Source organism: Xenorhabdus eapokensis, assembly GCF_001908105.1.
Genome location: NZ_MKGQ01000003.1, coordinates 1 through 230,686, shown reverse-complemented (window position 1 = coordinate 230,686; position 230,686 = coordinate 1). Strand labels below are relative to the sequence as shown.

The following is a 230,686-nucleotide window of genomic DNA, read 5'->3' as shown; positions in this document are numbered from 1 at the left end:
TGAAATTCAACTGGGTAAATGATTTTTTCAGAAAACAAAAAAGTCATCATCATGGGGGGATTTAATTTTTTTCTGGTTTTTTATTGATTTTTATAACTTTTTTGGTTTTTTATGCTTGTTTTTGAAGTGCCTGATGACGCATATTCTAATCATGGAAAAGCTCATGAAAAATTGATGGGTTTAAATTGCCATCACAATATATTTTTTTGATTAGTAAATATAAGCCTATTTTGCAGGTTTGAAATCGAGTTTTGCGATGTATAAATATTGCTATAACAATAGCATGTTTCATGTATATTTATTGTTTTTTATCATTGATTAACCGCATGGTGTGGAATTGAAATTCAGTATGCGATATTTATTTTATATATTTTCTATGCTTTGAATATGTGCAGATTATTTGTTAATGAGTTTTTATATTAAACAGCATGCTAATAGATATGGAATTTAAATCCATTGTGCCTGATTCATTATTTCACCCCTCCGGGGATAGGAAATAGTCATTCATTGCAAAAAAGAACCAGAGGGTTGGGTGACTCGAAGATGATCTTCACACCGTTTGTGAGTGAACGCGGTTAATACTTGGGTATAACTGGCTTTTTCTCACCATTGAGTTGATTGGCAACAGTGTAGTGTATCTCTTTTAGGTGAATTGGCTTTTAGGTGAACTCGTTCTCGATTGCCGTTTTCTAACTTGGAATCGGTCAATGACATGTCACTGTGTTTGCCATAAATGGTAATACTTCTAGTAAAATTTCTGGATGCTATATTATTTAATAATAATAAAAAATAATATATCTGTATTATATTGAGATAATTTAATTATGAAAGTTATACTATATGTAGAGTTTAATTTAATTGTTTTATCTATATGTGGTATTTTGTTCTTTTTTAAATCGGTGGCATTAAAAATAAAATGTCATAACTTATTGGCAGAGCCATAATTTTAATTGTCAGAGGGCGCGATGATTTCTTTATCAAATTGTCAGATGTGTAACCGAATTCATCATTGCAAATTGATGAATGAGAGATTTAGGCTAGTACTGAAATTTTTAATAATAAATTAAATGGAGGTAGTTTATGTATCATCATTACCTGAATACTCCAGAAGGATTTCCCAAGCCTTATGTGTATATCACTGCGGACGATGAAGGAGTAACCAGTATCTATTTCGTCAATGAAAAGAAAGCATTAGAATCGAAGAGTGTGATAACCAAGCAGTGCGCGAAAGAGTTGCAGGAATATTTTAAAGGGAAACGACTAACGTTTACCGTTCCTTTAAGTATGCAGGGAACTGAATTCCAACAGCGTGTTTGGCAGCAACTTTGTAAAATTCCTTATGGCGAAATGTGGAGTTATAAACAATTGGCACTAACATTGGGATCGGTAAATTATTGTCGTGCAGTCGGTATGGCGAATTCACGCAACCCTCTGTCATTAATTGTGCCTTGCCATCGGGTGATTGGGCATGATGGTAAATTGGTGGGCTATACCGGTGGGCTGGATATCAAAAAGTGGCTACTTGATCATGAAAAGAATAGAAAGGTGAAAAGTAAACAGAATTAAAATAAAACGCTAATTTATTTGTGAAATCACCATTGGCGTATAAAATCAATCAATGTAATTAAGCAAAAAGTGTGTTTTTTTGCATTCGGTTATATGTTTCGTGATCTATGTTGCAGACAGTGGACTATATTATTTGTTGTACTGTACGTGACACAGAGTCCGTGTCTTTTTTATTAAAGGTAAGTTTTAATGTCAAAAATTAAAGGTAACGTTAAGTGGTTTAATGAATCCAAAGGATTTGGTTTTATCACTCCAGAAGATGGTAGTAAAGATGTTTTTGTACACTTTTCCGCCATTCAGTCTGGCGGATTCAAAACTCTGGCTGAAGGCCAAAAAGTAGAGTTTGAAATTACTGAGGGTGCGAAAGGTCCATCTGCTGCAAACGTTGTCGCAATCTAATTTCGAATCCCGTATTCTGAAAACCCGTTTTGATAACGGGTTTTTTTATCTTATTAGCTTTTAGATAGTTATAAGATTTTTGTTTATTACCGCAAAAGCAAATGCTGTCATCAACAATGAAGCGATCACATTCGCCAAAATGCTGAACAGTGCCCAACTTATTTTTCCTGCTTGCAATAAATAAACCACTTCAGCAGAAAAGGTAGAAAAGGTCGTTAGCCCACCGCAAAACCCCGTCGTTAGCATTAGCTTCCAAACCGGATCGAGATGTGTGGCTTTGTTAAAATAGGCCAAACCCACTCCAATGATAAATGCACCAACACAATTAGCCGTCAGCGTACCAACGGCAATCGGGGAAGAAGGCGTGTTCAAGCGGAGGCTGATGACCCAGCGTAATACGCTACCCAGGCCACCACCAATAAATACAGCAAATATGATATTCATCATGATGGTGGCGACAGATTATTTGATTTCTATGCCTTTGGCCTGCAAGTCAGCATGGTACGAAGAGCGAACAAACGGGCCACAGGCAGCATGGGTAAAGCCCATTTCTAACGCGGCTTCTTTCATTTCATCGAATTCAGCGGGGCTGACATAACGCTGCACTGGCAGGTGATGGCGGCTCGGTTGTAAATATTGCCCTAATGTCAGCATGGTGACACCGTGGCTACGCAAATCACGCATGACTTCTAAAATTTCTTCGTTGGTTTCACCTAATCCCACCATTAAGCCTGATTTAGTCGGGATATCTGGATGTGCTTCTTTGAATTTTTCCAGCAATTTCAATGACCAGTCATAGTTGGCACCGGGACGAACCTGACGATAAACCCGTGGCACGTTTTCCAAATTGTGATTGAACACATCAGGAGGAGTTGCCGTCAGAATTTCCAGCGCACGATCCATACGACCGCGGAAATCTGGTACTAAAGTTTCAATCCTAATTGATGGACTTTTTTCACGAATAGCCGTGATACAGTCAGCAAAATGTTGTGCACCACCATCACGCAAATCGTCACGGTCAACAGATGTAATAACGACATAGCGCAGCCCCATATCCTGGATAGTCTGTGCGAGCTTGATAGGTTCATTGGCATCAGGTGCATTTGGGCGACCATGGGCTACGTCACAGAATGGACAGCGACGAGTACAGATGGCGCCAAGGATCATAAAAGTGGCGGTTCCGTGGTTAAAACACTCAGCGAGGTTAGGGCAGGAAGCTTCTTCACAGACAGAATGCAACCCATTTTTGCGCATTGCCGCTTTGATACCCTGAATGCGGCTGGAATCCGCAGGAAGTTTGATTTTCATCCACTCAGGTTTACGCAAGAGTACTTCACGTTCTGTGGCGATTGTCTTCACAGGGATCAAAGCCATCTTGTCTGCGTCGCGGTATTTAACACCACGTTCCATCTGAATTGGTTTACTCATAATCGTGCTGGTTCCAGTTATATTCTTCAGATTTTGATTTACTGCCTGATGGTGATGAGAAAAATATCGAGGCAAATAAATCCATTCAAATTTTTTTGAAAAATGTTAAAAAATTATATCATCTTTCATCGATGAGTTGGAATCCCAAGATCTGACAGAATTTCTCCACCAGAACGGGTTGTACATCTTCAACGGTCACTCCGGTGACGAAATCACTGAGTTGTATCATTTGCATTCCTGCGTAACCACAAGGATTTATGCGTAAAAATGGTTGCAAGTCCATTGCAATATTCAGTGCCAGACCATGGAAAGAGCAACCTTTTCGGATACGCAATCCAAGGGAACATATTTTGTTACCTGCGACATAAACTCCAGGGGCATCTGGGCGGGCAGAGGATTCCACGCCAAAATGAGCTAACGTTTCGATTACGGTATTTTCGATTGCAGTGACCAATTGACGCACCCCAATTTTTGACCGTTTCAAATCAATCAAAACATACATGACCTGCTGTCCGGGGCCATGATAAGTGATCTGTCCCCCCCTATCTGACTGGACGACAGGGATATCACCCGGTGCAAGTATATGCTCAGCTTTGCCAGCCTGACCTTGCGTAAATACTTTTTCGTGTTGGACAAGCCAGATTTCATCAGGTGTTTCCGCTGTACGTTGTTCGGTGAACTGGTGCATGGCATCAGAAACCGGCTCGTAGGGCTGAATGCCTAGCTGGCGTAAAATAACGGTGTTATGTTGCAATGGAAATTTCATCATTCATTAACAAAAAGTGCCCGCCAGTATAACGCTGTAAGATGATTCCCACCAGTTTGAGAATGCCGTAATACAATAATATTGTTAATTAGACGAATATATTTTTATTTTATATTATCATAGTTATATGTTTTGATGATTTCCCTTTTAATCCCCTTTTGAGCTAACAAATGGTCAAAAAAAACCAATTTCTGATTGTTGGGCATCTTTGTAGTTTTCTGGTGCTCCTTTATAGCCTCTCAATGCTGATACCGACTTTTGTGGCTCTGTTTTATAAAGAGAAAAGTGCTTTTGCTTTTTTTGAGACATTTGTCATTGGCTTGGTTACAGGTGGAATAGGCTGGTACTTTACCCGTAAAATCAAGGCGCAGCCGAGTACGCAAGATGGATTTCTTATCATCGTACTTTTCTGGTTGTTATTCTCATTGCTCAGTGCGTTGCCTTTTGTACTCGATAAAAGTTTAAACATTAATCTGGTAGATGCAATGTTTGAAGGGATATCTGGCATTACAACCACCGGAGCTACGGTATTGAATGATGTCTCAGCCCTGCCTAAGTCCGTACTTTATTATCGCGCTCAGCTCAATTTTATTGGTGGCTTGGGTGTCATTGTCCTTGCTGTTGCCATCTTGCCTTTATTGGGTATTGGTGGTGCCAAATTGTATCAATCAGAAATGCCGGGCCCTTTCAAAGAAGAGCGGTTGACTCCACGGCTTGCGGACAGTGCCAAGAGTTTGTGGGTAGTTTATTTGTTGCTGGGTGGGCTTTGTTCGGCCAGTTTCTGGGGCGCGGGAATGTCATGGTTTGATGCTATCTGTCATGGTATCTCAACGGTTTCTTTGGGGGGATTTTCCACCCGCAATGAGAGTCTTGGCTATTATGACAGTGCAGCCATTGAAATGGTAGGAGGCATTTTTTCAGTTCTGTCAGCAGTCAACTTTACACTCTATTTTGTTGCCCTGACGCGCAGAAGCTTAAAACCGTTGCTAAAAAATACCGAACTGCAATTTTTCTTGCTGGTACTGGCGGCGATAGTGATCATTATCTGGTTAGAATTATACCGTTCAGGCATGTATGGCGTGACAGAAGCCTTTGTTCACGGTTTTTTCATGACCAGCTCCATGATGACGGATAATGGTTTGGCGACTTCTGATTACGCTCAATGGCCTCCCCATACGATATTGCTGTTGCTGGCAGTGAGTTTTTTTGGTGGCTGTGTGGGTTCAACGTGTGGAGGCATTAAAGCCCTCCGTTTTATGATCCTGGCAAAACAGAGTGTGAGTGAGGTTAACCAGCTCATTCATCCAAATGCCATTTCGACGATTAAAATTGGCAAATCTGTGGTTCAGGAAAGAGTTCTGCGCTCTGTTTGGGGGTTCTTCTTTCTCTATGTCTTTTTTAGTTGTTTCTTTATCTGGGCATTGAACTTACTTGGCTATGATTTGATGACTTCATTTGCCACTGCGGCTGCTTGTATTAATAACATGGGGATAGGATATGGTGCGACGGCGCAAGGTTTTGGTGATCTTGATCCTATAGCGAAATGGATGATGTGTGCAGCTATGTTGTTGGGAAGATTGGAAATTTACCCAATACTGATTTTATGTTCAAAAGCATTTTGGCGTTTTTGAGTGGCAATTTCTCCCATTATCATTTTTGGGGTTTCTGATTTGAAAATATTGACAGTCGTTTTGGAACATTCCGTATGGTCTTTATGAAAATAATTATCATTATTATATTGATTTGAATTACTGCCTGATCTAAGTTGTATAATATTTTATCAATCAAGGGAATAACAAACCTGTTTGTTAATATAATATTATGTCTTCAACTTATTCTATTTTTAACTTATTCTTGAAAGAACGTATCACGGTATCACCCTCTATTTTGCGTTGTATTTTCGCAGGTTCTGAAGTGCATAAAATGCGGCAGCATGCCCCCGATCAACGTATTAAGCTATTATTTCCCCAGGCAAGCAATCCTTCACTACAGATAAAAGAGGGGAAAGATTGGTACAATAACTACCTGTCTATCCCTAAAGAAGAACGTCCTGTAATGAGAACATACACATTAAGGGCGCTACGCATCGAAGATAATGAGATGGATGTAGAGTTTGTTTTACATGGTAAAAATACGCCGGTATCCAATTGGTTGAAGCAGGCTAATCCAGGCGCTCCTTTACAGATTGTCGCCCCGAAAGTGGATTCCAATGCCGGCTCAATAAATGGGGCTGATGGTTGCGAGTGGAAGCCACCAGCACAGATCCGTCAGGTGTTGCTGATTGCTGATGAGACGGCTTTACCCGCGGCATTGGGTATCCTTGAGGAATTATCACTAAATGAGAATCCCCCTGATGTACAGGCATTTTTTGAAGTTCCCAAGCCAGGGGACTGCATTAATATAGCGCAATTTAAATTCGCCAATGTATTTTGGTTGCCTCGTGAAGCTAAAGAAAGATATAGATATGGTGAACGTCTGCTTGAGGCAGTACGTGAACATATCACTTTGCCGACGTCTGCGTTGATTGAAAAACAGCCCCTGACTGAAACAGTTTCACCAGATGGCACAATATGGGAAAAGGCTGAAAGCGGAGATGAGGCCAACCATTTTTATGGTTGGGTTGCAGCGGAATCCACTGTTGTAAAAAATCTACGCCGTTATTTGCTGCAAGAACGTCATTTGGATCGGACATTAATTAATTTTATGGCGTATTGGGCTAAGTCTCCAAGAGATAATCATTCCTGAATCTGACTAACTGTTTTTTTATTAACAATGCGCTGATTTCTGTGTCAGCGCATTGTTTTTCAGTAAATGGTGATTACACCATTACAGCACAACGCGAACCAACTCCAGCTTACCTAATTCTTCATACAGCGTTTCCACTTGCTCAATATGTGTCGCATTGATAGTAATGGAGACGGAATGGTAGTTGCCTTTGCTGCTAGGTTTCACGACTGGAGAATAATCACCTGGGGCATGGCATTGAACCACTTCAATCACTTGATCCACCAGCTCTGGTTGAGCCAAACCCATCACTTTGTAAGTGAATGAGCAGGGGAACTCAAGCAGTTCATTTAAATTCGTTTTCATGGGTGCTCCTAAAATATATTTGCCACGGCAATAGTGCATAATGGTTGATTTGCCGTGGCGTGATAATTTTTTAACGATATCTAATTTAATATAGGCTCAATATCTGGCTTTCAAGAGATCAGCCGAACCAGTGATGAAACATCAGTCGAATATAGTCGATCATGCGGCTGAAAAAGCCACCTTCTTTCACTTCCTGCATCACAACCAATGGACGTTGTTCAATGGTTTTACCATCAAGCTGGAAGTTGATCGTTCCAACAACTTGATTTTTAGCAAGCGGTGCATGCAGCTCGGTATTGTTCAATACATAGCTGGCTTTCAGGTCTTTCAAACGGCCACGGGGAATAGTCAGGTAAACATTTTTGTCAACGCCCAGTTGAACCTTATCAGTATCACCGAACCAAATTGGCTCTGAGGCAAATTCTTTACCGACTTGCAGTGGTGAAACCGTTTCGAAGAAACGGAAGCCCCAGGTCAGTAATTTTTTGCTGTCGGTTTCACGTCCTTTGGCGGTTGGGCTACCCATCACCGCAGAAATCAGGCGCATATTGCCTTCGGTAGCAGAAGCAACAAGGTTATATCCTGCACCGTTGGTATGGCCTGTTTTGATGCCATCGACATTCAGGCTCTTATCCCATAGCAAACCATTACGATTAGGCTGATGAATGTTGTTGTAAGTAAAGTCTTTTTCTTTATAGATAGCGTATTCATCTGGCACATCGCGAATTAGTGCCCGACCAATCAACGCCATATCATGGGCAGAGCTGTATTGACCGTTAGCATCCAAACCATGAACGGTTTGAAAATGGGTGTTTTTTAACCCCAGATTTTGTACATATTGATTCATCAAACTGACAAATGCATCTTGGCTGCCTGCGACATAATCTGCCATAGCAACACAGGCATCATTGCCAGATTGCAAATTGATACCGCGAGAAAGCATAGCGACAGAAACTTGATCGCCCGGTTTTAAAAACATCAGGGACGAGCCTTTAAATACCGGATTACCCGTTGCCCAGGCATCTTTACCGACAGTAACAATATCGTCCGGTTTGATTTTTCCTGATTTGATGGCCTGACCAATGACGTAGCTGGTCATCATTTTGGTCAAACTTGCGGGATCGCGGCGGATATCTGCATTCTTTTCGGCTAATACCTTTCCTGAATCGTAATCAATCAGAATATAGGCTTCTGAATCCAGTTCTGGTACACCGGGGATCATGGTCTTGAAATTATCATCCGCGTAGGCAGATGCGGAAACGCTGGCAGCCAGAACAACACCTAACGTGGCTCTTTTAATAAAACGGGAAGTAACTATATATTTCATGGTTGATTAGATAACATCCGTGAGAGAGGGATTGATAATAAGTGACATAATAACAAATGAAAAAAAAGCTGACATTAAACAAAACTGAGTACAGCCGATTTATCTGCCTGCTGACAGGAAAAGATCAGCAGGCGGTGATGCTATTTATCTCGCGTTATCGTGACTGTGGTGCATAAATCAGGGAGCAACAATAAACGAGGATTGATGCATCTCATCTGTCAATTTTTTTTGTAATTCCATCGCTTGCTGGCGGCTATTGAATGGCCCCAGTTGGACGCGATAGACGTTACCAAATTGGATAATACGCCCTTGAACATTAAAGCGCTGGCTCAATGACTGTTGCCATTCTTTGGCTTTTTGTTCAGCGCTGATTGCGCCTACTTGCACCATATAACCGCTTGTTGGTGCAGGCGCAGGTGATGTAGTGGAAAATGTAGTGGAAGATGGCGTAACAGGCTGATTCGTCGTATTTTTAGCCGAACTTGGTTCATCTGGTGGTTGCTTGACTGTATTTTCGTCAGCAGAACTGCTTATTACAGCAGGAGGCGTTGATGATTGTGATTGAGAAAGAAGATTAGGTCTTTCAGGTAAGGCAAAGCTCTTTTTAACAATCGTTGCTCCTTCGGTTCCCAAACCGGAAAGTGAGCCATCAGGTGAAACGAGGATACCATCCAATTTCACTTTGCTTTGTGGCATCAAATTGAGCCGCTCTGCTGCTGCATGAGATAATTCAATGATTTTCCCTGGCTTATTGTAAGGACCTCGATCATTGATTCTAACAATCATCATGCGTCCATTGCTTAAATTGGTGACACGAACATAACTTGGAATAGGCAGTGTCGGGTGTGCTGCCGCTAAAGCATAGGAGCTTGCTCGTTCACCAATTGCTGTCAGTTTTCCATTGGATTCTTCACCGAACCAACTGGCATAGCCTGTCTGGGTAAAGTGAGCGGGATCTTGCACTATGTGATAGGTTTGCCCATCCCGCTGATAATCTTGGTTGGCACTTGGATGGTAAGGCTCATATTGAGGCTCTGCGCCCAAAACATCACGAGTTGGAACAGGGGGAAGAGAAGATGTCCGATGGTTATCGGTTATTGTACAACCTGATATCAGTACAGCTACGATGCTAAGTATAAGCCACTGTTGACGCATGAAACTTCTTCCTCATAAACTTTTGGACAATAATTTACGATGCGTGTGTATCGACATGATAATGCCGAACCCCGCCATTAAGACAATTAATGCTGATCCCCCATAACTAATCAACGGCAGGGGAACACCGACTACCGGCAGGATACCGCTTACCATGCCGATATTGACAAAAACATAGACAAAGAAAATCAGTACCAATCCTCCGACCATAACTCGGCCAAAAGTATTCTGTGCTTTGGTTGCAATAAACAATCCACGCATAATAACCAGCAAGTAGAGTACCAGCAAAACCAGGACGCCAATTAACCCCAGCTCTTCCGACAGAACGGCGAAAATAAAGTCGGTATGTCGCTCTGGTAGGAATTCTAATTGCGATTGAGTGCCTTGCAACCAGCCTTTTCCAAACATTCCTCCGGAGCCAATAGCAATTTTGGACTGAATGATATGGTAGCCTTTGCCCAATGGATCACTTTCTGGATCTAATAGCATCATAACGCGAGCGCGTTGGTAATCATGCATCAGGAAGAACCACAAAATTGGGATGAAACAAGCCAGCAGTAAGACGGCAACGCCAATGAGTTTCCAATTCATCCCCGCCAGAAATAGGATGAATATCCCAGAAGCGGCAATCAGAATAGAAGTGCCTAAATCGGGTTGTGCTGCTACCAGCAGAGTAGGGACAAAGATCAAGACCAGCGCAATAGCCGTATTTTTCAGCGAAGGTGGACAGAGGTCTCGATTCATAAAGCGAGCCACCATTAAAGGTACGGCGATTTTGGCAATTTCTGACGGCTGGAAACGTACAATGCCCAGATCCAGCCAACGCTGTGCCCCCTTACTAATCTGGCCAAAAACATCAACAAAGATAAGCAGAACAACGCAGACAATATAGAGATAAGGCGCCCAATTTTCGTATACACGTGGAGGAACCTGAGCCAAGACAAGCATCACTATCAGACCCATGATGACCTGTCCTATTTTTCGCTCCATCATATCAATGTCTTGCCCACTGGCGCTCCACATAATGAAAAGGCTGTAGACCAGTAATACCAAAACACATAGCAGTAATGGAATATCGATATGTAGTCGGGTCCAGAAAGGAACCTTGTTTGATGAGTCTGTCATGGTGTTACTCAATTAATTAGTTTCTGTTCTGGGTCGCTTGATTTACTCCTGTCTGCGCAGAGGCGTTGACAGGAGAGCGGTTTTTGTTATCCCTGAGTAAAATATGATCCAGAATTTGACGAACAATAGTGCCAACAGGTGGCCCGGAACCACCATTTTCAAGAATGATGGAAATGGCAACTGTCGGGTTGTCATAAGGCGCAAAGGCAATCATCAGTTTATGGTCACGCAGATGTTCAGCAAGTTTACTCGCATTGTAGGTTTCATAACTGAAAACCTGAGCAGTACCTGATTTAACGGCCGCTTTATATGGTGTACCGGCAAAGGCTCTGCGCGCTGTACCATTTGGGGCATTGGCAACACCGTACATGCCATCTTTAGCAATTTCCCAATATCCTGAATGAATATCCCCAATCGGTTCGCTGGCTGGCGACTGGTAAGGTTGCATTTCGCCATTTACACGAGTATTCATCAAGAAATGGGGTGTTTTCACTACGCCATCGTTAATCAAAATCATTAAGGCTTTTACCATCTGCATAGGCGTTGCAGTCCAGTATCCTTGACCGATACCAACGGAAATCGTATCGCCTTGATACCACGGTTTTTTATAGCGTTTGAGTTTCCATTCACGGGTAGGCATATTGCCAGGGTTTTCTTCTTTCAGATCGATACCCGTGAATTGACCATAGCCGAATTTTGTCATCCATTCAGACAGTTTATCGATACCCATATCATAGGCGACTTGATAGAAAAAAGTATCTGCCGATTCAACAATCGATTTATGCACATTCAGTTTGCCATGTCCCCAGCGTTTCCAGTCACGGTAACGCTTTTCTGAGCCTGGCAGTTGCCACCAACCAGGATCATTGATTGTGGTGTTCTTGGTGATGACATCACTACTGAGGGCTGCAACGGCAATAAAAGGCTTCACTGTTGATGCTGGTGGATAAGCACCTTGGGTGGCTCGGTTAATTAAGGGGCGATTGGGGTCATTGAGCAGAGATTTATAGTCCTGACTCGAAATACCATCGACAAACAGATTCGGATCATAGCTTGGGTTGGACACCATAGCCAAAACCTCCCCTGTACGCGGATCGGTAACAACAACACCTGCGCGGCTGGTCGTTAGTATCCCTACAATATAGGTTTGTAACTCTAAGTCGATTGACAGGTAAATATCTTTGCCAGCCTGTGGCGGTTGTTCATGTAGCTGGCGGATCACTTTACCGCGGTTGTTGACTTCGACTTCCTCATAACCCGGTTTGCCATGCAGGACAGATTCATAATAACGTTCAATGCCCAGTTTTCCGATATCGTGGGTAGCTGCGTAGTCCGCCAGAATACCCTCTTTTTCTAGTCGTTCTACATCTTTATCGTTGATTTTAGCGACGTAGCCGATCACATGGGTGAGTGCGGAACCGTAAGGGTAATAGCGGCGTTGGTAGCCTTTGATCTCCAGTCCCGTAAAGCGATATTGATTGACGGAGAATCGAGCAACCTGAACTGGGGTCAATGATGTTTTTAGCGGAATAGAGGTAAAACGGCGTGCGCGCTGACGCTCTTTTTTGAAGGTTTCAATATCTTCATCAGTCAGGCCAACGACGGAGCGCAGTTCATTTAATGTTTTCTCAAGGTCAGCGACTTTTTGTGGCACGATTTCTAACTGATAAATAGTTCGGTTAGCCGCCAGCGGGGTGCCATTACGGTCATAAATGATGCCCCTGCTTGGGGCTATGGGAACGAGTTTAATACGATTTCCATTCGATCGGGTCTGGTAATCTTCGTGGCGCGTAATCTGGAGATGATAAAGATTGGCAAACAGGATGCCTGTTAAAATAATAATACCTATAAACGCCACGAATGCGCGGCGTATGAATAGGGCTGATTCAGCCGAATGATCGCGAAAAGAGGTTCGTTGATTCTTCATCCCATTGCCAGAATTCACGGTGTCAGATTACCCAATTTATTCCCGATGATAAGGGTGGTTAGTCGTGATGCTCCACGCCCGATAAAGGCTCTCCGCAACCAGAACTCGTACAAGGGGATGCGGCATGGTTAAAGGAGAAAGTGACCAGCTTTGTTCCGCGGCTGCTTTGCAGGCAGGAGCCAAACCTTCAGGGCCGCCAATTAACAGGCTGACATTTCTGCCATCCAGCTTCCAGCGTTCAAGCTGTTGTGCCAATTGCGGGGTATCCCAACGAGAACCAGGAATATCCAGAGTCACAATACGATTACCTTTACCAACGGCAGCCAGCATCTGTTCACCTTCTTTTTCCAGAATGCGTTTGATGTCAGCATTTTTGCCCCGTTTCCCCGCAGGAATTTCAATAAGCTCAAAAGGCATATCCTTGGGGAAACGATTCAAATAATCCATAAAGCCGGTCTGTACCCAGTCCGGCATTTTTGTTCCTACAGCGACCAGTTGTAACTTCAAACTCAGCTCCAGAGTTTTTCCAGTTCGTACATACGGCGGCTGTCTTCTTGCATGACATGGATCATGATTTCGCCGAGATCGACGACTATCCAGTCTGAAATGCCTTGCCCTTCAACACCTAAAGGCATAATGCCGGCTTGGCGACAGTCATCCACCAGATTATCTGCCACAGACATCAGATGGCGATTGGATGTTCCGGTGCAGATAACCATGCAGTCAGTAATACTGGATTTCCCACGAACGTCTATAGAAACAATATCTTGTGCTTTGGAATCTTCAAGTTTATCAATAACAAATTGTTGTAGTTCTGTGCCTTGCAAAAGGATCACCTTTATTTCATAAAATTGGTTGAGTAACGCAGAATAATAGCATGCCAATCTCTATAAAAGTAAGCGAGTTAGCTGCAAATCACCGCATGATTTCGTTATTTCTTATATAACCCCTGTGAATCGATATAATTTTGTATTGATGGGGGAAGTAAATCATCACAGCTCATTCCTTGCTGGTGACGCTGGCGAATATCCGTTGCGGAAATGTTTAACAACGGAGTGGCAGCCAGGTAAATATAGCCGTGTGGTTTTTGGCTCAGAAGGAGTGGAGAAGCAATTTGGTGCTTTTCAAGCCACGATTGCATTCCTGGAGCCGAAAGTTGACTTTGATAACCCGGACGGGAGCAGACCAACAAATGACAAATGTCGAGCAATTCCTCCCACTTATACCAGGTATGAATAGTTTGTAATGAATCCTGACCAATGATGAATGCCAATGGATGGTGTTCACCGATTTCCTGACGGAAGGATTTCAGGGTTTCTACTGTGTAAGAGGGCGTTTGCCGCTCTAGCTCACGGGTATCCACGGTAAACAGAGGGTTATCCTGTACCACCAGACGAACCATTTCCAGTCGTTGTTGGGAGGTCGCCTCCGGTTGAGGGCGGTGCGGGGGAACATGATTCGGCAATAAGATGACCTGCTTGAGTCCTGCTAATTGCGCCAATGCTTCCACAGGACGCAAATGACCATAATGGATAGGATCGAATGTACCACCGAATAAAGCCTGAATAACCGGAGAATTCCCATTGGTTGCAGAATCAGTGGCATTGTTTAGGGCAATAGTTGTTGAATCAATATCTTGATTGATATTGATTGGATCAGTAGATTCAAGCATTCAGGAAGCTCTCTGGTAATGGTTTTCCGCATAACAACATGGAAAGCGTTTCCAGGTCAGCCCAAATGGATTGGCTATAATCCTGTTTGACGCACAGTTCCATTTGGGTCAACAAATGTATGGCAGATTGCAGTTCTCGCTGTGACAGGCGCTGTAGTGCGGTTGACAGCAATGTTCTGCGATTTTGCCAAATCTTGTGTTGATCAAACAAAGTCTTCAAAGGGACGGTCGTATATTGACGTTTAAGTACCAGAAGCAGCATTAACTCCCGCTGTATAGTACGGAGTAAAATAATCGTCTCGGTATCTTCTTGCCGCAGTTGTTTCAGTATATGCCATGCCCGTTTTATTTTTCCTGTCAGCAAAGCATCAACCCAATGATAGGGCGAAAAGTGAGCCGCATCGTTGACCGCTTCTTCAACGCGAGGAAGTGTCAGTCGATTATCAGGGTAGAGCAGGGAAAGGCGTTCCAGAGCCTGAGCCATTGCCAATAGGTTTCCTTCATAACAATAGCAGAGTAATTGATTGGCTTCATTTTCCAGTAATAGCCCCATGTTTTTGGCACGCTGTGCCACCCATTGTGGCAGGCGATTTTGCTCAGGTGTTAAACAACTGACATATACCCCATTTTGCCCAATCGCTTTGAACCACGGGCTATTTTCCTGTGCTTTGGTTAGTTTGTGTCCACGCAATATCAGCAGGATATCTGAATGCAGCAACCCTGACAGTTTGGTTAACCGCTCTGCCATTGCAGCATTTGGGCCATTTTCTGGCAGCAGCAGGTTGAGTGACTGGCGACTGGCAAACAAGCTAAGTGACTGGCACAGGCTAAAGATTTCATCCCAATCGGTATGGTTATCCAATGTAAAGGTGAAATGCTCCATAAGGCCATGTTGTTCAGCCACCTTGCGGATGCTGTCTTGACTTTCCTGTAATAGTAATGGCTCATTGCCCCATAACAGGTAGCTGCCTCGCAGCTCTTCATTGAGCTGCGAAAGAAGTTGTTCAGGATACAGTCGGATCATTGCTTCTGTGTAGCCGCAGCTTTTTGGGTTGCCTCGGCTTTCAGGAGTTCTGCACTATGGACGGTCAGCAATTGGCGTATAAGCTGACGGGCAGCCTGTTCGCGCATTTCCTGTTTAACCAGTTCATCTTCTGCATCTTTTGCCAGTGCTTCCAAAGGGTTATCGAAAAATGAACGATCAATCTTTGCCCGCAATGGATAGATGCTACCATCTGGCATCAGAACTTGTGCATCAACATTCAATACCAACAGGCGTTCAGCCGCTTTACCATCCTGAAAGATAGAAACTGTCTCTTTGTTCTCATTAGAGCCAACCAGTTTCAGGATAGGGACTGAAGCATCACCATTTTCAATAAGTTTGACATCGTTTAGCCGTAGTTGCTGGCGTACTGCCAGTGCCAAAGGCCCATAAGGGTCACCAGAACTTAATTGCAATGTTTGCAGTTCTTTTGGTACTTGTGTTGTACCCTGAAGATGAAAACCGCAGCCAGCGGTGACTAGCACCGCTAACCCGAGCAACAAGGTGTAAATATGATGTCGTAGATTATTTTCTACCACAAATAGGGTCTCCTGTTATCAGCCTACAACCAGATTCAGTAACTTACCTGGAACATAGATGACTTTGCGGATACTGACGCCTTCAAGGTATTTCTTCACACCGTATTCTTGCATTGCCATCTCTTGGACATACTCTTTTGTTGCATCTGCCGGTACTGTGATGCGACCACGAACCTTACCGTTAATTTGGATAATGACCAGTTTAGTATCGTCTACCATTGCCTGCTCATCAGCTTGTGGCCATGCAGCGGTGTCTATGTCATCCTCATTACCAAGTGCTTTCCACATGACAAAGCAAGCGTGTGGTGTAATCGGTGAAAGCATCCGTACAACCGCAGTGACTGCTTCTTGCATCAGAGCACGATCTTGCTCTGTTTCTTGTGGCGCGCGAGTTAGTCTATTCATCAGCTCCATAATGGCCGCAATGGCGGTGTTGAACGCTTGACGGCGACCAATATCGTCAGTGACTTTCGCAATGGTTTTGTGTAAATCACGGCGCAGATCTTTTTGCTCTGTAGTCAGGTTGCTGACATCCAGAGGCTGGGTGGTTCCTTTATTGCTGTGTTCATGAACCAGACGCCAAACACGTTTCAGGAAGCGGTTAGCCCCTTCCACACCAGATTCTTGCCATTCCAGAGTCAGTTCCGGTGGTGCAGCGAACATCATGAACAGGCGAACGGTGTCAGCACCGTATTTATCAACCATAATTTGTGGATCGATGCCGTTGTTCTTGGATTTCGACATTTTGCTCATGCCGGTATAAACCAGTTCATGACCATCTTTATCCATTGCTTTTACAATACGGCCTTTCTCGTCGCGCTCAACAATGGCATCAGCCGGAGATACCCAGACTTTCTCGCCGCTGTTGCCAGTGTAGTAGAAGGCATCAGCCAGAACCATGCCTTGGCACAACAGGCGCTTGGCAGGCTCATCAGAGTTGACCATACCCGCATCGCGCATCAATTTGTGGAAGAAACGGAAGTACATCAGGTGCATGATAGCGTGTTCAATACCACCGATGTATTGATCCACTGGCAACCAATAGTTGGCCGCAGCCGGATCCAACATCCCTTTATCATAATCTGGGCAGGTATAGCGTGCGTAATACCATGAGGATTCCATAAAGGTATCAAAGGTATCGGTTTCAAGCCGTGCTGGCTGGCCGTTGATGGTTGTTTTTGCCCATTCAGGATCCGCTTTGATTGGGCTGGTGATCCCATCCATTACAACATCTTCTGGCAAAACTACCGGTAATTGATCTTCTGGAACAGGAATAACAGTGCCATCTTCCAGTGTTGCCATTGGTATTGGCGCACCCCAATAACGTTGACGAGAAACGCCCCAGTCGCGCAGGCGGTAATTGACTTTACGTTGTCCGACACCCATTACAACCAGTTTGTCTGCGATAGCATTGAAGCCTTCTTCATGGCTCAAACCACTGAATTCGCCGGAGTTGACCAGTGCATTTTTGTCAGTAACAGCCGCTTCCTGAACGTTTGGTACATTGCCATCATTGTCAAGAATAACGGCTTTTATTGGCAGGTTGTACTTAGTGGCAAATTCCCAGTCACGTTGATCGTGTCCTGGAACAGCCATCACCGCACCTGTGCCGTATTCCATCAGGACAAAGTTGGCAACCCAGATAGCGAGTTTTTCGTTGGTTAATGGGTGAATGACAAACATGCCTGTTGGCATACCTTTTTTCTCCATTGTTGCCATATCAGCTTCGGCAACTTTGGTATTACGGCATTCGTCGATAAATTTCTCTAGTTCAGGATTATTTTCCGCAGCCTGTTTGGCCAGAGGATGACCCGCCGCCACAGCGACATAGGTTGCCCCCATGAAGGTATCCGGGCGTGTGGTATAAACGGTGAGTTTTTCCTGGCTGTCAGCAACATTGAACGTGATTTCGACACCTTCAGAACGGCCAATCCAGTTACGCTGCATGGTCTTGACCTGTTCCGGCCAATCTTCCAGTTTATCCAGATCGTTTAGCAGCTCTTCTGCATAATCGGTGATCTTGATGAACCATTGTGGGATCTCTTTACGCTCAACCTGGGTATCACAACGCCAGCAGCAACCATCAATAACCTGTTCATTTGCGAGAACCGTCAGGTCATGCGGGCACCAGTTAACTGCGGAAGTTTTTTTGTATACCAGATCTCTTTCGTACAATTTAGTGAAAAACCACTGTTCCCAGCGATAGTACTCTGGTGTACAGGTGGTGACTTCACGATCCCAATCATAACCAAAACCCAGTTTTTTTAACTGGTTTTTCATATAGTCAATGTTGGAATAAGTCCACGGGGCAGGGGCGGTATTATTCTTGACCGCAGCACCTTCTGCTGGCAAGCCAAAGGCATCCCAACCGATAGGTTGCAGTACGTTTTTGCCCAGCATGCGCTGGTAACGGGAAATTACATCACCAATGGTGTAGTTACGGACATGGCCCATATGTAGTCGGCCAGAAGGATAAGGTAGCATGGACAGGCAGTAGTATTTTTCTTTGCTGCTGTCTTCTGTCACTTTGAACGTTTGCTTCTCTTGCCAATGAAGCTGGACTTGTTGTTCTATGTCTTCTGGACGATATTGTTCTTGCATGGCACCGATAATCCTATGGTGAATAATAAAGCTACGCCTTGAGCGTGTTTGGTTTGTTTATGAAATCAAAGATTCCATAGCATAGCTGATAAGGGATAGAAGCAACAACTCTTGTTAAAGGTGGAATGCGGAAAATTACTTATTTTTAGGGAAAATTTAAGATCGGCGGCAGTTTTGCCTTCCGCCGATGAGGAAAAATCAGTGCAGAATTTTCGCCAGAAAATCGCGGGCACGTTCTGATTTTGGGTTGGCAAAGAAATCTTCTTTCTTACTGTCTTCGACAATTTTGCCTTCATCCATAAAAATAACACGATGTGCCACTTTCTTGGCAAATCCCATCTCATGGGTTACCACCATCATGGTCATGCCTTCGTTCGCCAATTCCACCATGACATCCAGGACTTCATTAATCATTTCAGGATCAAGGGCAGAAGTTGGCTCATCAAACAGCATAGCAATCGGGTCCATGCAGAGTGCTCTGGCAATGGCAACACGTTGTTGCTGACCACCGGAGAGTTGGGCTGGGAATTTATCTGCATGGCTGGTTAACCCAACTCGCTCCAGCAGTTTTAAGCCTTTTTCAGTCGCTTCTTTCTTGTCGCGCTTTAGCACTTTAACTTGAGCCAGTGTCAGGTTTTCAATGATCGATAGATGAGGAAAAAGTTCAAAGTGCTGAAATACCATTCCCACCTTGGAGCGCAATTGTGCCAGATTGGTGTTCTTGTCATTGACTTTGGTATCGTTTACTCGAATTTCACCTTGCTGGACAGGTTCAAGGCCATTAACCGTTTTTATCAGTGTGGATTTACCGGAACCAGAAGGCCCGCAGACCACGACTACTTCGCCTTTTTTAACTTCAGTTGAGCAGTCAGTAAGAACCTGAAATTGGCCATACCACTTGGATACATTTTTCAGGGAAATCATCAAACAGTCCTTTTCTTCAAATAGTTAACCAGCATAGAAGCGGAAAAACTAATCACAAAATAAACAAAGCCGGCAAACAGAACCATTTCAATCTGGGTTCCATCGCGCTCACCAATATTCGTTGCTGTACGGAAAAAATCCGCCAGACTCAATACATATACCAGAGAAGTATCCTGGAATAATACAATGCCTTGTGTTAGCAGCAATGGGATCATTGCCCGAAATGCTTGTGGCAGTATGACCAGCCGCATGCTTTGCAATTGAGTCATCCCCAGCGCCAGCGCAGCAGAGGATTGCCCGCGAGAAATGCTCTGGATACCTGCCCGAATTATTTCGGAGTAGTAAGCGGCTTCAAAGAGCGAGAAAGCTACCATTGCAGAAATTAAACGGATATCGGTTTTTGGTGATATACCTAGAATATTTTGTAATAAGTTAGGCACAATGAGATAAAACCACAGTAATACCATCACCAGTGGAACCGAGCGGAAAAGGTTAACATATAGGGCTGCAAACCAGCTCAATGCCTTGATGGATGAGAGACGCAGCATCGCCAGAATGGTTCCCCAGACAATGCCTATGATAACGGCTGTCACGGTAATTTTTGCCGTTATCAACAATCCATCCAGAAGAAAGGGCAAACTTGGTACAATCGAACTCCAGTCAAACTGATACATTTCTTATCGCCCTCCCATATTACCGGGTAAACGTACTTTTTTCTCCAGTATGCTCATGGCAAGCATAATCACCAGGTTGATAGCCACATAAGCCAATGTGATCGCTGTGAACGATTCATAGGCGTGTGCGGAATAATCCAGTAATTTACCTGCTTGGGCAGCCATATCGACTAAGCCGATTGTGGAAGCAATGGCTGAATTTTTCACCAAATTGAGCATTTCCGAGGTCATTGGAGGAATAATTACTCGATAAGCGTTTGGTAGCAGAACGTAACGGTAGGTTTGTGGCAAGGTTAAGCCCATTGCCAGACCGGCGGCTTTTTGTCCTCTTGGGAGTGACTGAATTGCCGCGCGAACTTGCTCGCATACACGGGCAGCAGTGAATAATCCTAAGCAAATGACTGAGGAGATAAAAAATTGAATATTGGGGTCCAGCTCCATTTTGAACCAGTCGCTTAGGTTTTTGGGCAGAAGCTCAGGAACGACCAAATACCAGGTAAAAAATTGGACAATGAGAGGAACATTGCGAAATAACTCCACATAACAAGTTCCAAGTCCGGCAAGGAATTTATTCGGAACTGTACGGAGAATACCAAATAATGAGCCGACAACGAATGCAATGATCCAGGCACAGGCGGAAAGTGCCACCGTCACCTGAAAACCAGAAATAAGCCACCCCAGATAGGTGGTATTACCAAAAGGGGCAGCTTGTAAAAAGATGCCCCAATCCCAATTAGCGGACATAATCGAACTCCCTGATATGGGGTTAGCTGTCATTCATCGAATTGAAATCTGGAAAAAATGAGGCAGGGAACGACTACCTCATATCCGTTTTGCCAATTAAGTCGTAATTTTAGTTATTTAATTCAATGCCTTATCATTTGGTGATTTAAACAAAGCTCGCATTTCATCTGACATAGAGAAGTTTAAATTCAGGTTTTTAGGTGGAATAGGTTCTTTGAACCAGCGATCAAACATTTTTTCTGCTTCACCGGAGGTTTGTGTTTTGGCAATAACGTTATCAATTAATTGCTTAAATTGAGGATCATTTTTGCGCAGCATACAGCCGTATGCTTCTTCCGATTGTGGTTTGCCAACAATGATCCATTGATCGGGTTTTTTGGCTTTCGCGCGTTCACCAGCGAGCAAGGCATCGTCCATCATAAAGGCGACAGCACGGCCTGATTCCAGGGTGCGGAATGAATCACCGTGGTCTTTGGCACTGATGATACGCATTTTCATTTGCTTCTCATCATTGAGCTTATTCAGCAAGATTTCAGACGTTGTGCCGGAAGTCACAACGACATTTTTTCCTGCCAGATCATCAAATCCCTTAATGCCTGAATCTTTTTTGGTCAGCAAACGAGTACCGACGGAAAAGATAGTGTTGGAGAATGCCGCTTGTTTCTGTCGTTCCAGGTTATTGGTAGTAGAGCCACATTCAAAATCGAAAGTACCGTTTTGCAGCAGGGGAATGCGATTCTGGGAGGTAATTGGGATAAGCTTAACTTGCAAATTAGGCACATCCAGCTTTTTCTTGACGGCATCAACAATGAGGTTGGAATAATCCTGGGAATAACCAACGACGTTTTGTCGATTATCGTAGTAAGAGAATGGAACAGAAGATTCTCGATGTCCAACAACGATAATGCCATTATCCTTGATTTTTTTCAGTGTTCCTGTCAATTCCTCAGCATGGGCAGACCCAACTGCGCTAAGTAACATCATGGTTAACATCAAATTACGCATATACAGCTCCTTTATCTGGCTATTTTTTGTGAAATTGGATTTTTTACAGATAACTGTGTTTCTGCATGTTTCTACATAAATTAAGACTGTTGAAACGATTTTTTTGGGTTGTTTTGTTTGTGTGCTGTAAAAAAATAATTCAAAGTGTTACTTTTTTGAAACCATAATGTTTCTATTTCGCGACCTACATCGCACTATAAATAAACAATTTCATTTATGTGTGGTTAAAAAGCGAATAATATTGAATAGTGTTCACACTTTGCGCTATTTGGAGTATTATTCTGTTTTTGCGGGTATTTTATGGTGATGTGTGTGATGGATTTTTATTATATCAGTGATTAAATCGAGGGGTAAGTGAAATCAGGACATAACTAATATGCCCTGACCATGATTAACGTTTCATTAAAAGAAAATAGAAAATTAAGTTTTGCGACGTTTTTTTATAAAAGCAAAGATGAAAAACAGGACGCTTGCACCCCATATTGGTAAATTTCCGAAGCGAAAATAAGGTGTTATTCCTGTGGCTGGCGTTACTTTGGCTTCCAATACCTGTCGGGTAAATTGTGGAAGTTCAGCCTGAATGGAGCCATCAGGGTTGATTACGGCTGTAACACCATTATTCGTTCCTCTTAGCAGAGGACGTCCTAGTTCAAGGGCACGCATCCGTGCCATTTGGAAATGCTGCCAGGGGCCAATGGAACGTCCAAACCAGGCATCATTAGAAACGGTTAGAAGGAACTCTGTGTCAGGTTTGAAATTATCACGTACTTGTTCACCTAAAATAATTTCATAGCAGATAGCCGCAGTAATATTGTGCCCGGCAACAGAAAGTTGAGGCTGAATGTAATTACCTTGGCTAAAAGAAGACATTGGCAAATTGAATAACGGGGCTAGTGGTCGCAGTATTGATGCCAATGGCACAAACTCACCAAATGGTACTAGGTGATGTTTGTCGTAGCGGGTTAGCGCGGGGTATTGGTAAGGTATCTTGTCCCCTAAAACGATAATGCTGTTATAGAATTTATAACCTTCCAATGTTTGTCGGGCATCCACAACGCCAGTGATTAAGCTAGTATTGTGTTCCCTCAATACGGTATCCAATTTAGTCAGGAAATCACTTTGGTTATATTCATAATCAGGAATGGCTGATTCTGGCCAAATGATAATTGGCACTTGACCAATGAAAGGACGGCTGTTATCCAAATAAATATCCAGCGTTTTTCCAAGAACAGCGGGGTTCCACTTTATGGCCTGAGGAATATTACCCTGAACCAAAGCAATATCAGTGGTTTTTTCTGGTTGTAGGGTGTACCACGGGTAGTGCTTCATTGTCCACGGTAACAGTAGCAGTATAGTGGCGAAAATAGCCGCGGAAATTTTTTTCTGGGTGATGGCAAAAACCAGTAGCCCGCTGATCATCATCAGCAAGAAAGTAATACCTTCTACTCCCAGAATAGGCGCGATGGCTTTCATCGGGCCATCAATTTGGCTATAACCAAATTGTAACCACGGAAACCCAGATAACACCCAGCCACGCAAGAATTCTGTCAACTGCCACAGCGCTGGGCTGGCGATAACCAGCCTGATGCTATTAGAAACCGGGAAAAAGCGGTTCAATAAACCAGCAAACAGAGCAGGATAAAGAGCAAGGTAGGCAGATAGCAGGATCACCAAAAAGAGATTGATAGCGGTTGGCATACCACCAAAGTCGGCGATACTGACATAAACCCAGTTTGCGCCACTACCAAATAAGCCCAAACCCCAGCATAAGCCAATAAAGCAAGCTTGACGGGTTGTTCTGTTCAAGGAAAGGATTTGCAGGCCAAAAAGGGAAACAAGTGCGGCAGGCCAGAAATCAAAAGGTGAAAAAGCCAGTGTTCCACTGGCTCCGAAAAAAAGTGCCAGCGCAGCACGTAGCCGCTGGCAACTTATTAATGAGGCTTTGTTCATCCAGATCCTATTTATTGTTTATCAAGGCCAGGAACGTCAGCATCATCCGGTATTTTTACATGAACCTGAATGATTTTACGGCTATCAGACATTGTCACTTTGAACAGGTAGCCATCAATGGTGATGGATTCCCCACGTGAAGGCAGATGCCCAAATGCCTGCATGACTAGCCCACCAATAGTATCAACTTCTTCATCGCTGAAATTGGTGCCAAAAACGTCATTAAAATCCTCAATTTGAGTCAATGCCCGCACTGAATAGGAGTGGCGGTTTAAAGCACGAATATCGTTATCTTCATCATCATCGTATTCATCCTCTATTTCACCTACAATCAGTTCAAGAATATCCTCAATTGTGACCAGCCCCGAAACGCCGCCAAATTCATCGATCACAATCGCCATATGGTAGCGTTGGGAGCGAAATTCTTTCAGCAGGCGGTCAACACGTTTACTTTCCGGCACGACAACAGCCTGACGAAGTACTTTATCAATGCTGAAAGGTTCTGCATTTGTACGCATGAAGGGTAGCAGATCTTTCGCCATTAATATGCCTTCGATGTGATCTTTATCTTCGCTGATCACGGGAAAGCGTGAGTGGGCTGAGTCAATAATAACATCCAGACATTCGTCCAGAGATTGGTTGCGTTTTAAGGTAACGATCTGTGAGCGTGGGATCATAATGTCACGCACGCGTTGATCAGCAATATCCATAACACCTTCGAGCATCTCGCGGGTATCGGGATCGATTAGGTCGTTCTGCTCAGAATCACGGATCAGTTCAACCAAATCATCACGGTTTTTCGGTTCACCGTGAAAAAGCTGATTAAGAAGTGCAAAAAAGCCTTTCTTAGGGTCAGGGTTATCGTTACTTGATGAAGGATGGTCGTCGCTCATGGCGTTTTAATGAAAATTCCCCATATAAAATCGTAGACTATTATGTTTAACATAAAAATGTTGACAAGGGTTATTCTTTTTCCGCGAGATAGGGATCAGCATAACCCATTTTTTTTAGGATCTCTGTTTCCAGAGCTTCCATTTCCTCCGCTTCATCGTCTTCAATATGATCATATCCCAGAAGATGAAGACAGCCGTGAACCACCATATGCGCCCAGTGTTCTTCGGCCGTTTTTTGTTGCTCATCTGCCTCTTTTTCAACAACCTGGCGACAGATGATTAAATCACCGAGTAAGGGTAATTCAACTTCAGGTGGCGCTTCAAATGGGAAGGATAACACATTCGTTGGTTTATCTTTCCCGCGATAAGTGAGGTTTAAATCGTGGCTTTCTGCCTCATCAACCAAGCGGATAGTCACTTCACTTTCGGCCTGAAATTGCGGTAAAACACCTTCCAGCCAGCGCTGGAAAAGGACTTCTTCGGGAAGCCCTGCGGGGTTTTCACATGCAATTTGCAAATCTAGTATAACTGAACTCATTGTGTTTCCTGTCGGCGTTTCTCTGCGAGCAATTTTTTACGTTCCTGTTCCGCCGCTTCCCATGCTTCATAGGCGATTACAACTTTTGCAACCACCGGATGGCGAACAACGTCCTCACTATGTAAGAAGTTAAAACTCAGTTCATCAACATCAGATAAAACTTCAATTGCATGACTCAGTCCTGATTTTTGGCCTCTTGGCAGGTCAATCTGGGTGACGTCACCAGTAATGACTGCCTTAGAATTAAAACCAATACGAGTCAGGAACATTTTCATCTGTTCAATGGTCGTATTCTGGCTTTCGTCGAGAATAATAAAGGCATCATTGAGGGTACGTCCACGCATATAAGCCAGTGGTGCTACTTCAATAACGTTTCTTTCGATCAGCTTCTCAACTTTTTCAAATCCCATCATCTCAAACAGGGCATCGTAAAGCGGGCGCAGATAAGGGTCGACTTTCTGGCTGAGATCACCAGGCAAGAAGCCCAGTTTTTCGCCGGCTTCAACCGCAGGACGGGTTAGCAGGATACGGCGGATTTCCTGACGTTCCAGTGCATCAACCGCCGCAGCGACAGCCAAATACGTTTTCCCTGTACCCGCAGGCCCCACTCCGAATGTGATATCGTGATCAAGGATGTTAGCAATGTATTGCGCCTGATTGGGCGTGCGGGGCTTTACAACACCCCGTTTGGTTTTGATATTGACGGCCTTGCCGTATTCAGGAACGCTTTCTGCTGCTTGTTCCAGCACTCGGCTTTCGGTAATCGCGAGATGAACCTGTTCAGGCTCAAGATCCGGTATCATGCCGCGTATAGGCGCGGTTTCAACATAAAGGTGACGCAGGATCCCCGCGGCTGCACTAACACACAATGGTTTACCTGCCAGTTTGAAACGGTTATCGCGGCGATTGATTTCAATACCCAAACGGCGCTCAAGTTGTTTCAGATTATCATCAAGTGGTCCACACAGGCTCATCAGACGTTGATTGTCTGCGGGTTCCAGAAAGATTTCTTGGGTTGCTACTTGTGAGTGTATTTGTGTCACTGATTATCTCTATGTTAGAGCCTATTAAGGCTGGTAAAGGCCAACGCCGAGTTCATCTTCTTTGCGAGTACGGGCAATGACTGATTCAGGTGACTCATGGATGCGCAGATCCATCTCATCTTCAGTACGGATCACTTTACCACGCAAGGAGTTAGCGTATACGTCAACAATTTCAACATCAACAAATTTACCAATCATGTCAGGCGTTCCCTCAAAGTTAACCACACGGTTATTTTCGGTACGGCCAGAGAGTTCCATGATATTTTTGCGTGACGGACCCTCAACCAGAATGCGCTGTGTAGTGCCAAGCATTGCACGGCTGAAGCTCATCGCTTGTTGGTTAATGCGCTGCTGGAGCAGGTACAAGCGCTGTTTCTTCTCTTCTTCACTTACGTCATCTGGCAAATCGGCGGCGGGTGTTCCTGGACGCGCTGAATAGATGAAGCTGAAACTCATATCGAAGTTAACATCGGCAATCAGTTTCATGGTTTTTTCAAAATCATCCTGTGTTTCACCTGGGAAACCAATGATGAAGTCAGAACTGATCAGGATGTCAGGACGTGCTTTACGCAAACGGCGAATAATACCTTTATATTCTAGTGCAGTATGGGCGCGCTTCATCAGGGTAAGGATACGATCAGAACCACTCTGGACTGGCAGATGCAGGAAGCTCACTAACTCAGGAGTATCTTCGTAGACGGCGATAATATCGTCAGTAAACTCAATTGGGTGGCTAGTGGTGAAGCGAATACGGTCGATACCATCAATAGCCGCTACCAGACGCAGCAGTTCTGCAAATGTACAGATGCCCCCATCAAACGTAGCGCCACGATAAGCATTAACGTTTTGACCGAGCAGATTAACTTCACGTACACCTTGCGCAGCAAGTTGTGCAATTTCGAATAAAATATCATCACAAGGACGGCTGACTTCTTCTCCGCGGGTGTAAGGTACAACACAGAATGTGCAGTACTTATTGCAGCCTTCCATGATGGAAACGAATGCAGTTGGGCCGTCTGCACGAGGCTCAGGCAGGCGGTCAAACTTTTCAATTTCAGGGAAACTGATGTCAACAATCGGGCTGCGGCTGCCTTTGACATGATTAATCATTTCGGGCAGGCGGTGCAGGGTTTGTGGTCCGAAAATAATATCGACGCTAGGAGAGCGCTGGCGAATGTAATCCCCTTCCTGGGAAGCCACACAACCACCCACACCGATAATGATTTCAGGGTTTTTATCTTTCAGGCCTTTCCAGCGGCCAAGTTGGTGAAAGACTTTTTCCTGCGCCTTTTCACGGATTGAACAAGTATTCAGGAGTAAGATATCTGCTTCTTCGGCGACATCGGTTAACTGATAACCGTGAGTGGTTTCCAGCAAATCGGCCATCTTGGATGAATCGTATTCGTTCATCTGACAGCCCCAGGTTTTGATATACAGTTTTTTTATCGTCGACATTTTGTGTTGTATCCGGTGTTTCCAGTGGAATGATGCTTCAACACTGAAAAGTGCAATATATTGCACTTAGTGTATTTAGCATAATATTGTTGGTTATTGTAGTCATTTGAGGCACCAGTGACCAGACTGTAACAGCGGATATTCACAGCCGGAAAGGGAAAATTCCGGTAGACTATTTTAATCAATAAGTTAATGACGTGATGAATATGAATAATCCACAACAAAAATTCGATATCGTTGTCGTCGGCGCAGGTATGATTGGCGCTGCGACAGCATTGGGATTGGCGCAGGAAGGTTGGCGTGTTGCATTATTGGAGCACCAGCCTCCCGCGTCTTATGATGCAGATAGTGAACCTGATGTTCGTATATCTGCGATTAGTTGTGCTTCAGTGGATTTATTGAATCAATTGGGAGCATGGGAAAACGTACTACGAATGCGTAGTGCCCCTTATCGAAAGCTGGAAACATGGGAGCAAAATGATTCGAACGTCGTTTTCGACGCTGAAAGTTTGGGGCTGCCAGAGTTGGGGTATATGGTTGAGAATCGTGTCTTGCAACTGGCATTGTGGCAGGAATTTGAACGTTATCCAAACCTGACATTGATTTGCCCCACTGTTTTGCAATCTATGCAGCGCCAGCATAAGAATAAAACGTGGCTGATGACATTGGCAGATGGCATGGAAATTAACACACGCTTGATTATTGGCGCAGATGGTGCCCGTTCTCAAGTCCGTCAATTGGCGGGTATTGGCAGTAACGGGTGGCAATATCGGCAGTCATGTATGTTGATAACCGTCAAGACCAACCAGCCTCAACAAGATATAACATGGCAACAATTTTTTCCTTCTGGTCCCAGGGCTTTTCTGCCGTTGTTTGATCAATGGGCTTCGTTAGTTTGGTACGATTCTCCTGCTCGTATTCGTCAATTGCAGTCAATGACGATGGCACAACTTGAGCGAGAAATTTTTCAGGCATTTCCCACTCGTTTGGGTAACGTCACCCCGATTGCTGCGGGTTCATTTCCACTGACTCGTCATCATGCCAACCATTACGTACAAGAAGGATTGGTTTTGCTGGGGGATGCGGCTCATACCATCAACCCGTTGGCAGGGCAGGGAGTGAATTTAGGCTATCGGGATGTTGATGTATTACTCAAGGTGCTGACTGGTGCTAAGGAATTATTGGAAGAGTGGGATTCTTTGGCTGTCTTGATGCGTTATCAGCGTCGCAGAATGCCGGATAATTTGGTGATGCAGGCGGGAATGGATTTTTTCCATACCGCATTCAGTCATGATTTGCCAGGGTTAAAAACGGTACGAAATCTGGCATTAATGGCAGCGCAGCGTTCAGGCGTCATGAAAAATCTGGCGCTGAAATACGCATTGGGACTGGGATGAATATTACCTCCTATTAGCCCCTTATGGGGCTAGTTTTGTTCAAAAGTCAACGAATGCTTGTCTTTGTATGCCAATACTCTTTTTCGAAAATCTAAGCTGTAGCCCATCTCATTTTATGCCTTGTCATCTTAGGTTTAGATATTATGTCATATTGATATGATTTAGCTATATCCCTGTTGGTCGATTTATTTCCGTTCGTTTCCAGATGCCGGCAGATTCGTGTGTAATTTGAGATAGGGGAGGTGGGTGATTTGTGGCGTAATGGGCAAAAGTTTTCAGTCGAAAATGATGAGATTTTTTATCTATTGAGGAATAAATGAGGTGGTTTTTGTGGCTCATAAATAGAAAAAACCACCTAAAAGGCGGCTTGCACATCAAAGAATATTTTACCTGTATATTCTTTTTCAACTTGTTAAATAATGTAACTCATTGAAAATACTGGCTGGGGTACCAGGATTCGAACCTGGGAATGCCGGAATCAGAATCCGGTGCCTTACCGCTTGGCGATACCCCAACTGAATTTTTAAATGGTGGCTACGACGGGAATCGAACCTGTGACCCCAGCATTATGAGTGCTGTGCTCTAACCAGCTGAGCTACGTAGCCATTTACGTTAAACGTAATTTTTTTGATAAATCTCATTAATATGGCTGGGGTACCTGGATTCGAACCAGGGTATGCCAGGATCAAAACCTGGTGCCTTACCGCTTGGCGATACCCCATCTGAGTATTATCAATGCAGCCTTTGTTATTCCCAGAGTGCCTAGTTAATTCTAGCTCGTTTTAACTTTCTGTTTCAGTTAAATGGCTGGGGTACCTGGATTCGAACCAGGGCATGCCAGGATCAAAACCTGGTGCCTTACCGCTTGGCGATACCCCACCTGAAACTACAGACTAAAACTTAAAATCGTTACTAAAACACATCGTAAGTACAACCCGATGAAGAAAATGGTGCGGGAGGCGAGACTTGAACTCGCACACCTTGCGGCGCCAGAACCTAAATCTGGTGCGTCTACCAATTTCGCCACTCCCGCAAAGATGGTGGCTACGACGGGAATCGAACCTGTGACCCCAGCATTATGAGTGCTGTGCTCTAACCAGCTGAGCTACGTAGCCATCTTTCTCGCTTTGCCTTCATCGGCGGTGCGGGGCGAATTATGCGTATATCAGACAGATGCGTCAACTGCTTTTTTAAAGAAATATGCACAAAATCGTTTGTTTGTTTGTCTTATAAGCGCTTTGTCGACAAAGTCGGCTAAAACGGTTGAAATTATCCGCCAAGAAGATGTTGTAACAGTACACCATTAAGCATTGCACGTTTCGTTAGGGCGAATGCTCCAATTGCTGAACAGTGATTTAGCTCAGAAACCACCACGGGGAGGTTTTCACGGAATGCTTCTAATACTTGGGTATTGATGCTGCTTTTGATAATCGGCAGTAATACCTGTTCTGCTTCAGTAATTTCTCCGGCAATCACCACCTTCTGAGGGTTAAATAGGTTAATGGCGATTGAGATAGCCTTGCCGAGATAGAGTCCTACTTGTCTGATGACTTCTGTTGCAAGCAGATCACCCGCATTGGCGGCAAGGCAAATTGCATGGATATTGCAATTATTCAAGGCAAGCTGACTTGGAAACCCTTGGCGTAATTGTTGCTGTACTTTAGCTTCTATTGCTGAATTGGACGCAATGGTCTCCAGACAACCAAAATTACCACAATGGCAACGTTGACCCAGAGGATCGATTTGGATATGGCCTATCTCACCCAGATTGCCGCGTTTATTGCGTAAAATATTGTTGTTAACAATGACACCAGCCCCTGTGCCGCGATGGATGCGCACCAGAATGGAATCTTCACAATCGCGTGTTGCCCCGAAATAATTTTCTGCTAATGCAAGGCTGCGAATATCATGACCAATAAAACAGAAAATATTGAAATGTTCTTTGAGGATCTTAACCAGAGGCCAGTTATCTACTTTAATGTGTGGCATATAGCGGATAATACCTTGGTCAGGGTCAACCAGTCCGGGCAGAATAACGGAAATTGCGATCAATTCACGGATCCGGCGCTGGTTTTTGTCGATGAAACTTTCAATGGCGTAAATAATTCGTTTTTCGACTTCATGCTGACTATTTTCCCGCACAGGATAGTGTGCTTCCACTAACGTCTTGCCGCTCATATCGAACAGCGCCACGGTCGCATCATGGCGCCCAAGCCGGACTCCAATAGTATGGAAATGGCGTGTTTCAGTAATAATAGAGATTGCGCGTCTTCCGCCAGTGGAAGCCTGATGTTCGACTTCTTTTATCAGGCCCCGCTCCAATAATTGACGAGTAATTTTGGTTACGCTAGCAGGGGCAAGCTGGCTCTCTTCTGCAATCTGGATACGTGATATTGGCCCATGCTGATCAATCAGCCGATAGACCACCGCACTATTTAGCTGTTTGACGAGATCAATATTACCAATTTGCTTCTGTGCGTTCTCATTACTCATCAATCTTTATACTCACGGTAGTTTGATTTCATTTCCGTTAACAATGGTTTTGCAGATTTTGAAATCGTGAGTAAATGCGGTCAGATTCGCTACCTTGCCAGATTCAATCGTACCGAGGTGTTTATCAATACCGATTGCGCGGGCTGGGTAAAGCGTCACCATTCGCAACGTTTCATCCAAAGCAATACCAACATGCTCCACACTATTTTTAACACAATCAATCATTGTGATTGATGAGCCGCTCAGTGTTCCATTTTCATCAACACATAAGCCATTTCGATAATATATTGTTTTATTGGCAAAGGTAAATTGTTCTATGGCATCGGGGGCAAGTCCGGCAGGAAGGATGGCATCTGTTACCAAAATAAGTTTTTCATTTTTTAATCTCTTGGAATTGCGGACATTTGGCCATGATACATGCATTCCATCACAGATAATGCCGGCATAGACTTCAGGGGAGTCATAAATGGCACTCACCAGCCCAGGCTGACGGCCAGAAATCGCAGGCATGGCATTATATAAATGGGTAGAGAAAGTAATGCCATGTTGGAAGCCATAACGAGCTTCTTCATAGGTGGCATTGGAATGACCCGCAGAAACCGTAATACCCGCTTCGGCCAATTGTCGAATATATTTGCTTTCTACTATTTCCGGAGCAAGGGTGATTTTGGTAATAACATCCGCATTCAGGCACAGGTAATTAACCATTTCAGCGGTGGGTTTGCGGATATAAGCTGTATTATGAGTTCCTTTTTTTATTGGATTGATATAAGGTCCTTCCAGATGCAGCCCTAATGCCTGATTAGGATTTTTTTGCAAATAAGCGCGCATTACTTCAATGGCTTTTATCATTAATTCATCGGGGCTGGTGATGAGGGTAGGCAGGAAACTGGTACAACCGTAGCGCTGGTTGGTTTTCTGCATGGTATGCAGAGTCTCTTCTGAAATATCTTCCAACTGTTCATTAAACTGGACTCCCCCACAACCATTCAGTTGTAGATCAATAAATCCTGGTGCGAGATTTGCGCCATGTAAATCATGTTTTTCAATCTCTTCTGGCAACTCGTTGACCGGACAGACGTGTTTAATCAAACCATCTGCAATAATGACTGCATGGTTATCGAGCCTGTCATATCCGGTATAAATAATGCCATTGGTTAACGCGTACATTGATATCTTAACTCCTGGATCAGTTTAGCTGGCGAACTCATTAATGATATCGGCCTCTAACTGGTGAAAATACTTCACTGTCTTTACTTTCAGTTCCAAAGTGGCGGGTTCATCGCAAGCAATAAGTGATTTTGGATGCATCTGGAGACAACTGATTGTCCACATATGGTTGATATTCCCTTCTACTGCGGCAAGCAGAGCTTGTGCTTTATTCATTCCAGTTGCCAAAATCATAACTTCTTCAGCATCCATTAACGTACCCACACCAACAGTTAATGCATATTTGGGAACTTGCTCCACATCATTATTAAAAAAACGGGAATTGGCAGTCCGCGTTTCAATGGTCAATGTTTTAATGCGGGTGCGTGAAGAGAGAGAAGATGCGGGTTCATTAAAGGCAATATGCCCATCATTACCAACACCACCCATAAATAAATGTATCTTGCCATAAGCCTTGATCTTATTTTCGTAACGCTGGCACTCAATATCAATATCTTTCGCATTTCCATTTAACAAATTGATGTTCTCTTTTGGAATATCAATGTGATTAAAGAAATTGTGGTACATGAATGAGTGGTAGCTTTGGGGATGATCTTCCGATAGTCCAACATATTCGTCCATATTAAATGTCACAACATGCTTGAAGCTCACTTTTCCAGCTTGATACAGGGAAATAAGTTCCTTGTAGGTTGCCAGTGGTGTGCTGCCTGTGGGAAGCCCAAGCACGAAAGGGTGTTCAGCCGTTGGATTGAATTCATTGATTCTGCTTGCAATATAGTGAGCAGACCATCGGCCAACATCACTTGCCGTCGTTAGGGGGATCAGCCTCATGATTACCTCTTAAAAAACATTCAATAAATTAATGACGAGAACTATGCACGATACACATGATTTTGAGATATCAATGCGGGGCGTGATAGCTGTGTGACAAAACTACACATCGTACTTGTTCTAAGTGGGGTCTTGTCGCATTCAATGTAATATAGATATTTTTAATAATAAAATAAGTTTTGCGTACTAGCTAGATTTTTGATTAAAAAATTATCAAATATGGTGATTTTAATCACGCGTTAGATGGATTTAATTTGCGTTACAAAATATTTTTTTTAGACTAAAAACGTATTAACAATAAATACATAAATGATGGCACCACACATTGATTAACTAAAAGATTCCATTAACGGAGCTTCAAGGGGGCATACGTGAACATTCTGAACTACTTACAACGGATTGGTCGGGCATTAATGGTGCCTGTGGCAACATTGCCGGCAGCGGCAATATTGGTTGGTGTAGGTTATTGGATTGATCCAACGGGATGGGGGGCCGATAATGAGTTGGCGGCACTGCTTATCACATCAGGCAATGCCATTCTTGATAACATGGGTATGTTGTTTGCGATTGGGATTGCCTATGGAATGTCGAAAGATAAAGATGGAGCTGCTGCACTGGCAGGACTTATCGGATTTATTGTTGTCATGAAACTATGTTCTCCGGCAGCGGTGGCAATGATTAAGGGTATTCCGATTGAGGAAATTCCCAAAGCATTTAGCAAGATTAATAACCAATTTGTTGGGATCTTGGTGGGGGTATTTTCCGCTGAACTGTATAACCGCTACAGTAGTGTAGAGCTACCTCAAGCACTGTCTTTCTTTAGTGGCCGTCGTTTAGTTCCTATCTTGAACTCTTTCTTGATGATTGTTGTGTCTTTTATCTTGATGTTTGTTTGGCCAATAGTTTATGACTGGCTGGTAGCATTCGGTGAGAGTATCACCAATCTTGGTTCCGTTGGCGCGGGTTTGTATGCCTTCTTCAATCGTCTGCTGATACTCATTGGTTTGCATCATGCACTGAACTCAGTATTTTGGTTTGATGTTGCTGGTATCAATGACATTCCTAACTTTCTTGGTGGACAGAAATCCATTGAAGCAGGAACTGCGGTTATGGGTATCACTGGCCGTTATCAGGCTGGTTTCTTCCCGATTATGATGTTTGGCTTGCCGGGAGCTGCATTAGCGATTTACCACTGCGCTCGTCCGGAAAATAGAGCGAAGGTTGCTGGTATTATGATGGCAGGGGCATTTGCGGCTTTCTTTACAGGAGTAACAGAACCGCTTGAATTTTCTTTCATGTTTGTTGCACCAGTGCTTTATGTTCTGCATGCCATCATGACTGGGATTTCGGTTTATATTGCGGCTGCCATGCATTGGATTGCCGGTTTTGGCTTTAGTGCCGGATTTGTCGATATGTTACTTTCTTCACGTAACCCGCTGGCTGTTCATTGGTACATGTTGATTCCGCAGGGTTTGGTATTCTTCTGCCTTTATTATGTTGTCTTCCGTTTCACCATCAAAAAATTCAATTTGATGACCCCCGGACGTGAGTTGTCAGCCACAAATGAAACTGATGGTTATGATATTGATATGGCGAAAAAAGAGAGCAATTCAGCGGGTTCCATTCAGGAAAAGGCCCATCAATACATTGCTGCTGTTGGAGGTTCAGACAACTTGACGAATGTTGACTCTTGTATTACTCGCTTACGTTTATCTGTGAACGATTCCAGCCTGGTCAATGAACAATTAGTAAAACATCTTGGTGCTTCGGGTGTTATCCGCCTGAATAAGCAGAGTGTCCAGATTATTGTTGGTACACGTGCAGAATTGATATCCAATATGATGAAAGAAATTCTGAAAACAGGTTATGTTGCAGCGGCAAAAGTAACCCTCAAGTCTGAGGCTGATGTTTTGGTGGAAAAAGAGGATGAGCCAGCAGGTAAACCCATTTTGACTTTAATTGCTCCTGTAACGGGTGAATTGGTCAAATTGGAAGATGTTCCTGATGAAGCCTTTTCCAGCAAATTAGTCGGTGATGGGATTGCCATAAGACCCACATCGAATATCATTTTTGCTCCTGTTGCGGGTACGGTCGTGAAGATATTTGATACCAACCATGCGGTATGTATTGAAACGGATAGTGGTATTGAGATCATTATTCATATCGGCATAGATACAGTCTCACTGAATGGCACAGGATTTGAGCGTTTGGTGGAAGAAGGGGAGAAAGTGAAAATAGGGCATCCTCTATTGAAGTTAGATCTGGATTATTTAAATGCACATGCAAAATCAATGGTCAGTCCTGTGATTATCAGCAATATTGATGATTATGTTGGTGTGAAAATTCTTACTAAGGGAAATGTAATCGCTAATAAGTCAGATTTATTTCAAGTAATGCAATAAGTTAATGCACATAACATTTTATGTCATAACGAGTTAAAAAAAGTTGAGCCGATACAATAAATAAACCATTTCCCACGAACAAAGTATTGTTTCTCGGTTCAGCTTATTAGATTATAGAAGGTTATGTTGAAGCGCTTTTTGCATTGAGGAAAAAAACGATGAGTGAGGCAGATGCCCGCCCGACAAACTTTATTCGTCAGATTATTGACGAAGATCTGGCAACTGGTAAACATACATCCGTACATACCCGTTTCCCACCTGAACCCAACGGTTATCTGCATATCGGCCATGCCAAATCGATCTGCCTGAATTTCGGCATCGCTCAAGACTATCAGGGACAATGCAACCTACGTTTTGACGATACAAACCCCGTCAAGGAAGATATCGAGTACGTTGAATCGATTAAAACTGACGTTCAGTGGTTGGGATTCCAGTGGAGTGGGGATATTCGCTACTCTTCCGACTACTTCGATATCCTGTATCAATACGCTATTGAATTAATCAATAAAGGCCTGGCGTATGTCGATGAACTGAGTCCTGAAGAGATCCGTGAATATCGCGGTACGTTAAAAGAGCCAGGCAAAAACAGTCCATATCGTGATCGCAGCGTAGAAGAAAACCTGGCGCTGTTTGAAAAAATGCGTGCCGGTGAATTTGCTGAAGGCAAGGCGTGTTTGCGTGCCAAAATTGATATGGCATCCTCGTTTATTGTTATGCGTGATCCGGTAATCTACCGCATCAAATTTGCAGAGCATCACCAGTCAGGCAATAAATGGTGCATCTATCCGATGTATGATTTCACGCACTGTATTTCCGATGCGCTGGAAGGGATCACCCATTCCATCTGTACACTGGAATTCCAGGATAACCGCCGTTTGTACGATTGGGTATTGGATAACATTACGATTGATTGCCATCCACGTCAGTACGAATTCTCGCGCCTGAACCTGGAATATACGGTGATGTCCAAGCGTAAGCTTAACCAGTTGGTGACAGAAAACATCGTTAATGGTTGGGATGACCCACGTATGCTAACTATTTCTGGGTTACGCCGTCGTGGTTATACTGCGGCAGCTATCCGTGAGTTCTGTCGCCGTATTGGTGTGACGAAACAGGATAACAACGTTGAAATGGCGGCATTGGAATCCTGCATTCGTGATGATCTGAACGAAAATGCACCGCGCGCAATGGCGGTTCTTGATCCGGTGAAACTGGTGATTGAGAACATGCCAGAAGGTGAAGTTATTCTGACGATGCCTAACCACCCGAACAAACCAGAAATGGGCAGCCGTGAAGTGCCATTCAGCCGTGAATTGTACATTGACCGTGCAGATTTCCGTGAAGAAGCAAACCGTCAATATAAGCGTCTGGTTCTGGGTAAAGAAGTCCGTCTGCGCAATGCTTACGTGATTAAAGCAGAGCGAGTTGAGAAAGACGCGGAAGGCAATATCACGACAATTTATTGCCAGTATGACGAGCAAACCCTGAACAAAGATCCAGCCGATGGTCGCAAGGTTAAGGGGGTCATTCATTGGGTAAGCGCAGCACACGGTGTACCGGCAGAATTCTATCTGTATGACCGACTGTTCAGCGTGGCAAATCCAGGGGCAGAAGATGACTTCTTGTCTACTATCAATCAGAATTCGCTGGTGATCCGTAAAGGATTTGTCGAACCAGGGTTGGCAAATGCATTGCCAGAAACAACCTATCAGTTTGAGCGTGAAGGTTATTTCTGTGCTGATAGCCGTCTGTCAAGCGCTGAACATCTGGTCTTTAACCGAACGGTTGGCTTGCGCGATACTTGGGCAAAAATCTCACAAGAGTCATAACCTCACTAAGATAATGTGATCCTTTCCACAAAAAAGCGTGATTATTTTCACGCTTTTTTGTGCTTGATAGCCCCGTAATGAAAATTAACCCCTTCATCTAAGATTAAAAATTGCCTTATAGTCACATATTATATAGGGTTATTTCCTGGCCAGACTTGTATATTATTTACCCAAAGCTTACCCATCGAAAAAATAATAAGTTCGGACGAGGTAATTTATGAAACCCATTAAATTACGTACCTTGGCAGCATTTATCACGGCAGTTGGATTTATAGGCAGCGCTCATACAGAAATGACATCGGCAATGTCGCCGCAAAATCCAATGTCATCACAACAGATCGTGGATTTACTCAGTCAGTTAAAAGTCACTTTCAAAGTCATTGATAATCAGGCGGGTTCACATGGTACAGATTGTGCCATTCTTGGCGCTGATTCGGCGGCCTGTAATCGGGTCAACATTATCTTGAGCAATGGTGATCAGGCAATCAACTCTTCCGATTGGGCGCTCTATTTTCACAGTATTCGCCAAATCCTGAAATTGGATAATGATCAATACAAAATCACCCATATTACCGGTGACTTACATAAACTGGAGCCAACGAAACAATTTACGGCCATCAAAGCCAATGAAAAGATCGTGCTACCCATTATTGGTGAATATTGGCAGATTTACAGTACAGATTTTATGCCGCGTTGGTATGCAACTTCCGGTGATGCGACGCCCAAAATTTTGGCAAATACTAATACAGAAAACATCAGCGAATTTTTATCTGATCTGAAAGGTGAACAGTGGCAACGAACCACAACGGATAACAATACCCTGATGACGCCTGAAAACCGCTTTGCAAAAAACCAACAAGTGGCAACGATCAGTGAAGATAAACTGCGAGGGCAGATTATTCCGACACCGAAAGCGCTTTCCGTTCATTCTCAGGATGTGGATTTATCCCGTGGCGTGAAATTAGAGTTAGGTGGGTTGAGCGGTGAATCTATTAACGTGATCAGGGAGCGTTTCAAAGCTCGTGATATTCATTTAACGGATAATGGTTACCGAATAGCGACTCAAATCAACGCAAACCAATTTACCAAGCCTTGGCGAATAAAAGGTGCGTATTTATTGGAGATTACCACCAAAGGGGCACAAATCATCGCATTTGATCAATCTGGTGTATTCTATGGCCTACAATCGCTATTTTCCTTACTTCCTGCCAATGGTATGCCAAAGATTGCGACACTGACGGCAAAAGATGCTCCACGGTTTGAATATCGTGGTGTGTTTCTTGATGTTGGGCGAAATTTTCATAGTAAAGAAGCTGTCTTGCGTCTGCTTGATCAAATGTCCCGCTATAAATTGAACAAGTTTCATTTCCATTTGAGTGATGATGAAGGTTGGCGTTTAGAAATCCCTGATTTACCGGAATTGACTGAAATCGGCAGTCAACGTTGCCATGATTTGAGTGAGACTCAGTGCTTATTGCCGCAATTGGGATCAGGGCCAGAGAATAACAATATGGGAAGTGGCTATTTTAGCCGTCAGGATTACATTGATATTCTGAACTATGCCAAAGCCCGCCAGATAGAAGTGATCCCAGAAATTGATATACCCGCCCATGCTCGTGCCGCAGTGATGTCGATGGAAGCGCGTTATAAGCGGCTTATGGCGCAGGGCAAAGAGCAGGAAGCCAACGAATATCGTCTGCTTGATCCGACAGATACCTCGAATACCACCTCCGTGCAATTCTATGATCGCCACAGTTATCTTAACCCGTGTATGGACTCTTCAAAACGGTTTATCGATAAAGTTATTAGCGAAGTTGTTGCCATGCACCAAGAGGCCGGTTTGCCGTTGAATACATGGCATTTTGGTGGGGATGAGGCGAAAAATATTCGTTTAGGCGCGGGATACCAGGATAAAGACGAACCGAGTGTGCCAGATAAGGGCATTATCAACCAGAAAATCGAAGACAAACCGTGGGCAAAATCTCAGGCTTGTCAGAAGATGATAGCGCAAGGTGTCATTAAAGATGTTGATGAACTTGCCAGTTATTTTGCCATTGAAGTCAGCAAAATCGTCAATGCTCACGGTATCAGCACCATGCAGGCGTGGCAGGATGGCCTGAAACAGGCTAAATCGGCAAAAGATTTCGCCACTAAACATGTTGCGGTGAACTTTTGGGATACCCTGTATTGGGGAGGTTATGATTCTGCCAATGACTGGGCAAATAAGGGCTATCGGGTTGTTGTTTCCAGTCCTGATTACGTCTATCTGGATATGCCATACGAAGTCCATCCGAAAGAGCGGGGCTACTATTGGGCAACTCGCTTTAATGATGAGGCAAAAATTTTCAGCTTTGCTCCGAATAATATGCCACAAAATGCTGAAACCTCGCTGGATCGTGATGGCAATTACTTTAGTACTCATAGCAATAAACGCTGGCCAGGGGCTTATGGTATGTCGGGGCAATTATGGAGTGAAACCGTGCGCACCGATGATCAAATGGAGTATATGATTTATCCACGTTTACTGCCGCTGGCAGAACGGGCATGGCACCAGGCAGAGTGGGAGCAGAATTATCAGCAAGGCAGGGAGTATAAAGGTGGAATAACGCACTATGTTGATACGGTTCTTCTGCAACAAAATTGGGAACGCTTTGCCAATCTGATCGGACAGCGTGAGCTAGCGAAGCTGGATAACGCCCAAATTTCATATCGTTTGCCAGTGCCGGGTGGCAGAATTGTTTCTGAAACACTGGAAGCCAATATCGCATTGCCAGGGGTGGTTATCCAATACTCATTGGATAATGGAAAAACATGGCAGGATTACAATGACAGGCAGCGACCTCATGTCAGCGGCAAGGTGAAAATTCGTTCTGTCAGTACTGATGGAAAACGCTTTAGCCGTATCGATGAAGTTAAATTCTAACGGCTGCTTTTGAGCAATGAGGGGAAACCAGAGCAGAAGATTGATAAAGTAACCTGCCGATTAGTTGGAATTCTAATCGGCAGTAGCTTATTCAGACGAACAAACACCAGAAGTGGATTATTTCAGTTGCCTTATTCGGTGCTTGTTTATCTATCTATCATGCTTTTTCATCATGCAGCGCGTTATCTTTGCGGCAATCACCAGCAGCACAGTGACCATATAAATAAAGACTGTGGTTTGAGAGCTTAATGCCATAACGCTCAGCAATATTTTTCTGGCGCTCTTCAATAAACTCATCACTAAATTCAATGACCTTACCGCAGTCGAGACAAATCAGGTGGTCATGGTGATGTTGTTGGGTGAGTTCAAAAACCGATTTACCGCCTTCAAAATTGTGGCGTGTGACAATGCCGGCATCATCGAACTGGTTCAACACGCGATAGACAGTGGCGAGGCCAATCTCTTCACCGATATCAATCAGTTTCTTGTAGAGATCTTCCGCACTGACATGATGGCATTCTGGGTCCTGTAGCACTTCCAGAATTTTCAGTCGTGGAAGTGTTACTTTAAGTCCAGCATTTTTCAATGCTTTATTGTTGTCGGTCATGCGGATTCAGTCCTGTAACTTGAGTTAAGTGAACTTGTGATACTTGGGTATCGTGAGGGAATCATGATTCTGTTTCACGTTGCTGATTATAGGCATGGATATTAAAAATGAAAACCATGCCTATTCAGATATCATGACACATTATGCAAGAATAATCCTGCCTGAAAGGGCTTTTATCTTCTTATTAAGCAATTAGAATTTCTGATAGGCTCACTTCAGCCTTGATCTGTTGTACCCAGGCTTCAACGCGCTCATCCGTCAATTCTGGTTGACGATCTTCATCAATGGCCAAACCAATAAAATGGTTATCGTCGGCCATGCCCTTAGAGGCTTCGAAATGATATCCTTCGGTTGGCCAGTGACCTACAATAATGGCGCCACGAGGCTCAATAATATCGCGAATGGTGCCCATAGCATCACAGAAGTACTCTGCATAATCTTCCTGGTCACCACAGCCGAACAAAGCAACCAGTTTCCCTTCGAAGTTGATCTCTTCCAGTGTTGGGAAGAAATCATCCCAGTCACACTGGGCTTCGCCGTAATACCAGGTTGGGATGCCAAGCAGCAGGATATCGAAGGCTTCAATGTCTTCTTTGCTGCTTTTGGCAATATCGTGGACTTCAGCAACATCAGCACCACCCAATTTTTCTTGGATCATTTTGGCGATGTTTTCTGTGTTGCCTGTATCGCTACCGAAGAATATACCTATTATTGCCATAAAATGGGTTAACCTCTTGTTTTATTTGTGTATTAAATCTATACACATCACGCTGAAATCAGCTAGAAAAATGTCAGTTTCAGTAACATGAAAAGCGTTATTTTGACCAAACATCCATGACAAATCTGTCAGATTTGTGTGGTGATACCGCTTCATTGTGTTTAATAAAAGCCGTTAATCGGCAAGGTGATTTTTTTCTGTCAGTTGAGCTAATAACATTTGTTCAATCAATTCACTGCGGCTAATGTTGCGCTGTTTTGCCAGATGGTTTAGTGCGTCGACGGCATCTTCATTGAGTTTGAGTTCCACTCGACGTAGTCCTTTGACTTTATCTCGTCGCAACTGATTGCGCTTATTGATTCTAAGCTGTTCATCCCTGGACAGCGGGTTTGTTTTAGGTCGCCCAGGCCTGCGTTCATCTGCGAACAAATCCAGTGTGGTGCGATCAGTTTGTTCTTTTGCCATAAATTCAATTGATAATGGGCGTGTACCAATAATATAGCGGGCAATAATACCTTAGCTGGACGTGTGTCGCTACTAGTTGATGGGAGAGATTGTTGGGATGGTTCAAATGTTATGAGTATGTTTTGAGTGAAATTTGAACTCTTACCTTGCGAGTTTTTCTCTCTAGAGTTAGCATGTATTACAATGTAACACATGCTATATAGGTAACTATTGAGGTATAGCTATGAGTGAAACGACATTTACATTTAGGGTCGATGATACACTGAAAAGCGATTTTTCAACGGCAGCAAAAGCACTTGATCGTACTGGTGCACAGCTTTTGCGCGAATTTATGCGTGATTTTGTTCGCAAACAGCAAGAAGCGGCGGATTACGATGCTTGGTTTCGCGAACAGGTTCAAATAGGTATTGATGATGCCAATATCGGAAATTTGATGTCAGCGGAAGAAGTTGAAGCTGACGCAAATGCATGGCGCACGGAAATCCGAGAGAAACTGGCTAAGAAATGAAAATTGTATGGACGTTATCAGCCAGTACTGACAGAAAAAAAATTCGTGAATATATTTCACTAGATAATCCGGTAGCAGCTTTGGACTGACGTCGCGGACGTATTGTTGGTACACGTGAGCTGGTTATTCATCGTCATTATGTTTTAGTCTATGACATAAAGAATGAATCAGTTAGGATCCTCGTTTGTTCAAGCCAATTAGTGAATTGAATGTGACCGCTTAGGCGGTCACGGAATACCCGCTTCGGAGTGACAAAACAAGTCTCATATCTTCAATAAATTTCTTTTTCAGTCATCACTTCGTTTGTTGATACCAAAGTTGTGCATATAAACCATCTTGTTGTATCAGGGCATCATGTGAACCTGATTCAGCGATTTTGCCCAAATCTAAAACGAAAATCTTATCAGCGTGGCGAATAGTATTCAGCCGATGAGCAATGCTGATCACAGTTCGGTTTCGGCATATTTCAGCCATATTACTCATGATGGCAGCTTCGGATTCATAATCCAGTGCGGAGGTCGCTTCATCAAGGATCAGAATTTTGGGATCATTGAGCAATGCCCTTGCCAATGCGATGCGCTGCCGTTGTCCGCCAGAAAGGTTGCCTCCTTTTTCGCCAACAGGATGGGCAAATTTATGTGGAAATGTATTGATGAAATCAACCGCACCCGCTAAGGTGGCAGCCCGATAGACTTCCTCATCGCTGGCATTGGGCTTACACAGGCGGATATTGTCCGCAATGCTGCCGGAAAACAGGATGCTCTCCTGCAAGACCACGCTCATATTACGGCGCAGTGACACTGGGTCGGCAATTGCTAAATCCATGCCATCCACCAAAACCTGACCGTGTTGTGGCACATAGAGGCGCTGTAACAGGCGGGTTAATGTACTTTTGCCGGAACCTGATGGCCCCGTAATGCCAATAAATTCTCCGGCCTTAATTTCCAGTGACAAATTTGCCAGCACTTCTGGCGTATCGGCATGATAGCGGAAACGTATATTGCGGAATTCAATCTGGCCTGCCAGTTCAGGTGCTGATGCCAGCCCTTGTTTACTGCTTTCCATCGGTTCATCAAGAATATCACCCACCCGTCGCAGGGCAATCAGGGTATGCTGAAAGTCTTGCCAGACTTGTGCCAATCTTAGGATGGGTTGGGTAACATGCCCCGCCAGCATATTAAAAGCAATTAATTCACCAGGGGACAACTCTCCATCAAGCACGCCCCGAACTCCCCACCATAAAAGCAGAGCAGCAACCACTTTTTGGATCAGCTCAATCCCTTGTCCCGCAGCCAGTCCGCTTTTTTGGGCTGTAAAACGCTGGATTAATTGCTCGCTCAATACTTTTTGCCATTGGTACAAAAAACGCTTTTCTGTCGCCGTGGTTTTGATGGTTTCAATTCCCGTGACGGCTTCTGTCAGGAAGCTGGTGGCATTGGCATCGGCTTCATACTCTTTTTCTACCTTGCGACGAATAATGGGCCCGACGGCGATCCAGAGTAAAAAATAGAGAACCAGTGAACTGATTACAAGCCATGTCAGCAGGGAGGAGTAATGGAACATCACACCCAGAAACAGAATGATGAAAATCAGGTCAAGCAACAACATTAGGGTCGATCCGGTCAAAAATTGGCGGATCTGTGCCATCTCCCTGACTCTGGCGATAATTTGTCCGGTCTGCCGCTGTTTGAAATAGGGCAGGGGCAAACCTACGAGATGGCGATACAGTTTGCCGGAGAGTTCCGCATTGATTTGGCTGGCCATATGCCCAAACACGGTATTGCGCAGGAAGCCATACAGGGGTTCTGCCAATGCCAGTGCCAGCATCGCCATACCTAAAACATGCAGGCTGGAAATACTCCGTCCAACCAGCACCTTATCTATGACATTTTCAAATAACAAAGGCGCTGCTAATGCTAAAAGCTGCAACATAATGGCATACAGAAAAATATCCCGTAACTGGCTTTTTTGCCTGAAAATGGAGGGATAAAACCAGCTTAGACCAAATTTAACCTGCTGCTTGGTCAGGGATTTATCCGCTATTAGCAGCACCTTGTATTCGTATCCACTATGATCCTGTTCGCCACGCATTGGAGGAGCCAGTGCACGTACTTCATATTTTCCGGTAATAGGATCGAACACCTTAAATGTGTCAGGATGGATTTCTGACAATACCCACCAGCGCTTATCCAGTTTAATCAATGCAGGTAAAGGTAATGTAGTGGCGGTATCCGGTGTCAGGCGTTCAAACTTGCTGTGTAGCCCAATGGCATCTGCGGCTTCACGTAGCTGTGGATCTGTCAGTGCAAGAGAGTCTACACCCAGAATATGATGCAATTGCCCGACAGAGGCCACTTTGTGGAACTGTTTGCCTAAGTGGGCGATACAATCCAGGGCATAATTGTTTGCATTGATATCACTATTTGCGCCGATTGTGTGGTCGGTTTTTGGGTCTGTATCTGTACTACAGGTGAAGGAAAAAGTATCAGCCATGATTATTTCTCTCTCAACGCTTCAGATTGATATTCCTGGATTGGGCTGAGCAGGTAATCAATGACTCTTCGCTGATCTGTTTTGATTTCCGCAACGATAGACATACCTGCTGTAATTTCAACCGGTTTCCCATCTACCATAATGTTGTTCTGTCTGAGGCTGATTTGCGCGGGAAAAACCAGACCTAACCGTTCATCGGTGGTGGAGTCCCGCGAAATACTCAATAACTCTCCTTCAATCGTGCCATAGCGGGTATAAGGAAACGCATCGACTTTTACGGTGACAGGCTGACCAGGCCGGACAAAACCGACATCTTTGTTCAGGATCTGGATTTCAGCCAGTTGTACATGCTCGTCAGGAACAATCACCATCAAATTCTGCGCAGGTTGCAAAACAGCGCCGAGGGTGTGGACGCTCAATTGTTGAACCGTGCCAGTGACGGGAGAGCGCACGACCTCAAGTTCTTCCCGCTCTTGCATTTTAGAAATTTCTTGTTGTGTTACTACTAGCTGTATTTTTGCCTGTTTTCTTTTCTCAAACCATTCCCGCTCTTTTTTGATTTTGACGCTCTTTAATTGCTCCTCCTGGCTCTTGTATTTCGCCATCAGAATATTGAGTTCCGATTTTTGTTGCGCGATCACCCTTTCTGTTTCCAGAAGTTCCTTTTCTTGTTCGAGGTATTCCACCTTGCTGATAACCTGCTTCTGGCTCAATGTTTTTCGTGCCTGCAAACGCTGGCTGATATTTTCGTGCAGATGGGTTAATGACCGTATATCGCTATTCCGCGCTTTTTGGGAAGTCAGGTTCTCTGTCATTTCCGCATGAATAGTGGTCATAATTGAGTCGAATTCCTGCTTTTCGTGGGCATAATGTGCCAGAATGCTTTCCTGCTTAGCGGCGGATTGCTGCTGGAAAAGCAGCAGAGATTTGGGGTCGTGTTTTTCAAGCAGCGCTTGATAACGAATTTCCTCTTCCGTCAGGTAATCGCGTTGCTCGATCAAACGGGCAATATCTTGATTGACGCCGAGCGTATTGAGTGTCAGCAATGGCGCTCCTTTCTCAACATGCTGACCATTGGTGACATGAATGGCGATCAAGCGGCTCTGCTCATAAGCCTGAATGATTTGGGAACGGCCAGAAGCGATCAGGCGTCCGGTTGCAGTTGCCTGCACATCCAGTTTCCCCAGACAAGCCCATAGCAGAGCAACCAGAACGCTAATGCTCAGGGTTATTGCGGTATAACGGGCGAACGGGGAAGGTGGGCGTTGTGACAAAGCCAAGTGGGTCGGTAAAAAATCATAATGCGGGTTGGCAGTACGTAACTGTTTGATCCCTCTGCGCAAGATAGCCTTAAACATGGGCAGGCTCCTCCTGTGTTGTTTCCTGTTTTAGTTCTTGTTGTAACTGCCAAAGTTTCCGATAGTGTTTGCCTTGTTGCAGAAGCTGTTCATGGCTACCTTGTTCGATGATTTGGCCTTGATGTAACACAATGATGCGGTCACATTGGCGTACTGTGGAGAGCCGGTGTGCAATGGTAATGACTGTTCTGCCTTGAGCAATAGCAGCCATGTTGGATTGAATAACGGCTTGCGATTCATCATCCAGTGCACTGGTGGCTTCATCAAGGATCAAGATTTTGGGCTCGGATAACAGCGTTCTGGCAATGACAAGACGCTGTCGCTGCCCGCCTGATAGCGATTGCCCGCCTTCGGCGATCACCGTGTCATACCCCATCGGCAATCTGAGAATAAAACCGTGTGCGCCTGCCAGCTTTGCGGCTTCAATGACAGCGGATAACGGGGCGTCAGGGCAGGATTGGGACAAATTCTCATACACCGTTTTATTAAATAGAAAGTTTTCTTGCAGAACGATGCCAATCTGCTGCCTGATGGATCCAATATTGAAGTTTTGCAAGGGAATGCCATCCAGCGTGATAGTCCCACTTTCTGGGGTATAAAGCCGTAACAGCAAACGTGCAAGGGTACTTTTTCCTGAGCCAGAGGTTCCGACGACGCCTACAGTTTCCCCCGCCCGAATATTCAGAGTGAAATGGTTGATGGTGGGGGGGAGATCGGGTTGATAGCGAAAGACGATATCAGAAAATGAGATAGCCCCGTGCAAGGCAACCCGTTCGTTGCCTGATTGCTGCTCTGTTGGCAGGTTCAGCATATCTCCCAGCTTATCGATGGCAATGCGTGAACGGATAAATTGCCCCCAGAGCTGCACCAACTTAGCCAGAGGCTGCTGGGTGTGGCTTACCATCATATTGAAGGCAATCAATTGACCAATGGTCATATGTAGGGAAAGCACTTGCGAAGCGCCCAGCCAGATAATGACCGCACTGGTGACTTTTTGTAGTACCGTTACCAGATGACCGGAACGATTATCCCATTGCTGTACATCATAACTGGTGCTGACCATCTTTTCCGTCTGGCTATCCCAACGGCGAATAAAGCGAGGTTCAGCGGCGAGGCTTTTTAGTGTCTCAGCACCGGCAACGGTTTCGGTCAGGAAAGAGGTGTTCATTGCCGCATGAGTGAACTGTTTTTCCACCGCTTTTTCCATTTTCGGTGTCACCCACCAGGCCAGCAGGGCATAACAGGGTAGGGTAAGCAGGAAAATCAGGGTCAACATAGCGGACAACAGGCTCATGACATAAATAAATACGAACATGAACAAAACGTCGATACATAAGGTGAACATGGAACCGGTTAAAAATTCCCGAACCGTTTCCAGCTCCCGTACTCGTGTCACAATCGCGCCCACCTGGCGGGATTTAAAAAACAGCAACGGCAGGCCAAACAAGTGCTTAACCAGTTTCAGGCCAAGTTTTATATCAATCCGGTTGGCGGTGTGGGCATACTGGTATTCACGTAATCCCCGCAAAATAATCTCAACCAATCCAGCCGCCACCAGCCCAAAAATCAGCACATCCAAGGTGGAAAATGCCTGATGTACGAGAACTTTGTCCATAACAACTTGCACAACCAGTGGGGAAATAAGTGCCAGAATTTGCAGAACGAAGGAGAACAGGAGGATCTCCGTAAGGTTCTTCTTTTGCCTGATAAATTCAGGAATAAACCAGCGAATATTAAATTGGTTGCTTTTTTGTTTTATTTTTATCCACTTGCCATTCCATAGATTGATAAATTCTTCTTTACTTAATATCTCAGATGTTTCTTGATGGGGTTTTTGGATTAATACCCGTTGATCATCATATTTTGCCAGAATAAAGGGTTGTCCATCATGGCTAAACAAAATGGCAGGCAGTGATAGGGTGCCTAACTTCTTATTTTTAGAGTGCTTATTTTTAATGCTAATATTACATTCTTTTTGCAGCTTGTTTAGAGTAGAAATATAATCATCACCATCATTTAAGTTTTTATTTGATGGGGCTGTATGATCCTTATTAGATATCATTACTATTAAATTAATTAATGATATTATTGTTTTTTCTATTTCATTCATTAAATTAAATCTATTTTAAATAAAAAATTACATTTTTGATGTAAAGAGATAACCTGAAAAAAATAAGGCATTATATTTATTAAATAATCTTAACAAAATCTCTTAAAAGATATTATCTGCTATCAAAAAGCCTATGGATGTCGGTGATTGGAACAAAATGTCGAGCCTAACCAGACATTTTACTATTTATATGTTGATCTTAGCCAATAAATAGATATATCTTTATCCAACGTTATCGGTAAACCCTGATTGGTAACTCATTATCAATATACCATCTGGAACGTAGAACATACTTAAGTTGGTTTATACTTTACTTGCTATTTTGTATTTTGGATAGCTCTTTTAAAAAGAGCGTTACTGCAAGATAATAACTATTGAAAAATAAGGGAAATATAATTTAATTTAGCTTACTCAGAACGTTGTAGCAAGCAGGTTAAATCATAAATGAACCCATCATGTATATGGATTTATTTATGATTTAATCATTTTAATTTAATATTGTTTTAACATTAAATTAATATTTATTTAATGGGTAATGCTATGTCTGAAAAATTTGTTCAAACTATCTCAAGCGTTAATTATAACAAAGGCGTATTTTCTCTCTATTTTGTAGGCCAAGAGCCAAATAGAATGGCCAATGGTGTGCTGGCGGAAAATGATCAGGAATTACAGTTAAAACAAGTTATTCATATGCCAGCTTCTGGTTTTATGTATATGGTTTCTATGGTCAAAAGTATGCTGGAAGATCCAAGAATGGAAGCCGAAATCAATAAGCTGATTGCCGCAGGCTTTTTGCCGGTGCCTGAAATTAATGAAAGCGAAAAACCGGCTGAAACAGAAGTGGCTATTTCAGAATCGACGGAACCCAAAAAACGTTCACCACGTCATTCTGCAACATCAAAATAACATCAGCCAAATTCTATCAGGCAGTTGCTAATCTATGATGATTACACATCAACCGGCAACACTGAGCGCGAATGAAATACAGGCAATGATTGGTGGGGTGATGTTGCTTTGTCAGCATTCCCCCTTGCACCGGCGTTATTTAGTTGCTGAATGGCAACAACGTATCTTGCCTGCATTTCAGCTTAATCAGTTTTGCTATTACGAAGATGAACATCAACGCCCAGTTGCTTTTTGTAATTGGGCTTTTTTGTCTGACCGGAGTCGGGATGCGATTCTTGCCGGAGAACGGGAAATTTCGCGGGAAGACTGGCGTTCCGGTCAGCATATCTTTTTTCCAGAGATGATCGCGCCCTTTGGACATGCGCGGGATATTGCCTGCGATCTGCGTCGGCGTGTCTTTGCCGCCTGGAAAGGGCAAAAAGCCTGTACAGTCAGGGGAACTCTGGATGTTCCAAATAACCGCTGTATCCGTCGGGTACAGTGGTTTATTGTTTAATTTCTGCCCAACATCAGGATTATTTTATGGGAAAATCATCTAGCCGCAGTGCAGAATACTTCTTTACTGAGAGATACGAAGATGATGATGATGGCAACGCAATACATGCCTTCGGCGTCGGCGTTAATGGTGTCATTAATGCTTATGGCGGAAATGACAACATAGTTGTCGGTTCTATTAATGTGACAGTCAATACCACCTGGGGTGACGACACTATTTCGGGCGCGACGGGCTATCTGAAAGTCAATGACACGAGTGGCAATCTGACAGTGAAAGGAGGCTCCGGTTTCACTGCAATCAACAAGACACAGAGTGGGCTAATCAGATTTGAGGGCGCCGCTGGTGGCGTGAAAATCCAGCATACCGGTGATAAGAGTGGCATCGATTATTCTGGCGCAGCCGGATACAACAGCATTACCCGCAAAGGCTTACAGGGTGATGTGAGCTTCAAGGGTGCAGGTGTATACAACGAACTCTGGCATGAAACCAATCAGGGAAATTTCTATTTCGCGGGAGCGGGTGGTGCAAACAAGATTGATCGTACCTGGTTCAACCGTTATCAAGGTTCCCTGGGGAATTTAACCTTCAAGGGTGCCGGAGCGGCAAATATTATTAGCTCCAGAGTTGAAAGTGGCAACATCGATTTTGAGGGAGTGGGAGCGGCCAACAGTATTGTTCGTCAAGGTAAAATGGGCGACGTCATATTACGTGGTGCGGGCGCGTCTAACCGTATTGAACGTACTCGTCAGGTAGATGATATATATTCTGAAACCAGCGGTGATATCCGGTTTGAAGGTGCTGGCGGTTATAACAGCCTCTACTCCGATGTTGCGCACGGTAATATCTCTTTCACGGGGGCGGGGGGCTATAACGAAATTACCCGCAAGGGCACCGCCAATGACTTCGGCAGCGAAGGGATGGAGTATGCCAAGGCCGAAGAAATTGTGCTGACCAATGCCACTATGAGCGGTACATGGGTTGGTGATTCTCATCAGGTTATGGGGCTTAAATTCACACGGGAGCCGAATACTTACCTGTTTGCCTTTGAGGATGGTGTTCACACTAAAATCAACAAAGTTCAGCTCAGTAATGATCCGGTAACTGGCAAACTAAGATACTTATCGACCGCCTGGTATAAAGAAGGGAAGCATCTCAAGGGGCTGGAAAAACAAGATATCTCTGCTCAAGGTGGCTTTAATTCTGTTAATACTGACGGCGCATATACATTGTCAAACCTGACTGTTGAACGACGGAAACAGGTAACGTTTAATGCAGTTGAGAAAAAACTGACCGAAAACGAATGGGTGAATTATGGTAATGGTGTCCAGATTGACGCGGCAGATATCACCTTGTCTGACGCTAAAATGGGCGGTTATGCCATTTACCGCGATGGAACCACCGTTGATGTCAAAGCCGTCAAATCCAACCGGATGCCAAACACCTATGTTTATTGTAAGCAACTTGGTGAATATACCAAGATTGTGGTGGTTGAGCTGAGAAACGATCCCAAAACCGGAACGCTGCAATACTTCGCCCGCCCTTGGTATAAAGAGGGGCACCATACAGCAAATCTGGCGAACGAAAATATCTCTTACGCTAACGGTTATCACGATATGGGAACCGGTAGCTATTCGCTGAGTGATATTCATTACCGCGTTAATGCTGTGCGCACAACATCCAGTCGTGTGCCTGATATGCATGAATACCGTGAACTTGATCTGTTCAAATCGGCAACGGTCAGCGGTGACAGTTCCGGTGATATTCATTATGCCGGTGCGGGTGGTGGTAACCTCATCAAGTCCAACGTCACCCGTGGCAATGTCAGCTTTAAAGGTGCTGGCATTGCGAATGTGATTGAACATAGCGCTGAGTTCGGTAACACCGAATTCAATGGTGGTGGTGGGGCAAACGTCATCATCAAAAAAGGCAAAGAAGGTAACCTGAATTTCAATGGTGCTGGCATTGCCAACGTATTGCTGCACCAAAGCCAGCAAGGTGAAATGAATGTTAATGCTGGTGGTGCGGCAAACGTATTGGTTCGCGTTGGTGACGGCCGCTATCTTGCTCACCTTCTGGCTGTTGGCAATATCTCCATTCATCAAGGTAATGGTGATAGCCGAATCGCGATGGGTGGCGGTTTTAATACCCATACCCAGATTGGCAACGGTGACGCATTGTGGTCTGGTATTGGTGGAGCCAATGTCCTGACCCAAGTAGGGGAGGGTAACGTTTCCTCCATTCTTGTGGGTGGCGCAAATGTTGTGACCAAAATCGGTGAAGGTGATCTGAAATCAGCGATGTTTGGCGGTGCTAATATTATTAGCCATATCAGCGCTGATACTTCCGAGACCAATGCTGCAAATAGCCAATCCTCAGATACGGCGGTAATCGCACTGGGCGGCGCTAATGTCCTGACGAAAAAGGGCAAAGGCGATCTCTTGTCTGTCATGGGCGGTGGCACCAACGTCCTGACCCATGTCGGTCATGGCAAAACTACCGGTGTTATGCTGGGTGGGGCGAATATCCTGACTAAAGTCGGTCATGGCGATACCACGGGCATTATGTTAGGTCTGGGGAACGTTTTGACTCACGCAGGTAATGGGCAAACACTGGGCGTTATGGCTGCGGCAGGGAATATCTTCACCAAAGCGGGTCATGGTACAACCATTGCGGCAATGGTCGGTGCCGGCAATATTTTCACCCATGTCGGTGATGGTGATGCCTGGGCATTGATGGGCGGTGCCGGCAATATCTTCACCAAAGTCGGCGATGGCGATGCCTTGGCATTGATGCTGGCATTCGGCAACGTCTACACCCACATTGGTGATGGCATGAGTGTTGCCTTGATGATCGCGAAAGGCAATATTGCGACCAAAGCCGGTAATGGTGATGCGTTGTCTGCCATGATTGGCAAAGGCAATATTTTTACCCAGATTGGTAATGGTTCCACTTTTGCTGCCATGATTGGCGGGGCGAACGTACTCACCAAAGTGGGTACGGGTTTGACTGCCGCGCTGATGGCGGGTAAAGCCAATATTTATACCCATGTTACCCGTATGGGTGAAGAAAGTACGAGCATCGGCCTGTTTGCGGGCACCGCCAATATTATGACTAAAGTGGGTGATGGCACAACGCTGGCGGCTATGTTCGGCGAAGCCAATATCATGACTCATATCGGTGATGGCTCGACGGGGGTACTGGCATTAGGCAAAGCCAATATCGTGACGAAAGTCGGTAATGATTTTATGGGCGTTGTGGCGGCGTCTGAAGCCAATGTGGTGACCCATGTTGGTCATGGCACTACGGCGGCCTTGTTAGCGGGCAAAGGCAATATTCTGACGAAAGCGGGTGATGGAACCGCGGTCGGCCTGTTGATTTCTAAAGTCGGCAATATCATGACCCATGTTGGTGACGGCACGACGGTCGGGTTTGCAAAAGGTGAAGCTAACATCATCACCAAAGTCGGTGATGGATTGGGCATCAATGCTGCCTGGGGCAAAGCCAATATCATCACCCATGTTGGTGAGGGTGATCGCTATAACCTCGCCAAAGGTGATGCAAATATCATTACCAAAGTCGGCGATGGTCAGGAAGTTACCGTTGTTCAAGGGCAAGCTAACATCGTGACTCAGATTGGTGATGGCGATAGTTTCAACGCATTATGGAGCCAGGGCAATGTTGTCACCAAAGTGGGTGATGGCATACAGGTCACGGCCGCCAAAGGTAAAGGCAATATCACGACTACCGCGGGTGAGGGGCTTAGCGTGACGGCTGCTCATGGCGACCTGAATATCAATACCAAAGTCGGTGATGGTGTTTCCGTCAATGTGGCTTGGGGCAAATTCAACGTTAATACCCATGTGGGTGACGGCCTGAATGTTTCAGTCATGAAAGGCAAGGGCAATGCCAATATCCATGTGGGTGATGGCTTGAACATCAATGCCTCTTATGCTCGTAACAACGTAGCCATTCAGGTGGGTAACGGTGATTTCTATAGTTTTGCGGTGGCGGAAAGCAATACCCAGAGCAATAAGCTGGATGCGTTTTTCGATAATATCAAGCAGACAGTGCTTGGCAGCGCGGGCAGTCAGGGCATCAATTATCTGGTGAATGGGGATGAAGCCAATACATCAGGAACCCATAAAGGCCGTGGTGCTATTGAGCTGCCGGAAGTCTCTTCTCTGAATGGCTTTAAGCTGACAGAAATGGATAAAATCACTTCTGATTTGAAGGACAGCTTGAAAGGTTCTGTGACGGGTGTTGATACGCCGGATATGGGGAATATCGAGCAAACACTCGGCAACGAAACACGCCTGAATCCCAAAAATCAGTCACGCAACTTGATTGTCAATGGTGATTTTGAGCAAGGCGACAAAGGATGGACATACACCAATGGCATTGAAGCTAGTCATTCAGCGAAGTCATACGGCCTGAGTACAGAAGGGCATGGCAATCGTGTCAGTGAGCTTGATGTCAAGGGTAACACGCATATCTGTCAGAATATCCAGAATTTGACAGAAGGCGAAGAAATTACCGTCAAATTCGATTTTGCAAGGCGTGTTGGCAGCTCTGCTGATAACGGGCTGGAAGTGTGGTGGAATGGTAAGGTTGTTTATGCGGCTGCCAATGGTAAAAGCGAGTGGCAAAACCAGACACTGACCTTAACCGCCAAGGCGGGCAAAAACCTACTGGGATTTTCTGGAATCGGCTTGGATGATGGCTTGGGCTACGTTCTGGATAACGTTTCGGCCACTTCATCCTCTTATCTGTCAGACAATGCTATTACTGACCATGTGCAGCAGGACAAGGCTGCCCATAACGCCTTGCAGGATAAAGAAAAGGCACAAGCGGATCGTCAGCGTTTAGAGCAGGAAAGAGATCAACAACTGGCCGCGATTGCGGGTACTCAGGCACAACTTGAGGCTACCGATCTGGATGCCCTGAACGCTAATGGTCAGGCGCAGCGTGATGCGATCAGAGACGAAGCTCAAGCGGTGACAGCGGAACTGATGGCGAAAGCCAAAGGTCTGGAAGCATTGGATAGCTATGCGGAATATCATGGGAGATCCGGTCAGCAATGGCGTGATCAGTTTGCCGTTGGTTTGCAGCAGCGTATTCAGACCGAATTGAACAAAGCTGACGAAATTGCGCAAAACCAACTGGATAATTCACAAAAAGCGGCGGTAAGACGGCTGGGTGATATCAAGGATGCTGTTGCCAAATCAGAAGTGGGAACACTCAAGGCCGAACATAATCATCAGAGTGCCAATCTGGATGTTGAACAGGCTCGTAATCAGGCTGAATACAGGGAAACAGAAGCCATCAGCCATAAGCAACGGGCTGAACAGGCAGAACACGATGGCACAGCCGCCGTGCAGCAAGCAAAACAGCGTGCTCGGCATGAAGTCACCGTAGCAGACAGTAAAACTGCGCAAGTACAACATGATGCTAAAGGTTCGAAACTGGATGGCAATTATAAGCCGACTCGCGCAGGTACAGCAGGTAGTGGACTGTCAGTGACCGCGGATAAAGCTCACGATGCTGAAAATATTGAAAAATTAGAGAGCACCAAGAGTCACATCAATCCTGAGTCGATTGTTCAGGCTGATGGCGGGTTCAGTGAAGAATTATACGATCTGGATGAAGATCTGGATGAACAATTGAGCGGTGCCAAAGAGGCATTGAACCGTTTACAGATCAATGCGGGAATACGTGCTAAAAAAGCGTCTGGTGGTTCTATCTTGACATCAATGCAGGGAGAAACATCGGCCAATCCGCCTGTTAGCCAGTCCACTCATACTGTAGCTGAATGGGTAAGAGACACCGCGAAAATTTCAGGCTTGGATCTCAGTGGCTTGCAAGCACTGGGTGAAGCTCTGGCTCAGCCAGAATCCATTGATACGTCAAAAGTGTCTGCGACGGCAGAAAGGGCACAAAAAGTGGCAGATGTTTATCATTGGCTGGATAGTGACAATGGTGCCACGACAGATAGCTACATTCCTGTCCCTGGCTTTAACCGTGTTGATGCAGATATTCCGGCTGATCTCAGACAGAAAATGGTGACCTTTGTTGAAGGCTACCTGAATGCTACAGAAAATAGCGTACCGAAAGACCAGATCACTTCTCTGGCGAAACTATTTGTTGATGCCACAATTGATTACAACTGGGATAAGCGCGTCGAATTCGTCTCAAGACTGGAAAGCTATGGCTATAGCTTCGAACCTGTACATGGCGACAAGAGTATCGTTTCATTTTGGTCTGGCAGAAACTTCAAGCAATACCGTGACATTCTTGATGCAGTACAGACTGATGGCAAGAAGGTAGTTTACGATATTGATGTAAAAGGTAACTCTTTTGCTATTGAGTTGAACAAGACGCTGCTGCGTTGGGGCGGTATATTCCTCGATTCTGACATTGCGGAACAGAAAGCCTTGCAATCGGTTATTAACGCTTCAGCATACAGCAATACCGGATTCTGGAGTTCTCTCTATGCAACCGGATCACGTGATGATGTCTATGTCATTGCGGAAGGCGGATTACGTCTTGGCAACTATTTCTGGAATGTTGAATTGCCGGTATTGCGTCAATTGCAGCGTGAAGGCTTGGTAGGCGAAATTCGCCTGCTGGATAAAGCGGCCAAAGAATATCAAGGAATGTCACCTGAATCCATTGGACGCAGATTGACAGAAGCGGGGGTTGCTGTAAAAGCCCGTTTTGATTCACTTAGTCTTGTTGAGCAGGAACGACTGCTGGCATTAGAACCCGACAAATATAAGCCGGATACATTAGTTGATCTGGATATCAAAACCAGTGCTATCGATAGCCTACTGAATCAAGCATTGCCATTCTATGCTTTGCGTACAGAACGTAATTTGTTGGTGCGTGAATCCGATGATGGCAGCTTTGACATCCGTCCGTGGCCGGGCAATAACAGTGACGCCGCCAAGACTATCATTGTGGAAGATCCAAATGACCCAGCGCAGATCAAAGCCGCTGAACGTTTTATCCTTGCCAACTATGAAAGTTACGACCAACTGCCTGAGTCATTGTGTCTGTCCGAAAAGCAAATTATTTCCCTCGATCACGGGCGTACCCGCATTATTGCTGAAAAAGTAGAGGGTAGCTGGAAATATAAGCCGGAAATTAACCTGATGTCTGTCAGCGAGTTGCAGGAAGCCGCTTACGTTAAGGGCAAAATCCTGGGTGACAGTTATCGTAATATTCTGGACGCGCTCAAAAGTTATGAAAACAGCCTGCAAAACCGCAGAGATTATGACCTTGAGGCGGTAGAAAAACTGACTCATTTGCGTCAACAGGTTGAAGGCTATTTGTTAGGACATCCGGACTCAGCACGTACACCCGCGTTGAAAAACGTGTTGTCACAGATCACTGTACGCATGGAAGAATCGCTGGTACTTGCTGATTCGACGGTGAACGCAGGCAAAGATAGTTTCAGTGAGTTATATAACAAACTGGGCAATGCCAACCTCAAAGATTCCAAACATCTTTATATGGATGAACAGGGGAATTTTGTTACCCGCGGTAAATCCAATATCCAGATTGCCATGAAAGCGGAAAGTGCAGAAAAAGCCATTGAACAGGTCAAGGCGGCTGTCACTAAAGAATATGGTCAATCAGTGGCTGACACGGTCTTTTCAAACTTGCCTGCCTCTGAGTTATCGAAAGATGGCAAGGGGATCGATATCTCCGGCTTAAGAAAGGTACATCAGGCGATTGAACAACAATTGTCTCCGGTCAGTGCAACCCTGTTTGTCTGGAAACCGAGTGATCACAGCCGCCTGGGACATGCTGCCCTGCAAATCGGGCAAGGGCGTGTTCAGATCAATGCAGAAGAGGCGGGTGAATTTAATGAGAAAAACTACGTCAGTTGGTGGCCAAAAGGCAGCAAATCCTCCAATTTCAGCGATATTCTCAATGTTTCTTCTGAGCAATACCCTGACTTGAGGATACGTTGGTATGACCTGAGTCAACCCGCGTCCCAGAATAATACGCTGGAACACGATGTCGCATCTGAAGAGCAAGATAACTTTGGTATGCAGGATGGGGAGCTCAAGCTGGAGAAATTTATTGAAAAACTCCAGATAGCCAACGGCATTGATGCAAAATTCAAGGATATCAGTGAAAGTTTTGCTATAGCTGCATTGGCAAATCCTCATCTATTACAATCTGCTGGTGTACCGGAAGCGATTTCCCGACCGTTTATCAAACAGTGGGAAGATGGTGGCGTTGATATGTTTGAAGTGGGCAAAGATTTTGCTGAGGCTCTGCGCAGGGCTGCCAGCCAATCACCTGAGCTGACAGAAAAACGCATCACCAACGTTATCCGCCAGTTTGCCGAACGAGAGTTGAGCAATATTCAGGACTTCAAAGCCAGTGAGGGCGACCAAGGGCGTGTATTCCGGATTAATCTGGCGGGATTGGACGCGGCAGCAATGCAGGTGGAATGGCAGAAAATCAGCCAAAACCCTGATGCCCGTTATCAACTCCTGACCGACAACTGTTCCAGCATTGTTGCCAGAGTACTTAAGGCTGGTGGTGCCGATAAAGTGATTGGTCATGCGTGGCGGCCAAAATTGGGTATCTGGACACCAACCGAGTTGTTCAATTTTGCGCAGGCATTGCAGGAAGCACAGATTGAAACAAACCTGCATAAGCCGAAGCAGGTTGCAGGCGAAGAGCTGGAAGCACTGGGTCATTCTGGTAAAAAAGATGAAGTGCTGGAAAAAATTGCCATTGATAATGACGGCACACCACCGCGTGACAGGGAGCCATTCAATCCAGTAACTCGCTTCCTTAACGATGAACTTTACGGCGCCAGAGAAAATCGCCGCAATGTCGATGATGACACTCAACTTATATTGAATGAAGCTGTCAGCAAAGGTACAGCGGATAAAATCACGCTACAGGGTGAAGCGGGACGTCTGACAGGTTATTACCATAATGGTGATCAAAAAGATCAGGGTGAACATAACTTAGCGGAAAATAGTCCGGCGAAAAAAGTGGTGCTTTTCATTCATGGTTCCGGCTCATCTGCGGAAGAGCAGGCGAGTGCTATCCAAAGCCACTATCAAAAACAGGGTGTTGATATGCTGGCGGTGAACATGCGGGGCTATGGCGCCAGCGATGGTCATCCAAACGAAAAAGGGCTGTATCAGGATGCCCGTACCATGTTCAACTATCTGGTTAATGATCGCGGTATTAAGCCCGAAAATATCATTATTCATGGCTATTCTATGGGTGGGGCAGTCGCGGCAGATCTTGCCCGTTATACAGAGCGCAACGGACAGGCGGTTTCCGGTTTATTGCTTGACAGACCAATGCCAAGCATGACTAAAGCCATTACCGCCCATGAAGTACCAAATCCAGCGGGTATCATCGGGGTGTTGGCGAAGGCGGTTAATGGCCAGTTTTCGGTTGAGAAAAATCTGCATGGTATCTCGAAGCAGACACCGATCATGCTGTTGACCGATAACGAAGGATTGGGCAACGAAGGCGAAAAACTGCGTGCCAAACTGGTTGTGGCGGGTTATCCGGTGTCGGGTGAACAAACCTTCTATGGTCATGAAGCCAGCAATCGGTTGATGCACCAATATGCCGATCAGATTGTCTCAGCGCTTTCCGCCCCTCGGCGTGAAAACGGCAGCATAAAAGCGGGTGTAGAGATTGATGGTGCTGACGAGGTGAAAAAACCATTGGGTAATAACTCACCGGAAAGCCATATTCATGTGAATAACCAAGATGTTGATTCTTGGGGCAATGTTGATGTCAAACCACAGCCTGAAAGTAGCGAGAGCCGTTTTGCTGGTCAAATTATTATCCAGACAGAAAATGATCCGGTGGTTGCGCAAGCCGCCGCGAACCTGGCAGGTAAGCATCCAGATTCCAGCGTGATCGTTCAACTTGATGCCAACGGTCAATATCGCGTGGTGTATGGTGATCCGGCTGTCTTGTCCGATAAATTACAGTCCGGCAAATTACGCTGGCAAGTTGTTGGGCATGGGCGTGAAGAGTCAGTGCAGAATCATACGCGCATGAGCGGTTACAGTGCGGATGAACTGGCGCTGAGACTGAAACAGTTGCGCGCGGATTTCAAACTGGCAGGCACACCAGACCATATCAGCCTCGTGGGTTGTTCTTTGATAGGCGATGACAACCGCAATGGTTTCGCTCACCGCTTTATTTCGGCACTGGATAAGCAGGGTATTCGTACCACCGTATCGGCGCGCAGCAGTGAAGTTGCGGTAGACAGCGTCGGCCGCAAATACACCAAAGATACGCAGGCACAATGGGTGCACAAACTCACGGACAATAAGATCCTGTTGGGGTGGAATGATCAAGGGGAAGTGGAAAGCCACACGGATCGAATCCGTCGCGGTATTTCTGAAAATAACATCAGCCTGTCCCGCGTAGGTCAGACCGATATTGATGCAAAAGCACAAGGTGCTATTGCGGGCAATACCGAAACATTCCATGCACCCAAAATCGATCATGTAAAAGATGACAATAAATCGGTCATTCCAGCGGAATCATCAAACAAGCAACTGAGTTATTCCGGCAATATTCAGGTACAGATTGGTGATGGTGAGTTTACAGCCATTAACTGGGGAACCACCAATGTCGGGATCAAGGTCGGTACAGGCGGCTTTAAGTTTCTGGCCTTTGGGGATAACAATGTGATGGTTCACATTGGTGATGGTAACAGCAAACACAGTGTTGATATTGCCGGTTATCAGGCATTAGAAGGGGCACAACTGTTCGTAGGCAACCGTAACATCAGTTTTAATATGGGACGCAGTAACGATCTGATCGTTATGTTGGATAAATCTATTCCAACACCGCCACTGGTTAACCCATTTGGTGGTGCAGCGCGTATTTCTGGTGTATTGCAAAACATTGCCGGATCGTTTAACTCACCAGATTGGCTGGAGACGCAAGACCAGCAATGGACATTGGCAAGTGCGAAAAAATATGTCAGTGATCTGTCCGGTCTCGATTTGACCAGCGGTGTGGACTATCAAACCTTGACAGATCTCGGTTCGCAAAATGAACGTAGCAGCCGTGGCCTGAAAAGTGATCTCGAAAGCACCCTGAACAAGCAATACAACCAGTGGCTGGGTAGAAATGGCAATACGCCTGAAATGAGCAAAATCAGTCGGGCAGATAAATTCCGTCAAGCGAATGAAAAACTGGCCTTTAACTTTGCTGTTGGCGGGCAGGGGGCTGATATTCAGGTCACGACCGGTAACTGGAACTTTATGTTCGGTGACAATATCCAGTCGATTCTGGATACCAACATGGGATCGCTGTTTGGTTTGATGACGCAGGGATATACCCCAACGGGCATGGCGAAAAATACGTTTACCTTTAGCCCGACAGACTTGCCACGTCAGATCAAAAACAAATTGCTGGGGAACCTGGCAGGCGTCAGAGCGGATACCACGCTGGCGGATATCTTTGGCGTGGATTATACCCCGCAATGCGGTATTGTTTCCCGCTCAGGTCAATCTGTTGACGGCGTTGCCATTCTGCGCGAAATGCTGGAAATCATCGGTGAATTCAGTGGTGATCAACTGCAAGCCTTCACTGATTCGGAAAAATTTATCAACAGTCTGAAAGCCAGTTTGAATATGGGGGCTGATGGTGTGAAATCTTTTGCGGAAAGCCACGGTCTAAAAGCAAAAGCACCTGATGAAAAGCAAGACGAACTTGTAACCATTACTAAAGAGGGTGATGTAGTACCAGAAACAGCCAACTCTCAGGCCGATCGTGATTTTGGGTTGACTTCCCTGAATCTGCCAAATCTGTTTGCTACCCTGTTCCATCAGGACAAACAGGTCGAAATGAAATCGCTGGTCACTAATCTGAAACAGAACCTGACAGCCGACTTGCTGAATATGCAGGATAAAACCTTCGATTTCCTGCAAAAGAGCGGCCATCTGCAAGGTGATGGTGATATCAACATTTCTCTTGGTAACTACAACTTTAACTGGGGCGGTGACGGTAAAGATCTCGGTGCTTATCTGGGAGAAAATAACAACTTCTGGGGCGGTCGTGATGATGACGTCTTCTATTCCGTAGGCACCTCGAATATCTTTACAGGTGGCGAAGGCAATGATACGGGCGTGATGATGGGGCGTGAAAACATGATGTTTGGTGGTGCAGGCAACGATGTTGCGGTATTGGCTGGACGGATTAACTACGCCTACATGGGAGACGGTGATGATCAGGTCTTTGCCTTTGGTGAAGGCGGGGTGATCAACGGCGATAAAGGACGTGACTACATCGTGGCTTCTGGTGACTTCAATCTCATTGATGCCGGAGAAGATCAGGATTACGTTGTGACCATCGGCAATAACAATCAGGTGGATTTGGGAGAAGGCAACGATTTTGCCACGGTATTCGGCAACTACAACTGGATCGATGGTAACACGGGCAACAATTCCATTAAATTGATGGGTTATCACGCTGTCATCAACGGTGGCACAGGTGACGATCATTTGATCGCCGATGTGGTATCGAAGTTCAGCCAGCTTAACGGCGGTGATGGTGATGATCTGCTGATACTGGGCGGATACCAAAACCGCTTTAAGGGCGGCACAGGTGTGAATAGCTTTGTAGTCAGCGGTGATGCCATCGATAACGTGGTTGAAGATATCAAGCAAGGTGACAAGATTATTTTCAACGATATCAACTGGCAAAACCTGTGGTTCCAACGCAGCGGTTACGATTTGGTGCTATTGACCCAGCGTAATATCAAAGATACTTCCGCACAGGGGCAGTTTGAAGCAATGGGTTCTGTGACTTTCGACAATTACTTCAATGGTAACCGTGCGGATATCATCACCCAAATGGGGGATAAAGATGCACAGGGCGAGCGTGAATATACGGCACTGTCTGCCAATGCGGTGGATTCTCTGGTGCAGGCCATGAGTGGATTCGCGCCGAATATGGGAGACAGCGGCTTTATTGATTCGCTTGATAGTAAATCGAAATCAACCATTGTGACGGCTTGGTCGGATACCATTAATGGAAAATCCAAACTAGTCTAATCGTTTTATTAAATAAATTTGATTAACAAAATGGCTCATAAATATGAGCCATTTTTCAATTGACGTGTTATCGGGATTGATTTTATCCCTCTATGATTGCTTGCCATGGATCTTCCTCTTTTGCTGTCATAGCTTGAAGAAAAATCCATGTTGGGTGAAGCGGTTAAAATTATGTGCTCATTTCCAGCTCTTTTTCAGTATTACTGATAGTTGATGTGACCTGAACATCGGATTTCAGCATATTTTTAATAACCCGATTTGCTATATTCGTGACCACGACAAGGGCATTGGGCACCCATAACCGCTTATGCGCAGGCGTGCCAACAAACCAAATACTCTCTTTTTCCTTAAAGTCAGGGAGAATAGCGGCCATTTCTGGCGAGATCGATATGGCGCGTTCTGAACGCTGGCCGTGAGTATCAATCTCAAGTATCCCATCCTCGTCAATGATAAAGTCAGGTCGGTGATAACCCACCGCAGCGACAATAGCATCAAATGGTTGATAATCCCGTCCTAAGTTGACTAACCAGGTATCTGTTTCTCCTTTCTCTATAGCAACATTTAGCATTTCTCCTTTCTGAATGATCAGAGAACCACTATCCATATAGTGCAGAAGTTTTCGTGCATTGGGTAAAGCAATGGCGGTGATATAGCGATGAAGCATTTTTTCGACGTTGGGATGAAATGAACCGCCGAAATAGGCGTTATCATTTAAATGCACTTCGTTAATGACGTGCATGAAATTGGCTATCATATCTTGCCATTGACTTTTTCCTTGCTCGGCAATAGCGATTTCTTCACGCAGACGTTCCCGATAACTATTGGCATTAGAAAATTGCTCTCGCCACGGTATTTCTGTGTATTTGTTGAGTGCGCGGCAGAAATATTTCAGATACGCATGCTTCAATGAATCAGGAAAAATACTTGTCATTTGATTCCCCTTACGGGTCATTATCGACATTATATTTTCATGCTCAAAGAAGGTTCCAGGGCTTCGTATAAACCGTGAACGGACTGCGGGAATATCTCCTGACGGCGATGTCATGGTGACGTTATGGCCTTCACGACAGAGAAGAATAGCCGCATCGATTGCTGAAAGTTTACTGCCGATAACCAATACCCGTGATTGCGGGGGGATTCTGGCTAACATATCCTTCTCTGGATAGGGGCTGTGCATAAAGGTTGGGCGAGTCAAGTAGGGTTTCAACACCTCAGGGAGCCGAGAAGCACCTAATCCTGTACAGAAAATGACCTCGGTCACTTCCAGCGATTGAGGTGTCAGGCTATTACCGTACCAGATCGTATAATAGCGATGTGAATTGACCTTCAATCCCCTAAACCAGTCAGGTACATGGAAAACCTCAATACCAGCCTTAAGAGCGAGAGTACTAAATTCCAGAAATCTTTCATTCAGATAGTTGCCTACCCACTGCCGCGGTACGAAAGATTCTGGTGTAACGCTATGCCCGTGTTTATGCAAATAATCCAGAAAATCCAGAGGGTTATCTGCCACGACTGACATGGTATCGACCGAGGTATTACACAATACATCGCCATCCAAATTGAAAAAAGCCATTCCTGGGCCAACAGGCCCAGGTTCTATAATATAAATAATTTGTGCCGCACGCTGTTGCACTGCTGCGATGAATGTCGCCACCCCAGCAGCCCCGCCTCCGACAATGGCAAGACTTCTTTTGTGAAAAGACATCACTATTTCCTCAATATATTGTGAAAATAAGGAAGTTTTTACCTGGCTGACTTAATGCTCAGGAACTCATTCGGCAATGGCTTCAATAATCGAAATATGACAGCCTGTATTAATGACACGATTGAGTTTCAAGCCTGCGTTAGCCAATAATTGTCGGAATTCATCCTCTGTGCGTTCACGCCCTTCTTCGTAGATCCCCATACAGAGAAGATCCATTTCCTTACCTGCATGGGAAACGTTGCCATTAGGGATCACCGGATCCATTACCAATACGCGTCCATCAGGGGACATCGCTTGTCGGCAGTTACGTAGAATGCGGATACATTGTTCATCAGACCAGTCGTGCATAATGTACTTGAGCAGATATATATCGCCCTGAGGACATGACTCGAAAAAGTCACCAGAAGCAATATCCCACCGCGTATCGTCACCTAGTGCGCCAAGTTCATGTCTGGCCAGTACATGTGATTGGTCGAAAAGTATCCCTCGCAGAGTGGTATTAGCCTGTAATACTTCTAATAACAAGCCACCAAATCCGCCCGCTATATCGACAACTGTTGCGTTTTTCGGGAAGTCATAACTGTGCACGAGAAACAAATTTTCCACTTTAGACATTGAGGACATACCGACGTGAAAATCATCAGATTGCGTGTCCGTCTGTGCCCAATAATCAAAGAAAGAAAGTCCGTAGAGGTGTTTGAAGGCTGGATTACCACGGACACTTTCTACAATCTCACCAAGAGATTGCCAGCATGTCCGGTCAGTCAACATCAAAACTGCGGCGCGGAGGGAATGGTGTGTATCTTTGCGCAGAAATTCTGCGGCTGGGGTGAGTGAAAACGATTTTTCTTCGGTTTCATGAAAGATATTCCGTGTGGCAAGTAACCGCAGAACGCGGTGTAGCTGTTGCTCTTGGGCTCCGACAGTTTTGGCGAGTTCATGCACTGTTTTTGGCCCACTGCTCAAATGATCGGCTACACCGAGAACCGTGGCAGCACGAAGTGCCGCTTGATAGGTATATCCCATTGTTTGATTAAGTAAATGTAAAGCTGCTGATGTGTAGTTAGAAATTGCTGTGTTATTATTTAATATGTTCATATCGATCTCATTTATAATTTTAAATTAAAATTAAAAAAATATAAAAATACTTTATTATTGCATTTACATTATTAATCTGGAATTTGTTCATTTTGCAATCACAAAAAATCTTATATGAAAGTATATTGTTATCATAATTATTATTAATTGGAGAGTAATAAGTAAGATTGTTTTTACGAGAAGGCCACGTTGTGACATTAAGTAATATAATAAAAAACTCATTAGTGTTTGATGAAAACCCCATTATAAATGATGGCAGTAATTTATATTATTTGCGTAATGAAAGTTGATATCATAACGATATGTTGTTCTAATATTTACTGTTTTAGAAATAGCATTAATAGTAAAGTCATCCCCCGTAATAAAATTACATTTTCATCACTGCCTTAGTGATGGCATTTTTATATTGATTCTTTATTTTATCAACCCATCGTAATATGGGTTGATGTCCGCTATTATTTTGTGCCTAAAAAACGATGAATTGCCCTGAGTACAGCTTCAGGTTTTTCTGCATGCACCCAATGCCCACAACCCGCGACAACCCATGCCGTTGCTTGTGGAAATTGGTTGATAATATCTTCCCGATATTCTTCAGTAACGTAATCTGAATTTCCACCACGGATAAACAGGGCGGGTTCATGCCATGCAGAAATAGTTTCCCAACCGATAATTTTTTCGTATTCTTTTTGCAAAACGGACAAATTGAATTTCCATTCTCCTTGACGGAATGATTTCAGTAAAAATTGAATAACACCCTCTTCCCGAATATCCTGGCGCATAATGTCTGCTGCTGCTTGTCGGGTCTGTACACCGGCTGCCGTGACTTTGGTCAGTGCTGCGAAAATGCTGTCATGGCGGCGAACCGGGTAAGCAATGGGCGCCATATCAATCACCACGATTTTTTCAATCCGTTCTGGCGCAATAGCGGTCATGGTCATGGCGATTTTGCCACCCATTGAATGCCCAATAATAGTGGCTTTGGGCACAATTAGCTCATCAAGCAGTGTCAGGACATCCTGCGCCATATCGCGATAATCCATATTTTCCAGACGTGGTGAGAGACCGTGGTTACGTACATCGATTTGGATCACTGAATAATGTTGCTGCAAATCACGTCCCAATACGCCCAAATTGTTTAAATCTCCAAACAGCCCATGAATCAAGACAATGGGCGTTGACGATTGCGGATTTTCTACAGTGTGAAGATGATAATTTAATTGACGATTTGACTTCATAATTTGCCTGAATTTAATACCATTTATACAATGTTTAATATTGCCATGATTAATATCATGGCACGTGAATTGTGACAAACTCCATGAGATGAAATAGTTGTAACTAATTGATTTATTTTAAAGGAAAGTCGCTTTCCTAAAGATTCTCAATTTTAAAAGGAAGCGCTTTAAGTTATTGAAAGTTTAATTGTTTTGTTTTGTGGCATTATATCTTATAATCCCAGAATAATTTTTTCATTAAGAACAGTACTGGATAGAAATGAAAACGATAGAAGTTGATGAAGAACTTTACCGCTTTATTGCAAGCCAAACTCTGCATATCGGTGAAAGTGCATCTGATATTTTACGGCGCATATTGAAGTTAGACGTCGGGCAGCCAGTACAAATTACAGAGCCTGCCAACAACCCTGCACCTGTTGTTAAAACCCCGATTGTCCGTTCTCGTGATGCTGTCCGCGTTATTCGTGAATTATTGCTTTCTGATGAATATGCTGAAAAGAAAAAATCTGTTGAGCGCTTTATGCTGATTTTGTCGGTATTGTATAGCCTGAACAGCGAGAGTTTTTCTAAAGCAACGGAAGCGATGCGTGGTCGCACCCGTACCTATTTCGCCGGTGATGAATACACTTTATTGGCTAACGGTAAGCAAACTAAGCCACGTCACGTTTCCGGTACCCCTTTTTGGGTGATCACTAATACCAATACTGACCGTAAACGCAGCATGATTGAACATATTATGCAGGATATGAAGTTTCCGGCAAATTTGATTGAAAAAGTGTGTGGCACTATTTAATTCAATGAGTTAGTTGCCCTACTATGAATACAATCGCTTAGTTTATTAGTACTGCGCTGGCGATAAGTCAGTGCAGTTTCCCAGGAGAAATAATAAAGTGGCAATTCATCCAAGAGCAGGGCAGCTCGCCCAGCAGCATGATTTAATCAATATTGCTCAGCTCACTTCACAGTACTACACCTTACAACCACATCCTGAAAATCCAGCACATAAGGTCAAATTTGGGACTTCCGGCCATCGCGGCAGTGCTGGACGCAATAGTTTTAACGAAGCGCATATTCTGGCTATTTCGCAGGCGATTGTGGAAGTGCGTTCGCAACATGGGATTACTGGACCATGTTATGTGGGTAAAGATACCCATGCACTTTCAGAAGCGGCATTTATCTCCGTATTGGAAGTATTAACGGCGAATGGTGTAGATGTAATTGTGCAGGAAAATAATGGGTTTACACCGACTCCGGCCATTTCCCACGCTATCTTATGCCATAACCGTCAGGGAAAAAGTTTGGCTGATGGTATTGTGATTACACCATCCCATAACCCGCCAGAAGATGGTGGTATTAAATATAATCCGCCTAACGGCGGGCCAGCCGATACCGATTTGACGGCAATCATTGAACAACGTGCAAATGCATTATTGGCCATTGGTTTCAATGGGATCAAACGTCTGCCTTATGAACAGGCATTAAAAAGTGAATATCTGCATGCCCAAGATTTGATCGATCCTTATGTGACTGCACTGGGTGACGTGGTGGATATGGCAGCGATCCAACAGGCAGGCTTAAAGATTGGTATTGATCCACTGGGCGGCTCAGGGATTGCCTACTGGCAACGGATTGGGGAATATTACAATCTCGATCTGACATTGGTTAATGATAAGGTCGATCAGACATTCCGTTTTATGACTTTGGATCATGATGGCGTGATCCGTATGGATTGTTCATCCCGTTGGGCGATGGCGGGGTTACTGGAGCTGCGTGGTAAATTTGATTTAGCCTTCGCCAATGATCCTGATTATGACCGTCATGGGATTATTACGCCGGCAGGTTTGATGAATCCTAACCATTACTTAGCAACGGCTGTCGATTATCTATTTCGTCATCGTCCACAATGGCCGAAAAATATCGCAGTGGGTAAGACATTGGTTTCCAGCGCCATGATTGATCGTGTTGTCGCCGATCTGGGACGTGAATTAATCGAAGTTCCCGTCGGTTTTAAATGGTTTGTGGACGGGTTGCATAAAGGCAAGCTGGGCTTTGGGGGAGAAGAAAGTGCCGGCGCATCTTTCCTGCGTTTTGATGGCACTCCGTGGTCAACCGATAAAGATGGCATTATCCTCTGCTTGTTGGCGGCTGAAATGACCGCAATGACGGGTGAGAATCCACAGCAACGCTACGACAAACTGGCGGCCAGATTTGGCACACCAAGCTATAGCCGTATTCAGGCTCCAGCGACTCATCAGCAAAAAGCACTGCTGTCCAAATTGTCACCGGAAATGGTTAAGGCCGATATATTGGCAGGTGACCCGATTACTGCCCGTTTGACCACTGCATCGGGTAATGGCGCTTCCATTGGTGGCTTGAAAGTGATGAGTGACAATGGTTGGTTTGCCGCCCGTCCTTCTGGTACGGAAGAGGCCTATAAAATCTATTGCGAAAGCTTCCTTGGTGCGGAGCATCGTGAAAAAATTGAACAAGAGGCACAGGAAATCGTCAATCAGGTATTTGCTGCGGGTTGATTGTTTTCTATTTTTGGCCGGAAAAACACCAGCCGTAGCAACTGCTACGGCTGGTGTTTTTATCCCAAAGCAACCATCAAAGCGCCTATGGCAATCAATCCGACGCCGGCGGAAGTCACCAGAGATATTTTCTCGCCAAATAGAATTACCGCCAGAACGACCGCAAATACCACGCTCAATTTATCGATAGGAGCAACCTGAGAAACGTGACCATGTTTGATCGCCAAAAAATAGAAGAGCCAAGAGAGAGCTCCGGCAATACCACTTAATAGGATAAACAGTAGCGCTTTACGATTGGCAAGAATTTCACTGATAAGATTCAATTTGCCCTGCACAACGACAACGCCTACCAGAAACAGTGCCATAATGACAGCACGAATAGCGGTTGCTGTATTGGCATCCAAATTTTGTAACCCAATCTTTCCAAAGATAGCAACCAGCGCTGCCGTTAGCGCGGAGAGTAAGGCATAAATCAGCCATGTACTCATATTCAATTAATCCTGTGTTTGATATTAACGTGTTGTCTCAGAGGAGTGAATAATAGGCTAATTTTGTTGATCTGAATATATAGAACTCCACTAAAATGCAGAAAAATTTTATGTGCTTTAATTTTTGAATTTCTGCAATTTTTGATTATGTGAACGTTAATTATATGAAAGTACCATTAATTAAAGGTTGTCCAGAGAGTTTAAATTAATTCATGCAAAAAATCAGATCCAATTTTCTTACAAAACGCCTTTTATGATGAGCATCACAAAAGGTAACTCAGCCTTTATTCTCCTCCTGATATTTATTAATAAAGGAGGAGGTGAACTTATCTAATACAATGTTTAATCATTATTTTCATTTTATTAAAAATAAAATAATTGATGTGATCTTTCTATTAAAAAGGTTTGACTATGAAATCTGACTTTTGGAGAAAGGTTTATCTTATTGTATTCGGCAGCTTATTCATTTTATCACTGACAAGTTGCGTACAAGATAACTGTATACAAAATAAAAATCATTCGCTCAACTCCCAGGAGGAACTGATGGCACCTAGTTTGAAACAAATATCGGGTAGTGAACAAATCTATCGTTGTCATTCTGAGTCAGACATTTCTCAAGCTTCCGCACATTGGGTTGATCGACAAACATTATTATGGTCAGGTGGAGCAGGCCAGCCTATTGTTCGCTTATATTACAATCTCAACAATAAGGTAGAGCCTAATAACCAAGGTTATTTTACCGATAACTATCTGACGCTAACACCAACGAACTTACATCAAGAGACAGCAAGCCGATTTCCTCATCTGGCAAAATGGGCAGCATTCCGTCTACCAGAAGGAACAGATATCGATCTCCTTCTGACCGGAGATTTGGTCGTATTGGCGGCTAATGAGCAAGGTTTGCTAATATCAGCAACTCAGATACAAACGGCGGGTGTATTGGATGATCGTTTTGCTGATGCTGCTGATAAGCTGGAATATGGGGCACGGATAAACGATAAGGGAGTGATTTTCCGTTTATGGGCACCAATTGCCCAAGAAGTTGGCCTGGTTATTTATAATCAGGATAAGCAGGTTATCGCCAATTATACAATGGAACGCGATGCTGCAAGTGGCTCCTGGTCATGGCAAGGCGATGAGAAATTGATTGGTGCTTACTATCGTTATGCCTTAAACGTTTATCATCCATCTTCCCGTAATGTGGAACGTTATGAAGTTACCGATCCCTATTCTTATAGCCTGTCTACTAATTCAGAATATAGCCAGATTGTTAATTTGGATGATGCATCTTTAAAACCGCAAAACTGGGATAACCTGTTGACGCCGCACGCACAAGATACAGCAACGGATATTGCCCGCATGGCTATCTATGAAGCGCATATTCGCGATCTTTCTGTTGCCGACAGCACGATACCAGCAGACTGGCGTGGTAAATATCTGGCACTGACTGACAAGAACAGCGATATGTTCAAGCATCTTAAAGCGTTAAGTCAGGCGGGAATGACGCATATGGAGTTATTGCCTGTGTTTGATATCGCTTCCATTAATGAATTTAGCCATCAGGTGGCTGATCTTGATCACCCTTTTAAACGTCTATGTCAGGTCAATCCAATGGTGAAAAATAGCCGTTTTGCCAGTTATTGCCATAGTTCATTGACTATACGGGAGGTTTTGCAGCAATTGCGGCGTGATGACAATATCAACAATCCACAGGTACAAGAATTAAATACGATGGTGGCAAAGACGGATTCCTATAACTGGGGCTACGATCCGTTTCACTATTCAGTGCCGGAAGGCTCTTATGCCACTGATCCAGAAGGTTCCGGTCGTATAAAAGAGTTTCGCTCTATGATCCAGACTATCAAGCAGCAACTGGGCATGAATGTGATTATGGATGTTGTCTACAACCATACCGATGCAGCAGGTTTTACGTCCCGGACGTCAGTGTTGGATAAGATCGTGCCTTGGTATTACCACCGCTTAGATGAGATAACAGGTAATGTTGAAAGTAATACCTGTTGTGCTGACACTGCGCCTGAACGCCGCATGTTTGCCAAACTGATTGAAGACTCACTGGTGACCTGGGTTAAAGATTATAAAATAGATGCATTCCGGTTCGACTTAATGGGCTATCACCCCAAAACGCAAATTATATCGGCACTAGAAAAAGTACGGGCGATTAACCCATCGATCTACTTTTTCGGCGAGGGCTGGAATTCTGGGCAGGATGATCGATTTGAAACTGCCTCACAAGTTAATCTTAAAGGGAGTGGCATTGGAACCTTCTCTGATCGGTTGCGAGATGCGGTACGTGGTGGCGGGCCTTTTGATGTTGCCGATAGTATTCGCAGTCATCAGGGCGTTGGTAATGGTGCCGAAATATTACCGAACGAAATTTCTAACTTAGAGGCAGATCAAGTTCGTCATTTATGGGATCTGGTTCGTCTTGGCATGGCGGGTAATTTGGCGGATTTCGTCATGATCGATAAAGATGGCGAGGTAAAAGCAGGCAAGGAAATTAATTATAAGGGCACTGCTGCGGGTTATGCACTCGATCCCACTGAAGTACTGAATTATGTATCTAAGCATGACAATCAAACATTGTGGGACATTATTAGCTATAAAGCTGCCCAAGAAGCGGATTTGATGACGAGGGTTCGTATGCAGGCACTCTCTCTTGCGACGGTATTCCTTGGACAAGGTCTGGCTTTTGATCAACAAGGGTCAGAGCTATTGCGTTCAAAATCATTTACCCGTGATTCTTATGAGGCTGGCGATTGGTTTAATCGTGTTAGCTATGACTATAAAGACAATAATTATGACGTGGGATTACCTGAACGGGGTAATGACGGCAAAAATTATCCACTGATTAGTCGGGTGAAAAATCAGGTGGAAAAACCAGACCAAAATGAATTATTACAGATGATGGCGTTTTATCAGGAGCTATTGCGTTTACGTCAATTTTCACCACTGATGACACTTGGCGATGGTGCTGCTGTCAGGCAACGTGTTGATTTCGTTAATGTTGGTTCTCATCAGCAACTTGGTTTACTGGTCATGACGATTGATGATGGCAATATGACGTCGGATGATCGTGATTGGCGGTTTGATGGTTTGGTCGTCGTCATTAATGCTGCACCTTGGTCTGTGATTGTCAACGATCTTAATGTCGAGGGGCTGAAATTAAATGATATTCAACGTGAATTAGGTGAAGCGTCTTTGGCTGCGGGAATACAGATAACAAAAAATGGTGAGGTAATTATGCCCGCATGGTCGGCAGCCGTGTTAGTTCTGCCACAAGAAGGAATTCGTGGAACCGGTTTGCCTGTTCGCAGGAAATAATGAAATCAGGCATATTGTTTGACAGGCGCATTGTTTGAATATATTGAGTTTGGGGGCGGGCTCATTTTTATTTACATCTCCTTGAGATTATTTTCAATTTTTGGTGGCTCTTCCAACGGCAGACGAAAATGAAAACTAGCACCGCCTTTTCTATTGTTCGCCGCCCATATTTTTCCACCGTGGATTTCAATAATGGAGCGGCAGATTGCCAAACCTAATCCGACACCAGGTATAGCCGATTCTTTGCTGGTGCGTGAAAACTGATCAAAGATAAGTTTTTCTTGTCCTTGTGGAATTTCTGTGACTGTATTCCAAACTTCAATATGCAACTGTTTTTTTTCATATTTTTTTTCTATTGTGGCTCGTATGCCTAAGGGTGTTTGTTCATTGGTGTATTTAATGGCATTTTCCAGCAGGTTGATAAAAACACGTTCCAACAAGGTGGCATCACAGTGCAATAATAAATTGTCAGGTAAAGAAAGTTCTACAATATAGTGATTGAGGGTATGTTCCAGAGAGCGCAAAGCATTGCCGACAATGTCTTCCAGTGGATGCCATGCAAGATTAAGCTGAATGCCTCCTGATTGTAGTCGTGCCATATCAAGCAGGTTATTAACTAGTCGAGAAAGGCTGAGAATTTGCTGGCGGATTTGATTAACTTGTTGGATACGGGGAGAGTTTTCGGTGGATAAATCCAACATCAGTATTTCAGCCTGCCCAAATAGTACGGTCAACGGGGTAAGTAAGTCGTGAGAGAGTGCTGCCAGTAATGAATTACGTAATTGCTCCCGCTCAGTTTCTAACTTGGCAGATTCTGCACTGCGGGTAAGGTGCAAGCGTTCCAGTGCATTGGCAATGAGTCCCGTGAAGATTTGTAATAACCTTTGCTGCTCCGGCACCAGTAGTTGACGTTGGTTAGGGGATTCAATAGCGAGAACGGCAAAGACCTGCGAGGGCGTAGCGATAGGCAGTAATTGATAAGGAACTGCCGGTAATGTATCAGTACCCGCGCCAGCAGGTTGTTTTTTCTCAAAACACCATTTGGCGATCGCTTCGTCGATCTGCATCTGACCACCATTATTGGCTTTCACTTGATATAAATGTTGGTTGCTATCGGGCAGCAGCAGCCCTGTTTTTGCCTGAAAGCTGTTGGATAGAAAGTGATAGCTGATACGGGCTACGTCTTCTTCGTTCAGAGCTTTGCTCAATGTACGAGTTATTTCGTATAGATGCCGTGTTCGTTGTTCGCGATAACGGGCGACTCTGGCTTGATAGCGTATACCAGAAGTGAGATTTCCAACAACTGCCCCGACAATCAGCATTACAGCCAGTGTGAGCAGATATTGTATGTTTTTGACTTCCAATGACCAACGTGGTTGGACAAAGAAAAGATCAAAACTGATGACATTGACAAAAGCAGCAAAGACAGATGGCCAGCGACCATAAAACAGAGCGATAATGACAACACCGAGCAGGTAGAGTGCCACCAGATTGGCTTTATCCAGGGTCAGCAAGAAGGTTCGGGAAAAGAGGGTAATCAGGGCACAAAGTACAATCGCCATCAAAAAACCCTGGATCGGGACTCGCCATTTATCATTGAATGTTCGGTTATCTTTTGGCTCTTTGTCTCCGTGTTTTTTGTCTTCCAACGCGACAATAATCAAATCCAAATCAGGGCCGAGTTTTCCCAGCCGCTCTGAAAAGTCACGATACCATTTAAAGTCGAAAAAATTTACCTGTGAATTGTAATAGCGACCAATCAGGATCTTACCCAGATTATGCTCTCTGGCGTAGCGCAGGATGGCTTTTTTTTCATCAGAATCGGAAAGTGTTGCGGTTTCAGCGCCCAGATCTTGTGCCAGCTTTAAGGCTTGCAAAATGGTACGTCGTTTGCCTTCTGGCAGTCGATGTAGTTTGGGCGTTTCAACGTAAACGGCATGCCAGGTACAGTTGAGCTTTGCTGCCAGGCGAGCGGCTTTCCGAATCAGTTTTTCATTGCCGGCGTTGTAGCCAATACACAACAGTAAATTCTCTTGCGTATGCCATACGGGCTCTTTTCCTCTCGTATCACGAAAAGCGCGCATTTGGTCATCTACGCGATCTGCCGTACGACGCAGAGCCAATTCACGCAGGGCAATCAGGTTCCCTTTGCGAAAAAAATGTTCAATAGCACGCTCTGCCTGACCTGAAATATAAACCTTACCATCGTTGAGCCGCTGACGCAGATCATCAGGCGGAAGATCGACCAGCACCACATCATCGGCCTGATCAAAGATATGGTCAGGAACGGTTTCCCGAACGCGAATACCGGTAATACCGCCGACAACATCATTCAAACTTTCCAAATGTTGCACATTGATGGTCGTCAGTACATCAATGCCAGCTTCCAGTAATTCTTCAACATCTTGCCAGCGCTTCGGGTGGCGACAACCTTTAGGGTTACTGAATGCCAGTTCATCCATCAGAATAATGGCCGGATGGCGGGCAAGGGCTGCATCAATATCAAATGCCGCTATCCTGCGTTCATTATGGCGGAAATATTTTGCTGGTAATTGGGGTAAACCTTTCAGTAGGGCTGCGGTTTCTTGTCGATCATGAGTTTCAACCACGCCGACAATGATATCTAACCCTTGTGCCAGCAGCCGTTGAGCTTCTTGCAACATGGCATAAGTTTTGCCAACACCCGCACAAGCACCAAAAAATATTTTGAGTTTGCCACGTGGTTTTTCGTTTGCCAGTGTCAGTAATTCATCAGGATCAGGGCGCTGTGGTTCATTTTGTTCCATGTCTTAATCTGCCTTTTGGTTCAGGTTATCCAACGCCAGATTCAGTTTCAGTACATTGACTATGGGCTGCCCCATATATTCCAGCAGGGGATATTGAATGTGTTGCTGAATGAGCTGATGGATGACTGCAAGTGGTATATGACGGGCTATCGCCACGCGTTGTGCCTGAAATTCAGCCGCTTCAGGAGATATATGGGGATCGAGTCCGCTACCTGATGCCATGATTAAATCAACAGGGATCGGATAATTTCCGGGATGATTAAATAAACGTTCTCGGATGATGTTTTGGTGTATTTTACTGTTCAGTATAGGGTTGGTCATAGCGAGATTACTGCCTCCAGATGACAGGGTGTTATACGGTTTTTCGGCCGTCATAGAAGGTCGCCCATGAAAATAGATAGCTTCGGTAAAATGTTGGCCAATTAATTCAGAGCCAACCCATTTGCCATTCTGCTCGATTAGCGATCCTTTGGCTTGATGGGGAAATAAAAATTCGGCTATTCCCGTCACCAGTAATGGATAGGCAATCCCCGTGATGAGGCTAAGAAATACCAGCAGAACAATGGAAGAACGTAACCAGATCATTTTTCATCACCTTATTTGAAGCCCGATTTTTAAATACGCGGTAGTTAAAAGATCGTTAGTTAAACATTAAGGCAGTGAGCAATAGGTCAATCAGCTTGATACCCACAAAAGGCACCAGCAGGCCACCAAGGCCATATACCCATAGATTCCGGCGCAAGAGTGACAATGCATTCATTGGGCGATAACTGACACCTTTTAGGGCTAATGGCAGTAAAAAGATGATAATTATCGCATTGAAGATAACCGCAGACAGTACCGCAGATTCTGGCGAATGCAGATGCATAATGTTCAACACATTAAGTTGTGGATATGTGACCGAAAAAGCAGCGGGAATGATGGCAAAATATTTAGCAATATCATTGGCAATACTGAATGTGGTCAAAGCCCCGCGCGTCATTAGCATCTGTTTGCCGATATGTACAACCTCGATTAGCTTGGTGGGATTGGAATCCAGGTCAACCATATTGCCGGCTTCTTTCGCTGCTTGTGTACCTGAATTCATGGCAACAGCAACATCTGCTTGTGCCAGCGCAGGTGCATCGTTTGTACCATCACCCGTCATGGCAACCAGACGCCCTTCGGATTGATATTGGCGGATAAGGGCGAGTTTCGCTTCGGGAGTGGCTTCTGCCAGAAAGTCATCAACACCAGCTTCGGCGGCAATTGCCGCGGCAGTGAGATGATTGTCACCCGTGATCATGACAGTCTTGATCCCCATTTTGCGCATTTCACTGAAGCGTTCTTTAATGCCACCTTTCACAATATCTTTTAAGGCAACCACACCTAAGACTTGCTGATTCTCAGCCACAACCAAGGGAGTTCCTCCCTTATGCGCAACTTGTTGTACCAATTTATCAATCACATCCGGGAAATGGCTATGATTAGCTTCAATATGGCGGCGAATAGCATCGACCGCCCCTTTGCGGATCATACGGTTACCAATATTGACGCCACTCATGCGCGTCATTGCAGAGAAGGGGACAAATGTCGCGTTTAATGCCCGAAGATCACGTTCACGCATATTGAAACGTTGTTTCGCTAAGATCACGATACTGCGGCCTTCCGGTGTTTCATCTGCAAGGGAAGAGAGTTGAGCGGCATCAGCCAACTGCTGTTCTGTTACACCCGATGCAGGTAAAAATTGGGATGCCTGACGATTGCCTAGCGTGATAGTGCCCGTTTTATCAAGTAGTAAAACATCTACATCCCCGGCGGCTTCAATGGCTCGTCCGCTGGTGGCAATGACATTGGCTTCCAGCATACGGCTCATACCTGCAACCCCAATGGCTGACAGTAATCCGCCAATCGTGGTGGGGATCAGGCAAACCAGTAAGGCAATTAATACGGTAAGTGTGATCGGCGCGCCAGATTGGTTGGCTTGGACGCTGAATAAGGAAAAAGGCAGCAGGCTTATACAGACCAGCAGGAAAATAATGGTCAGTGCAGTAAGTAAAATGGTGAGGGCTATTTCATTGGGTGTTTTACGTCGTTTAGCTCCTTCAACCATTGAGATCATTCTGTCTAAAAACGTTTCTCCCGGATTGACTGTACATTCGACGATTAACCAGTCTGATAAAACTCGCGTACCGCCAGTGACAGAAGAAAAATCACCGCCGGATTCACGGATAACGGGGGCAGATTCTCCTGTAATCGCGCTTTCATCAACGGAAGCCCCTCCTTCAAGGACTTCGCCATCACAAGGGATAATTTCTCCTGCTTCTACCAGTACAATATCGCCTTTGCGTAAAGTGTCAGAAGTGACTTTTTCTTTTGCAGCCTCACGGCTGGATGATGCCAGTTTGGTCGCCCAATTAGTTCTTTTGACCCCTTTCAGGCTGGATGCTTGAGCTTTGCTACGTCCTTCGGCCAGCGCTTCTGCAAAGTTGGCAAACAGTACGGTGAACCATAGCCAGAGAGCAATAGCACCGGTAAAGAGTGCACTGCCCGTTAATTGCCCCACTAATATGCCGATCCATAAGGCAGTGGTCAGGCAGCTTACTACATAAACAACGAACATGACCGGATTGCGCCATTGTTGAGCCGGATGGCATTTTTTTAACGCACCGATAAGTGCATGGCGGATTAGAGTCGGTTCAAATAATACGTGTTGTTTGTTCTTCATTCGTCACCTCACATTCTCACGGCCAAAGTTGTAGCTGTTCTGCGATGGGACCCAGCGCCAGCGAAGGAATAAACGTAAGGGCACCAATGAGTAAGATGACCAGAATTAATAACCCAATGAAGAGTGAGCCGTGAGTTGGTAAAGTGCCGTTGCTAATCGGCTGGCGTTTTTTGTTAACCATAGAACCTGCGATTGCCAAAACAGGCAGAATGAGACCAAAGCGTCCAAGAAACATGATGACGCCCAACAATAGGTTGTAAAAGACATTATTGGCATTGAGTCCGGCAAAGGCACTGCCGTTGTTGTTGGCAGCAGATGAGAAAGCATAAAGCACTTCGGTGAAGCCATGAGCGCCAGGATTTGCAATAGCGCTGCGGCCTACGTCGATTGAAATTGCCAGAGCAGTGCCTAATAAAACAAGCGAAGGCGTGATTAAAATCGCCAATGCGACCATTTTCATGTCATAAACATCGATTTTTTTGCCTAAGTATTCTGGTGCACGGCCAATCATCAAGCCGGCAATAAATACGGCAAGCAGAACGAACAGTAATATGCCATAAAAGCCGGAACCTGCCCCACCGAATATAATTTCACCAATCTGCATCAACCAGAGCGGTATCATGCCACCCAGTGCAGTAAAGGAGTCATGCATCGCATTTACGGCACCACAAGAAGCGGCTGTCGTCACAACGCTATAGAGAGAAGAAGCAAGGATACCAAAGCGGGCTTCCTTACCTTCCATATTAAAGTGGTTACCAATATTAGGATGGATGAGATGGGAATTACCTGCGGTTTCGGCATACATGACAACGCTGGCGGCAATAATGAAAATAATGCTGATTGCCCAGAGTAAGGCGTATCCCTGTCGATTGTCGCCAACAACCAGACCGAATGCGAAATATAATGCGCAAGGGATCAAGAAAATAGCCAGGATCTGGACAAAGTTACTCAGTGAAGTTGGGTTTTCAAATGGATGGGCTGAGTTTGCGCCAAAAAATCCTCCACCATTAGTGCCCAAAAGTTTTATCGCTTCTTGGGAAGCGACTGGCCCCATAGGCAACAATTGTTGTTGTCCCTCAAGCGAGTGAATGAGGACATAGGGAGAAAAGTTTTGGATAACGCCTTGACTGACAAAGAATAAGGCTACAATGATTGCAAGCGGCAACAAAAGATATACAGTAATACGTGTGATGTCGATCCACGCATTTCCCACTGTTTTAGTGCCTTGACGGGAAAACGCCCGCATTAAGGCAAAAGCCACAGCAATTCCCGTTGCCGCAGACAGAAAATTCTGAACAGTCAATCCGGCCATTTGGCTCAGGTAACTGAGGGTATTTTCCCCGCTATAAGCTTGCCAATTGGTATTAGTGATAAAGCTGATCGCGGTATTAAGAGCCAGATCCCATTTCATGCCAACAAGATGTTGTGGATTCAGGGGCAGATGGCCTTGGCTTATCAGCAGAATAAACAGTAGTAATAGTCCGGCTATGTTGAATATGATGATAGCGAGAGCATACTGCCACCAGTTCATTTCTTTGACATCACTGCCCGGTTTATTCAGGCCACAACAGCGCCATAAGATGGCTTCTGTTTTAGTCAGCCAGCGAGGTAGTTCGCCTTCGACGAGCCTGGCAATCAGGATACCAAGAGGTTTACCCAATAGAAACAGCATGAGCAGGAAACTGGCAATCAGGAAAAAAGCGGCTATTGCCATTTAAAAATCCTCCGCATTCAATAACGCATAAATGAGATAACCCAGTAATAGCGTCACCAGAAAAATGCCAAGGATCAGGAAGGTATTCATGGTGATGTATCTCCTTGCTTATTTCTTTAAGAAATAGTCAGTTACAGCATAGAAATACCAGACAAAGAAGTTATTAAAAGGATTTTCGAAAGCGTAAAAAAGTACCAATAATTTGCGGAATTCATCGACAAAGCATCATAAAGCAAGTGTAGCAAACTATGTCGAGTTAATTTTTTGTTTTCGATTTGTTTGTTTTGTTTCTGTTTAAGAATAATTTTGTAATTGAATTACGCAACCATGGAAAAAAAGCGATTTATTCCACTAAAAAGTGGTCGGATGAGTAGTAAGTTTTCATTTTATCGGATAAAATTTTGTGCATATTACAGGTTAAGCCCGTGGGGGGCATCAATGTCTATATATCGTGCATACTCTTGGCATCAGATTATTTTGCGGCGTATTGGCGCTATATCACTGGGTGTCATTGCGCTTCCTGTTATGCTATTTCGTCGTGATCGTGCCCGCTTTTATAGTTATCTGCATAAAGTATGGCTAAAAACCAGCGATAAGCCAGTATGGCTGGAACGTTCAGAAGTGACTTTAGAGACTCGGAATCACTAAAATAGCATCATGATTAAGCCTGACAGGGCATTTTGAATTAACATATTGAACGCTATATTTTGGCACCTTGCCGGTTTATGCTGGCAAGGTGTTTTTGTTTTATATTGGATTTAGTTAATTCATGGCAGGTATGTATTTTATGATGAAAAAAATGCTAAGTGACAAGGGGGATGTGATGAACAATGTTGAATTGGAGTATGTGCTTAATACGGAATTGAAGATCCGTGAATTCCAAGATTACGCTCCCAATGGATTACAGGTGGAAGGTCGCTCCCATGTCCAGAGAGTGATTACAGGTGTGACAGCTTGTCAGGCACTGTTGGATGAAGCTGTTCGCCTTGAGGCAGATGCTGTCATTGTTCATCATGGATATTTTTGGAAGAATGAATCTCCTGTTATTCGTGGCATGAAACGTCGCCGTTTGCAAACACTACTTTGCAATGATATCAACCTGTATGGTTATCATCTTCCATTAGATGCTCATCCTGCTTTGGGTAACAATACCCAATTGGCACGCCAGATGGGGGTGAAGGTTATCGGCGAAATTGATACTCTTCTTCCTCATGGTGCTTTTGATCAGCCTATTACACCAGCAGAATTGACTGAACGTCTTGAAAAAAGCCTGGAAAGAAAGATACTGCATTGCGGTGATAATGCACCAGAAGAGATACGCACACTGGCATGGTGTACAGGCGGCGGCCAAAGTTTTATTGAACAGGCGGCTGAGTTTGGTGTTGATGCCTTTGTGACGGGAGAAGTATCGGAAAAAACTATCCATGTTGCCCGCGAAATGGGACTCCATTTTTTTGCAGCAGGACACCATGCGACAGAGCGCTATGGTATCAAAGCGCTCGGTGAATGGCTGGCAAATAATTATAGATTGGATGTGACTTTTATCGATATTCCCAATCCGGCTTGATTTTTAATTAATTTACATAGCCCCTGGATTTTATTTCCATTTTGGGATTTGGGGCTTTTTAGCTTGCAAGAGAGATAAAACAGTGATTGCGATCCCACAACATATTAATACGCTGCCTAATGCCTGACTCCAGCCCGCCAGTGCCAAACCAACTCCCAGCAGCAAATAGTAAAATAACCCAAGTAAAGCACCGGCTGTGCCTAGCCTATCTGAATAGTGGGTTAATGCAGAAGCTAAAATATTCGGTATCGCCAGTCCATAAGCGATGACTATTCCTGACATGGGAAAAATAAAGAGCCAGCTATTTTCGAGCAAGTATACGCCGATCCCACTGAATAAACTCATTAATGAAGTAAGGACAACTAATTGGGTTGATATCCATTGTTGTTTTAATAGATATTTGTTTAATAGTGAGCCTAATACAACGCCAAAAGTTAATAACAGGCCAGTATAACCAAATACTGTCTGGGATAATCCAAATTGTTGGAAACGAAATGGCGCTAATTGGTAATAGCTGAACAAACAAATATTGAAAAATGCGATCAAAAACGCATTTCGCCAAATTGAAATATCTTTAAGCATCATAATTCCTGTGCTTAATAAAGCCACTTTTGTTACGTTGGTTGGGCGAGTTTCTGGTAATCGGGCAATAGACCAACAGGTCAGGATAACCGCCAAAATAATTAACCCGGTAAAGACTGCCTTATAGCCAGCAAAATAGTTCAATGTTGAACCACTGAGCATACCAATGGCAGGGCTGCTTGCTAAGGCAATTCCCATGATAGAGAAGACATGTGCTAACTCTTCCCCACGATAAGCATCACGCATCATGGTTTGTGTGCCGATAGAGCCAACTGCGGCTCCGAAAGCAGATAGCATTCTGGCAACGAGTAATAACCAAAATTGTTGTGTCAATAATGCCAGCAGAGAAGCGAGGCCATAGAGTGATAGGCCAGCAATAATCGTTGGGCGCCTGCCAATGACATCACACATACGCCCCCATACGACAACTCCAAAGGAAAAAGCAAAAAAGTAGAGTGATAATGTTTGGGCTGCTCGCTCTGGGGTGACGGAAAACCCAACGGCGATATTGATTAATGCAGGGCTATAGATAGTTTCTACGATCTGCGGGAACATCATCAAGGCGATAGCAAGCCAAAGTGATGGTTTAGTTTGCATGATTTTTTTCTTTTGCTGATAAGTAGGTAATGGCTTGAAAGGTTAGCATTATGGCTATTGTCTTTTTATGAAAATAAAGACTATTTATTTACCTTATCGGACATTAAATCAGTAGGAATGAATATGACATGGTTGCAACAAAGTGATTATTTTGATCCTGATAGCTTGAATATACCTGTGATAGGGATTGCAGCAGAAATGGGGCAACACGATTCTGGCTTTCATCAACATGATATGGGGCAATTGCTGTTTACCCAGCGGGGCTGTATCAAGATCACATTGGCAAACCAGATCTCCGTTTTGCCCCCAACCAGAGTGGCATGGATCCCTCCTAAGACACGGCATCGGGCAGAAATGCGTGGCTCTGTAGGCTACCGTTCTATTTATTTAAATTCTAACTATTTAAATTCTAATTACCTGAAATCACCTGAAATGGCATTATTTTCGATGCAAAGTGAAGTATTGGCAGCCACACCATTATTACAGGCTCTTTTGGAGCGTATCGCGATATCTTCTTTTGACTCTGATTGGCATCAGGGAAAAGGAGCAAATTTGTTAGCACTATTTTTTGATGAAATTCGCGAGGCGCGTAGGGAACCAACCTTATTGTCGTTGCCGTCTGATCGACGATTAACTCATTTGTCATTTGATCATCTGCCGTCACCATTGCACATACTGGCTACTGATATTGGTGCCAGTGAGAAAACCATTACCCGAATATTTCAGCGTGAAACAGGAATGAATTATCAACAGTGGCGGCAGCAATGGCGATTGGTAAAGGCAATAGAATTGTTGGCGCAGAATAAAACGTTATCCTACGTTGCACAGGAACTTGGTTTTGTCAACGATAGTGCATTTGTGACCTTTTTTCGCAAAATCATGGGGAGACCGCCAAGGGAATATATGGCGGGATCAGAGAGATAAAATAAAACTGCACCTCTAATATCAGAATAAAAACGGGTATGAGAGGTGCAGAAATACACTATTCAAAATGTGCCAGAATATGATCAAGATATAACCAAAATATGAATAGTATTATTGATCAAATTACTTTTTCAACGGGCTCTTGAAATCGCGTTTCGTGTGACCAGTATAAAGCTGGCGTGGACGTGCGATCTTCAAACCTTCATCGTGCATTTCATTCCAATGTGCAATCCAGCCAATAGTACGGGCAATGGCGAAAATCACGGTGAACATGGTTGACGGAATACCCATGGCTTTCAGGATAATGCCTGAATAGAAGTCGACGTTTGGATACAGTTTTTTCTCAATGAAGTATGGGTCATGCAAGGCAATGCGTTCTAATTCCATTGCTACTTCCAGCAGACTGTCATTCAAACCGAGCTCATTTAGCACTTCATGGCAGGTTTCACGCATCACTGTCGCGCGAGGGTCATAGTTTTTGTAAACACGGTGACCAAAGCCCATCAGGCGGAAAGAGTCATTTTTGTCTTTGGCGCGCGCGATGAATTCAGGGATGTGTTCGACAGTTTGGATCTCCTCCAGCATCCGCAAGCAGGCTTCATTTGCTCCACCATGTGCTGGTCCCCAGAGAGATGCAATACCCGCAGCAATACAAGCAAATGGGTTGGCACCAGAAGAGCCCGCAGTGCGCACCGTTGAAGTTGACGCATTTTGCTCATGATCTGCATGCAGAATGAAAATACGATCCATAGCGCGTTCTAATACTGGATTAACCTTATATTCCTCACACGGTGTTGAGAACATCATGTGCAGGAAGTTAGCCGCATAAGACAGATCGTTGCGTGGATAAACGAAAGGTTGACCAATGGAATATTTGTAACACATTGCCGCAACTGTTGGCATTTTGGACAGCAGGCGGTAAGCAGTGATTTCACGGTGACGAGGATTATGGACATCCAGGGCGTCATGATAGAAGGCAGCCAGTGCGCCTGTAACACCACAAAGTACAGCCATTGGATGGGAATCACGGCGGAAGCCGTGGAACAGACGGGTGATCTGTTCGTGGATCATAGTATGGCGAGTCACCGTAGTTTTAAATTTTTTATATTCTTCGGGAGTGGGGGGCTCGCCATATAGCAGAATGTAACAGACTTCCAGATAGGTCGATTCCGTTGCAAGCTGATCGATGGGAAAACCACGGTGTAGCAAAATGCCTTCATTGCCATCAATATAGGTGATTTTCGACTCACAGGAGGCAGTGGAAGTAAAACCTGGATCATAAGTATAGAAGCCTTTTGAGCCGAGGGTACGAACGTCAATCACTTCAGGACCTAGGGTCGGCGTTAGTACGTCTAGTTCGATAGCAGCTGAACCATTTATGTTCAACGTAGCCTTTTTATCAGCCATTTATATCTCCTTAGCGCTTATTTTTATAACCCCTAACAACCAGATAGGCGCAATTTATACTGTGCCAAAGGCATTGTGCTACCGGAGAGAATTTAAAATCAGGCTGGTATCACATTTAACGCTGAAATCTCATTACGGATGACAATGGTTTTCAGGTTGTTAAAAAGTTTCTGGAAGTTATGTTTAAAGTATTATTGACATAAAATGTTACCATTTTGTGCTTATGTAATACTTTTGCATAACTTTTATCTTTCGTTAAGATTAATTTTTCATCATAAAATGATGGAAAATAATATATAGCGATATATATGTAAGATAAATGTTTAATCTTTGTCAAACAAGATTGTGGGTTTCATGAATAATGTTTGAAGCGTGATCTTTCTCACTGTTCAAGCTAAATGTTAATAATCATATTGTGTGGGAATTGTAATAACAATGTGAAGTACTTATACTTCTGTGAGGTCTCCGGATTATCCTGATGTAGGAGCACCCAGCGTAACCAAATCACAACTTTTGATGAACAGTAAGGATTGTTTAAGTTATATGTTGTGTCTTTGTATCCTCTTTAGCGCTGTCTGATTCCCGCCCAGGACCGGAGGATGGAAAATAAAAAAAGCTTTGTGGGCAAAATTGTGAAAAAACAAAGACCTGTCAACCTTGATCTGCGGACGATTAACCAACCCGTCTCCGCGATAGCTTCGATCTTGCACCGTATCTCAGGCGTCATCACCTTTATCGCAGTTGGAATTCTACTGTGGTTATTGGGGATGTCATTGTCTTCGCAAGAGGGCTTCCTGCAAGCATCTGAAATCATGACTGGCTTCTTCGCCAAATTTATCCTGTGGGGGATATTGACGGCGTTGGCTTACCACATCTGTGGAGGTATTCGCCATGTATTGATGGATTTTGGTTTTCTGGAAGAAAATCTCGCTACCGGTAGTGCATCTGCCAAAGTAGCAATAGCAATCGCGGTTATTCTGTCCATTCTGGCTGGGGTATTATTATGGTAAGCAACGCATCCGCTTTGGGTCGTACGGGTATTCAGGATTGGCTGCTACTGCGCGCATCCGCAATTATTATTGTTTTGTACGTTCTTTATCTCGTTGGTTTTGTCGCAACAACGTCGGACATTACCTATGAAGTTTGGCGTGGTTTCTTTTCTTCATCCCTCACTAAAGTATTCACCGTGTTGACACTGTTTTCCATTCTAATCCATGCATGGATTGGCATGTGGCAGGTACTGACAGATTATGTCAAGCCGCTCGCACTGCGTCTGGTTTTGCAACTGGTGATTATTGTAGCGCTGTTAACTTATTTGATTTACGGAACAATGGTTGTGTGGGGTGCATAAATGAAACTACCAGTAAGAGAGTTTGACGCTGTTGTTATTGGTGCTGGTGGCGCAGGTATGCGTGCAGCACTGCAAATTTCACAAATGGGTTTATCCTGTGCTTTGATTTCCAAGGTGTTTCCAACTCGTTCCCACACTGTATCAGCACAGGGCGGGATCACTGTCGCTTTGGGCAATTCCCATGAAGATAATTGGGAATGGCACATGTATGATACGGTGAAAGGCTCCGATTATATTGGTGATCAGGATGCTATCGAATATATGTGTAAAACTGGCCCAGAAGCAATTTTAGAACTGGAGCACATGGGATTGCCATTCTCTCGTCTGGATAATGGCCGTATTTACCAACGGCCATTTGGTGGGCAATCCAGGAATTTTGGTGGTGAACAGGCTGCTCGTACTGCTGCCGCTGCTGACCGAACTGGTCACGCTTTATTGCATACTCTGTATCAGCAGAATTTAAAAAACCACACGACTATTTTCTCCGAATGGTATTCGTTGGATCTGGTTAAGAATCAAGATGGTGCCATTGTCGGTTGTACCGCGATTTGTATTGAAACCGGTGAAGTGGTCTATTTCAAAGCCAAAGCGACTATTCTGGCAACGGGTGGTGCTGGCCGTATTTTCCAATCCACAACCAATGCACATATTAATACCGGTGATGGCGTGGGAATGGCATTGCGTGCAGGAGTTCCTGTTCAGGATATGGAAATGTGGCAATTCCACCCAACTGGCATTGCTGGCGCAGGGGTTCTGGTTACAGAAGGTTGCCGTGGTGAAGGGGGTTACCTGCTGAATAAAGACGGTGAACGCTTTATGGAGCGCTATGCACCAAATGCTAAAGACCTTGCTGGCCGTGATGTGGTCGCCCGTTCTATGATGATCGAAATCCGTGAAGGCCGTGGTTGTGAAGGTCCATGGGGTCCGCACGTGAAACTGAAACTGGATCATCTGGGTAAAGAAGTCTTGGAATCTCGCCTGCCAGGTATCCTTGAATTATCCCGTACTTTCGCTCACGTCGATCCGGTAAAAGAGCCGATCCCTGTTATTCCAACTTGTCACTATATGATGGGCGGTATCCCAACTAAAATCACGGGTCAGGCGTTGACAGTAAATGAAAAAGGCGAAGATGTGGTGATCCCTGGTTTGTTTGCTGTCGGTGAGATCGCTTGCGTATCTGTTCACGGCGCAAACCGTTTGGGTGGTAACTCACTGCTTGACCTGGTGGTATTTGGTCGTTCCGCGGGCTTGCATTTGAAAGAGTGTCTGATGGAACAAGGCACTAGTCGTGATGCCAGCGAATCTGATGTCGATGCGGCACTGCAACGTCTTAACCGCTGGAATGATACCCGCTCAGGTGAAGATCCAGTGGAAATCCGCAAAGCATTGCAAGCTTGCATGCAGCATAATTTTTCGGTATTCCGTGAAGGTGATGCGATGGCAAGAGGGCTGGAAGAACTGAAAGTGATCCGTGAACGCCTGAAAAATGCTCGTCTGGATGACACTTCATCAGAATTCAATACCCAACGCATTGAATGTTTGGAATTGGATAACCTGATGGAAACCGCTTATTCCACTGCGGTTGCTGCGAACTTCCGTACAGAAAGCCGTGGTGCCCATAGCCGCTTTGATTATCCAGAGCGTGATGATGCTAACTGGCTGTGCCATAGCCTGTATTTACCGCAAACTGAGAGCATGGCTCGTCGTGAAGTGAATATGCAGCCAACGCTGCGTGAAGCTTTCCCGCCAAAAGTGCGTTCTTACTAATTGCGTTGCTGATGTTCCAGTTGCGGAGAAATAGATTATGAAACTTGAATTTTCAATTTATCGTTATAATCCAGATGTCGATGATGTTCCTCGTATGCAGGACTACATACTGGAAGCACAGGAAGGGCGCGACATGATGTTGCTGGATGCGCTCATCCAGCTAAAAGAGCAAGATCCAACCTTATCATTCCGCCGCTCTTGCCGTGAGGGTGTTTGTGGTTCTGATGGCGTGAATATGAACGGTAAAAACGGGTTGGCATGTATTACACCCATTTCAGCGTTGCGTCGTGGCAATAAGAAAATTGTTATTCGCCCATTGCCTGGTCTGCCTGTGGTTCGTGATTTGGTTGTTGATATGGGGCAGTTCTACACGCAATATGAAAAAATCCGCCCTTATCTGATTAATGATGGTAAAAATCCACCTGCACGTGAGCACCTGCAATCACCAGTACAGCGTGAAAAGCTGGATGGTTTGTATGAGTGTATCTTATGTGCTTGTTGTTCAACATCTTGCCCATCATTCTGGTGGAATCCAGATAAATTTATCGGTCCAGCCGGTCTTTTAGCGGCATATCGTTTTCTGATTGACAGCCGTGACACTGAGACAAGTTCACGATTGGATAATCTCAATGATGCATTCAGTGTTTTCCGTTGCCACGGAATTATGAATTGCGTCAATGTATGTCCTAAAGGATTAAATCCGACAAAAGCGATTGGTCATATTAAATCTATGTTGCTGAAACACAGTGCATAGCGAAATAAAAAGTTGTGTATAAATAACACATAAATAGTGTGTAAATAGTGCATATAATGTTGCCCTCCACAATTTTGAAATAAATATCAAATCAGTGGAGGGCATAAAGAATGGAAAATGATAAATTGCCTGCTGCTAAAGACGAAGTATGTTGCTAAATAAAGGAACCTTTAAAAATTGATATTCAATTTTTAAAGGTTCCTTGAAGGGTAGGAAAACCCATAGAAGAACATGCATTAAGCACGTCCAAATGAACCTTTTATCAACACCGCTAATTAAGCGGTATTTGTTAACCACGGCGAAAACTAAAGCTTTTAAAGCTTAAGGGATCACAATGCAGAACGGCGCAATGAAGGACTGGCTGGACTCAAGCTTTCTGGCTGGTGCAAACCAGTCTTACATAGAGCAAATCTATGAAGACTATATAACCGATCCTAATTCTGTTGATGCAAGTTGGAGAGAAATTTTCCAACAATTACCAGATGCAGGACTTAGCGGCGAACAACTTCACTCACAGACACGCGATTATTTCCGTCGTCTGGCAAAGGATGCCACGCGTTACCACACTTCAGTCAGCGATCCAGCAATGGATGCAAAACAAGTCAAAGTTTTGCAGCTCATCAATGCATTCCGCTTCCGCGGACACCAACATGCAAACCTTGATCCATTGGGATTATGGAAACAGGAACCTGTATCTGATCTTGATCCTGCTTTCCATAATTTAACAAAAGCGGATTTTGAAGAAACGTTTAATGTAGGCTCTTTTGCCATTGGTAAAGAGACAATGAAATTGGCTGATCTGTATGACGCGCTGAAACGCATTTATTGTGGTTCAATTGGCGCGGAATATATGCACATCACCAACACGGAAGAAAAACGTTGGCTCCAGCAACGTTTAGAGTCAGTGGCAGTAAGTTCACAGTTTAGTGCAGAAGAAAAGCGTCGTTTCCTGAAAGAATTAACATCAGCGGAAGGTCTGGAACGTTATTTAGGTGCCAAGTTCCCAGGGGCGAAACGTTTTTCCCTGGAAGGTGGCGACGCACTTATCCCTATGTTAAAAGAGTTGATCCGTCACGCAGGTAAACAAAGTACCCGCGAAGTGGTATTGGGAATGGCTCATCGTGGTCGTCTCAACGTTCTGGTCAATCTTTTGGGTAAAAAACCGATTGATCTGTTTGACGAATTTGCGGGTAAACATAAAGAGCATCTGGGCACAGGTGACGTAAAATATCATCAAGGTTTTTCTTCTGATTTTGCAACCGAAGGTGGTTTGGTGCATTTGGCTCTGGCCTTTAACCCCTCTCACCTTGAGATTGTCAGCCCTGTTGTTATCGGCTCTGTACGTGCCCGCCGTGATCGTCTTGATGAAGGTCGCAGTAACATGGTTCTGCCGGTCACCATCCACGGCGATGCCGCAGTTACAGGACAGGGGATTGTTCAGGAAACACTGAATATGTCTCAGGCTCGCGGGTATGAAGTGGGTGGTACTGTTCGTATCGTCGTAAATAACCAGATTGGTTTCACCACTTCTAACCCGAAAGATGCGCGTTCAACACAATACTGTACTGATATTGTGAAAATGGTTCAGGCGCCGATTTTCCACGTTAATGCAGATGATCCGGAAGCTGTTGCATTCGTCACACGTCTGGCGCTTGACTTCCGTAACACCTTCAAACGTGACGTGATGATCGATCTGGTTTGTTACCGTCGCCACGGTCATAACGAAGCTGATGAGCCGAGTGCAACTCAGCCATTGATGTACCAGCAAATCAAAAAACAGCCAACTGCCCGTAAAATCTATGCAGATAAGCTGGTAGCAGAAGGCTTGCTGGAAGCCAACGACGTTACTGAGATGGTGAATCTGTACCGTGATGCACTGGATCATGGTGAGTGTGTAGTCGATGAATGGCGTCCAATGGGGCTGCATTCATTCACATGGGAACCCTATCTGAACCACGAATGGGATGAAGAGTATCCACATAAGATGGATATGAAACGTCTGCAAGATCTTGGCAAAAGCATCAGCACCGTTCCTGCCGAAGTAGTCATGCACTCACGTGTTGCGAAAATCTATGGCGACCGTGCAGAAATGGCTAATGGCAATAAATTGTTTGACTGGGGTGCTGCGGAAACACTGGCTTACGCGACCTTGGTTGATGAAGGTATTCCTGTCCGTATCTCTGGTGAAGATGCAGGACGTGGTACTTTCTTCCACCGTCATGCTGTTGTCCATAACCAAAACAATGCTTCTGTTTATGTGCCCTTGGCAAATATCCACAATGGACAGGGTGTATTTAACGTATGGGATTCTGTCCTTTCAGAAGAAGCTGTACTGGCATTTGAGTACGGTTATGCAACAACTGAACCTCGTACCCTGACAATTTGGGAAGCTCAATTTGGTGACTTTGCCAACGTAGCTCAGGTGGTGATTGACCAATTTATCAGTTCTGGTGAACAGAAATGGGGTCGTATGTGTGGCTTGGTTATGCTGCTGCCACATGGCTATGAAGGGCAGGGACCAGAGCACTCGTCGGCACGTCTGGAGCGTTATCTGCAACTGTGTGCTGAACAAAACATGCAGGTTTGCGTACCATCGTCACCAGCCCAGGTTTATCACATGCTGCGTCGTCAGGCTCTGCGTGGTATGCGTCGTCCGCTCATCGTTATGTCACCTAAATCGCTACTGCGTCATCCACTGGCGGTGTCTACTCTGGATGAATTGGCGAATGGCAAATTTGAGCCAGTGATTGGTGAAATTGACACCTTGGATCCAAAAGGTGTTAAGCGCGTAGTGCTTTGTTCCGGTAAAGTTTATTACGATCTGCTGGAGCAGCGTCGTAAGAATGAACAGACCGATGTTGCTATTGTGCGTATTGAACAGTTGTATCCATTCCCACGTCAGCACCTGCAAGCTCAGTTTGAGCAGTATGCTCATGTCCATGACTTTGTCTGGTGCCAGGAAGAGCCACTGAACCAAGGGGCTTGGTATTGCAGTCAACATAATTTCCGTGAAGCAATCCCATTTGGGGCTTCTTTACGTTATGCAGGTCGTCCGGCATCTGCTTCCCCAGCGGTGGGATATACGTCTGTTCACCAGCAGCAACAGCAAGCACTGGTTAATGACGCACTGAACGTTGAATAAATTAAGGATAGAAAATGAGTAGCGTAGAAATTCTGGTTCCAGACCTTCCTGAATCTGTTGCAGATGCCACTGTGGCAACATGGCATAAAAAACCAGGTGACACCATAGAGCGTGATGAAGTACTGGTTGAAATTGAAACGGATAAAGTTGTTTTGGAAGTACCAGCAAGTGAAGCCGGTGTGTTGGAATCTATTTTGGAAGAAGAGGGTGCCACCGTACTGTCCAAACAACTGTTAGGTCGTATCCGTTTGGGTGACAGCACGGGTATACCTGCCGAAGTAAAAGCAAAAACAGAGGCCACACCAGCACAGCGTCAGACCGCGTCTTTGGAAGAAGAAAACAACGATGCACTAAGCCCTGCTGTTCGTCGTCTGATTGCAGAGCATGATTTAGATCCTGCTGCAATTAAAGGCAGTGGTGTTGGTGGCCGTATTATCCGTGAAGACATCGAAAAATATATCGCTGCAAATAAAAAAGAGAATAATAAGCCTGCTGCCTCTGCTGAACAGCCATCCTTATTACCACATCGCAGTGAAAAACGTGTCCCAATGACGCGTCTGCGCAAGCGTGTTGCAGAACGTTTGCTTGAAGCGAAGAACAATACGGCAATGCTGACAACTTTCAATGAAGTCAACATGAAGCCAATTCAGGAATTGCGCAAGCAGTATGGCGATGCGTTTGAGAAACGTCATGGTGTGCGTCTGGGCTTCATGTCTTTCTATGTGAAAGCGGTTGTTGAAGCGTTAAAACGCTATCCAGAAGTGAACGCTTCCATTGATGGTACAGATGTGGTTTACCACAACTATTTTGATATCAGTATTGCTGTATCTACACCACGTGGTCTGGTTACACCGGTATTGCGTGATGCTGATGCATTGAGTATGGCTGATATTGAGAAAAGCATCAAAGAGCTGGCTATCAAAGGCCGCGACGGTAAATTGACTGTTGAAGAACTCACCGGTGGTAACTTCACCATTACTAACGGCGGTGTTTTCGGTTCCCTGATGTCCACCCCGATCATTAACCCACCACAAAGCGCGATCCTTGGTATGCATGCCATTAAAGATCGCCCAATGGCGGTAAATGGTCAGGTTGAGATCCTCCCGATGATGTACCTGGCACTGTCCTATGACCACCGTCTGATTGACGGTCGTGAGTCAGTCGGCTTCCTGGTGACCATCAAAGAAATGCTGGAAGATCCAACACGTTTGTTGCTGGATGTATAGCATCACTATCGGCGGAGGGTGTTAACTCCGTCAGTCTGAAGTAGTACGACGTTGATGTAAAAATATATGCAGGCCAGCCTCTTGGGGCTGGCCATATCCAGAGCAACAAAATAGAAGGTAATTTACCTTTCTTAAATTAAATTATGGATAGAACATCATGAATTTACACGAGTATCAGGCAAAACAACTTTTTGCACGGTATGGTTTACCAGCACCTGCTGGCTATGCTTGTACCACACCGCGCGAAGCAGAAGAAGCAGCATCCAAGATTGGTTCAGGCCCTTGGGTCGTTAAATGTCAGGTTCATGCAGGTGGCCGCGGTAAGGCTGGTGGTGTGAAAGTCGTCAACAGTAAGGAAGATATCCGCACTTTTGCTGAACAATGGCTGGGTAAACGACTGGTAACTTACCAGACAGATGCGCAGGGGCAACCTGTCCATCAGATCCTGGTGGAAGGGGCAACTGATATTGCCAAGGAGCTGTATCTTGGTGCTGTTGTTGACCGCGGTACACGTCGTGTAGTGTTCATGGCCTCTACTGAAGGTGGTGTCGAAATAGAAAAAGTGGCGGAAGAGACGCCTGAACTCATTCATAAAGCCATTATCGACCCACTGTCTGGCCCTATGCCGTATCAAGGCCGTGAATTGGCGTTCAAACTTGGCTTGACTGGTAAACAAGTTGGTCAATTCACCAAGATTTTCTTGGGGTTGGCGAACCTGTTCTTAGAGCGTGATTTGGCATTAGTCGAAATCAACCCTTTAGTGATCACAACGCAGGGTGATCTGGTTTGCTTGGATGGAAAATTGAGCGCTGATGGTAATGCGATGTTCCGTCAGGCTGAACTGCGTGAAATGCACGACCCTTCACAGGAAGATCCGCGTGAAGCTCAGGCTGCACAATGGGAACTGAACTATGTTGCGCTGGATGGCAACATTGGTTGTATGGTGAATGGCGCAGGTCTGGCAATGGGAACGATGGACATTGTCAAACTGCATGGTGGCGCGCCGGCAAACTTCCTTGATGTAGGTGGTGGTGCAACAAAAGAACGTGTTACTGAAGCATTTAAGATCATCTTATCAGATGAAAATGTTAAAGCTGTTTTGGTTAATATCTTTGGTGGTATCGTCCGCTGTGACTTGATTGCTGACGGCATTATTGGTGCGGTGGAAGAAGTGGGTGTGAACGTACCGGTAGTCGTTCGTCTGGAAGGAAACAATGCTGAACTGGGCGCTAAAAAACTGGCGGATAGTGGTTTGAACATCATTGCAGCTACCAGTTTGACAGACGCAGCTAAACAGGCAGTAGCAGCAGCGGGGAATAAATAATGTCTATTTTAATCGATAAAAACACCAAAGTGATTTGTCAGGGTTTTACTGGCAGCCAGGGTACTTTTCACTCTGAACAAGCGATAGCTTACGGTACTCAAATGGTGGGTGGCGTAACACCGGGTAAAGGTGGCACTGAGCATTTAGGATTACCGGTGTTCAACACCGTACGTGAAGCCGTTGAAGCAACGGGGGCAACCGCTTCTGTCATCTACGTTCCGGCGCCATTCTGTAAAGATTCCATTCTGGAAGCGATTGATGCAGGCATTAAACTGATCATTACGATTACAGAAGGTATTCCAACACTCGATATGTTGACAGTTAAGAAAAAACTGGATCAAGCCGGTGTTCGTATGATTGGCCCTAACTGTCCGGGAGTAATTACACCGGCTGAATGTAAGATCGGTATTATGCCTGGCCATATTCACAAGTCAGGTAAAGTGGGCATTGTTTCCCGTTCAGGCACGTTGACTTATGAAGCAGTTAAACAGACCACAGATGCTGGATTAGGGCAATCTACCTGTGTTGGTATTGGTGGTGACCCGATCCCAGGCTCAAACTTCATTGATATTCTGCAACTGTTCCAGGAAGATCCGCAGACAGAAGCGATTGTCATGATTGGTGAAATTGGTGGTACAGCCGAAGAAGAAGCTGCGGCCTATATCAAAGAACATGTCACTAAACCAGTTGTTGCTTATATTGCTGGTGTGACTGCACCTAAAGGTAAGCGCATGGGTCATGCCGGAGCGATTATCGCAGGTGGTAAAGGGACAGCAGATGAGAAATTTGCTGCACTGGAAGCTGCGGGTGTGAAGACTGTCCGTAGCCTTGCAGACATTGGCGATGCTGTAAAAGCGTTATTGGTATAAGAGTCACAAAATAAACTATTTTTATAGAAAAAGGCTGCCTCAGGGTGGCCTTTTGTTTTTATTTATAATATTAACAGTAAGTTAGTTCATTTATAAGATAAGTTATTTCTCAATTTAATTGAGCTGGATTTTAGGAAAACCTATTTATTTGATTAATTAAATTGGAAATATCGGAAAAATATATTTTTTAAAGAATGAAAACGAAAAGTTAATTTTCTAACGAATTTTACAGCAAAAAATAAATTACAAATCATCGCAAATAACAACTTATTAACATGAAGTAAACTATAATGAAATAATAACTGTAAAGATTAACAAAAAAAGGAAAAAATTGACTAAAATCAATTTATTACTCTGGATTGTATTCGCTAAACTTGATTAAATTGATCTAGTATATATAGATATTAGACTGAGAATGTATGGTGTTGTTGACCTATATTCAGAATTCTAAGCTGAGTCACGTAAAAGCTATTTATTGTATGTGAATATAAGCGTAATATTATTGTGGTATCTATTGAATTTTTGATTTTGTAATTCATTGTTGTGTTTGAGGCATTTATTGCTGGTAGTTACGAGACTTTCGTTTTACGAAGTCGGGTTGCCGCAAGTCGGTGTCTTCCTGCTAGGAGCAAGGAGTCAAGATGTTTGATATTGTCGAACTGTCACGATTACAGTTTGCTTTAACTGCCATGTACCATTTTCTGTTCGTACCATTGACGCTCGGTATGGCATTTTTGCTTGCGATCATGGAAACGGTATATGTCCTTTCTGGCAAACAAATCTATAAAGATATGACAAAATTCTGGGGTAAGTTATTTGGTATCAACTTTGCTCTGGGTGTCGCAACGGGCTTGACCATGGAATTCCAGTTCGGAACCAACTGGTCATATTTCTCACATTATGTTGGTGATATTTTTGGTGCGCCTCTGGCCATCGAAGGTTTGATGGCATTTTTCCTCGAATCCACATTCGTTGGCCTGTTTTTCTTCGGATGGGATCGACTGAGCAAAAAACAACACCTGGCGGTTACCTGGCTGGTTGCATTAGGCTCTAACTTCTCTGCATTGTGGATCCTGATTGCGAATGGTTGGATGCAAAACCCGATTGCGTCTGACTTTAACTTCGAAACCATGCGAATGGAAATGGTGAGTTTCAGCGAACTGGTACTTAACCCCGTTGCACAGGTGAAATTTGTCCACACTGTTGCAGCCGGTTATGTTACTGGTGCCATTTTTGTATTGGGTATCAGCTCTTACTATCTGCTGAAAGGGCGTGATTTGGCGTTTGCCAAACGTTCTTTTGCGATTGCAGCAAGTTTTGGTATGGCTGCGGTACTGTCTGTCATCGTTCTGGGTGATGAATCCGGATATGAAATGGGGGACGTGCAGAAAACCAAATTGGCAGCAATCGAAGCAGAATGGGAAACTCAGCCGCCTCCAGCTTCATTCACGCTGATTGGTCTTCCTGATCAGGACAAAATGGAAAATAAATATTCCATCCAAATTCCTTACGTTTTAGGTTTGATTGCTACCCGCTCCACAGATACACCGGTTGTTGGTTTGCGTGATTTGATGAGCCAGCATGAGCAGCGTATTCGTAACGGTATTAAAGCCTATGAATTACTAGAAGAACTGCGTGCCGGTAATGTTGATCCAAGTGTCCGCAGTGCATTCAATGAAAGTAAGAAAGATCTTGGCTATGGCATGCTCGTGAAGCGTTATACCCAAAACGTAACTGATGCGACAGAAGAGCAAATTAAAGCCGCCGCGAAAGATTCTATTCCACGCGTAGCACCACTCTACTTTGCCTTCCGCATCATGGTTGCTGCTGGCTTTATTATGCTGTTGGTTATCGGTCTGTCGTTCCTGAGTGTTTTGCGTAACCGTATCGGTCAACATAAATGGTTGCTGCGTGCTGCATTGTTCAGCATTCCATTGCCATGGATTGCCGTTGAAGCAGGTTGGTTTGTCGCAGAATATGGCCGTCAGCCATGGGCGATTGGTGAAGTATTGCCAACTGCTGTCGCGTCTTCAACCCGCAGTGTAGGCGATCTGATTTTCTCAATGGGGCTGATTTGTGGTCTGTACACTTTGTTCTTGATCGCAGAGATGTTCTTGATGTTCAAATTTGCCCGTCTTGGCCCAAGCAGCCTCAAAACTGGACGTTACCATTTTGAACAAAAAACCGCTTCTTCAGCGAATAATATTGAGTAAGCAGGAGTCCACTTATGCTTGATTATGATGTATTACGATTTATATGGTGGCTGCTGATTGGTGTGTTACTGATCGGTTTCACGGTGACTGATGGTTTCGACATGGGAGTTGGTATCCTGCTGCGGATCATTGGTAAAAATGATACCGAACGCCGCATCATGATTAACTCAGTTGCCCCGCATTGGGATGGTAACCAAGTTTGGTTAATTACCGCGGGTGGAGCTCTGTTTGCCGCATGGCCGATGGTATATGCAGCCGCTTTCTCTGGTTTCTATGTGGCAATGATTTTGGTCTTGGCTGCACTGTTTTTCCGTCCGGTTGGCTTCGATTACCGCTCAAAACTGGAAAACAGAAAATGGCGCAATATGTGGGACTGGGGGCTGGTTATCGGTAGCTTCGTACCTGCATTGGTTATCGGGGTGGCATTTGGTAACTTGCTGCAAGGTGTACCGTTAGCGGTAGATTCTTACCTGCGTGTCTCCTATGAGGGTTCATTCTTTGGCTTGCTGAACCCTTATGGGTTGCTGGCAGGGGTGATTAGCCTGATGATGATTGTGACGCAAGGTGCAACTTATCTGCAAATGCGTACAACTGGCGAACTGCATCTGCGTTCCCGTACCGCAACTCATGTTTGTGCAGCGATAACGGCAATTGCATTCTTGTTGGCAGGGATATGGCTGATTTATGGCATTGATGGCTATGTTGTAACGGGAGGATTGGATGTCAATGCAGCATCTAATCCGTTACATAAAGAAGTAGTTCAGCAGGCAGGTGCATGGCTGACTAACTTCAATAACTATCCGGCGCTGTGGGCGATACCTGTATTGGGCGTATTGCTTCCTCTGCTGACTATGCTGACCACTTGGATGGATAAGGGGGCTTGGGCATTTTTGTTCTCATCACTGACAGTAACTTGCATTATCCTGACTTCAGGGATTGCTATGTTCCCGTTTGTGATGCCATCAAGCATTGACCCGAATGTCAGTCTGACTATGTGGGATGCGACATCCAGTCAGTGGACGTTGCAAATTATGTTTGTTGTTGCACTTATCTTCGTTCCTATTGTGCTGTCTTACACCATTTGGTGTTATTACAAGACATTCGGGCGTTTGGATAAGAACTATATTGATAACAACAAACACTCACTGTACTAAGGAGCATAGGCATGTGGTATTTTGCTTGGATTCTCGGAACGCTTTTGGCCTGTAGTTTCGCTGTCATTGCTGCCTTGGCACTTGAGCATAGCGAATCACCAAAAACCCCAGAGAGTGACAAAAAATAATGTTGGTTGATAAATGTTACCAACTTATGGATAAGCGCCCATTGAGGGCGCTTATCCTCATCATCGCTTTAGCACTTGCTATATGTGTGTTTTGGGAGCCTGCGCGTTTTGCTGCCAACACCAGTTCACTACAAATATGGCAAGGTATTTTATTGATCTGGGCAGTTTGTTCTGGCGTTACTTTTGGTGTCGGTTTTCACCCTAACCGTATTATCTGGCGATTGTTTTTTCATCCGTTACCCGCATTTTTCATTCTTCTTTTTGGCTTATATCATTTCTTTAAGTAAACTAATTGTAATTTTATAGGCTGACGGCCTATAAATTTTTTTTACTGACAAGTCATTCCAAAGCGCTATTGTCTTAAGTATAGTGACAGCGTCAATTCACCTAATTAGGATTATGTGAGTAATATGTTATTCCGTTGGCCTATCCGTGTTTACTACGAAGACACAGATGCTAGTGGTGTGGTTTATCACGCTCGGTATTTGGGGTTTTACGAAAGAGCTCGTACAGAAATGTTGCGGGAAAAAGGCTTCAACCAACAGTCTATGCTGGATGAGCAGGTTGGCTTTGTTGTTAGTCGTATGACGATTGACTACCGGAAACCAGCAAAACTGGATGACCAACTGATTGTTGAAAGCGAAGTTACGAATATTCGTGGCGCTTCTCTGACATTTATTCAACGAATTGTTGATTGCAATGGCGTAGTTGTCGGCAGCGCGGAATGCCTGGTTGTCTACGTGAATTCATCTCAAATGAAGCCGATTGCGCTTCCAAAGTCTATTGTCGCGGAGTTTAAGCAGTGACTGACATGAACATCCTTGATTTATTTCTTAAGGCAGGTTTCTTAGTGCAGCTAATCATGTTGATTTTGATTGGCTTCTCTATCGTCTCTTGGGCAATCATTATTCAACGGACAAAAATTCTTAATGCCGCAAGCCGTGAGGCAGATGCATTTGAAGATAAGTTTTGGTCTGGTATTGAATTATCTCGCCTTTACAAAGAAAGTCAGTCACGCCGTGATTCACTAAGTGGCACTGAGCAAATCTTCCATTCTGGGTTTAAAGAATTTTCTCGTTTACATCAGGCAAATAACCATGCCCCAGAAGCTGTTATTACAGGGGCTTCCCGTGCCATGCGTATTTCACTAAACCGTGAATTGGAAGTATTGGAAAATCACATTCCATTTCTGGGGACGGTAGGCTCCATCAGCCCTTATATTGGTTTATTTGGTACGGTCTGGGGGATCATGCATGCCTTTATTGCCTTGGGGGCGGTCAAACAAGCCACTTTGCAAATGGTTGCTCCTGGTATTGCTGAAGCTTTAATTGCAACAGCTATTGGTCTGTTTGCCGCAATTCCTGCGGTGATGGCCTATAACCGCCTGAACCAGCGCGTTAACAAACTGGAACAAGTTTACGATAATTTTATGGAAGAGTTTCTGGCTATCCTGCATCGTCAGGCTTTTGCTTCCAATACCAATAAGTCGTAATAAATCGTAAGGGGAAATCAGCGAATGGCGCGCACTCGTAGTCGCAGACGTGAGCTAAAATCCGAGATCAATATCGTCCCCTTGCTGGACGTGTTGCTGGTATTACTGCTTATTTTTATGGCAACAGCACCGATTATCACGCAAAGCGTAGAAGTCGACTTACCTGATTCGGTGGATTCAAAGACAGTTTCCAGCACTGATAATCCGCCGGTCATTGTGGAAGTTTCTGGGGTAGGGCAGTACAGCATGATTGTTAATCAGGAACGCTTGGAATTATTACCTGAACAGCAAATCGTTGCAGAAGCTCAAACCGTGATGAAAGCCAATCCGAAAACGGTTTTCCTGATTGGTGGTTCTAAGGAAGTTCCTTATGATGAAATTATCAAGGCGTTGAATATGCTTCGTCAGGCAGGTGTAAAATCGGTGGGTTTAATGACCCAACCTATTGGTGCCTGACGGCGGTAGTTACTTAAAGTTTCTGGATGTCGAGCGTGGGAAGAACAAGCGAGCAAAATAATAGGCTGAATCGCGCCATTATCATTTCGGTAATATTGCACATTATCCTGATCGGGTTTCTGATTTGGGGTTCTTTGGTGCAAAAAACAGAAATGGGGGGCGGTGGACAAGATGGGACTGTCATTGATGCTGTTATGGTTGATCCGAATGCGGTCGTTCAGCAATATAACCAACAACAACAGCAACAGGCTAATGCAAAGTTAGCTGAACAGCAACGGAAGAAAAAAGCTGAGCAACAGGCGGCTGAATTGCGGGCAAAGCAGGCGGAAGAACAGGAACGCTTGAAAGTGGCGGAAGAAGAGCGAATTAAGGCACTACAGGAAGCTGAAGCGCAGAAAAAACAGTCTGCGGTTGCTGCCGCTAAGGCACGTGAAGAGCAGGAACAGGCTGATGCCGCCGCTGCTAAAGCGCGTGAAGATCAAAAACAGGCAGAAGAAGCGGCTGCAAAAGCACTGGCAGAAAAAGAACGAATTCTAAAAGAGCAAGCTGAAGCCCGACAGAAAGCGGAAGCCCAGGCGAAGAAAGAAGCGGAAGAGGTGACAAAACGTAAAGCGGCGGCTGAGGCAAAAGCTAAAGCGGAAGCCGAAGCGAAGGCTAAGGCAACAGCAGAAGAGAAAGCCAAGGCAGAAGCAGAGGCTAAAGCAAAAGCAGCCGCAAAATCTAAGGCAGAAGCGGCAAAGCAAGCTCAAACAGTTAATGATCTGTTAGGTGGATTAACGTCTAACACACCTAAGCAGGGTGGAGCGGCTACGGCAGGAAAAGGTGGCGGTAAGAAAAGTGGTCTTTCTCAGCAAGATATTAATAGTTATCTGGGAAAAGTTCAGGCTGCCATAGAGAGTAAATTTTACGATTCGAATCTGTATATCGGTCGTACTTGTGATTTAAATATAAAACTGGCGCCAGATGGATTATTGATTGATATCAAAGCGGGTGCGGGTGATCCGGCGTTATGTCGAGCAGCAATTACCGCCGCTAATTTGGCAAAAAAAATGCCACCTCCACCAAGCAAAGAGGTTTATGAATATTTTAAGAGTTTCACACTAGAATTTAAGCCGCATTAAGTTAAATGTTTGGCAGATAATCGTTATGTTCTAGGTAAACTTTCGAATAATTTATATGTACAAACAAAATTATTAGATTTTATTTAGGTATCTAGTTTTGTTTGTTGGCGTTTGTTAGAATCCGGCGAATTATTGCGGCAGGTAAAAGATCGCGATATGGGAGAGATGATGAAGCAAACTTTTAAACAGATGTTTAAAGTCATACTGGGCTTTCTGATGCTATGGGCAGCACTTGCTCATGCAGAGGTTCGTATTGAAATTACACAGGGTGTTGATTCTGCCCGCCCTATTGGGGTTGTTCCATTTAAATGGACTGGGGAAGGCGAATCCCCTGAAAATATTGGTTCAATTATTGCTGCGGATTTGAGAAACAGTGGGAAATTTAATCCGATTGATCCTACTCGTATGCCACAACAACCAACTACCGCATCAGAGGTAACGCCTGCCGCATGGACTGCGTTGGGGATAGATTCAGTTGTTGTTGGACATATTCAGCCTAGTGCGGATGGTAAGTTTTTAGTTTCTTATCAGCTTGTTGATGTTGCCGGTGCACCAGGAACAGTATTGGCACAAGAGCAATTTACAATTGAAAAAAAATGGTTGCGCTTCGCTGCACACACAGTCAGCAATCAGGTTTTTGAAAAACTGACAGGTATTCGCGGTGCATTTACTACCCGTATAGCTTATGTCGTCAAAAATAACAGTGCAGGTAAGTATCCATATGAGCTACGTGTTTCTGATTATGATGGTTATAATCAATCTACCGTACATAGCTCGCCAGAACCACTGATGTCGCCAGCCTGGTCGCCAGATGCTTCCAAACTTGCTTATGTTACATTTGAAGGTGGCCGTTCTGCGTTGATTATTCAAACACTGGCAACAGGTGCTATTCGTCAGGTCGCTTCGTTCCCTCGCCATAACGGAGCACCTGCATTTTCTCCGGATGGAACTAAGCTTGCCTTTGCATTATCTAAAACCGGTAGTTTGAATCTTTACGTGATGGATTTAGCTTCTGGCCAAATTCGCCCGATCACTGATGGCCGCAGTAATAATACTGAGCCAAGCTGGATGCCAGATAACCAGACACTGGTCTATACCTCAGATCAGGGTGGGCGTCCACAATTGTATAAAATCGATATTAATGGCGGTGCTCCACAACGCCTAACTTGGGAAGGATCACAGAACCAAGATGCAGATGTTAGCCCTGACGGTAGTTTTATTGTGATGGTTAGCTCAGCGAGTGGCAGTCAGCATATCGCCAAACAGGATCTGGCAACGGGATCTGTCCAAGTCTTGACAGATACGTTTCTAGATGAAACGCCGAGCATCGCACCTAATGGCACTATGGTGATTTATAGCTCCACTCAAGGGTGGGGAACTGTATTGCAGCTAGTTTCGACTGATGGGCGTTTCAAAGCGCGTCTTCCGGCTACCGATGGACAGGTAAAATCTCCTGCCTGGTCGCCGTATCTGTGATGCATAATAATATGTATGGCAAACTATAAAAGGATCAAAGAGATGCAACTGAACAAAGTGCTAAAAGGGCTGATGTTAGCTTTACCAATCATGGCCGTAGCAGCGTGTAGTTCTAACAAAACTGGCAATAATGATCAGTCGGGTGTAAGCACCGTTGATAATTCTTCTAAGACTCTGTCTGCTGAAGAATTAGCACGTCAGCAGATGCAAGAGCTGCAAAACAACAACATCGTATACTTCGGTTTCGATAAGTACGACATCAACGGCGAATTTGCTCAAATGTTGGATGCACACGCTGCTTTCCTGCGTACTAACCCATCTGTTAAAGTGACTATCGAAGGTCATGCAGACGAGCGCGGTACTCCTGAGTACAACATTGCTCTGGGTGAGCGTCGTGCGAACGCAGTGAAAATGTATCTGCAAGGCAAAGGCGTTTCCGCTGATCAGCTTGCTATCGTTTCTTACGGTAAAGAAAAACCGGCTGTACTTGGCCATGACGAAGCAGCATATGCGAAAAACCGTCGCGCTGTGATCGTATACTAAGAGTAATGCATGAACAGTAACTTCAGACGTTATATGTTGGGTCTGTCGTTATTGGTTGGCGTAGCGGCTCCTTGGGCCGCTACCGCCCAAGCGCCAATCAGTAATGTCGGCTCAGGCTCCACCGATGAGCGCCTCTCCCAATTAGAGCGTATTTCTGACGCTCACAGTCAATTATTAACCCAGCTTCAGCAACAGCTTTCTGACTCTCAGCGTGATATCGATACACTCCGCGGTCAAATTCAGGAAAACCAGTATCAGTTAAATCAGATCATTGAGCGGCAAAAAGATCTTTATCTGCAATTGGATAAAATCACCAATCCATCAAGTGCAGAGGGTTCTGAATCAGGAAATCGTGATGCGGCGTCTTCGGCACAAGTTGGGAATAAACAACCTGCTGGGTCGGCGAGTACAGGCAGTGAAAAAGGTGATTACGATGCCGCTGTCTCTTTGGCTATCAACACCAAGGAATATGATAAAGCGATTGTAGCATTTCAAAACTTTGCCAAAACCTATCCCAAGTCTAAGTACCTGGTGAATGCCAATTATTGGTTAGGTCAGTTGAATTACAACAAAGGCAAGAAAGACGATGCAGCTTATTATTTTGCCACTGTCGTGAAAGACTATCCCAAATCACAAAAAAGTAGTGATTCCCTGTACAAAGTTGGTTTAATCATGCAGGAAAAAGGACAAAAGGATAAAGCAAAAGCGGTTTATCAGCAGGTGATTAAGCAATATCCTGGCACGAATGCAGCAAAAATGGCTGAAAAAAAGCTTTCCGGAATGTAATAATTATCCCCAAAAGGTCAGAAATCGGTCTTTTTGGGGGTGATTGACCGCTTAATAAGCATTTAAACCCGTTTTTTAAAATAAACGTTGCGCCACGCTGAGAAATCAGTAATATATGCCGCCGTTGGCAGGGATAACTGCCAAGCAGATTTAGATGGGTCGTTAGCTCAGTCGGTAGAGCAGTTGACTTTTAATCAATTGGTCGCAGGTTCGAATCCTGCACGACCCACCATCTAAACTCTCACTATCAAGCATTCCCTAGATGGGTCGTTAGCTCAGTCGGTAGAGCAGTTGACTTTTAATCAATTGGTCGCAGGTTCGAATCCTGCACGACCCACCATCTAAATTCTCATCTCAAACATTCTTTAGATAGATCGTCAGCTCAGTCGGTAGTGCAATTGACTTTTAATCGATTGGTTACGACAGATTACTTAATAATTTAATTACTGACTTTACATTTTTCCCTGATCGTTTTTAAATCTTCGAAATAATTAAAGACTTTTTTTCTTAAATTAGCTATCTTGTTTAGTATGTAAAACATAAAGGAGCAAAATAGCCTGTTTATCTCGTAATTTCATATTTTTGTATTGATATACTAAACATTGTTTATGGTAAGGATAAAAAAGTATGGATTTTTTCAACATTAATAACATATTGGTACATATCCCACTGGGAACGGGTGGCTATAATCTTTCATATATTGAAGCGATTGGCACGATAGCAGGTTTGTTATGTATATGGCTTGCTAGTCAGGAAAAAATCATTAATTATCTATTTGGATTAATTAATGTCTCACTCTTTGCTGTCATCTTTTTTCAAATTCAACTCTACGCCAGCCTCATTTTGCAAATCTTTTTCTTCGCGGCCAATATCTATGGTTGGTATGCATGGAGTCGAGTAAATGAGCAAAAACAAATAGAGCTTAAAATCCGGTGGCTCAACCCTAAACAGATGGCTGTTGTTGCCGCGGTTTCCATCTTTGCCATATTGATCATGACATTTAATATCGATCAAATATTTGGTTATATGGCAAAAGTGGTGGTGCTCGCCCTACAGGAAATGGGTTTTAATATCATCATGCCTGATTTGCAGCCTGATGCTTTCCCATTCTGGGATTCAGTGATGACAGTCTTATCCATTGTGGCAATGATACTGATGACGCGTAAGCATGTGGAAAACTGGCTGATTTGGGTGATCATCGATGTTATCAGTGTCGTGATTTATTATTATCAAGGTGTTTTAGCCATGTCGCTGCAATATATTATCCTGACCGGTATTGCAGTTAATGGCGCTCGCCTGTGGATCAAGGCAGCGAAACATAATGAAGAACAACCACAAGAAAATGTAAATTAGCGTTGATCATCGGCCATAGAAATTTCTATGGCCTGTTGTTTGATATTTTCCTATATTCTCTTCTATTAAGCCATTTATTTGAATTAACATCATTTTTACTTCCAATGGTATTTTTCATAAAAAAGTATCCTATTTTTACTCACAAAGATTATTTACAGAACTACGCCTAACAGTTAGATTGAGATCACAAAATGATTTCGGATAACTGTAAACGTATTAGGTGAAAGGATAATGAATTACCAGAATGACGATATAAGAATAAGAAAAATAACAGAATTATTGCCACCAGTTGCATTGCTCGAAAAATTTCCGGCAACAGAAGAGAGTGCTATTACTGTTCACAAAGCACGTGAATCTATTCATAATATTTTAATTGGTGAAGATGATCGTCTATTGGTAGTGATTGGCCCGTGTTCAATTCATGATCCACAAGCGGCGTTAGAATATGCAGAGCGTTTGAATAAATTACGTGAAGAATTGAAAACCGATTTGGAAATTATCATGCGGGTTTACTTTGAAAAGCCCCGCACAACTATCGGCTGGAAAGGATTGATTAACGATCCAAGCATGGATTGTAGTTTTAATATTAATGGCGGATTACGTACTGCCCGTAAGTTATTGCTCGATATTAATAATATGGGGTTACCTGCGGCAGGTGAATTTCTGGATATGATTACTCCTCAGTATTTGGCAGATCTCATGAGCTGGGGCGCAATAGGGGCACGTACAACGGAGTCCCAAATTCATCGCGAATTGGCATCGGGGTTATCCTGTCCGGTTGGTTTCAAAAATGGCACGGATGGAACAATTAAAGTTGCTATTGATGCGATTAATTCAGCTAGCTCATCGCACTGTTTCTTGTCTGTCACAAAATGGGGTCACTCCGCGATTGTTAATACAGTAGGCAACCAAGATTGCCACATTATTCTGCGTGGTGGCAAAGAACCTAATTATAGTGCCGAACATGTCAGTGCCGTTAAAGAAGGACTACAAAAAGCCGGTTTGGCTCCCCGCGTGATGATTGATTTCAGCCATGCCAATAGCGCGAAGCAGTTCAAAAGACAAATGAATGTCGGAGCTGATGTTTGCGGTCAGATTGCGGGTGGTGAAAATGCGATCATTGGTGTTATGGTTGAAAGCCATCTGGTTGAAGGAAACCAAAACCTGGAGAGTGGCAAGCCTTTTGTTTATGGTCAAAGTGTGACCGATGGTTGTATTGGCTGGGAAGATACCGAAACGTTACTGCGTCAGTTGTCTCAGGCCGTTCAGAACCGCAGAAGCTAATTTATTGTAAAAATGCCATAAAAAAGCCGGATTAATTTCCGGCTTTTAACATTCTTTTTATGCGATGTGAGGATTACTTCGCTTTACCCTGATTTGCAACTGCTGCCGCTTTTGCCGCGATTTCATCAGCGTTGCCCAGATAGTAGTGTTTGATAGGCTTCATGTTTTCATCAAACTCATAAACCAGTGGTACAGCAGTTGGAATATTCAGTTCAAGAATTTCTTCTTCACTCATATTATCCAGATACTTCACCAATGCCCGCAGGGAGTTACCGTGAGCAGCGATAATGACTTTTTCGCCTTTTTCTACGCGTGGCTTGATAACTTCTTCCCAATAAGGAATAACACGTTCGATAGTAGTAGCAAGGCTTTCAGTGACTGGGAGTTCTTCTGGTTTCAGGCTTGCGTAACGAGGATCGTGGCCTGGGTAGCGTTCATCATCTTTGGTCAAATCAGGAGGAGTAATAGCGAAGCCACGACGCCACAATTTAACTTGATCATCGCCGTATTTGGCTGCGGTTTCTGCTTTATCCAGACCTTGTAATGCGCCGTAGTGACGTTCATTCAGTTTCCAGCTTTTCTCAACGGGCAGCCATTGCTGATCAACCTGATCCAGAATGTTCCACAAAGTGTGAATAGCACGTTTTAGAACGGAAGTGTAGGCGAAATCAAAAGTGAAACCTTCTTCTTTCAATAGTTGACCAGCTTGTTGTGCTTCAGAGCGGCCTTTATCGGACAATTCAACGTCAGTCCAGCCAGTAAAACGGTTCTCTTTGTTCCACTCGCTTTCTCCGTGCCTTACAAGAACCAGTTTAGTTACAGCCATAGCTTAAACTCCTATCAGTACTTTTTAATACAAAATGAAAAAGATCGCTGCGGGCATTATATGGCGCGACAGGCCAAAACGGCAAACAATAGTCTCGTATCTCCTGTTTTAAATCATGTTTGGTGATAATTACGGCGATTATATATCTGGCAAGGGAGGGGATAGCGGGGAGTTTATGATCTGAACTGTCCCCGAATAGGAGACAATTCAGCTCAAATATAATTCAGTTTAGTGCATGACTACTGATTTTATTGGGTAGGTGAAAAATAGCAGATGCATCAGATTGAGTGAAAAATGGAAAGCAACAGCCACCCATAAACGACCACTCCACAGCCAGGTCAGGCCATAAATTAACCCTGCCAGCGTAGCAAAAATCACCAGCAAACCACCGCCGGCAAAATGGGCGGCGCCAAACAGTAGAGAGGTGATGACCAGAGCTAAGTAAGGATTCATCCATTGACTGAGCTTCTGCTGAATATAGCCACGAAACAGCGCTTCTTCAGCCAAAGAGACAAAGAAAAGATTAGCAATAACAAAGGCAGGGAACCAATTAGGTAAATGGAGTTCAACGGACAATCCACCTAATACGGTTGCAAGCCCTAATAATGCTGGAATGGCTGCGATCAATAACGCCCATCCATGAGCCGGTGCATTAACCAAAGGTTTTCTGATAAACAGAGTTGGCATACAGAATATTAGGATAAATGGCAGCAGCGCCTTGTCAAAGTTGAAGTACATTGAAAAAGGTGCGCTGAGCGAGCCTACCTGTACTTTATCCAAGTACTTGAGATTATGGAATCCTGGGATGTAATGTACAAACAGTAAAATACCACCGATAAGCAATAACAGCTCGATGACGATCCTGGGGATAAAATGTTTTTCGCTGTTTTTTTGGCAATAAATATATGCCATACCTAAAAGAGTTATCACTGTCAGCGTGATTATAGCAGGATAGGTAAGTACGTTAGTGCTGATCCCAGCAATGATAGCGAAGAGCGCGACGAAAAAAGCAATTTTCTGGCGACTCTCTAAAAGAGCCAATGCAATGGCAAGTAATGCCCAAGCCATATAATTCCCTATTATCTTTAAAAAAACCAATGAAATAGTCTAAAAATGGACGGTGATTTTATAGTAATGGTTAAAAAATTCAAAAATAATAATAAAAAATATCAAAAAAATATGACTTGATTTTATTAAAGAGTGATTACATAGAACGGTAATAGGAATCCCTCTCTTGATAGAGAGGGATAATTAATATGCTGAACGAAGAAAGAAGATCACAGCGATTCTACGGAAATACTCTCGGTTTCATACCGATAAATATCACCGTCAGGAATAAATCGCAGGCGATGGGTAATGCACTGTGGTGCATCTTCTTGATGGTGAGAAACAAACAGAAGCTGCGTATCACCATTAGCAATCATGATGTCAATGAAGCGCAGGATTAACTGGCGGTTTAGCGGATCAAGCCCTTGCAACGGCTCATCTAAGATCAATAAAGCGGGATGTTTCACCAGAGCACGGGCAATTAAAACCAGCCGCTGTTGCCCCCATGACAGACTATGAAAGGGGCTAGTTGCCGTTGATCCCGATAACCCTAATAAGTCCAGCCACTCATCGGCTAACTGTTGCTGTCGATCTGAAACAGCCTGATAAATTCCTATTGAATCGAAGAAACCCGATAGAATAACGTTTCGAACGCTGGTACTGACACGATACTCCAGATGAATACTGTTACTGACATAACCAATGTGACGTTTGATGTCCCAAATCGTTTCCCCGCTTCCCCGTTGACGGCCAAATAAGACTAACTCATTGCTGTAACCTTGGGGGTGATCGCCTGTAATCAGGTTAAGTAGTGTCGATTTTCCGGCACCATTTTCACCGATGATTTGCCAGTGTTCATTCGGATTCACTTGCCAGCTCAAGCCGTGCAAAATGGGTTTGTCATTGTATTGAACAATAACATCACGCATTGATACCAAGGGTTGGTCAAGTGGAAGTTGTCCATCAGTCCGGTATTCATCGGTTTCGGGCAGATGAATATTTTTCAGTCCTTCACTGTGTGCTAACTGTGCCACGAGAGATTGTGCCAGAATGCTCTCTTTCTTTCCGGCCAGCATCAGGTGGCAATCCGCCAATACGCCAACTTGTTCGACAAAATCAGGAATTTCATGGAATCGGGTTAAGATCAAAACTAAAGTAATGCCTTTTGCAGCCAGAGAACTCAATAATTGGGAAAGTTGATTGCGGGCATAATTATCTAACCCATCAAAAGGTTCATCAAGAATAAGCAGGTCAGGATTTGCCATTATTGCCTGACATAGCAGAACCTTACGGACTTCCCCGGTTGAGAGGTATTTGAATCGTCGCGAGAGTAAATCTTTAATACCAAAATATTCGCTTAATTCAAGGCACAATTCATTGTCTTTATGGTGAAGTTGAATAATATCTGCGGCAGTACGCCCAGTATCCTCTTCTCCGTCACTAATCAAATCTGTATTGTTGCGTTGCCACTCTTCATCAATCAGTTTTTGCAATTGTTCGAAAGACAGACGTATTGGTATGCGAAACGAACAATGGCGGTCACCTGTCAGTTGGATTAATTCATCCGACAATGCACGAGCCAGTGAAGATTTTTCACTGCCATTTGCCCCAACAAAAGCCCAGCTTTCCCCAGAAATAATTTTCAGTGACGGTAACCGTAGGGTACGGGTGTCACTTAAACGGAAACTAGCTTGCGTTATTTGCAATTCAGACATTCCTCTTCCTTATTTAAGCAACATCAACTAAAGGATCACCAGAAATAAGCGGAATAATGTTTAATGTCAATGTGTAGCTGTTTGTTATTCATTGAGGATTAATCATTTTTGTAATCGATTAACATAGGGTGGCAATCATCACTTTATCGGCATTGAAAAGTGCGGTAACAGAATCGTGGGGCTGGAGCTGTAAATGCGCCACGTCTTGGTTAGATAACGTAACACAAAGGGATTCACCGCCATCAAGTGTCAGAATAATTTCACTGTATTCTGTTCCTGTTTCAATATGGCTAACCTGGCTGGATAGGATATTTTCGCATGAAACAGCAGGAGCCTGATCTTTGGTTAAAGTTATCCACGGCGCTTTAATCAATACCAACACTTCTTTTCCGGTGACTAAATTCAGCCGATTGGCACTTTGTTCCGTTACAGCCGCATAGATTGATGTTTTACCATCTGCCAGCAAAACCCGAACATGTTGTTGAATATTGGCGTGGCTACGTTCAGTGATCGTACCGAAAAATTGATTGCGGGCGCTGGTTTGTAACGAAAAACGAGATATAGCCGCGAGCAAGCTGTCTAAGGGCAGAGAATCCTCTTTCAGGACATCAAACGCTTTTTGTTGAATTTTTTCCAATAAATCATAAAGTTGCAACAGACGTTCACCATAATGGCTCAGTTGGGCACCGCCGCCGCCTTTTCCACCCGTGGCACGTTCCACTAAAATCTCATCGGCGAGTTGGTTCATTTCATTGATGGCATCCCAGGCACTTTTGTAACTGATCCCAGCCTGCTTTGCACCTTGGCTAATAGAACCCGTGACTTTAATTTGCTTAAGCAATGTAATTCGCCGAGGATCAGCGAACAGGCGTTGTTGCAATTTCAGTATTAATAATATTTGGGCTTGCATAGTGATTTATTTAGGGCAACTATTTGAGAATTTTTACAACAGAACCATAAGAATCGCACGTTTCGTCGGTTACTGTTACTGTTTTATTGTCTAGAATAACGGAATTAATGTCTGTGTTATGTCATTTTCAGATATGATTCAGTTAATTTGTTAGTCACTCAGGATATGAGGTTAGCATGTTTGAATTGCTTAAAAGTATGGGATTTGCGCTGATCATGGTTCCCGTGGTGATGGCGGCTATTTTGGCGTTGATTTACGTGCTTGGGGGATTATTCAATCTGATCTCCAAAACAGAAAACACCAGTCGATAGTCTTGAGCTTTACCATTTTTATTACCCGGTTATCCGGGTAATCATCAACTCCTGCCTTCCTCTTCATATATAACTTTTCATATGTAATTGTTGCATTGAGATCAATATAAAAGCTAAAACTAACTCACAACTTGCCGATTAATCACAAAATAGCGTTTTCATTTAACGTTGTATCTTGTTATATACAACGCACCATATTGATTATCTCAGGTGAGTGTAAAATGAAAAATAAAATTTATCAGTTGTTGGCAGGAGCCGTGGTCACTTTTGCGCTTGCCGGAAATGGTTGGGCGGCAGATAAAGTTACTGTGTTTGCGGCGGCTTCATTAACTAATGCGTTGGATGAGATTGCAACACAATATAAAAAAGAGAAACAGGGCAATATCGTGGCTTCCTACGCTTCATCGTCGACATTGGCGCGCCAGATAGAGCAAGGAGCTCCGGCCGATATTTTTATTTCTGCCGATCAGCAGTGGATGAATTATGCTACTGATAAACAATTAATTGCCGAGAATACCCGTCATACCTTGTTGGGGAACCGGATCGTCCTGATTGCGCCTAAAGAGAGTAACTTGAATCAAGTGGAGATCAACCGAGAAACCAAATGGAAATCTTTGCTGGCAGGAGGGCGATTAGCGGTTGGCGATCCTGATCATGTACCCGTTGGTATTTATGCTAAAGAATCGCTGCACTATTTGAATGCATGGGATACGGTTAATCCGCTGATGGCTCGTACTAATAATGTGCGTAGCGGTATGGCACTGGTAGAACGAGCCGAAGCTCCGCTGGGCATTGTTTATGGCTCTGATGCCGTTGCCAGCAATAAGGTGAAAGTTGTGGGGGTTTTCCCCTCTGAAAGCCATAAACGGGTGGAATATCCGATGGCAATAATCAAAGATCATGAAAGACAGGCCGTTCGCGATTTTTATGATTACCTTAAAACCTCTGAAGCCGCTGCCATTTTTAAACGTTACGGCTTTAGTCCACTGTAGGAACTGATCTTTTGGAGATGTTAAGTGAATATGAGTGGCAGGCAATTTTACTGAGCTTAAAAATCTCAGCGATTGCTGTGCTATTCAGTTTGCCATTTGGGATCTTAATGGCATGGATGCTGGCTCGTTGCCAGTTTGTTGGTAAATCCTTGCTTGACAGCATTATTCATCTGCCACTGGTATTACCGCCAGTGGTAGTGGGATATCTGTTGCTCATCAGCATGGGACGGCGCGGGGTCATTGGTGAATACCTTTATGATTGGTTCGGTATCAGTTTTGCATTTAGTTGGACAGGGGCGGCATTGGCTTCGGCTGTGGTGGCTTTTCCGCTGATGGTCAGGGCTATTCGTTTGTCATTGGAGAGTATCGATCGGCGACTGGAACAGGCTGCCCATACTTTAGGGGCAGGTTCGTTTAAAGTCTTTTTCACCATTACCCTGCCATTATCATTACCCGGCATCATTGTTGGTGCAGTATTGGCGTTCGCCCGTTCATTGGGGGAATTTGGTGCCACTATTACCTTTGTTGCCAATATTCCGGCGGAGACGCGAACCATTCCTCTTGCCATGTATACATTGATAGAAACACCAGGCGCTGAAACCGCCGCAGCCCGTTTGTGCATCATTGCTATCGTATTGGCGCTGATTTCATTAATGCTTTCCGAGTGGCTGACACGCTGGGGCAGGAAACGTTTGGGGGCAGCATGTTAGAGCTGGATTTTGAGCAGCGATTGGGTGAGCTGCACATGCAGGTTAACACCACTTTACCAACAGAAAGCATTACTGCCATATTTGGGCTTTCAGGGGCAGGGAAAACCTCACTGATCAATATGATTGCGGGATTGAGCCACCCACAACAAGGTCGCATTGTTTTAAACGGCTCCACGTTGGTGGATACCGAACAAAAGATCTTTGTGCCACCAGAAAAGCGCCGGATTGGTTATGTTTTTCAGGATGCACGCCTTTTTCCGCATTATCGTGTGAAAGGAAACTTGCAATACGGCATGGCACCTGAGATGAAATCGCAGTTTGACGGTATTATTGGCCTATTGGGAATTGAACATTTATTGTCACGTTTCCCCATCACATTATCTGGCGGAGAAAAACAGCGGGTAGCCATTGGCCGTGCATTACTGACCGCCCCAGAAATCCTGCTGATGGATGAACCACTGGCATCATTAGATTTACCCCGTAAGCGTGAGTTATTGCCTTATCTTGAAAAGTTGTCCGAAGACGTCAAAATCCCGATCCTCTATGTCAGTCACAGTTTGGATGAAATCTTACGGCTGGCAGAGAATGTCATTGTGATGGATAAGGGAAAAATCAGGGCAACAGGAACCTTAGAAGAGGTCTGGTCGAGCAGTGCACTGCGTCCGTGGCTGCAAAAAGAGAGTTTGGGCAGCATACTAAAAGTGTCTGTTATGGAACACCATCAACGTTATCAAATGACCGCAGTCGCAGTGGCTGACAAGCTCCTTTGGTTGCCACAAGTTAATGCTGTTCCAGGAACTGATCTGCATATCCGCGTTGATGCATCAGATGTTTCCTTAGTTTTGGAACCGCCGAAAACCAGCAGCATTCGTAACACTTTGCAAGTCAAAGTCATTGAGTTGTTTGAGGATAATGGTCAGGTTGATGTCAAATTGGCGCTGAGTGAACATACACTGTGGGCGAGAATTACGCCTTGGGCGCGGGAAGAGCTTAATCTGCGAGTAGGGCAATGGCTCTATGCACAGATAAAGAGTATTTCGTTGAATCGTCACTGATAAATATGTCGGAAGTTGGGAGCTGATTTGCTCCCAGTGAATGGACATCAAAGGTAATTACAGTACATATTTTCTTAAAACTTCAGCGATACCGGGTTGGGTATTATCCCGTGTGACAATATCTGCCCGCTCTTTGACGGCATCAACGCCATTCCCCATCGCAACACCCAGTCCGGCGCTTTCCAGCATACTGAGATCGTTATAATTATCACCAAAAGCAATCACATCTTTCATGCTCATGCCTTGCGATTCCACCCATTGTTGCAACCGTATACCTTTACTATTGCCTTTTTTGGCAATATCGACTTGATCAAACCATGACCATTCACACTCAAGGCCAATATTTTCCTCAATTTGTTCACTAATCTCACGTAATTTCACTAAATTGGGTGAGCTGGTGGCAAATTTCCAAATCGCACTAACCTCGTGGATCGCGTCTTGAAAATTCCCTGTTTGCTGGAGATTCGGACGCTGGTACTCAGGCAGAGAATCCGACCATGCAAGGGTTCGGGCTACAGTGTGAGGAAATTGATATAAAATGGCATCATCAACATACATCAGATGCTGAATTTCTGTATCTTGCAGATAGGCAAGTGCTTGAGAGGCTTCATGGATGGAGAGTGGGTCAGAGGCCAAAACTTTCTTTGCATGATAATCATACGAATAAGTTCCATTGCAACAGATGGCAGGCGTATCAAGTTGCAGTGCTTGATAGAAAGGATGGATGGCGACATGATGGCGTCCGGTTACAATCAAAACTTTGATACCTGACTGGCGGGCTTCATTTAGGGCTGCCAGTGATTCTGGCAGAATACGTTTTTGTGGATCGAGCAGTGTTCCATCGAGATCCAGAGCGATAACGCGATACGACATGGATTGGCCTCTAAGTTGTCTATGATATAAACAAAATATTATACGTTAGTTGAATATAGTTAAACCGTCATATAGGCAGTTTAGCCGTTAAAATTTTTTAAGAATCGTTATAGATCAATAAAATGGCAATACGCATTAAGGAGATAACATGAAACAGGTGGTTTATACAGCCAGCCCAAATAGCCGACAAATTCACGTATGGTCGCTTAATGTGGCGGGGGAACTTGCGCTTCTCCAGACCGTAAATGTACCAGGTGAAGTGCAGCCAATGGTTGTCAATCCAGATGGTAAACACTTATATGTGGGAATTCGTCCGCAATTTAGTATCGTAACTTATGCCATTGGGGTAGATGGATGCCTTGAACAGCGAGCCATTGCCCCCTTGCCGGGTAGCCCGACCCATATATCCACTGACAGAGCAGGGCGTTTTTTATTCTCTGCTTCTTACAGCTTCAATAACTTAAGTGTTCATCCTATTGATGAAAATGGGATCGTTAAAGCTCCAGACCAAATTGTAGAAGGTCTGCAAGCGCCACACTCTGCTAATATTGATCGGGAAAATCGTCAACTGCTGGTTCCCTGTCTGAAAGAAGATCATATTCGTATTTTCAATTTGAATGAGCAGGGCTATCTGACAGAAAGTCGGACAGATGAAATTACGACAGCAACAGGTGCAGGCCCACGTCATATGGCATTCCATCCGGAAAAACAGGCCATCTATTGCATTAATGAATTGGATTCAACCGTTGATGTTCTGCGTCAATGGGAAAAATATCGTATTGTGCAATCAATTGATTCGTTGCCAGCAGATTTTTCCAACGTTCGTTGGTCGGCTGATATTCACATGACACCGGATGGTCGGCACCTCTATACCAGTGAGCGTTCAGAGAGCCTGATCAGCCATTTCCGCGTTTCAGAAGATGGTTATCGCCTGACATTAGCCGGACATTATCCGACAGAGAGTCAACCGCGTGGTTTTGCTATTGATCACAGCGGTCATTTTCTGATTGCATCAGGGCAGAAATCGGATCATATTTCAGTATCGCGTATTGACAAATATTCAGGGGAATTAACTCAACTGGCGCGCTATCCGGTTGGCAAAGGCCCGATGTGGGTGACGATATTGGCAATAGTGGCATAGCAATATTGGCAAAAGTAATATCGGCGAAGGTAAGTCGTGATCACGCCAGCCATATAGCTTGGCTATGTGACTGGCGAAAATTTATTTGCTACAAACAAGATAAAAAATTAATGTAATTAATTGATGTTAAATTAAATTAAACGTTCCGACACCTGGTAAAACAATAGGATAGGTGATTAATATGTGATTCTGTTGTACGGAATATAAATCGCCTAAATAAACATTTCCTTTTAAAAGTCGTAAGATTATATTTCTTGGGTAAATATAAAGTTGAATGTTTAATGGTGTATTGATAATGGAGTAAGGATATTTGACTACACCTCCAAGATGAATATTATTAAAGTTCAATATTGGTGTGTTATATACACCATTAATATAGCCATTGAAATTGGCCTTTTTCCCTATATTAGGTTCGTGCCCAATGGTAGTGGAGTTAGAAGATATTTGGGTAAAAGGTAAGCCGCCATATTGATAATATGTGTTAATGTTAAAATACCCACTGACAAATTCGGTTTGGTTCTGGGTTGGACTGGTTAATGAATCTGGTTGAATATTTTCAACAAACAGATGGGCTAATTCAGGTTTTTCTATTACCAGAGTTTCGTAATGCGAAATTTCTTGCTCATACCTATTTTGAGATAGTTCAAAGACATCTTGTATTTCATTATTGGAAGATGTAAACAAATTTTCTGTATTCATGATATTTTCCTCTTTGTTTAAATAAGCGTGGTTTCATCATGAATATATCAAATAATTTGTTTTTAGGTGATGTAATAGCCTCTGTTTTTGTCATTAATATTTGTCAGTGATTGACGTTTGGAAATGCATTTAATATGCTTTGTTTTTTATTAGAAATATAATAAATGGGTCACCTATTCAACCTATTGATAGTTATGTATAATCACCATTTTTTCTGGTCATGATTCCAAAGTGTATTATTGCTCACACGTTATAACAGAATTAACCGCTTGAATCGTAAAACACTCAGCTACTCAAAATCCCCCGAAATGAATGAAAAAGTTATCGGTACTTTTATCGAAAAAGAATACTATATTTAAGGCAAATCAACGGATTGAATACATGACCGAAAATGTATGTTTTTATTTATTTCAATTAATTAAGATATACCCTATACTTTCCATCTCGTTATAAAGCCATTATTTTTACGTTCTTGTCAGGTGATATAACTGCTAGATTAAATACTTTTTTCATACTGTTTTGAATTGTAAGATATGTATTTTTCTTTAAAGGAGAGTGGCATTTAGCAGAAGGGGGGATTACTTTCCTATTAGGAATAGGATCTTCTTCTGCTAACACAATACATTTACCCATGTAATGCCATTTATCCATTTTGCTTTTCCACAGGTCATTATATTTTTCAGCAGGGCAAACAATATTTGCCCAAGGATCGCATACCCATAATTCCTTTGGTAGATTGTGATATAACCTCCCCAGTATAGGTTTAAACATATTATGATTAAAAGAGCCTATTGTTATAAATACATGATCATGTACTCCTACAGCCCCCACTATTTGAATATAGACATGATCAGGGTTTTCTAAACCAGAATTAAAAAACTTCAGAATATTATCAAGACAATTATGTATTAAATAATGAAACGCACAATTGCAGTAATCAGGGCAATTTCCGGATAGAAAATTATCTTTATTTTTCAATGTATAATTATATAGCGCCTTATAAGTATCAGCTTCTCTTTCTATTTCATTACGTTTATATAACCTCTCGTGTTTTTCTTGTTCATGAAGTTTAGATTTTATTTCATTTCTTTTTTTTATGCTTTGTTCATTAATTTCACTACCATGCATAATATTCTCATACATACTTCTATAAATGTCATTTTTAAATTTGTCATTTTTAAATTTGTCATTTTTTTCAATATTATGTTCTTTTTTTCTGAATACATCTATAAAGTTTCTCATTTTATTAAATTCATTATATTTATGTTTTTGCATTTCATTTCCATATAAAAATTCCTTATATGTTCCTTTTTCCTTAAGGGGAGCGTTGTCAAAATAATACTTATTACCTGATTTTGCTTTTAACATTTCCCTGGAGTGTCTTACCGCATCATTTAGAATAGATTCGATCATAATGAACTCCCATTAATAATTTTAAAGATACTTATAATTCGGAAGTATTTTCCTACTGATATTAATATCAGTCAAGAAAATAATAAGATAAAAGTGGGTATAAATATATTTATATTTATATTTTTTATTCATAACTGAATACCACCTCCTACGGAGGTGGTCAATATCATATTGTCTGAATGCCAAAATGCCGATTTAGAATACTGAAAAATAATGTAAGAAGGGAGGTTTATAAGCAGATACGGATTTCATGTGAGCAACTCGAGATAGAAATTGTAGAATTGACTGTTCAAATAGATCATGTTCATCTTCTGGTAAAAATACCGCCAAAATTATCTATATCTCAGGTGGTTGGACACCTTCATTTGAGCGGTGAGGATGTCAATGTACCCGCAATGGCATTTGTCAGCCTTGCTAGCTGTTCTGGTTGAATAATATAAGGTGGCATCAGGTAAATTAACCGACCAAATGGCCTGATCCATACACCATTTTGAACAAAATGGCGTTGCAATGAAGCGACATTGACGGGCTGTTTCATTTCAACCACACCTATCGCGCCTAACACCCGAACATCTTTGACCAAACTGTGTGATTTGAGGGGAAATAGTTCTGCTTTTAATTGAGTTTCTATTGATTGAATACGTTGTGGCCACGGGCTATCAGCGAGCAATTTCAGACTGGCACAGGCGACGGCACAAGCCAGAGGATTTCCCATAAAAGTTGGGCCATGCATAAAACAGCCTGCTTCACCTTGGCTGATAGTTTCAGCAACGTGGCGGGTAGTCAGTGTTGCGGACAATGTCATATACCCCCCCGTCAATGCTTTGCCTAAGCACAATATATCCGGTTCGATCTGCGCATGTTCACAAGCGAATAGCTTGCCAGTCCGTCCAAATCCGGTCGCAATCTCATCTGCAATTAACAAAATCTGATATTCATCACAAAGCTGACGAATCTGGCGCAGATATTCAGGATGATAAATCCGCATTCCGCCAGCACCCTGAACAATAGGTTCTAAAACCACAGCAGCGATTTCATCATGATATTGCAGCAATAATCGTTTAAAAGAATCGATATCTTCGGCTTGCCATTCATCACCAAACTGGCATTGCGGCGCATTGGCAAACAGATGATTGGGGAGATAGCCTTTGTACAGATTATGCATAGAGTTGTCTGGATCGCAGACAGACATGGCTCCAAAAGTGTCACCATGATAACCATGACGCAGGCTCAGGAAACGATGGCGTTTTTTCCCTTTGGCTTGCCAATATTGCACTGCCATTTTCAGGGCGACTTCTACGGCGACAGAGCCAGAATCTGCCAAAAAAACACACTCCAAAGGATCTGGTGTCATTGCCACCAATTGCTTGCACAGTTCAACCGCCGGGGGGTGGGTTATGCCGCCGAACATAACATGGGACATCTTATCGATTTGTGACTTTGCTGCCTCATTGAGAACAGGATGATTATAACCGTGGATAGCTGCCCACCATGAAGACATACCATCAATCAATGTACGTCCATCTGATAAAACCAGTTCCACACCAGTGGCTGATACGACAGGATAGGTGGGAAGTGGATTCGTCATTGAGGTATACGGATGCCAAATATGGCGCTGGTCAAATTTAAGATCTGAAGGAGTCATAATAACTTTGTTGTAAACCTTTTAAAGTTCATTTTGGTTGACATGATAACGGTGTTATTTAAACTGACAACATTTTTTACATCGGAGATGTTATTGTGAGCGAGCGTCAACAATGGACAATCAGACAAACGCAGACGTTGTTTGATAAACCTTTTTTTGAATTATTATTTCAGGCACAACAAGTACACCGCGAACATTTTGATCCACAACAAGTACAGGTCAGTACACTGCTTTCGATAAAAACGGGCGCTTGTCCAGAGGATTGCAAATATTGCCCACAAAGTTCCCGCTATAAAACCGGTTTGGAAAAAGAACGGTTGATGGAAGTGGAAAAAGTCATTGAATCAGCGCGCAAAGCGAAAAATGCGGGTTCAACCCGTTTCTGCATGGGGGCAGCCTGGAAAAACCCACATGAGCGTGATATGCCGTATTTGGAAAAAATGGTCAAAGAAGTCAAATCACTAGGGATGGAAACCTGCATGACGTTAGGCATGTTAAACCAATCGCAGGCACAGCGTTTGGCACAGGCCGGTCTGGACTATTACAACCATAATCTGGATACCTCGCCAGAATTTTACGGCAATATCATCACCACTCGCAGTTATCAGGACAGGCTGGATACTTTAGGCAATGTCCGAAATGCAGGTATTAAAGTCTGCTCCGGCGGTATCGTTGGTTTGGGTGAGCAAATTCGTGATCGGGCAGCATTATTGGTGCAATTGGCAAACCTGCCTAAGCCGCCGGAAAGTGTACCGATCAATATGCTGGTAAAAGTCAAAGGAACACCACTGGAAGACAATGAAGATGTCGATCCTTTTGACTTTATTCGTACCATCGCTGTGGCACGGATCATGATGCCAAAATCTCACGTCCGTTTATCCGCAGGACGTGAACAGATGAATGAGCAAACTCAGGCACTGTGCTTTATGGCAGGGGCTAATTCCATTTTCTACGGTTGTAAATTGCTGACTACACCAAACCCGAATGAAGATAAAGATCTGCAACTGTTCCGCCGCTTGGGAATTAACCCTCAACAAACAAAAACGGCATTTGGTGACAATCAGCAACAGCAGAATTTGACTGAAGCTATGATTCATCATGCTGATAACGAACAATTTTATAATGCGGCAATATGATGAGCTGGTCAGACTTTCTCTCCCTGCGTTTGGCCGAACGTCGGGGCACCCCGCTATGGCGTAACAGGCAAATCCATCACGGCGCTGATGGGCGTTTATTATCCACTTCGGACGGCCAATATCTTAATTTTTCCAGTAATGATTACCTTGGCTTGAGTCAACATCCCCAGATTATTACTGCCTGGCAACAAGGTGCCCAGCAATATGGTGTGGGCAGTGGCGGCTCAGGGCATGTTACGGGTTACACTGCTGCACATCACACGCTGGAACAACAACTCGCGGAGTGGTTGGGATATTCTCGTGCTTTACTTTTCATTTCCGGTTATGCCGCTAATCAAGGGGTGATTGCGGCCTTGATGGAAGGGAAAGATCGCATTATTGCTGATCGCCTGAGCCATGCGTCGTTACTCGAAGCAGCAATGCACTCTCCCGCACAACTTCGGCGTTTTCTGCATAATGATATGGGATCTTTGCAGCAACATTTGGCAAAAACGTGTATCGGTAAAACGCTGGTGGTCACGGAAGGTGTTTTTAGCATGGATGGGGATTATGCGCCACTTGATGTTATTGCACAGCAAGCGAAATCGACGGCAAGTTGGTTGATGGTGGATGATGCCCACGGTATCGGCATTCATGGTGATGAAGGGCGCGGCAGTTGCTGGATGCAAAATGTTAAACCGGAGATTCTGGTCGTCACCTTCGGCAAGGCATTTGGATTAAGCGGAGCCGCAATTTTATGTGATGAACAAACCGCAGAATACCTGCTCCAATATGCCAGACATCTGATTTACAGCACCTCAATGCCACCTGCGCAGGCACTGGCACTTTCCGAAGCAGTACGACAAATCAGGGCTGGGGATGAATTGCGTCAGCGGTTGCAAAACAACATCCGTTATTTTCGTCGCGAAGCACAGCATCTGCCTTTTGCATTGCTGAATTCAGAAACGGCTATCCAGCCATTAATCGTTGGTGATAATGAGCGTTGTACCGCACTGTCTCATGTACTTAAGCAAAAAAAAGTGTGGGTTAAAGCAATACTTCCACCCACGGTTCCCCCTGACAGCGCACGATTGCGTATTACATTGACAGCAAACCATACCCGACAGGACATTGATGCATTACTGGAGGCGTTGCATGGTTCTGGCTGTTAAATCCGTTGACAAGCAGGCGATTGCCGGTGCTTTTGACCGTGCGGCTGCCAAATATGACACGGTGGCTAAGTTACAACAGCAAACCGGTGAGTATTTGATGGGGTTGGCACAAGCGGAAGATATCGGTATGCAGGTATTGGATGCAGGGTGCGGAAGCGGTTTTTTTAGTGCTCGTTGGAAACAGCAGGGTAAACAAGTTATCGCACTGGATCTGGCTTCCGGTATGTTGAGCTATGCAAAAGGGCAGCAAGTTGCTGATTATTATTTGCAAGGAGATATCGAACATTTGGGGTTAGCAGATAACAGCGTCGACATCTGTTTCAGCAATCTGGCGGTACAATGGTGCAATGATTTATCATGCGCTTTACGCGAATTTTACCGTGTTACCCGTAGCGGTGGCCTTATCGTATTTTCCACGCTTGCACAGGGTTCGCTGAATGAATTGGCAACCGCTTGGGCGCACGTGGATGATTATCAGCATGTTAATCAATTCCTGCCATTGCGAACAATTATCCAGGCATGCCAACCCTATCGACATAAAATCATTAGCCGAAAATATTACCAGCGCTATCCACAATTGTTGCCTTTATTGAATTCCCTAAAAGGGATCGGTGCAACACACCTTCATCATGGCCGCCAGCAAGGATTAATGACGAGAAAACGTCTAAACGCCCTTGCAGAAGCCTACCCACGAAACAATGGGGATTATCCATTAAGCTATCAAATTGTTTTTGGAGTTATTTATTGTGACAAGTAAATATTTTCTGACAGGAACGGATACTGATGTAGGTAAAACAGTGGTGAGTTGTGCCTTGCTGCAAGCGGCTAATAAGAAGGGATATTTGACTGCCGGTTATAAACCTGTGGCATCAGGAAGTGAAATGACGTCAGAAGGAATACGTAATGGTGATGCATTGGCCTTGCAGCGTAATAGTTCGGTGTCACTCACTTATCGGGAAGTGAATCCGCTGGTATTTATGGAGCCGACATCGCCGCATATTGTAAGTGCGGAACTTAATCAACCAATAGATTTTTCCGTTTTGTCGGAAGGTTTGGCAGTACTGGTAAAAAAATCTGACTGGATTTTGGTTGAAGGCGCAGGAGGATGGTATACGCCATTATCGGAAAATACGACTTTTGCCGATTGGGTGATCCAGGAGAATTTAGCGGTAATTTTGACAGTGGGTGTCAAATTGGGCTGCATCAACCATGCTGTATTAACCGCAAAGGCAATTCAGTATGCTGGGCTAAAGTTAGCTGGCTGGGTTGCCAATGAAATTGAACCGGCCGGCAAACATCAGGCTGCCTATCTGGAGACACTGGAGCGCCTGATCCCCGCACCTTTATTGGGAATTATTCCTTATCTGAGTGAATCATGCGATAAAAATAATATAGGAAAATATATTACTATTGATTCTTTGGTTAACTAATTGTTTACTTTGGGCTAGTTAAAATTGATGCTTAGGGTTGTGATTTAATCGATGTTCTTACGTAGAAGATGTTTTATTTCAACAACGATTGAACTATTTTTGATCAACAAATAGCGTGAATCAATCCCAAAGCAGCATAAAAATATTCCACTATTGAAAAAATGTATCAGTGGGGATAACTCTGCAACCGCCCATGCTTAATAGGTTTTGCTGAGTTATCCACTATTCCTGTGGATAACCTTGTGTATTAGTTTTAGAAAAGTATCCTCGTGCAAGGTAATACGCGGCCTGCGGCAGATTTGCTGTTATTCTCTACTTGGATTTTTTTATAGTCAAAATCAATGCGTTAAATAAAAGCAATTCCTTTTTGCATCTCTTTGCTATTCAGTGCCCCATCATTTCAGCCAATAATACAAAAATAGAAAAAAGCAAGATCATTATCTGGGGATAAAAATAGTTACCTTTGATGTTAAGCAAAGGTTAATAACATCCGGACAACAACATTATTTTGCCAACTTACTTGAAGCTGGTTTTTTATCCAGTATGATAAAAATAATTTTGTCAGTGTATGGATGGCGTGGGGAAATGAGCAAAGAAACGAATAAAATATTTAAGTTGCACTCTGATTTTAAACCGGCAGGTGATCAGCCATCGGCTATCAGACAGTTACAGGAAGGGCTTGAAGATGGACTGGCTCATCAAACCCTTCTGGGAGTCACGGGATCGGGTAAAACTTTCACGATTGCCAATGTTATCGCAAACTTAAATCGCCCCACCATGATCCTTGCTCCCAATAAAACCCTGGCAGCACAGCTCTATAGCGAAATGAAAGCGTTTTTCCCTGAGAATGCCGTGGAGTATTTTGTTTCCTATTACGATTATTACCAACCAGAAGCTTATGTCCCCAGTTCCGATACCTTTATCGAAAAAGATGCGTCAGTGAATGAACATATCGAACAGATGCGACTGTCTGCAACGAAAGCCTTGCTGGAACGCCGTGATGTCGTCGTGGTGGCTTCTGTCTCCGCGATTTACGGTTTAGGTGATCCTGATAGCTATTTGAAAATGATGCTTCATTTAACTGAGGGCATGTTAATTGACCAGCGCGCTATCTTGCGTCGGTTAGCGGAACTGCAATATACCCGCAATGATCAGGCATTCCAGCGCGGAACATTTCGGGTTCGTGGTGAAGTCATCGATATTTTCCCCGCAGAATCGGATGAACGTGCTTTGCGCGTAGAATTGTTTGATGATGAAGTCGAACGCCTTTCCCTGTTTGATCCGCTGACGGGACAGGTAGAGTACCATGTCCCGCGTTATACCATCTATCCCAAGACCCACTATGTGACACCACGTGAACGCATCCTTCAGGCGATGGAGGAGATCAAGATTGAGCTGGAACAACGGCGTCAGATTCTGTTGGCGTCAGACAAGTTGTTGGAAGAACAGCGTGTCACCCAGCGAACCCAATTCGATCTCGAAATGATGAATGAATTGGGCTATTGCTCTGGTATTGAAAACTATTCTCGTTATTTGTCTGGACGTTCTGCTGGTGAACCACCTCCAACGCTGTTTGATTACCTGCCGGCAGAGGGTTTGCTGGTGGTGGATGAATCCCACGTTACTATCCCACAGATTGGTGGAATGTACCGAGGGGATCGCTCCCGCAAGGAAACATTGGTGGAATATGGTTTCCGTTTGCCATCAGCGCTGGATAACCGTCCATTGCGGTTTGAGGAGTTTGAGGCATTGGCACCACAAACCATTTATGTTTCAGCCACTCCCGGCAATTATGAATCAGAAAAATCAGGCCACGAAGTTGTTGAACAAGTTGTGCGCCCAACGGGGCTAATTGACCCTGAAGTTGAAGTTCGACCGGTGGCAACTCAGGTCGATGATCTGCTGTCTGAAATCCGTATCCGTGCGGCAAACAATGAACGAGTGTTGGTCACAACCTTAACCAAACGCATGGCGGAAGACTTGACTGAGTATCTGGAAGAGCATGGTGAGCGGGTACGTTATCTCCATTCTGACATTGATACCGTAGAGCGAGTGGAAATTATCCGTGATCTTCGTCTCGGTGAATTTGATGTTTTGGTTGGCATTAACTTATTGCGCGAAGGTTTGGATATGCCAGAAGTTTCCCTTGTGGCAATTTTGGACGCAGATAAAGAGGGTTTTCTTCGTTCAGAACGCTCCCTGATCCAAACCATCGGTCGTGCAGCGCGTAACCTGCATGGTAAAGCCATTTTATATGGTGACAAAATTACGGATTCGATGGCAAGGGCTATTGAAGAAACCGAACGCCGTCGCGCCAAACAGCAGGCGTTTAACCAAGAGCACGGCATCGTACCACAGGGTTTGAAGAAAAAAATTGGTGATATCCTGAAAATTGGTCAGCCGGTTAATGGCAAAGGGAAGGCCAAAGGAAAAAATAAAGTTACCCTGGGTACAGATGATTACCGCAACCTGCCGGCGAAAGAGCTGGAGAGAAAAATCCGTGAACTGGAAGAGAAAATGTACCAACATGCACGGGATCTTGAATTTGAGCAAGCAGCCAATATTCGTGACCAGGTTCAGGCATTGCGGGCACAATTTATTACCAATTCCTGAAAATTTATATCCGTGTCTATGTGATCCATCGTGACTTGTTAACTGGTCTTTTATGGAATATTATCAGACCGATTAACAGGTCTTTTGGGAGGGGTTATGGCTGCTATTATTTTGAGTGACATGAGTGCCAGTGTTAGTGAGTTAAAACGCAACCCTATGGCGACTGTCAGTGCTGGAGGGGGCTCTCCAGTGGCTATATTGAATAGAAATAAACCTGCATTTTATTGTGTTCCCGCGGAACTGTATGAAAAAATGTTGGATGCCTTGGATGATCGGGAATTAGTCAAGATAGTGCAGGAGCGTGAAAATCAGCCTCTAGTCGATGTAGATTTGGATCAATATTGATGATTTATGCGGTCAAATTTAGGGAAGATGCTGCAAAAGAGTGGGCTAGACTGGATAGCACTATTCAGCGACAATTTGCTAAGAAACTAAAGAAGTTATGTGAAAATCCACATATTCCTTCTCTTAAACTCAGTGGAATGCCCAATTGTTATAAAGTAAAATTACGTGCTTCTGGTTTTAGGCTTGTTTATCAGGTAATTGATGATAAATTAATTATTGCTGTTGTTGCCGTTGGTAAACGTGAACGGAATGAAGTTTATCGGTTGGCTATTAATCGTATTTCGGAACCATAAATTTATCATAATTAATGATGGATGACAGTGTTTATCATAAAAAAGACAAACTCCATTATTTTAAATAGAGCTTGTCAGTGGACTGAAATGCTAACCCAACTTTTGCAGAGTATGCTCAATTGCCTGACGCAACAATTCACGGTCGTGACGGTAAGGGATATCCTGTGCTTCCAAAACCCGTTGTGTCACAACGCGGTCATTGAAAGGGCTGATATCGGTACGCGGGCCGACAATCAGCGCATGAATCATCTTGCGGCCAATCTTGTTCTCCATGATGGCAAGTTTATCTTTTAATGATAGATTGGCCGCAGCGTGGCTGAGTTCTTTCCCTAAGTTACCGATATAAATCATGTTCGCATTACTGCGTCGTAAGGATTGGGTTAAATCTTCCAATAGCAACAATGGCATTAGGCTGGTGAAAAAGCTGCCAGGGCCGATCAAAATCAAATCGGCTTGCTCAATAGCATCCAGTGCCTCTTTAGTGGCATTGACATGAGGGTAAAGCGAGAGTTCCTGTGGTACACAATTGAGCTGATCGATATTCACTTCACCATATACGGTATTACCTTGATCATCGACTGCCATTAAATCAACTGATTGCTCGGACATAGGAATCAATTGTGCATTAACTTTCAGTAGATTGCGGATCAGGTTAATGGCCTCAAGAGGACGGACACTTAAATGATCCAGCGCTTTCAACATCAAATTGCCTAAATTATGTCCGGCCAATTCGCCATTGCCACTGAACCGATATTCAAACATGGCAGAAGCAATGGTCGGTTCCGTGATTAACTGATTGAGGCAATTGCGCATATCTCCCCAGGCAATCCCGCCTTCCGAACGTCGTATTCTACCGGTTGAACCACCATTGTCCGTTGTCGTGACAATTCCTGTCAGACGTGCTCCGAGGGAGGAAAGGGAAGACATAACGCGTCCAAGTCCATGACCACCGCCGAGGGCGACAACGCGATCTAAATCAGCTAATGTGCGATTTCGCATAGGATTCCTGTTACTGGCTAAACGTAGGGGCTTTAGTAAATCTCGTGTAATTTATCATAAAATATGATGCATTCAGAAATTGATGTGATTTTATGCGATCTTTGCGCATGGCAGCTTAAAAACATCGCAGGGAATTTGATATTATCGCGATCAGCTAACTCGTTGTGTAATAAGATATATATCGGATCTGATATTAGCTTTTTGTTATCTTAACGGTTAGAATCTTCGGCGGGCATGCCGCCACTCGCGCAATGATTCATATAAAAATTTAACTGATATTAACTCCTAGCCTCTGTATCTAAGTCGCTGTATCACATTGATATGATGCTCTGGCCGTGGCTCCTGAGTCACCAGGATGCAAGGTAGAAATGCCAGCATCTCCCGTACTTGGAAGGTGTTATTGTGGAACAACTTGTAGATGCATTCTCGCGCAAATTCTATTATTTGAGATTGTCTATTACCGATGTGTGTAACTTCCGTTGCACGTATTGCCTGCCTGATGGATACCGGCCTCATGGCCATAAATCATTCCTTTCCCTGCCAGAAATTCGTCGTGTTAGCAGGGCATTTGCTGAACTTGGCACAGAAAAAATTCGTTTAACGGGGGGAGAACCCACCATGCGCCGCGATTTCTGCGATATCATCGCTGCGGTTCATGAAAATCCGCAAATCAAAAAAATTGCTGTCACAACGAATGGTTACCGTATGGAGCGGGATGTTTCCCAATGGAAATCGGCTGGCCTGACAGCGATTAACGTGAGTGTTGATAGTTTGGATCCTCGCCAATTTTACGCCATTACCGGACAAGATAAATTTTTCCAGATTATGCGTGGTATTGACACGGCTTTTGAGGCAGGCTTCAACACAGTGAAAATCAATGTCGTGTTGATGAAGAATGTGAATGATACCCACCTGCCTGCCTTCCTTGATTGGATTAAACATCGTCATATCCAGTTGCGTTTTATTGAATTGATGGAAACGGGGGAAGGTCGTGCCATTTTTCATCGTCATCATCTTTCTGGAGAAGTGATCCGCCGCCAACTGCTACAACAGGGGTGGCAACAACAGCAACGTGCGCGAAGTGATGGGCCGGCTAAAGTTTTTCGTCATCCCGATTATCAGGGAGAAATTGGCCTTATCATGCCGTATGAAAAAGATTTTTGCCAAAGCTGCAACCGTCTGAGGGTATCCGCTATTGGCAATCTTCATTTGTGCTTATTTGGTGAACAGGGTATTCCATTGCGTGATTTATTGTCTGATGATGCATCATTGGATGCTCTGAAACTCCGTATTCAAGGTGGATTGCGTTATAAACGTGAAACTCACTTTTTATATCAAGGGGACAGCGGGATCACCCCGAACCTTTCTTTTATTGGCGGCTAGCTTGATTGCAAAATTTATTTTCAGGAGCAAAGAATGTCTCAATTGACCCATATCACGACTTCGGGTGAAGCGCATATGGTGGATATTTCTGCCAAATCAGAAACTGTGCGTGAAGCACGGGCAGAAGCCTTTATTGAAATGCAGGCTGAAACCTTAGCCATGATTATCGCGGGTGATCACCATAAAGGGGATGTTTTTGCCACTGCCCGTATCGCAGGTATTCAGGCGGCGAAACGGACGTGGGAATTGATCCCGCTGTGCCATCCGCTGTTGCTGAGTAAAGTAGAAGTCCGGCTGGAAGCCCAAACAGAACATAATCGTGTCAGAATCGAATCCTGTTGCCGCCTGGCGGGGAAAACAGGTGTGGAAATGGAAGCTTTGACAGCGGTATCTGTGGCCGCTTTGACCATTTATGACATGTGCAAAGCGGTACAAAAAGATATGGTCATCGGGCCTGTGCGTCTGTTAGAAAAAAGGGGTGGCAAATCAGGAAATTTTAGGGTGGAGGCATGATAAAGGTACTGTTTTTTGCGCAAGTCCGCGAGCTGGTGGGAACAGATTCACTAGAACTGCCTCATGACTACTCAACGGTAGCGCATCTTCGTCATGCACTGACTGAAAAGGGAGAACGATGGGCATTGGCATTGGAAGAAGGCAAAGTGTTGTCTGCCGTCAATCAATCTTTTGTCCACGCTGAACATACCCTGAATGATGGTGATGAAGTGGCTTTTTTTCCACCTGTTACGGGGGGATAAAAATGGAAAATACGCGGATCAGTGTCCAACAGGAGGCATTTGATGTTGGTGAAGAATATCAATGGCTCTCGCAAGGTGATGAAGATGGTGCTGTTGTGACTTTTACCGGAAAAGTTCGTAACCATAACTTGGGAGACACCGTTAAGGCACTGACATTGGAGCATTATGCTGGCATGACAGAAAAAATGTTGCAGGGCATTGTGGCCGAAGCTCGCCAACGTTGGTCATTGCAACGAGTCAGCATTATTCATCGTATTGGCGAATTGTGCCCAGGGGATGAGATCGTATTGGTTGGTGTCACCGGTTCTCACCGCAATATGGCTTTTATGGCGGCTGAATTTATCATGGATTATCTGAAAACTAAGGCACCATTCTGGAAAAAAGAATCGCTTGTAGAGGGAGAGCGTTGGGTAGAGGCAAGGCAGAGTGATCAGGATGCGGTAAGCCGCTGGTAAAACAGCATTTGTTGGTTCATTCTGCGGATTATCACGAAAACTGGACAAATAAATAATATGTCACTGAAATTGCCATTAATTGGCGGATGGTTTTATTAATGTTCTATGCTAATGTATAACTTTTGAATAGATTGTTTATTTTTAAACATTCTTAATCCTTAAACATTGTCATGAAAAGGTAATCGTCATGGACCGATATCAACGTTCTAATGGTTCGATTGTCCAGAAAACTGGTTCTGGTATACAAACTTACATGGCACAAGTCTATGGTTGGATGACTTGTGGCTTGCTGTTAACCGCATTTGTTGCATGGTATGTGGCAAATACCCCTGAAATTCTATACGCCGTTTTCAGTAGCTCTATTGTTTTCTATGGCTTAATCATCGCACAGCTTGCGCTAGTATTTGTGCTGTCTGGTTTGGTTCATAAAATGAGTGGGGCACTGGCGACAGGGTTGTTTATGTTGTACTCCATGCTAACGGGGTTAACACTTTCCAGTATCTTTGTGGCTTACACCGCCAGTTCTATTGCCAGCACATTTGTCGTTTCAGCGGGTATGTTCGGTGCATTGAGCGTTTATGGTTATACCACTAAGCGTAGCCTGAGTGGTCTGGGTAGCTTCCTGTTTATGGGGCTAATTGGCATTGTTCTGGCTTCGTTGCTAAATATCTGGCTGAAAAGCTCGGCATTGATGTGGGCAATCACCTATATCGGTGTTGTGATTTTTGCTGGCTTGACGGCATACGATACCCAAAAACTGAAAGAAATGGGTGAACAATTGGATGTTAACGATAAAGAAACCCTGCGCAAGTATTCAATTACTGGTGCATTGACTCTATATCTGGACTTCATTAACCTGTTCTTAATGCTGTTACGTATTTTGGGTGATCGCCGATAGTCACTGATAGATTAAATGATTTTTTGATATAAAAACCCTGTTTTGTCAGGGTTTTTTTAATAGTTATTTCACCTTTATCGAATCAAACAATGATAAGTTCATAATCAATATTGGTCTTGGGGAAAATCATATAGACAGAAATAACAACCGGACAGCAAACCCAATCAATACTATTCCCATTACTCGTTCAAACCAATAACCTTTCTGTATGAATTTATTACGAATCAATGCATTTGAGAAAATGATACTCACCAACACAAACCAGACAGCATTGACTACACACATCCAAAGACCATAGAAGACTTGTATCAGAATAGGTGTATTACTACTCACTACGGTTGTGAAAACGGCCAAAAAGAACAATGTCGCCTTAGGATTAAGGGCATTGGTCATAAACCCCATCAGAAATGCTTTCCATCTACTCTGTGAGGCCAAACTAATTCCTTCACCCTCTAAGGTATCCAAATTAGCAGGTTTACTTCTGATAAATTTGATACCAAGCCACGCGATATAAATTGCACCAACGAGTTTTGCCACTTCCATCAACCACGGAGTGGCATGCATTAATGCACTAACTCCCACTAGTGTATAGATAACATGTATTGATATTCCCGCTCCAATACCTACTGCCGTACATATCCCTGCCCAACATCCAAATCTTACACTCTGCCGTATAGTTACCGCAAAATCTGGACCTGGAGCAACTACTGCCAGGAAATGAATCACAGCCAGCCCCAGAAATTCCCCCCAATAGTTAGACAACATATCAACTCCAGAATGACAATAGATTTTCTGTTCCACAATAGCCTATAAAACAAGACAGACTCAAACGTAGATCATCGACACCAGCAGTCACAGAGTGCATACATCGAGAATTAAAGATCAAAAGATCACCTATCTCTGGTCGAATCTCTAGTGCTGGTTCACCAAGCAAATAAGGCTCAATCCCATAACTATCACCACGCATAGCATCAAATTCTTCTGTAGAGAGTTCATCCTTCCAAATTTGTAAGGCTCCACCTTCACTGGGCATAGAAAGATAAACATTAGCTGCAAACTGAGCTTGAAGACTTTTAGCCTTAAAGCTATCAGGGGCATCCTTAGCAAAAATGTCATGGTGTGCAAGAAAAGTGACCCCAGGTATGACTACCCTCGATAATCCCACATACATTTTCTTACCATAAAGTGTTTTCAATTTGGGCACCAGCAGGCCAAAACTCATCTAAAATGCATCTCAGCTAACAAATTAGGTACAAATTGTTTTACACGTATAACTAAAATTTCCTTATCTGCAAGCTTTTTCAGACATGTCGCATCAAGGCAATCAACTTCTATAATCATAATATCCTTTTATTTTATTTACTGGTGATTTTTAGAAACAATATATTAAATTGTCAGGCTACATCATAATGTACTATTAAATTGCCCTTCTTTATTTTAACCTCCTGCACTTTAATATTTCCTAGTTGTCCTAGAGATGTTACGTGGGTACCACCACAAAGGTAAGGCGTAAAATGACCAAAACTAACTTCTCGAAATCCATCATTTCGTTGAACTACTTTGCATGGTAGATCCTGTCTAATATAATTTTCACATATCGTTTGAATATGCTTTTCCGATACACTTTGAGCATTCACACCCGGCTTAAATACTATTCTTCCTTCACCCGGCCAATGATGAGCTTTAATCGGATGCCACATCATAAGCTCAACTACATGCCCAATAAGATGCCCAGCAGAATGCAGCCGCGAATATAATTGGCGTCGTTCAATATCAACACGAGCAAAAGCATTTCCCAAAGCCACAGGTTTTGTCGTTAAGTGGACAATGTCACCATCTTCCACATTCACGTGAACTACTTCAACTTCATTAAGCCAGCCTATATCGCTGGGTTGTCCCCCTCCTTGAGGATGAAATATTGTAGACTTCAACCAAGTGGAATAACATCCATTATCACGAGGAATACAACCAATCACTTCAACATTATCAGTCAGTGCTTGATTTGATAAATAATTACGCTCCGTCATATTTTATTCTCAGGTATTATTACAATTTAAATATAGTTTTATAATTATTTCAATTTGAACTATCTAAAATATATAATTTGATTTTCTTATGATTTTTTATGGTTTTCTAAAAAAACTAACACTCATTAGAAAAAAAGTAAAGTAACAACTAGTAAGGATATAATAAGCGATATTGCTATTTTCATTAAAAAATATAATAGAGAATTATCCTACGTTTAATGACAGGCAATTCAATTAGGTGGTTTTTCACAGCGTTAAATTTATCAGGCAATCTTATTCCGAAATAGCCGATAAGCGATCCCGCCAGTTGTTGCAGTAATTACCAATAAAGGCCATAAATTAGGCCAAATAACGGATAAATCCGCCCCTTTCAAATAAATCTGCTTGGTGATGTCGGTAAAATGCCGGATTGGATTAATCCAGGTGATGTTTTGTAACCAAACGGGCATATTCTCGACCGGAGAGATATAACCAGAAAGCAAAATAGCGGGCATCATAAACACAAATACACCAATAAACGCTTGTTGTTGGGTGGAACAGACAGCAGAAATCAGCAAACCGAAACCCACCAGAGATAAGCCATAAATCACCATACAGCCATAAAATAGCAGCAAGGAACCCGCGAAAGGAATTTGATAGAACAGTGTTCCAATCAGCAAAACAATGCTTGCTTGCATTGTCGCCACAACGAGTGCCGGAATGGCCTTGCCAAGGAAAATTTGCCAGGTTGCCAGTGGCGAAACCAGCAACTGATCCAGTGTCCCTTGTTCCCGCTCACGAGCGACTGACAACGCTGTGACAATCAGAACACCAATCGTTGTAATCATGGCAACCAGCGACGGCACAACGAACCACTTATAATCCAAATTGGCGTTATACCAGTTACGCACAATAAGTTCGCTATTATTGAAATTAGGGGCATTTCCCAACCGTTGTTGCTGGTAATTCATCACAATCTGCTGGATATAGTTGGCTGCGATTTGGGCACTGTTTGAATTACGCCCATCCAACAAAACTTGAATTGATGTTGGGTTATGGTTGGCGAGATCAGCACTGAAATTTTGTGGAAAGCGTACCAGCAGCAGTGCCTTGCGGTTATCCAGAGTGGGGCGGATCTCTTGCGAACTGGTTAGTAAAATAACATCAGGAAATGCTTTTGATTTTGCCAGCCGTTGGGTTAACTCAATCGATGCCTGCCCTTTATCCTCATTATAAATAGCGATGGTGGCGTTTTTGACTTCCAGCGTTGCGGCCCACGGAAACAGGATCATTTGTATAATCACAGTCAAAATCAAAATGTTCCGTGTTTGCGGTTCTCTCAGAAGAGACTGCAACTCTTTCATGATAAGTGTATACAGACGATAAAACATGCTCTTTCCTTTTTAATCCAGATGCCGACGCGTTTTCCACGCGGTCAGGCCGATAAAGACGATGGAACTGGCAATCAACAGGAGCAGGTTTGTCAGCAACACAGTGCCAATATTTCCCGCCAGAAAGAGCGTCTGTAGGCTGCTGACAAAGTAACGTGCAGGTATGACATAAGTCGCAGCCTGAATAAGCACAGGCATACTGTCTATCTCGAAAACAAAACCAGACAACATAATGGCAGGCAAAAAAGCGGCATTGAGAGAAATCATCGCCGCATTGAACTGATTACGTGTCAGGGTGGAAATCAGTAACCCCATCCCCAGAGCGGTAGCGAGATAAAGGCTGGAAACTAATGCTAATATCCAGAGTGAGCCGCGATAGGGAACCCCCAGCACAAACACCGTGAATAGCATACAAAGTACCATGACGAAAGATCCCAGCATTTGATAGGGTAATAATTTGGCGAGCAGCAATTCGGTGCGGGTAACCTGGGTCGAAAGTAGCGCTTCCATAGTGCCGCGTTCCCATTCACGGGCGACGACGAGCGAGGTAAGAATTGCGCCGACCACGGTCATAATAATTGAAACAGCACCAGGGATAAGGAAGTGCTGGCTAATGGCGGCGGGATTAAACCAATAGCGGATTTGTGTATCAATCAAGGGGGGCGTTGCAACCCCACGATTTTGCCCTCGTTGCTGTAACCAGATTTGCCAGATGCCTTTGGTATAGCCCTGCACGAAATTGGCGGTATTCGGTTCACTGCCATCGGTAATAACCTGGATGGGAGCATGGCTGTCTGCGCGGGCAAGCTGGGCGTCAAAGTTGACAGGGATGACGATAATGCCCCGAATTTGGTTTTCCTGCATTTTTTTGATTAAGAGCTGGCGATTGTCGCTGATGGTGGCATCAATATAGGGCGATCCGGTAAAGACATGCACCAATTCACGGGCGTCCTCGCTCTGTTGTTCCATGAGAATACCAAGGCGCAGCTTGCTGGAATCCAGGTTAATGCCGTAACCAAAAATAAAGAGCAACATTAAAGGGATAACTACCGCAATTAAAGCACTGCTGGGATCACGGACAATTTGCTTAGTTTCCTTGATACAGAGTGCCTTCAATCGACGCCATGAGAAACTGACCGCTTGCTGGGGTGTTACATGTTCAGAATGACTCATTGCGGCTCCTTATCGTAGTTCAACACGAGGCCGATAAAAGCATCTTCCATGGAAGGATTAGGGCGCTTATCCGTGGCAACCAGTTGTTTTAGTTCATCGGGTGTTCCGGCTGCAATCAATTTGCCCCGAAAGACCAGCCCGATACGATCACAATATTCGGCTTCCTCCATAAAGTGAGTTGTAACCATCACGGTGACCCCTTTGTCTACCATGCCGTTGATATGTAGCCAAAATTCGCGGCGGGTCAGCGGGTCAACACCCGAAGTGGGTTCATCCAAAAACAGAATATCAGGTTCGTGCATCAATGCGCAGGAAAGGGCAAGTCGTTGCTTAAATCCGAGCGGAAGGCTATCCGTCTTTTGATGTAAGATTGACCCAAGATTGAAAGCACGGATCATGTCAGACATCTTTTCTTGTTGATGGCGACCTTTCAGGCCGTAAACACCGGAGAAAAACTTAAGATTCTGCCCAACCGTCAGGTTGCCATACAGTGAGAATTTTTGCGCCATATAGCCAAGGTGTTGGCGGGCTTTGCCTGAACCGGTTTTTAAATCCATACCCAAAACCAGCGCTTTGCCTGACGTCGGGATCATTAAACCACACATCATTTTGAAGGTCGTCGATTTTCCGGCTCCATTTGGCCCTAATAGGCCGAATATTTCTCCCCGTTTCACCTGAAAATCGACATGGTCAGTGGCAGCAAAATCGCCAAATTTTTTGGTCAGGCTACGGGCTTCTATCACGGTTTCCGTTGGGTTTGGCGGGATTTGCGGCATTATTTCAGCCAATTCGGAACGATGGGATGGGCCGCCGCCCAATAAATCGATAAATGCATCTTCGAAACGGGGTTCGGCCTCTAGAATATTGGTTTCAGGTAAATCGATCTGTTGAAGTAATTCGTTTTTATCCACCCCTTTTTTTAAGATCAGGCGAACATATTTTCCCTGAATGACACCATCAGTCACTTGGGGTAAGGTAAGGGCGTGTTGCAGCATTTTGCGGCGCGCATCTTGTTTAACATCAAGCAAAAAAGATCGACCCGCAATATTTTGGGTTAAGTCTTGTGGCTGGCCGCGATAGAGCAGCTTACCGCGGTTCATCAGCAAAACATCACGACATAATTCGGCTTCGTCCAAATAAGAGGTGCTCCACAGGATCAGCATGCCGTCAGAAGCGAGTTCATGAACCATTTGCCATAATTCACGACGGGCGATGGGATCAACGCCCACACCAGGTTCATCCAGTAGCAAAACTTTCGGGCTACCCAATAAAGTACAAGCAAGCCCCAATTTTTGTTTCATACCACCGGACAATTTTCCGGCTAACCGTCCGGTAAAACGGGTTAAATCCGTGAAGGTGAGTAATTTCTGAAAGGTGGTTTTGCGCTCTTCGCCAAGTACACCACGCAGGTCGGCATATAAAGTGAGATTTTCCATTACGGTTAAATCTTCATACAAGCCAAATTTCTGCGGCATGTAACCGAGGTCAGAACGGACTTGCACACTGTCCTTGATGGGATCAAGTCCCATAATTTCAATATTGCCGCTATCGGGCTTCAATAATCCGGCTAACATTCTTATCAGCGTGGTTTTTCCAGCGCCATCTGGGCCAACAAGACCCGTCACTGATCCGCCCTGAATTTCTGCTTGCAGATGGGATACAGCAGGAACCTCTAATCCTGGAAACGTTTTCTCCACGCCGTTCAGTTTTATCGTATAAGCTGAACTGGTCATGTTATCGCCTTAGTTATTTATTTCAGCAAAGCGTAAAGTGACAGGCATGCCTTGTTTCAGCCCTTCATCGGGATCAAGGACAATAATGCGCAGGCGATACACTAAGTCTGTTCTTAAATCCGGTGTTTCGACATTTTTTGGGGTAAATTCGGCCGTTGGAGAAACAAAACCGATTTTGCCATGATAGGGTTGGTTTTTCCGCCCATCGGTATAAATCAGAACTTCCCGTCCGGCGATAGCCTGATTGAGATGAGGTTCATCAATATAGGCTCTGATCCAAACGGGATTGGTGAGTGACAGGGTAAAAACCGTGTTGCCAGCCGCCAGCATAGTGCCGGGTTCAATGGCTCTGGTCAGGATCATCCCTGCCGATGGAGAAGTGAGTTGAGTATCTTTTAGATCGAGTTCCGCCTGTGCTACCGTTGCTTCTGCCTGAATAAGTTGGGCTTTTGCTGCCGCGATTTCTTCTATGCGATAACCCGTCTCGAACTGCCGCAATTTATCTTTTGCCGCCTGGTAAGCAGCCAGTGCCTGATTGCGTCCGGTTCTGGCATTTTCCAGCTCATTGGCGGAAATGGTTTTGCTTTGCCATAAGCCCTGCTGGCGTTTCAGGAAACTATCGGCAAAATGGAAGGCTGACTCTTTTTGCTTTACTTCAGCACGTACTTGAGCGATTTCTTCGCTGCGATAACCCGCCTCAGCTTTGGCAAGATTGGCCTTGGCGACATCACGCGCCGCTTTGGCCTGATTCAAGGCATTAATAAAGGGAGCATCATCAAGGCGACCAAGCATCTGGTTCACCGTTATGGCATCACCTTCATCCACTTGTAGTTCAGCCAGTTTACCGGCAACCCGAAAACTGAGGTTGACCGTCCTGATATCGACATTGCCATACAGGGTTAGCTCCCTGCTATTTTGTTCCTGATAATAGTAGATACCGACAATCGCACCGATAACAACAATGAGCGCCAATAGGGCAAGAGCAAACTTTTTACTGTTCATACCATCCCTTATGCCTTGTTCAATTTATACCTTCTATCTTTCAAGTGGTGGCTTCGTTGGTTATGCCATTGCTTAAGAGCTATTGGGTATGCATTTTTGATTTCTCTCTTAACCCATCAAGCAATAAATTGATGTGCTGAGATAAAACCTGATTGATTAATTCGTATTCTTTGGCACCAATATTGTCCCATCCGGTTTGGCGCAATAAGGCTTCACGAGCCAGACGGAAAGAAAGGATCTCACCCAATAAAGCATGAGTGTGGATTTGGGTGGAAATTTGGCGTTCATCAGCGCCGATATAATTGGCGATGAGTTTATTCATTCGGGAATAAATGGGAGCCAGTCCCTGTTCATGCATGACACTGTAAGCCGCTGTCGGCGTCAATTGTTCATGGGACATGATCCGGCTGATATTGATACTGCTTTTCTCAAAAATCAGGCGGTTATAGCTCACCATTCCCTGATGAATAAATGCCAATATTGGATCTTTTGGATAGGGTTTTGGTGTCTTGGCAAAAAAATGATCAATGGCTTCAATGAGGGGGGAAAACTCCGCTTTTAGCTTATCGGCAATATGTTGCACAACTGTGAGGTATAATCCTTCTTTGGAACCGAAATAATATGCGATAGCTGCAATATTTTGCTGTGCAAGTTGGGCAATGTTACGGGTAGTCGCACCATCCAGACCAGATTTGCCAAAAATTTCTATCGCTGCTTCCAGAAGTTGTTGTTTGGCTTGTTCGCCGCGTAATGTCTGGGCCTTCTTTGCTGACATGTCAAAATATTTCCTGTGACAAAGCGTTTTCGGGAGTGTCGAAAAATATATCAATCGTATGATTAACTTTAAAACTAAAGCAAGTAGATGTAAAGTTGCTACAAATTGTCTTTTTAATAGACGCCCATAAAAAATAATCGTCCAGTTTTGGCTCATTTCCCTTGGCTAAAGAGATTTAGTCAATTTTAGACGAATTTATTACTCTCTTTGACCTGCGTTGCAAGACATATCTGTTATACTCATGCCCTATTTATATACGGTGCATTGCAGTTTGTGTAGTTTCTTTGCGTTTTATCGCGTCTGTTTTCTTCCCATAAAACTGCCCCTGAATTGATATCAGGCATGGTGAAGTCTGGAGTATTTCTTATTTATGAATTTTGAGTCACTCGGCTTGAAGGCTGATATTTTGCGTGCCGTTGAAGAACAAGGCTACGTGGAACCTACCCCTATTCAGCAGCAGGCCATTCCTGTTGTGTTATCCGGCAAAGATCTATTAGCCAGTGCCCAGACAGGTACAGGAAAAACCGCAGGGTTTACTTTGCCTATCCTGCAACTCTTGAGCGAATCCCCGATTCAGGCAAAAGGCCGCCGTCCGGTCAGGGTGTTGATTTTAACCCCAACCAGAGAACTGGCGGCTCAGGTGGGGGAAAATGTACGTAGTTACAGCAAATACCTCAGATTACGTTCGTTTGTGGTATTCGGCGGTGTCAGTATCAATCCACAGATGATGAAACTGCGCGGTGGTGTGGATATTCTGGTAGCAACGCCGGGGCGCTTGCTGGATTTAGAGCACCAAAATGCGGTAGATCTTTCTCGCGTAGAGATCCTGGTTTTAGATGAAGCTGACCGCATGTTAGACATGGGCTTTATTCACGATATTCGTCGTGTGTTGAGCAAGCTGCCAGCAAAACGCCAAAACTTGCTCTTTTCTGCAACATTCTCTGATGAAATTAAAAACCTCGCCAGTAAATTACTGAAAGAGCCAGTCAGCGTAGAAGTGGCACGGCGTAACTCAGCCTCTGAGCAAATTGAACAAGCAATCCATTTTGTGGACAAAAAGCGCAAGGGTGAATTGCTCTCTTACATGATCGGTAGCCAGAACTGGCAACAGGTGCTGGTATTTACGCGTACCAAACATGGTGCAAACCGGTTGGCGGAGCAATTGAATAAAGATGGTGTAACTGCTGCGGCGATCCACGGTAACAAAAGTCAGGGAGCAAGAACCCGTGCGCTGTCTGATTTTAAGACAGGGAAAATCCGCGCGTTGGTAGCAACGGATATCGCTGCCCGTGGACTGGATATTGACCAATTACCCTATGTCGTCAACTATGAGCTGCCAAATGTTGCCGAAGATTATGTGCATCGCATTGGCCGTACAGGGCGTGCAGAAGCTACAGGGCAAGCAATATCGCTGGTGTGTGTCGATGAACATAAGCTCCTGAAAGATATTGAGCGCCTGTTGAAGCGGGAAATTCCACGCATTGCTATTTCGGGTTATGAACCTGATCCTTCTATCAAAGCTGAGCCTATCCAAAACGGCCGCAATAGCCGTGATAATAACTCTCGTGGTAATAACTCTCGTGGTAATAATCCACGAAGTGATAATCAACATAGTAATAACCCGCGCGGTAATAACCCACATAGAAATGGTAAACCAAGCCATGCCAAACAAAATCGGGTAAATAAAGGTCGGGCAAGCAAAACTCCACGTGCTTCGGTGGCGGGAGAGTAATTCATGCGCGTTTTGCTGGCTCCTATGGAAGGGGTTTTGGATTCTCTGGTTAGGGAACTGTTGAGTGAAATCAATGACTATGACCTGTGTATCACTGAATTCCTGCGTGTAGTTGACAGCTTACTGCCGGTAAAGTCCTTTTACCGGTTGTGCCCTGAACTGCATCATCAGAGCCGTACACCAGCGGGAACGCCTGTCAGGCTCCAGCTCCTTGGGCAATATCCAGAATGGTTGGCAGAAAATGCTGTCAGGGCGGTTGAATTGGGATCATGGGGTGTCGATTTAAACTGTGGTTGTCCGTCCAAGGCAGTCAATGGCAGTGGTGGAGGCGCCAGTTTATTAAAAGATCCCGAACTCATTTATCAGGGAGCTAAAGCCATGCGTGAAGCCGTGCCTGCCCATTTGCCGGTAACGGTAAAAGTACGTCTGGGATGGGATTCTGCTGCACGCCAATTTGAGATTGCGGATGCCGTCCAGCAAGCGGGTGCAACCGAGCTGGTTGTGCATGGGCGAACCAAAGAAGATGGTTATAAAGCAGAGCGTATCAACTGGAAGGCGATAGGGGAAATTCGGCGTCGCCTCGCTATTCCTGTCATTGCCAACGGTGAAATTTGGGATTGGCAGAGTGCCCAGGAGTGTATCAAAACGACAGGGTGTGCTGCCGTAATGATAGGACGTGGCGCCCTGCATGTGCCAAACTTGAGTCGTGTCATTAAATATAATGAACCAAAGATGCCGTGGCGTGGTGTACTCAAGCTGTTGCAAAAATATACTTATCTGGAAAAACAGGGGGATACGGGGCTTTATCACGTTGCCCGCATCAAGCAATGGCTAGGATATTTGCGCAAAGAGTATCATGAAGCGGATGAATTATTTATGCAAATCAGAGTATTAAAAACATCTGCTGAGATCGCTAACGTTATTTCTTCTGCTGTAGATAAATGTTTACTGCGGCATTTTACCCAAGAGTCTCAAATCTTCTGTTAGCCGGATTTATCCCTCCAGTGATATAGTGACATCGCATATTATATATAGCGTTATATAGTGTCTCTATATTTGGTTGTGTATTCAATCCGTTAATTCTGTTGCGAAGTGTAAGATTTTCACGCTTTCAACGACTTGTTCTTTAATCCCTGCCTGGCATGCGCTCAAGTTGAAAGGTTCGTTGGCAAAATCGACATTTTACTTCAGTCATCGCCATTTAATTTCTCCGAAAAAAGGGGAATTTTAGACCAACATCTACGGATTGAATACGTGACCCAATTTTTTAATAATAATCTTATTCCATTTATTAGGGGATTAATAGGAAAAGGTATAATTAATATATAATGATTTATTAATACATTCATTAGATTTTATATACCCACAGGCCGAATACTAATTGGCCTGTGGGTTCATTTATTGTTACTTTTACAATTTTCAATCCTTTTCATCAATGTGTTAAATTAAGGCGTAGAAGAGAAATCGAATTTGTAAATCAGTAAACTCATCGCTATTTATTCGTTCTAATCAGCTATTTTTCTAATGGAAGTGAATCATCGGCTCCCCATTCAGCCCAGGAGCCATCATATAATCCTGCTTCTTTATGACCAATCATATCAAGTCCCAAAACTAAAATAGCGGCTGTCATGCCAGAGCCACAACTGGCTATGATGGGTTGGTCTAAATCAATACCTTGCTTGCGAAATATTGTCGTAATTTCTTCTACTGGCTTATAACGCCCATTATCAATCAGGGCTGTCCACGGAACATTTTTAGCTCCGGGAAGGTGTCCCATTCTCAAACCTGGGCGGGGTTCTGGCACTTTTGCCTGAAAACGATCTTCTGCTCTGGCATCCACAAATTGTACTGCTATCTCATTACGGAGAGCATCGAGGATTTGCGCCTGAGAACAGACTTTTTCAGGGATAAACTGCACATTGAAAATTTCAGATGAGCGGGTCACTTTTCCTGATTCGGTTGGATAACCAGCTTGTTGCCAGCTTTGTAAGCCTCCTTCGAGGATACGGATATGACGAGCACCAAAGATGTTGAATGTCCACCATGCCCGTGGAGCAGAAAACATATTGCCTTGATCGTAAATGACCACCAGATGATTTTCACTGATACCCATTTTACCGACAACCTGACGGAAAGTTTCCGGCTCTGGCAGCATGTGTGGCAGATTGGTTTGTAGATTGGCAACCTTATCAAGATCAAAAAATTGTGCACCCGGAATGTGTTTTTCTAACCAGAGTTGATGATAATCAACGGTTTGGGTGGGCATTGGAGCACTGGCATCAACCACAACGATATTCTCATCATGGCGATGTTCGTTTAACCATTGTGGACTGACAAAATATTCATTTTTCATGAGCTTCCTCATCGGGTGTTACGATACAAACCAACGTATTTATTGTTGCCCTGTTGGCGCATTTTCCTGCTGAGTCTGTTGTGGTGCTTCTATTGGTGTAGTTGAGCGGGTATATATATTCATCCCTGCCAGAAAGATCCCACCAATTGAGCCGATGGAAAATAATATAATGATAATAAGCAGGATTTTTTTCATCTCTGTGTCCAATAAGGTTTTAATAAAAAGAGGATAACAATCATCAAAATCCAAAAGATAGAAAGCCAAAAGTATATCGGCTTCTAGAGGCAAGACAAGCGATAAACTATTTTTGCAAAAGCTGGAAACTGTTTCCCAGTAATGGCCTTATAAGGCTGATCTGAGATTCACTCTATGAGAGAATAGCTCCTCATTTTTAAGCAGAAAAATTCATGGCACTTTCCAGTTCAATAAAAAATCAGATTAGTCAGTGGCATAAAGCATTGTCTATCCATATTGATGGTTTCATTCCACGCGCGCCGCAACGCCAAATGATCGCTGAGGTTGCGATGACATTAGCGGATGAAGAAGGGCGGCATTTGGTGATAGAAGCATCAACAGGAGTAGGAAAAACGTTGTCATATCTGATCCCTGGGATTGCCATCAGTCGGGCAGAACAGAAACCATTGGTGGTCAGTACAGCCAATGTTGCTTTACAAGATCAAATCTACAGCAAGGATTTACCGCTGCTGCGTAAGATTATTCCTGACCTGAAATACACGGGCGCTTTTGGTCGGGCACGTTATGTCTGTCCGCGCAACTTGGAAGCCATTTGCGCCGCAGAAGGAGAGCAGATTGACTTGATGTTTCTGGTTGAAGACCAGACTGAAATTGCCAATAGTGAAGAGCGGGAACTATGTCGTCGATTGCGCAGTGATTATACGACATTTGTTTGGGATGGCTTACGTGATCACCATAAACTGGCACTGACAGATTCTCTGTGGACAAAAATCAGTACGGATAAAATGAACTGTCTGGCGCGCAATTGTCAGTTTTACTCCCGTTGTCCATTTTTTCTTGCCCGTAGGGAAATTGAAGATGCGGATGTTGTCGTCGCCAATCACTCTTTGGTTATGGCTGCGTTGGAAAGTGAATCTGTTTTGCCGGAAGCAAAAAATCTACTGTTGGTTCTGGATGAAGGGCACCATATTCCTGAAGTAGCAAGGGATGCCCTGGAAGTTGAAGGGGAAATAACTTTATTCCAGCTTAATGGGCAGTTAGATGCATTTATCCGTCATGTAGAACAGTACCTGGTTCAATTTCGGCCGACCAAACCGCCTGCTTTGGCAAATATCCCTCGATTGCAGACTCATTGTGCAACAATCCGTGAACACTTTACGGAATTGGCGGAGATAACACAGGCATTATTGCCTGAGCGTGGTGAAGCGGAAGAATATTTATCCAATCGCATTGCATCAATGTTCCATCTTGATAACTTGGTTTTGATGTATCTTATAATCATTGATCATTAACCCTTGCAAGAAACTCTCATCATGAGAGCTTAAAATAAAAATTTTTTTGTCGGCAAAGGATTTGATCATCTTCCTAAAAAAAGTGATTGATTTTAAATCAAGACCATTAGTGGGTTCATCAAAAATATAAACATCAACATCAGACATTAATGCTGATGTCAGTAAAAATTTCTTTTTAGTGCCTAAAGACATATTGCCGAATTCTGTATTTAAGTAATGAGAGATATCAAAACCTGTTAAATAATCTACCAAATGAGCGTTATGATTTATCTTTTTATAACGTTTGGTTAAATTAATGATATCAAGGCCAGTAAGAAAATGGTAAAAATTAACTTGGTCAGATAGATAAAAACCTTGCTTTTGCAAGTTGAATAAATGATTTTTATGATCTTTGACAAAATTGATTTTACCTTTATTCATCTTTTTAATGCCAGAAAGGCAAGAAAGAAAGGTTGTCTTGCCAGAACCATTGATGCCAGTGATACGATTTATACCAATATTAAATTGACAATTAACATTTGAGAATATCTTTCTACTACCAACCATCGTCTCCAGTTCAATGATATCAAGCATAAATATATCCTCCTAAACAAGAAAATAAAACTATGGAACATAATGTGAGTAATTTTGTATAGTGTGTCTTTGATAGGTTCATTAGTGCAGTGAAAACAGATATTACATAATAATAAAGAAATAAAACTATATACAATGAATTTGTCACAAAGAGGATGAATACACAACATGAGATAGTAAAAACAGAAAGGCATATACAATAATGAAGAAACCGAAGTTTTTTTGTTGATAGAAAATTAATTAGTTGACAAAGGTGATTTTTATTGGTGTGAATTAAATTATAGAATAATATCATTGAGATATAGAGCATGAATCCAAAATAACCTATTGTAATATAATTGATTTTTTTAGGTGCTTGTTGACAAGCTATATAAGCGGTGAAATATAAAACAACTATTGATGTGATCATATTCACAACAAACGTTTTGTTAGTTGAGAGGAAATAAGATAAATCTATAATATAAGGAGATAAAAGTTTATTAGATAAAACAACACCATTTCTTTGATAATTTTTTTTATCTTTTTTCTCATGAATAAATAGCTGAAAAGAAATGGTTAAAATAATAAAGGTATAAATTAAATTATGTAGTGGACTATATCTAAAAATAGATAGGAAAATAAACAAAAATGATAATATTATGGTGTGAGAGAATTTTAATTCTGACAAGGAAAATCCAATTACGGCAAAAGATATGATCAAGAATAATACAGAAGTGACTTGTGATAATGGATTGACACTATCAGATAATAATCCTATAAAAAAGAAAATAGAAATAGGTATAGCACTATAAGCCATAAAAATAATTCGGCATATAAAGAAAGTTCTTTTGTCTATTAATGATGAAATAAGACTATTTGAGTGTTTTAATGGAAATAACGGTTTTTGTACTGAATAAAAGATAACATATGCCAGCAGGAATATTGATATCAAGTAAAGGGAGGTTATCATGTTATTTGTAGTTATTACATATTGTGATAAATGTATCAATCCGATAAAAATCCCTCCCGCTTTTGCTGGAATAAATAAAAAACATAAAAATAAAATAAGATTTTTATTCCCTGATGCAAATTGTTTTATTTTACCTTTGTATTCTAATATATCTGCAATAAGTAAATTCATTTTTCCTCCTAAAACCAGATTCTATATAGTGTTCTTTTCGAGTTTTTTGGGAAAAATGTTCTGGAATGTAAATAGAGATAATTGCTAAATATAATACATTGATTTTCTTTTAGTTTAAAGAAGATTTGATTTTCTTTTTGATGTATTAGATAATTTATATCTTTAAGCATTTCATAGATTTCTTGAGTGCATTTGAATTCATTAATTAATGGTGAAAATGATATCCCTATGTTTTCTTTTATTTTTAAAAAAATGTTCTTTGTAAACTCATTATTTTTTTTAATGCAAGTGATACAGTCATTATGGAATAATAAATCCACCTTGTCACCATATTTCTCTATAAGTAATTTGTAAATTAATTTAGAATTAACTAATATATTGTCTCCCCCAAATTCAGAGTTTTCTTTACAATAAAGAGCAAGGATATTGGGTTGAATTTTTTCATGACCCTCATCAGTATGTACTGGTTGGGAATAATGAGATTCAAAAAACCACTGTGGATTTTCAATGGCAGTTATTATTTCATATTTATTGTTATACTTATTTTTATTGTTAATGGTTTTTCCTAAAACACTCTCAAGTAGAATAATTATTTCATCTATTTTTTCTTCTGTATCAAATTCGGTAAGATATATAGTGCCGTTAAAATAGATATTGTTAAATATTTCTTTCTTATTTTCTAGAGTGATTTTTTCTTTTTCTATCTTTTTTGTAAAATTTATTCCACTGCTTTTCCTTATATTATATTCTTTTGAGTTTATTGTTTTTTTAATTTCTTCAAATAAGTTTAATTTATTGTATATCATTTTATCCTCTCTTTTAATTTATTATTTTTTTTGATTTTTCAAAAATGTACTTTGAACGTGTTGAGAAAAAATAAATATTTTTTTCTATTGCAATTGAAAATTTTTTACATAAATTTATTATTCTATCGGTTGAACCATGATAATTTGAAAATGAATTTTCATTAAAGAAATTTTTTCTGAACATAAGTATTTCTATGCCAACAATATAACTATGAAATAACGTATATAAAGGGAATTTGTTATCATGAAAAACAGATTTTACTCCTTCTACTTCTATTGTTATAAATTTAGTATCATTTTCCATATGGAAGTGTACTATATCATCAATGAATAGAATCATATGTATTAGCTGATGAAAGATTAGCTCTAAAAAATCTTGATAATTGAAATTATCCTTAAAATCAATAAATGTAAGACCAATGGTGTCTTGTGTAGTTCCATTTGTATATGAAAAAAGTTTGTTTATTACTATTATTTTTATAATTCTATTTATTAATTTGTATATTTGTTCGTTTTTAGATAAAATATTTAACCATTTATAAAATGTGTTGTCTTTTATCATTTTATCAATTTTTTTTGAATTATTAGAGAATTTGTTTTTTAGTGAAATAAGATAGTCATAGCAAAATGGAAATCCTCCTTCATAAGATGTTATTAATGGTGTGTTTTTATCTGGTATATCAGAAAAAACAGAATTTTCTTTTAAAAACTCATCATAATTATAAAATGAGAGATCATAAGAATTTATTGCTTTACTTATAGAGTCTGTAATAGAATTATACCCAAGAATATAGTACATTTTTATACCTCCTTAAAAGGATTTTAGAATCAGGCTATAGATTATGTTGTTTATTTTTTTATTACCAAGAGAAAATCTAATACTATTATTAGTTATTTCTGAATAATTATGAGGAAAAATACTTACTTTTATTCTATGCTTAATTAATTCATGATTAAATTTTGCTATATTGTTTTTGTCTCCTCTAAAAAACACAAAATTAGCTTGGCTGTTTGAAACGAAAACATTTTCTACATTAGATAATTTATTTATTATTTCATCCCTATATTTTTTTATGTTTTTTATGTGCTCTTTATTTATTTTGTTTTTATCTATTATCTCTAGTGCTAACTTAAGTTTTATATCACTTAAAGAATATTGTAGTGAAAATTTATTGATGTATGAAACCATATCTCGGTTCGAAATTAAATATCCAAAGCGAAGTCCAGCAAAACCTATTTTAGAAAAACTTCTAAGGATAATGACATTGTCAAAATTTGTTATAAGTTCCAATGAGGTTGAGTTGTTTTTTGAATAATTAATGTAAGCCTCATCTATAATGATGGGGCATTTGCAATGACTTGCTATTATTTTTAAATCTTCAGTTTTAAATAATACACCTGTTGGGTTATTAGGATTGTCGATAATGATTATTGGATTTGGATTTTTTTTAGCTGCATCAATGAATTTTAATACATCAATATTGAGATTAATATCTAAAGGTATTTTATAAACATTTGTTCTACATATTTTAGATAACCGTGTGAACATAAAAAATGAAGGAGATGGAATTATTATCGTTGTTTTATCGGTAGAAAATGATAGTAAAATAGTTTGGATTATTTCTAAAAGGCCATTACCAAGGAGTATATTGTTATCATAATCAATCTCATGATGTTCACATAATTTATTTTTTATAATATTACAATCAATATTTGGGTATCTATTTATATCACTAAGTTTTATTTTTTCATTTTCTTTTTCAAGATGTAAATTTGTTTGATATGGTAATTCCATTAGGCTTAAATCATACTTTTCATTAGTTGCTTTAAATTCTGGTATTTCATCGTATGTTTCACGGCGGTAAAAAAAACTTTCTTTTAACATAATCAAAGTTCCATATAAAAAGACAATAAATTAAAGGATTTTTAGTGCTAAACTATTTTTCCAGTTTGAGTAGTCACCAATATCATTTCGCTCTATAATTGGAGGAAATGATTTCCTTTTAAATTTAAAATACTCATCTCTAAGATCGCCTTCCAATGAATTATTATATGTAAAAAAAATACATCTTCTTTCCCTTTCTGAAAAATTGATTTTTGACATATGTAATAGAAACGAACTAAATATGAATATATCTCCAGATCTGGCTTGAACAGGGAGCCAGTTATATTTTTTATATGTATTTTCCAATGCTTTTCCTTTATGGTGAGGTATTGTCTTTTTTTTAAATGGGATTTTTGAAATATACAAACAGCCATTACTTATTCTCATATCATCAATAGGTACCATTATGTTAAACATTTCGTTTTTGATAAATTTAGTAAATGCAAGATGATCTTGATGTGGTTTAAATCCTCCTCCTCCTTTTAATTTAAAATTTATTTTATCTTTAAATAATATGTATTTCTTTTCTAATATCTCTGATAGTAGAATTGATAATTTATTTTCTATGAAGTTTATAGCATTGTTTTCTTTGTGATCAATGAAATTTTCAATCCTATTCAAAATTGTCTTTCCATCAATTATGCTAGATTCATAGTATTTCATGATTTTCCCAGGCTCATCTTTCTTATCATAAAGAAATTGAACATAGATATTGAGTGATTTTTTCTCTTTATCGCTAAGGAAATTTTTTATCAGAATATATCCTTTTCTATATAAATCCTTCTTATATTGATTGTTCATATTTTATATAACTCCTCTTTTTTTATTATGTTACATATTTTTTTGTCTAATTTTTCTCTATTATTATATATAGAATAGATGTCTTTATATTTTATCGAAGTACACACCCAGTCATCTTTCCTATCAATGGAAATAATTGATATTTTTTTCTTTTTTGCAATAACAGCTACCCATATGTCAGCCATATTTTTTATTGGAAATGATGACATTGAGAAAGAATAAAGAGATGAATGGTAAGCTAGGGTACCAGTTCCTGGAATATTAACAATAATATCATGATCTAGTGATTTATTAAAATGTATTCCTTTTTTATTTTTGTAATATGAAAAAATTGAATTTTTATCAATGATATTACCATGAACACATATAAAAGCGTTTCTTTCATATTTTTCTATTTTTCCTATGAGTTTTTTCATATAGTCTGGAGGGTATATTAAATCATCATCTAATGTGAATAAATATCCTGTCTTATTCATTAATGGATAAAATTTAGATGCATCTCCAAAATCGCCAAATTGATAGCTCATATATATATTTATTTTATCTCTTTTTAAGAATTCAGGAATTTCTTTATAGCCGTTTAAATATACATTTAATTCATCAACTTGTGGGTATATTGAATGTACAGAAAAAAATAGGTTACACTCCCTTTCTGGTATGCTTGCCATCGATGCGATTTTTAAATCATAATGTTTTATTAACATGTTATTTATATTTTCCATATGTTCTTTTATAAATTTCACGTGCAATATTTATTTCATCAATAATAGTTGTGTAATCATCGATATTAGAATCTCTTTCAATGATTACACCGTAAGTATCTGTCTTTGAAAGAGCAAACTCATATAATTCCCACACCTCTTTCCATATATTATTTGCGTGAGTGTCTACAATCATATCGAATTTGTAAGCTCCACCTGCTAGGTGTATTTCAACTATATGATCTAGAGGTAATTTAAGTAAAAAATCCTTTGGATCAAAATTATGATTTATTGAATTAATGTATAAGTTATTAATATCTAATAGCATACCACAATCACTATCCCTGATTATATTGCTTATGAAATCTATCTCTGACATATCAGAGCCTGGCATTTCATAATAATATGTAATATTTTCAATAATGAAATTTTCGTTTACCTCTGATTTTATTTTTTTGATTTTATCTGTTATTTTGGAACTATTTTCAATAGAAAATTGAATGGGCATTAAATGACCAACTTCAATACGTTCATGTCGTGTGGCAGATAAATGATCACTATACCATTTAGGTTTTTTATCCATGATGATCTTTTTTAATTTTTCAAGATATTGATTATCTAAAATTTCATCGCTCCCTAATGACATATCGAGGCCATGAAAAACAATAGGAATTTCTTTGCAGCATTTTTCTAGATAATAATCTTCTTCATCTAAAAAAAATTTTTCTGAATGTATTTCTAATATATCAATACTTTCAAGGTTTTTTAGGATTTCGGTTGAAAATGATGCTTTATAATTAACACCGACACCAATTTTTTCATATTTACCCATGAATTATACCTCATATATTAAACGATACTAGGTTATTAGATCTAAGGTTTTTGAGAGTAGTTATAAAGCATTCTTTATCTATATTATATAATTTATTAATTTCTTGATATAATTCAGAAAATGATATGACTTTTTTGCATAAAAATATAATGTGATTAATTATATCTCCAATTGATAATGAAATTATTTTTCTTGATTTTTGTTTTTTGTAGAAAAGAATATTTAATTCATTTTTATTTGGTGTTTTTTTTATAGCGTCTTTTGGTAATTTCTTATCAATTAGTGATAACACAGAAATTATATCTATATTGAATTTCTTTATTCTTATTGTTGAATTAGAAGCTATAAATAGTCTCTCAAGATCAATATCATCGATATTGTATTTTAAGTTTTCTTTTGTGTTTGGATTTAAAAGGTTGTTTTGTTGTAAATCGATGAGTAAACTGTTTTTTTCTTTTTCATATATGGCTATGTTTTTTAAAATGTTATCTTTTGTTTTGTTTATTATATGCCTACAAAAAAATATGGATTCGATAATTGGGTTTTTTTTTACTTCATTATCGAAATCTAGGTTCAGCAAATATTTTTCAAATTCATATTCAAATTGCTCTTTGGCGAGATATTTATATAGATAAGGCAAAGCCATTATTAAACCCTCCATTCTTTTGTTTTTTTGTAAAATTGATGATTTGACAAACTTATCTCCATTTTTTCTAAAAAAATCAACTAATATATCTTTATTTTCTTGGGATATATAATTTATTTTCATAAATTTATTAGGGTTTTCATACATCTTTATTGAATATTTAGGGTTTGATATCAATTTAGATAGATAAATGTTTATTTCTTTCATATTCATAGTGGATTTAATCCTTTATAAATCAATGTTTATAGCCTCTTGTTTGAATACTTCCCCCTAACTGGATAGGGGGAAGTATTTTAGTCATGGGCAACCAACGCTATTGCAAAGAACTTCAATAGATGATTCGGATTCTTCAATAAATTCAATTTCCATTATAAAACTCCTATTTACTGTTTATCTTTTACGTGAATATATCATTTTATATAGTTAGCTAACTAAATTGATTTTTAACTTTGACTGTTATTAAGTCAATAGTTTTTTTTTACTATTGATAAAAATGGGATCTATATCAAAAACAATTTAAGTACATATTGATATGTAAGAATTAATTGTCGATTGTTGTTTATGTTTATGTTTATGTTTATGTTTATGTTTATGTTTATGTTTATGTTTATGTTTATGTTTATGTTTATGTTTATGTTTATGTTTATGTTTATGTTTATGTTTATGTTTATGTTTATGTTTTAAAAATGCTTTTTTAAAAAGTAGATGATATTTTTTTTATCTGAGAAAATCCTGTTTTAGCTTATGGTAAATAAAATAACGTTTTTCATATCATAACTTATTAAAAACAATATAAATATAATATTATTGATTTATTGCGGTTATGAACAATAAACTCAAGATTCTGGTATGAGTATAAGTGCCGATAAGACGGAGAATGCTCGAATAACTTGGATGCTGCTCAATCAGAAGTTGGTTTATGAACATTATCTTAATTTGGATTTAAATTAGGATAAGTTTATGTTGGGTTTATTTTTTTTTATTTTAATAAATTAATTTCTCATGATAAATAATTATGAATCAATGTCAATAAGGAATAATTTAGAGATTGTTAGTCAGGTTATATATACCCGCCATTATTAGGGCACTAATGCCTTCAATAATGACGGGTATATATCTAGGGCTGGAACTTACAACCTATTGAGAACACTGTTCTTCAATATAGTTTAAGTTATATCTGGTGCATACATTCGCTATATACCTCTTTAAGGCAAAATTGGTATTTTTTATGATGTTTAATATGCTTGGCACATATAGTACGTGCGCGTTCTTGGCATTTTTCAGATTTATCATTCAATTTTGCTTCTGTTGCAAATGTATTCCAGGATATTAATAGCAGAATAGCTGTGCATAGAGTAAGTGAAGTCTTCATCTTGTAACCTCTATATAAATTTTAATATTTTCAATGTCTTTACTCTGTATCAGAATAAAAACATATTTATCATAAATTCTCTTGGTTGAAATTCCAATCTATTTAGTGTTTTTCTAAGGCTTGATTTATGAATTATTTATTTAATGGATTGATTTTATAAGTGATATTGTTATTTTTTTAGCGAGAAAATTTAATTAGCAGAGGTAATAATTAGTCGCCTGATTTAATATGAGTAATACTATTCAATTTTAATGATGGGGATACTACTCTCGGTGCCAGATAAACTGAATGTTTAAATTTTTTTACCAGTATGTCACTATAAAAAACGGGAAGACTATAATTTCATGGAATGGGCAATTGTTTAAAATTTAAACCAAAAACTAGTTAAAGGAAAAGGATATAACATGAGCCATATTGCCGCATTGAGAAAAATTAATAATTTAAAACAAGAATTTGATTTAATAGAAGAAATTTGGTCACCGAAGGTGATAGCTCAAACAAACGAATATAAGATAATTATATTGCTCGCTGAAGGTGATTTTATATGGCACACACATGAAGATGAAGACAAGGTATTTATGGTTATTGAAGGTGAACTTCGTATAGATTTTAAAAATGATCACGTAATAATAAAGCAAGGTGAGTTTTTTGTAGTACCTAAAGGGGAAGAAAGTAAACCTTCGTCCAAGACATTAACCAAGCTGCTATTAATAGAACCCTATATAGTCGCGAATTCAGATCAGAAGTGTCACGCGTGATTTGAGTTGGAGGCAAGGGCGGGCTGATTAGCTCTTCCTTCTCAAGGATAAATAATATAAAAGTTAATATTATTTATCCTTTAAGCAAGAATAGGATTGTAACTGTTATTTATCTATTTTTTTCAGGAAACAGGTTTTCAGGACTAATCCCTTAATTTTATCGGCATTGCATTCAATTTCATCTTCGCGGTGGGTCAGGCGGATGTTTTTGATCAGCGTGCCGCGTTTCAGTGTCTTGGAAGTCCCTTTGACTTTCAAATCCTTGATAACCTGAACTGAATCACCATCGTTCAGTAATGCGCCGTTAGAATCTTTGACTTCGATATCCATCTTATAGAATCCTCATGTTTATTTTTGAATCAAACAGGGATTATAGAGAGAAAAATGATCTTTTTAAAGGTTTGCGGGATTTTTAAGGTTATAACTTCTTTTTTTAATGTTTTTTCCATCAATATCTGTTGTTGATGGAAAAAGGCCACGGATGCGGCCCTAACTTAATGAGGAATAATATTTTTATTTTATTGCTCAATATTTGTTTCGATAAATCATAGAAATTTATCAAGATCACGGGATCATATCAGTATTTTTAAAGTCATTATTCTACTTTTTCTATTTTAGTTTTCCGCTTAATAGTTGAGGTGGAGCCTATAGAAGCACAAATAATGCAAAAGAGAGCAATCCATTGAATTTTTGTCAAGTGCTCATTAAGGAAGATGATGCCTGATAATGCTCCCAATGCAGGCTCAAGGCTCATTAATGTCCCAAATGTTTTGGCCGGCAGGCGAGTAAGGGCAATCATCTCCAGAGTGTAAGGAAATGCGGTGGATAAAATAGCGATCCCCAGGGCAATAGGCAGCAGAGAAGTATCGAACAGGAGTTCAGTCCCAGTCTGTATTAATCCAATTGGGAAAAAGATAAAGGCAGCAATGAGTGAACCGATAGAGACCGTCGCAGCACCATAGCCCGCCCCAGCACGTTGCCCAAAAATAATATAAAGTGCCCAAAAAACACCGGCTCCCAGTGCGTACACAATACCTATAGGATCGAGGGTATTGACGCTATTCCCGATTGGCAGCAGGAAGCTTAATCCGGCAATGACCATGGCAATCCAGAGAAAATCCAGAGGACGGCGGGAAGAAAACATGGCTACCGCTAAAGGTCCGGTAAACTCAAGCGCAACGGCAATGCCGAGTGGAATTCGGGATAAGGACAGATAAAACAGATAGTTCATTGCTCCCAGGGAAATGCCATAGGCGAAAAGAGGGAGTAATGAAGAACGCTGAAATTTCAGTCGCCACGGTTTAAAAATCAGAAATAGAATAATCGTTCCTAATGCAAGTCTCAGAGCGGTGACACCAGGCGCACCAATGACAGGAAATAATGTTTTAGCCAGTGAGGCTCCGGCTTGGATTGATGTCATTGACAGTAACAATAAAATCACAGGAAGCAGTGGAAAAGAAGCTGCCCGATGTTTGGAAAGAGACATTTTAAAAAAACCTCAGTTACAACGTGTTATTTAAGAGATGCCATCTTCGCAGTGAAACAGATATAACTCAACAGTATTATCAGTTGCATGTTTGTTAATAGAGAGTGTTGTGGCTTCGTCGGGGGATTTTGGCACATTGGAGGTATTCAGTGAGGGGACTTGATCGTTTTAATAATTATATTATCCTGTTGGTGGAAATTCATACTGACTCATTAAAAATAATCGAGAGAATATAATGATAATAAAAACGGCTACTATGCAGGATATTGAGTCTATTTTATCTCTTTATCGTGTATTGTTCAGTGAAATGGCGGCGTTGCAGCCGGATAGAATGCAAGTGGCTGAACAAGAAAGAGATTTTATTGCTTCCAATATCAATAACGATAAATTTCATTTATTAGTTGCAGAAGATGAGAATGGCAGCATTAAAGGTTTTGCTATTGCTCAAGAGCAAACGACGGCTCCCTTTAATTGCCTGGTTCCGAGAACTTATGGTTATGTTTTTGACTTAATGGTGAGTCAGGATGCCAGAAATCTTGGAATTGGCCAGAAATTACTGGCTGGTATGAAAAAGTGGGCGCAAGAAAACCATTATTCACACCTTGAACTGAGCGTATTATCTCAGAATGTTGATGCGATACGTTTTTATATCAGGGAAGGGTATCAAGAAACCAGCAGAACGATGGCGCTTACCTTGTGATCAGGAATAATATATTAAAACCATCAAAGCGATACTTTGATGGTTATTGTAATCGTTAAAGTAGCCAATTTACCCTGCATAAATTAAGGAAGTTTAAAAATTTATACAACTTGCCGCTCCCGATACTCTTTTAATACTTCATCAATAACCCAACTGGTGCGAGCGGCAGATTCACCTGTGGATGGGCAACTACCATTACCCTGTATGTTATTAATAACCGTCTGAATGAATGGCATTTGGATATGTTTGGGGTTGTCGAAATGGTATTGGTGTAGTTGGTTATTTTCGTCATAGTGTGAAATGGGGGAATCACCAAATGTGGCAAAAACTATTTTGCCTTTTGTACCGATAATTTCGACTTTATCCTCGCGAGAACTGGCGACAAAATTCCAAATGCCAACTCCCTGAACATGATTCTCGAACACAAATGACATGGAAACACAGTCTTCGGCGGGATAGGCTTTTGCCTGTGAATGGGCGTGTCCTTTGACTGAGATAATTTTGCCCAGCAGAAAATCCAATATATCGAGTGTATGGCAAGCTAAATCAACAAATAAGCCACCACCAGCTATTTCGGGTTTAACAAACCAGGGTAAGTTATCAGGATCTTGATAGATAGAGGACATTTCCCGGAATTGCATGCAATTGACAATTCGTGGTGTACCAATTGCGCCAGAATCAATTAACGCTTTTATTTTAATAAATCTCGGTAATGCTCTGCGATAATAAGCGACGAACAGGGAAACTTTTTGAAATTGGCAGATGGCAATCATTTCGTTACATTCTTCAAATGTTAATGCCATCGGCTTTTCGACATAAACACTTTTACCGGCCTGTGCTGCTAAAATAGTGTATTTCTTATGGGTAGAAGGTGGGGTAGCAATATAAACGGCATCAACTTCCGGATCATTAATTAAAGATTCGGCATCCGAGTACCATTTTCGAATATTGTGCCGTTCGGCAAAATCTTTGGCTAAATTCGCATTGCGCCGCATGACGGCAACTAATTCTGAATTCTCTAACTTATAAAAAGCAGGGCCACTTTTTACTTCTGTTACATTACCACAACCTATAATACCCCATCTTACTTTTTGCATTGTATTCTTTCCGGTATATCGAATTGTTGAGTTGTAAAATTCAGAGTGAAGTTTATAACAGTGCCTTTTTTTGTTCTATATTTCACAGTGTAATAGGTTAGATTTTTCATGAAAAATAATGAATATTCAGTATGTTATTTGAGGTGTTGCCCTGACTTTAACAGTGAGTAACGCATTCTGGCGATACTTTTTTTCTGTTGTGGCATAATGCGCGGCTATCGGTTTTATCATCTCCCTTTTTATTCACTTATAAGAGCAACAGTTGTGTTAAGTACAAACAACATCACTATGCAGTTTGGCAGTAAGCCACTGTTTGAAAATATTTCTGTCAAATTCGGCAACGGTAACCGCTATGGTTTGATTGGGGCGAATGGCGCAGGCAAATCCACTTTCATGAAAATCCTGGGCAGAGATTTAACGCCAACTTCTGGTAATGTCAGCCTTGATCCTAATGAGCGTCTGGGTAAATTGCGTCAGGATCAGTTTGCTTTCGAAGAATATACCGTGTTGGATACTGTCATCATGGGGCACTCGGAGCTATGGGAAGTCAAACAAGAGCGTGACCGCATTTATGCGATGACAGAAATGAGCGAAGAAGATGGCTACCGTGTCGCCGATCTGGAAGTCGCTTATGGTGAGATGGATGGTTACAGTGCAGAAGCGCGTGCCGGCGAATTGTTGCTGGGGGTTGGTATTCCTGTTGAGCAACATTATGGCTTAATGAGTGCAGTGGCTCCGGGCTGGAAATTGCGTGTATTGCTGGCACAAGCCCTGTTTTCCGATCCTGACGTCTTGCTGCTCGATGAGCCAACCAACAACCTGGATATTGATACTATCCGCTGGTTGGAGGAAGTGCTCAACGAACGTAACAGCACGATGATCATCATTTCCCATGACCGTCATTTTCTGAATACGGTATGTACCCATATGGCTGATTTGGACTATGGCGAACTGCGTTTGTTCCCAGGCAATTATGATGAGTATATGATTGCCGCAACGCAAGCTCGTGAACGTCTGCTGGCTGATAATGCCAAGAAAAAGGCTCAGATTGCTGAATTGCAATCATTCGTTAGCCGTTTCAGTGCGAATGCATCCAAATCTAAACAGGCAACTTCCCGTGCCCGTCAGATTGATAAGATCCAGTTGGAAGAAGTGAAAGCTTCCAGCCGTCAGAATCCTTATATCCGTTTTGAGCAAGAGAAAAAACTGTTCCGTAACGCACTGGAATTGGAGGGCTTGACCAAGGGTTACGATAACGGGGCACTGTTCAAGAACCTGAATCTGCTGATGGAAGTCGGCGAAAAGATGGCGGTAATCGGTGAAAACGGTATCGGTAAAACAACACTCCTGAAGACCTTAGTGGGTGAAGAAACGCCAAATAGCGGCACAATTAAGTGGTCTGAAAATAGCACAATTGGCTATTATGCGCAGGATCATGCCAGTGATTTTAACTGTGATATGACCGTATTTGAGTGGATGAGCCAATGGAAGCGCGAAGGCGATGATGAGCAGGCAGTCCGCAGTATTCTCGGCCGTTTGTTGTTTGGGCAGGATGATATCAAGAAGAAAGTCGGTGTACTTTCCGGTGGTGAGCAAGGCCGGATGCTGTTTGGCAAGCTGATGATGCAGAAGCCTAACATTCTGGTTATGGATGAACCAACTAACCACCTGGATATGGAGTCTATCGAATCTTTGAACCTTGCGCTGGAACTTTATCAGGGCACGTTGATTTTCGTTTCTCATGACCGTGCATTTGTTAGCTCACTGGCTAGCCGTGTTCTGGAAATTAAATCCGATAACGTTATTGATTTCAAAGGTACTTATGATGAGTATCTGAAAAGTCAGGGTATTGTCGGGTAAGCCGGATTTGTATTGGAAGAGAAACATCCAGCCAGATTTGGCTGGATGTTTCTTTATCAGAATAAGTTTCCAACGACATATTCATTGCGACTGGCAAATTTCACACAAGGGATCTTTCCGCAATGTCATTTGGCGAAATTGCATGGTCATTGCATCGAAAAGTAATACTTTACCACGACAGGTTTGCCCGTATTGGGTTAATAGTTTAATGGTTTCCATTGCCAGCAAGGCGCCGATAGTGCCTACTAATGGCGCCATGACACCGGCTTCAACACAAGTCAGACTGTTTTCACCAAACAAGCGGCTCAGGCAACGATAACAAGGCTCTTTCGGTTGGTAAGTAAAGACAGAAAGCTGGCCTTCCATGCGGATCGCAGCACCCGATACCAATGTTATTTTACGTCCATAACACAAGCGATTGAGCTGTTCACGAATGGCAATATTATCTGTACAGTCGAGCACAATTTTGTGTTGGCTGATTAGCTCATCTAATGCCGGATCATCCAGTAACCCTTCAATGGGGTTGATGGTGATGTGTGGATTGATCTCCCGCAGGGTCAGCGCCGCAGAATGCACTTTTGCCATACCAATGCGTTCATCGCGATGCAGGATCTGCCGTTGCAGATTGGAAAGGGAGACCGTATCAAAATCCAGCAGGCTAATTGTCCCAATACCCGCCGCTGCAAGATATTGGGAAGCTGCACAACCCAGTCCCCCCGCACCCACTATTAACACCTTGGCTGATTTTAATGTTTCCTGCCCGTCGAAATCGAAACCACGCAAGATAATCTGTCGGTTATAACGCAAAGTTTCTTCATCAGTAAGTTCGACTGTCATTTTTCGGTATCTTATTATTGGTTTTTCAGTGATTAATTTTTCAGTAAATAGTTGAAAAATTCAATTTGCACGGTTTCACCCGCAGCAACATGTCCACGTTCCCGTTCCAACACAATAAAACAGTTGCCGAGACTGTATGAACTAAAGATATGCGAGCCTTGATGACCCGTAGTTTGTACCTCTAATTCACCATATTCATTCAGTGAAGCAATACCGCGTTGGAAATCCAGTCTGCCAGGGGATTTTTTCAAGGGGGTTGTTGTCTTGGCTGTGAGACGCATAGGCGGTTGCCATGCGGTAAAACCCGATAGATGGGCAATCAATGGTTGTACTAATTGGTAGAAGGTGAGTACGGCAGACACCGGATTGCCGGGTAAGCCGCAGAACCAGGCATTTTCCAATTTGCCAAAGGCGAAAGGCTTACCCGGTTTAATGGCGAGTTTCCAAAAACTGATTTTTCCTGCTTCTTCTAAGATTTGCTTGGTGTAATCCGCTTCACCAACAGAAACGCCACCGCTGCTGATCACTAAATCAGCTCGTTTATCTGCTTCGATAAAGGCCTGACGCAATGCATCGGGATCATCGCGGATTACGCCAAGATCGATGATGTCACAACCCATTTTTTCCAACATCAGGCGAATAGCAAATCGGTTGGTATCGTAAATTTGACCTGCCTGTAAGGGTTCACCGATGGCTTGTAATTCGTCGCCGGTAGAAAAAATGGCAACTTTCAGTTTGCGGACAACATCAACCGTTGCAATGCCTAGTGAAGCAATTAGCGGTAATTGTGCTGTGGAGAGTTTAATCCCTTTTGCTAATACCACCGTATTTTGGTGGATGTCTTCACCGATGGAGCGAATGTTTTGCTTCGGTTTTACCGGATGAGTGAAGCGAATTCCTGTTTCGGTAACTTCCGTTTGTTCTTGCATAACAACGGCATCTGCGCCTGCAGGAATGGGAGCACCGGTCATAATACGAATGCAACTGCCCGCCGGCCATTCCTGCTGAAATGGCATACCCGCCAGCGCTTTTCCTGCCATTGGCAAGGTTTGGTTTTCGCTAAGATCTGCAAGGCGAATAGCATAACCATCCATTGCTGAGTTATCAAACGAGGGTACGTTGATCGGGGAAATGATATCAGTGGCGGTAATTCTGCCCGTAGACTCGGTCAGGCTAATGGTTTCTGTCGTGATGAGTGGGGTAGCGGTGAGGGGAATGGTGTGGGTCAGTAATTTTTCGAGTGCTTGATCAAGTGAGATTAAGTCTGAGGCATGACAGTGATCCATAAGAAACTCCCTATACGCCGCAAATTGCGGACAAGTGTTTATGCTTATATTGAATGCATTATGGCAAAGATTGCATTGATGGGGAATGACAGGTAATGGCGACTATCACAGAGGAAGGGGTTGTTAATAAAAGATGTATATTATATTCATGGTTTGTTATAACTGAATAATACCCACCAAATCAATTAATTTTATTACTATTTAATCACTATGAAAAATCAAACTGTTGCATCTGGTAGTCGTAACTATCAATCTTTTCAGATTGCATTAAGCGGTTTTTTCGCTTTGGTTGTTGCAATGGGAATAGGACGCTTCACTTTTACCCCACAAGTTCCATTGATGATCGCTGAGTCCCAACTCACATTAACGAGTGTGGGAATAGTTGCAGCATTCAATTACCTCGGCTATCTGGCGGGTTCTTATGATGCCATGCGAGCGCAACGTTTTGTGGAATATCGTTTGTGGAGCGGTTTATGGGGAGCCGTCATTATCACCCTGCTTTCCGCATTGTTGGATGGACCCATATTGCACAGTATTGCCCGCTTTTTTATCGGCTGGGCAAGTGGCTGGACGTTGGTATTGGTAGCCGCATGGTCAAATGATGAATTAGCAAAATTAAATCGTCCAGGATTGAGTGCCGCCGTTTTTTCAGGGACGGGTGTGGGGATCTTTATTAGTGGCATGCTAGCAATTGGGATTCAATCCTGGCAGATGAGCGCCGCCAGTGCGTGGATATTATATGGCGTTCTGGCGCTGTTATTCAGTATTTATGTCAGTCGTTATCTGCCTCGCAGCGGTGAATTACACCGTCCGCAGACGGCGATCCAAACACTGAGTATGACACCAGAAATCAAGCGATTGGTGTGGTGTTATAGTTTGGCTGGGTTTGGCTATATTTTGCCTGCGACGTTTCTTTCCCAAATGGCGACAGAGCGTTTTCCTGATAGCTTGTTTGCCCAGTTTGTCTGGCCAATATTTGGTGGTGCTTCGGTCATTGGTATCATGCTGGGAATTTTGCTGCGTCATGTAGCAACATCTCAAATCCGTCTGGCGGTCACGTTATGGCTTCAGGCACTGGGTATTTTAATTGCGGAAATATTACCGGATATTGGTGGTTTGATGATTGGGGCATTGCTGATAGGTGGTGGATTTATGTGTGTAGTGCAGCTTGCTTTGCAGTATGGCCGTGAATTGGCTCCCGATCATGCTCGATATATGGCGGGATTACTGACCACGGGTTATGCGCTGGGGCAATTGGTAGGGCCCATGTTATCAGCTACTTCGACATGGCTGACAGGCAAATTGGAGCCTGCACTGTATATCGCATTTATTGGGTTGCTCATTGCCGGATTGCTGGTATTTTATCGCACCAATACTCATCGTGAACCATCCTGATTTGGTGCATTGATGATGTACAGGTATAGTTCTGCGCCTATTCGTGTATACGATATAGGCGCAGAACAAGATAAATAAAATAGATATTGTATGGTATTACATTCGCTGATATCTGCGTAAAATAAGTGTCCCGATTTCCCGTCAAGTAACGGAAATATTTACCTTGGAGAAACTGATGTCATCCCTAAGTACAGAAGCTGCGCTGGTGCATTCGGCACTGGTTGAACGTGGCCTTGAAACCCCATTGCGTGGACCCACCTTGGCGCCAGAAGTGCGTAAAGCACGCATTGAGGAACATATGACAGAAATTATGAAGTTGTTAAATCTTGATTTGAGTGATGACAGTTTGGCAGATACGCCGGGTCGTATCGCGAAAATGTATGTGGATGAGATTTTCTCAGGGTTAGATTATAACAATTTCCCGAAAATTACGCTGATAGAAAATAAAATGAAAGTGGATGAAATGGTGACAGTGCGTGATATTACAATGACCAGCACCTGTGAACACCACTTTGTCACTATTGATGGCAAAGCCACGGTTGCTTATATTCCGAAAGATAAAGTCATTGGCTTGTCAAAGATTAACCGCATTGTCCAGTTTTTTGCCCAGCGCCCGCAAGTGCAGGAGCGTTTAACACAGCAGATTTTGATTGCACTACAAACCCTGCTTGGCACAAATAATGTCGCTGTTTCCATCGATGCTGTCCATTATTGCGTGAAAGCGCGTGGTATTCGCGATGCGACCAGTACCACAACGACGACTTCGCTGGGTGGATTATTTAAAACCAGCCAGAATACACGACAGGAATTCCTGCGTGCTGTGCGTCATTTGCACTTATCATGATGAATTTCTATTACTATGAAACACAGTTGTAATGGGGTAATGTGCCAGAGAATTGAGATACTTGATAGCGTGCGCGGTTTTGCCATTTTGGGAATATTGCTGCTGAACATTTCCAGTTTTGCCTTGCCATATGCAGCCTATATGAATCTGTTTTATAAAAATTCAGTCTCGTTCTCTGACGTGATGACATGGTCTGTATTGAACACCTTTACTCAGGGAAAGTTTTTGTTCATTTTGACGCTGTTGTTCGGAGCATCACTCGAATTGCTTCGGCAGCGGGGGCGTGATTGGAATATCCCCAGGTTACTGGTTTTGGCTGTTATTGGTTTATTGCATGGTGTTTTGCTATGGGATGGCGACATTTTGTTGTCATATGGCGTTGTTGGCTTATTGGCATGGCGTTTTATCCATAATCGTCAAAAATTGTTTGGTACAGCGGTAACTTTCTATTTATTTGGCGTCATGATGTTTTACCTTCTGGGGCTTTTTCCCTTAGCGGAAAATAATTCATTTTGGCAGCCTACACCGGAAGATATTTCTTATGAAAGCGACTGGAAAATGTATGGTGGATTATTAGCCATAGAGTACCGGATTCGTCAGATAAGCGGCGCGATGATTGTGGTGATTGTGCAATATGGCTGGCAAATAATGGGTGTCATGCTTTGTGGTGCTATGTTGCTGCGTAATGGTTGGTTAAAAGGGGAATTCAGCCGTAAGCATTACCGCCGATTAGCATTATGCCTGATCCCCGTTGGTTTGACGATTCAGGTTATTGCCTTGTCGATACAATATTTATATCCCTACAGTTATTTTGCATCCTGGACTGTCCGTTATACCATCACTGAATTGGCAACACCCTTGTTGGCATTGGCTTATATCGCACTGTTCTATGGGTTTTGGCCTGCTATTTCCCGTTGGAAACTCACGTTTTGGCTCCGGCAGGTCGGGAAAATGGCACTGAGTAGCTACTTGTTGCAAACACTGGTTTGTACCACACTTTTTTATCGCTTTGAGTTATTTGGGCAGTTTAGCCGTTTGGAGTTAATAGCATTTATTCCCTTTATCTGGGCATTGAATATCTGGTTTGCTTGCTGGTGGTTGAAACGTTATTCCCAGGGGCCGATGGAAAAGCTCTGGCGCAGTTTAACAGTAAAGTTGGCAGGTAAAGTTTAGCAAAAGCGTTGCCATCCATTTTACCTCTGACGGATTTTAACAGGTTAACAGATTTCAGGTTGCAGTTTTAGTTTTGTCGGTAAACTGCAACTTGAAAGATCGAGGGCAAGAAGCTGATTAAATAGGTTGCTCTGATTTTTTATCCATTTTTATTTCCTTTGCGGCTTCCTTTCTAATTCTTGTAACTCTTCTGGTGATACCGCAGGGTAACCGTGAATTCCTGTTGGTACAGTATGTGGGACAGGGATCGGCATTAATGGGCCTAAAAATCGAGGTTCACGGTTTAAAATATAGAGATCAGTCAAGGCACCGAGACGCGCTAATACTTCCCTCAGACGGATGGTCATCATATTCTTGGGGGAGGGAACTACATAACATTGCGCTTCTATACCAAAATGCATAGCGATAAACAGGGCCCGTTCGCAATGAAAGCGCTGAGTGATGATAGTAAAATCGTTGGTATCAAATACCTTGCGGGTTCTGACAACCGAGTCTAATGTTCTGAAACCGGCAAAATCCATCACAATGTTACTGGCTGGAATTCCTGCTTTGATCAAATCCTTCCGCATGGTAATTGGCTCATTATAACTATGCTGGGCGTTATCCCCACTCAATAGCAGGTATTTGACTTTACCGCTGTTGTAAGCATTAACCGCTCCTTGGATCCGATAGAAATAATATTGGTTATATTTACCGGTTTTATAATATTTGGATGTGCCGAGTACCATACCGACTTCTCGCTCAGGCAGTTGCCTGACATCATCAAAAATGTAAGGAGCGGTTTTCCAGCTAACCCAACGGTCAAGCATAATGGCTGCCAATATAAGGACAGCAATGATAAAAATGAGACCAGTAATCAGGCGCTTCCACATGATGTTTGTTTGCCTTATATGTGCTGATGAGTCAATGCCTTAAAGGCTACTTGACTTGAAATATTGAAGCAAGTTTTGGGGGATCATATCGGAACTAAACGGATTCAATTTAAAAAATATAAAGCAATTATTTATGATTTATCTGGCTGGATGATTATTGGGTTATTTTTCAAGCCTGCCAATATAACTGGCAGGCTTATTACCCATATTATCAAAATGAAGTGCGTTTATAGATGCGATATTCTGGTTTCCAGAAATTGCGTTCAATCGCTTCATCCAATGCATCTTCCGATGTAACAATCGCTACGCCTTGAATTTGGGCTTTTTTCGCCACTTCTTTGGCTATTTTGCGGGAAACATCCTGGATATCATCAATCAGTGGCAACAATGGGCCAGAGCCTATTTGTGCCAGTGGTGAACAATCCGCTAATGCGCGGCTGGCAGCCATCAACATATCATCGGTAACACGTTTAGCGCCGGCGGCGATAACGCCTAAACCGATCCCTGGGAAGATATAGGAGTTGTTACATTGTGCGATTGGATATTCCTGACCGTCATATTTTACTGGAGCAAACGGGCTTCCTGTCGCAACCAATGCCTTGCCTTCCGTCCAGTTGATGATGTCTTCTGGACGAGCTTCCACACGTGATGTCGGGTTGGAAAGAGGCATCACGACTGGACGTTCACAATGTTTGTGCATTTCACGGATGATCTCTTCGGTGAACAGACCCGATTGACCAGAAACCCCAATCAGGACTGTCGGTTTGGCATTGCGAACCACATCCATCAATGAGAGAGAATCGCTGGTAGCATCCCACGATTGTAAGGCAGCGCTTTTCTGTACCAATGCACTTTGGAAATCCAGCAAGTTTGGCAGCTTGTCAGTCAAGAGGCCAAAGCGGTCAACCATAAACACGCGGGCACGAGCCTGTTCATCACTCAATCCTTCCGATTTCATTTGAGCAATGATCTGCTCTGCAATACCGCAGCCAGCAGAGCCAGCCCCAAGGAATGCCACGGTTTGATCTTTCAATTGGCGACCTGCCGCACGGCTGGCGGCAATCAGGCTACCCAAGGCAACGGCGGCGGTGCCCTGGATATCATCATTGAAGCAGCAAAGCTCATCGCGGTAGCGGTTCAACAGTGGCATGGCGTTGTTTTGGGCAAAATCTTCAAATTGCAGCAGTACGTTAGGCCAGCGACGTTTTACTGCTTGAATAAATTCATCCACAAATTCATCATACTCTTTGCCAGTAATACGTGGATGGCGCCAGCCCATATACAGTGGGTCATTGAGGCGCTGTGGGTTATTTGTCCCTACATCCAGAACCACAGGCAGGGTATAAGCAGGGCTGATCCCGCCACAGGAGGTATACAGTGACAGTTTACCGATAGGGATCCCCATGCCCCCGATGCCCTGATCACCCAGACCAAGGATGCGTTCACCGTCGGTAACAACGATAACTTTTACATTCTGCTTGGTAGCATTTTGCAGCATGTCATCAATGTAAGCCCGATTTGGGTAGGAGATAAACAGACCACGAGCACGACGGTAAATGTCAGAAAAGTGTTCACACGCAGCACCAACGGTTGGCGTGTAGATAATAGGCATCATTTCGCTTAAGTGGGCATCAAGGAGACGATAGAACAGCGTTTCGTTGGTGTCTTGAATATTCCTTAAATAAATGTGTCTATCAATATCATTTTTGAAATCGACATATTGACGGTAGGCGCGTTCTGCCTGCTCTTCTATTGTTTCAACCGCCTGCGGCAATAAGCCATGCAAGTTGAAATTACTACGTTCTTCTTCTGTAAAGGCACTGCCTTTATTCAGCAGAGGAAATTCCAACAAGATGGGGCCAGCGTAGGGAATATAGAGAGGACGTTTACTTTCGTGTTCCAGTTCCATGATGCTTACTCTTTGAACTTATCAATAACAAAATCGGCTACCGATCCTAAGAAGATAAAAACAATAAGTACAGTAAATGTTACTTAGATATGATTATCATGAGCAAAAATGAGAGATAACATGCAGAATTAGCTAATAAAATGTTATTGGATGATGTGCATGTCAAAACATATGCCGTTCTATTTTTGTACAGCCGAGGGCAGTTAGTGTGCATTCTGTCGCACTCCATTGTGATAAATGGTTATTTTCACCTTCTACCAGTACTGCCCGCGTGATGGATTGACAATTGCCGCCTGCCATATTCATGAAAATGAGTGCTGCCTGTAATGGAGGCAGGCTTGGGTTGAATGCCGCATTTTCTGCATAACGGCCGGTATAAATTTTTCCTTGTTCATCTTGCAAAGCAATTCCTGCATGGGATTGACTATAAGGTGCATGGCTGCGGTTTGCTGCATCCAATGCTGCTTGCACCAATTCGTCACGGGTAGTTAATTGATAGCCGTGATTAACCTCATCCAGCAACAATGGTGTGTCGGCTAAATCGAGTGGGCCAAAGGCTTCTGGCAGGTAGTCGGCCAACGTTAATGGTGGACGGTTGGGAAGGTAAACCTCCAATTGTGTTCCACTATTCAGTTCATTCATAAATTGTCGGCAATGGCCACAAGGTGAATAGTTGACAGTAATGGCAACCAGCTTTTTCTCGCCACGTAGCCAGGCGTGTGTGATGGCTGATTGTTCTGCATGGACAGTTTGCTGTAATGGGACGCCAGCGAATTCCATATTGGCACCGAAATAGAGATTACCACTTTCTCCCCGTGCAATTGCTCCAACATAAAAATGGGAAATAGGGGCAAGGGAATAGGCTGCTGCAAGTGGCAATAAGGCTAATGCCAGTGTTTGATCATCGAATCCGCTGAATTGTTTGATTGACCCCACTTGCTCTGCTGTCAGCATGGCTGGGAAATCGTCGTTGCGAATATAAGGTAACAGGGTTTTTTGCAGTTCAGGTGTCATTTCTGACCAAATAGCGTGAAAACGAGCTTGCATAGAATGATCTCCAAATTAATTGAAGGTCATTCTAGGACGTCTGTTCAGGTTTGCAATGTGATAAATAGCATATAATTAATGAAATCTGTGTAATAAAGACATTGTTTTAGTAACCTGTGTCAAATTTTTGCTGTCTTAATGGATTTATTTACCTTTTTGTTGCGATCTTGTAACGGCTGAAGCCATAGTCATTTATAAAATGGTTAACCAAACAGATGCAGCAACACTGGAAATAGAAAAGGTGCAATCAGTGAGGTAATAATGCCGCAGGTCATTAAGGCCAGTGAACTGTATGCCCCTTCAACATGATCCATTTCCGCACAGCGCGCCGTTCCTACCGCATGGGATGCTGTGCCCATTGCCAACCCTCGTGCCGCCTGGGTTTTTATGTTTAGGGCGTTAAATAGATTGTGACCAAAGATAGCCCCCAAGATACCTACCATAATGACACAAGCTGCGCTAATGGCAGGAATACCGCCAATGGAATCGGCCACAGCCATAGCGATTGGGGTCGTCACAGATTTGGGAAGAACAGAGGCCGCAATTTCAGGTGTAGCACCCGCCCATAATGCGATGGCCGTCCCTGTAACCATGGCGACAATACTGCCCACAAAACAGATGCTAATAATGGATTTCCATTGAGCCCGGATTTGATGTAGCTGTTCATACAGAGGAAAAGCTAGGGCAACAACGGCAGGTTGCAGCAAATCGTTCAGTATCTTGCTACCGGCAAAATAGTGTTTGTAAGGGGTATGAGTCAGCAGCAGCAAGGGAATAATAACGGCCATTGAGATCAATAAGGGATTGAATATAGGCAATTTGAGTCGTACTGCCAGCTTTTTAGCGCCGTAAAAGACAATCAGGGTTAACGGTAGTGACCACCAAATATGGCTTAACATTTTTCTTTCTCTTCCGGTTTTTGTGATAACTGTTGTGATGGCTGTGTTGGTGTTAGGGGGAATTCTGGTTGCTTAGTATTCGTCCGGTTGGTATCCATTTGCTGAGCACCAATAATGATACGTTTACGATGAATATAATGGGAGCTGTAAGCAACGACGACCATAACAATCACTGTGCTAACGATACAAGAGAGGAGAATGGGGAGCATTTGTTGGCTAAGCTGTGGGTAATAATCCATGATCCCCACTCCGATGGGCAAAAAGAGCAGTGTCATGTTTTTCATCAACAGGCTACAGCCTGGTTTTACCCAGTGTGAGGGAATAATTTGGGATGCGAGTAAACCAAACAGCAGAAGTAAGCCAATAATGCTGCCGGGGAGAGAGAAGGGAAGCAGTGCCGAAATAATATTCCCCGCGATCAGGCACAAATAGAGCAGCGCAAATGCGCGCAGGTATTGCCAACCGATTATCAGCACATTTTGGAAAGACATAATCAATAATTCCTCAGTATAGCGAGGGTTTTATCATACGACTAACATTGTAAATGTGCCACACATCACATTAAAAAGCGGGTCTTTTTGGGAACCCGCTTTATTATCTAATTGATAATTAAAATATTTATCAAAGATACGTAACTATCATTTAACCTGCATACCTGGTTGGGCGCCACTATCTGGGCTTAGCAAGAAAATATCTTTTCCACCAGGGCCAGCCGCCATCACCATGCCTTCTGACATACCGAAGCGCATTTTGCGTGGAGCAAGGTTGGCAACCATCACAGTCAGACGATTTTCCAACGTCTTGGGATCAGGATAGGCTGAACGAATACCAGAGAAAACCTGGCGAGTCTCACCACCGAGATCAAGGGTTAGTTTCAGTAACTTATCTGAACCTTCGACAAAATCAGCCTGTTTGATTAGAGCAATTCGCAAGTCAACCTTGGCAAAATCATCAAATGCAATAGTGTCCTGAATTGGATCATCCGCTAGTGGGCCTGTTACGGTTTTTTGTGGTTCGATGCTCTCTTTCGAATCAACAACCATTGCTTCAACTTTAGCCATTTCGATGCGGTTGAATAGCGCCTTGAATGGTGAAACATCATGGTTTAACAGCGGTTGCGGGATGCTGTCCCAGGTCAGTTCAGTATTCAGGAAGGCTTCTGTTCGTGCGGCTAAACCTGGAAGAACAGGTTTCAGGTAAGTCATCAGCACGCGGAACAGGTTAATTCCCATTGAGCAGATGGCTTGCAGATCAGCATCACGGCCTTCTTGTTTCGCCACAACCCACGGTGCTTGCTCATCAACATAGCGGTTAGCCAGATCGGCCAGTGCCATAATTTCACGGATTGCCTTGCCGAATTCACGGTTGGTAAAGTCTTCTGCAATACCCTGTGCAGCTCCGACAAACTTCTGGTATAGCGCAGGATCAGCGAGTTGGTCTGCCAGTTTGCCCCCAAAGCGCTTATTGATAAAGCCCGCATTACGTGAAGCAAGGTTAACCACTTTATTAACGATATCGCTGTTTACACGCTGAACAAAATCTTCCAGATTCAGATCAATATCGTCAATGCGGGAAGAGAGTTTTGCCGCGTAGTAATAGCGCAGACAGTCTGCATCAAGGTGTTTCAGATAAGTACTCGCCTTGATGAAAGTGCCACGAGATTTGGACATCTTAGTGCCGTTAACCGTGATGTAACCGTGGACGAACAGATTGGTTGGCTTACGATAATTACAGCCTTCCAGCATGGCAGGCCAGAACAGACTGTGGAAATAAACGATATCTTTGCCAATAAAATGGTAGAGATCAGCTTTAGAATCTTTCTCCCAGAACTCATCAAAATTCAGGTCATTACGTTTATCACACAGATTTTGGAACGCGCCCATATAGCCAATTGGAGCATCCAGCCAGACATAGAAATATTTACCTGGCTGATCGGGGATCTCAAAGCCAAAATAAGGCGCATCACGGGTAATATCCCATTGTTGCAGCCCAGCTTCGAACCACTCCTGCATTTTATTTGCCACTTGCTCCTGCAAGGTGCCAGAACGTGTCCATTTTTGCAGCATATCGCTGAACGCAGGCAGATCGAAGAAGAAATGCTCTGTATCACGCATTTCTGGCGTTGCCCCAGAAACAACAGAACGAGGATTAAGCAATTCTGTCGGAGAATAGGTGGTTCCGCAGACTTCACAGTTATCGCCATACTGATCTTCTGCCTTACATTTCGGGCAGGAGCCTTTGACGAAACGGTCTGGCAGGAACATACCTTTTTCTGGATCGTACAACTGAGAAATCGTCCGATTTTTAATGTAACCGTTCTTTTTCAGTTCCAGATAAATTTTGGAGGCAAGCGCTCTGTTCTCTTCGCTGTGTGTAGAGTGATAATTATCATAGCTAATGGCAAAACCGGCAAAATCCTGCTGATGCTCTAGGCTCACCTTGGCAATCATCTCTTCTGGAGAGATACCACTCTGCTGGGCTTTCAGCATAATTGGTGTACCGTGGGCATCATCGGCACAGACAAAGTGAACCTCTTTGCCGCGCATTCGATGATAACGAACCCAAATATCAGCCTGAATGTGTTCCAGAATATGACCGAGATGAATTGGACCGTTAGCATAAGGTAACGCACAGGTCACCAATAATTTGTTCGCGACTTGAGACATAGTTAGGATCTGACTTCTGTAAAGTGAAAAGGGTTTTTGATGTTACCTGATAAGGAGCGTTGCCGCTAGGGTAACGCAAGATCTTCATCACTTTTACGCGTTGCCTTTATCTGAAGTGGTTAGCTTCTGTTATGATGACCAAAACAGTTTTAGGTTGAAAAAGATAAATCAAAAGGAGCCGGGATGAACTCACAGTCCCCTGAGCAGACCAATCTTGACCTGCTGAAAGAACATGTTGTAAAGATATTAACGACATTCAAACATCCGACTTTAGAACAAGATTTGATTGCCCTGAAAGCATTGCATCATTGCGCTATGCTGGATGGGATACTGCATATTGAATTAACCATGCCGTTTGTCTGGAAACGCGCCTTTGAAATCTTAAAGAAAGAAACTACCCAACCTTTGCAATCTGCGACGGGAGCAAAATCCGTTGAATGGAGATTGACCCACAATATCAGCACATTGCGCCGAGCCAATAATCAGCCTGGTGTTAATGGCGTGCGCAATATCGTGGCAGTCAGTTCAGGAAAAGGCGGCGTAGGGAAATCCAGCACAGCGGTAAATCTGGCGCTGGCGTTGGCACAGGAAGGCGCAAAAGTGGGAATTTTGGATGCAGATATTTATGGCCCATCCATCCCCAATATGCTTGGTACAGCCAAAGAGCGCCCGACTTCCCCTGATGGACAGCATATGGCGCCAATTATGGTTCACAGCATGGCAACCAACTCCATTGGCTACCTTGTTACCGATGATAACGCGATGGTATGGCGTGGCCCGATGGCAAGTAAGGCCTTGATGCAAATGCTGCAAGATACGCTGTGGCCTGATCTGGATTATCTGGTGATTGATATGCCGCCAGGGACAGGCGATATTCAGCTAACGCTTTCCCAAAATATTCCGGTGACAGGGGCGTTAGTTATCACAACACCGCAAGATATTGCTCTGATCGATGCGATGAAAGGCATCGTCATGTTCCAGAAAGTCAATGTGCCCGTGTTGGGCATTATTGAGAACATGAGTACCCATATTTGCAGTAATTGCGGTCATCATGAACCCATTTTCGGCACGGGTGGGGCGGCAAAACTGGCAGAAAAATATCATTGCCAATTACTGGGGCAGATCCCGCTGCATATTTCACTACGTGAAGATCTCGATCGTGGTGAACCAACGGTAAGCAGCCAGCCTGACAGTGAATTTGCAGATATTTATCGTGAAATTGCAGCCAATATTTCTGCGAAGATGTATTGGCAAGGCGAAAAAATTCCAACTGAAATTTCTTTCCGAGCAGTTTGATTAATGAATTTAACCGTAGTAACCGCGGTTGTGTAGGAAATGTTGATCAATGGCTCTGCTGATATCGAGTCATTGATCAAGGCTCAATGTTTTCTCTATTTTTTACCACAACATGACATCTCAATCACCAGAGAGCCATTGCGCATTTATGTGAAAATTATTTATGGGATATTTCCCACTAGATGCATAAAATTGCGGAATTTTTGCCCGAAACATAGCAAAAAAAACGAGACTTATCTTGTTTACTCTGGAATAGAAGTCATTAACTCCCTATAATCCGCCAAACATGGTGTTAGCGAATACCATATTTCTACTTTATTTTTTTCTTTTTTAACCAGGTTATTTTTAGTATGGCTGATGAAGCACATAAGTGTACAATCGTAGGTATTTCAGGTGCCTCCGCCTCAGGCAAAAGCCTTATTGCCAGCACACTTTATCGAGAATTACGGGATCAAGTTGGTGATCACAATATCGGCGTTATTCCAGAAGATTGCTATTATAAAGACCAAACTAACACCCCGATGGAAGAGCGTTATAAAGTTAATTATGATCACCCAAATTCAATGGATCACAATTTACTATTCGAACATCTTCAGGCATTAAAAGCCGGAAAATCCATCGAATTGCCACAATATGACTACGTTGAGCACACCCGCAAACCCGAATCCACTCATTTTGAACCGAAAAGAGTTATTATCCTCGAAGGTATTCTACTATTAACAGATAAGCGTTTACGCCAGGAACTGGATTTCTCCATTTTTGTCGATACGCCACTGGATATCTGTTTGATGCGCCGTATCAAACGTGATGTGAATGAACGCGGCCGTTCATTGGATTCCGTGATGGAACAATACAAAAAAACCGTGCGCCCAATGTTCTTGCAATTTATCGAACCATCGAAACAATATGCCGATATTATTGTGCCTCGTGGTGGGAAAAACCGCGTAGCCATCGATATCTTAAAAGCCAAGATTGGCCAATTTTGCGAATAATCTGTTGTTCAGGTATTCATAAGCATCATCGTATTTGAGAGGAAATAATGCGACTCTGTGACCGTGACATTATTAAATGGCTAGATGAAGGTAAGTTGGTAATTACCCCTCGTCCCCCTGTTGAACGCATTAATGGGGCAACTGCTGATGTGCGCCTTGGGAATCAGTTTCGCGTTTTTCGTGGTCATACTGCCGCCTATATTGATTTGAGTGGTCCTAAGGCGGAGGTCAATGCGGCACTTGATCGTGTCATGAGCGATGAAATTACTTTATCGGATGAAGAAGCATTTTTCCTCCATCCTGGCGAATTGGCTTTGGCAGTAACGTTGGAATCTGTCACACTGCCTGATAATTTGGTCGGTTGGTTGGATGGCCGTTCATCTTTGGCGCGTCTTGGCTTGATGGTTCATGTTACTGCCCATCGCATTGATCCTGGCTGGCAAGGGCAAATTGTTCTGGAGTTCTATAATTCAGGCAAACTGCCTTTAGCCTTGCGTCCTGGGATGGTGATAGGTGCATTAAGCTTTGAACCGCTTTCTGGCTCTGCTGATCGGCCTTATAACCGACGTCAGGATGCTAAATATAAAAATCAGCAGGGAGCCGTAGGTAGCCGAATCAGTGAGGATTAACCTTTTCTGGTAAGGCTTTCTGGTGAAAAATAGTCTTCTTGTGAGCATGGGACTGGGGAAGTCATGAAAAGATTGTTGACGACACTCATTATTTTGCTGGTAGTCATTGTTGCTGGCTTAACGACATTGGTTATGCTGGTAAACCCAAATGATTTTCGTGGCTACATCGTCAAACAAGTACAAAAGAAGAGTGGTTACCAGCTCGTGTTACAGGATGACTTGCGTTGGCATGTTTGGCCAAGGTTAAGCATTCTGACCGGTGAGATTTCTTTGACTGCCGAAAATGCCAAGGTGCCGGCGATTGTGGCAGAAAATATGCGTCTGGACGTAGAGTTGCTGCCACTGCTGTCTCATCAACTCTCAATAAAAGAAGTGATGCTGAAAGGGGCTGTTTTGCGGCTTACGCCGGATAGCCGGCCACAAAAGCAGCCAGAAGCCCCAATTGCGCCGGAAAGCGATATTCATTATCCCATTGTCACGGGAAGTCAGGCCTGGAAACTGGATATTGCCAGGATCAGGTTAGCGGACAGTTTACTGATCTGGCAAACTAACGCGCATTCTCAAGTAAATGTCCGTGATCTCAATTTATTGTTGGAGCGAAGTGATCAAAATCACGTTAACTTTAGCCTCCGCAGTAAAATCAATAAAAACCAGCAAGAGCTGTCATTTGAACTCAATTCTTCGATAGATATCTCTGATTATCCTCAGCAGCTATCGGCCGACATTAATTCCTTTGAATACCAATTTCGGGGAATTGGGTTACCGTCTACGGGTATTCAAGGAACGGGGAGTGCCATAGTGAAATATCAGGCTGCACCTGAATCAATTGCGCTGCAAAAAATGGCATTGACGGTGAATGATGGAAATGAACTTAAAGGAAATATTACTGCCGCTTTGCAAGATAAGCCGCGATATTCCATCAATCTGAGTTCACCAAAATTCAATCTGGATAACCTGTTGGGATGGGGTGTTTTACCGAAAAATACGCCTCAGGTAAAACATGATTATCGGGTTGAAAATAATTCCTTAAAACCGGTGATTGCAACCTCGGTTTCGGCATTGTCTAACTATGACCTTACCTTTTTGCAAGGGTTTGATGCTGATATCTCATTCACGGCAGATAAATTCATTTATCAGGGCATGGATATTGACCATTTTGGCCTGCAAGCGAGTAATAACAATGGCCTGACGGAAATCACAAAATTAAGTGGTAATGTGTTTGGTGGATATTTTACGCTACCGACGTCAATTGATGCCACGGTTATTCCTGCAAAACTGCACACGAAGCCGCTCTTACAACGGATTGAGATACAACCTTTATTAACTGCATTGGCATTACCATCGATATTCAGCGGTCAGCTTAATGTCGATGGTGATCTTTTGGGAGAAGGTTATGACGAGTATGCTATTTCTCACTATTGGCAAGGTGATTTGCATATCGATTTAAAAAACGCGCGGTTGGAAGGATTGAATATTCCTCAGCTTATTCAACAATCTTTTGCACGGGCAACAGATCAAGTCAGCCAACCTACAAATACAGATGATTTCACTGAAGCTAAGAGCATGTCGGTAAAAGCACAACTGGAGCGCGGTGAGATTAAAATCAGTGAACTTGCGGCCACTTCAGGCAGGTTCAATATTAAAGGGCTGGGGAAAGCTAATTTACTGAAACAAAACACCGATGTTTCATTATGGGTGCAATTAACCAGTGGATGGGGCAAGCAGAACGAGTTTGTACGTCATTTGGCGCAGTTAAAAATCCCCCTGCGGGTTTATGGTGACTGGAATAAGCTGCAATATGAGTTGAATGTAGAATCCATGTTGCGCGATGAATTACAGCAGAAGGCCAAAAAATCGATCAAAGATTGGATCGAAAATAACAGCAGCAATGAAAACATTAAGGCGCTGGAAGATCTACTGAATAAAAATAGGTGATCGCTTTGGCGATCACCTGAGTTACTGAGGGTCATAACGAAACTATTTCATTTTAAAATAACAGATTAGGGTTGAACTTACTGTATCTATTAATACCCTACCACCTGATAATAGAAGATCGGAGTCCAACCTTGAGGCGTCGTGACAGATATTGTTAAGGTATCTTTCGACAAACCATCTCCGTTTGAATTGACTCGTTGTGTTTTGACATCAATCAGAAAACTGGGGCGTTGAGCATCAAAATTATCTCCGGCAACACTTGCCTGGCATGAAATGATGTCATTTGGCAAAGTAGTGGGCAGTTTGATTTTGTAGAAGTGGGTATAAGTAAGTCACTCCGCCGATCTCGGATGTATGAGACTTCCCATAGGTTCACTACCATCTCCTCTAACTACCATCTCCTCTAACTACCATCTCCTCTAACTACCATCTCCTCTAACTACCATTGAACGGGGTTATTGTACGCAAAGGTAATAATGCACAAATGCTTTAAAAACTAAATGAAACCAATAAACCTTATAGGAATAAAAAAAACCGGCCTTATGCCGGTTTTTTCTCAGTAAGTGATATCGTTTTAATATTGTGGGTTATATTTCTGCCGTTTCTTCAACGGTCAGTGGGGTTATTTTCACTTTATTGATGCGGTGGCTGGTGATTTCTAACGCTTCAAACAGGTAGTCACTGATCTTTAATTGTTCGCCTTGCTGTGGAATGTGTTGCAGATGTTCCATCAACAAGCCCGCTAGTGTCTGGTATTCCCGTTTTTCATCCAATGGCAGCGGCACATAAAGCACCAAATCTTCCAGTGGCATAAATCCATTGGCGATCCAATATCCCTCTTCCATGACCTGAATATCATGGCGAGCATCGATCTCTCCGCTACCTACAGGAAGATTACCTGTAATGGTTTCCATCACATCGGTGACCGTAACCACCCCTTCGACAGAACCGAATTCATCGACAACAAAGGCAAAATGCGTTTGCGCTTTACGGAACTGCTCCAGCGCCTGTAGTAAAGAGAGCGATTCTGGGAAAATCAGCGGTTGCTGGACTAACTCCTTTAAATCGAAAGTATTATGAGTCAGTTGTTGATTAAGGATATCAATCACATGTACCACGCCAAGTGGTTCGTCACCACTCTGTTCATCTGTGACTACAATTCGCGTATGTGGCTTTTGTTCCAGTAAGGTAGTCAATTTTTCCGTCGGGGAATGGATATCTAGATAAATTACATCATGGCGTGAAGTCATGATGCTACTGACGGTACGTTGTGCCATGCTGAGAACGCGGGCAATCATCTGGCGTTCCTGAGGCTCAAAGATTTCTTTGTTATCTGTATGATCTGCAATGAGATCAGAAGCATGGTTATCCAACGCAGCGTTTTCACGTTTGCCATTTAAAATGTGAAGAACAGCTTCTGCGGTTCTTTCGCGCAGGGAGCGGGAAGCGCTCAAGAACTTGCGGCGATTGAACTGAGCGAACTGGTTCAGTGCTTCAATCATGATGGAGAAGCCGATGGCCGCATAGAGATAGCCTTTCGGAATATGATAGCCAAAGCCTTCTGCAACCAGGCTAAAGCCGATCATTAGCAAGAAACTGAGACACAGGATCACGATGGTGGGATGTGCATTGACAAATTTTGTCAGTGGTTTGCTGGCCCATATCATCAGGATCATGGCAATAGTTACAGCCGCAATCATGATACCAATATGGTTGACCATGCCTACGGCGGTGATAACAGAATCCAGAGAGAATACCGCATCTAAGACGATAATTTGCACAACAACCGCCCAGAAGCTGGCTCCTTTACGCTGTTGGCTAGTATGCAAAGCTTTTCCTTCTAACCGTTCATTCAATTCCATTGTTGCTTTGAACAGCAAGAAGATCCCCCCTATCAACATAATTAAATCACGGGCACTGAAAGGGTGCTCCCACAAAGTAACCAATGGATTAGTCAGGGAAATGAGCCAGGATAAGCTGAATAGCAGCAATATCCTCATGAGAAGGGCGCAGGAAAGCCCTGTCAGGCGAGCTTTATCTCTCTCTTTTTCAGGTAGTTTATCTGCCAGAATGGCGATGAATATTAAGTTGTCTATTCCGAGAACAATTTCTAAAACGATAAGTGTGGCCAGACCTGCCCATATCGTCGGATCAGCGATCCATTCCATATAATTTATTTTGCCTTTTAGTGGGACGGCATTTGCCGACCATTAAATAATGCGTATTGAAATGCGAAATATCAATAGTTGATTTGTCTCAGTTGGAAATTTTTTCAGCAAAAAAACGTCACGCCGATATCGATTGCATCAATAACTACCGTCAATGGCCATTCCTGAGTTAACATGTGACTTCATTAACAAATTGCCCGCTCTGTTTTGTTGCATACGGTATGCATTACATTTGGTATGACGTATAGCATCTTGGGTGGGTGGTGGTAGTCATTATTAGACGGGAGTTATTCATGTCCAAACAGCAGATCGGTGTTGTCGGTATGGCGGTAATGGGGCGCAACCTGGCGTTGAATATTGAAAGCCGTGGTTACTCTGTATCTATTTTTAACCGCTCCAGCGATAAAACAGACGAAGTTATTGCTGAAAATCCAGGGAAAAAATTAGTTCCAAGTTATTCCATTGAAGAGTTTGTCGATTCGCTGGAAAAGCCACGTCGTATTCTGTTGATGGTTAAAGCGGGTGAAGCTACGGATAAAACTATTGCATCACTGACACCACATTTGGATAAGGGTGACATTCTGATCGATGGTGGCAACACCTATTTTCAAGATACTATTCGCCGTAACCGTGAGTTGTCTGCTCAAGGTTTTAATTTTATCGGTACGGGAGTGTCTGGTGGTGAAGAAGGCGCACTGAAAGGCCCTTCAATTATGCCGGGTGGTCAGAAAGAGGCTTATGAATTGGTGGCTCCAATTCTGAAAGAGATTGCAGCCCAAGTGGATGGCGAACCTTGTGTGACTTACATCGGGGCAGATGGTGCAGGTCATTATGTGAAGATGGTTCACAATGGCATTGAATATGGTGATATGCAGCTCATTGCAGAAGCCTATTCTCTGTTGAAAAGCGCACTGAACCTGAGCAATCAAGAATTGGCTGACGTATTCAGCGATTGGAACCAAGGTGAACTAAGCAGTTATTTGATCGAAATTACTGCCGACATTTTCCGTAAGCAAGATGAAGACGGGAAATATCTGGTTGACGTGATTCTGGATGAAGCGGCCAACAAAGGCACCGGTAAGTGGACTAGCCAAAGCTCGTTGGATCTGGGTATTCCGGTCACACTTATCACGGAATCTGTCTTTGCACGCTATCTCTCTTCCCTGAAAGATCAGCGCGTAGCAGCATCCAAAGTTTTGTCAGGCCCAGAAGTTCAACCGTTCAATGGAGATAAGGCTGAATTTATCGAGAAAGTTCGCCGTGCTCTGTATTTGGGTAAGATTGTTTCTTATGCGCAAGGCTTCCAGCAGTTGAAAGCGGCATCGGATGAGTACAACTGGGATCTGAACTATGGTGAAATTGCCAAGATCTTCCGTGCGGGTTGTATTATTCGAGCGCAATTCCTGCAAAAAATCACCGATGCATACAATGAAAACTCCGCTATCGCTAACCTGCTTTTAGCGCCTTACTTCAAACAAATCGCAGATGAATATCAGCAAGCTCTGCGTGATGTTATTGCTTACGGTGTGCAGAATGGTATCCCAACACCAACATTCTCTGCTGCAATCTCCTATTACGACAGCTATCGTTCTGCGGTATTGCCGGCTAACCTGATTCAGGCACAGCGTGATTACTTTGGTGCGCACACTTACAAGCGTACTGATAAAGAAGGTGTTTTCCACACTGAATGGTTGGACTAATCATTAAATATCTTTATAAAATATAAAATATTTCCAAAATCAGGTGCTGAGTTTTCAGCACCTTTTTTGTGAAATGACGTGAAGTAAAAGTAAAGTATCAATTTGGCAGTTGCCACTTAAGTAATCGTTGGGCAAATTTCTCCAACCAGTGTGCTATCTCGGCATCGTGGAAATAAAGAAACAGAGCGAGGCTGAGGATAGCAAGGCTGAGTATTACCAGAACAAAAATATTATTCATATAATAATCACCCATTTTCGTTTGGTTAAATTATAGCAAAATTTAAGTTATCTTTAATTTATTGGGCATTTTCTTAAGGCTCGATTTAATCGATTCTTTTCCGAAAGGTAATTAATTCTGGTATAGCGATGCGACGGTAATCTGCTGTATTCAAAATAATCGAACGCTCCAGACTACCTGCATTAAATACCAATTCCTCATAGCGTTCAAATAAAAGCGGATCGGCCGCCAGTAGCGTGTTTCATAACTTGATAGCGGGCATTGTTGTTGTCTAATAGGGCAGTGAGGCGTTCAAAGATGTCGTTTTTTAGCAAAATATTCTCCTGCATAAACTCAAAGTAAAAATTAATACCTATTTTTTTCCGTCTTGCATCAGCAATTATTGATTCTGGTCAAAATTACTGAGGTAGATAAGTGCCACATTGTAATTCCAGTTTCTTACACTAAGATTTGGAATACTTCAGTAAAATCTAAGGAGTTTCAAATGGCAGCATCAACTTTCTTTATCCCTCCAGTGAATAAAATCGGTATGGGGTGCATGACTGAAGCCGTCGAATTAATGAAAAACTACGGCCACAGACAGGCTTTGATTGTCACTGACCGCGTGTTAAACGAGATTGGTGTTGTTGGAAACGTTCAGGCTTTGCTGGCCGATGTTGGGATAAAAAGTGCAATTTATGCTGGAACAAATCCAAATCCAACTACGATTAATGTTGGGGAAGGTTTGGAAATTCTGCGCCAGCATAACTGTGATTGTGTGATCTCTTTAGGTGGTGGTTCACCGCATGATTGTGCAAAAGGTATCGCGCTGGTGGCCGCTAATGGCGGAGATATTCGTGATTATGAAGGAGTTGATCGTTCGGCTAAACCACAACTCCCTTTGATTGCCATCAATACCACTGCGGGAACAGCTTCTGAAATGACACGCTTCTGTATTATTACAGATGTTGAACGTCATATCAAAATGGCCATTGTGGATAAAAATGTAACGCCCATTTTGTCAGTCAATGATCCTGCATTGATGGCAGGGATGCCAAAAGGATTGACTGCCGCAACAGGAATGGATGCATTGACGCATGCGATTGAGGCTTATGTCTCTACGGCGGCAAACCCTATCACGGATGCCTGCGCGTTGAAAGCGGTGACAATGATTAGCCATTATTTACGCCGTGCGGTCGAAGATGGCAATGATATGGAAGCGCGTGAGAATATGGCTTATGCCCAGTTCTTGGCTGGCATGGCATTCAATAATGCCTCTTTGGGATATGTCCATGCTATGGCACACCAGTTAGGGGGATTTTATGATTTGCCACACGGGGTCTGCAATGCGGTTTTATTGCCACATGTACAGAGATTCAATGCAAAAGTTTCTGCTGCTCGTCTGAGCGATATTGCGGCGGCTATGGGCGTTGAGGTTGGTGCTTTAAACGATACGCAAGGTGCTGAAGCTTGTATCCATGCAATCAGTGAATTGGCAAAAGATGTGAATATTCCGTCAGGTTTGTCTGCGTTGCATGTAAAAGAGGAAGATTTGCCAATATTAGCAACTAATGCGTTGAAAGATGCCTGTGGTTTCACCAATCCCATTCAGGCATCACATGAAGAAATCGTTGCTATCTTTAAGGCAGCAATGTGATTCACTGAGTAGTGGTTTTTAAGCACTGAATGTTCTTCACATCATGATCCACTGACAAGTCCTATTATTTTCTACGGGATTTGTCAGTGGGTTGAAATACTTAATGAAATGTTATGTTCTTCCTTTCAGGCCTACTGTGGCTTTACTCCATATACCGGATGAAAATATCGTCTTCTACTATCACCATTATGCTTTACATGATCCATATGATTGTTCGGTGAAGTGTTCGAGTTAAATCCCTACGCAACATTCTTCTTGTAAGAAGTTGATCAGATTTCCCAAGTGTTGATAATCAGGTATACATACGATAGTACGGCTGTGTTTCGCTTGACGGATTAGTCCGACCTTCACCATACGGTTAAGATGATGTGACAGTGTCGAAGGAGGAATATCCAAAGCTTTCTGAATTTCCCCTACCGAGGCTCCCTGATGACCAGCCTTGACTAAAAAGCGAAATATAGCTAATCGGTGACTATTCCCTAGTTCCGCCAGACTTGCTGCGACTTCTTCGTGTTTCATACGCGTCTCTGAATCCAAAATTCTATGTTTCTAGAAATATACTTGACAGGAATTGCAATGGCAATCTATCATCCTGAATATTTCCATATTACTAGAAATATAGGTATATAAGGATCTGGTATGTCTTCTCAATTACAAGAAACCCTAAACATGTTTGTCTTCCTCGCCATAGAGTTATCAGCCTTGTTTATTGGTATCAGTTTGTTGGTTGGTATTCTCCAGCAGCATATACCTCCATCCAGGGTAGAAGCGTTACTGAGTGCTAACCGGAAAAGGGGATATTTTCTGGCTGCTGCCCTCGGTTCTATCACTCCTTTCTGTAGTTGCTCGACTATTCCTATGTTGAAAGGGCTAATTCGCGCCAAAGCTGGTTTTGGTCCAATGATGGTATTTTTATTTTCTTCTCCGCTATTGAACCCCATCATCGTTGTATTGTTTGTTGCTACTTTTGGTCTGACGCTAACAGCCATTTACGTACTATCTGCCTTTCTGGTCTCATTGGGTGCCGGATGGTTGCTACAAGTATTAGGATTTGAACGTTATGTACGCCACGAAGAGACATCGGGTTGCGGAGTTTCTGGAAGTAGTTGCGACGTTAAGCCAGCAATGTCAAACAGTTGTGAATCAATGGCAGCTCCCTGTTGTTCTGTTACCCAGATGACCACGCAATCTACAAGTTGCTGCGATAGCCAACCTACTAAAGCGGTTCGTCCAAAAAGTAGATATAGCGGTTTGTGGCAGGAAGCTTGGGCAGATTTTAAGAGTGTACTTCCGTATTTATTCATCGGTATAGCAATAGGCAGTGTGATCTATGGCTATATTCCTACTAGTCTGCTTGAAAAATATGCTGGTTCAGATAATCCTTTTGCAATCCCAGTTGCTTCTGTCATTGGAATACCACTGTATCTTCGAGCCGAAGCATTGATACCGCTTTCAGCAGCTTTGATGACGAAAGGAGTTAGTGCCGGAGCGATTCTGGCATTAATTATCGGTGGTGCCGGCGCCAGCCTGACTGAGCTGATTTTATTACGCTCCCTATTCACATTTAAACTCTTGGCGGCCTTTGTCGCTGTTATTCTTGCTATGGCAATGATCGCAGGTTACACGGCTTTACTATTTTTCTGAATGTTCATCAAATAAACGTATTAGGCCGATCGTTATTAAAATTATGTCAGAGCTAAGGTTGGGTTTTATTAGAGGTTATAGAATAGAATGATGAAAACCAAAGAAAAACAATTGCTTCAGCGAGTTGAAAATGTACAGAATTACTACGGTACAACGCTTTCGAGCAAGGAAGACCTGGTAACTAATGTTTGCACTGTAGATAAACCACCTTCTGATGAGATCAAAGCTTTATTAAAGTTAATCCACCCAGATGTGCAGCAGCGCTTTTATGGCTGTGGCACTCCTTTTCCCCCGTTGCTGGTTGGAGCAACTGTGTTGGATTTAGGCTGTGGTGGCGGGAGAGATTGCTTCATTTTATCCAAGTTGGTAGGAGAAAAAGGGAAGGTTATCGGTGTGGATGCTACTCCTGAGCAAATTGAATTTGCCAAGAGCTACGTTGAATACCACCGTGAAGCCTATGGCTATAATGAAAGTAATGTACATTTTATACACGGTAATATTGAGTCTTTGGATTTACTCAGTTTACCGCCAATTAATTTACTGCCGAATAGTATCGATGTCATAGTTTCCAATTGTGTCATTAACCTAGCTACTGCAAAACCTGATGTACTTAAAGGAATTGCTCAGTTGCTCAAACCTGGCGGCGAAATTTATTTTGCTGATATTTTCTCTGATCGCAGACTTTCCCAGGAGTTGAAAAATGATCCGTTGCTGATTGGCGAATGTATTGGTGATGTCTTGTATTATGGCGACTTTGTGCGAATAGCGCGTGAGGCAGGTTTTCGGGATATACGAATTGTTGCAAGCAACCTAAAGACTATTCGCAACAAACCTATTGAAGAAAAATTGGGGGGCGCAAGGCTGTACTCAATGACTCTCAGGTTATTCAAGATTGATCTGGAAGATAGTTGTGAAGATTATGGTCAAGTCGCCATATACAAAGGTAATCTTCCTGATGCTCCTGTTCGCTTTATGTTTGATCAAGAACATGTATTTGAAGCTGGGAAAGCGATGCCAATATGTCGGAATACGGCAGATATCATTTGTCAAAGTCGATACCATAACTTATTTAGTGTGATTGGTGAAGGCCGTACGCATTATGGAATTTTTAATTGTGGAACAGGAACAGCTTCAAATAACTCTGTCGTTTCAGTTGAGGTTCCCATAAGCGCATCAGGTGGTTGTGGTTGTTAAATAAAGTACATAGGATCCTCTAATAGGATAGCGAGAAGCCACTTCTTATTATAGCTAGTATATATAGCTTGGCGAAGTGGCTGTTATTTTTCGAAGCTGTTATTCCTGTGCCGAAAATTATTCCTTGGCTGAATGCCGCTCCCGCAATCGACGAATAATACAACTAAGATCGAGCTTTTGATCCTGGAGTAAAACCAGCAGATGATAGAGCAAATCTGCGGCTTCGTTAGTCAATTCTTCCCTATCATTGACTGTTGCCGCTAGTGCGGTCTCGACGCCTTCCTCGCCCACTTTTTGGGCGATGCGTTTTGTTCCGCTGGCATATAAACGAGCCGTGTAGGAACTGTCTGGCGAGGCATTTTTTCGGCTTGCCAGTAATTGTTCCAATTCATAGAGAAAACCCCATTCAGTTTGTGCAGGAGCAAAACAGCTTTCACTGCCTGTATGACAGGTGGGGCCAATAGGATCGACTAAGGCTAGCAGGGTATCGTTGTCACAGTCGGGATAGATACCGACCAGATTCAAAAAGTGGCCGGAGCTTTCGCCTTTTGTCCATAACCGCTGTTTAGTACGGGAAAAAAAAGTGACTTTGCCAGAATGAAGTGTCACATTCAGTGCTTCTTGATTCATATAACCCATCATTAACACGGTTCCTGAGGTGGCATGTTGGACGATGACGGGCATCAGATTATCCACTTTTTGCCAATCCAGCTTCCCCATTTCTTGGGGGGTTAATTGTCGTGCTGTCAACATGTTCTAACCTCGACACCCTGTGTAGCCAGATATTGTTTAAGTTCACAGATATTAATGATCTGCTTGTGAAAAACCGAGGCAGCTAAAGCACCATCAACATTTGCCAATTGAAAAGCATCAAGGAAATGTTCCGGTATTCCAGCGCCTCCAGATGCAATTAATGGTACAGAACAGACATCACGTACTAATTTCAGTTGGGTCAGATCATAACCATTACGGACACCATCCTGGTTCATCATATTCAGGACAATTTCACCTGCACCGCGTTGTTGAACTTCTTTGATCCAATCCAATGTTTGCCAGCGTGTTGCGGTTGTGCGCTTTTCATCCCCTGTAAATTGGTAAACTTGATAACTGTTAGTGTTCTCATCAAACCATGTATCAATACCCACGACGACACATTGCACACCGTAGCGATCAGCCAGACGGTTAATTAAACCTGGATCAGTCAAGGCTGGGGAATTGATAGAAATTTTATCTGCACCGAATGTTAAAATTTGTCCCGCTTCTTCGACGGTCTTAATACCACCGGCTACGCAGAAAGGAATGTCGATAACTTCTGCGACCTTTGCCACCCAGCTTTTATCGACCATACGGCCATCGGAGGAAGCGGTAATATCGTAAAAGACTAATTCATCAGCTCCCTCCTGGGCATAACGCTGTGCGAGAGGAACAATATCACCAATAATTTCATGGTTACGGAATTGTACGCCTTTGACAACTTGTCCATCACGGACATCCAGACAGGGAATTATGCGTTTTGCCAACATTGGATAGCCTCCGTCAGGGTAAATTTTCCTTCCAGTAATGCGCGCCCAACAATGACACCCGTCACACCAGAAGCAGGAAGAGGAGAGATATCGGTGAGATTGCCAATACCGCCAGAGGCTTGAAATTGGATTTGTGGATATTGCTGGCTGATTTCCTGATAGAGCGCGATATTAGAGCCGCTTAATGTGCCATCACGGGAAATATCGGTACATAAAACATGTTTGAGTCCAACAGGGAGGTACTGTTCAATGACATACTCAAGGGTAGTGTTGCTGTTTTCTTGCCAACCACTAATAGCAACTTGTTTTATCCCATCTGTATTGATACGAACGTCCAGTGCCAGCACGATTGCCTCTGCCCCGTAGTTTTGCAACCATTGTTTGATTAATTCAGGCCGTGTAATTGCAGTGGAACCAATGACAACTCGGCTTGCACCTGCTTCAAGCAGGGTTTTTATATCTGCCTCTGAACGAATTCCGCCGCCAACTTGAACGGGCACAGTAACACCTGCCAGTAGCGCTTTTAAGAGGACAACTTGGCGTTTGGCCGGATCTTTTGCACCAGTCAGATCGACTAAATGCAGTAACTTAGCGCCTTCCTGTTCATATTGCTGTAAGCGAGAAAGCGGAGAGCTGCCATAATCCCGACGTTGGTCATAATCTCCCTGATGCAAACGCACCACATTGCCATCGATTAAATCTAATGCAGGTATGATCATGCGATTACATCTCCAAAAAGTTTTTTAGTAGCTGTGCGCCTGCTGCCCCTGAGCGTTCAGGATGGAATTGCACTCCAAAGAAATTGTTTTTTGCAATGGCGCTACTAAATGTATTGCCATATTCAGTTTGGGCAATCGTATATTCACCGACAGGCAGGGCATAACTGTGAACAAAATAGAAACGGGAATTATCTGCAATATGGCGAAACAGTGGATTACCTGTCTGTGCTTGCACTTGATTCCAGCCCATATGTGGCAATGGCAGATTTGCAGCCATTATTTTTTTGACAGGCGCGTCAATGAGCTGCAATAGAGGGATGTTACCTCCTTCCTCACCGACGCGAGCCAGCAATTGCATGCCGAGACAGATACCTAATACGGGTTGGGTAAGAGAATTAATCAAGGGAATTAATTGTCGTTGTTCAAGTTGTTTCATTGCGGCGGTTGCCGTTCCCACGCCTGGTAGAAATAGCTTATCGGCTGCTTGAACAACATCCGCGTCTAAACTCACTGTTGGCTCATAACCTAAGCGACGGATGGCATAGGTAACAGAAGCAAGGTTAGCGCAGCCTGTATCTAGAATAACAATGTTCATCATGGCTTCCTTCTATCGCCTTTCCTACAAAACACCTTTGGAACTCGGCAAAGTATCGCCTTCTACGCGAATGGCTTGGCGCAAAGTTCGGCCAAAGACTTTAAACAGGCTTTCTGCCCGATGGTGATCGTTCTTGCCTTTGGTTTTCAGGTGCAGGGTGCATCCCATGGTGTAAGAGAGAGAACGGAAAAAATGTTCGATCATTTCTGTACTCAAATCTCCAACCCGCTGGTGTTTAAATTCAGCTTTATATTCAAGATGTGGGCGACCGGAAATATCCAGAGCACAGCGAGCAAGGCATTCATCCATTGGCAGCATAAAACCAAATCTGGCAATGCCGCGTTTATCCCCCAATGCCTGCTTTAAAGCATCTCCTAGTGCAAGGCCGGTATCTTCAACCGTATGATGATCGTCAATATAGAGATCACCTTTGACCTGGATATTCATGCGGAAGCCGCCGTGAGTTGCGATTTGATCCAGCATATGGTCGAAAAAACCGACGCCTGTATTAATGCGACTATCTCCTTCACGATCCAGCCAAATTTCAATATCGATAATAGTTTCTTTGGTTTTTCGTACGACATGAGCATGACGATTTTTATGGGTCAATTCTTTGCCGATCAATTGTTCACCGATCAATTGCTCACAAATGGTTGTCCATCCCAGTGATGCGGGCTGGTAGCGGATGCCCCTGATCCCCATGTTTTGGGCTAATTGCAGATCGGTTTCCCGATCACCGATGACATAACTGTTGTCAGTATCGATAACATTGCCTGCCAGAAATTTTTGTACCAACCCAAGTTTGGGTTTACGGCAGTGGCAATTATCTTCTGGTTTGTGTGGGCAAATTAACACCTCTTCAAAATGGATACCCTGTGAGGTAAAAATTTGCATCATCAAGGCATGGGGTGGCTCAAAATCTGCCTGCGGAAAACTGGCCGTACCTAACCCGTCCTGATTCGTGATCATCACTAATGTATAATCGGCTTTTTGCAGGGCGAGTAAGGCAGGGATCACATCGGCTTCAAAAGCCAATTTATCAAGGCGATCAACTTGATAATCACTGGGTGGCTCGGTGATCAATGTTCCATCGCGGTCAATAAAAAGCATTTTCTGGCTCATGGATTTTCAGTTTCCTTGATTTGTTGAAGTTGGTTGGAAAGCGCACTAATGGCAAGAACCAACTGTTCACATTCATTCCGGTTGCCGATGGTAATGCGCAGGCAATTCGCTAATCCTGGTTGTTTACGCTGGTCACGCAAAATGATCCCTTGTTCCCATAGTGTCTTGAATACCAGCTCTGCATTAGTAAATTTCACCAAAATATAATTAGTTTCGCTTGGAAACACAGTGTCAACCAACGCCAATTGACTGAGTGCTTGCTGGAGATAAGCCCGATTGTTGGTGATCTCTGCCACCCGATTTCTCATTGTTGCAATGCCTGCTTCGGTTAATGCTTGTGCAGCGATATCAGCAACAGGCGTCGCCAGTGGATAAGGCGCAATCACTTTTAGCATCAGTGCGATGATATCGGCAGAGGCCAGCGTAAATCCACAACGTAATCCAGCCAAAGCAAAAGCTTTCGAGAGGGTTCGCAAAATAACTAAGTGGGGATAGTCTTGCAGCCAACGGGTGGTAACATGGGTAGCTGCGTGTTGTGGGCAAAATTCGATGTAGGCTTCGTCAATGGCAACGATGGCACGGTTACGGGCTAATTCAAGGATCTGGCGTAATGCCTCAGGATCAATCAGGTTGCCTGTTGGGTTGTTGGGGCTACAGATATAGATCAGCTTGACGCGATCCAGATTACTTTTGATAGCGGCAATATCAGGTTGCCAGTTGGCGCAGGCCGGGACTTTTTTCTGCTCTACACCGAAGGTTTCGGCACTAACGCTGTACATGCCATAGGTTGGCGGGCAAAACAGGACAGCATCGCGCCCTGGCTCGCAAAAAACGCGGATCAGCAGTTCGATAGATTCATCTGCGCCACGGCTGACAAGAACTTGCTCCGGTTGCAGGCCAGCATAATCGGCATAACGTTGAATGACTGTTGTGGGTTGGCATTCAGGATAGCGGTTGAGTGTATGTTCGGTGAGTTGGAAATTGGGTGCGATAGGATATTCATTCGCATTTAACCAAATATCACCACGACCACCCAGACGGCGGGCAGACATATAAGGGACTAATTTGCGAACGTTTTCTCTTGCCAATGAATTGATATCAAAAACCGTACTCATGATTGTTCCTTAATTTTTTATGGTTATCAGACCCTGTGGTTCTCAGTCTGCGTTATTCAAGGCTGTTATACGTAAGGTAACAGCATTTTTGTGCGCAATAAGTTGTTCTGCCTGTGCCAGTGTTTCGATAGTGGGGGCGAGTTTTTGTAATCCTTGCGGAGTAAGCCGCTGGACGGTCATTCGTTTCAGGAAATCAGCCAGGCCGAGGCTGGAATAGGTTGAAGTATAGCCGTAGGTAGGCAGAACGTGATTGGTGCCGGAAGCGTAATCTCCGGCGGATTCAGGCGACCAGTCACCCAGAAAAATAGAGCCGGCGTTGGTAATCTGCTCAAGTAATTGCTCAGGCTGACGAGTTTGAATGATCAAGTGTTCTGGACCATATTGGTTACTGATTGTCACGCATTGATCGAGATCTTGAGCAATAATTATCCGACTGGCTTGCAAGGCCTGGATTGCAATCTGTTGACGTGGCAAGGCCATAAGTTGGGTTTCAATTTCACGGATAACCTTTTTAGCCAAATTTTCATCGGGGGTGAGCAGTATCACTTGAGAATCAGGGCCGTGTTCTGCTTGTGAAAGCAGGTCTGCTGCCGTAAATATGGGATTGGCTCCGCTATCAGCGATAACCAATACTTCGGATGGACCTGCGGGCATGTCGATCGCGGCACCGTCAATCTGTTGGCTGACCTGACGTTTGGCTTCTGTTACCCACGCATTTCCGGGGCCAAAAATTTTATCTACTTTGGGAACGGATTCTGTTCCGAATGCCATTGCGGCAATCGCCTGAGCACCACCGATTTGAAATATTTCGCTGATCCCACACAGTTGGGCCGCATAGAGTATTTCATCGGCAATAGGGGGGGGGGAACACAAGATAACTCTACGGCAACCTGCAATGTTGGCTGGCGTACCTAACATTAATGCCGTTGAGGGCAGGGGAGCAGAGCCACCGGGAATATAGAGTCCAACAGAATCTATTGGGCGTGTAACTTGTTGGCAGCGAACTCCTGGTAGTGTTTCGATGTCAACTGCTGCTGGTTTTTGTGCCTCATGGAATTGACGGATATTGCTCATAGCGTGTTGCATGGCCTGTTTGATTTCTGGAGTCAGGCGAGCGGCTGCGGCATCCACTTCATCGGCTGAGATTTGGATGGTTTCAACCATTGTTTTGTCGAAGCGTTGGCTGAACTCTTGCAATGCCTGGTCGCCCCGTGTTTTGACTGTTTCCAAAATCTGTTTAACTGTGCCGGAAATATCGTCGGATGCAGCAATAGCCGGACGGGTCAGCAATATTTTTTGTTGTTCTGGCGTACATGATTGCCAGCGAATGATGGTTTTAAAAGGAGTGCTCATCAAGGTTACTCCATCATTTTTTCAATTGGCAGAACCAAAATAGAACTGGCACCTAATGCCTTGAGTTTTTCCATCGTTTCCCAGAAAAGGGTTTCACTACTGACCATATGCATAGCTACGCGGTTTTGTGCGCCTGCCAGTGGCAAAATAGTGGGGCGTTCTGCGCCTGGCAGCAGGGATATAATCGCTTCCAATTTGTTGCTGGGAGCATGCAGCATGATGTATTTGGATTCTCGTGCCTGAATGACGCCTTGGATGCGGAGCATCAATTTATCAATAAGCTGCTGTTTGGCTTCTGGCATTTCTCCATCACGCTGGATCAAACAGGCTTTTGAGCGATAAATAACTTCTACTTCTCGTAAGCCATTGGCTTCCAACGTGGCACCGGTGGAAACTAAATCACAAATAGCATCTGCAAGCCCTGCACGGGGGGCAACCTCGACTGAACCATTGAGAAGGCAAGGTTTGAAATGAATATTTTTTTGGTCTAAATAACGTTTCAATAAGTGTGGGTAAGAGGTTGCGATACGGGCGTCTTGCAAGCACTCCACGCCGGTATAATCGCAATCAAAAGGCGTTGCCAGAGACAGCCGGCAATCGCCAAAATCGAGGCGGCGCAATGTCAGATAGCGGGGATCTTCTCCTTGTGCCTGGCGCGTCAGTAACTCTTCTTCAAGTACGTTTTCCCCAATAATGCCCAGATCGACAACGCCATCTATCACCAGGCCCGGAATATCATCATCGCGGACACGCAGAATGTCGATAGGCATATTTTCAGCGAATGCGATCAGGCGCTGTTGCTGTAAGTTAATTTTGATACCGCAACTTGCCAGTAAAGTTCTGGAGTCATCACTCAAACGACCCGATTTTTGCATGGCTATACGTAAGCGTGTTTTATCTAGCATGTTTTGTCCTATCTTAAGATTTAGTCAGTCATTAATTTGCAGAAATCAAACATAAAAAAACCCTCGGAAGTTCTTCCGAGGGTTTTTTATCGTATTCACTCCACCGGAAGACGGGTCAAATGTCTTCCAGCACACAGCAGCCTGAAAGACTAGTCAGGATGATGGTGGTGATGGTTAAATTGAATACGGTTCATATATACGAGCTCTCTATTATTTATTTTTCTACAAGAAACATGGTGTACTGAATAATGGCTGTACGTAATGCTATGTTTATGATTAAGGGTTGGTTGCTTGTTGTTTAACCTATACGATCTTGTGTATAAAAAGCAAACTCTTTTTTAAAGAAGAGGTTTTTTTTGTATTAACATATTGTTTTCAATCGCTTTTGGGAGGATATAGTGAAAAAAGTTTCTATTATTGGATTAGGGTGGTTAGGAATACCATTAGCACAAGCACTACAAAGTGAAGGAATGCAGGTAGTTGGGAGTAAAACAACGCCAGATGGTGTTGAAGCGGTGTGTATGTGTGGGGTGGATTGTTACCAGCTAAACTTGGCGCCTCAGATTGTTTGCGATGCGGATGATCTTGATCAACTGATGTCTGTTGATGTGCTGGTTTTGACACTGCCCGTTAGTGGTGTTGCGGGTGGTGGGAAGGAATATATAAAAGCAGTGCAACTGGTTGTTGATACAGCACTTTCATATTCGGTTCCACGGATTATTTTCACTAGTTCTACTTCAGTTTATGGTTCATCTGCGGGTTATCTCAATGAAGATAACCCCGTGTGTCCCGAAACTGAATCAGCCAAGGCACTGGTTGAATTGGAAAACTGGCTGCATCAATTGCCCAATACGTCGGTCGATATCTTACGCTTGGCTGGCTTGGTAGGCAGTGGACGCCACGCAGGGCGTTTTCTCGCTGGAAAGAAGGCACTCAGCGGAGGAGAAGATGCGGTCAATTTGGTACATCAAGATGATGCTATTGCTGCTATTAAGCTTCTTATTCAACAACCAGAAGGCGGGCATCTTTTTAATTTGTGTGCGCCGATCCACCCGAAAAGAGCAAAGTTTTATCAATCAGCCAGTCGCCAGCTCGATCTGACACCGCCAGAATTTTTACAGCCAGAAAGAGCAGAAAGCGAAAGTAAGGTAGAGAAAATTGTTGATGGTAGCCGTATTTGTCGGGAGCTAGGGTTTAGGTATCAGTTCCCCGATCCCGACAGAATGCCAATGAGTTAATGAAATCACAAGTAAAACATTAGCTTATTTCTATCATAACAATCTTTCTGAAAGCGGGCCTTTCGGTCAACAATTGATACCAACGATCTAAATTTGGCAGAGATGGGCGCTCTATTTCTACGTTTAACCATAAATAGGCCAGTGGTGCTAAGGCAATATCAGCCATACCAAATTTGTCACCGGAAAGGTACTGCTGATTGCTTAGTGTGTCATCGACCATTTTCAGTAATTTTTCAATCTCGGCTAAAACTTGGGCGATGATTTTGGGATCACGTTGATCTGCCGGTGTTCTGATAAAGCTGATCATAAATTGTTTAATAGGAGGGAAAAGATTGCAGCCTACCCAGTCCATCCACTTCTCAACACTGGCTCTTTCTTGAAGATCGGCTGGGTAAAGACTGTCTTTGCCAAATTTCGCAGCAATGTAACGAACAATGGTGTTGGATTCCCATAAGATAAAATCGTCTTCTTGCAAACAAGGAATAACTGCATTGGGGTTCATACGCAGATATTCAGGATCGTTGAGTTTGCCAAATTTACCACCAACATCAATTTGTTGATATGGCACATTCAGTTCTTCCAGACACCAAAGCACTTTTTTCACGTTTGATGAATTTTTACGGCCCCAAATTGTCAACATCATTTTCTCCTTAATGTCAGTCTATTTTTAACGATTGATAATATGGCAATAAAACGAGTTGAATGACAGAAAAATCTTTACGTTATTAGGTTGGAGTCTTCTCTTATAACATCCTATATTAATAGAGTTTTAGCAGAGAAAAAGGGCGAACGATGATGAAAAAAAGGCAGCAAATACCGATAATTAAATCTTTTACCTTTGGCCTGAGTGTTTTTTGGTTGGCGAGTATCAATGTATATGCAATAGAACAGCCCGCCGCACCTGAAATTGATGCAAAAGCCTATGTATTAATGGATTATGCCAGTGGAAAAATTCTGGCTTCAAATAACGCCGATGAGCGGTTAGATCCTGCCAGCCTGACGAAGATAATGACCAGCTATGTCGTAGGACAAGCGATCAAATCAGGGAAAATTGCTACAGAAGATTGGGTAACTGTTGGTAAAGATGCCTGGGCTACTGGGAATCCAATACTTAAGGGCTCATCGCTGATGTTTTTGAAACCGGGTGACAGGGTTAAAGTGATTGATCTGAACCGTGGGGTTGTTATCCAATCTGGTAATGATGCCAGTATTGCACTTGCTGATTATGTTGCGGGCAGTCAGGACGCTTTCGTTGATTTGATGAATAAGTACTCAGAAACACTAAAATTGACGAACACTCATTTCAAAACAGTGCATGGCCTGGATGCAGCAGGGCAGTATAGTACCGCTCATGATATGGCGCTTTTAAGTCAAGCCATGATCCGTGATGTGCCGGAAGAATACGCTCTGAATAAAGAGAAAGAATTCACTTTTAACAATATCCGCCAACCTAATCGCAATCGCCTGTTGTGGAATAAAAACATGGAAGTGGATGGCATCAAAACCGGACACACCAGTGGTGCAGGTTATAATCTTGTAGCATCCGCAATCGAAGGGCCAATGCGTCTGATTTCAGTGGTATTAGGCGCTCCGAGTGATCGGGTACGTTTTTCTGACAGTGAAAAACTTTTGTCATGGGGATTTCGTTTTTATGAATCGGCGACACTGTTGAAGGCCAGTGATACTTTGGTGACAGAGAAAGTATGGTACGGAACTCGCCCAGAAGTCGCATTGGGAGTGGAAAAAGATGCTTCCGTGATAGTTCCCCGTGGACAAGGTGCGAATTTGAAAGCGAGCTTTACCCTGAATAATGCCTCGCTTGAGGCACCACTAGCTCAGAACCAAGTGGTGGGTACAGTGAACTTCCTGCTAAACGATAAAGTCATTGACCAGCGTCCATTGGTTGTTAAAGAAGCGGTAGAAGAAAGCGGTTTCTTGGGTCGTATGTGGGATTTCGTTGTAAAAACGGTTAGTGGCTGGTTTAACTCGATCTTTGGTTGATATAGCGGCTAGCATTTAAATGAAAAAAATGCCAGTCGGTCTTTTGATGACTGGCATTTTTTTAGGTGTTACTGTTGAAGAAAGCAGCGTATGGATTTTGATTACATAACTGAGTAAATTGCTGCTGAAATAGCAATTGAGCCGATGACAATAACAAAAATATTGCTTGGCTTACCTGCATATTTGCGCATAGCGGGAACTTTTTTGATTGCGTACATTGGCATGATAAACAAGATCATCGCAATAATTGGTCCACCGAGTGATTCAATGATGTTCAGGATGCTTGGATTAAGTGTAGCGACGATCCAAGCACTGACTAGCATAAAGAGACTAGTGATACGATTCAGCGTCTTGTGCTGAATCGTTTTGCCTTTCGTGTTCATCATTGCTTTGTTTACAATGCCGTTAAAGCCTTCACGGGCACCCAGATAGTGGCCGAGGAAAGACTTGGTAATGGCAATAAAAGCGATAAATGGCGCAATATATTCAATAGTTGGTACACGGAAGTGGTTAGCCAGATAGGACAGAATAGTGATGTTCTGTGCTTTTGCTTCTGCCAGGTTTTCCGGTGATAAGCTCAGTACGCAACTGAAAACAAAGAACATGACTGTCAGCACCATCATGATATGGGCATAGGCCAGAATGCGTGAACATTTTTTCTCTGCATGCTCACCATATTCTTCACGTTTTGCAACTGCGAATGCTGAGATGATTGGGGAATGGTTAAAAGAGAAAACCATAACAGGGATTGCCAGCCACAGGGTAAATAATAAGCCGTTATTGCTGGTGACAGACATGGCACTGTCCTGAGACAGGCTATCGAAAATAGTCGTGTTCCAGTGAGGAATTAAGTACAAGGCCAACAGCATCAAAACGGTGACGAATGGGAATACCAATATACTCATAGCCTTAACGATGGCTTTTTCACCGAAACGGATAATACTCATTACACCAAGAAGCAATACCAATGCCAGTAATGCACGTGGCGGGGCATCAATCTGTAGCTGATGTACAAGAAAGCTCTCTACCGTATTGGTCAGTGCAACACTGTATACGAGCAGAATAGGATAAATCGCAAAAAAATAGAGAACGGTGATCAGAAAGCCGGCAACTTTACCAAAATGTTCTTCTACCACGCCGGTGATATCATCACCACTGCTTTTACCAGATAAAACAAAACGACACATTCCACGATGCGCAAAAAATGTCATAGGAAGAGCAAGAATCGTCATGATAATGAGTGGGATTAAACCACCAATACCTGCATTGATGGGAAGAAACAAAACGCCGGCACCAATCGCTGTGCCATATAATCCCAGCATCCATACTGTGTCTGATTTACGCCAGGTAGTGTGATTGCTTTTGCTGGAAGCAGAGGATGCTATCGAGCCTGCTTGAGATGTGTCCATAAGTATCTCCGAAATAACGCGGTAAAGTAAAATTTAAAAATTACTAAACCCGCACATTAATTAAATGCACGAGTTGGATTTTATATGAATAATAAGTTGTCAGATATTGCGTTGTCGTTTATCTAAACGTTTTTATTACTACACCTTTATTACTACATCCAAAAAACTTGACCCCAGACTTTTGGTAGGGGAAATATAGTTATTTTCAGTGAAATGTACCGTGATCACTCTCGCAATTGCAAGATTTATATAGAAAAGGAAGGATGTTAAAAATATTCGTCAAAATGTTGATTAAATATTAAGTAAAATAAAATGCAAATTTTGTTAAAGAATATATCATTATTTTTATTTAAATTCTAATATCTATCGGGTTTATTGCTTAATGATGTTTATATGTTAATGGTGTTTTCTTGTCTGGTGTTTGAATAACCTGAGATTGAATTATAAATGCCAATATTTTTCTCTTAATATCTCTCTGTTTGTCGTTTTGATTTTATTAATTCAATGATAGATAAGGGGATTTTAACTTCATCGCAAAGGATATACATTCTTTGACAGAAAATGTGTTTAGCATTGATATTACTTTAATAAGCGTTTAAGGATAAACAATTGTTGTGTATGAAGTTTGTTCTTTATCTCTATATTTATGAAGTAATGGTAATCGTTTTATAGTTATATATTGTTAAATATAACGAAGGGTTTTATTCTGAGATTTAAGCCACGATGAAGAGTCGAATAAATGTTAAGAAATTTCTTGAACAAGATAATGCCACTCTTTTTTTATGGTTATCAGTTACACCAGCCATATAGAGCTATATGACTGGTGCATATTCAGAATTGATTAATTTTTTACCCACCCTTTTTTGATAAAAAATGCGCAGAAGAATTGATAGAGTCGAGTCAGTTTGTTTTGTAAATGTTCTCCGTACTGGCTCCAAAATATTTGGGAAAAAGCACAGCCTAACAGGCTTACTAAAAATGCCCCAACCATATCGATTGGCCAGTGAACACCCACATAGACACGAGACCAGGCAATAGCACAGGCGATGGCCATCAGGCATAAACCTGACCAAACGCGGTGCCAAAATATAAATGCCAGGGCGAAAGTAAAGACTGCTGTGCCGTGATTACTCGGAAAAGATTCTGTAGGAGCATGGTAGAGAAAATTATAGCCAAAACCGTCAACAAATGGTCGGGCATGTGGAACAATCACCCCGATGATATAGGAGGTTGCTATGCCAAAGGCAAAAGCAATGCAGGATTTACTGACAACGGCGCGTTGAGATGTGATGGCTTGTTCTTTTCCCCAAAGCCAGCAAATGACCAATGTGGCAGGGTAAATAAATACGCAATATTTCGCTATAAAGATGGCAAGCGAGATCATTGCTGGTGGTGAACCCGGTGTTGCATTGATAAAAGTAAACAAATTGTGGTTAAGTTGTTCTAGCAAAGTCAGCCTCACAAGCGAGATATTTACGTAAACAGGGTGATTTTATTTAATGCTTGTTGATGTTGCATGAGTAAATAATATAGGGATTGTAATAATAATGAAAGATAACTGCTATCTTGCAAGTCGCTCGTGACTAACAAAAAACCCGATAGTCTTTAACCAAAGTGGATGACTATCGGGCCCTCAATATGGGGGACATCAAAGAAAAGCAGTGGCAATAATTAAGACTGTATTATGATGTGAAAGTTCTCATCCTTGGGAAAAAATTGCAAAAATTTTTTCAAGAAGGGAACGTTTTTTCGAAGGTTAAGGCACCGCTATCCAGCAAAGGGACGGTTTCTGGCTGGATAGCGTTTTTTTTTCGACGACTGATTTTATCACTAATTATTGGGTTCTGTTATTTGTACAGTTCCAGATTTTCTTTGGCATAAGCTTCAAAATCAGTGCAGCCACCGATATGTTTCTCGTCAATGAAGATCTGGGGAACCGTCTCAACAGGTTTACCCACCGTTTTTGATAAGTCGTTTTTGGTGATGTTTTCAGCCCAGATATCGACATAGCGATAATCAAAATCGTCGCGCTCGTTTTTTAGTTTTTCAGCGAGTTCTTTGGCGCGAACGCAATAAGGACAACCAGGGCGGCCAAAAATGACAGTGTACATACAAGCTCCTTAGTGGTAATGATAATGAATTTCATAGGATGTCATCTGGAGCCACTATGCCTGTAAGTATTCATAAAAAAAAGCAGGAATTGCCTTTTGTTGTAATTAGTCCTGCCAATAAGCGGAATTCAGGTATGATAGGCTCACCAATTAACAGAAATCTATTGAGTAACGGAAAGTCTATTTTTAGGCCGAAACAGACTAAAGAATGAAAATGAATCCATCAAAAGAGATGCGCTCATTGGCTGACATGCCTAAGTTAGTCATTTTATTGGAAGTATTGGGAGTGGGACTGTTGGTTCTGTCTTACTTGTCAATAACTGATAGCATAATTCTATCACCTTTATTAATGACGACAGAAGCACACATTGCTATGATTTTATTGGGTATCGGTTGCTTGATACCAGCGGCTATCCATATTATCTGGCGTGCAGTTTATAATCTTTCCTTTTTGGGAATTGATCATAAGAAAGCGGATAAAAACCATCAGATTGTCACTGATGATGAGAAAAATAAAATAGGTTAATTATTGTACATGCGACTGCTTGCTGGGAATTTCCCTGTGGTAGTATGTGTCACTTCCCAGTCATATGAGGTTAATTCGATGGATTCTATGGTTATTCCCGATTTGTCAATTTTGCGTACGTGGCTTGAACAGCTCAAGATTTCTTATTTTGAGAATGATTCAGGCTCAGTCTTGCATTTGCCTCATATGCAGAATATTGATGGCTTGTTTGATGCCAAGATCGATCTGTTGGGTGATGTAGTACTATTTTCTGCTTTGGCCGAAGTCAGGCCAACTGCGATAATTCCATTGGTTGCTAATTTGAGTCAGATTAATGCTTGCTCTCTTACTGTGAAGGCATTTATTGATGTTCAGGATGAAAGTTTACCTAAGTTGATTGTTTGTCAGGCTTTCCCTATCGCTGCCGGGATGACTTTCAAACAATTCTCCAATTTTATGCAGCAGGGTGAAGAACAAATTGCGAATGTGATTTTTGAAATTCACAGTAATAATTTTCTCTATGTCAACCATGATATGGAAAGTGATATGGAAAGTGAGATGGAAGTTGAAGTTGAAGATGAAGATGAAGAACCCTTAACTTCAACGAAAACATCAACATTTACTTTGCACTAATATTTTTTTGATACGGTTTTTTACGATGCAATGTGCGCAGCATACCGCGGGGCATTGTCACTCCTGTCAGTGGCTCAATAAGTCCTATTCACAGCAATTATTTGATAAGCAACAACATTTAAAGCAACTTTTACAGGAAGGATCAGTAATACATTGGTTGTCGCCAGTAACCAGCAAAACAAGTGAGTTCCGTAATAAAGCCAAGATGGTCGTCAGCGGCAGTGTTGAGCGTCCACTGCTTGGTATGTTGCATCGTGATGGCAGAACGGTGGATCTTTGTGACTGCCCGCTGTATCCAAAATACTTTCAGACGGTATTTGCAGTCATAAAAACATTTATTGCCAAAGCTGGCTTGGTTCCGTACAACGTTGAACGTAAGAAAGGAGAATTAAAATATATTCTTCTGACGGAAAGTCGCGCTAATGGCGAAATAATGCTGCGTTTTGTCTTGCGTTCGGAAACAAAGCTGATCCAATTAGAGCGCGCTTTGCCTTGGTTGCAGGAACAATTGCCACAAGCAACAGTGATTTCCGCTAATATTCAGCCAACCCATATGGCGATCCTGGAAGGTGAGAAGGAAATCATTTTTACCGAACGTAAGATGTTGCAGGAAACTTTTAACGGTATTCCGCTGTACATCCGCCCCCGCAGTTTTTTCCAGACAAATCCAAATATTGCCTCAGAGCTGTATGCAACAGCGGGGCGCTGGGTTAGGGAATTGAACATTAGCAATATGTGGGATCTGTTTTGCGGTGCTGGCGGTTTTGGTCTGCATTGTGCAGATAAAGGGACTCGACTGACAGGGATTGAGATCAGTGCTGAAGCAATTAGTTGTGCTAAAAGTTCTGCCAAAAGCCTGGGGCTGGAGCAGGTAGATTTTCAGGCACTGGATTCCACTCATTTTGCCCTTGATAAATCACAAATACCTGAGTTAGTTCTGGTAAACCCTCCTCGGAGAGGAATTGGTAAAGAGTTATGTGAATACCTTAGCCGGATGGCACCTAAATATGTGCTTTATTCGAGCTGTAATGCGCAGACGATGGCAAAAGATATCACTATGCTTAAACAATATCGAATAGAAAAAGTGCAGTTATTCGATATGTTCCCTCATACCGAACATTATGAAACATTGGCACTGTTAGTTCTTAATGTAAATTAATAACCTTATATCTTGGTTACCGTGATAACGATAAGTTATCACGGGCAGGAATGGTGAAATCAGATCATTGGGTGTGAATGCTGATTAATTGCGCTGTTCAAATGATAAGGCTCGTTGTTCAATCATACGCATCAGCAGTGTTAAAAGACCATTTATGCAGAGGTAAATAATCCCCGCAGCAATAAATACCGTTGCATCATAACTACGCCCAAATTGAAGCTGGCTATATCCCATGATGTCTAATAAGGTGATGGTACTGGCTAGTGAAGTGCTCTTGAAAATCAGCACAACTTCATTGGAATAGGAAGAGAGTGCTCGCTTAAAAGCATAAGGTAACAGAATGCGCATAGAATGCACTTTGGACATACCAAGAGCCTGGCAAGATTGCCATTGTCCGGCAGGAATGGCTTTGACAGCCCCGTAAAATAGCAAGGTTGAGTAGGCTGCACTATTCAATGTAAGTGTCATCATTGCACACAGCCACGGCTCTGACATAAGTTGCCATAACCACGGATACTCTTTAAGTGATGGAAATTGTCCCGGCCCGTAGTAAATCAGGAAAAACTGAACGAGGAGCGGGGTTCCGGTAAATAGTGTGATATAGCCTCTCACCAATTGAGAAAGTACAGGCCATTTCATTGTCAGGATCGTGGTCAAGACAATGGACAGTATGAATGCGACCAACAATGCTGAGAAAGTCAAACTGAGGCTGGTTTGCAAGCCGGATAAAATTTCCTGGATGTATTCAAACATTATGAAGCACTCCGTTCAAAATGGGTGGCGCGCATTTCAAGCTGTTTGAGAATAAATTGGCTGACCAGAGTAATTATCAGATAGATCACAGCAACAACCATATACCATGTAAACGGCTCCTGAGTTCGGGTGGCGATACTTTTTGTTTGTAACATCAGATCATTAACGCTGATTAACGAAACCAGTGCCGTATCTTTCAATAAGACCAGCCATTGATTACCAAGCCCTGGCAGGGCATGGCGCCACATTTGAGGCATAATCAAGCGAAAAAAGATGCGACTTTGGCTTAACCCCAGAGCTTGACCGGCTTCCCATTGCCCTGACGGAACCGCTTTTAATGCTCCCCGCAGCGTTTGTGAAGCATAAGCAGAATAGAGCAGAGACAGGGCAATAACACCGCACAGGAAAGGACTGACATCAAAGTTGTCAATTTCCATCTGTATTTTAAAGTGCCAGATAACAAGATTGATATCAAAACCTTCCGACAGTGTAATGAGGAGTTGTGAACTGCCAAAATAGATGAAGAGAACAACTAAAATTTCAGGCAATCCTCGGATCAAGGTAACCCAGCAAGAGCCTAAAAAAGCAATAGGTTTCCAGCGAATGGATTCCCATGCAGTCAACAACATTGCCAGAACTAAACCGACGACAAGCGAGGAAATGGCAAGGCCGACGGTAACTCCGGCGGCACTGATTAAAGAGTGGAGTTCATTCATTAGGATTGAGTTTATTGTTTAAACCATTTTTTGTAGATGGTGTCGTAAGTACCGTCTTGTTTAACTTCGGTTAGTGCTTTGTTCAGTTTATTCAGTAGCTCAGTATTACCTTTGCGGACGGCAATACCTAAACCGATACCAAAGTAGTTTTTGTCTGTCACCTTATCGCCAACCGTACTTAACTCTTTATTCTTTTTTAGCCATTCATTGACGACGGCAGTATCACCGAACAACGCATCAATACGACCATTTTTTAAATCAAGGATTGCATTTTGATAGCTGTCATAAGGCACGGTTTTCAGCTCTTTATGTTGCTCCATCAAATACTTCTGGTGTGTAGTGCCATTCTGAGTACCTATTTGCTTACCTTTGAGGTCGGCAACTTGAGCAAATTTCCCTTTGATAGCAACGAACATAGCAGAGTTATCATAATAAGTTTGGGTAAAATCAACTTGTTTTTGACGATCTGGTGTGATGTCGATACCCGCCATCAAAACATCAAACCGACGGAATTTTAAGCTGGGAATAAGGCTATCAAATGCCTGGTTGGTGAATGTACATTCTGCGTTGAGCTTTGCACATATGGCATTCGCCAAATCGACGTCGAATCCTTGAATCTTATTGTTTGCATCAATAAATTCAAATGGAGGATAAGTTGCTTCCGTCGCAAAACGGAGAGTTGATTCCTCCGCTGCGGTTGCTGATAAGGTCACTGCACTCAATAAGGCTGCAAACAATAATTTCTTCATAGCAATATCCTGTTGTTTATGAACTTTATGGGAATGTAGTCAATTGAAATTAAAAAAGTTTATAGATCCAGTATGGTGTTTCAGTGCGATAAATTTCAGTGTGATAAATTTCAGTGTGATAAATAGTGAGCAAAGGATTCTGTTTGAGGACGCATAAAATGCGTGGTATCACCTTTTTCGATAATGCGTCCCTGCTCCATATATACAACCTGGCTTGCGGTTTTGCGAGCAAATTCCACTTCATGAGTCACTATAACCTGAGTGATACCGGTTCCTGCCAGCTCTTTTATAATATCAATAACTTGGGCTGTGATTTCGGGATCGAGTGCAGCGGTAGGTTCATCAAACAATAGAATCTGAGGTTCCATCATTAATGCACGTGCAATAGCAACCCGTTGCTGTTGTCCACCGGAAAGATGCAGTGGAAAACGGTTGGTGAATTGCTCCAAACGAAGTCGGGAAAGGAGTTTTGCTGCTTTTTCCCGTGCTTGTTGTTTGGATTGCTTTAATACTCGGCAAGGTGCTTCAATCAAGTTATCCATCACGGTCAAGTGTGGCCATAGATTGTATTGCTGGAAGACCATGCCAACTTTTTGGCGCAATGCGAGAATTTCTTTGTAATTAGGTTGTTGTTCGAAATCAAATTGGTGCGTTACCACATTGAGTAGCCCAGAACGAGGCATCTCCAGTAAATTCAACACACGCAGCAAAGAGCTTTTTCCAGCCCCACTGGGTCCCAGCAACACCACAGTTTCTCCTGAGTTACATTCAAAATTGATATCGAAGAGAGCCTGGTGTGAACCATAGAAGCAATTTATGTTTTTTAATTGAATGCCCATGTGAAAAATATGAATAGTTAATTGATTGATGCGATATTAGTCTCATAAGCATAACTATGCAATTACATCTGCATAAAATTGTTATTTTAATCAACTTAATACAACTTAATAAGTTAACCAATCAATTTGTCGGCATTTTTTAGATCTTTTTTTGCTCTTTATATTAGTTGGATAGATTAATTTTTATATCGAAAATTTTTTTTTATTCAGTTTACGCACTAAACCTGGATGGTTTTTATTGGGTAAACAATGCGATGAATAACGGGGTTAATAAACTCAATATAAAACCATGAACGATGGCTGCTGGCACAATACTGATACCACCACAACGTTGTAAGATTGGTAAGGTGAAGTCAATTGAAGCTGCTCCTGTTAAACCCAATGCGGTTGAACGGTAGCGATTTATTAGCATGGGAATAAGCATGATAGACGCCAATTCACGCGCTAAATCATTGAAAAATGCCGTACTACCAAATACAGGCCCGTAAGCATCGGAAATTAAAATACCGGAGAGGGAATACCAACCGTATCCTGATGCAATGGCAAGGCCTGTTTTGGTCGGTAATCCCAGTAAAAATGCCGCCAGTACACCACCCAACAGAGAACTCACAGCAACCACGATAGCGATAATCGTACCACGGCGATTCAGTAGTGTTTGCTTGAGGTTCATGCCGTTATTGCGCAATTGAATTCCAACTAGAAAGAGTAAAAAAATCAGGGCAATTTCGCTGGCTTGTCTGGAAAAATGGAACCCTGACCAGCCTGTTAATCCAATCAGAAATCCCAATACTAACGCACCACATAATTTGACGGAATCCAGAGCCATGTGTAATCGGGAAGGAGGTTTTTCCTGTTTATGTGTATTAATAATCCACGGATCTCGTTTATCCAGAAGGAAAAGCGCTAGCATATTAATTATAAAAATGCACAGGAAAAACGTTGTTGCATACAGCAAGATGGAAAGTAAATGATTGCCCAGGTTTTCCAGCATCGCAAGGCTGATCCCCATCAGAATGAGAATGATGTAGACCATAACATTGAGTAGCTGATGCACGAGAGTTAGCGTTGATTTATTATTCAGATGAATAAGGTAGCCCAGAGCCAAAGGCAGGAGAATAATTAATAATCCTGAATACATGTTCCACATCCTTATCCAATAAAAAACATCTTCTTATCTAATCTTAATAACGAAAACGGGTTACAAAGATCATAAAATATACCGAAACAAAAAGTTTACATTAAAATAACAAGCAGCATAAAGGGAAACATACTGAAACTCAACGCATTTTTAATCTCCGATAGAATGGAACGCTATCGTTTTAATGAGCTTGATTTCTATCACTCCAGGAATGCAATTGGTTAGCGAGAGGGAGAGTCAATTTAACGTAATTTGGGCTACCTGCATTTATATTGGTTTTATATTGGTTTTTTAAAGGAGAGCTATCAGAAAATTTTCTTATCAAAAATCTTTCGTTGATAGGGTTTGTTTATATTTTCTACAGTAAAGTGCAGGTAAAGTAATTAGATAACATATTTTAATAGTAGGTATTTGTTGATGAAACTTTTTTTTACCAAATATCGCTGGATTGGGACTGGGCTTGTTCTCATCGCTATTGTCTTTGTATGGTACCATTTCTTCTATTCACAAAAACCTATTACATATCAGACAAGTGCCGTGATAAAGGGAGATTTCGGTAGAAATGTTCTGGCGGTAGGTAAATTGGATGCAGTCAGTAAAGTTGATGTAGGAGCTCAGGTTAGTGGTCAATTGAAAGAGCTCTATGTGAAATTGGGGGATAAGGTTAAACAAGGTCAATTACTGGCATTAATTGATCCACAGACAGCAAAGAACACCGTGGCAGAAATTCAGGAAACTGCAAAATCACTGGAGGCTAACCTTCGTGGGGCACAAGCTGAATTAAAACTTGCACAGCTCAAAGTAAATCGCGTGAAACATTTATTTAAATTACATTTAATATCTCATCAAGAATTGGACTCCAACATAACAGATATGCAGTCTAAGGCAGCCAGAGCTGACGATTTGGCAGCGCAAATTAAGCAAAATAAGGCCAAACTTGATACGGCAAAAACGAATTTGCAATATACCCGAATTATTGCCCCAATAGAGGGCATTGTGGCAGATATTAAAACACTCCAGGGACAAACCGTGATTGCTGCACAGCAAGCGCCGACCATTCTGACACTGGCAAATCTCGATACCATGATTGTTAATGCAGAAGTATCGGAAGCTGATGTCATCAATTTAGCGCCCGGCCAGAAAGTCTCATTCACCATTTTAGGAGCACCAGGCCGACAATTTCATAGCGTCCTGAAAGATATTCTACCAACACCGCAAGCGGTGAATAACGCTATTTTCTACTATGCTCGCTTTGAAGTCCCTAATCCTAAACATATATTGCGTTTGCAGATGACTGCTCAAGTAAAAGTGGAGCTTCAGGCTCTGCATAATGTATTGATGATCCCAATTTCAGCTTTGGAAATATCGTCTCAACAAGATACGTCTTCAACTCAATATTTACCTTCTACACAATATGAAGTGAGTGTTTTGCATAATGGCAAAGCAGAAAAACGTAACATCACGATAGGCGCTTTTGATAACGCTAATGTTCAGGTGCTCTCTGGATTGAAGGAAGGCGAACGGGTAATCACTAGTCGCAGCGATAGTAGCGTAGAGGAGTAATAATGAGTACGTTACTGGAACTCAAAGGCGTTAGCCGTAGTTATCTGGCTGGAGAAAGTCAAGTCACTGTTCTGGATAATATTTCTTTATCTATACAGGCCGGAGAAATGGTGGCTATTGTTGGTGCTTCCGGTTCAGGTAAGTCTACTTTAATGAATGTACTTGGCTGCTTGGATAAACCTAGCAGTGGAGAATATTGGGTTGCAGGAAGAAATATTGCTGACTTAGATAGTGATCAGTTGGCAGAGTTACGCAGGGAATATTTTGGGTTCATTTTTCAGCGCTACCATTTATTGACTCATTTAACCGCTGAACAAAATGTTGAGATCCCGGCAATTTATTCCGGTATTTCCAAAATACAACGTCGTAAGCGAGCGATTGAATTGCTAAAGAGCCTTGGATTGGAAAATCGGATTAACTATCGACCAAGTCAGCTTTCAGGTGGGCAGCAACAACGGGTCAGTATTGCCAGAGCACTCATGAATGGTGGTCAGGTCATTCTGGCAGATGAACCGACAGGGGCATTGGATAGTACTTCCGGCCAGGAAATGCTAGATATCTTGAAGAAGCTCTGTCAACGGGGACATACGGTCGTAATTGTTACTCACGATCCCAATATTGCGGCACAGGCTCAACGAGTGATTGAAATTAAAGATGGATGTGTCATGAGTGAGGTGCGTTCTTCTGAACATCAAACATTACCCCATACCTCTTCTTCTGTAGATACCACTGTCAAGGTAAAAACTTCTTCAGTACAACAAATCTGGGGACGTTTTAATGAAGCTTTATTAATGGCATGGCGCGCCATGAATGTGAATAAGCTACGTACTCTGCTGACAATGCTTGGAATTATAATAGGCATTGCTTCTGTCGTCACAATTTTAGTAATTGGTGATGCGGCAAAATCAAAGGTGCTATCAAATATTAAATCTATTGCCACTAACTCTATAACGATTTATCCGGGCGGAGATTTTGGCAGTGATAATGCTTTGGATATGCAGGCACTGAAACTGACTGATATTCCGGCAATAAAATCTCAGTCCTATGTTCGGGCTGTTTCCCCCGAATTTGTGAATAGCGGACGTTTGCGTCAAGGCAATATAGATGCTAAAGCACAAATATCAGGGGTAGGTAGTGATTTTTTTCAGGTGTATGCTATGACGTTTTCTCAGGGCATTCCTTTTACTCCAGAGATGATTGAGAGTAAGTCTCAAGTGGTTATCATTGATGAGAATACACGTAAGAAGTTCTTTCCTTACCAGAATAATGTGATAGGCAAAAAGTTACTGTTAACAAATATGCCCTTGACGGTGATTGGTGTCATTGCTAAAGGGCTAAATCTTTATGGCAGTAGTGATACATTACAAGTTTGGGTGCCTTACAGTACGATGAATAGCCGTTTGATGAATCAAAGCTATCTGAATTCGATTGATGTCAGGTTGAAAGATGGCTATGAGTCCAATGCAGCGGAAGAAAAACTTAATCAATTACTGATATTTCGTCATGGTAAAAAAGACCTTCACACTTATAACATGAATAACACCATTAAGATAATGGATAAAACAACCCGGACGCTGCAAATATTTTTAACGTTAGTTGCGGTAATATCCTTGGTTGTCGGAGGAATTGGTGTCATGAATATCATGTTGGTATCAGTTACCGAGCGTACAAGAGAGATTGGTATTCGTATGGCTGTAGGAGCCAGAACCAGTGACATTATGCAGCAATTCCTTATTGAAGCTGTTTTGGTTTGTTTAATGGGGGGGATACTGGGGATTATTTTGTCATACAGCCTTTCTTTTATGGCGCAATTGCTGTTACCGAACTGGAATTTCGTTTATAACATCACTGCATTTATCATCGCATTTGGTTGTTCAACGGCAATAGGGATAATCTTTGGCTTCCTGCCTGCAAGAAATGCAGCTCACCTCGACCCTATAGAGGCCCTGGCAAGGGAATAAAATAGCACGCCACAAATAAGCTTATTGTCTATTTGTGGCGTGGAATTACGAATTTATCGGGGTACTATTTTTTTGATTTTGAACCACCTTCCAGGGGTACAATGAGGCTGGCGTGGTTACCCTTAGGGCCTTGATGAACGCTAAAGTTCACTTTTTGACCGGCCTTCAGCGTCCTATAACCATCCATCTGAATGGTTGAATAGTGAGCGAATATATCCTCGCCCCCGCTAGCTGGGCAAATAAATCCAAAGCCCTTTGCATTATTGAACCATTTCACAGTGCCTGTTTCCATACTTCTCTATCCCTCGTATCACTATTTCGGGTTTAGGAGTCACTAAAAATTTAAAAATATGAACAAACGCCCAGACGGAATGCGGTGTTCATAAAATATACTGTAGTGAAATTCATTACGTCGTCAAGCATATAAACAACGTCAAGCTGTCTCAAATAACCAAAGTTTGATATAGATAACGGTATCTGATTTTTAGGCAAGATCCTGATCTGTTAATCAAGGGAGGGATAAGCAGAGTGCTTTATGAAGTGATAAAATATATAGCAGTAGAATGAATGAGTTCATTCTAAAATCCAGCGGACAGTTAATACCCAACGGAAGAATAATGACTGAGTTTTATAACGATTTGAAAGTTGAAGAATTTATTGAGGATGATGCAAAACAAAAACTACAACCACCATCAATGTATATGGTTATTCTTAACAATGACGATTATACCCCTATGGAGTTTGTAGTTGACGTATTGCGAAAGTTCTTTTCTTATGATGTTGAACGAGCAACGCAACTAATGCTGGATATCCATTACAAAGGGAAAGCTGTTTGCGGAATTTATACGGCAGAGGTCGCAGAAACTAAAGCTGCGCAAGTGAACATGTATGCTAAAGAGCACGAGCATCCGTTACTTTGCACGCTGGAAAAGGTCTGATCTGGCTTACTTAAATTTGGGAGGAGGTGCTTATGCTCAATCAAGAACTGGAGCTTAGTCTCAATATTGCTTTTGCCAAAGCAAGGGATAACAGACATGAATTTATGACTGTAGAGCACCTGTTGCTGGCGTTGTTAAGTAACACATCAGCGCGAGAAGCATTGGAGGCTTGTAAAGTCGACTTGGCGATGTTACGCCAGGAATTAGAAAGTTTTATTGCACAAACGACCCCGTTGTTATCTGAGAATGATGACAGGGATACACAACCTACATTAAGTTTTCAGCGTGTTTTGCAACGCGCGGTATTTCATGTTCAATCTTCGGGGCGTTCGGAAGTTTCTGGGGCGAATGTGTTAGTTGCCATTTTTAGCGAACAGGAATCTCAGGCTGCTTATTTACTGCGTAAACACGACGTCAGTCGTTTGGATGTTGTGAATTTCATCTCTCATGGAACCCGTAAAGATGAATCAGATAATGATACCCACCACAGTATCAATCCGGTTCCAGAAGAGCCGGTAATTAGTGAAGATCGATTGGAAAATTTCACGACCAATCTGAACCAATTGGCACAGAAAGGGCAAATTGATCCGCTTGTCGGCCGTCAGAATGAGTTGGAAAGAGCAATTCAGGTACTCTGTCGTCGCCGCAAGAATAATCCTCTGTTTGTTGGAGAATCGGGCGTTGGTAAGACAGCTATTGCTGAGGGGCTTGCATGGTGTATCGTGCAGAAGAATGTGCCCGAAGTGATGCAGAATTGTACTATCTATTCTCTGGATATTGGCTCGTTGCTGGCAGGGACAAAATATCGCGGCGATTTTGAGAAGCGCTTCAAGTCTTTGTTAAAAACATTGGAACAGGACAGTAAAAGCATTCTCTTTATTGACGAAATCCATACTATTATTGGAGCGGGTGCTGCTTCTGGTGGGCAGGTGGACGCAGCTAATCTTATTAAACCGCTGTTGTCCAGTGGGCGTATACGGGTAATTGGCTCAACGACTTACCACGAATTTAGCAATATTTTTGAAAAAGATCGGGCTTTGGCTCGCCGATTCCAAAAAATTGACATTCTTGAGCCTTCTTCGGAAGAAACGGTACAAATTATCAATGGGCTGCGTGCTAAATATGAAGCACACCATGACGTTCGTTATACAGCGAAGGCCATTCGAGCCGCAGTGGAGTTATCTGTGAAGTACATTACCGATCGTCATTTACCGGATAAAGCCATTGATGTCATTGATGAGGCTGGTGCAAGAACCCGGTTAGTGCCAGTTAGCCGCCGTAAGAAGACTATTAATGTTGCCGATATTGAGACTGTTGTTGCTCGCATAGCCCGTATTCCAGAAAAAACGGTGTCAGCCAGTGATAAAGATGTATTGAAAACACTGGATGAGCGTTTGAAAATGTTGGTCTTTGGTCAAGACAAAGCGATTGCTGCTTTGACAGAAGCCATTAGAATGAGCCGTGCTGGATTGGGACAGGATTATAGGCCAGTAGGATCTTTCTTGTTTGCAGGGCCTACGGGAGTGGGAAAAACAGAAGTCACAGTCCAACTTGCCAAGGTATTGAATGTCAAATTATTGCGATTTGATATGTCAGAGTATATGGAACGACATACTGTCAGCCGTTTAATCGGTGCTCCTCCGGGTTATGTTGGGTATGATCAGGGAGGATTATTGACCGATGCGATCATCAAACATCCTCATTCTGTACTATTATTGGATGAGATTGAAAAAGCGCATCCTGATGTATTTAACCTGCTGTTACAGGTTATGGATAATGGCACGTTGACCGACAATAATGGTCGTAAGGCGGATTTCCGCAATGTTATTTTGGTGATGACAACCAATGCAGGGGTACGTGAAATACAGCGTAAATCTATTGGGTTCACGGAGCAGGATAATAGTACGGATGGCATGGAAGAGATAAAACGGATTTTTACACCTGAATTCCGCAATCGCCTTGATAGCATCATCTGGTTTGATGCGCTCTCTGCTGAAGTTATTCAGCAAGTTGTTGATAAATTTATCGTCGAGTTACAAGCCCAACTGGATGAAAAAGGTGTTTCTCTGGAAGTCAGTGCAGATGCCCGTCAATGGTTATGTGACAAAGGTTATGATAAGGCGATGGGTGCACGTCCTATGGCGCGTGTAATCCAGGACAATCTTAAAAAACCACTGGCGAATGAGTTGTTATTTGGTTCTTTGGTGCATGGAGGCTCAGTCAAGATTAAACTTGATAAAGCTAAACAGACATTGGTATATGACTTTAAGAGCGCTCAAAAATCAAATAAAAAGAGATCGGAAGATGCCGTGTTATAGGTATAAATGATAGAAGCTGGTAATTGACAGGTAGTAAAAATTAGTCGCAGCCACACCACAGGTGAATTCTGAAAAAATATGCTCACCTGTGGTGTTAAGGGCTCTTAATCAGCGGCTACGGAAAGTGATGCGTCCTTTTTCCGGATCATATGTAGTTAGCTCAACTGTAACTGTGTCTCCTGTCAGGATGCGGATATAGTTTTTACGCATTTTTCCTGAGATATGAGCAGTGACAGTGTGCCCGTTGTCTAATTCAACGCGAAACACGGTATTTGGCAGTGTTTCTAAAACAGTACCTTGCATTTCAAAATTAGTGTCTTCTTTGGCCATCTAATCCTCTAAATGTAACAACCATAGTTTTTAACCGGCAAGATAATGCCGAAAAACCATCATTATGTAAAGGAATGTCGTATTTTAAGTCATCATTTTACACGCGATAATATGATGGCTAATGATGACATCCCACCATGAACAGCATTTATTTCTAAGAGATAATTATCAATCCAGCTTTTGTACAGACCAGCAACCTGATTGCAATGGCTGCTTTCTTAATTGATAAAGATACTGGAGAAACTTTTCTCTCGGAATATTTTTAGCACCCAATGATTCTGTATGGTGATTTAGTACCTGACAATCAAATAGCTGACCACCATAACGCAAAAAATGGTGATAGAATGCGACAAAAGCGCACTTGGAAGCATTCTCCATTTTGCTAAACATCGATTCACCGCAAAATAGTGTACCGACACAAACGCCGTATAAACCACCCACAAGTTGGTAGTCATGCCAGACTTCAATTGAATGAGCTAAACCTTCTTTATGTAAAGTTTGATAACCTTTTTGAACATCGGTTCCAATCCAGGTGCCTTCTTGTCGTTGGGCGCAATTATATATCACTTCATCAAAGGCATAGTTTACCGTAATTTGGTAAATATGTTTGCGAATAAATCGACGTAGTGTTCGGCCAATATGCAATTCTCCTGGAATTAACACGGCCCTGGGATCGGGAGACCACCATAAAGGCGGTTCATCAGGCGAATACCACGGAAAAATCCCCTCATGATACGCTACTCGTAAACGTTCTGCACTTAGATCTCCTCCAAATGCCAATAAACCATTAGGATCAACGAGTGCATTGGTAGGGTGGGGAAATTCGTATGAGTTACCCAATTGAGCTATCGACATAAGTTGCATCACCTTTGCTCAGAATAGCTCTGTAGCTGATAAAACTGTTGTCGCTGATAAAATTGATAGTAACGCCCTTGTTGAGCGAGTAGCGCATTGTGCTTCCCTTGCTCGATAATGCGTCCTCCATCCATAACGCAAATCCGATCCATGTGTTGCAAGCCTGTAAGTCGATGGGTAACGATAATCAACGCTTTATGCTGACAACTACGGTGTAGCAGCGACAGAATTTGTTGTTCTGTATCTGCATCAAGTCCTTCAGTGGGTTCATCCAATAGCATTAAAGGGGCATTGTGCAACAATGCTCTGGCAATACCCAAGCGACGCTGTTCTCCACCGGAAAGCTGACGCCCTCCCTCACCCATCCAACAGTTTAGCTTTTTATCAGTGTCTAGCAAGTACCCTAAACCTACTTGTTGCAGTACGGTTGTTAATTCATCGTCATGAGCATCTGGTTTTGCCAATAAGAGATTTTCACGCAAGGTATGGCTAAAGATATGTATCCGCTGCGGAACGATAGACATCATTGAACGTAATGTTGACTCATCATAGTGGGAGATCGGGTGCTGATTGAGTTGAATCTCACCGCTATTGACGTCCCAGGCACGTGTTAATAATTGCAAAAGTGTTGATTTACCACATCCTGTTTTCCCCAGTAAAGCAATATGTTCGCCGGATGTCAGAGATAGAGATATATTTTTCAATACTGGCTGTGGCTGGTCAGGGTAGGTGAAATCAACATTTTTTATTTCAAGACTGAGCTTGTCATTTGCTTGCGGTCCATGAGAAGGGAAGGTGACTTCCGGTTTTTGGTGCATCAACTGAGAAACTCGAGTTGCAGATGCAATGACTTGCCCCATGTGCTGGAATGCCACTGTGACTGGCCCAAGTGCTTCGAACGCAGCAAGGGTGCAGAATGTAAACAGTGCTATTAATGCGCCCGCTTGACTATTTTCTCCTACACCTGTTTCTCCCACCCCTGCCGCAGCCAACCACAAAATCAGCGTTACTGTAATACCAGTGGAAAAAATCATAATGGCTTGTGAGAGTCCGGTTAAACTGGCTTGTTTTTGCTGGTTTTTTAGCCAGTTATTTTCAATCTCAGTCATGGATTGACGGAAGCGCTTGAGTGCACCAAATACGCTTAACTCAGCTTGCCCCTGCAAGGCGCTGGTCAGTAATGTACGATACTGACCGCGTTGTTGGGTCATGTTTCTGCCATAAGGTTTTCCTGCGTGGTAAAACACGCAAGGTAATATCAGCAGCAGTCCTAACATAATACCGCCAATAGTATAAGCGAGGGTGATATCAAGCAAGCCCAGGCCGAATGTCAGAGCGAGAATGACGACGAATGCGGCGAGAACAGGGGAAATAACGCGCAGATACAGGTGATCCAGTGTTTCCACATCCGCAACAAGCCTATTTAACAACTCACCTTGACGAAAACGAGCAATGCCTCCCGGAGAAAGGGGCAGTATTTTTTGAAATGCGAAAACACGTAAATGTGCTAATACCCGGAATGTTGCATCATGGCTGACAAGCCGTTCACCATAACGTCCAGCCGTGCGAAAAATGGCCGCACCGCGAACACCGGCGGCTGGCAGCATATAGTTGAATGTATATAACCCTGCGAACCCTGCCAGGGCGGTACCAGCCAGGAACCAACCAGAGAGTGTTAGCAACCCAATACTGGCTAGTAGTGTCACAATTGCCAATACCATACCTAAGCTAATGAGAAACCAATGGCGACGATAGAGTGCGAGAAATGGGAGTAATACACGCATGATTAAAGCTCCACACTACGGTGAGACAATAAACGAGAAAATACACTTTGAGACTGGCTTAAAGTTTGATAATCACCTTGCTCAATAAGCAATCCGTTTTCCATTACCCAAATCTGGTCATACGATAGCGTTTCTTCTAACAAGTGAGTGACCAATAATGTGGTTTGTTGATGTGATGCTTGATTTAAAGCCATCATCACACGCTGTTCGCTATGGGCATCAAGGCTAGCGGCTGGTTCATCCAATAGCAATAATTGGCAAGGATTTAACAACGCTCGTGCTACCGCAATACGTTGGGCTTGTCCAACAGACAGACGAGCAGCGTTGTCACCTATCACCGTATTGATTCCATCTGGAAGGTCGTTAATAAACTCACTGACATAAGCCCGTTCCATCACATCATTGATTTGCTCTTGCGTTGCGTCATATTGACCAAGACGAATATTATCGAGCACTGTTTGTTCTGGCAGGTGTGGGTTTTGCCCAACCCAGCTTAAATGTTCGCGCCATTTGGTGAGATTGAGTTCACGCAACTCAATACCATTGATTTTTAAGGAACCCTGATAAGGCAAGAATCCCAGCAATACATTGATCAACGAACTTTTGCCCGCACCACTTTTTCCAACCAGAGCAATTCGCTGACGTTTATCAATGGTAAAATTCAAAGGACCGGCAAGACGATGTCCATCGTGGGACATAATTTCCAGGCCGCAGGCTTCAATGGTTACGGGTTCTTTATCTGATAGTGTTTTCTCACCGCGATTTGCGACCTGTTCTCCATCGCTGCTAAGTAAGGTGAAGAGCGATTCTGCCGCTCCGACTGCCTGGGCTTTGGCGTGATAAAACGTACCTAAATCGCGCAGTGGTTGAAAAAACTCAGGTGCGAGGATTAACGCGAGGAAACCTGCAAACAACGTAACACCGATGCCATAGCTACCAAAGTGCAATTCGCCCAAATAGGAAAAACCAAAATAAACAGCAACAACAGCAATGGAAATTGCAGCAAAAAATTCTAAAACTGCTGAAGATAGGAATGCCATGCGCAGAACTTCCATCGTCCTACGACGAAAGTTTTCTGTTGACTCCGCGATTTGTTCAACTTCCGCATCCCCTCGATGAAACAGGCGCAAAGTTTCCAAACCCCGTAAACGATCGAGAAAATTACCGCTTAATCGGCTGAGAGCAACAAAATTGCGCCGATTGGCATCTGCGGCTCCTAACCCGACCAAAGCCATAAACAGAGGAATCAATGGAGCGGTGACAAATAAAATCAATCCTGCGGCCCAATTAATTGGAAACACAGTAATCAGAATTAAGATAGGGATCATTGTCGCAAGAGTAATTTGAGGTAAATAGCGAGAGTAGAAATCTTGCATGTCTTCTATCTGCTCCAGGATAATGGTCGCCCAACTTCCTGCGGGTTTTCCCTTAACCCACACTGGACCTAATTGTTCGAGTTTATCCAGTACCATATTGCGAATTTGTTGACGTACAATTTTGCCACAAATAAACCCGATTCGCTCCCGAACAGCATTGACAATCGCTCGTAATGTAAAAGTAGCGGCCAACATTAGAAATTGGTCGATCAGATTTTCACGGGGAACATTGTCCATAATCAGAGCCTGGAGGATTGTCGCCAAGAGCCAGGCCTGAGAAATAATCAGCAATCCACTGATTAAGCCAAGTAGCATTGATAAACGAAGCCACCGACGGGCAGGAGCAGTTTGCTGCTTCAGCCATCGAACAAGTTCAGATTGTCTTGTTTTGTCCATAAGAAAAATTTCTGATTAGGGGGTGATGATACGGAATATCAAACCAGGTTGTATGTTACCTGTTAAAAAGCGCTATCGAAATAGCGCCTTGGGGAAAGATAGATTATTTGGTTGCCAATCCGTCAAGGAAACGTTCAGCATCCAGTGCAGCCATACAGCCTGTACCTGCTGAGGTGATAGCTTGGCGATACACATGATCCATAACATCTCCGGCGGCAAAGATACCAGGAATAGACGTTTGGGTAGCATTACCATGTAAGCCAGATTGGACTTTGATATATCCGTTTTCCAGCTCTAGCTGGTCATCAAAGATGCCCGTATTTGGACTATGGCCGATGGCAATGAAAACGCCGGTAACACCCAGTTCTTCAGTGCTGTCACTTTTCGTATCACGAATGCGAATGCCGGTAACACCCATATCATCACCCAGTACTTCATCCAACGTACGATCAGTATGCAGAATGATATTACCGTTCTTCACTTTTTCCATCAGACGATCAATCAGGATTTTCTCTGAACGGAAAGTATCACGACGGTGAATCAAATGTACTTCAGAGGCGATGTTCGCCAAATACAGAGCTTCTTCAACGGCAGTATTCCCCCCACCAACTACAGCAACTTTTTGTTTGCGATAGAAAAAACCATCACAGGTTGCACAGGCAGATACCCCACGACCTTTGAAAGCTTCCTCGGAAGGCAATCCGAGATAACGGGCTGAAGCACCTGTCGCGATAATTAAAGCATCACAGGTATATTCCTGATCATCACCAAATAAACGGAATGGTCTATTTGAGAAATCAACTTTCTGAATATGGTCAGAAATGATTTCTGTTTGAAATTTTTCGGCGTGCTGGAACATTCGCTCCATTAAACTTGGGCCAGTCAGCCCTTCAGGATCACCGGGCCAGTTTTCAACCTCAGTCGTGGTGGTCAATTGGCCGCCTTTTTCAACCCCAGTAATGAGGACAGGATTTAGGTTAGCGCGGGCTGCATACACAGCAGCGGTATAACCAGCAGGGCCTGAACCAAGAATGATAAGTTTACTGTGTTTGGCTGTGCTCATGGATACCTCATTTTTCCTATCACATATTGCAGATTTAGGGATTGTAGGAGAAATAATAAGTTAAAAAAAGCAATTATCAGATAAAATATTCATGTTATTAACGATTTTACCGATAGATAGTAACTATGATGTAATCGTATTGTAAGAGATGATTGTTTAACTTCCTGAATTGAACATCATTTATACATATGAGACACGAAATAAGCTATCGAAACGATTTACTGAAAATTTGTTTGGCAGGTTGTTCTGATTTTTGTTCATTTACTTTGACAATCGGCTGTGCATTTGCGAAAACATCAGTGTAAGAGATAATTATCTCTTCTGCTAATCAATTGTTTCTATAAAATGGATAAATTAGTGTGAGTGATTTTCTCATAGAATATAAAAATTGCCGTTAAGCTGTTTCTGAAAAACCTAGTGTTTTTGGTGCTAATATCTTGAGAAATAGTGTTCTGGGAAATGATGTTTCTGAGAGACAGTGTTCTGGTAAATCGTGTCGTATTCCTAATGGATTTCAAGTTGTAGTGCGGCGATAAGGGAACAAAACCTCAAGCGCATAGAAACTAGTATGAATGATGAGTGGCTGACATATGAGTAACTGAGTGATTGGGGTGAGTGAGCACAGCGAACATAGCAGCAACTTGGAAAGTCAAAGGGAAAATTAATCGAATTCTGGGAGATTGCAGTCTGGGAAATTGTATTCTGGGAGATTGTTTCTAGAAGTTGTAGTAGTCCTTAAACCTTGGTTACAGATTGAGTTTTAACCTTTGAAGACATCTTTTCCAGCTCAACAGCTTGAAAGAGATAGGGAAAATGTTTTAGGTGTAGGAATATAAAGAGAGAGCAATAAGATGATAGATAATAAGAAGCGTCCAGGAAAAGATCTTGATCGTATAGATCGTAATATCCTTAATGAGTTGCAAAAAGATGGCCGTATTTCTAATGTGGAGTTATCCAAAAGAGTTGGTTTGTCACCAACACCTTGTCTGGAACGTGTACGTCGCTTAGAGCGTCAGGGCTTTATCTCTGGCTATACGGCTTTGCTGAATCCTCATTATTTGGATGCATCATTGCTGGTATTTGTTGAAATTACGTTGAACCGCGGTGCAGCAGATGTATTTGAACAATTTAATACTGCTGTTCAGAAACTAGAAGAAATCCAAGAGTGTCATTTAGTTTCTGGTGATTTTGACTACTTGCTGAAAACACGTGTACCAGATATGTCTGCATATCGTAAGTTGCTCGGCGAAACTTTGTTGCGTCTTCCAGGTGTTAACGACACCCGTACTTATGTTGTGATGGAAGAAGTGAAACAGAGTAACCGCTTGGTGATTAAGACTCGTTAAGCTTTCATCTAAAATGTACAGATGCAAAACAGAAAAAACTTAGGTACACTCCTGTTTATGCATACAGTTTCAACGCTGAGCTACCCTCAGCGTTGTTCCATTTAATCAACAGAAAAACCTGGAGAGCCTTTCTTGAACCAGGAATATACAGAAGACAAACGTGTTAAGTTAAAGAAGATAAGCAGTGGCCGCCGGCTTCTGGAAGCCGTTCTGTTGGTTATTGCTATCTGTGCTGTGTATTTAATAGTAGCGCTTATCAGCTTCAATCCATCTGATCCCAGTTGGTCACAGACATCATGGCATGAACCCGTCCATAATTGGGGGGGCAGTGTTGGTGCCTGGTTATCTGACATACTATTCTCGGCATTTGGTATTCTTGCCTATGCAGTCCCGCCATTTATGTTGTTAGGGTGTTGGAATGCTTTCCGTCAGAAAGATAGGCAAGAGTACATTGATTTCTTCACACTTGCATTACGCGTTATTGGTGCTTTAGCTCTGATACTGACATCATGTGGTTTGGCTGCACTCAATATTGATGATTTAAATGATTTTGCTGCTGGCGGAGTCATTGGCAATTTATTCAGCAATGCGATTCTACCGTGGTTCAACATCCTGGGGGCAACATTGGCACTGCTTGGCATTTGGGCCGTTGGATTCACACTGTTTACAGGTTGGTCATGGCTTGCGATTGCAGAAAAAATTGGCGCAGTTATTTTGGATTCACTGAGTTTTGTCATCAATCGTGGCCGTCATGATGCTGAATGTGACGAAAATGATTTAGAGAGTGCGTTAGTTTCCGAACGTTCAGCCAGTGAACAAGAACACGCAGAACATGCAGACAAACATGAAATGGTTAAATCTGCGGTTGCAACTGAAACACCAGACGCAGACGATGTATTACTGACAGCCCCAACATTAGCCGAATTAGCTAATACAGATCCCGCGTTACAACCTGCGTCAGATTCTCCGACTGCTCCAGCATTTGATCAACCTCAGGAGCAGGAGCCTGTTCGCTATTCTTTTGAATTACCGGATGATGACCAATCAGACACACATCCACAATCAGATGATTTTTCTCAGGTTATTTCAAATCTATCCACAAACAGTTCTGCTGGTACGAGTGCGCATTCACAAGATGATGTCACCGATATATTTACGCTTCCTGCAACTGATAATGCCAATTTGAAAAATACGGCAGCGGATATTGTGAGCTCTGCTGTTATGGCGAAGAATCCACAGGTTAAACAAGGTATTGGTCCTGAAATGCCGCGCCCTAATCCTGTCAGGATCCCAACACGTCGCGAATTGTATGGTATCAAAGTGCCTTCTCACCGTTTGGCAGAACACATGCAACGGAAAGAAAAAGAGAGGCAGAATGAGTTAATTGCAGAAGCTAACGAACAGCGAATGGATGCCCAACAGCAAGACATGTTGCGTCAGCAATTCCTCGAACAGCAACGTGAGCGCTATGGTGCTGATCTAGAAGAAGGAAACAGAGAGTCAGAGTCTCGTGAAGACAGTACGCTGATAGATAAGCAACCAACAGTAGCTGATGAGTTGACGAAAAATAGTGCAGATGGACAAACTATAGGCGAACAGCCAGTAGATGAACAAAAAGCACAGGAAGAAGCGTTGAGGATAGCGTTTGAGCAACAGCAACGTGAACGTTACCACCTGAATCAACCTGAGCCGACGGAATTTGTTATGCCAACAGAGCCACCGGCTCAACAAATTCAGGACAAAAATACAGCAATCACTCTTGATTCTCACGAATCGAGGAATCAGCCTACTTTTGTGCAGCAACCGCAGCAAGATAGCCTGTTCCATCCATTTTTGAGACGTAATGATCAGCCATTGCCAAAACCAACGACGCCGATGCCTTCTTTGGATCTTTTGGCTGAACCACCGGCGGAAGAAGAACCGGTTGACATGTTTGCGCTTGAGCAAACTTCGCGTTTAATTGAAGCGCGTTTGAACGATTATCGTGTTAAAGCAGATGTTGTTGGATTTTCTCCAGGGCCTGTCATTACACGATTTGAATTGGATTTAGCTCCTGGAGTGAAAGCTTCGCGTATCTCTAACTTATCACGTGACCTCGCTCGCTCGCTTTCAGCGGTAGCCGTCCGTATCGTGGAAGTTATTCCGGGAAGACCTTATGTTGGTTTGGAATTACCCAATAAAAAACGCCAAACGGTTTACCTGCGGGAAGTTTTGGACTGTGAGAAATTCCGTGATAACCCTTCACCGTTAACTATCGTCTTAGGAAAAGACATTGCAGGGCAGCCGGTTGTGGCTGATCTGGGTAAGATGCCTCATTTATTGGTAGCAGGAACGACAGGTTCGGGTAAATCGGTAGGGGTCAATGCGATGATCCTCAGTATTCTGTATAAAGCGAAACCAGAGGATGTGCGCTTTATTATGATTGACCCTAAAATGCTTGAATTATCGGTTTATGAAGGCATTCCGCACTTATTGACTGAAGTTGTCACCGATATGAAAGATGCCGCCAATGCATTGCGTTGGTGCGTAAATGAAATGGAGCGACGCTATAAGCTGATGTCAGCTCTAGGTGTGCGTAACCTTGCGGGCTATAACGACAAGATCAAGCAAGCCGAAAATATGGGGCGGCCGATCCCTGATCCGTTCTGGAAGCCAGGTGATAGCATGGATACAACGCATCCTATGCTGAAAAAAGAGCCGTATATTGTTGTCATGGTTGATGAGTTTGCCGACTTAATGATGACAGTGGGGAAAAAGGTGGAAGAATTAATTGCCCGTTTGGCTCAGAAAGCACGAGCAGCAGGTATCCACTTAGTATTGGCAACCCAGCGTCCTTCTGTTGATATTATTACCGGACTGATTAAGGCAAATATTCCGACACGTATTGCATTTACAGTATCCAGTAAAATAGATTCCCGTACCATTCTTGATCAAGGTGGCGCGGAATCATTGCTTGGTATGGGAGACATGCTTTATTTGGCGCCAAATTCCTCCATTCCTGTACGTGTTCATGGTGCATTCGTGCGCGATCAAGAAGTGCATGAAGTGGTGAATGACTGGAAAGCCCGTGGTCGTCCTCAATATATAGACAGTATTGTCAAAGGAGGAGAAGACGGTGAAGGCGGTATGGGATTTGATAGCGACGAAGAGCTAGATCCCCTGTTTGATCAGGCGGTTGAATTTGTGGTTGAAAAACGTCGCGTTTCTATTTCGGGTGTGCAACGTCAATTCCGGATTGGATATAACCGAGCAGCCCGGATTGTCGAACAAATGGAAGCACAACAGATAGTGAGTGCACCTGGGCATAATGGTAATCGTGAAGTTTTAGCACCTCCGTCACATGAACATTAATTATCGCCGTGAAATGTAAACAGTATCGACAATTGATGGCGGATAAGAAAACGAATTGAAGGTATCTTGCACATGAAAAAACTGATGTTGATTGGTTGTCTGATGATGGGTGTGAGCATAGGTTCTGCTTGGGCTAATGCAACGCAGGATCTGCAAGGGCGTTTAGGAAAGGTGAATAGTTTTCATGCTAGTTTTACTCAAACAGTAACTAGCAATGATGGTTCAACAGTCCAACAAGGAGAGGGAGAGCTTTGGATCAAACGCCCAAATTTGTTTAACTGGCATATGACGTCACCTGATGAGAGTGTTTTGGTTTCTGATGGCAAGACGCTGTGGTTTTATAATCCTTTTGTTGAACAGGTGACGGCAAATTGGTTAAAAGAAGCGACGGGAAATACGCCATTTATGCTGATTGCACGCAATGATCCTGCCGACTGGAAACAGTACAAGGTTATGCAAAACGGTAATAATTTCGAGCTGACTCCCCATAATAGCAATGGCAATTTAAAACATTTTTCAATTACCGTGACACCAGAAGGAACAATCCAAAAATTTACTGCCGTTGAACAGGATGGGCAAAAAAGTGCTTACCAATTGAAAGGGCAGCAAAATGTAAACGTGGATGCGGCAAAATTTAAATTTACCGTACCGGCAGGGGTCACGCTGGACGATCAACGCCAGTGAGGTTTAAGTGAACAATCTTTCGCTCGATTTTTCACAAAATGAATTTCAGCCACTGGCCGCAAGAATGCGGCCAGTCACATTAGATCAGTATATTGGCCAACAGCACTTACTGGCGGAAGGAAAGCCTTTGCCGCGAGCCATCCGGGCTGGTCACCTTCATTCCATGATTTTATGGGGACCGCCCGGAACAGGAAAAACAACACTAGCTGAAATTATTGGTTATTATGCACAAGCTGATATTGAGCGTATTTCGGCAGTCACTTCTGGCATAAAAGAAATTCGTGAATCCATAGAAAAAGCACGACAAAATCGTAATGTAGGGCGCAGAACTATTTCATTTGTTGATGAGGTTCATCGATTCAATAAGAGCCAGCAGGATGCGTTCTTGCCACATATTGAAGATGGTACGATCACATTTATTGGTGCAACCACTGAAAATCCCTCCTTCGAATTAAATTCGGCCTTATTGTCACGGGCTCGTGTCTATTTATTGAAATCACTTTCGACGGCAGAAATTGAACAGGTTCTTATTCAGGCCATGAACGATACAGAGCGTGGCATTGGTGGGCAAAATATCGTCTTACCGGACAATACTCGTCAAATGATAGCAGAGCTTGTGGCGGGAGATGCACGCCGTTCACTGAATTTGCTGGAGATGATGTCGGACATGGCAGAAACCGATGCGCAAGGGCAACGGATTTTGACGCCGGAATTACTGAAAGAAGTGAGTGGGGAAAGGAGTGCCAGGTTTGATAATCAAGGTGATCGATATTACGATTTAATTTCTGCACTGCATAAATCAATCCGCGGTTCAGCACCTGATGCAGCACTTTATTGGTACGCCCGAATTATTACCGCAGGCGGTGATCCTCTTTATGTTGCCCGTCGGTTACTGGCAATTGCTTCTGAGGATGTGGGTAATGCTGATCCACGCGGAATGCAGATAGCTATTGCAGCATGGGATTGTTTTACGCGTGTAGGAGCGGCTGAAGGAGAAAGGGCGATCGCACAGGCGATTGTCTATCTTGCATGTGCACCGAAAAGTAATGCTGTTTATACCGCATTCAAAGCAGCTATGGCGGATGCACAAAACAAACCGGATTATGATGTTCCTGCCCATTTGCGTAATGCTCCGACTAAATTAATGAAAGAAATCGGGTTTGGTGAAGAGTACCGCTACGCTCATGATGAAACTAACGCATATGCAGCCGGCGAAGTCTATTTTCCACCAGAAATGCAACAAGCACGTTATTATTACCCGACTGCCAGAGGGCTGGAAAGTAAGATAGGTGAAAAGTTAAACTGGCTAATGGAACAGGATCAAAATAGCCCAACAAAACGCTATCGTTAATTTTCTTGATACGGTAAGGTTTATATCTAACAATTTCAAACGACAGCTCTTAGCTGTAGTTTTTTCAATAACAACAAGCACAGGACTAGCATGCTCGATCCAAATATACTGCGTAATGAGCTAGACGCAGTCGCCGAAAAACTGGCTCGCAGGGGTTATACCCTTGATGTGGAGATGCTGCGCAAACTAGAAGAGCGCCGCAAAGTTTTACAAGTTGAAACTGAAACCCTGCAAGCAGAACGTAATTCCCGATCGAAGGCTATTGGTGCAGCGAAAGCCCGTGGTGAAGATATTGAACCACTGCGTCAGGAAGTGAATCAGTTGGGAGAAAAACTGGATTCAGCAAAAGCTGAACTGGAAACGTTGCAGGCTGAGATCCGTAATCTTGCATTAAGTATGCCGAATATCCCAGATGATTCTTCTCCGGACGGAAAAGATGACAGTGATAATCTGGAAATTAGTCGTTGGGGTGAACCACGCCAATATGACTTTGAAATCAAAGACCATGTATCACTGGGTGAACTGACTGGCGGCCTTGATTTTGCTGCTGCGGTTAAACTGACTGGCTCGCGTTTCGTAGTAATGAAAGGGCAGATCGCTCGTCTGCACCGTGCTATCACCCAGTTCATGCTGGATCTGCATACAGAGCAGCATGGTTATCTGGAAACTTACGTCCCTTATCTGGTTAACCATGATTCTTTATATGGTACGGGGCAGTTACCTAAGTTTGGTGAAGATCTGTTCCATACCAGACCATTGGAAGAAGAATCTGGCAGTCATTATGCGCTGATCCCAACTGCGGAAGTTCCGGTCACTAACTTAGTTCGTGATGAAATTCTGGATGAAAGCGCGTTACCATTGAAGATGACGGCACATACCCCTTGCTTCCGTTCTGAGGCGGGTTCTTATGGTCGTGATACCCGTGGCCTTATCCGTATGCACCAGTTTGATAAGGTTGAATTGGTTCAGGTTGTTCATCCGGAAAAATCCATGGAAGCATTGGAGGAACTGACTGGACACGCTGAGAAGGTATTACAGTTACTGAATCTTCCTTACCGTAAGATGCTGCTGTGCACGGGTGACATGGGAGCAAGCGCAAGAAAAACTTACGATCTGGAAGTTTGGTTACCAGCGCAAAATACTTATCGTGAAATATCCTCTTGTTCCAACATGTGGGATTTTCAGGCTCGCCGTATGCAAGCGCGTTTCCGTGGTAAAGATGACAAGAAAACTCAGTTGGTACATACACTGAATGGTTCTGGTCTTGCGGTAGGTCGTACTTTGGTTGCCGTGATGGAAAATTATCAGCAAGCAGATGGCCGTATTGAAATCCCAGAAATATTGCGTCCTTATATGAATGGATTGGAATATATTGGTTAATACCATATTTTTTTAATAAAAAAGCGCCGAATATGGCGCTTTTTACATATAAATATCTATTGAAAATATTTAATTGATTAAGTGAGATTTTGTTTCTTGGGTTTCTGTAGCATAAAAAATGCTGCGATAAGTTGTATAATAGGTTGCCATATACATAGGTAAAGTAACAATCAAACCTAAACCAAGTGGAATTGCGGAAATAAACATCAGAAGACCCGTCAATAAGAAAAACAGGAAACCACCGAATAGATTTTTTCTTACTGCACTTAAACTCATTGATATTGCTTCACCAAATTTTAAATCATTAATGATAATCAGAGCAGGAGCAAACCAACTAAATGCAAGGGCAACAATGCCAAAGAAGAATATAACCAATATTGCCAGCATTAAAGTAGAAAAACCACCCATTACTAGCATTGGGTCTGATTCCTGTCCTGCCAATAATACTTGAATTAGGCTTGTTCCACCAAGTATGACAGCAGCAATGGCACCAAGTATATATATGCCAATGACAAGCCCGCCAACAGCCACTAATGAGCCAAGTTTATTCTTAAACCCATGGAAAAGTAATTCTATTTCAAAATCACCGGTTGTTCGCTGTTTTTCACTGGCAGCAATAAATCCAGCAATAAATACTGAACTAAACAGAATCGTGGCAATACTGATGATAGGGATGAATTGTAAAATTGCAATGATAACGAAATAGATTAAATATAACAGTATCCATTTCAGTGGTTTTGCTTTAAACATTTCCCATGCATTACCAATCCACTCTGTTGCCGCCCCAGCTCCCGCAGCACGACCATCTGGAATGAATGTATCTTTTTCCTTGCTCAGAGAGACGCTGTTCTCTCCTGAATTGAGATTCATATCTTGAGTATCCATATTTTTCCGATTTATTTTATTGAATAGCAATTACTGAATTGATTTTTTCTATTTTATTGACACAAATCGTTATAGAAAACAGAGGGATTATCATATAAAAATTATTAATCAACAAGTGTTGATTTTGATCCTTATCGGTAGATAAAGAGATGTTTTTATCGGTAATAATGAATATGTAAGATTTATTTTGATCATATTAGGTATATCCAGCCTGATAAGTTGATCAGATAAACTATCTGCATTGGTGTTATAATCGGTAATCAGATGACTTATTGCCTGTTCTTATGAAATCGAATATCACACTGTCTGAACCA

195 protein-coding genes, 8 tRNA genes, 5 pseudogenes, 1 riboswitch and 1 other annotated feature are annotated in these 230,686 nt (G+C 43.0%); of the genes and pseudogenes, 91 read left to right on the top strand and 117 right to left on the bottom strand.

Annotation, left to right across the window (positions count from 1 at the left end; all coding sequences use genetic code 11):
• Nucleotides 1–1,080: 1,080 nt before the first annotated feature.
• Together Xedl_RS37675 and cspE are read left to right on the top strand one after the other, a co-directional pair.
• Nucleotides 1,081–1,566, top strand: coding sequence for a methylated-DNA--[protein]-cysteine S-methyltransferase (locus Xedl_RS37675; RefSeq protein WP_074022329.1), 486 nt, complete (start codon nucleotides 1,081–1,083; stop codon nucleotides 1,564–1,566).
• Between the two features lie 189 nt (nucleotides 1,567–1,755).
• Nucleotides 1,756–1,965 carry a transcription antiterminator/RNA stability regulator CspE gene (cspE, locus tag Xedl_RS37680; RefSeq protein WP_074022330.1) on the top strand — a complete coding sequence of 70 codons (210 nt, stop codon included), beginning with the start codon at nucleotides 1,756–1,758 and terminating at the stop codon, nucleotides 1,963–1,965.
• Between the two features lie 60 nt (nucleotides 1,966–2,025).
• On the opposite strand, the gene crcB is transcribed toward cspE, so the two are convergent.
• The 3 genes from crcB to lipB form a co-directional block, all read right to left on the bottom strand.
• A complete protein-coding gene (gene crcB, locus Xedl_RS37685) occupies nucleotides 2,026–2,412 on the bottom strand; it encodes a fluoride efflux transporter CrcB (RefSeq protein ID WP_074022331.1) in 387 nt (128 codons plus the stop codon).
• A gap of 15 nt (nucleotides 2,413–2,427) precedes the next feature.
• Nucleotides 2,428–3,393, bottom strand: a complete 966-nt coding sequence (gene lipA, locus Xedl_RS37690; RefSeq protein ID WP_074022332.1) for a lipoyl synthase — start codon at nucleotides 3,391–3,393, stop codon at nucleotides 2,428–2,430.
• A 118-nt stretch (nucleotides 3,394–3,511) separates the two neighbouring features.
• A complete protein-coding gene (gene lipB, locus Xedl_RS37695) occupies nucleotides 3,512–4,159 on the bottom strand; it encodes a lipoyl(octanoyl) transferase LipB (RefSeq protein WP_208605020.1) in 648 nt (215 codons plus the stop codon).
• A gap of 170 nt (nucleotides 4,160–4,329) precedes the next feature.
• Here lipB and Xedl_RS37700 point away from each other — a divergent pair, with 170 nt between their 5' ends.
• Together Xedl_RS37700 and Xedl_RS37705 are read left to right on the top strand one after the other, a co-directional pair.
• Nucleotides 4,330–5,790 (top strand): TrkH family potassium uptake protein, encoded by a 1,461-nt coding sequence (locus Xedl_RS37700; RefSeq protein ID WP_074022333.1) that lies wholly within the window; start codon nucleotides 4,330–4,332, stop codon nucleotides 5,788–5,790.
• A 190-nt stretch (nucleotides 5,791–5,980) separates the two neighbouring features.
• Nucleotides 5,981–6,904 (top strand): siderophore-interacting protein, encoded by a 924-nt coding sequence (locus Xedl_RS37705; RefSeq protein WP_074022334.1) that lies wholly within the window; start codon nucleotides 5,981–5,983, stop codon nucleotides 6,902–6,904.
• Nucleotides 6,905–6,985: 81 nt separating this feature from the next.
• On the opposite strand, the gene ybeD is transcribed toward Xedl_RS37705, so the two are convergent.
• The 20 genes from ybeD to miaB all read right to left on the bottom strand — a co-directional run bounded on the left by ybeD (nucleotide 6,986) and on the right by miaB (nucleotide 27,863).
• Entirely contained in the window at nucleotides 6,986–7,249 is a 264-nt protein-coding gene (gene ybeD, locus Xedl_RS37710) for a DUF493 family protein YbeD (RefSeq protein WP_074022335.1), read from the bottom strand.
• A 118-nt stretch (nucleotides 7,250–7,367) separates the two neighbouring features.
• On the bottom strand, nucleotides 7,368–8,576 hold the full coding sequence (gene dacA, locus Xedl_RS37715) for a D-alanyl-D-alanine carboxypeptidase DacA (protein WP_074022336.1): 1,209 nt from the start codon (nucleotides 8,574–8,576) through the stop codon (nucleotides 7,368–7,370).
• A gap of 177 nt (nucleotides 8,577–8,753) precedes the next feature.
• Entirely contained in the window at nucleotides 8,754–9,731 is a 978-nt protein-coding gene (gene rlpA, locus Xedl_RS37720; RefSeq protein WP_074022337.1) for an endolytic peptidoglycan transglycosylase RlpA, read from the bottom strand.
• A 12-nt stretch (nucleotides 9,732–9,743) separates the two neighbouring features.
• Nucleotides 9,744–10,856, bottom strand: coding sequence for a peptidoglycan glycosyltransferase MrdB (mrdB, locus tag Xedl_RS37725; RefSeq protein WP_074022338.1), 1,113 nt, complete (start codon nucleotides 10,854–10,856; stop codon nucleotides 9,744–9,746).
• A gap of 16 nt (nucleotides 10,857–10,872) precedes the next feature.
• On the bottom strand, nucleotides 10,873–12,783 hold the full coding sequence (mrdA, locus tag Xedl_RS37730) for a peptidoglycan DD-transpeptidase MrdA (RefSeq protein WP_074022339.1): 1,911 nt from the start codon (nucleotides 12,781–12,783) through the stop codon (nucleotides 10,873–10,875).
• 36 nt (nucleotides 12,784–12,819) lie between these two features.
• Entirely contained in the window at nucleotides 12,820–13,290 is a 471-nt protein-coding gene (gene rlmH, locus Xedl_RS37735) for a 23S rRNA (pseudouridine(1915)-N(3))-methyltransferase RlmH (protein WP_047769160.1), read from the bottom strand.
• Nucleotides 13,291–13,292: 2 nt separating this feature from the next.
• Nucleotides 13,293–13,619, bottom strand: a complete 327-nt coding sequence (gene rsfS, locus Xedl_RS37740; RefSeq protein WP_074022340.1) for a ribosome silencing factor — start codon at nucleotides 13,617–13,619, stop codon at nucleotides 13,293–13,295.
• A 95-nt stretch (nucleotides 13,620–13,714) separates the two neighbouring features.
• Nucleotides 13,715–14,455, bottom strand: a complete 741-nt coding sequence (gene nadD / locus Xedl_RS37745) for a nicotinate-nucleotide adenylyltransferase (protein ID WP_083600254.1) — start codon at nucleotides 14,453–14,455, stop codon at nucleotides 13,715–13,717.
• Nucleotides 14,448–15,479, bottom strand: coding sequence for a DNA polymerase III subunit delta (gene holA, locus Xedl_RS37750; protein ID WP_074022341.1), 1,032 nt, complete (start codon nucleotides 15,477–15,479; stop codon nucleotides 14,448–14,450). Before holA ends, nadD begins: the two co-directional genes overlap by 8 nt.
• Entirely contained in the window at nucleotides 15,476–16,036 is a 561-nt protein-coding gene (lptE, locus tag Xedl_RS37755) for an LPS assembly lipoprotein LptE (protein WP_074022342.1), read from the bottom strand. The genes holA and lptE overlap by 4 nt, the downstream gene beginning before the upstream one ends.
• An 18-nt stretch (nucleotides 16,037–16,054) precedes the next feature.
• A complete protein-coding gene (leuS, locus tag Xedl_RS37760; RefSeq protein WP_074022343.1) occupies nucleotides 16,055–18,637 on the bottom strand; it encodes a leucine--tRNA ligase in 2,583 nt (860 codons plus the stop codon).
• Between the two features lie 198 nt (nucleotides 18,638–18,835).
• Nucleotides 18,836–19,561, bottom strand: a complete 726-nt coding sequence (locus Xedl_RS37765) for an amino acid ABC transporter ATP-binding protein (protein WP_074022344.1) — start codon at nucleotides 19,559–19,561, stop codon at nucleotides 18,836–18,838.
• Nucleotides 19,561–20,235, bottom strand: coding sequence for a glutamate/aspartate ABC transporter permease GltK (gltK, locus tag Xedl_RS37770; protein WP_074022345.1), 675 nt, complete (start codon nucleotides 20,233–20,235; stop codon nucleotides 19,561–19,563). The genes Xedl_RS37765 and gltK overlap by 1 nt, the downstream gene beginning before the upstream one ends.
• Before the next feature lie 3 nt (nucleotides 20,236–20,238).
• Nucleotides 20,239–20,979 (bottom strand): amino acid ABC transporter permease, encoded by a 741-nt coding sequence (locus Xedl_RS37775; RefSeq protein ID WP_074022346.1) that lies wholly within the window; start codon nucleotides 20,977–20,979, stop codon nucleotides 20,239–20,241.
• Between the two features lie 117 nt (nucleotides 20,980–21,096).
• The gene (locus tag Xedl_RS37780) at nucleotides 21,097–21,984 is read right to left on the bottom strand and encodes an amino acid ABC transporter substrate-binding protein (protein WP_143187365.1); all 888 of its coding nucleotides are present in this window, start codon (nucleotides 21,982–21,984) and stop codon (nucleotides 21,097–21,099) included.
• A 420-nt stretch (nucleotides 21,985–22,404) separates the two neighbouring features.
• The gene (gene lnt / locus Xedl_RS37785) at nucleotides 22,405–23,934 is read right to left on the bottom strand and encodes an apolipoprotein N-acyltransferase (RefSeq protein WP_074022348.1); all 1,530 of its coding nucleotides are present in this window, start codon (nucleotides 23,932–23,934) and stop codon (nucleotides 22,405–22,407) included.
• A gap of 11 nt (nucleotides 23,935–23,945) precedes the next feature.
• Nucleotides 23,946–24,827, bottom strand: a complete 882-nt coding sequence (gene corC, locus Xedl_RS37790) for a CNNM family magnesium/cobalt transport protein CorC (RefSeq protein WP_074022349.1) — start codon at nucleotides 24,825–24,827, stop codon at nucleotides 23,946–23,948.
• A gap of 70 nt (nucleotides 24,828–24,897) precedes the next feature.
• Nucleotides 24,898–25,365: an rRNA maturation RNase YbeY gene (ybeY, locus tag Xedl_RS37795; protein ID WP_074022350.1), complete on the bottom strand. Its 468-nt coding sequence runs from the start codon at nucleotides 25,363–25,365 to the stop codon at nucleotides 24,898–24,900.
• Entirely contained in the window at nucleotides 25,362–26,339 is a 978-nt protein-coding gene (locus Xedl_RS37800; RefSeq protein WP_422645896.1) for a PhoH family protein, read from the bottom strand. Before Xedl_RS37800 ends, ybeY begins: the two co-directional genes overlap by 4 nt.
• Nucleotides 26,340–26,432: 93 nt before the next feature.
• The gene (gene miaB / locus Xedl_RS37805) at nucleotides 26,433–27,863 is read right to left on the bottom strand and encodes a tRNA (N6-isopentenyl adenosine(37)-C2)-methylthiotransferase MiaB (RefSeq protein WP_074022352.1); all 1,431 of its coding nucleotides are present in this window, start codon (nucleotides 27,861–27,863) and stop codon (nucleotides 26,433–26,435) included.
• Between the two features lie 206 nt (nucleotides 27,864–28,069).
• On the opposite strand from miaB, the gene ubiF reads away from it, so the two are divergent.
• Entirely contained in the window at nucleotides 28,070–29,260 is a 1,191-nt protein-coding gene (gene ubiF / locus Xedl_RS37810) for a 3-demethoxyubiquinol 3-hydroxylase (RefSeq protein WP_074022581.1), read from the top strand.
• A gap of 35 nt (nucleotides 29,261–29,295) precedes the next feature.
• Here the strand turns inward: ubiF and Xedl_RS37815 are convergent.
• The 10 genes and pseudogenes from Xedl_RS37815 to nagB all read right to left on the bottom strand — a co-directional run.
• Nucleotides 29,296–29,367 (bottom strand): annotated as a pseudogene (locus Xedl_RS37815) (IS630 transposase-related protein); the annotation flags it as partial.
• A gap of 332 nt (nucleotides 29,368–29,699) precedes the next feature.
• A tRNA-Gln gene (locus tag Xedl_RS37820) sits at nucleotides 29,700–29,774 on the bottom strand.
• Between the two features lie 14 nt (nucleotides 29,775–29,788).
• Nucleotides 29,789–29,865: transfer RNA gene (locus Xedl_RS37825), tRNA-Met, on the bottom strand.
• 41 nt (nucleotides 29,866–29,906) lie between these two features.
• A tRNA-Gln gene (locus Xedl_RS37830) sits at nucleotides 29,907–29,981 on the bottom strand.
• A gap of 83 nt (nucleotides 29,982–30,064) precedes the next feature.
• A tRNA-Gln gene (locus Xedl_RS37835) sits at nucleotides 30,065–30,139 on the bottom strand.
• Between the two features lie 69 nt (nucleotides 30,140–30,208).
• Nucleotides 30,209–30,293: transfer RNA gene (locus Xedl_RS37840), tRNA-Leu, on the bottom strand.
• Between the two features lie 5 nt (nucleotides 30,294–30,298).
• Nucleotides 30,299–30,375 (bottom strand) — tRNA-Met (locus tag Xedl_RS37845).
• Nucleotides 30,376–30,529: 154 nt separating this feature from the next.
• Nucleotides 30,530–31,753 carry a DNA-binding transcriptional regulator NagC gene (gene nagC, locus Xedl_RS37850; RefSeq protein ID WP_074022353.1) on the bottom strand — a complete coding sequence of 408 codons (1,224 nt, stop codon included), beginning with the start codon at nucleotides 31,751–31,753 and terminating at the stop codon, nucleotides 30,530–30,532.
• A 12-nt stretch (nucleotides 31,754–31,765) separates the two neighbouring features.
• Nucleotides 31,766–32,923, bottom strand: a complete 1,158-nt coding sequence (gene nagA, locus Xedl_RS37855; RefSeq protein WP_074022354.1) for an N-acetylglucosamine-6-phosphate deacetylase — start codon at nucleotides 32,921–32,923, stop codon at nucleotides 31,766–31,768.
• 24 nt (nucleotides 32,924–32,947) lie between these two features.
• Entirely contained in the window at nucleotides 32,948–33,754 is an 807-nt protein-coding gene (gene nagB / locus Xedl_RS37860) for a glucosamine-6-phosphate deaminase (RefSeq protein ID WP_074022355.1), read from the bottom strand.
• A gap of 371 nt (nucleotides 33,755–34,125) precedes the next feature.
• Between nagB and nagE the strand changes: the two genes are divergently transcribed.
• From nagE to Xedl_RS37875, 3 genes are all read left to right on the top strand, one after another.
• Nucleotides 34,126–36,156 (top strand): N-acetylglucosamine-specific PTS transporter subunit IIBC, encoded by a 2,031-nt coding sequence (gene nagE / locus Xedl_RS37865; RefSeq protein WP_074022356.1) that lies wholly within the window; start codon nucleotides 34,126–34,128, stop codon nucleotides 36,154–36,156.
• 158 nt (nucleotides 36,157–36,314) lie between these two features.
• The gene (gene glnS, locus Xedl_RS37870) at nucleotides 36,315–37,985 is read left to right on the top strand and encodes a glutamine--tRNA ligase (RefSeq protein WP_074022357.1); all 1,671 of its coding nucleotides are present in this window, start codon (nucleotides 36,315–36,317) and stop codon (nucleotides 37,983–37,985) included.
• 217 nt (nucleotides 37,986–38,202) lie between these two features.
• Nucleotides 38,203–40,908: a beta-N-acetylhexosaminidase gene (locus tag Xedl_RS37875; protein ID WP_074022358.1), complete on the top strand. Its 2,706-nt coding sequence runs from the start codon at nucleotides 38,203–38,205 to the stop codon at nucleotides 40,906–40,908.
• Nucleotides 40,909–41,065: 157 nt separating this feature from the next.
• Here Xedl_RS37875 and fur read toward each other — a convergent pair whose 3' ends face one another.
• The 3 genes from fur to ybfE all read right to left on the bottom strand — a co-directional run bounded on the left by fur (nucleotide 41,066) and on the right by ybfE (nucleotide 42,698).
• Complete coding sequence (fur, locus tag Xedl_RS37880; RefSeq protein WP_074022359.1) at nucleotides 41,066–41,515, bottom strand: ferric iron uptake transcriptional regulator; 450 nt, start codon at nucleotides 41,513–41,515, stop codon at nucleotides 41,066–41,068.
• Between the two features lie 184 nt (nucleotides 41,516–41,699).
• Nucleotides 41,700–42,233 (bottom strand): flavodoxin FldA, encoded by a 534-nt coding sequence (gene fldA / locus Xedl_RS37885; RefSeq protein ID WP_074022360.1) that lies wholly within the window; start codon nucleotides 42,231–42,233, stop codon nucleotides 41,700–41,702.
• A 174-nt stretch (nucleotides 42,234–42,407) separates the two neighbouring features.
• Nucleotides 42,408–42,698: a LexA regulated protein gene (gene ybfE, locus Xedl_RS37890; protein ID WP_074018441.1), complete on the bottom strand. Its 291-nt coding sequence runs from the start codon at nucleotides 42,696–42,698 to the stop codon at nucleotides 42,408–42,410.
• 223 nt (nucleotides 42,699–42,921) lie between these two features.
• Here ybfE and Xedl_RS37895 point away from each other — a divergent pair, with 223 nt between their 5' ends.
• Nucleotides 42,922–43,206: a CopG family ribbon-helix-helix protein gene (locus tag Xedl_RS37895; RefSeq protein WP_074022361.1), complete on the top strand. Its 285-nt coding sequence runs from the start codon at nucleotides 42,922–42,924 to the stop codon at nucleotides 43,204–43,206.
• Between the two features lie 294 nt (nucleotides 43,207–43,500).
• Here the strand turns inward: Xedl_RS37895 and Xedl_RS37900 are convergent, their stop codons facing one another.
• Genes Xedl_RS37900 through Xedl_RS37910 form a run of 3 tightly spaced genes read right to left on the bottom strand, consistent with a single transcriptional unit; the run spans nucleotide 43,501 to nucleotide 49,119 of the window.
• Complete coding sequence (locus Xedl_RS37900; protein ID WP_083600256.1) at nucleotides 43,501–45,699, bottom strand: type I secretion system permease/ATPase; 2,199 nt, start codon at nucleotides 45,697–45,699, stop codon at nucleotides 43,501–43,503.
• Between the two features lie 2 nt (nucleotides 45,700–45,701).
• Nucleotides 45,702–47,057, bottom strand: coding sequence for an HlyD family type I secretion periplasmic adaptor subunit (locus tag Xedl_RS37905; protein ID WP_074022362.1), 1,356 nt, complete (start codon nucleotides 47,055–47,057; stop codon nucleotides 45,702–45,704).
• A complete protein-coding gene (locus Xedl_RS37910; protein WP_074022363.1) occupies nucleotides 47,050–49,119 on the bottom strand; it encodes a peptidase domain-containing ABC transporter in 2,070 nt (689 codons plus the stop codon). Before Xedl_RS37910 ends, Xedl_RS37905 begins: the two co-directional genes overlap by 8 nt.
• 588 nt (nucleotides 49,120–49,707) lie before the next feature.
• Between Xedl_RS37910 and rtxH the strand changes: the two genes are divergently transcribed.
• Genes rtxH through rtxA form a run of 3 tightly spaced genes read left to right on the top strand, consistent with a single transcriptional unit; the run spans nucleotide 49,708 to nucleotide 63,639 of the window.
• Nucleotides 49,708–50,073 (top strand): protein RtxH, encoded by a 366-nt coding sequence (gene rtxH / locus Xedl_RS37915; RefSeq protein WP_074022364.1) that lies wholly within the window; start codon nucleotides 49,708–49,710, stop codon nucleotides 50,071–50,073.
• A 34-nt stretch (nucleotides 50,074–50,107) separates the two neighbouring features.
• Nucleotides 50,108–50,569 (top strand): RTX toxin-activating lysine-acyltransferase RtxC, encoded by a 462-nt coding sequence (rtxC, locus tag Xedl_RS37920; RefSeq protein ID WP_074022365.1) that lies wholly within the window; start codon nucleotides 50,108–50,110, stop codon nucleotides 50,567–50,569.
• Nucleotides 50,570–50,595: 26 nt separating this feature from the next.
• Nucleotides 50,596–63,639: an MARTX multifunctional-autoprocessing repeats-in-toxin holotoxin RtxA gene (rtxA, locus tag Xedl_RS37925; RefSeq protein WP_074022366.1), complete on the top strand. Its 13,044-nt coding sequence runs from the start codon at nucleotides 50,596–50,598 to the stop codon at nucleotides 63,637–63,639.
• 169 nt (nucleotides 63,640–63,808) lie between these two features.
• Here the strand turns inward: rtxA and Xedl_RS37930 are convergent, their stop codons facing one another.
• The 3 genes from Xedl_RS37930 to ybfF form a co-directional block, all read right to left on the bottom strand.
• A complete protein-coding gene (locus Xedl_RS37930) occupies nucleotides 63,809–65,347 on the bottom strand; it encodes an FAD/NAD(P)-binding protein (protein WP_074022367.1) in 1,539 nt (512 codons plus the stop codon).
• 66 nt (nucleotides 65,348–65,413) lie between these two features.
• Nucleotides 65,414–66,445 (bottom strand): methyltransferase, encoded by a 1,032-nt coding sequence (locus Xedl_RS37935; protein WP_074022368.1) that lies wholly within the window; start codon nucleotides 66,443–66,445, stop codon nucleotides 65,414–65,416.
• A gap of 455 nt (nucleotides 66,446–66,900) precedes the next feature.
• Nucleotides 66,901–67,680: an esterase gene (gene ybfF / locus Xedl_RS37940; protein ID WP_074022369.1), complete on the bottom strand. Its 780-nt coding sequence runs from the start codon at nucleotides 67,678–67,680 to the stop codon at nucleotides 66,901–66,903.
• Nucleotides 67,681–67,939: 259 nt separating this feature from the next.
• Here ybfF and seqA point away from each other — a divergent pair, with 259 nt between their 5' ends.
• Both seqA and pgm read left to right on the top strand, forming a co-directional pair.
• Complete coding sequence (seqA, locus tag Xedl_RS37945; protein ID WP_074022370.1) at nucleotides 67,940–68,473, top strand: replication initiation negative regulator SeqA; 534 nt, start codon at nucleotides 67,940–67,942, stop codon at nucleotides 68,471–68,473.
• A gap of 97 nt (nucleotides 68,474–68,570) precedes the next feature.
• Nucleotides 68,571–70,211 carry a phosphoglucomutase (alpha-D-glucose-1,6-bisphosphate-dependent) gene (pgm, locus tag Xedl_RS37950; protein WP_074022371.1) on the top strand — a complete coding sequence of 547 codons (1,641 nt, stop codon included), beginning with the start codon at nucleotides 68,571–68,573 and terminating at the stop codon, nucleotides 70,209–70,211.
• A gap of 59 nt (nucleotides 70,212–70,270) precedes the next feature.
• Here pgm and Xedl_RS37955 read toward each other — a convergent pair whose 3' ends face one another.
• On the bottom strand, nucleotides 70,271–70,699 hold the full coding sequence (locus tag Xedl_RS37955) for an EamA family transporter (RefSeq protein ID WP_074022372.1): 429 nt from the start codon (nucleotides 70,697–70,699) through the stop codon (nucleotides 70,271–70,273).
• Nucleotides 70,700–71,242: 543 nt separating this feature from the next.
• Between Xedl_RS37955 and pulA the strand changes: the two genes are divergently transcribed.
• On the top strand, nucleotides 71,243–74,041 hold the full coding sequence (pulA, locus tag Xedl_RS37960; RefSeq protein WP_074022373.1) for a pullulanase-type alpha-1,6-glucosidase: 2,799 nt from the start codon (nucleotides 71,243–71,245) through the stop codon (nucleotides 74,039–74,041).
• 71 nt (nucleotides 74,042–74,112) lie between these two features.
• Here pulA and kdpD read toward each other — a convergent pair whose 3' ends face one another.
• The 5 genes from kdpD to kdpF are packed head-to-tail and all read right to left on the bottom strand — an operon-like array spanning nucleotide 74,113 to nucleotide 81,338.
• The gene (gene kdpD / locus Xedl_RS37965; RefSeq protein WP_074022374.1) at nucleotides 74,113–76,827 is read right to left on the bottom strand and encodes a two-component system sensor histidine kinase KdpD; all 2,715 of its coding nucleotides are present in this window, start codon (nucleotides 76,825–76,827) and stop codon (nucleotides 74,113–74,115) included.
• Between the two features lie 3 nt (nucleotides 76,828–76,830).
• The gene (kdpC, locus tag Xedl_RS37970; protein WP_074022375.1) at nucleotides 76,831–77,412 is read right to left on the bottom strand and encodes a potassium-transporting ATPase subunit KdpC; all 582 of its coding nucleotides are present in this window, start codon (nucleotides 77,410–77,412) and stop codon (nucleotides 76,831–76,833) included.
• A 55-nt stretch (nucleotides 77,413–77,467) separates the two neighbouring features.
• The gene (gene kdpB, locus Xedl_RS37975; RefSeq protein WP_074022376.1) at nucleotides 77,468–79,534 is read right to left on the bottom strand and encodes a potassium-transporting ATPase subunit KdpB; all 2,067 of its coding nucleotides are present in this window, start codon (nucleotides 79,532–79,534) and stop codon (nucleotides 77,468–77,470) included.
• 16 nt (nucleotides 79,535–79,550) lie between these two features.
• Nucleotides 79,551–81,248, bottom strand: coding sequence for a potassium-transporting ATPase subunit KdpA (gene kdpA / locus Xedl_RS37980; protein ID WP_074022377.1), 1,698 nt, complete (start codon nucleotides 81,246–81,248; stop codon nucleotides 79,551–79,553).
• On the bottom strand, nucleotides 81,249–81,338 hold the full coding sequence (kdpF, locus tag Xedl_RS37985; RefSeq protein ID WP_074022378.1) for a K(+)-transporting ATPase subunit F: 90 nt from the start codon (nucleotides 81,336–81,338) through the stop codon (nucleotides 81,249–81,251).
• 348 nt (nucleotides 81,339–81,686) lie between these two features.
• Between kdpF and Xedl_RS37990 the strand changes: the two genes are divergently transcribed.
• Both Xedl_RS37990 and Xedl_RS37995 read left to right on the top strand, forming a co-directional pair.
• Nucleotides 81,687–81,896 (top strand): YbfA family protein, encoded by a 210-nt coding sequence (locus Xedl_RS37990; RefSeq protein WP_074022379.1) that lies wholly within the window; start codon nucleotides 81,687–81,689, stop codon nucleotides 81,894–81,896.
• Nucleotides 81,897–82,071: 175 nt separating this feature from the next.
• Complete coding sequence (locus Xedl_RS37995) at nucleotides 82,072–82,815, top strand: type 2 GTP cyclohydrolase I (protein WP_074022380.1); 744 nt, start codon at nucleotides 82,072–82,074, stop codon at nucleotides 82,813–82,815.
• Between the two features lie 30 nt (nucleotides 82,816–82,845).
• On the opposite strand, the gene Xedl_RS38000 is transcribed toward Xedl_RS37995, so the two are convergent.
• Nucleotides 82,846–83,994, bottom strand: a complete 1,149-nt coding sequence (locus tag Xedl_RS38000; RefSeq protein WP_074022381.1) for an MFS transporter — start codon at nucleotides 83,992–83,994, stop codon at nucleotides 82,846–82,848.
• A 123-nt stretch (nucleotides 83,995–84,117) separates the two neighbouring features.
• Here Xedl_RS38000 and Xedl_RS38005 point away from each other — a divergent pair, with 123 nt between their 5' ends.
• Nucleotides 84,118–84,918 carry an AraC family transcriptional regulator gene (locus Xedl_RS38005; protein ID WP_074022382.1) on the top strand — a complete coding sequence of 267 codons (801 nt, stop codon included), beginning with the start codon at nucleotides 84,118–84,120 and terminating at the stop codon, nucleotides 84,916–84,918.
• A gap of 123 nt (nucleotides 84,919–85,041) precedes the next feature.
• On the opposite strand, the gene Xedl_RS38010 is transcribed toward Xedl_RS38005, so the two are convergent.
• Nucleotides 85,042–86,325 carry a citrate synthase gene (locus Xedl_RS38010; protein WP_074022383.1) on the bottom strand — a complete coding sequence of 428 codons (1,284 nt, stop codon included), beginning with the start codon at nucleotides 86,323–86,325 and terminating at the stop codon, nucleotides 85,042–85,044.
• Between the two features lie 620 nt (nucleotides 86,326–86,945).
• Here Xedl_RS38010 and sdhC point away from each other — a divergent pair.
• From sdhC to aroG, 23 genes are all read left to right on the top strand, one after another.
• Nucleotides 86,946–87,335 (top strand): succinate dehydrogenase cytochrome b556 subunit, encoded by a 390-nt coding sequence (sdhC, locus tag Xedl_RS38015; protein WP_074022583.1) that lies wholly within the window; start codon nucleotides 86,946–86,948, stop codon nucleotides 87,333–87,335.
• Entirely contained in the window at nucleotides 87,329–87,676 is a 348-nt protein-coding gene (sdhD, locus tag Xedl_RS38020) for a succinate dehydrogenase membrane anchor subunit (protein WP_074022384.1), read from the top strand. Before sdhC ends, sdhD begins: the two co-directional genes overlap by 7 nt.
• The gene (sdhA, locus tag Xedl_RS38025; protein WP_074022385.1) at nucleotides 87,677–89,443 is read left to right on the top strand and encodes a succinate dehydrogenase flavoprotein subunit; all 1,767 of its coding nucleotides are present in this window, start codon (nucleotides 87,677–87,679) and stop codon (nucleotides 89,441–89,443) included.
• A 37-nt stretch (nucleotides 89,444–89,480) separates the two neighbouring features.
• Nucleotides 89,481–90,197 carry a succinate dehydrogenase iron-sulfur subunit gene (locus Xedl_RS38030; protein WP_074022386.1) on the top strand — a complete coding sequence of 239 codons (717 nt, stop codon included), beginning with the start codon at nucleotides 89,481–89,483 and terminating at the stop codon, nucleotides 90,195–90,197.
• Nucleotides 90,198–90,531: 334 nt separating this feature from the next.
• Complete coding sequence (gene sucA, locus Xedl_RS38035; RefSeq protein ID WP_074022387.1) at nucleotides 90,532–93,339, top strand: 2-oxoglutarate dehydrogenase E1 component; 2,808 nt, start codon at nucleotides 90,532–90,534, stop codon at nucleotides 93,337–93,339.
• A 14-nt stretch (nucleotides 93,340–93,353) separates the two neighbouring features.
• Nucleotides 93,354–94,565 carry a 2-oxoglutarate dehydrogenase complex dihydrolipoyllysine-residue succinyltransferase gene (gene odhB / locus Xedl_RS38040; protein WP_074022388.1) on the top strand — a complete coding sequence of 404 codons (1,212 nt, stop codon included), beginning with the start codon at nucleotides 93,354–93,356 and terminating at the stop codon, nucleotides 94,563–94,565.
• A gap of 157 nt (nucleotides 94,566–94,722) precedes the next feature.
• On the top strand, nucleotides 94,723–95,889 hold the full coding sequence (gene sucC, locus Xedl_RS38045; RefSeq protein ID WP_074022389.1) for an ADP-forming succinate--CoA ligase subunit beta: 1,167 nt from the start codon (nucleotides 94,723–94,725) through the stop codon (nucleotides 95,887–95,889).
• Nucleotides 95,889–96,758 carry a succinate--CoA ligase subunit alpha gene (gene sucD / locus Xedl_RS38050; RefSeq protein WP_074022390.1) on the top strand — a complete coding sequence of 290 codons (870 nt, stop codon included), beginning with the start codon at nucleotides 95,889–95,891 and terminating at the stop codon, nucleotides 96,756–96,758. Before sucC ends, sucD begins: the two co-directional genes overlap by 1 nt.
• Nucleotides 96,759–97,399: 641 nt before the next feature.
• Nucleotides 97,400–98,971, top strand: a complete 1,572-nt coding sequence (gene cydA / locus Xedl_RS38055) for a cytochrome ubiquinol oxidase subunit I (RefSeq protein WP_074022391.1) — start codon at nucleotides 97,400–97,402, stop codon at nucleotides 98,969–98,971.
• Between the two features lie 14 nt (nucleotides 98,972–98,985).
• Nucleotides 98,986–100,125 carry a cytochrome d ubiquinol oxidase subunit II gene (cydB, locus tag Xedl_RS38060; RefSeq protein WP_074022392.1) on the top strand — a complete coding sequence of 380 codons (1,140 nt, stop codon included), beginning with the start codon at nucleotides 98,986–98,988 and terminating at the stop codon, nucleotides 100,123–100,125.
• A gap of 11 nt (nucleotides 100,126–100,136) precedes the next feature.
• Complete coding sequence (gene cydX, locus Xedl_RS38065; protein ID WP_074022393.1) at nucleotides 100,137–100,253, top strand: cytochrome bd-I oxidase subunit CydX; 117 nt, start codon at nucleotides 100,137–100,139, stop codon at nucleotides 100,251–100,253.
• Complete coding sequence (gene ybgE / locus Xedl_RS38070; RefSeq protein ID WP_074022394.1) at nucleotides 100,253–100,540, top strand: cyd operon protein YbgE; 288 nt, start codon at nucleotides 100,253–100,255, stop codon at nucleotides 100,538–100,540. The genes cydX and ybgE overlap by 1 nt, the downstream gene beginning before the upstream one ends.
• A gap of 114 nt (nucleotides 100,541–100,654) precedes the next feature.
• The gene (gene ybgC / locus Xedl_RS38075; protein ID WP_074022395.1) at nucleotides 100,655–101,059 is read left to right on the top strand and encodes a tol-pal system-associated acyl-CoA thioesterase; all 405 of its coding nucleotides are present in this window, start codon (nucleotides 100,655–100,657) and stop codon (nucleotides 101,057–101,059) included.
• Nucleotides 101,056–101,745, top strand: a complete 690-nt coding sequence (tolQ, locus tag Xedl_RS38080) for a Tol-Pal system protein TolQ (RefSeq protein WP_074022396.1) — start codon at nucleotides 101,056–101,058, stop codon at nucleotides 101,743–101,745. The genes ybgC and tolQ overlap by 4 nt, the downstream gene beginning before the upstream one ends.
• A 24-nt stretch (nucleotides 101,746–101,769) precedes the next feature.
• The gene (gene tolR, locus Xedl_RS38085) at nucleotides 101,770–102,201 is read left to right on the top strand and encodes a colicin uptake protein TolR (RefSeq protein ID WP_074022397.1); all 432 of its coding nucleotides are present in this window, start codon (nucleotides 101,770–101,772) and stop codon (nucleotides 102,199–102,201) included.
• Between the two features lie 35 nt (nucleotides 102,202–102,236).
• Complete coding sequence (gene tolA, locus Xedl_RS38090) at nucleotides 102,237–103,322, top strand: cell envelope integrity protein TolA (protein WP_074022398.1); 1,086 nt, start codon at nucleotides 102,237–102,239, stop codon at nucleotides 103,320–103,322.
• A 189-nt stretch (nucleotides 103,323–103,511) separates the two neighbouring features.
• Entirely contained in the window at nucleotides 103,512–104,798 is a 1,287-nt protein-coding gene (gene tolB / locus Xedl_RS38095) for a Tol-Pal system beta propeller repeat protein TolB (protein ID WP_208605021.1), read from the top strand.
• A 42-nt stretch (nucleotides 104,799–104,840) separates the two neighbouring features.
• Nucleotides 104,841–105,341, top strand: a complete 501-nt coding sequence (pal, locus tag Xedl_RS38100; RefSeq protein ID WP_074022399.1) for a peptidoglycan-associated lipoprotein Pal — start codon at nucleotides 104,841–104,843, stop codon at nucleotides 105,339–105,341.
• A 9-nt stretch (nucleotides 105,342–105,350) separates the two neighbouring features.
• Nucleotides 105,351–106,127, top strand: coding sequence for a cell division protein CpoB (gene cpoB, locus Xedl_RS38105; protein ID WP_074022400.1), 777 nt, complete (start codon nucleotides 105,351–105,353; stop codon nucleotides 106,125–106,127).
• Between the two features lie 156 nt (nucleotides 106,128–106,283).
• Nucleotides 106,284–106,359: transfer RNA gene (locus tag Xedl_RS38110), tRNA-Lys, on the top strand.
• 32 nt (nucleotides 106,360–106,391) lie between these two features.
• Nucleotides 106,392–106,467, top strand: a tRNA-Lys gene (locus tag Xedl_RS38115).
• A gap of 287 nt (nucleotides 106,468–106,754) precedes the next feature.
• Nucleotides 106,755–107,480, top strand: coding sequence for a nicotinamide riboside transporter PnuC (pnuC, locus tag Xedl_RS38120; protein ID WP_074022401.1), 726 nt, complete (start codon nucleotides 106,755–106,757; stop codon nucleotides 107,478–107,480).
• Between the two features lie 231 nt (nucleotides 107,481–107,711).
• A complete protein-coding gene (gene aroG / locus Xedl_RS38125) occupies nucleotides 107,712–108,764 on the top strand; it encodes a 3-deoxy-7-phosphoheptulonate synthase AroG (protein WP_074022402.1) in 1,053 nt (350 codons plus the stop codon).
• A 73-nt stretch (nucleotides 108,765–108,837) separates the two neighbouring features.
• Here aroG and gpmA read toward each other — a convergent pair whose 3' ends face one another.
• The 4 genes from gpmA to modE all read right to left on the bottom strand — a co-directional run bounded on the left by gpmA (nucleotide 108,838) and on the right by modE (nucleotide 113,262).
• Entirely contained in the window at nucleotides 108,838–109,590 is a 753-nt protein-coding gene (gene gpmA / locus Xedl_RS38130; protein WP_074018398.1) for a 2,3-diphosphoglycerate-dependent phosphoglycerate mutase, read from the bottom strand.
• Between the two features lie 228 nt (nucleotides 109,591–109,818).
• Nucleotides 109,819–110,658: a CPBP family intramembrane glutamic endopeptidase gene (locus Xedl_RS38135; protein ID WP_074022403.1), complete on the bottom strand. Its 840-nt coding sequence runs from the start codon at nucleotides 110,656–110,658 to the stop codon at nucleotides 109,819–109,821.
• A 209-nt stretch (nucleotides 110,659–110,867) separates the two neighbouring features.
• Nucleotides 110,868–112,352: a molybdate ABC transporter ATP-binding protein ModF gene (gene modF, locus Xedl_RS38140; protein ID WP_074022404.1), complete on the bottom strand. Its 1,485-nt coding sequence runs from the start codon at nucleotides 112,350–112,352 to the stop codon at nucleotides 110,868–110,870.
• A 118-nt stretch (nucleotides 112,353–112,470) separates the two neighbouring features.
• Nucleotides 112,471–113,262 carry a molybdenum-dependent transcriptional regulator gene (gene modE / locus Xedl_RS38145; RefSeq protein WP_074022405.1) on the bottom strand — a complete coding sequence of 264 codons (792 nt, stop codon included), beginning with the start codon at nucleotides 113,260–113,262 and terminating at the stop codon, nucleotides 112,471–112,473.
• A gap of 176 nt (nucleotides 113,263–113,438) precedes the next feature.
• Here modE and Xedl_RS38150 point away from each other — a divergent pair, with 176 nt between their 5' ends.
• The 4 genes from Xedl_RS38150 (at nucleotide 113,439) to modC (ending at nucleotide 116,330) form a co-directional block, all read left to right on the top strand.
• Nucleotides 113,439–113,573, top strand: coding sequence for an AcrZ family multidrug efflux pump-associated protein (locus Xedl_RS38150; RefSeq protein WP_074022406.1), 135 nt, complete (start codon nucleotides 113,439–113,441; stop codon nucleotides 113,571–113,573).
• Between the two features lie 221 nt (nucleotides 113,574–113,794).
• Nucleotides 113,795–114,565, top strand: a complete 771-nt coding sequence (gene modA, locus Xedl_RS38155; RefSeq protein ID WP_074022407.1) for a molybdate ABC transporter substrate-binding protein — start codon at nucleotides 113,795–113,797, stop codon at nucleotides 114,563–114,565.
• A gap of 17 nt (nucleotides 114,566–114,582) precedes the next feature.
• Complete coding sequence (gene modB, locus Xedl_RS38160) at nucleotides 114,583–115,275, top strand: molybdate ABC transporter permease subunit (RefSeq protein ID WP_074022408.1); 693 nt, start codon at nucleotides 114,583–114,585, stop codon at nucleotides 115,273–115,275.
• The gene (modC, locus tag Xedl_RS38165; RefSeq protein WP_074022409.1) at nucleotides 115,269–116,330 is read left to right on the top strand and encodes a molybdenum ABC transporter ATP-binding protein ModC; all 1,062 of its coding nucleotides are present in this window, start codon (nucleotides 115,269–115,271) and stop codon (nucleotides 116,328–116,330) included. Before modB ends, modC begins: the two co-directional genes overlap by 7 nt.
• A gap of 57 nt (nucleotides 116,331–116,387) precedes the next feature.
• Here the strand turns inward: modC and Xedl_RS38170 are convergent, their stop codons facing one another.
• The gene (locus Xedl_RS38170) at nucleotides 116,388–117,203 is read right to left on the bottom strand and encodes a pyridoxal phosphatase (RefSeq protein ID WP_074022410.1); all 816 of its coding nucleotides are present in this window, start codon (nucleotides 117,201–117,203) and stop codon (nucleotides 116,388–116,390) included.
• A gap of 148 nt (nucleotides 117,204–117,351) precedes the next feature.
• Between Xedl_RS38170 and pgl the strand changes: the two genes are divergently transcribed.
• Nucleotides 117,352–118,344 (top strand): 6-phosphogluconolactonase, encoded by a 993-nt coding sequence (gene pgl, locus Xedl_RS38175; protein ID WP_074022411.1) that lies wholly within the window; start codon nucleotides 117,352–117,354, stop codon nucleotides 118,342–118,344.
• A 126-nt stretch (nucleotides 118,345–118,470) separates the two neighbouring features.
• On the opposite strand, the gene Xedl_RS38180 is transcribed toward pgl, so the two are convergent.
• On the bottom strand, nucleotides 118,471–119,043 hold the full coding sequence (locus Xedl_RS38180; protein ID WP_074022412.1) for a hypothetical protein: 573 nt from the start codon (nucleotides 119,041–119,043) through the stop codon (nucleotides 118,471–118,473).
• Between the two features lie 254 nt (nucleotides 119,044–119,297).
• Between Xedl_RS38180 and Xedl_RS38185 the strand changes: the two are divergent.
• A pseudogene (locus Xedl_RS38185) lies at nucleotides 119,298–119,402 on the top strand (IS1 family transposase); the annotation flags it as partial.
• 88 nt (nucleotides 119,403–119,490) lie between these two features.
• On the opposite strand, the gene Xedl_RS38190 reads toward Xedl_RS38185, so the two are convergent.
• Complete coding sequence (locus Xedl_RS38190) at nucleotides 119,491–120,456, bottom strand: hypothetical protein (protein WP_074022413.1); 966 nt, start codon at nucleotides 120,454–120,456, stop codon at nucleotides 119,491–119,493.
• 179 nt (nucleotides 120,457–120,635) lie between these two features.
• Between Xedl_RS38190 and tnpA the strand changes: the two are divergent.
• Nucleotides 120,636–120,818: pseudogene (gene tnpA, locus Xedl_RS38195) on the top strand (IS200/IS605 family transposase); the annotation flags it as partial.
• On the opposite strand, the gene bioA reads toward tnpA, so the two are convergent.
• Complete coding sequence (bioA, locus tag Xedl_RS38200) at nucleotides 120,818–122,101, bottom strand: adenosylmethionine--8-amino-7-oxononanoate transaminase (protein ID WP_074022414.1); 1,284 nt, start codon at nucleotides 122,099–122,101, stop codon at nucleotides 120,818–120,820. The pseudogene tnpA and the gene bioA overlap by 1 nt on opposite strands.
• Nucleotides 122,102–122,196: 95 nt before the next feature.
• Here bioA and bioB point away from each other — a divergent pair, with 95 nt between their 5' ends.
• The 7 genes from bioB to Xedl_RS38235 all read left to right on the top strand — a co-directional run bounded on the left by bioB (nucleotide 122,197) and on the right by Xedl_RS38235 (nucleotide 129,069).
• Nucleotides 122,197–123,237, top strand: a complete 1,041-nt coding sequence (bioB, locus tag Xedl_RS38205) for a biotin synthase BioB (protein WP_074022415.1) — start codon at nucleotides 122,197–122,199, stop codon at nucleotides 123,235–123,237.
• The gene (gene bioF, locus Xedl_RS38210) at nucleotides 123,237–124,388 is read left to right on the top strand and encodes an 8-amino-7-oxononanoate synthase (protein ID WP_074022416.1); all 1,152 of its coding nucleotides are present in this window, start codon (nucleotides 123,237–123,239) and stop codon (nucleotides 124,386–124,388) included. Before bioB ends, bioF begins: the two co-directional genes overlap by 1 nt.
• On the top strand, nucleotides 124,372–125,145 hold the full coding sequence (gene bioC, locus Xedl_RS38215) for a malonyl-ACP O-methyltransferase BioC (RefSeq protein WP_074022417.1): 774 nt from the start codon (nucleotides 124,372–124,374) through the stop codon (nucleotides 125,143–125,145). The genes bioF and bioC overlap by 17 nt, the downstream gene beginning before the upstream one ends.
• A complete protein-coding gene (bioD, locus tag Xedl_RS38220; RefSeq protein ID WP_074022418.1) occupies nucleotides 125,135–125,818 on the top strand; it encodes a dethiobiotin synthase in 684 nt (227 codons plus the stop codon). The genes bioC and bioD overlap by 11 nt, the downstream gene beginning before the upstream one ends.
• 585 nt (nucleotides 125,819–126,403) lie before the next feature.
• A complete protein-coding gene (gene uvrB / locus Xedl_RS38225; protein WP_074022419.1) occupies nucleotides 126,404–128,431 on the top strand; it encodes an excinuclease ABC subunit UvrB in 2,028 nt (675 codons plus the stop codon).
• A 96-nt stretch (nucleotides 128,432–128,527) separates the two neighbouring features.
• Nucleotides 128,528–128,776, top strand: coding sequence for a type II toxin-antitoxin system Phd/YefM family antitoxin (locus Xedl_RS38230; protein WP_074018380.1), 249 nt, complete (start codon nucleotides 128,528–128,530; stop codon nucleotides 128,774–128,776).
• A complete protein-coding gene (locus Xedl_RS38235; RefSeq protein ID WP_074022420.1) occupies nucleotides 128,776–129,069 on the top strand; it encodes a type II toxin-antitoxin system RelE family toxin in 294 nt (97 codons plus the stop codon). Before Xedl_RS38230 ends, Xedl_RS38235 begins: the two co-directional genes overlap by 1 nt.
• 90 nt (nucleotides 129,070–129,159) lie before the next feature.
• Here the strand turns inward: Xedl_RS38235 and yvcK are convergent, their stop codons facing one another.
• Nucleotides 129,160–130,068, bottom strand: a complete 909-nt coding sequence (gene yvcK, locus Xedl_RS38240) for a uridine diphosphate-N-acetylglucosamine-binding protein YvcK (RefSeq protein WP_074022421.1) — start codon at nucleotides 130,066–130,068, stop codon at nucleotides 129,160–129,162.
• 270 nt (nucleotides 130,069–130,338) lie between these two features.
• A riboswitch (molybdenum cofactor riboswitch) is annotated at nucleotides 130,339–130,481 on the top strand.
• Here yvcK and moaA point away from each other — a divergent pair.
• The 5 genes from moaA to Xedl_RS38265 all read left to right on the top strand — a co-directional run bounded on the left by moaA (nucleotide 130,468) and on the right by Xedl_RS38265 (nucleotide 133,559).
• Entirely contained in the window at nucleotides 130,468–131,451 is a 984-nt protein-coding gene (gene moaA / locus Xedl_RS38245; protein WP_208605022.1) for a GTP 3',8-cyclase MoaA, read from the top strand. It overlaps the preceding riboswitch by 14 nt.
• 33 nt (nucleotides 131,452–131,484) lie before the next feature.
• Nucleotides 131,485–131,964, top strand: a complete 480-nt coding sequence (gene moaC / locus Xedl_RS38250; protein WP_074022423.1) for a cyclic pyranopterin monophosphate synthase MoaC — start codon at nucleotides 131,485–131,487, stop codon at nucleotides 131,962–131,964.
• A complete protein-coding gene (gene moaD, locus Xedl_RS38255; RefSeq protein ID WP_074022424.1) occupies nucleotides 131,961–132,206 on the top strand; it encodes a molybdopterin synthase sulfur carrier subunit in 246 nt (81 codons plus the stop codon). Before moaC ends, moaD begins: the two co-directional genes overlap by 4 nt.
• 2 nt (nucleotides 132,207–132,208) lie before the next feature.
• The gene (gene moaE / locus Xedl_RS38260; RefSeq protein ID WP_074022425.1) at nucleotides 132,209–132,661 is read left to right on the top strand and encodes a molybdopterin synthase catalytic subunit MoaE; all 453 of its coding nucleotides are present in this window, start codon (nucleotides 132,209–132,211) and stop codon (nucleotides 132,659–132,661) included.
• Nucleotides 132,662–132,848: 187 nt separating this feature from the next.
• Complete coding sequence (locus Xedl_RS38265) at nucleotides 132,849–133,559, top strand: Bax inhibitor-1/YccA family protein (protein ID WP_074022426.1); 711 nt, start codon at nucleotides 132,849–132,851, stop codon at nucleotides 133,557–133,559.
• A 126-nt stretch (nucleotides 133,560–133,685) separates the two neighbouring features.
• Here Xedl_RS38265 and Xedl_RS38270 read toward each other — a convergent pair whose 3' ends face one another.
• The 8 genes from Xedl_RS38270 to Xedl_RS38305 form a co-directional block, all read right to left on the bottom strand.
• The gene (locus Xedl_RS38270) at nucleotides 133,686–134,324 is read right to left on the bottom strand and encodes a LysE family translocator (protein WP_074022427.1); all 639 of its coding nucleotides are present in this window, start codon (nucleotides 134,322–134,324) and stop codon (nucleotides 133,686–133,688) included.
• A gap of 1 nt (nucleotide 134,325) precedes the next feature.
• Nucleotides 134,326–134,781: a 2OG-Fe(II) oxygenase gene (locus tag Xedl_RS38275; protein ID WP_208605018.1), complete on the bottom strand. Its 456-nt coding sequence runs from the start codon at nucleotides 134,779–134,781 to the stop codon at nucleotides 134,326–134,328.
• Between the two features lie 172 nt (nucleotides 134,782–134,953).
• Nucleotides 134,954–135,586: an alanyl-tRNA editing protein gene (locus Xedl_RS38280; protein WP_074022428.1), complete on the bottom strand. Its 633-nt coding sequence runs from the start codon at nucleotides 135,584–135,586 to the stop codon at nucleotides 134,954–134,956.
• A gap of 263 nt (nucleotides 135,587–135,849) precedes the next feature.
• Nucleotides 135,850–136,956: an ABC transporter permease gene (locus Xedl_RS38285; protein WP_074022429.1), complete on the bottom strand. Its 1,107-nt coding sequence runs from the start codon at nucleotides 136,954–136,956 to the stop codon at nucleotides 135,850–135,852.
• A 12-nt stretch (nucleotides 136,957–136,968) separates the two neighbouring features.
• Nucleotides 136,969–138,129, bottom strand: coding sequence for an ABC transporter permease (locus tag Xedl_RS38290; protein WP_074022430.1), 1,161 nt, complete (start codon nucleotides 138,127–138,129; stop codon nucleotides 136,969–136,971).
• Nucleotides 138,126–139,862, bottom strand: coding sequence for an ATP-binding cassette domain-containing protein (locus Xedl_RS38295; RefSeq protein ID WP_074022431.1), 1,737 nt, complete (start codon nucleotides 139,860–139,862; stop codon nucleotides 138,126–138,128). The genes Xedl_RS38290 and Xedl_RS38295 overlap by 4 nt, the downstream gene beginning before the upstream one ends.
• 9 nt (nucleotides 139,863–139,871) lie before the next feature.
• Nucleotides 139,872–140,864 carry a secretion protein HlyD gene (gene hlyD, locus Xedl_RS38300; protein ID WP_074022432.1) on the bottom strand — a complete coding sequence of 331 codons (993 nt, stop codon included), beginning with the start codon at nucleotides 140,862–140,864 and terminating at the stop codon, nucleotides 139,872–139,874.
• Nucleotides 140,865–140,943: 79 nt separating this feature from the next.
• On the bottom strand, nucleotides 140,944–141,639 hold the full coding sequence (locus tag Xedl_RS38305) for a transcriptional regulator (protein ID WP_074022433.1): 696 nt from the start codon (nucleotides 141,637–141,639) through the stop codon (nucleotides 140,944–140,946).
• A 370-nt stretch (nucleotides 141,640–142,009) separates the two neighbouring features.
• Here Xedl_RS38305 and rhlE point away from each other — a divergent pair, with 370 nt between their 5' ends.
• The gene (gene rhlE / locus Xedl_RS38310) at nucleotides 142,010–143,371 is read left to right on the top strand and encodes an ATP-dependent RNA helicase RhlE (RefSeq protein ID WP_074022434.1); all 1,362 of its coding nucleotides are present in this window, start codon (nucleotides 142,010–142,012) and stop codon (nucleotides 143,369–143,371) included.
• Between the two features lie 3 nt (nucleotides 143,372–143,374).
• The gene (gene dusC / locus Xedl_RS38315; protein WP_074022435.1) at nucleotides 143,375–144,358 is read left to right on the top strand and encodes a tRNA dihydrouridine(16) synthase DusC; all 984 of its coding nucleotides are present in this window, start codon (nucleotides 143,375–143,377) and stop codon (nucleotides 144,356–144,358) included.
• Between the two features lie 526 nt (nucleotides 144,359–144,884).
• Here the strand turns inward: dusC and sseA are convergent.
• A complete protein-coding gene (sseA, locus tag Xedl_RS38320) occupies nucleotides 144,885–145,724 on the bottom strand; it encodes a 3-mercaptopyruvate sulfurtransferase (RefSeq protein ID WP_074022436.1) in 840 nt (279 codons plus the stop codon).
• 39 nt (nucleotides 145,725–145,763) lie between these two features.
• Complete coding sequence (locus tag Xedl_RS38325; protein ID WP_167366712.1) at nucleotides 145,764–145,919, bottom strand: hypothetical protein; 156 nt, start codon at nucleotides 145,917–145,919, stop codon at nucleotides 145,764–145,766.
• 212 nt (nucleotides 145,920–146,131) lie between these two features.
• Between Xedl_RS38325 and Xedl_RS38330 the strand changes: the two are divergent.
• Nucleotides 146,132–147,139 (top strand): annotated as a pseudogene (locus Xedl_RS38330) (DEAD/DEAH box helicase); the annotation flags it as partial.
• A gap of 15 nt (nucleotides 147,140–147,154) precedes the next feature.
• Here Xedl_RS38330 and Xedl_RS38335 read toward each other — a convergent pair.
• The 9 genes from Xedl_RS38335 to Xedl_RS38375 are packed head-to-tail and all read right to left on the bottom strand — an operon-like array spanning nucleotide 147,155 to nucleotide 154,788.
• Nucleotides 147,155–147,784 carry an AAA family ATPase gene (locus Xedl_RS38335; protein WP_074022437.1) on the bottom strand — a complete coding sequence of 210 codons (630 nt, stop codon included), beginning with the start codon at nucleotides 147,782–147,784 and terminating at the stop codon, nucleotides 147,155–147,157.
• Complete coding sequence (locus Xedl_RS38340) at nucleotides 147,777–148,904, bottom strand: hypothetical protein (RefSeq protein ID WP_074022438.1); 1,128 nt, start codon at nucleotides 148,902–148,904, stop codon at nucleotides 147,777–147,779. Before Xedl_RS38340 ends, Xedl_RS38335 begins: the two co-directional genes overlap by 8 nt.
• Before the next feature lie 8 nt (nucleotides 148,905–148,912).
• On the bottom strand, nucleotides 148,913–149,710 hold the full coding sequence (locus tag Xedl_RS38345) for a TauD/TfdA family dioxygenase (protein WP_074022439.1): 798 nt from the start codon (nucleotides 149,708–149,710) through the stop codon (nucleotides 148,913–148,915).
• Between the two features lie 13 nt (nucleotides 149,711–149,723).
• Nucleotides 149,724–150,509: a hypothetical protein gene (locus Xedl_RS38350; protein WP_074022440.1), complete on the bottom strand. Its 786-nt coding sequence runs from the start codon at nucleotides 150,507–150,509 to the stop codon at nucleotides 149,724–149,726.
• A gap of 12 nt (nucleotides 150,510–150,521) precedes the next feature.
• On the bottom strand, nucleotides 150,522–151,595 hold the full coding sequence (locus tag Xedl_RS38355) for a pyridoxal phosphate-dependent aminotransferase (protein ID WP_074022441.1): 1,074 nt from the start codon (nucleotides 151,593–151,595) through the stop codon (nucleotides 150,522–150,524).
• Between the two features lie 30 nt (nucleotides 151,596–151,625).
• Complete coding sequence (locus tag Xedl_RS38360; protein ID WP_074022442.1) at nucleotides 151,626–152,396, bottom strand: phytanoyl-CoA dioxygenase family protein; 771 nt, start codon at nucleotides 152,394–152,396, stop codon at nucleotides 151,626–151,628.
• Nucleotides 152,393–153,118 (bottom strand): glycosyltransferase, encoded by a 726-nt coding sequence (locus Xedl_RS38365; protein ID WP_074022443.1) that lies wholly within the window; start codon nucleotides 153,116–153,118, stop codon nucleotides 152,393–152,395. Before Xedl_RS38365 ends, Xedl_RS38360 begins: the two co-directional genes overlap by 4 nt.
• The gene (locus Xedl_RS38370) at nucleotides 153,102–153,929 is read right to left on the bottom strand and encodes an MbnB/TglH/ChrH family RiPP precursor modification enzyme (protein WP_074022444.1); all 828 of its coding nucleotides are present in this window, start codon (nucleotides 153,927–153,929) and stop codon (nucleotides 153,102–153,104) included. The genes Xedl_RS38365 and Xedl_RS38370 overlap by 17 nt, the downstream gene beginning before the upstream one ends.
• Before the next feature lie 10 nt (nucleotides 153,930–153,939).
• Complete coding sequence (locus tag Xedl_RS38375; protein WP_074022445.1) at nucleotides 153,940–154,788, bottom strand: hypothetical protein; 849 nt, start codon at nucleotides 154,786–154,788, stop codon at nucleotides 153,940–153,942.
• 1,563 nt (nucleotides 154,789–156,351) lie between these two features.
• Between Xedl_RS38375 and Xedl_RS38380 the strand changes: the two genes are divergently transcribed.
• Nucleotides 156,352–156,705 (top strand): cupin domain-containing protein, encoded by a 354-nt coding sequence (locus Xedl_RS38380; protein ID WP_083600258.1) that lies wholly within the window; start codon nucleotides 156,352–156,354, stop codon nucleotides 156,703–156,705.
• 105 nt (nucleotides 156,706–156,810) lie between these two features.
• On the opposite strand, the gene Xedl_RS38385 is transcribed toward Xedl_RS38380, so the two are convergent.
• Both Xedl_RS38385 and rhtA read right to left on the bottom strand, forming a co-directional pair.
• A complete protein-coding gene (locus Xedl_RS38385; RefSeq protein WP_074022446.1) occupies nucleotides 156,811–157,035 on the bottom strand; it encodes an alkylphosphonate utilization protein in 225 nt (74 codons plus the stop codon).
• A 265-nt stretch (nucleotides 157,036–157,300) separates the two neighbouring features.
• On the bottom strand, nucleotides 157,301–158,191 hold the full coding sequence (gene rhtA / locus Xedl_RS38390) for a threonine/homoserine exporter RhtA (RefSeq protein ID WP_074022447.1): 891 nt from the start codon (nucleotides 158,189–158,191) through the stop codon (nucleotides 157,301–157,303).
• A 235-nt stretch (nucleotides 158,192–158,426) separates the two neighbouring features.
• Here rhtA and Xedl_RS38395 point away from each other — a divergent pair, with 235 nt between their 5' ends.
• Entirely contained in the window at nucleotides 158,427–158,891 is a 465-nt protein-coding gene (locus Xedl_RS38395; protein ID WP_074022448.1) for a GNAT family N-acetyltransferase, read from the top strand.
• A 101-nt stretch (nucleotides 158,892–158,992) separates the two neighbouring features.
• Here Xedl_RS38395 and Xedl_RS38400 read toward each other — a convergent pair whose 3' ends face one another.
• Nucleotides 158,993–159,988, bottom strand: coding sequence for a Gfo/Idh/MocA family protein (locus Xedl_RS38400; RefSeq protein ID WP_074022449.1), 996 nt, complete (start codon nucleotides 159,986–159,988; stop codon nucleotides 158,993–158,995).
• Between the two features lie 264 nt (nucleotides 159,989–160,252).
• On the opposite strand from Xedl_RS38400, the gene Xedl_RS38405 reads away from it, so the two are divergent.
• A complete protein-coding gene (locus Xedl_RS38405; protein ID WP_074022450.1) occupies nucleotides 160,253–161,848 on the top strand; it encodes an ABC-F family ATPase in 1,596 nt (531 codons plus the stop codon).
• Nucleotides 161,849–161,929: 81 nt separating this feature from the next.
• Here Xedl_RS38405 and moeB read toward each other — a convergent pair whose 3' ends face one another.
• Nucleotides 161,930–162,685 (bottom strand): molybdopterin-synthase adenylyltransferase MoeB, encoded by a 756-nt coding sequence (gene moeB, locus Xedl_RS38410; RefSeq protein WP_074022451.1) that lies wholly within the window; start codon nucleotides 162,683–162,685, stop codon nucleotides 161,930–161,932.
• A gap of 32 nt (nucleotides 162,686–162,717) precedes the next feature.
• Entirely contained in the window at nucleotides 162,718–163,971 is a 1,254-nt protein-coding gene (moeA, locus tag Xedl_RS38415; protein ID WP_074022452.1) for a molybdopterin molybdotransferase MoeA, read from the bottom strand.
• Nucleotides 163,972–164,181: 210 nt separating this feature from the next.
• Here moeA and Xedl_RS38420 point away from each other — a divergent pair, with 210 nt between their 5' ends.
• The 3 genes from Xedl_RS38420 (at nucleotide 164,182) to yeiB (ending at nucleotide 167,383) form a co-directional block, all read left to right on the top strand.
• The gene (locus tag Xedl_RS38420; RefSeq protein ID WP_074022453.1) at nucleotides 164,182–165,366 is read left to right on the top strand and encodes a YbfB/YjiJ family MFS transporter; all 1,185 of its coding nucleotides are present in this window, start codon (nucleotides 164,182–164,184) and stop codon (nucleotides 165,364–165,366) included.
• Nucleotides 165,367–165,541: 175 nt separating this feature from the next.
• Nucleotides 165,542–166,210, top strand: a complete 669-nt coding sequence (folE, locus tag Xedl_RS38425; protein ID WP_074022454.1) for a GTP cyclohydrolase I FolE — start codon at nucleotides 165,542–165,544, stop codon at nucleotides 166,208–166,210.
• A 15-nt stretch (nucleotides 166,211–166,225) separates the two neighbouring features.
• Complete coding sequence (yeiB, locus tag Xedl_RS38430; protein WP_074022455.1) at nucleotides 166,226–167,383, top strand: DUF418 domain-containing protein YeiB; 1,158 nt, start codon at nucleotides 166,226–166,228, stop codon at nucleotides 167,381–167,383.
• A 149-nt stretch (nucleotides 167,384–167,532) separates the two neighbouring features.
• On the opposite strand, the gene sanA is transcribed toward yeiB, so the two are convergent.
• The 6 genes from sanA to metG all read right to left on the bottom strand — a co-directional run bounded on the left by sanA (nucleotide 167,533) and on the right by metG (nucleotide 174,776).
• Nucleotides 167,533–168,255 carry an outer membrane permeability protein SanA gene (gene sanA, locus Xedl_RS38435; protein WP_074022456.1) on the bottom strand — a complete coding sequence of 241 codons (723 nt, stop codon included), beginning with the start codon at nucleotides 168,253–168,255 and terminating at the stop codon, nucleotides 167,533–167,535.
• 211 nt (nucleotides 168,256–168,466) lie between these two features.
• On the bottom strand, nucleotides 168,467–170,164 hold the full coding sequence (locus tag Xedl_RS38440) for an NAD-dependent malic enzyme (RefSeq protein ID WP_074022457.1): 1,698 nt from the start codon (nucleotides 170,162–170,164) through the stop codon (nucleotides 168,467–168,469).
• Between the two features lie 162 nt (nucleotides 170,165–170,326).
• Nucleotides 170,327–171,211, bottom strand: coding sequence for a cytidine deaminase (cdd, locus tag Xedl_RS38445; RefSeq protein ID WP_074022458.1), 885 nt, complete (start codon nucleotides 171,209–171,211; stop codon nucleotides 170,327–170,329).
• Between the two features lie 203 nt (nucleotides 171,212–171,414).
• Nucleotides 171,415–172,110 (bottom strand): CidB/LrgB family autolysis modulator, encoded by a 696-nt coding sequence (locus Xedl_RS38450; protein WP_074022459.1) that lies wholly within the window; start codon nucleotides 172,108–172,110, stop codon nucleotides 171,415–171,417.
• Complete coding sequence (locus tag Xedl_RS38455) at nucleotides 172,104–172,601, bottom strand: CidA/LrgA family protein (protein WP_074022460.1); 498 nt, start codon at nucleotides 172,599–172,601, stop codon at nucleotides 172,104–172,106. The genes Xedl_RS38450 and Xedl_RS38455 overlap by 7 nt, the downstream gene beginning before the upstream one ends.
• A 147-nt stretch (nucleotides 172,602–172,748) precedes the next feature.
• Complete coding sequence (gene metG, locus Xedl_RS38460) at nucleotides 172,749–174,776, bottom strand: methionine--tRNA ligase (RefSeq protein WP_074022461.1); 2,028 nt, start codon at nucleotides 174,774–174,776, stop codon at nucleotides 172,749–172,751.
• A gap of 183 nt (nucleotides 174,777–174,959) precedes the next feature.
• Here metG and apbC point away from each other — a divergent pair, with 183 nt between their 5' ends.
• The 4 genes from apbC to asmA all read left to right on the top strand — a co-directional run bounded on the left by apbC (nucleotide 174,960) and on the right by asmA (nucleotide 179,628).
• Nucleotides 174,960–176,072, top strand: a complete 1,113-nt coding sequence (gene apbC, locus Xedl_RS38465; RefSeq protein ID WP_074022462.1) for an iron-sulfur cluster carrier protein ApbC — start codon at nucleotides 174,960–174,962, stop codon at nucleotides 176,070–176,072.
• A 350-nt stretch (nucleotides 176,073–176,422) separates the two neighbouring features.
• A complete protein-coding gene (udk, locus tag Xedl_RS38470; protein ID WP_074022463.1) occupies nucleotides 176,423–177,064 on the top strand; it encodes a uridine kinase in 642 nt (213 codons plus the stop codon).
• Between the two features lie 47 nt (nucleotides 177,065–177,111).
• A complete protein-coding gene (gene dcd / locus Xedl_RS38475; protein ID WP_074022464.1) occupies nucleotides 177,112–177,693 on the top strand; it encodes a dCTP deaminase in 582 nt (193 codons plus the stop codon).
• Nucleotides 177,694–177,756: 63 nt separating this feature from the next.
• The gene (gene asmA / locus Xedl_RS38480; RefSeq protein WP_074022465.1) at nucleotides 177,757–179,628 is read left to right on the top strand and encodes an outer membrane assembly protein AsmA; all 1,872 of its coding nucleotides are present in this window, start codon (nucleotides 177,757–177,759) and stop codon (nucleotides 179,626–179,628) included.
• A 587-nt stretch (nucleotides 179,629–180,215) separates the two neighbouring features.
• Here the strand turns inward: asmA and Xedl_RS38485 are convergent.
• The gene (locus Xedl_RS38485) at nucleotides 180,216–181,796 is read right to left on the bottom strand and encodes a TerC family protein (protein ID WP_074022466.1); all 1,581 of its coding nucleotides are present in this window, start codon (nucleotides 181,794–181,796) and stop codon (nucleotides 180,216–180,218) included.
• A 293-nt stretch (nucleotides 181,797–182,089) separates the two neighbouring features.
• Between Xedl_RS38485 and gndA the strand changes: the two genes are divergently transcribed.
• Entirely contained in the window at nucleotides 182,090–183,496 is a 1,407-nt protein-coding gene (gndA, locus tag Xedl_RS38490) for an NADP-dependent phosphogluconate dehydrogenase (protein WP_074022467.1), read from the top strand.
• A 97-nt stretch (nucleotides 183,497–183,593) separates the two neighbouring features.
• Here the strand turns inward: gndA and Xedl_RS38495 are convergent, their stop codons facing one another.
• Together Xedl_RS38495 and Xedl_RS38500 are read right to left on the bottom strand one after the other, a co-directional pair.
• Nucleotides 183,594–183,734, bottom strand: coding sequence for a hypothetical protein (locus Xedl_RS38495; protein ID WP_167366711.1), 141 nt, complete (start codon nucleotides 183,732–183,734; stop codon nucleotides 183,594–183,596).
• Nucleotides 183,735–183,819: 85 nt separating this feature from the next.
• Nucleotides 183,820–183,966 (bottom strand): annotated as a pseudogene (locus Xedl_RS38500) (YbaK/prolyl-tRNA synthetase associated domain-containing protein); the annotation flags it as partial.
• 252 nt (nucleotides 183,967–184,218) lie between these two features.
• Between Xedl_RS38500 and yiaY the strand changes: the two are divergent.
• On the top strand, nucleotides 184,219–185,370 hold the full coding sequence (gene yiaY, locus Xedl_RS38505; RefSeq protein WP_074022468.1) for an L-threonine dehydrogenase: 1,152 nt from the start codon (nucleotides 184,219–184,221) through the stop codon (nucleotides 185,368–185,370).
• A 231-nt stretch (nucleotides 185,371–185,601) separates the two neighbouring features.
• Here yiaY and Xedl_RS38510 read toward each other — a convergent pair whose 3' ends face one another.
• A complete protein-coding gene (locus Xedl_RS38510) occupies nucleotides 185,602–185,889 on the bottom strand; it encodes an ArsR/SmtB family transcription factor (protein ID WP_074022469.1) in 288 nt (95 codons plus the stop codon).
• A gap of 120 nt (nucleotides 185,890–186,009) precedes the next feature.
• On the opposite strand from Xedl_RS38510, the gene Xedl_RS38515 reads away from it, so the two are divergent.
• Together Xedl_RS38515 and Xedl_RS38520 are read left to right on the top strand one after the other, a co-directional pair.
• A complete protein-coding gene (locus Xedl_RS38515; RefSeq protein WP_074022470.1) occupies nucleotides 186,010–187,014 on the top strand; it encodes a permease in 1,005 nt (334 codons plus the stop codon).
• Nucleotides 187,015–187,101: 87 nt separating this feature from the next.
• On the top strand, nucleotides 187,102–188,208 hold the full coding sequence (locus Xedl_RS38520) for a methyltransferase domain-containing protein (protein WP_244149655.1): 1,107 nt from the start codon (nucleotides 187,102–187,104) through the stop codon (nucleotides 188,206–188,208).
• Nucleotides 188,209–188,325: 117 nt separating this feature from the next.
• Here the strand turns inward: Xedl_RS38520 and hisIE are convergent, their stop codons facing one another.
• From hisIE to hisG, 8 genes are read right to left on the bottom strand one after another with little or no spacing between them, the layout of a single operon-like run.
• Nucleotides 188,326–188,961 carry a bifunctional phosphoribosyl-AMP cyclohydrolase/phosphoribosyl-ATP diphosphatase HisIE gene (gene hisIE, locus Xedl_RS38525; protein ID WP_074022471.1) on the bottom strand — a complete coding sequence of 212 codons (636 nt, stop codon included), beginning with the start codon at nucleotides 188,959–188,961 and terminating at the stop codon, nucleotides 188,326–188,328.
• On the bottom strand, nucleotides 188,955–189,731 hold the full coding sequence (gene hisF, locus Xedl_RS38530) for an imidazole glycerol phosphate synthase subunit HisF (protein ID WP_074022472.1): 777 nt from the start codon (nucleotides 189,729–189,731) through the stop codon (nucleotides 188,955–188,957). Before hisF ends, hisIE begins: the two co-directional genes overlap by 7 nt.
• Complete coding sequence (gene hisA, locus Xedl_RS38535) at nucleotides 189,713–190,450, bottom strand: 1-(5-phosphoribosyl)-5-[(5-phosphoribosylamino)methylideneamino]imidazole-4-carboxamide isomerase (protein ID WP_074022473.1); 738 nt, start codon at nucleotides 190,448–190,450, stop codon at nucleotides 189,713–189,715. The genes hisF and hisA overlap by 19 nt, the downstream gene beginning before the upstream one ends.
• A gap of 4 nt (nucleotides 190,451–190,454) precedes the next feature.
• Nucleotides 190,455–191,045 (bottom strand): imidazole glycerol phosphate synthase subunit HisH, encoded by a 591-nt coding sequence (hisH, locus tag Xedl_RS38540; RefSeq protein ID WP_074022474.1) that lies wholly within the window; start codon nucleotides 191,043–191,045, stop codon nucleotides 190,455–190,457.
• Nucleotides 191,046–191,069: 24 nt separating this feature from the next.
• The gene (gene hisB / locus Xedl_RS38545) at nucleotides 191,070–192,167 is read right to left on the bottom strand and encodes a bifunctional histidinol-phosphatase/imidazoleglycerol-phosphate dehydratase HisB (RefSeq protein WP_074022475.1); all 1,098 of its coding nucleotides are present in this window, start codon (nucleotides 192,165–192,167) and stop codon (nucleotides 191,070–191,072) included.
• Nucleotides 192,164–193,282 carry a histidinol-phosphate transaminase gene (gene hisC / locus Xedl_RS38550; protein WP_074022476.1) on the bottom strand — a complete coding sequence of 373 codons (1,119 nt, stop codon included), beginning with the start codon at nucleotides 193,280–193,282 and terminating at the stop codon, nucleotides 192,164–192,166. Before hisC ends, hisB begins: the two co-directional genes overlap by 4 nt.
• Nucleotides 193,283–193,324: 42 nt before the next feature.
• Nucleotides 193,325–194,635 (bottom strand): histidinol dehydrogenase, encoded by a 1,311-nt coding sequence (hisD, locus tag Xedl_RS38555; protein ID WP_074022477.1) that lies wholly within the window; start codon nucleotides 194,633–194,635, stop codon nucleotides 193,325–193,327.
• A gap of 5 nt (nucleotides 194,636–194,640) precedes the next feature.
• Nucleotides 194,641–195,540 carry an ATP phosphoribosyltransferase gene (gene hisG / locus Xedl_RS38560; RefSeq protein ID WP_074022478.1) on the bottom strand — a complete coding sequence of 300 codons (900 nt, stop codon included), beginning with the start codon at nucleotides 195,538–195,540 and terminating at the stop codon, nucleotides 194,641–194,643.
• 51 nt (nucleotides 195,541–195,591) lie between these two features.
• Nucleotides 195,592–195,714: a sequence feature (His leader region), on the bottom strand.
• Nucleotides 195,715–195,938: 224 nt separating this feature from the next.
• Here hisG and Xedl_RS38565 point away from each other — a divergent pair.
• Complete coding sequence (locus tag Xedl_RS38565) at nucleotides 195,939–196,778, top strand: SDR family oxidoreductase (RefSeq protein WP_074022479.1); 840 nt, start codon at nucleotides 195,939–195,941, stop codon at nucleotides 196,776–196,778.
• Between the two features lie 19 nt (nucleotides 196,779–196,797).
• Here Xedl_RS38565 and Xedl_RS38570 read toward each other — a convergent pair whose 3' ends face one another.
• A complete protein-coding gene (locus Xedl_RS38570) occupies nucleotides 196,798–197,418 on the bottom strand; it encodes a glutathione S-transferase family protein (RefSeq protein WP_074022480.1) in 621 nt (206 codons plus the stop codon).
• A gap of 152 nt (nucleotides 197,419–197,570) precedes the next feature.
• On the opposite strand from Xedl_RS38570, the gene Xedl_RS38575 reads away from it, so the two are divergent.
• Nucleotides 197,571–198,779: a serine hydrolase gene (locus Xedl_RS38575; protein ID WP_074022481.1), complete on the top strand. Its 1,209-nt coding sequence runs from the start codon at nucleotides 197,571–197,573 to the stop codon at nucleotides 198,777–198,779.
• A gap of 101 nt (nucleotides 198,780–198,880) precedes the next feature.
• Here Xedl_RS38575 and Xedl_RS38580 read toward each other — a convergent pair whose 3' ends face one another.
• From Xedl_RS38580 to Xedl_RS38590, 3 genes are all read right to left on the bottom strand, one after another.
• A complete protein-coding gene (locus Xedl_RS38580; RefSeq protein WP_074022482.1) occupies nucleotides 198,881–200,188 on the bottom strand; it encodes an HAAAP family serine/threonine permease in 1,308 nt (435 codons plus the stop codon).
• 841 nt (nucleotides 200,189–201,029) lie between these two features.
• Complete coding sequence (gene ybjG / locus Xedl_RS38585; protein ID WP_074022483.1) at nucleotides 201,030–201,638, bottom strand: undecaprenyl-diphosphate phosphatase; 609 nt, start codon at nucleotides 201,636–201,638, stop codon at nucleotides 201,030–201,032.
• A gap of 397 nt (nucleotides 201,639–202,035) precedes the next feature.
• Nucleotides 202,036–202,299 carry a GrxA family glutaredoxin gene (locus Xedl_RS38590; RefSeq protein WP_074022484.1) on the bottom strand — a complete coding sequence of 88 codons (264 nt, stop codon included), beginning with the start codon at nucleotides 202,297–202,299 and terminating at the stop codon, nucleotides 202,036–202,038.
• Nucleotides 202,300–202,507: 208 nt separating this feature from the next.
• Between Xedl_RS38590 and Xedl_RS38595 the strand changes: the two genes are divergently transcribed.
• From Xedl_RS38595 to rlmC, 3 genes are all read left to right on the top strand, one after another.
• Nucleotides 202,508–202,825, top strand: coding sequence for a YbjC family protein (locus Xedl_RS38595; protein WP_074022485.1), 318 nt, complete (start codon nucleotides 202,508–202,510; stop codon nucleotides 202,823–202,825).
• A 78-nt stretch (nucleotides 202,826–202,903) separates the two neighbouring features.
• The gene (locus tag Xedl_RS38600) at nucleotides 202,904–203,437 is read left to right on the top strand and encodes a type III secretion system chaperone family protein (RefSeq protein ID WP_074022486.1); all 534 of its coding nucleotides are present in this window, start codon (nucleotides 202,904–202,906) and stop codon (nucleotides 203,435–203,437) included.
• A gap of 25 nt (nucleotides 203,438–203,462) precedes the next feature.
• The gene (gene rlmC, locus Xedl_RS38605; protein WP_074022487.1) at nucleotides 203,463–204,596 is read left to right on the top strand and encodes a 23S rRNA (uracil(747)-C(5))-methyltransferase RlmC; all 1,134 of its coding nucleotides are present in this window, start codon (nucleotides 203,463–203,465) and stop codon (nucleotides 204,594–204,596) included.
• 84 nt (nucleotides 204,597–204,680) lie between these two features.
• On the opposite strand, the gene artM is transcribed toward rlmC, so the two are convergent.
• The 5 genes from artM to Xedl_RS38630 all read right to left on the bottom strand — a co-directional run bounded on the left by artM (nucleotide 204,681) and on the right by Xedl_RS38630 (nucleotide 208,791).
• Nucleotides 204,681–205,349 carry an arginine ABC transporter permease ArtM gene (gene artM, locus Xedl_RS38610; RefSeq protein ID WP_074022488.1) on the bottom strand — a complete coding sequence of 223 codons (669 nt, stop codon included), beginning with the start codon at nucleotides 205,347–205,349 and terminating at the stop codon, nucleotides 204,681–204,683.
• Complete coding sequence (gene artQ / locus Xedl_RS38615) at nucleotides 205,349–206,065, bottom strand: arginine ABC transporter permease ArtQ (RefSeq protein WP_074022489.1); 717 nt, start codon at nucleotides 206,063–206,065, stop codon at nucleotides 205,349–205,351. Before artQ ends, artM begins: the two co-directional genes overlap by 1 nt.
• Nucleotides 206,066–206,076: 11 nt before the next feature.
• Nucleotides 206,077–206,814: an arginine ABC transporter substrate-binding protein gene (gene artJ, locus Xedl_RS38620; RefSeq protein WP_074022490.1), complete on the bottom strand. Its 738-nt coding sequence runs from the start codon at nucleotides 206,812–206,814 to the stop codon at nucleotides 206,077–206,079.
• 110 nt (nucleotides 206,815–206,924) lie between these two features.
• Nucleotides 206,925–207,653 (bottom strand): arginine ABC transporter ATP-binding protein ArtP, encoded by a 729-nt coding sequence (gene artP / locus Xedl_RS38625; RefSeq protein WP_074022491.1) that lies wholly within the window; start codon nucleotides 207,651–207,653, stop codon nucleotides 206,925–206,927.
• Nucleotides 207,654–207,888: 235 nt separating this feature from the next.
• Nucleotides 207,889–208,791 (bottom strand): LysO family transporter, encoded by a 903-nt coding sequence (locus Xedl_RS38630; RefSeq protein ID WP_074022492.1) that lies wholly within the window; start codon nucleotides 208,789–208,791, stop codon nucleotides 207,889–207,891.
• Nucleotides 208,792–209,208: 417 nt separating this feature from the next.
• Here Xedl_RS38630 and macA point away from each other — a divergent pair, with 417 nt between their 5' ends.
• Nucleotides 209,209–210,354 carry a macrolide transporter subunit MacA gene (macA, locus tag Xedl_RS38635; protein WP_074022493.1) on the top strand — a complete coding sequence of 382 codons (1,146 nt, stop codon included), beginning with the start codon at nucleotides 209,209–209,211 and terminating at the stop codon, nucleotides 210,352–210,354.
• A gap of 2 nt (nucleotides 210,355–210,356) precedes the next feature.
• Entirely contained in the window at nucleotides 210,357–212,315 is a 1,959-nt protein-coding gene (macB, locus tag Xedl_RS38640) for a macrolide ABC transporter ATP-binding protein/permease MacB (protein WP_074022494.1), read from the top strand.
• A gap of 64 nt (nucleotides 212,316–212,379) precedes the next feature.
• On the opposite strand, the gene cspD is transcribed toward macB, so the two are convergent.
• The gene (gene cspD, locus Xedl_RS38645; RefSeq protein WP_074022495.1) at nucleotides 212,380–212,607 is read right to left on the bottom strand and encodes a cold shock-like protein CspD; all 228 of its coding nucleotides are present in this window, start codon (nucleotides 212,605–212,607) and stop codon (nucleotides 212,380–212,382) included.
• 325 nt (nucleotides 212,608–212,932) lie between these two features.
• Between cspD and clpS the strand changes: the two genes are divergently transcribed.
• Together clpS and clpA are read left to right on the top strand one after the other, a co-directional pair.
• On the top strand, nucleotides 212,933–213,253 hold the full coding sequence (gene clpS, locus Xedl_RS38650) for an ATP-dependent Clp protease adapter ClpS (protein ID WP_074022496.1): 321 nt from the start codon (nucleotides 212,933–212,935) through the stop codon (nucleotides 213,251–213,253).
• A 32-nt stretch (nucleotides 213,254–213,285) separates the two neighbouring features.
• Nucleotides 213,286–215,571, top strand: a complete 2,286-nt coding sequence (clpA, locus tag Xedl_RS38655; RefSeq protein WP_074022497.1) for an ATP-dependent Clp protease ATP-binding subunit ClpA — start codon at nucleotides 213,286–213,288, stop codon at nucleotides 215,569–215,571.
• A 108-nt stretch (nucleotides 215,572–215,679) separates the two neighbouring features.
• Here the strand turns inward: clpA and infA are convergent, their stop codons facing one another.
• The 5 genes from infA to trxB all read right to left on the bottom strand — a co-directional run bounded on the left by infA (nucleotide 215,680) and on the right by trxB (nucleotide 221,375).
• The gene (gene infA, locus Xedl_RS38660) at nucleotides 215,680–215,901 is read right to left on the bottom strand and encodes a translation initiation factor IF-1 (protein ID WP_074022498.1); all 222 of its coding nucleotides are present in this window, start codon (nucleotides 215,899–215,901) and stop codon (nucleotides 215,680–215,682) included.
• A 168-nt stretch (nucleotides 215,902–216,069) separates the two neighbouring features.
• On the bottom strand, nucleotides 216,070–216,756 hold the full coding sequence (gene aat / locus Xedl_RS38665) for a leucyl/phenylalanyl-tRNA--protein transferase (RefSeq protein ID WP_074022499.1): 687 nt from the start codon (nucleotides 216,754–216,756) through the stop codon (nucleotides 216,070–216,072).
• 8 nt (nucleotides 216,757–216,764) lie between these two features.
• Nucleotides 216,765–218,540 (bottom strand): heme ABC transporter ATP-binding protein/permease CydC, encoded by a 1,776-nt coding sequence (gene cydC / locus Xedl_RS38670; RefSeq protein WP_074022500.1) that lies wholly within the window; start codon nucleotides 218,538–218,540, stop codon nucleotides 216,765–216,767.
• Nucleotides 218,541–218,542: 2 nt separating this feature from the next.
• Nucleotides 218,543–220,312, bottom strand: coding sequence for a heme ABC transporter permease/ATP-binding protein CydD (cydD, locus tag Xedl_RS38675; protein ID WP_074022501.1), 1,770 nt, complete (start codon nucleotides 220,310–220,312; stop codon nucleotides 218,543–218,545).
• 103 nt (nucleotides 220,313–220,415) lie between these two features.
• Nucleotides 220,416–221,375, bottom strand: coding sequence for a thioredoxin-disulfide reductase (gene trxB / locus Xedl_RS38680; protein WP_074022502.1), 960 nt, complete (start codon nucleotides 221,373–221,375; stop codon nucleotides 220,416–220,418).
• 851 nt (nucleotides 221,376–222,226) lie between these two features.
• On the opposite strand from trxB, the gene lrp reads away from it, so the two are divergent.
• The 5 genes from lrp (at nucleotide 222,227) to serS (ending at nucleotide 229,487) form a co-directional block, all read left to right on the top strand.
• Nucleotides 222,227–222,721 carry a leucine-responsive transcriptional regulator Lrp gene (lrp, locus tag Xedl_RS38685; RefSeq protein ID WP_004256338.1) on the top strand — a complete coding sequence of 165 codons (495 nt, stop codon included), beginning with the start codon at nucleotides 222,227–222,229 and terminating at the stop codon, nucleotides 222,719–222,721.
• A gap of 132 nt (nucleotides 222,722–222,853) precedes the next feature.
• Complete coding sequence (locus Xedl_RS38690) at nucleotides 222,854–226,072, top strand: DNA translocase FtsK 4TM domain-containing protein (protein WP_074022503.1); 3,219 nt, start codon at nucleotides 222,854–222,856, stop codon at nucleotides 226,070–226,072.
• 72 nt (nucleotides 226,073–226,144) lie between these two features.
• Nucleotides 226,145–226,756: an outer membrane lipoprotein periplasmic chaperone LolA gene (lolA, locus tag Xedl_RS38695; protein WP_074022504.1), complete on the top strand. Its 612-nt coding sequence runs from the start codon at nucleotides 226,145–226,147 to the stop codon at nucleotides 226,754–226,756.
• A gap of 7 nt (nucleotides 226,757–226,763) precedes the next feature.
• Entirely contained in the window at nucleotides 226,764–228,107 is a 1,344-nt protein-coding gene (locus tag Xedl_RS38700; RefSeq protein ID WP_074022505.1) for a replication-associated recombination protein A, read from the top strand.
• 90 nt (nucleotides 228,108–228,197) lie between these two features.
• Nucleotides 228,198–229,487, top strand: coding sequence for a serine--tRNA ligase (serS, locus tag Xedl_RS38705; RefSeq protein ID WP_074022506.1), 1,290 nt, complete (start codon nucleotides 228,198–228,200; stop codon nucleotides 229,485–229,487).
• 69 nt (nucleotides 229,488–229,556) lie between these two features.
• Here serS and Xedl_RS38710 read toward each other — a convergent pair whose 3' ends face one another.
• Nucleotides 229,557–230,372, bottom strand: a complete 816-nt coding sequence (locus Xedl_RS38710; protein WP_074022507.1) for a BPSS1780 family membrane protein — start codon at nucleotides 230,370–230,372, stop codon at nucleotides 229,557–229,559.
• Between the last annotated feature and the right edge of the window lie 314 nt (nucleotides 230,373–230,686).

Coding starts and splice junctions, on each gene's coding strand:
- rhlE (WP_074022434.1), top strand. CDS start 142,010: ATGAATTTTGAGTCACTCGGCTTGAAGGCTGATATTTTGCGTGCCGTT.
- Xedl_RS38710 (WP_074022507.1), bottom strand. CDS start 230,372: ATGGATACTCAAGATATGAATCTCAATTCAGGAGAGAACAGCGTCTCT.
- Xedl_RS38335 (WP_074022437.1), bottom strand. CDS start 147,784: ATGCTTGATATCATTGAACTGGAGACGATGGTTGGTAGTAGAAAGATA.
- hisIE (WP_074022471.1), bottom strand. CDS start 188,961: ATGTTGACAGCACGACAATTAACCCCCCAAGAAATGGGGAAGCTGGAT.
- cydD (WP_074022501.1), bottom strand. CDS start 220,312: ATGGACAAAACAAGACAATCTGAACTTGTTCGATGGCTGAAGCAGCAA.
- clpS (WP_074022496.1), top strand. CDS start 212,933: ATGACTGAGTTTTATAACGATTTGAAAGTTGAAGAATTTATTGAGGAT.
- Xedl_RS38380 (WP_083600258.1), top strand. CDS start 156,352: ATGAGCCATATTGCCGCATTGAGAAAAATTAATAATTTAAAACAAGAA.
- aat (WP_074022499.1), bottom strand. CDS start 216,756: ATGTCGATAGCTCAATTGGGTAACTCATACGAATTTCCCCACCCTACC.
- modA (WP_074022407.1), top strand. CDS start 113,795: ATGAAAAATAAAATTTATCAGTTGTTGGCAGGAGCCGTGGTCACTTTT.
- Xedl_RS38495 (WP_167366711.1), bottom strand. CDS start 183,734: ATGAATAATATTTTTGTTCTGGTAATACTCAGCCTTGCTATCCTCAGC.
- dusC (WP_074022435.1), top strand. CDS start 143,375: ATGCGCGTTTTGCTGGCTCCTATGGAAGGGGTTTTGGATTCTCTGGTT.
- Xedl_RS38580 (WP_074022482.1), bottom strand. CDS start 200,188: ATGGACACATCTCAAGCAGGCTCGATAGCATCCTCTGCTTCCAGCAAA.
- nagB (WP_074022355.1), bottom strand. CDS start 33,754: ATGAGGCTGATCCCCCTAACGACGGCAAGTGATGTTGGCCGATGGTCT.
- Xedl_RS38385 (WP_074022446.1), bottom strand. CDS start 157,035: ATGGATATCGAAGTCAAAGATTCTAACGGCGCATTACTGAACGATGGT.
- macB (WP_074022494.1), top strand. CDS start 210,357: ATGAGTACGTTACTGGAACTCAAAGGCGTTAGCCGTAGTTATCTGGCT.
- pal (WP_074022399.1), top strand. CDS start 104,841: ATGCAACTGAACAAAGTGCTAAAAGGGCTGATGTTAGCTTTACCAATC.
- cydB (WP_074022392.1), top strand. CDS start 98,986: ATGCTTGATTATGATGTATTACGATTTATATGGTGGCTGCTGATTGGT.
- Xedl_RS38600 (WP_074022486.1), top strand. CDS start 202,904: ATGGATTCTATGGTTATTCCCGATTTGTCAATTTTGCGTACGTGGCTT.
- Xedl_RS38265 (WP_074022426.1), top strand. CDS start 132,849: ATGGACCGATATCAACGTTCTAATGGTTCGATTGTCCAGAAAACTGGT.
- sucC (WP_074022389.1), top strand. CDS start 94,723: ATGAATTTACACGAGTATCAGGCAAAACAACTTTTTGCACGGTATGGT.
- Xedl_RS38360 (WP_074022442.1), bottom strand. CDS start 152,396: ATGAACAATCAATATAAGAAGGATTTATATAGAAAAGGATATATTCTG.
- sanA (WP_074022456.1), bottom strand. CDS start 168,255: ATGTGGAAGCGCCTGATTACTGGTCTCATTTTTATCATTGCTGTCCTT.
- Xedl_RS38375 (WP_074022445.1), bottom strand. CDS start 154,788: ATGAATATGAAAGAAATAAACATTTATCTATCTAAATTGATATCAAAC.
- moeA (WP_074022452.1), bottom strand. CDS start 163,971: ATGGATCACTGTCATGCCTCAGACTTAATCTCACTTGATCAAGCACTC.
- cydX (WP_074022393.1), top strand. CDS start 100,137: ATGTGGTATTTTGCTTGGATTCTCGGAACGCTTTTGGCCTGTAGTTTC.
- udk (WP_074022463.1), top strand. CDS start 176,423: ATGGCTGATGAAGCACATAAGTGTACAATCGTAGGTATTTCAGGTGCC.
- aroG (WP_074022402.1), top strand. CDS start 107,712: ATGAATTACCAGAATGACGATATAAGAATAAGAAAAATAACAGAATTA.
- Xedl_RS37955 (WP_074022372.1), bottom strand. CDS start 70,699: ATGAGTACATGGCTGATTTATGCCTTACTCTCCGCGCTAACGGCAGCG.
- modE (WP_074022405.1), bottom strand. CDS start 113,262: ATGCAAGCCCAAATATTATTAATACTGAAATTGCAACAACGCCTGTTC.
- Xedl_RS37775 (WP_074022346.1), bottom strand. CDS start 20,979: ATGTCCGCTAATTGGGATTGGGGCATCTTTTTACAAGCTGCCCCTTTT.
- folE (WP_074022454.1), top strand. CDS start 165,542: ATGTCATCCCTAAGTACAGAAGCTGCGCTGGTGCATTCGGCACTGGTT.
- ubiF (WP_074022581.1), top strand. CDS start 28,070: ATGAATAATCCACAACAAAAATTCGATATCGTTGTCGTCGGCGCAGGT.
- nagA (WP_074022354.1), bottom strand. CDS start 32,923: ATGTACGCGTTAACCAATGGCATTATTTATACCGGATATGACAGGCTC.
- Xedl_RS37705 (WP_074022334.1), top strand. CDS start 5,981: ATGTCTTCAACTTATTCTATTTTTAACTTATTCTTGAAAGAACGTATC.
- artP (WP_074022491.1), bottom strand. CDS start 207,653: ATGGGCATTCAATTAAAAAACATAAATTGCTTCTATGGTTCACACCAG.
- dacA (WP_074022336.1), bottom strand. CDS start 8,576: ATGAAATATATAGTTACTTCCCGTTTTATTAAAAGAGCCACGTTAGGT.
- yvcK (WP_074022421.1), bottom strand. CDS start 130,068: ATGCGAAATCGCACATTAGCTGATTTAGATCGCGTTGTCGCCCTCGGC.
- Xedl_RS38370 (WP_074022444.1), bottom strand. CDS start 153,929: ATGGGTAAATATGAAAAAATTGGTGTCGGTGTTAATTATAAAGCATCA.
- nagC (WP_074022353.1), bottom strand. CDS start 31,753: ATGAGTAATGAGAACGCACAGAAGCAAATTGGTAATATTGATCTCGTC.
- modC (WP_074022409.1), top strand. CDS start 115,269: ATGTTAGAGCTGGATTTTGAGCAGCGATTGGGTGAGCTGCACATGCAG.
- Xedl_RS37900 (WP_083600256.1), bottom strand. CDS start 45,699: ATGGCTGATACTTTTTCCTTCACCTGTAGTACAGATACAGACCCAAAA.
- Xedl_RS38485 (WP_074022466.1), bottom strand. CDS start 181,796: ATGGAATGGATCGCTGATCCGACGATATGGGCAGGTCTGGCCACACTT.
- Xedl_RS38400 (WP_074022449.1), bottom strand. CDS start 159,988: ATGCAAAAAGTAAGATGGGGTATTATAGGTTGTGGTAATGTAACAGAA.
- Xedl_RS38325 (WP_167366712.1), bottom strand. CDS start 145,919: ATGAAAAAAATCCTGCTTATTATCATTATATTATTTTCCATCGGCTCA.
- Xedl_RS37765 (WP_074022344.1), bottom strand. CDS start 19,561: ATGATTTCCCTGAAAAATGTATCCAAGTGGTATGGCCAATTTCAGGTT.
- Xedl_RS38355 (WP_074022441.1), bottom strand. CDS start 151,595: ATGTTAAAAGAAAGTTTTTTTTACCGCCGTGAAACATACGATGAAATA.
- sucA (WP_074022387.1), top strand. CDS start 90,532: ATGCAGAACGGCGCAATGAAGGACTGGCTGGACTCAAGCTTTCTGGCT.
- mrdB (WP_074022338.1), bottom strand. CDS start 10,856: ATGACAGACTCATCAAACAAGGTTCCTTTCTGGACCCGACTACATATC.
- Xedl_RS38030 (WP_074022386.1), top strand. CDS start 89,481: ATGAAACTTGAATTTTCAATTTATCGTTATAATCCAGATGTCGATGAT.
- lipB (WP_208605020.1), bottom strand. CDS start 4,159: ATGAAATTTCCATTGCAACATAACACCGTTATTTTACGCCAGCTAGGC.
- Xedl_RS38590 (WP_074022484.1), bottom strand. CDS start 202,299: ATGTACACTGTCATTTTTGGCCGCCCTGGTTGTCCTTATTGCGTTCGC.
- odhB (WP_074022388.1), top strand. CDS start 93,354: ATGAGTAGCGTAGAAATTCTGGTTCCAGACCTTCCTGAATCTGTTGCA.
- moaD (WP_074022424.1), top strand. CDS start 131,961: ATGATAAAGGTACTGTTTTTTGCGCAAGTCCGCGAGCTGGTGGGAACA.
- cdd (WP_074022458.1), bottom strand. CDS start 171,211: ATGCAAGCTCGTTTTCACGCTATTTGGTCAGAAATGACACCTGAACTG.
- Xedl_RS38280 (WP_074022428.1), bottom strand. CDS start 135,586: ATGACGGAGCGTAATTATTTATCAAATCAAGCACTGACTGATAATGTT.
- modB (WP_074022408.1), top strand. CDS start 114,583: ATGTTAAGTGAATATGAGTGGCAGGCAATTTTACTGAGCTTAAAAATC.
- hisC (WP_074022476.1), bottom strand. CDS start 193,282: ATGAGTACGGTTTTTGATATCAATTCATTGGCAAGAGAAAACGTTCGC.
- Xedl_RS38000 (WP_074022381.1), bottom strand. CDS start 83,994: ATGCAAACTAAACCATCACTTTGGCTTGCTATCGCCTTGATGATGTTC.
- Xedl_RS37995 (WP_074022380.1), top strand. CDS start 82,072: ATGAACAATGTTGAATTGGAGTATGTGCTTAATACGGAATTGAAGATC.
- corC (WP_074022349.1), bottom strand. CDS start 24,827: ATGAGCGACGACCATCCTTCATCAAGTAACGATAACCCTGACCCTAAG.
- gpmA (WP_074018398.1), bottom strand. CDS start 109,590: ATGGCTGTAACTAAACTGGTTCTTGTAAGGCACGGAGAAAGCGAGTGG.
- Xedl_RS37930 (WP_074022367.1), bottom strand. CDS start 65,347: ATGTCTTTTCACAAAAGAAGTCTTGCCATTGTCGGAGGCGGGGCTGCT.
- rlmC (WP_074022487.1), top strand. CDS start 203,463: ATGCAATGTGCGCAGCATACCGCGGGGCATTGTCACTCCTGTCAGTGG.
- apbC (WP_074022462.1), top strand. CDS start 174,960: ATGAACTCACAGTCCCCTGAGCAGACCAATCTTGACCTGCTGAAAGAA.
- rtxH (WP_074022364.1), top strand. CDS start 49,708: ATGTCTGAAAAATTTGTTCAAACTATCTCAAGCGTTAATTATAACAAA.
- modF (WP_074022404.1), bottom strand. CDS start 112,352: ATGTCTGAATTGCAAATAACGCAAGCTAGTTTCCGTTTAAGTGACACC.
- artQ (WP_074022489.1), bottom strand. CDS start 206,065: ATGAATGAACTCCACTCTTTAATCAGTGCCGCCGGAGTTACCGTCGGC.
- Xedl_RS38345 (WP_074022439.1), bottom strand. CDS start 149,710: ATGATATACAATAAATTAAACTTATTTGAAGAAATTAAAAAAACAATA.
- Xedl_RS37895 (WP_074022361.1), top strand. CDS start 42,922: ATGAGTGAAACGACATTTACATTTAGGGTCGATGATACACTGAAAAGC.
- Xedl_RS37800 (WP_422645896.1), bottom strand. CDS start 26,339: ATGAGCCTGTGTGGACCACTTGATGATAATCTGAAACAACTTGAGCGC.
- Xedl_RS37780 (WP_143187365.1), bottom strand. CDS start 21,984: ATGCGTAATTTGATGTTAACCATGATGTTACTTAGCGCAGTTGGGTCT.
- pgl (WP_074022411.1), top strand. CDS start 117,352: ATGAAACAGGTGGTTTATACAGCCAGCCCAAATAGCCGACAAATTCAC.
- uvrB (WP_074022419.1), top strand. CDS start 126,404: ATGAGCAAAGAAACGAATAAAATATTTAAGTTGCACTCTGATTTTAAA.
- kdpB (WP_074022376.1), bottom strand. CDS start 79,534: ATGAAGAACAAACAACACGTATTATTTGAACCGACTCTAATCCGCCAT.
- hisB (WP_074022475.1), bottom strand. CDS start 192,167: ATGAGCCAGAAAATGCTTTTTATTGACCGCGATGGAACATTGATCACC.
- Xedl_RS37875 (WP_074022358.1), top strand. CDS start 38,203: ATGAAACCCATTAAATTACGTACCTTGGCAGCATTTATCACGGCAGTT.
- kdpA (WP_074022377.1), bottom strand. CDS start 81,248: ATGGCAATAGCCGCTTTTTTCCTGATTGCCAGTTTCCTGCTCATGCTG.
- Xedl_RS37990 (WP_074022379.1), top strand. CDS start 81,687: ATGTCTATATATCGTGCATACTCTTGGCATCAGATTATTTTGCGGCGT.
- gltK (WP_074022345.1), bottom strand. CDS start 20,235: ATGTATCAGTTTGACTGGAGTTCGATTGTACCAAGTTTGCCCTTTCTT.
- moaE (WP_074022425.1), top strand. CDS start 132,209: ATGGAAAATACGCGGATCAGTGTCCAACAGGAGGCATTTGATGTTGGT.
- Xedl_RS37935 (WP_074022368.1), bottom strand. CDS start 66,445: ATGAACATATTAAATAATAACACAGCAATTTCTAACTACACATCAGCA.
- fur (WP_074022359.1), bottom strand. CDS start 41,515: ATGACCGACAACAATAAAGCATTGAAAAATGCTGGACTTAAAGTAACA.
- yeiB (WP_074022455.1), top strand. CDS start 166,226: ATGAAACACAGTTGTAATGGGGTAATGTGCCAGAGAATTGAGATACTT.
- Xedl_RS38595 (WP_074022485.1), top strand. CDS start 202,508: ATGAAAATGAATCCATCAAAAGAGATGCGCTCATTGGCTGACATGCCT.
- Xedl_RS38010 (WP_074022383.1), bottom strand. CDS start 86,325: ATGGCTGATAAAAAGGCTACGTTGAACATAAATGGTTCAGCTGCTATC.
- Xedl_RS38515 (WP_074022470.1), top strand. CDS start 186,010: ATGTCTTCTCAATTACAAGAAACCCTAAACATGTTTGTCTTCCTCGCC.
- lnt (WP_074022348.1), bottom strand. CDS start 23,934: ATGAACAAAGCCTCATTAATAAGTTGCCAGCGGCTACGTGCTGCGCTG.
- Xedl_RS38575 (WP_074022481.1), top strand. CDS start 197,571: ATGATGAAAAAAAGGCAGCAAATACCGATAATTAAATCTTTTACCTTT.
- pnuC (WP_074022401.1), top strand. CDS start 106,755: ATGGATTTTTTCAACATTAATAACATATTGGTACATATCCCACTGGGA.
- sdhA (WP_074022385.1), top strand. CDS start 87,677: ATGAAACTACCAGTAAGAGAGTTTGACGCTGTTGTTATTGGTGCTGGT.
- cpoB (WP_074022400.1), top strand. CDS start 105,351: ATGAACAGTAACTTCAGACGTTATATGTTGGGTCTGTCGTTATTGGTT.
- Xedl_RS37700 (WP_074022333.1), top strand. CDS start 4,330: ATGGTCAAAAAAAACCAATTTCTGATTGTTGGGCATCTTTGTAGTTTT.
- Xedl_RS38450 (WP_074022459.1), bottom strand. CDS start 172,110: ATGTTAAGCCATATTTGGTGGTCACTACCGTTAACCCTGATTGTCTTT.
- leuS (WP_074022343.1), bottom strand. CDS start 18,637: ATGCAAGAACAATATCGTCCAGAAGACATAGAACAACAAGTCCAGCTT.
- bioA (WP_074022414.1), bottom strand. CDS start 122,101: ATGACTCCTTCAGATCTTAAATTTGACCAGCGCCATATTTGGCATCCG.
- sseA (WP_074022436.1), bottom strand. CDS start 145,724: ATGAAAAATGAATATTTTGTCAGTCCACAATGGTTAAACGAACATCGC.
- infA (WP_074022498.1), bottom strand. CDS start 215,901: ATGGCCAAAGAAGACACTAATTTTGAAATGCAAGGTACTGTTTTAGAA.
- Xedl_RS38235 (WP_074022420.1), top strand. CDS start 128,776: ATGATTTATGCGGTCAAATTTAGGGAAGATGCTGCAAAAGAGTGGGCT.
- Xedl_RS38510 (WP_074022469.1), bottom strand. CDS start 185,889: ATGAAACACGAAGAAGTCGCAGCAAGTCTGGCGGAACTAGGGAATAGT.
- serS (WP_074022506.1), top strand. CDS start 228,198: ATGCTCGATCCAAATATACTGCGTAATGAGCTAGACGCAGTCGCCGAA.
- Xedl_RS38285 (WP_074022429.1), bottom strand. CDS start 136,956: ATGTTTTATCGTCTGTATACACTTATCATGAAAGAGTTGCAGTCTCTT.
- moeB (WP_074022451.1), bottom strand. CDS start 162,685: ATGACAGTCGAACTTACTGATGAAGAAACTTTGCGTTATAACCGACAG.
- cydA (WP_074022391.1), top strand. CDS start 97,400: ATGTTTGATATTGTCGAACTGTCACGATTACAGTTTGCTTTAACTGCC.
- Xedl_RS38190 (WP_074022413.1), bottom strand. CDS start 120,456: ATGATCGAATCTATTCTAAATGATGCGGTAAGACACTCCAGGGAAATG.
- seqA (WP_074022370.1), top strand. CDS start 67,940: ATGAAAACGATAGAAGTTGATGAAGAACTTTACCGCTTTATTGCAAGC.
- miaB (WP_074022352.1), bottom strand. CDS start 27,863: ATGTCGACGATAAAAAAACTGTATATCAAAACCTGGGGCTGTCAGATG.
- ybfE (WP_074018441.1), bottom strand. CDS start 42,698: ATGGCAAAAGAACAAACTGATCGCACCACACTGGATTTGTTCGCAGAT.
- rhtA (WP_074022447.1), bottom strand. CDS start 158,191: ATGTCTCTTTCCAAACATCGGGCAGCTTCTTTTCCACTGCTTCCTGTG.
- tolR (WP_074022397.1), top strand. CDS start 101,770: ATGGCGCGCACTCGTAGTCGCAGACGTGAGCTAAAATCCGAGATCAAT.
- dcd (WP_074022464.1), top strand. CDS start 177,112: ATGCGACTCTGTGACCGTGACATTATTAAATGGCTAGATGAAGGTAAG.
- rtxC (WP_074022365.1), top strand. CDS start 50,108: ATGATGATTACACATCAACCGGCAACACTGAGCGCGAATGAAATACAG.
- yiaY (WP_074022468.1), top strand. CDS start 184,219: ATGGCAGCATCAACTTTCTTTATCCCTCCAGTGAATAAAATCGGTATG.
- Xedl_RS38170 (WP_074022410.1), bottom strand. CDS start 117,203: ATGTCGTATCGCGTTATCGCTCTGGATCTCGATGGAACACTGCTCGAT.
- hisF (WP_074022472.1), bottom strand. CDS start 189,731: ATGTTGGCAAAACGCATAATTCCCTGTCTGGATGTCCGTGATGGACAA.
- bioC (WP_074022417.1), top strand. CDS start 124,372: ATGGTTCTGGCTGTTAAATCCGTTGACAAGCAGGCGATTGCCGGTGCT.
- metG (WP_074022461.1), bottom strand. CDS start 174,776: ATGTCTCAAGTCGCGAACAAATTATTGGTGACCTGTGCGTTACCTTAT.
- cydC (WP_074022500.1), bottom strand. CDS start 218,540: ATGCGTGTATTACTCCCATTTCTCGCACTCTATCGTCGCCATTGGTTT.
- gndA (WP_074022467.1), top strand. CDS start 182,090: ATGTCCAAACAGCAGATCGGTGTTGTCGGTATGGCGGTAATGGGGCGC.
- ybeD (WP_074022335.1), bottom strand. CDS start 7,249: ATGAAAACGAATTTAAATGAACTGCTTGAGTTCCCCTGCTCATTCACT.
- Xedl_RS38520 (WP_244149655.1), top strand. CDS start 187,102: ATGATGAAAACCAAAGAAAAACAATTGCTTCAGCGAGTTGAAAATGTA.
- Xedl_RS38630 (WP_074022492.1), bottom strand. CDS start 208,791: ATGTATTCAGGATTATTAATTATTCTCCTGCCTTTGGCTCTGGGCTAC.
- Xedl_RS38455 (WP_074022460.1), bottom strand. CDS start 172,601: ATGTCTTTCCAAAATGTGCTGATAATCGGTTGGCAATACCTGCGCGCA.
- Xedl_RS38340 (WP_074022438.1), bottom strand. CDS start 148,904: ATGAATTTACTTATTGCAGATATATTAGAATACAAAGGTAAAATAAAA.
- Xedl_RS38395 (WP_074022448.1), top strand. CDS start 158,427: ATGATAATAAAAACGGCTACTATGCAGGATATTGAGTCTATTTTATCT.
- kdpD (WP_074022374.1), bottom strand. CDS start 76,827: ATGGAACAAAATGAACCACAGCGCCCTGATCCTGATGAATTACTGACA.
- Xedl_RS37675 (WP_074022329.1), top strand. CDS start 1,081: ATGTATCATCATTACCTGAATACTCCAGAAGGATTTCCCAAGCCTTAT.
- Xedl_RS38350 (WP_074022440.1), bottom strand. CDS start 150,509: ATGTACTATATTCTTGGGTATAATTCTATTACAGACTCTATAAGTAAA.
- holA (WP_074022341.1), bottom strand. CDS start 15,479: ATGATCCGACTGTATCCTGAACAACTTCTTTCGCAGCTCAATGAAGAG.
- tolB (WP_208605021.1), top strand. CDS start 103,512: ATGTTTAAAGTCATACTGGGCTTTCTGATGCTATGGGCAGCACTTGCT.
- hisD (WP_074022477.1), bottom strand. CDS start 194,635: ATGAGCACTCCTTTTAAAACCATCATTCGCTGGCAATCATGTACGCCA.
- asmA (WP_074022465.1), top strand. CDS start 177,757: ATGAAAAGATTGTTGACGACACTCATTATTTTGCTGGTAGTCATTGTT.
- Xedl_RS38230 (WP_074018380.1), top strand. CDS start 128,528: ATGGCTGCTATTATTTTGAGTGACATGAGTGCCAGTGTTAGTGAGTTA.
- ybfF (WP_074022369.1), bottom strand. CDS start 67,680: ATGAAGTCAAATCGTCAATTAAATTATCATCTTCACACTGTAGAAAAT.
- cspD (WP_074022495.1), bottom strand. CDS start 212,607: ATGGAAACAGGCACTGTGAAATGGTTCAATAATGCAAAGGGCTTTGGA.
- crcB (WP_074022331.1), bottom strand. CDS start 2,412: ATGATGAATATCATATTTGCTGTATTTATTGGTGGTGGCCTGGGTAGC.
- clpA (WP_074022497.1), top strand. CDS start 213,286: ATGCTCAATCAAGAACTGGAGCTTAGTCTCAATATTGCTTTTGCCAAA.
- lolA (WP_074022504.1), top strand. CDS start 226,145: ATGAAAAAACTGATGTTGATTGGTTGTCTGATGATGGGTGTGAGCATA.
- Xedl_RS38005 (WP_074022382.1), top strand. CDS start 84,118: ATGACATGGTTGCAACAAAGTGATTATTTTGATCCTGATAGCTTGAAT.
- ybgE (WP_074022394.1), top strand. CDS start 100,253: ATGTTGGTTGATAAATGTTACCAACTTATGGATAAGCGCCCATTGAGG.
- lrp (WP_004256338.1), top strand. CDS start 222,227: ATGATAGATAATAAGAAGCGTCCAGGAAAAGATCTTGATCGTATAGAT.
- rtxA (WP_074022366.1), top strand. CDS start 50,596: ATGGGAAAATCATCTAGCCGCAGTGCAGAATACTTCTTTACTGAGAGA.
- ybeY (WP_074022350.1), bottom strand. CDS start 25,365: ATGAGTTCAGTTATACTAGATTTGCAAATTGCATGTGAAAACCCCGCA.
- glnS (WP_074022357.1), top strand. CDS start 36,315: ATGAGTGAGGCAGATGCCCGCCCGACAAACTTTATTCGTCAGATTATT.
- nadD (WP_083600254.1), bottom strand. CDS start 14,455: ATGCTTGAATCTACTGATCCAATCAATATCAATCAAGATATTGATTCA.
- Xedl_RS38295 (WP_074022431.1), bottom strand. CDS start 139,862: ATGACCAGTTCAGCTTATACGATAAAACTGAACGGCGTGGAGAAAACG.
- Xedl_RS38420 (WP_074022453.1), top strand. CDS start 164,182: ATGAAAAATCAAACTGTTGCATCTGGTAGTCGTAACTATCAATCTTTT.
- Xedl_RS38135 (WP_074022403.1), bottom strand. CDS start 110,658: ATGGCTTGGGCATTACTTGCCATTGCATTGGCTCTTTTAGAGAGTCGC.
- trxB (WP_074022502.1), bottom strand. CDS start 221,375: ATGAGCACAGCCAAACACAGTAAACTTATCATTCTTGGTTCAGGCCCT.
- Xedl_RS38150 (WP_074022406.1), top strand. CDS start 113,439: ATGTTTGAATTGCTTAAAAGTATGGGATTTGCGCTGATCATGGTTCCC.
- rlpA (WP_074022337.1), bottom strand. CDS start 9,731: ATGCGTCAACAGTGGCTTATACTTAGCATCGTAGCTGTACTGATATCA.
- sdhD (WP_074022384.1), top strand. CDS start 87,329: ATGGTAAGCAACGCATCCGCTTTGGGTCGTACGGGTATTCAGGATTGG.
- hisH (WP_074022474.1), bottom strand. CDS start 191,045: ATGAACATTGTTATTCTAGATACAGGCTGCGCTAACCTTGCTTCTGTT.
- Xedl_RS38305 (WP_074022433.1), bottom strand. CDS start 141,639: ATGTCAGCAAAGAAGGCCCAGACATTACGCGGCGAACAAGCCAAACAA.
- lipA (WP_074022332.1), bottom strand. CDS start 3,393: ATGAGTAAACCAATTCAGATGGAACGTGGTGTTAAATACCGCGACGCA.
- Xedl_RS37910 (WP_074022363.1), bottom strand. CDS start 49,119: ATGATATCTAATAAGGATCATACAGCCCCATCAAATAAAAACTTAAAT.
- kdpC (WP_074022375.1), bottom strand. CDS start 77,412: ATGATCTGGTTACGTTCTTCCATTGTTCTGCTGGTATTTCTTAGCCTC.
- Xedl_RS38365 (WP_074022443.1), bottom strand. CDS start 153,118: ATGGAAAATATAAATAACATGTTAATAAAACATTATGATTTAAAAATC.
- Xedl_RS38290 (WP_074022430.1), bottom strand. CDS start 138,129: ATGAGTCATTCTGAACATGTAACACCCCAGCAAGCGGTCAGTTTCTCA.
- artM (WP_074022488.1), bottom strand. CDS start 205,349: ATGTTTGAATACATCCAGGAAATTTTATCCGGCTTGCAAACCAGCCTC.
- moaC (WP_074022423.1), top strand. CDS start 131,485: ATGTCTCAATTGACCCATATCACGACTTCGGGTGAAGCGCATATGGTG.
- Xedl_RS38270 (WP_074022427.1), bottom strand. CDS start 134,324: ATGTTGTCTAACTATTGGGGGGAATTTCTGGGGCTGGCTGTGATTCAT.
- kdpF (WP_074022378.1), bottom strand. CDS start 81,338: ATGAATACCTTCCTGATCCTTGGCATTTTTCTGGTGACGCTATTACTG.
- bioF (WP_074022416.1), top strand. CDS start 123,237: ATGAGCTGGTCAGACTTTCTCTCCCTGCGTTTGGCCGAACGTCGGGGC.
- Xedl_RS37905 (WP_074022362.1), bottom strand. CDS start 47,057: ATGTTTAAGGCTATCTTGCGCAGAGGGATCAAACAGTTACGTACTGCC.
- pulA (WP_074022373.1), top strand. CDS start 71,243: ATGGCACCTAGTTTGAAACAAATATCGGGTAGTGAACAAATCTATCGT.
- Xedl_RS38440 (WP_074022457.1), bottom strand. CDS start 170,164: ATGGAACTGGAACACGAAAGTAAACGTCCTCTCTATATTCCCTACGCT.
- hisA (WP_074022473.1), bottom strand. CDS start 190,450: ATGATCATACCTGCATTAGATTTAATCGATGGCAATGTGGTGCGTTTG.
- macA (WP_074022493.1), top strand. CDS start 209,209: ATGAAACTTTTTTTTACCAAATATCGCTGGATTGGGACTGGGCTTGTT.
- hisG (WP_074022478.1), bottom strand. CDS start 195,540: ATGCTAGATAAAACACGCTTACGTATAGCCATGCAAAAATCGGGTCGT.
- mrdA (WP_074022339.1), bottom strand. CDS start 12,783: ATGAAGAATCAACGAACCTCTTTTCGCGATCATTCGGCTGAATCAGCC.
- Xedl_RS38180 (WP_074022412.1), bottom strand. CDS start 119,043: ATGAATACAGAAAATTTGTTTACATCTTCCAATAATGAAATACAAGAT.
- cspE (WP_074022330.1), top strand. CDS start 1,756: ATGTCAAAAATTAAAGGTAACGTTAAGTGGTTTAATGAATCCAAAGGA.
- Xedl_RS38570 (WP_074022480.1), bottom strand. CDS start 197,418: ATGTTGACAATTTGGGGCCGTAAAAATTCATCAAACGTGAAAAAAGTG.
- fldA (WP_074022360.1), bottom strand. CDS start 42,233: ATGGCAATAATAGGTATATTCTTCGGTAGCGATACAGGCAACACAGAA.
- Xedl_RS38275 (WP_208605018.1), bottom strand. CDS start 134,781: ATGAGTTTTGGCCTGCTGGTGCCCAAATTGAAAACACTTTATGGTAAG.
- sucD (WP_074022390.1), top strand. CDS start 95,889: ATGTCTATTTTAATCGATAAAAACACCAAAGTGATTTGTCAGGGTTTT.
- hlyD (WP_074022432.1), bottom strand. CDS start 140,864: ATGAACAGTAAAAAGTTTGCTCTTGCCCTATTGGCGCTCATTGTTGTT.
- artJ (WP_074022490.1), bottom strand. CDS start 206,814: ATGAAGAAATTATTGTTTGCAGCCTTATTGAGTGCAGTGACCTTATCA.